We start from the raw sequence: 224,432 nt of genomic DNA, 5'->3' as shown, positions 1-224,432 counted from the left end.
GGCCGGGCCCCGCTGCCCGCTCCCGTCACCTGTGGCTTCGTCTCCGATGGCTTCGCCGGGCTCAGGGCCCGGCGAAGCCATTTCTGTTCACGCTCCGTGATGTGTCCTGGAAGTGCTGCTTCCGCACAAGGAATTGACGCAACGTTGATCTGTCGTTCGCCGCCGGAGGGCAGTGGGGAGTGACTGTCGGTAGATACCATGTGGCAATCGGTCAGTGCTGACCGACGCGTGCCGAGAGCGGAGAAGGGGTGGGGCGGCAGGAGCCGACCACGAGCCCGGCACCGGGAAAGGGGAGCCGAAGTGGCCGACACGGACGACAAGCAGACGAGTGCCCAGGTGTGGGGCGCGGCGGCGGTGGTGGCCTCCGCGCTGGCCGTGGTCGCGGCCTATCTGATCAACGGCGCCCTGCTGGTCCTGGGGGTCGCCGGGGCCGAGACGCTGCTGCTCATGGTCTATGTCGGCCGCCGCTGGCGCGCGATGCGCGGCCGCCCGGCACCGGTCCGGCACCGGCCGCGCCGGGGCCGTCCGGATCCGGCGCACTGCGAGCGCTGCCGCCGGGCCCGTGAGGCGCTGGACGCCCGCCAGGCGCGCGGCCGGTCCGCCGGTGCGGTGCGGCCGGAGCCCTCGGTGCTGTCGTTGCAGCCGGCCCGCCGTGAGTACCAGGAGTACCGCGAGTACCCGGGGCACCCGGAGCACCGGGACCACTGGGGGCAGCACGGGCACGAGGCGCACGGGGGCCACGAGGCGTACGAGGGCCACGAGGCCCACCGGGATTCGTCGGCGCAGTCGGAGCCCGGCGCGGCCGACCACGCTCCGTATCCGCGCCGCCCGCAGATCCGGGCGCCGTACGAGCGGCCCTGGACAGCGGAACGGACGGCCGTCCGGTCCGCGGACCGTTCGACCGCCCGTCGTGGTGCGCCGGGTTCAGCCGGCCGTGCTGTACGCCACCAGTGAGACGCCGACGTACTGGACGATGAACGCCCCGAGGGTGAAGGCGTGGAACACCTCGTGGAAGCCGAACCAGCGCGGTGAGGGGTCGGGCCGCTTGAGCCCGTACACGACGCCGCCGATGCTGTAGAGCACCCCGCCGACGATCATCAGCACCAGGACGGCGACGCCGCCGGTGCGCAGGAAGTCCGGCAGGAAGAACGCCGCGGCCCAGCCGAGCGCTATGTACACCGGGGTGTACAGCCAGCGTGGCGCGCCGACCCAGAACACCCGGAAGGCGATCCCGAGGAGTGCGCCGCCCCAGGCCACCCAGAGCAGCACCTGCTGGTTCGCGCCCTTGAGCAGCAGGATCGTGAACGGCGTGTAGGTGCCCGCGATGATCAGGAAGATGTTCGCGTGGTCCAGCCGGCGCAGCACGGCGTCGCCGCGCGGGCCCCAGTGGAAGCGGTGGTACACCGCGCTGACCCCGAACAGCAGCCAGGCGCTGACCGAGTAGATCGCGCAGGCGATCTTGGCGGGCGTGGAGTCGGCCAGGCAGATCAGCACGATTCCGGCGGCGACCGTGGCGGGGAACATCCCGGCGTGCAGCCAGCCGCGCCACTTCGGCTTGCTCTCCCTGTTCTCGGCAGGGTTCTCCGCGAGGCTCTCGGCGAGCGCAGCAGCAGTCATGCGCAGCATGCTACCCGCTACCTACGGACCCGTAGGTTACTGGCGCGTAGGAAGTGGCGATCATCACTCTTGGACGTTTTGGAGTATTCGAGGTGTGGCGCCGCGCACTCCGGTGGGGATGTGAGTGGCTTATTACCTGCCAGTAATCATACTTACCGTAGTAAAAGATGCGTCAATTTCGACGCTTCGCCGCGTTCCGGGCCAGGGTCCGGAGCTACGCTGCAAGCACCCTCAGACCCCCGCAACGCCCTCTCCTCGACGAGATGGCGTGAAACGGAGCGATCGTGTCGTACGAGATCTCTGCTCTCAGCGCATCCGCGCCCACCCGCCACAAGCAGCTGCTCGCTTGGGTGAGCGAGATCGCCGAGCTCACCCAGCCGGACCGCATCGAGTGGTGCGACGGTTCCGACGAGGAGTACCACCGCCTCGCGGACCTGCTGGTGGATCAGGGCACCTTCAAGAAGCTCGACGAGGACAAGCGCCCCAACTCCTACTACGCCGCCTCGGACCCGACGGACGTCGCGCGCGTGGAGGACCGCACCTACATCTGCTCCGAGCAGGAGAAGGACGCCGGCCCGACCAACAACTGGAAGGCCCCCGCCGAGATGCGGGAGGTCTTCCAGGGCGAGCAGGGCCTCTTCCGCGGCGCGATGAAGGGCCGCACGATGTACGTCGTGCCCTTCTCGATGGGCCCGGTCGGCTCCCCGCTGGCCGCGTACGGCGTCGAGATCACCGACTCCGCCTACGTCGCGGTCTCCATGCGCGTGATGACCCGCATGGGCCGGGCCGTGCTGGACCAGCTCGGCGAGGACGGCGAGTTCGTCAAGGCCGTGCACACCGTCGGCGCCCCGCTCGCCGAGGGCGAGGCGGACGTGCCGTGGCCGTGCAACAGCACCAAGTACATCTCGCACTTCCCGGAGACCAAGGAGATCTGGTCCTTCGGCTCGGGCTACGGCGGCAACGCCCTGCTCGGCAAGAAGTGCTACGCGCTGCGCATCGCCTCGACCATGGCCCGCGACGAGGGCTGGCTGGCCGAGCACATGCTCATCCTCAAGCTCACCCCGCCGTCCGGTGAGGTCAAGTACGTCGCGGCCGCCTTCCCGTCGGCCTGCGGCAAGACCAACCTGGCCATGCTCCAGCCGACCATCCCGGGCTGGAAGGTCGAGACGATCGGCGACGACATCGCCTGGATGCGCTTCGGCGCCGACGGCCGCCTGTACGCCATCAACCCCGAGGCCGGCTTCTTCGGCGTCGCCCCCGGCACCGGCGTGGACACCAACGCCAACGCCATCGAGACCCTCTGGGGCAACACGGTCTTCACCAACGTCGCGCTCACCGACGACGGCGACGTGTGGTGGGAGGGCCTCACCGAGGAGCCCCCGGCGCACCTGACCGACTGGCGCGGCAACGACTGGACCCCCGAGTCCGGCACCCCGGCCGCCCACCCGAACGCCCGCTTCGCCGTCCCGGCGGCGCAGTGCCCGACCATCGCCCCCGAGTGGGAGGACCCGTCGGGCGTGCCGATCTCGGCGATCCTGTTCGGCGGCCGTCGCGCCAGCGCCGTCCCGCTGGTCACCGAGTCCTTCGACTGGCAGCACGGCGTCTTCCTCGGCGCCAACATCGCCTCCGAGAAGACCGCCGCCGCCGAGGGCACCGTCGGCGAGCTGCGCCGCGACCCGTTCGCGATGCTCCCGTTCTGCGGCTACAACATGGGCGACTACTTCGCCCACTGGCTGAAGATCGGCGCCCAGGCGGACGCCGCCAAGCTGCCGAAGATCTACTACGTCAACTGGTTCCGCAAGAACGCCGAGGGCGCGTTCGTGTGGCCCGGCTACGGCGAGAACAGCCGCGTGCTGAAGTGGATCGTCGACCGCCTGGAGGGCAACGGCGAGGGCGTCGAGACCCCGATCGGTGTGCTGCCGACCGTCGAGGGCTTCGACCTCGGCGACCTGAAGCTGTCCCAGGAGGACCTCGACCTGCTCTTCACCGTGGACGCCGACATCTGGCGCCAGGAGGCCGCCCTGGTGCCGGCCCACCTGGAGACCTTCGGCGACCACACCCCGAAGGAACTGTGGGACGAGTACCGGAGCCTCGTCGCGCGCCTCGGCTGAGCCTGAGCCTCAACCGAGCGAGAGGCGGCCGCGCGGCACGAACCGCGCGCCCGCCGATGCGACAGGACGGCCGGAGTTCCGCCGGACGATCTTTCCCCGACCAAGGAGATCGTCCGGACCGGGACTCCGGCCGTAGTGCTTTCCCGTGGCTGGGCTTTCAGGCGCCGTGCCGCGCCCTGCCGTGGGGTCAGCCGCGTCGGATCGCGGTGATCCAGAGCTTGTTGCCGTCGTAGTTGGGGAACGAGGCGGTCCACTGCCGGGCCGGGGCGCCGTTGTCGGTGCCCCAGTCGGCGATCTCCAGGAACTTGCCCGAGTTGAAGTTGCTCAGGCCCATCTCGTTGGAGGGGCCGATGTCCCCCCGGTAGACCCAGTTCTGGTTGGCGCCGCCGGTGCAGTTCCACTGCCGGGCCGGGGCGCCGTCGTCGGTGCGCCAGTCCGCGATCTCCAGGCACTTGCCGGAGAAACGGTTGACCAGGGCGTAGCCCGGGCTGAGCGCGACCAGCGACCACTGCTGGTTGGCGCCGCCGGTGCAGTCCCACTGCCGGGCGGGGGCGCCGTTGTCCCAGCTCCAGTCGGCGATCTCCAGGCACTTGCCGGAGTGGGCGTTCACGACCGTGGTCGTGGCGGGGAAGATGATGATCCCCCCGGCCTCGGCGCTCGCCGGGGCGGCGGGCAGGGCGGTGAGCAGGGTGACGGCCGTGCCGACGACGGCGGCGGCCGCCCGGGCACGGGAGAGTCGGGTACGAGGCATGCGGAGCGGTCCGTTCCCTTGCGTGGGTGGGCACGGAGGGAAGGGCCGGGCCGTCGACGGGCCCCGCAACCGCGTCGGCTCGGACCCGCCGTCACGATCGGGCCGGTCCGTCCCCCCAGGGCTCGGACGTGGGGCGCCGAGCCGCCGACGCGCGCGAATCCTACACGCGTTCGACGGGTCGTGATCAAGGAATTCGACCGGGGCCTGCGGTCAGGGCTGGGTGTAGCCGCCGAGGAAGTCGCCGATGCGGGTCACAGCGTCGGTGATCTCCTCCGGGCGGGGCAGGGTGACCAGGCGGAAGTGGTCCGGCTCGGGCCAGTTGAAGCCGGTGCCCTGGACCAGCAGGATGCGCTGGGAGCGCAGCAGGTCGAGGACCATCTGCGCGTCGTCCTTGATCTTGTGGACCTTCGGGTCCAGCCGGGGGAAGGCGTACAGGGCGCCCTTGGGCTTGACGCAACTGACGCCGGGGATGTCGTTGAGCAGCTCGTACGCGGCGTCGCGGGAGGCGAGCAGGCGACCGCCGGGGAGCACCAGGTCGCGGATCGACTGCCGCCCGCCGAGTGCGGCGGCCACCGCGTGCTGGGCGGGCATGTTGGCGCACAGCCGCATCGAGGCGAGCACGGTGAGGCCCTCGATGTAGCTGCGGGCCCGGCTCCGGTCGCCGGACAGCACCATCCAGCCGGAGCGGAAGCCCGCGACCCGGTACGACTTGGACAGGCCGTTGAAGGTGACGCAGAAGAGGTCCGGGTCCAGCGTGGCCAGCGGGACGTGCTCGGCGTCGTCGTAGAGGATCTTGTCGTAGATCTCGTCCGCGTAGACCACCAGGTCGTGCCGGCGGGCGATCGCGGCGATGCCCTCCAGCACCTCGCGCGGGTAGACCGCGCCGGTCGGGTTGTTCGGGTTGATCACCACGATGGCCCTGGTCCGGTCGGTGACCTTGGACTCGATGTCGGCGAGGTCCGGGTACCACTCGGACTGCTCGTCGCAGCGGTAGTGCACCGCGGTGCCGCCGGCCAGCGAGACCGAGGCGGTCCACAGCGGGTAGTCGGGCGCCGGGACGAGCACCTCGTCGCCGTCGTCCAGCAGCGCGGTCATGGCCAGCTGGATCAGTTCGGAGACGCCGTTGCCGAGGAAGACGTCGTCCACGGAGAGGCCGTGCAGCCCGCGGTCCTCGTAGTGCATGACCACCGCGCGGCGCGCGGAGAGCAGGCCCTTGGAGTCGCCGTACCCGTGCGCGTTCGAGAGGTTGCGCAGGATGTCCTGGAGGATCTCCGGGGGCGCCTCGAACCCGAAGGTGGCCGGGTTGCCGGTGTTGAGCTTGAGGATGCGGTGGCCCTGTTCCTCCAGCCGCATCGCCTCGTCGAGCACCGGGCCGCGGATGTCGTAGCAGACGTTGGCGAGCTTGCTGGACTGGATGACCTGCATGCCTGCCTACTTTAGGGGTACGGACGGTCCCGGTGGCGGGTCTCCGGGAAGGCGCCACGCAGGGCCCGGAGAGGCCCCTTGGATCGGCAGGCGGGGGCTTCGGCGGGCCTTTCAAAGGGCGGGCCAAGTGTCCGGAATGCTCATGTATGCGAGGAACGCCTACTGGTCCCGATGTCGAACGAGACGGACGGCACACCGTCCGGCGCGGGAGGATGGGGCCGGTGCGTCGATCGAGGAGGGGGTGCGCCGGTGGTGCCGGTCGTGGTCGCGGCGGTGCTGGTCGGTCTCCTGGTGGCTCCGCCGCTGCGCGGGCTGGTCGCCCGGTTCGCGGTGCCGGAGGGCGAACCCTGGTGCGGGGCCTGCCCGTCGTGCGGGCGCGAGGTGCGGTTGCTGCCGCCGACCGGGCGCTGCCCGGGGTGCCGGGAGCGGCTGGGCGCGGGCCCGTGGACGGTGGAGCCGGTCGCGGCGGCGGTCGCCGTCGCGGTGGCGTACGCGGCGGACGGGCCGGCCGTCGCGGCGCTGGGCTGGGCGGCCGTGCTCGGGGTGGCGCTCGGCTTCGTCGACGCGCGGGTGCGCCGGCTGCCGTACCGGCTGACCCTGCCGCTGCTCGGCGGGGTGGCCGTGCTGCTGGCGGTGGCGGCGCTGGTCGAGGGGCGCCCCGGGGTGCTGCCGCGCTGCCTGCTGGTGGCGCTCGCGGTCGGCGCGGTGCTCGAACTGGCCGTCTGGGCGGGCGCGTTGGGGGCGGGAGACTCCCCGCTCGGGTTCGCGCTGGGCGGGCTGCTCGGCTGGTACGGCTGGGCGGTGGCGATCGGCGGGCTGTTCGCCGCGGTGGTGCTGGCCGGCCTCTGGGCGGTGCTGCGGGCGGCGGCCGCGCTGGTCCGGCGGCGTCCGGTGCGCGGACTGGACGTACCGGTGGGCCCGTTCCTGCTGCTCGGCGCGCTCACGGCGGTCCTGGCGCGGTAGTAGGCGGTAGTAGGCGGTAGTAAGGGGAGAGGAGGGGCCTCCTCGGGTGCGACCGCGACCGCGACCGCGACGGCCGGCGGAACGCGGAAGGGCCCGCCGTACCGGAGCGGTACGACGGGCCCCGCCGCCGACGCGCAGGCCCCACCCTCAAGGAGCGGCGCGCCGGGGGAGGTGAGTCCTTGGGGCGGTTGCCGTGCTTACGGCATCTTGTGGACGAACGGGCCGACCGTGTTGGAGAACGCGTTGCCGTTGTTGGCGTCCCAGTTGGTCGACCAGGTCATCGCGCCGCGGATGGTGGGCCACTTGGCCGGCGGCACGAAGCTGCCGCAGTTGTTGCCGGTGGCGAGGCAGTCCAGCGCGTTGTTCACCACGGTCGGCGAGACGTAGCCGCCGCCCGCCGCCTTGGCGGAGGCCGGGACGCCGATGCCGACCTGGTCCGGCCGCAGACCGCCCTGGATGTGGGTGCAGACCTGCGCGGTGATGAAGTCGACGGTGCCCTGGTTGTAGACCTTGCCGTCGCAGCCGTTCATGCCGCCCGAGTTGTAGAACTGGGTGTTGACGACGGTGAGGATGTCCTTGGTGTTCAGCGCCAGCTGGAAGTAGGCGCCGGCGGTGCTGTACATCCCGATGGTCTCGGGGGCCATGGTCAGGATGAAGCCGGAGCCGACCTTGGCCTGGAGGGTGTGCAGCGCGTTGCCGAGCGGGCCGGCCTGGACGCCGTTCTCCAGGTCGACGTCGATGCCGTCGAAGCCGTAGTCCTTGATGATCGCGTAGGCGCTGTTCGCGAAGTTGGCGCCGGCGGTGGCGTCCCCGACGGTGATCGCGCCGTTCTGGCCGCCGATGGAGAGGACGACCTTCTTGCCGGCCGCCTGCTTGGCCTTGATGTCGGCGCGGAACTGGGCGTCGGTGTAGCCGCCGAGGGCCTTGGACAGGCCCGGGTCGAGGGTGAAGCTGATCGCGCCGGTCTGGGTCGGCACGGCGTCGGCGAAGGAGACCGCGATGATGTCGTACGCGTTCTGGACGTCGCTCAGCCGCTGCGGGGTCGAGCCGTTGTCGAAGTTCTGCCAGTAGCCGGTGACCGCGTGCGCCGGGAGCCCGGTGACCGGCGGGGTGGTGCTGGTCGGGGTGGCGGTGGGGGTGGGCGTCGCGGTCTGGGTGGGCGTCGCGGTGGGGGTCGGGGTCGCGGTCTGGGTGGGCGTCGCGGTGGCCGTGGGGGAGGCGGTGGCCGTCGGCGTCGCGGTGGGGGTCGCGGTCGGCGAGGGGGTGCCGGTGCCGCCGGGGCCGATCAGCGCGACATCGTCGGCGAGGTAGGCGCTCTGGCCGTACCAGCCGTGCAGGTAGACGGTGACGCTGGTGGCGTTCGCCCCGGTGGTGAAGGTGGTGGACAGCTGGTTCCAGCTGTTCTGGTTCGACCAGGCGGACGGGTCGGTGCCGCCGGTGCCGCGCGCACCGAGGTAGACGTACGGGCCCTGGACCCACGCGCTCAGTGTGTAGCTGGTGTTGGGGAGCACGCTGATGGTCTGGGTGCACTCCGCGGTGTCGCCGGCGCCCGGGGTGGCCTGCAGCGCACCGGCGCCGGAGTGGACCGGCGAGGTGACGGTGGTCGCGGCGCCGGCGCAGCTCCAGCCGCCCAGCCCGCTGTCGAAGCCGCCGTTGGTCACCAGGTTGCCGACCGCCGCGCTGGCGCCGCCGGCGAAGAGGGCGAGGCCGCCGCCGGCCAGGGCGAGGGCGGTGGCACCGGCCGCGACGGCCGGGAGGGGGCTGCGCCGGCGCTTGTGCGAGGGGTGGTTCAGCGTACGGGCCATGGGGTGACGCTCCTGGGGGAGAAGCGGCCGCCGCGGTGGGGGGCGCGGCGGCCGCGTGTGGGGGAGGGGAGGTCCGAAGAGAGCCTGGGGAGGAGCGGAGGGGGTGGATCGTTCCGTCCCGGATCAAAAGCTGGACTAGACCATTGCTGGTCGTCAAGCATCGGACGAACGGCTTACGGTTCCGTTAAGGATTCGGAGACCGTTCCGTGTCCGCACCGCCGCGGCTCCCGGTCGGTTGCCGGTCGGTTGCCGAACGGCCGCCGCACGGTTGCCGGGCAGCCTCCGAACGGCACCTGCCCGACGCCCGGCCGAGCCGCGGAAGACCCCCGGACGGCCCCCGGGCGAGCCGCGCACAGCCCCCGGACGAGCCGCGGCGCGCCCGCTGCGACAGACTTCGTACAGGACCGTGACCAGACCGCTACCTGCGGCTTTACCGCGCACCTGTGCGCGGGAGTAGGCTGCGCCGGGGCGGCAACGCACCAGCTGAACGAGCACGGAGGGGTCCGGGAACATGGGTCTGCGCGATGTCGCCGAACGGACGCCGGGGCTGCGCACCCTGCTCGGCGGGATGTACGGGCTCTACGGCCGCCGGGTCGAGGTCCACCTCGCCCGCACCCCGCACCACATCGGCGTGATCCTGGACGGCAACCGCCGCTGGGCCAAGGCCACCGGCGGGTCCACGGCGTACGGGCACCAGCGCGGCGCCGACAAGATCACCGAGTTCCTCGGCTGGTGCGACGAGACCCACGTCAAGGTCGTCACCCTCTGGATGCTCTCCACCGACAACCTGGACCGCCCGGCCGACGAGCTCGTCCCGCTGCTCGGCATCATCGAGGACGCCGTCACCGGCCTGGCCGCCGCCCGCCGCTGGAGGGTCCACCCGGTCGGTGCCCTGGACCTCCTCCCGCAGCACACCGCCGACGTGCTCAAGCGCGCCGCCGAGGAGACCGCGGACATCGACGGCATCACCGTCAACGTCGCGGTCGGCTACGGCGGCCGGCACGAGATCGCCGACGCGGTCCGCTCGCTGCTCCAGGAACAGGCCGGCCGCGGCACCTCGATCGAGGAACTGGCCGAGATCCTCACCGTCGAGCACATCTCCGAGCACCTCTACACCCGCAACCAGCCCGACCCGGACCTGATCATCCGCACCTCGGGCGAGCAGCGGCTGTCGGGCTTCCTGCTCTGGCAGAGCGCGCACAGCGAGTTCTACTTCTGCGAGGCGTACTGGCCGGCCTTCCGGAAGGTCGACTTCCTGCGCGCCCTGCGCGCCTTCGAACAGCGCCACCGGCGGCTGGGCCTGTAGCCCCGGCCCTTCGGGAAGGCGGGGCGGAAGTCCTGCGGAAGGTGGGTCAGGGGCCCCGTGGGCCGGTGGGGCCCGGGCCCCGCGGCCGGTCCCGGAACGAAGTGACCGCCGTCTGGGTGGCCTACCCGGAGCCCGGGCGAGGCCAAACGTTCACCGGCAATGATCCGTCAGTTCTCCGGGGGCGCGAATGCACCGCCCCCCGCCTGGGAATACTCCAGTCAGTCCGGCCCCGCGGCCACCGGGGCAGTGAGGGCCGGCTTGCCGCGGATGACGCAGGGTCATCCGCTCTGGAGGCCTAGTGGTCAGTTCGAAGAGCCGCCGGACACCAGACCGGCGCACGTACGTTCTCGACACCAGCGTGCTTCTGGCGGACCCGCTCGCCATGACCCGCTTCGAGGAGCACGAGGTCGTCCTTCCGGTGGTGGTCGTCACCGAGTTGGAGGACAAGCGGCACCACCCGGAGCTGGGCTACTTCGCCCGTCAGGCGCTGCGGCTGCTCGACGACTACCGCATCCGCCACGGCCGGCTCGACGAGCCGATCCCGGTCGGCGAGCTCGGCGGCACCATCCGGGTCGAGCTCAACCACTCCGACGTGTCGATACTGCCGGCGGGCTACCGGGTCGGCGGCGGCGAGGCGGACACCCGGATCCTCGCGGTCGCCCGCAACCTCCAGGCCGAGGGATACGACGTCACCGTCGTCTCCAAGGACCTGCCGCTGCGGATCAAGGCCAGCTCGGTGGGCCTGCTCGCCGAGGAGTACCGGGCCGAGCTGGCGATCACCTCCGGTTGGACGGGGATGACCGAACTGGACGTCCCGGCCGACCAGGTGGACGCGCTGTTCGCGGCCGGCCACGACGCGGGGGTGGACGTCGACGGTGCCGCCGAGCTGCCCGTCCACACCGGGCTGGTGCTCACCTCGGTGCGCGGCCGCGCGCTGGGCCGGGTCACCGGCGACGGCCGGGTGCGGCTGGTGCGCGGGGAGCGGGAGGCGTTCGGGCTGCGCGGGCGCAGCGCCGAGCAGCGGGTCGCGCTGGACCTGCTGCTCGACCCGGACATCGGCATCGTCTCGATGGGCGGCCGGGCCGGGACGGGCAAGTCGGCGCTGGCGCTGTGTGCGGGGTTGGAGGCGGTGCTGGAGCGGAGGCAGCACCGCAAGGTGATGGTCTTCCGGCCGCTGTACGCGGTCGGCGGGCAGGAGCTCGGCTACCTGCCGGGGTCCGAGGCGGACAAGATGGGCCCCTGGGCGCAGGCGGTCTTCGACACCCTCTCGGCCGTCACCACCCCCGACGTGATCGAGGAGGTGATCTCCCGCGGCATGCTGGAGGTGCTGCCGTTGACCCACATCCGGGGGCGCTCGCTGCACGACGCCTTCGTGATCGTGGACGAGGCGCAGTCGCTGGAGCGGAACGTCCTGCTGACGGTGCTGTCCCGGATCGGCCAGGGCTCGCGGGTGGTGCTCACCCACGACGTGGCGCAGCGGGACAACCTCAGGGTGGGCCGGTACGACGGTGTGGTGGCGGTGGTGGAGAAGCTGAAGGGTCATCCGCTCTTCGCCCACATCACGCTCACGCGCTCGGAGCGTTCGCCGATCGCGGCGCTGGTCACGGAGATGCTGGAGGACATCCAACCGTGATCCGTCCCTGATCGGGACATAGTCGGACAATAGGGCCAACTCGGCCTCCGGGGCCCGCTCCTGATGGAGCGGGCCCCATCCCGTTCATCACATCGAGTGCTTTCCGGTCGGGGAACTCCCGTACGGTGAATGTGACATGCGCCACGCGGACGGGAATTGCGTCGACCGTACCCGGTGCGGCATGGTGAGGGTTCTGTCAGGCCCCGCGTACGGCGCGGCAGGGCTTCCGGACGCCGGAAGTCAGGCCCCGGAAGGTCCGCCAACTCCGGTCGGTGGACACACAATTGAAGACCGACGAGCCGTACGCCGCCCGATTCCAACGCCCGGTCGCCTCACCTCGGCCGGACGCCGGGCCAGCACCTCCCGTGACCAGAGCACCGTGCGGAGGTCCGTGCCAAGGGGCATCTTGCGTCCGCACGGTCACGCGTGGGCGATGCTGGAAGGAATCCATGTGACTCGGATCTCGGTCCGGGGAGTCGCTGTGGCCTCCGCCACCGCCGTCACCGCTGTCGGTGCCGTCGTTGGTATGGCCTCGGGCAGCGAGGGCAAGACGACGCAGACGGTCGATGTCGCCGGCGCGACCCTGCTTGCCGAAGTCCCCTCTGGCGCCCAGGCGCAGACCATCAGTGACAACATCGGCCAGCAGGCGTCCGCCCAGCAGGCCTCCGCCGACGCCGCCGCCAAGGCCGCCGCCGAGCAGAAGGCCGCCGAGGAAGCCGCGCGCCAGAAGGCCGCCGCGGACGCCCAGGCGAAGGCCGACGCGCAGGCCAAGGCCGACGCGGACAAGGCCGCCAAGGCCGCCGACGACCAGCGCAAGGCGGCCGAGGCCGCCAACCGGTCGAAGGCCCGTTCGGCGATGACCGCCGTCGACGACAGCGCGCCCCCCGTCTCGGTCAGCCCCGGCTCGGTCCAGGACATGGCCCGGCAGATCGTCGGCAGTGACGCGCAGTTCCAGTGCTTCAGCCAGATCGTGAAGCGCGAGAGCGGCTGGGACTACACCGCGACCAACAAGAGCTCCGGCGCTTACGGTCTGGTCCAGGCGCTGCCCGGCACCAAGATGGCCTCGGCCGGTGCCGACTGGCGCACCAACCCGGCCACCCAGATCAAGTGGGGCGTCAGCTACATGAACAGCCGCTACGGCAGCCCCTGTGGCGCGTGGTCGTTCTGGCAGTCGCACAACTGGTACTAGGAGCCGCTGCCGCTCCGGCGGTGTGAGACTCCGCGCGGCCCCCGGCCGCCCGCCCTTCCCGGGCGGGTGGCCGGGGGCCGTCGTGCTGTCCGGGGCTCGGCCGCCCTGACCGTCCGTCCCGGCTGCCCTGTCCGTCCCGTCCGTCCCGGCTGTCGCTGGTGTCGCGGCTGTCGCGGTGTGCGGCCCGGAGGGTGGGCCGCGCCGCCCGGGCCGCGCTGACCAGTGCGCTCTCGGGCGGTGCGGGCCCGGTGCGGACGCGGGGCGCGGGAAGGGGTCCTGGTTGCTTCCCGCACCGGCCGGTCCGCCGGCGGTTGGCTCGCGGGGCTCTCCGGAGGCGCGCTCTCCGGTGCCCCGTCCCGACTCCTCCCCCGCGAATTCTGTCCGAAACCACCTGGAACATTGCGGTTTGTCCGAATTCCCGACTCCATGTGTTCCCGACGAACCCACCGGCAGCCGGACTCGTCGCGCCCCCGGCGGGTAGCGTCATCCCTGACGGCCGCGGCAGGACCCGCGGCGTACCGCCGGACACGGCGGGTCGGGACGGGGAGCGGTGGTAGCGAGGATGGCGCGGGGCGGAAAGGCCTTCAAGGCCGTGGCCAAGGGCATGGCCGTGGTGGCGAGCGCGGCCGCCGTGATCGAGCGGCGCAGGCGCGCCGCGATGGCGGCGAACCCGCATGAACTCGCCGTCCCCGCGCTCGCTGACGGGCACCTGCTCGCCGACGGGCACCTGCTCGCGGACGGGCCCGCGCTCGGCGGGGGGCACGTGGCGGCCCTGGTCGAGACGCCGGGCCCGGTTCCCGTGCCCCGGGCCGACCCCGCCCCGGCGCCGGCGGTGCCCGCGGTGCCGACGGGCTCGGCGGTCGCCGAGGCTCCCCCGTCCGCGCCGACCGTCCCGTCCGCCCCGGCGGCACCGGTCGCCCCCGTCGCACACGCGGGGCTCGGACGGGAGTACCACCCGGGCCGGCCCGCCACCCCGGCCGAGGCGGTGCCGTGGGGGCTGCGGGTGGCCGCCGAATCGACCTGGCGGCTGCTGCTGCTCGGCGCCGCGCTCTACGTCCTCTTCTACGTGGTCGACATGCTGCGGCTGGTCGCCTTCTCGGTGCTGGCCTCGCTGCTGATCACCGCGCTGCTGGAGCCCTCGGTGTCCTGGCTGCGGCGGCGCGGGGCGCCGCGTTCGCTGGCGGCGGGCGGGGTGTTCCTGAGCGGTCTGGCCGGGATAGGGCTGGTCGGCTGGTTCGTCGTCTGGCAGGTGAGCACCAACCTGCCGGACGTCACCGACCAGGTGAAGACCGGCGTCAACCAGCTGCGGGACTGGCTGATCACCGGGCCGCTGCACCTGACCCAGCAGCAGATCACCGACTTCGCCAACCAGATCACCAAGGCGATCACCACCAACACCGACCAGCTCACCTCGGCCTCGATCACCGGCGCGCAGATCGCCGTCGAGGTGCTGACGGCGCTGCTGATGACCTTCTTCACCACCTTCTTCTTCCTCTACGACGGCGAGCGGATCTGGAACTGGGCGCTGCGCGGTCTGCCCCGGCAGTCCCGCTTCGCGATGGCCGGCGCCGGCCCGAAGGCCTGGACGACGCTCACCGCGTACGTGCGCGGCACGGTGTGCGTGGCGTTCATCGACGCGGTCTGCATCGGCATCGGCATCGACCTGCTCGGCGTCCCGCTGGCGATGCCGGCGGCCGTGATCATCTTCCTGGGCGCCTTCGTCCCGCTGGTCGGCGCGCTGGTCACCGGCACGGTGGCGGTGCTGATCGCCCTGGTCACCCAGGGGCCGTGGACGGCACTGATGGTGCTGGTGGTGCTGGTCGCGGTGATGCAGGTCGAGAGCCACATCCTGCAGCCGCTGATCCTCGGCCGGGCCGTCCGGGTGCACCCGCTGGGCGTGGTCCTCGGCGTCGCCGCGGGCGGCATCATCGGCGGCATCGGCGGCGCGGTCGTCGCGGTCCCGCTGATCGCCGTCACCAACACCGTGATCACCCACCTGCGCCGCCGCAACGAGGCCGGCCAGGCGGTCTTCACCGCGCTGGAAGCCGCTCGGGAGGCCGCCGAACGCACCGCCGCCGCCCAGCCGGCCGCGTCGTCGGGCGCGCACCCGGCCGCGCACCCGGCCGGACCGGCCGCACCGGTCCGGCCCGTCACCGACTGAGCCGGCCGCATCGCACCGCACCGCACCGCAACCGGAGGCGGGAGCGGAAACGGCAGCGGGCCCCTCACGGACGTGGTGTCCGGGAGGGGCCCGCCGAGGTGCCGGGTGGGTCAGGCGGTGGCGCCGGCCAGGGCGGCCTCGGCGTCGAGGACGCCGGCCACGGCCTGGAGGACGGCGGCGATCTTCATCGAGGCCTGGACGACCTCGCGGTCGACGCCGGCCTTGCGCAGGACGGCCTCGTGCGAGTCGAGGCACTGGCCGCAGCCGTTGATGGCCGAGACGGCGAAGCACCAGAGCTCGAAGTCGACCTTCTCGACGCCCGGGGTGCCGATGATGTTCATCCGCAGACCGGCCCGCATCGTGCTGTACTCCTTGTCGGAGAGCAGGTGCAGCGTCCGGTAGTAGACGTTGTTCATCCCCATGATGGCGGCCGCGCCCTTGGCGGCGGTGTACGCCTCGGGGGAGAGGTTGGCCTTGGCCTCCGGCTCCAGCTCGCGGAGCAGGCCGGGGCTGCGGGTGGCCATCGCGCAGGACAGCACGGTGCCCCACAGCTGCTGGGCGGGGAGGTCGGAGTTGCCGATGACCGAGCCCAGGTTGAGCTTGAGGTCCTTGGCGTAGTCCGGGAGGGCGGCCTTCAGGTCGTCGAGGGCCATGGGTCAGCCCGCCAGCAGGGCCTGGGCGTCGAGGGTGTCCTCGCCCTTGGTCCAGTTGCACGGGCACAGCTCGTCGGTCTGCAGGGCGTCCAGCACGCGCAGGACCTCCTTGGGGTTACGGCCGACGGAGCCGGCGGTCACCATGACGAACTGGATCTCGTTGTTCGGGTCCACGATGAAGACGGCGCGCTGGGCGGTGCCGTCCTCGCCCTCGACGCCGCAGGCGCGCATCAGGTCGTGCTTGATGTCGGCCAGCATCGGGAAAGGCAGGTCGCGCAGGTCCTTGTGGTCCTTGCGCCAGGCGTGGTGCACGAACTCGGAGTCACCGGAGACGCCGAGGATCTGGGCGTCGCGGTCGGCGAACTCGTCGTTCAGCTTGCCGAACGCGGCGATCTCGGTCGGGCAGACGAAGGTGAAGTCCATCGGCCAGAAGAAGACGACCTTCCACTTGCCCTCGTAGGTCTTGTGGTCGATGTCGGCGAAGGCGTTCGCGGCGTCCAGGTCGACACAGGCCTTGAGGTCGAACTCGGGGAACTTGTCACCGATCGTCAGCACGTTCGCTTCTCCTGAAGTCAGATGAGGGGAGCTTTGTCCGGAATCCGGACACGGATCACAATTCCACATCGTGGACTGATCAGGGAAATAGCTACACTGGATGTATCTGATCGGAGATTGTTATCAGTACTGAATCCCCCACGTCGCGGCAGGGGTCCCGCCGCGCCGCCGCCGCCAAGGGCGACCAGGCTGTGTCGAGCGCCACAGTCCGCAGCCCCCGCACCCCGACCGTCGCCCAGCTGCGGGCCTTCGTCGCGGTGGCCGAGCACCGGCACTTCCGGGAGGCCGCCGCCGCCACCGGCACCAGTCAGCCCGCGCTGTCCGGAGCGGTCGCGGCGCTGGAGGAGTCGCTGGGCGCGCAACTGGTCGAGCGTACGACGCGCAAGGTGATTGTCACCCCTCTGGGGGAGCGCGTACACCAGCACGCCCGCCGGGTGCTCGCCTCGCTGCAGGCCCTCACCGAGGAGGTCGAGGCCGCCCGGCGCCCGTTCACCGGGCCGCTGCACCTGGGCGTCATCCCGACCGTCGCGCCCTACCTGCTGCCCACCGTGCTGCGGCTGGTCCGGGACGGCTTCCCGGACCTGGAGCTGCACGTCCACGAGGAGCGCACCCCCTCGCTGCTGGAGGGCCTGGCGGCCGGGCGGCTGGACGTCCTGCTGCTGGCGCTCCCGGCCGGCGGCACCTCGCCGACCCTGGACATCCCGTTGTTCGACGAGGACTTCGTCCTGGTGACCCCGCCCGGCCACCCGCTCGCCGGGCGCGTCGACGTCCCGCGCGACGTGCTGCTCGACCTGGACGTGCTGCTGCTGGAGGAGGGCCACTGCCTGCGCGACCAGGCGCTGGACATCTGCCGTGAGGTCGGTGTCGACCCGGCGGGCTCGACCACCCGCGCGGCCGGCCTGTCCACCCTGGTCCAACTGGTCGCCGGGGGCCTCGGGGTGACCCTGCTGCCCGCCACCGCGCTGGACGTCGAGGCCGGGCGCACCGACCGGCTGGCCGCCGTCCGCTTCGCCGCGCCGGCGCCGGGCCGGCGGATCGGGCTGGCGGTCCGCCCGGGCTCGGCCCGCGGCGCCGAGTACGTGCGCTTCGCCTCCGCGCTGCGCGAGGTGCTGGTCGAACTGCCGGTCAGGATCGTCGAGTAGCGCCGGTCGGGGCCGTCGGTGGCGGGTCTGCCAGTGGTCAGGGCCGTCGGTGGTCAGGGCTGCCGGGCGGGCTCGCCCAGGCAGAGCCCGACGGTGGTGGCCACCAGCAGGTCCAGTGCCCGCAGGGTGTCCGCGTCGGGCCGGCCGCCGGGGGCGCGCAGCGCGAGGTAGCGGGCCGTCAGTCCGTCGAAGCCGCTGAGGAAGTGGACGGCGATCTCGGTGGCGGGCACGGCCAGGGCCAGTCCGTGGGCGGCCGCGAGGGCGGTGAGCATCTCGGTGGCGGTGCCCTCGATCGCGCGCTGCAGGCCGAGCATGATCTCCTGCACGTCCGGGTCGCGCATCGCCAGGGCCGAGAACTCGCTCAGCAGCACGCACCGCCCGTCCTCGCCGGTCGCGGCGTCCCAGAGCGCGTGCACCAGGGTGCGGACCTGCTCGCCGAACGGGCCGTCCCCGGGGGAGACCGCGCGCACCTGGCCGATGAACTGGGCGCTGACCTGCTCGACGACGGCCCGGTAGAGGTCCTTCTTGGTGCCGAAGGTGTAGTGCACCGTCGCCTGTGCCACGCCCAGCTCGGCCGCGATCGCGCGGGTGCTGCCGGCGGCGACGCCTTCCCGGGTCATCAGGTCGATTGCGGCCTGGACCAGTTGCGGGCGGCGTTCGGAGGCGGGGACGTGAGCCATCCAGCCAGGGTAGCGCCATGGTCGGACAACTGTGTCGGCCGATCCGGTCGTACTACCCGGTCGGCCTACATGGTCGAAATACCCTGTCGGATGATCCTGTCGGCCAACTTGGTCACTCGACAATGTTGGGCGTACGGTGGGTCGAGACCTGTGCGGCGGCGCACGCGTCCCCCCTGCCCGACGACCTGACCGAGGGGTCACCGATGGCCAGCTACCTGTACCGACTGGGCCACTTCTGCTTCCGGCGACGGCGAGCCGTCCTGGCGGTCTGGATCGCCCTGCTGATCGCGATCGGCGGGGCCGCGGGCGCCTTCGCCGGTAAGACCAGCGACGAGTTCAAGGTCCCCGGCACCGAGGCGCAGGCCACGCTGGACCGGATCAAGGACACCTTCCCGGAGCAGGCCCACGGCTCGGCCCAGGTCGTCTTCGCGGCCCCGGCGCCCGGCGGCGCGAAGACGCCCGAGGCGGGCCGGGCGGTCGCCGAGGCGGTCGGCCGGATCGCCGCCGTCCCCGGCGTGGCCGCCGTCCCCGACCCGTACGCGACCGGGGCCGTCTCGCCCGACGGCAGGGTCGCGATCGCCCTGGTCTCCTTCGACCACAAGCTCGCCGAGGTCACCGACCGGCAGCGGGAGGCCGTGCGGGCCGCCGCCGAACCGGCCCGCGCCGCCGGGCTGGAGGTCGCCTTCGGCGGCGACGCGTACAACAAGATGGCCCAGATCGAGGGCAGCACCGAGTCGGTCGGCCTGCTGGTCGCCGGGGCGGTGCTGGTGGTCACCCTGGGCACCCTGGTCGCCGCCGGACTGCCGCTGCTGACCGCGCTGATCGGCGTCGGCGTGGCCATGGGCGCGCTGCTGGTGCTCACCGGTCCGTTCGAGATCATCACCACCGCGCCGGTGCTGGCCCTGATGGTGGGCCTCGCGGTCGGCATCGACTACGCGCTGTTCATCCTCTTCCGGCACCGCCGCCACCTGGACGAGGGCCTGGAGCCCGCGGAGGCCGCCGCCCGCGCCACCGCCACCGCCGGCAGCGCCGTCGTCTTCGCCGGGCTGACCGTCGTCGTCGCGCTCGCCGGGCTCGCCGTCGCCGGTGTCCCGTTCCTCACCGTCATGGGCCTGGCCGCCTCCGGGGCCGTCGTGGTGGCCGTGCTGGTCGCGATCACGCTGCTGCCGGCCGTGCTCGGCTTCGCCGGCCGCTCGATCGACCGGCTGCCGGTCTGGAAGCGGGCGCTCACCACCGGCGGCAGGACCACCATGGGCGAGCGCTGGGCCCGCTTCGTGGTCCGCCGCCCGCTGCCGGTCCTGCTCGTCGGCCTGGCCGGGCTGGGCACCCTCGCGGTGCCCGCCGCGAGCCTGGACCTCGGCCTGCCGGGCGGCGGCTCGCAGGCCGCCGGGACGGACGCCCGCAAGGCGTACGACCTGGTCAGTGACAGCTTCGGGCCCGGCTTCAACGCTCCGCTGGTGGTCGTCGTGGACGCCCACGGCGCGCCGCGGCCCGAGCAGGCGGTGCAGGAGGTGGCGGCCACTCTGCAGACCCTGAAGGGGGTCGGCACGCTGCTGCCGCCGACCGTCGACCAGGCCAGTGGGACCGCGCTGGTACCGGTCATCCCGCGGACCGGGCCGGACCACGCGGACACCAGGGCGCTGGTCGACGAGATCCGTGACCAGCGCGACGCGCTCCGGTCGGCGACCGGAGCGAGCATCGCGGTCACCGGCACCACGGCCGCCAACATCGACGTCTCCGCCAAGCTCGGCCAGGCCCTGCCGCCGTTCGTCGCGGTGATCGTCGGCATCGCCCTGCTGCTGCTCGCCCTGGCGTTCCGCTCGGTGCTGGTGCCGCTCAAGGCGGTGCTCGGCTTCCTGCTCAGCATCGGGGCCTCGCTCGGCGCGGTGGTCGCGGTCTACCAGTGGGGCTGGCTGGACGGCCTGATCGACGTGCCCAAGGTCGGACCGGTGGTCAGCTTCGTGCCGATCCTGCTGATCGGCGTGCTGTTCGGGCTGGCGATGGACTACGAGCTGTTCCTGGTGTCCGGGATGAAGGAGCAGTACGTCCACGGCAAGGAGCCGCGCGAGGCGGTCGTGGGCGGTGTGCGCGACGGCGCCCGGGTGGTGACCGCGGCGGCGCTGATCATGGTCTCGGTGTTCGGGGCCTTCGTCTTCGGCCACGACCCGATCGTCCAGCCGATCGGCTTCGCCCTCGCGGTCGGCGTGCTGGTGGACGCCTTCGTGGTGCGGATGGCGCTGGTGCCGGCCGCGATGGCGCTGTTCGGCAAGGCCGCCTGGTGGTTCCCGAAGCGGCTGGAGAAGGTCGTGCCGCGGGTGGACATGGAGGGCGAGCAGTTGATCGCCCGGCTGCGGGAGCAGCAGTCCGAGCGGCCGTCCGCGGAGCAGGGGAAGCAGGCCGCCGGGGTCTGACACCCCGTCCGAGGCGCCCGGCGGGACCCCTCCCGCCGGGCGCCGCCGCGGCCGGACGCGACGGCCGGGGCCGGGCCCGGGCCCCACGCCGGGGGCCTCAGGAACGGGCCTCAGGAAGGGGGGACGTGCCCTGGCGGCAGCCGCTGCTCGAACCAGACCACCTTGCCGGTGCCCAGCCGGGTCGCGCCCCAGCGGTCCGCGCACCTGGCCACTATCTGCAGCCCGCGCCCGCGTTCGTCCTCCGGCCCGGTACGGCGGGGGCGCGGCAGCAGCGGGCTGTCGTCGCCGACCTCGCAGCGCAGCCGGGTGGTGCGCACCAGGCTCAGGGTGACCGGCCGGGTCGCGTGCTGGACGGCGTTGGTGACCAGCTCGCTGACCATCAGCTCGGTCGCCTCGCTGAGTTCGTCCAGTCCCCAGCGGCGCAGGGTGTGCGCGGCCAGCCGGCGGGCCCGGCCCGGCGTCTCGTTGCGCGGCTGAAGGTACCAGTGGGCGACGTCCCCGGCCGGGATGCCGTCGAAGCAGGCGCCGAGCAGGGCGATGTCGTCGCCGCGGTCGCCGGGCGGCAGGATCCGCAGGGCCTCCTGGCACAGCTGCTCGGGGGACTGCCAGCGGGCGGCGGCGATCCGGGCGCGCAGCACCTCCAGGCCGTCGCTGATCGGGCGGGTGCGGGTCTCCACCAGGCCGTCGGTGAACAGCAGCAGTGCCGAGCCGGGCGGTGCGGGCAGCTCGACCGAGTTGAAGTCCACCCCGCCGACCCCGATCGGCGCCCCGGAGTCCAGCTCCACCAGTTCGGCCGTCCCGTCCGGGCGGACCAGCACCGGCGGGACGTGTCCGGCGTTGGCCAGGACCACCCGGTTGGCGATCGGGTCGTAGACCGCGTACACGCAGGTGGCCAGGTGCTGTTCGCGGCCGAGCCGCTGGGCCTGCTCGTCCAGGTGGTAGAGCACCTCGTGCGGCGGCAGGTCGAGGGCGGCCAGGGTCTGGGCGCTGGTGCGCAGCTGGCCCATGATGGCGGCCGAGGTGAGCGAGTGCCCCATCACGTCGCCGACGATCAGGGCGACCCGGTTGCCGGGCAGCGGGACGGCGTCGTACCAGTCGCCGCCGACCTGGGCGCCGCGCTCACCGGGCAGGTAGCGCTGGGCGAGCCGGACGCCGTGCGGCTGCGGCAGGCGCAGCGGCAGCATGCTGCGCTGGAGTTCGTTGGCTATCTCCCACTCGCGGGCGTACCGCAGGGCGGTGTCCACGGCCAGCCCGGCCTGGGTGGCGAGGTGCGCGGCGGTCGCGGTGTCCGCGGCGTCGAAGGCGCGGCGGCCGGTGCGTTCAGGGGGGCGGCGGATCAGGACCAGCAGCCCGAGGACGGCCTTGCGGCCGCGCAGCGGCAGGGCGAGGACGGAGGTGCCCGGGGCCAGCCGGGCGACCCCGCGGGTGCCGTACAGCTCGCGCAGCAGCACCTCGGTGCGCTCGGCGCCGGGCGTGCCCAGGACGGCGGCCTCGGCGGGGCGGCGGCTCAGCAGGGCGTGGGCGAGCGCCCCGCCGCGGGTCACCGGGGTGGCCGGGCCGCTGTCGGCGGTCGAGCGGGCGCCGTAGCGGGAGCGGCGCCGGTCGTCGAAGCCGCTCGGGCGGCCCCGGCGGCCGATCCGGGTGCCGGTGCTGTGGTGGATCCGCAGCTCCTCCGGGAAGCCGGGTTCGCGTTCGACGTTGGGCAGCGGGTCGCGCAGGTGGACGACGGCGGCGTCGGCCAGTGTCGGGACCAGGACCCGGCCGATGTTGCGCAGCGTCGCGCCGAGGTCGAGGGCGCTGTTGATCCGCCGGGTCGCCGAGTCGAGGTAGGCGAGGCGGTCCGCCACGTCGGCGCGCTCCGGCCGGGCGGCCGGGGGTTTCACCGGAGTCTGCGCCCGGGCCGGGACCTGGCTGCGCTGGCCCGGGACGGCGGGCGGCTGCTCCGCCTCGGTCTTGAGCTGGTCGCGCACGGCTGCCTGTCCTGGGGGATTCGGTGTGGTCGGTGAGCTGGGCTGGGCTGAGCTGGTCTGGAGCTGTTCTGTTGCGGTGGCCGCGGCGGCGGCCGGTTCGTCGGTGTCCTTCAGCCGACGCGTCGACAGCACAGGAACAGCTGTTCCTCCGGCGGCAGCGAGGTGCTGGCCGGCGCGTACGGATGCCCCGAACTCTCCTCGACGGCGAAGCCGGCCGCGACCAGAACCCGTTCCAGATCCTCCCTCAGATACCCACTGATCCGCAGCTCTCTGCCAAGGAACGGAAGCGGAACGTGATCCAGGTCCGCCTCGACCATACCGAGCGCCAGCAGTCCGCCCGGCCGCAGGAGTTCCCGCAGCCGTCCGAGCACGGTCGGGATCTCGTCCTGCGGCAGCAGGATCAGTGAGAAGAACGCGGTGACGGCGGCGAATCCGCCGTGGCCGTCCGGTCCGAGCCCCGGGGCGTTCCAGACCCGGCCCGCGCGCTCGGTGGCCAGATCGTACAGGTCGATCCGATGGAACTCCGGCGGGAAACCGTCGGGGAGGGGCGCCTGCCCGGCCAGTGCGAGCATCACGTCGGAGAGGTCCACACCGGTCACCCGCAGACCGCCCTCGGCGAGCTGGCGGACGGTCGGCTCCCCGGTGCCGCAGCCGACGTCCAGCACCCGGGCGCCGGGTTCGAGCTCGGCGAGCAGCTGCCGGCCGCAGGCCAGCTGCCCGTCCTTGGCGGGGAAGGCCTCGCCGTACCCCGCGCCGATGGTGTCGAAGGCGACCGCTTGCAGGGCCCTCGCCGCCCGGCGCCGCCGCACGTCGGGCTCGTCGTCGCCCGCGTCCTCGCCGACGGGGGACGGATCGGATATCTGTCCGGTCGTCACGTTGAGAGGCACCCTTCCACCCGTGGCCTCCGGTCGGCTCCTCGGCGGCCTCGTGGGCCGCTGCCGGTGGCGGTGTGTCACGCTCCCCGCAGCACACGGACGGACTGCGCCCCGACGCGTTTTCGGCGGACCCTCGTGTGCGTACTGGCATCTGAGAATATGCGCGATCACTGCGCCATGGGGTCCCTTTCCGGCCAACTCGTCGTGCTTGGGTCGTTGTGGCCGGGGTTGCGGAAGCACGACGGTGCGGGCAGGGGTGGTGCGCGAGGCCCCGCGCGCCGCATGGCGCGCCGGATGGCGGGGCTGACCTGCGCTTTCTCCGGTCCGCAGGCTGACTATCGGACGTTTATCGAACGTCAATCGGTCCGGTGCACAGTGGAGTCCAGCGCCGGGGAAGCGTTGAGGGCGATCCCGCAGCCGGGGGGCTGCGGGATCGCCGACGCGCAGAACGGGGGAGGTTCGCCGCGGGGGAGCGGAGGCCTTACGGCGCGGGGGGAGGGAAGGGCTCGGTGTGCTGCCTGGAGATGAGGTCCGCCACGGGGGAGGCCTCGGGCACACCGAGCCGCGTGAAGATCGCGTGGGCCTCCTGGAGGCACGCGAGCCCGCGCGCGGGCTGGGCGAGCGCGAGCAGCGCCTCGCCCAGGGCCGCGTTGGCCAGGCCCTGGCAGTAGGCGAAGTCCATTTCCCGGGCGATCGCCAGTGATTCGCCCGCCACCTCGGCCGCCTCGGCGTGCTGCTCGGCGGCGAACAGGGCGGAGGCCAGCCGGGCCAGGGCATAGCCCTCCCAGAGCGGGTTCCGCTGGGCCTGGTACAGCCGGTGGGCCTCGCGCAGGTGCGGAACCGCCTCGGCGGTGGAGAGCACCACGCCGAGCTGGTAGAGGGTCTGGGCGAGCAGCGGGCCGTTCTCGGACGCCCGCGCGGCGGCGACGCCGTCGCTGGCGGACCGGATCGCCGTCTCGGTCATGCCGAGCCGGTGCTGCACCCGGGCCATGTTGCTGACGATCCGGGCCTCGCCGATCGATGTGCCGACCACCCGGTTGCTGGCATGCGCCTGCTCCAGGAAGGGCAGCGCTTCGGCCGGACGGTTGTTCATGTTCAGGATCACCCCGAGCATGTTGGCCGTCGCCAGGAGGAGGACGGTCGGTTCGTCCGGTCTCTGGTGTTCCAGGCTCCGACGGAAGGACTGTTCGGATCCCTGGAAGTCGCTGGTGGCGGACTGCTGTGTGCCGAGGGCGAAGTACACCCGGGCGATCCCGGCCGAGTCGCCACGGCGCCGGGTGTCCTCGCCGATGGCCTCCAGCACGGGGAGCGTCCGAGGTCCGCGCGTCGGGTCGGGGTCGATGCTGAACAGGTAGTTGAGCAGGTCGACGGCCGCGCGCTGCAGGGTGCCGGGGCCGCTCGCGGCGGCCTCGACGGCACTGAGCAGCAGGGCGCCCTCGGTCCGGAGCCAGTCCTGCGCGGCCTGGTTGGTCGGCAGGTGGAGCCCCGTCGAGGTGAACGTCGTCAACAGCTCGGGCAGCGGGTCGTCCGGCTCGATGACGTGGGCGGCGTTGCGGATGGTCGGGATCAGGAGGTCGAGCAGTCGCAGGACCGCCAGCTCCTGTTCGGCCGTGTCCCCGATCCGCTCGTTCTGCCGCTGGGCGTAGAGCCGGAGCAGGTCGTGGTAGCGGTAGCGGCCGGGGGTGAAGCACTCCAGCATGTTCGCCTCGACCAGCGCCTCGGCGAGGTCCTCGGCGGTGTACTCGTCCACGCCGAGCAGCGCGGCGGCGGCCGCCAGCGGGATGTCGGGGGAGTCGATCAGGGCCAGAAACCGAAAGGCGCGGGCCTCGTCCACGGAGAGCTGTCCGTAGCCGAGGCCGATGGTGGTCTCCACGGCGAGGTTGCCGAGTTGGAGTTCGTCCAGTCGCCGTCGCTGGTCGGCTAACCGGGTGGCCAGGTCGGAGACGCTCCAGCGCGGCCGGCTGGCCAGCCGGGCGGCGGCGATGCGGACGGCCAGCGGCAGGAAGCCGCAGGCGGCGACCACCTTCATGGCCGCCTCCGGCTCGGCGGCGACGCGCTGCTCGCCGACGATGGCGGAGAACAGCGCGAGGGCCTCGGCCGGGGTCAGCTCCTCGACGTCGAACAGTTGGGCGCCCGGGATGCCGGCCAGCCGGGAGCGGCTGGTGGCGAGTACGGCGCAGCCGGAGACGCCGGGGATGAGCGGCCGGATCTGGTCGGCGTCGCGTGCGTTGTCGAGCAGGATGAGCATCCGCCGGTTGGCGAGCAGCGAGCGGTAGAGGGCCGCGCGCTGTTCGAGCGAATCCGGGTTCTCGGCGACGCCGAGCGCGTGCAGGAAGTCGCCCAGGACGACCACCGGGTCGGCCGGGGAGGCGCCGGCGCCGCGCAGGTCGACGTACAGCTGCCCGTCCGGGAACTCGGCGCGGACGCGGTGGGCGACGTGGACCGCCAGGGTGGTCTTCCCGACGCCGCCGATGCCGGCCAGCGAGGTGACCACCACGGCCTGGCCGGTGGCGTTCATCAGGACCGTCGAGAGGTCGCCGACCAGCTCGGTCCGACCGCTGAAGTCCGATACGTCGGCCGGGAGTTGGGCCGGTGCGGGGGGTGTGGCGGGGCCGTCGTCGCGGACGGTGGGCGCGGCGGCCGGGAGGGCGAGCTTCGGGTCGGCCGCCAGGATCCGGGTGTGCATCCCGGACAGCCCGGCACCGGGCTCGACGCCGAGTTCCTCGATCAGCAGCTTGCGGGTGTCGGTGTAGACGCCGAGCGCCTCCGCCTGGCGTCCGCAGCGGTACAGCGCCAGCATCAGCAGTTCGCGCAGCCGCTCGCGCAGTGGGTGCTCGGCCGTCAGGCTGTTGAGCTCGCCGACGATCTCGGCGTGCAGGCCGACGTCGAGGGCGGCGGCGCACAGCTCCTCGGCGGCGGCCACCTGGCGCTCGGCGAGCCGCAGCCGTTGGGCGTCGGCGTAGGGGCCGGGGATGCCGGTGAGCGGACGGCCGCTGAACAGGTCCAGTGCCCGCACCAGCAGCCGGTGCGCCTCCTGCTTGTCGCCGGAGGTCCGGGCGGCCGCGGCTTCGGCGGAGAGCCGCTCGAAGACGGCGAGGTCGACGGATTCGCCGGGGATGCGCAGCGCGTAGCCGTCGGCGACCGAGACCAGCAGCTCGGCGGGCCGGCGCACCTCCCGGCGGGGCTCGATGACGGAGCGCAGCCGGGAGACGTAGGTGCGGAGCGCGGCCACGGCCTGGGTCGGGGGCCGGTCGCCCCAGAGGGCGTCGACCAGGTCCTGGGTGGTGACCGGGCGTCCGGAATGCAGCAGAAGGGCGGTCAGGACGGCCTGCTGCTGGGGGGAGCCGAGGGAGAGGGGCTTGCCGTCGAGCCAGGCCTGGACCGGACCGAGGACTTGGAAGCGCAGCGCAGGGGCCTGCGGCGTCTCCCGAAACTCCATGAAGTCCCCCGATGGCCTGTCGTGTTGATTCCGTGAAAGGGCGCTCGGCGGTCCGCCGCGGTGCTTCAGCTTAGGCGGGCGCCCGACTCTGCCGGACAGCACCGCAAGCCACACGATGTTTATCGGACATTTAATCAACCCTACGATACTGTCCCCGCGCCCGTGCCACGGAGGTCGGGCGGGACACATTTGATGACCGAAAGGCGGCCACTCAATGGCCAACGACCAGAGCGCTGCCCCGGCGCAGTCGATGCCCGCGAACGGGACGACGACCGAGGCTCCGGCCACCGCTGTGGAGGCGGGCAAGGCTGTCGAGGGTGCCGTGACCGCGTCCTCGAACCAGACCGTTTACACCGCGCCCGCTGACGCCGACAAGGTCGCGTTCGAGAACGGCGCCTTCGGTGACGAGGGTGAATACATCAGCGAGCCCGCCCCGCCGGCCGAGGGCGGGCCGGACGCCCCGCGGCAGCCGGAGAGCGTCATCGGCGGCCACCCGTAAGCCGTTCGGTCGAGTGCCCCCGTGCCCCGTCGGGCGCGGGGGCGTCGTTGGTTATGGGCATGCCCATTCGGCGCCGGGGGCGGCCGGTGGCCGAATCGCACCGGTGGTGCACTCATGGTGACGGGTGACATCCGTAACGTGCCCGACGGCTGGTGTCGGACGTTCCGGAATTCGGCATTCATCCGGGGGGATTGCCGGCCGGAATGCTGTAGTTTGCGGTTTTTGCCGCAATTAGCAGGGAAGATCGTATTCGGCCGAAACGCGGGGTCCGGGAACGGGCGAGACGTGGTTCGGTTCGGCGGTCCATTCGCGGCCGCCGCTCTCGGGGCGCAGGTAGTGCTCGCCGCCGATGGTGTCCATGTAGATGCCGGTGCGTCCGGTCCTCCGGTCGAGGACGAGTTCACCCACGTGCGGCCGGTAGGCCGCGGCGTCGCGCTGTCGGATGCCCACCGCTGTGCTCCTCGCTCTGGTAGCGACTGGCCGGCATCTCTAGAGAAGCTAATATCTCTAGAGATGTCAACGGTCGTATCGGCTTACTGGCGGCCGCGGGCGCGCCTACGATTTGTCCGAGGCAGAGGGAGCGGCGATGACCGGCAGCAGTGGCGACAAACAGCCCAAGTACCAGCGGATCGCCGACGCGCTGAAGGCGGCCATCGACACCGGCCGGTACCGCGCGGGCGACCGCCTGCCCGGCGAGAACGACCTCATGGACGAGTACGGCGTGGCCCGGATGACCGCCCGCCAGGCGCTGGGGGTCCTGCAGAGCGAGGGCATCGCGGAGGCGCGCCGCGGCGCCGGGGTGTTCGTCCGGGACTTCCGGCCGCTGCGCCGGCGCGGCATCCAGCGGCTGGCGCAGGGGCACTGGGGCTCCGGCCGGTCGATATGGTCGGCGGACATCGACAACCGCTCCCTGGTGGTCGACCAGGTCGCCGTCACCGAGCAGGGCGCGCCCGAGCACGTGGCCGGGGTGCTCGGCGTGGACCCCGGCGCCCCGATGTGCGTACGGCACCGCCGGTTCGTCCTGGACGGCAAGCCGGTGCTGCTCTCCACCTCCTACCTGCCCGCCGTCCTGGTCGCCGGCACCGCCATCACCCGTGAGGACACCGGGCCGGGCGGGACGTACGCCCGGTTGGCCGAGATCGGCGCCAAGCCCGTGCACTTCCGCGAGGAGGTGCGCTCCCGGATGCCCAGCGGGGAGGAGTCCACCCGGCTGGAGCTGTCCGCCGGGACCCCGGTCATCCTGATCTGCCGTACGGCGTTCGCCGACGAGGGCCAGGTCGTCGAGCTCAACGAGATGATCCTGGACGCCGCCTCCTACGTCCTGGAGTACGACTTCGACGCCTGAGCGGCCCGGACGGCCGACACGACCGCACGGCGCCAGGGCAGCCGGGGCGGTCGGGGTCGCCTATTGGTAGTGGTAGCGGGCCTTGAGGATCATCACCTCTTTGTCGTCGGCCCGGTACACAAGGCGGTGTTCGTCGTCTATCCGACGTGACCAGTAGCCGGCCAGGTCGCCCTTCAGCGGTTCGGGCTTGCCGATCCCGCTGAACGGGTCCCGCTGAATCTCGCCGATCAGGCGGGTGATCCGCTGAGCCATCTTCCGGTTCGAGCCGAGCCGGAACAGGAAGTCCTCCCAGCCGTCCGGGTCGAAGTGAACGCTCCTCACACCTCACCCGCCAGAGCTTCCAACTCCTCCATGGTCTTGGTGACGCCCGGGTGCCCGGCCTTGTCCCGGGCGACGGCCTCCATGAGCCGCCGGGCGTTGGCGGGGGAGCGCAGGAGGTAGATCGTCTCCTGCCACGAGTCGTAGTCCTCGGCGGACATGAGGACCACGTCCCCGCTCTTCGAGGTGATTCTTATGGGGGCGTGGTCGTCGTTGACCTTCTTGATCAACGGGAAGAGCTGAGTGCGTGCCTCGCTTGCGCTGATCGCCATCGATCTTCCTCCATCGGCGTACCGAATCTATGTACTTGGATGGTACGAGTTTTCCGTACCGGATTCCATGCGAAAACCGCCCCGGCCGTGGGGCGGCCGGGGCGGTTTCGGGGCGTGCGGGGCGGGTTTCGCGCCCCGTGCGCTACTCCTTGGAGCGGATCCGCAGGTTGGTGATCAGCGGGCCCTCGGTGGTCTCGCGGAAGAAGTCGTTGCCCTTGTCGTCCACCACGATGAACGCCGGGAAGTCCTCGACCTCGATGCGCCAGACGGCCTCCATGCCGAGCTCCGCGTACTCCAGGACCTCGACCTTCTTGATGCAGTCCTGGGCGAGGCGGGCCGCCGGGCCGCCGATGGAGCCCAGGTAGAAGCCGCCGTGCGCGGCGCAGGCGTCGGTGACCTGCTTGCTGCGGTTGCCCTTGGCGAGCATCACCATCGAGCCGCCGGCCGCCTGGAACTGGTCGACGTAGGAGTCCATCCGGCCGGCCGTGGTCGGCCCGAAGGAACCGGAGGCGTAGCCCTCGGGGGTCTTGGCCGGGCCGGCGTAGTAGACCGGGTGGTCCTGGAGGTACTTGGGCATGCCCTCGCCGGCGTCCAGGCGCTCCTTGATCTTGGCGTGGGCGATGTCGCGGGCGACGACCAGGGTGCCGGTGAGCGAGAGCCGGGTCTTCACCGGGTACTTGGAGAGCTCGGCGCGGATCGCGGACATCGGCTGGTCGAGGTCGACGCGCACCACGTCGTCGTCGAGGTGCTCGTCGGTGGTGTCCGGCAGGTACTTCGCCGGGTCGGTCTCCAACTGCTCCAGGAAGACGCCCTCGGCGGTGATCTTGCCCAGCGCCTGGCGGTCGGCGGAGCAGGAGACGGCCATCGCGACCGGCAGCGAGGCGCCGTGGCGGGGCAGCCGCACCACGCGCACGTCGTGGCAGAAGTACTTGCCGCCGAACTGGGCGCCGATGCCGATCTTCTGGGTCAGCTCGGTGACCTTGGCCTCCAGCTCCAGGTCGCGGAAGCCGTGGCCGGTCCTGGCGTTCCCGGAGGTCGGCAGGTTGTCCAGGTAGTGCGCCGAGGCGTACTTGGCGGTCTTCAGCGCGAACTCGGCGCTGGTGCCGCCGATCACGATGGCCAGGTGGTACGGCGGGCAGGCCGCGGTGCCGAGGGAGCGGATCTTCTGCTCCAGGAACGAGAGCATGCTCGCCTCGTTCAGGATGGCCTTGGTCTCCTGGTACAGGTACGACTTGTTGGCGGAGCCGCCGCCCTTGGCCATGAAGAGGAACTTGTAGGCGTCACCGTCGGTGGCGTACAGCTCGATCTGGGCCGGCAGGTTGTTGCCGGTGTTCTTCTCGTCCCACGTGGTCACCGGGGCCATCTGGGAGTAGCGCAGGTTGAGCTTGGTGTACGCGTCGTACACGCCGCGCGCGATGGCGGACTCGTCGGCGCCGGGGGTCAGCACGTTCTGGCCGCGCTTGCCCATGACGATCGCGGTGCCGGTGTCCTGGCACATCGGCAGGATGCCGCCGGCCGAGATGTTGACGTTCTTCAGCAGGTCGAGCGCGACGAAGCGGTCGTTGGGGCTGGCCTCCGGGTCGTCCAGGATGCGGCGCAGCTGGGCGAGGTGGGCCGGGCGCAGGTAGTGCGAGATGTCGTGCATCGCCTCGGCCGTCAGCAGCCGCAGCGCCTCGGGCTCGACCTGGAGGAAGGTGCGACCGCCCGCCTCGAAGGTGGAGACACCCTCGGAGGTGAGCTTGCGGTACGGGGTCGGGTCAGCGCCCAGGGGGAGCAGGTCGCTGTACTCGAAGTCTGGCGTGGGAGCCATCGGGGCGGTCCTTAGCTATCCAGTGGTCCGGCTGCGTCGTCGAAGCACCTTCCAGGGTAGGACCCGGCGGGAGGCGTCATGCGGACAGGTCAGCCTTGCGTGACCGGGCTCACTCGGGCAGCAGTGCGAGCGACTAGGCTGGCCCCGTGGACAACTCGCCGTCGCACGACGATCCGGGGCAGCCGCCGGTGCCGGCGCCCGTACCGATGACCAAACCCGAGCCCAAGCCGGAGCCCAGGCCGGAGGCGAAGCCCGCGGCCGGGGCGCGGCCGGCGCACGCGCCGGTGGCGGAGGCGCAGCTGCGCGTCTCGGACGCCGACCGCGAGCGGATCGCGGAACTCCTGCGGGACGCCTACGCGGAGGGCCGGCTGGACGCGGACGAGCACGCGGAGCGGATCGAGGCCGCGTACGCCGCCAAGACCTTCGGTGACCTCGCGCCGCTGACCAGGGACCTGCCGGCCCGTCCGCTGTCCTTCGACAAGCAGCCGCTGGGCGCGGCGTCCGCGACCCCGCGGCCGCCCGCGCGCCAGGAGTCGCCGGCGGTGGTGGCGGTGTTCGGCGGGGCGTCCCGCAAGGGCCGCTGGCGGGTGGGCTCGCACCTGAAGGCGTTCGCCGCGTTCGGCGGTGTGGAGATCGACCTGAGTGACGCCGTGTTCGAGTCTCCCGAGGTGGAGATCGTGGTCGTGGCGATGTTCGGCGGGGTCGAGGTCCGGGTGCCGGAGAACGTCAGCCTTCAGGGCGGCGGGGTCGGCCTGTTCGGCGGTTTCGACGTCCGCGAGCAGACCGCGGCGGACCCGTACGCTCCGGTCGTCCGGGTGAAGGGCCTTGCGATGTTCGGTGGTTGCACCGCCAAGCCGCGCCGGGGGAAGAAGATCACGGAGTGGGTCCGCCGCCAACTCGGCACCGAGTGAGACCTGTTGACCTGGCGAGCGCCCGATCGTGGATCAACTCCCGGTCGGGCGCTCGGCGTTGCGATCAGTGCACTCCGTAGTCGATTGCGTGCAGTGTGCATGAATCGCGGCCGGACGGGGTAGTTCCTTCCGCACATCGCTTCTTGTTACGGCTGCGCACCGGAGGCGGCCGAGCGGCCGTTCCGGAGGGTTGGACAGCGGGGGCTCGCAGCCGGGCAGGGGAGCGAGGGTTCCCCCGTGTCCGAGAGCCTCGTCAGGAGTACGGCCGTGCTGCATCCGATCGAGTCCCGCACCACTTCGCCTGTCGCCGCCGCGCAGTTGCTGGAGCGCCCGCCCGGCGTCCGCCCGCAGCCGCAGCCCCCGGGCGGTCCGGCGGGTGCGCCTGCGGGCGAGGACAATCCCTGGCACACCGGCGCCGCCTGCCGGCGGGACGAGGTGGGGCTGTTCTTCGCGCCCTCCAAGGAGCCCACGGCGGCCCGGCTGTCCCGCGAGGAGCAGGCCAAGCAGGTCTGTGCCCGCTGCCCGGTGCTGCTGGAGTGCCGGGAGCACGCGCTGGCCCAGCCGGAGCCGTACGGCGTCTGGGGCGGGCTGACGGCGGCCGAGCGCCGGGTGGTGCTGGCCCGGCGCCGCCGCCGGGACACGGAGCTGCGCGAGACGTCCCGGGTGACGTCGGCCGCGCGGGCCCGGATAGCCGGGTGACGGTGGGCGGCAGAGCCCGGGGCCGTACGCCGAGGAGCCGTGCGCCGAGGGGCCGGGCGCCGAGGGGCCGGGCGGTGCGGGGTCGGGCACCGAGGAGCCGAAGACCAGGGGCCGGACGCGCAGCGGCCCCGGCGGAGGGGGATTCCGCCGGGGCCGCTGCGTGCTGTCCGCCGGGCGCGTGGTGCGCCGGGCGTCAGTTGGCGCGGTCGAAGTCGATCGCGCTGTAGGCCCGCAGCTTCGAGAGCTTGTGGGTGGAGTTGATCTCGCGGATCGTGCCGCTCTTGGAACGCATCACCAGCGAGCTGGTGGTGGCGGTCTCCGAGCGGTAGTGGACGCCGCGCAGCAGCTCGCCGTCGGTGATCCCGGTGGCCACGAAGAACACGTTCTCGCCGCTGACCAGGTCGTTCGTGGAGAGCACCCGGTCCAGGTCGTGACCGGCGTCCAGGGCCTTCTGCCGCTCGGCGTCGTCCTTGGGCCACAGCCGGCCCTGGATCACGCCGCCCATGCACTTCATCGCGCAGGCCGCGATGATGCCCTCGGGGGTGCCGCCGACGCCCAGCAGCAGGTCGACGCCGGTGCCCTCGCGGGCGGTCATGATGGCGCCGGCGACGTCGCCGTCGGTGATGAACTTGATCCGGGCGCCCGCTTCGCGGATCTCCCGGACCAGGCCGTCGTGGCGCGGGCGGTCGAGCACCATGACGGTGACGTCCTCGACGGCGCTGCCCTTGGCCTTGGCGACCCGGCGGATGTTGACGGCCGCCGGGGCGGTGATGTCGACGTAGTCGGCGGCCTCGGGGCCGCAGACCAGCTTGTCCATGTAGAACACGGCGCTCGGGTCGAACATGGTGCCCCGGTCGGCGACGGCCAGCACGGCGACGGCGTTGGCCATGCCCTTGGCGGTCAGCGTGGTGCCGTCCACCGGGTCGACCGCGACGTCGCACTCGGCGCCGGTGCCGTCGCCGACCCGTTCGCCGTTGTAGAGCATCGGGGCTTCGTCCTTCTCGCCCTCCCCGATGACGACGACGCCGTTCATCGAGACGGTCGAGACGAGGGTGCGCATGGCCTTGACGGCGGCGCCGTCCGCGCCGTTCTTGTCGCCACGGCCGACCCACCGGCCGGCGGCCATCGCGGCCGCCTCGGTGACCCGGACGAGTTCGAGCGCGAGGTTCCGGTCGGGAGCCTCGGGCGCGACCTCCAGGGCACTGGGAAGGTGGTGCGGGTACTGCGTGGTCATCGTCGTTACCTCTCTGTACGCGACGGCCAGTAAGCGCCCGACTACTGCCTGGTCGAACGCCGTGGTGAGGGTCCTGCGATCGTATCTGCCCACGAGATGACTGTCTGTGGCGCGGGTCGCTGCCGGGCGGCAAAGCAACCGGTTCGTCCCGCTTCACCCGGACGTGGGCACCCCGGGTGGCAGTGCCCGGGTGTGGATGAGTCACCATGTGGGGGTGGCTGCAGACAGCAAGGGCATGAGGGGCCGCCAGACCGTACGGGACATGGTCCTGTCGATGCTGGCGGTCGGTTTCGTCGTCTGGATCGGGTACCTGTTCCTCCCGCACGACGCCAACAGCGACCCGGTCCACCCGGTCGAGTTCCGGGCGGCGGCGGCCAGCGCCAAGCGCGCCGCGCCGTACCCGCTGCTCTCCCCGGAGGGCCTGTCGGACAAGTGGCGGGCCACCTCGGTCAGCTACCGGTCGGCCGATCAGAGCAACGGCAAGGGCAACGTCTGGCACCTGGGCTTCGTGACGCCCTCCGGCCAGTACGCGGCGGTCGAGCAGAGCGACGCGCCGCGCGACTCGCTGCTGTCCGACAAGGTCGCCGGCGGCAAGCCGGACGGCACCTCCGACGTGGTCGGCCGCACCTGGGACCGGGTCCAGGGCGACAAGGCCCGCGCGCTGACCTCGCCGACCGGCTCCGGGACGGCCCTGCTCACCGGCACCGCCTCCTACGAGGAGCTGGCCGAGCTGGCGCAGGCGCTCAAGTAGCGCCGGCGCCCGGGAACGACGGCGCCCGGGAACGACGGAGGGCCCCGCACCGGACGAACCGGTGCGGGGCCCTCCCGCATGCGTGCGATCAGACCGTGGTGACGACCTCGTCGTACTCCAGGCGCGGCGAACGCGGGAACCAGGCGTCGTCGCCCGGCTTGCCGATGTTGACCACGGCCAGCACCGAGTGCTCGCCGTCGCCGAAGAACTCCTTGTTGATGCCCGCGGCGTCGAAGCCGGTCATCGGGCCGGCGGCCAGGCCGGCGGCGCGCACGCCGATGATGAAGTAGGCGGCCTGCAGCGAGCCGTTCAGGATGGCGGACGCCTCACGGACGGGGCGCTCCGTGAAGAACAGGTCCTTGGCCTGCGGGAAGTGCGGCAGCTGGGTCGGCAGCTCCTCGTGGAACTCGTTGTCCACGGCCAGGATGGCGACCAGCGGGGCGGCGGCGGTCTTGGCCTTGTTGCCGTCCGCGAGGTGCTGGACCAGGCGCTCGCGGCCCTCGGCCGAGCGGACCAGGACGACACGCAGCGGCTGCTGGTTGAAGGCGGTCGGGCCGAACTTGACCAGGTTGTAGATGGCCTGGACCTGCTCCTCGGAGACCGGCTCGTCGGTGAAGGTGTTCGCGGTGCGGGCCTCGCGGAACAGCAGGTCCTGAGCGGCGGCGTCGAGTACCAGGGCGTCGGTGGTCATGCTTCTGCACCTCATGCGGGAGGGGGTTTCGTCGGTATGACCGGCCGCGGCCGATCTCCTCCTCCAACCTGGGTGAAGTTTCAACGATTCCCGGGATCGGATGTGACCCGCGTCACTCCCCGCCCGGCGCCCCGTCCCCCTCGGCGGCCAGCGCCGCGTCCAGCCGGGCCCGGGCACCGTCCAGCCAGCGCTGGCAGACCTTCGCCAGCTGCTCGCCGCGCTCCCACAGCGCCAGCGACTCCTCCAGGGAGGTGCCGCCGTTCTCCAGCTGCCGGACGACGTCCAGCAGCGCGTCCCGGGCGTGCTCGTAGCCCAGCGCGTCGTCCGGGTTCGGCGCCGCCGCGCCCTGCTGCTCCTGCTGCTCTGCCATGCGTGCCAGCGTAGGGGGTGCGGCCGACAGTCCTCCTCCGCCGCGTCCCCGCGTCCCGCCGCCCCGGCTACTCCCGCGCGGCCGCCCGCTACTCCCGCGCCGCCGCCGACTGCTCCCGCGCGGCCACCGTGACGTCGAAGCCGCCGCCCGCCACCCGGGCGTGCAGCCCCTCGCCGGGAGCCACCCCGGACGGGTCGGTCACCACGGTGCCGTCCGCCCGCTGGAGCACCGCGTAACCGCGCTCCAGGGTGGCCGCCGGGGACAGCGCGACCACCCGGGCCAGGGTGTGCCCGAGGTCGCTCTGCGCGTGGTCCAGCCGGTGCCGCAGGGTGCGCCGGGCCCGCTCCAGCAGGCCGTCCACCTCCTGGCCGCGCCCGTCCAGCATCCGGTGTGGCGCGGCCAGCACCGGGCGGCTGCGCAGCCCGTCCAGGCCGTGCTGCTCGCGCTCGACCCGGCCCTGGACGTGCCGGCGGGCCCGGTCGCGCAGCTGGCGGACCTTGGCCAGCTCCTCGCCGACGTCCGGAACCACCCGTTTGGCGGCATCGGTCGGGGTCGAGGCGCGCAGGTCGGCGACGAAGTCCAGCAGCGGCTGGTCCGGCTCGTGCCCGATCGCGCTGACCACCGGCGTCCTGGCGGCCGCGACCAGCCGCACCAGCCCCTCGTCCGAGAACGGCAGCAGGTCCTCCACGCTGCCGCCGCCGCGGGCCACGATGATCACGTCCACCTCGGGGTGCTCGTCCAGCTCCCGCACGGCCGCGCTCACCCGCTCCACCGCGCTGACCCCCTGCACCGGGACGTTGCGCACCTCGAAGCGGACGGCCGGCCAGCGCCGCCGGGCGTTCTCCAGCACGTCCCGCTCGGCCGCCGAGCCGCGCCCGGTGACCAGCCCGACGCACTGCGGCAGGAACGGCAGCGGCCGCTTGCGGTCGGCCGCGAACAGGCCCTCCCCGGCGAGCCGCCGCTTCAGCTGCTCCAGCCGGGCCAGCAGCTCGCCGAGCCCGACCGGCCGGATCTCCGAGGCCCGCAGCGACAGCTGCCCGCGCGCCGCGTACCACTCCGGCTTGGCGTGCACGACGACCCGCGCGCCCTCCTGCACGACGTCCGCGACTTGGTCGAACACCGAGCGGAAGCAGGTCACCGTCAGCGACACGTCCGCCTGCGGGTCGCGCAGGGTCAGGAACACCACGCCCGCCCCGGGCCGGCGGCTGAGCTGGGTGATCTGCCCCTCCACCCAGACCGCGCCGAGCCGGTCGATCCAGCCGCCGATCAGCGCGGAGACCTTGCCGACCGGGAGCGGGGCTTCGGGGGAACTGGTGTTGGCCATGCCCACGAGGCTAACGGCGCCGGCCGACAGTTCCCGGGGAACCCTGCACGCCGAGCACCACCAGGCCGACCGCCAGCCAGACCAGCCCGACCAGCTGAGCGGTGGTCGAGGCCTCGTAGACCACCGCGGCGATCACCACGATCCCCAGGGCCGGGAGGACCACGTGCCGCAGCCGGTCGCGCGAGCCGTGCCGCACCGTGTACCAGCCGATCACCGAGGCGTGCAGCAGTGCGAAGGCGGTCAGCGCGCCCACGTTCACCACCGAGGTCAGCTGGTCCAGGCCGTCGTCCCGGTTCGCGGCCCAGACCGCCGCCGCCATCGTGATCACCGCGGCCGCCAGCAGCGCCCGGCGGGGCACCGCGCTGGCCGGGTCGACCGAGCCGAGCAGGCGGGGCAGCCGCCCCTCCCGGGCCATCGCGAAGACCAGCCGCCCGGCCGCGGCCTGTCCGGCCAGCGCCGCGAACGCCGCGCCGATCGCCTTGCTGGCGGCCACCAGCACGTGCAGCCAGTGCCCGATGCCCTGTTCCACGGTGTCGTAGAAGGCCGAGCCCTGGGCCGCCGGGTCGGCCGCGAGCTGCTGCGGCGCCATCGGCTCCAGCAGCGCCGCCAGGTACGTCTGGGCGACGAACAGCACCCCGGCGAGGGCCAGGCACCAGAGCACGGCCCTGGCCACCGCCGCCGAGGCGCCGACTGCCTCCTCCACGAAGGTCGCGATCGCGTCGAACCCCAGGTAGGAGAGCACCGCGACGGACACCGCCGAGATCACGGCGGTCAGCGAGAAGTCGCCGACGGCGGTGAACGGGGTGTCCCAGCCGCGCCGGGCGCCGTCCTGGACCAGCGCCACCACGGCCGCCGCGACGAACACCGTCAGCACCGCGATCTCCATCGCGAGCACCGCGAAGCCGACCACCGCCGCCGTCCGCACCCCGATCAGGTTGAGCGCGGTGGTCGCCACGACCGCGATCGCCGTCCACACCCAGCGCGAGACGCCCGGCACCAGCGAGTGCAGCGCGATCCCGGAGAACAGGTAGGCGACCGCCGGGATCAGCAGGTAGTCGAGCATCGCCATCCACCCGGCGATGAACCCGGGCCCCTCGCCCAGCCCGGCCCGCGCGTAGGCGAACACCGAGCCGGTCTGCGGCACCGCGCGCACCATCTGGGCGTACGAGAACGCGGTGAAGCCCATGGCCACCGTCGCGGCCAGGTAGACCGTGGCGACGGCGCCGTGGCTCTTGGCGTCCAGCACGCCGAACACGCCGACCGGGGCCATCGGGGCGATGAACAGCAGTCCGTAGACCATCAGATCGCGGACGCCCAGGCTGCGGCGGAGGCCGCCGGGCGTCGCCTGCCCGCTCACAGAGCTCATAGACACCAGATTTGAGCACTTGTGGCCGGGTCTGTGCGGAAAATGCCCGTTGTCGGCGCGGCTTCCCGGTGCGGGCGGCGGCGCCCGCGCCCGCCCGTACGATGGAGCCATGTCCAACACCGCGCAGCGCCGTGTCCTGCTCGCCGCCCCCCGGGGCTACTGCGCGGGTGTCGACCGCGCCGTGATCGCCGTGGAGAAGGCCCTGGAGCAGTACGGGGCCCCCATCTACGTCCGTAAGCAGATCGTCCACAACAAGTACGTGGTGCAGACCCTGGAGAAGAAGGGCGCGATCTTCGTCGACGAGACGGAGGAGGTGCCCGAGGGCTCGATCGTGGTGTTCTCCGCGCACGGCGTCGCCCCGTCCGTCCACGACGAGGCGCGGGCCGGCAAGCTCGCCACCGTCGACGCCACCTGCCCCCTGGTCACCAAGGTGCACAAGGAGGCCGTGCGCTTCGCCGACGAGGACTACGACATCCTGCTGGTGGGCCACGAGGGCCACGAGGAGGTCGTCGGCACGATGGGCGAGGCCCCGGACCGGATCCACCTCGTGGACGGTGCCGAGGACGTCGCCAACGTGCGGGTCCGGGACGAGTCCCGGGTCGTCTGGCTGTCCCAGACCACCCTGTCGGTGGACGAGACCATGGCCACCGTCGGCGAGCTGAAGAAGCGCTTCCCGGCGCTGGTCAGCCCGCCCAGCGACGACATCTGCTACGCGACCCAGAACCGCCAGGTCGCCGTCAAGCAGCTGGCCCCCGAGACCGACCTGCTGATCGTGGTCGGCTCCAAGAACTCCTCCAACTCGGTCCGCCTGGTCGAGGTCGGCCTGGAGTACGGCGCCAAGGCCGCCTACCTGGTGGACTTCGCCGAGGAGATCCGGGAGGAGTGGCTGGAGGGCGTCGCCACCGTCGGCCTGACCAGCGGCGCCTCGGTGCCGGAGATCCTGGTCGACGGCGTGCTCGAATTCCTGGCCGCGCGCGGTTACGACACGGTCGAGACCGTGAAGACCGCCGAGGAGCACCTGATCTTCTCGCTGCCCAAGGAACTGCGCCGTGACCTGCGCGCCGAGGCGGCCGGCAAGCTCTGACCCGTCCGCGGAGCCCGGCGCCCCCTCGCGGGGTGCCGGGCTTTCCGCTGTGCGGGCCCGTCCGCCCTCTCGTACTTTTGTGCACAGGCTGTGGACAAGCGGGTCCGCGGACGACGGCGGAGGGTGGACGCGATGACGGCGGTATTCGGCGTGGACATCGGCGGTTCGGGGATCAAGGGCGCACCGGTCGACCTCGCCCGGGGCGTGCTCGCCGAGGAGCGCCACAAGGTGCTCACCCCGCAGCCGTCCGCCCCCGAGGCCGTGGTCGCCGCCGTGTGCGAGGTGGTCCGCCACTTCGACCACCGGGGCCCGGTCGGGCTGACCTTCCCCGGCGTGGTGGTCGGCGGCCGGACCAGGACCGCGGCCAACGTGGACAAGGGCTGGATCGGGGTGGACGCCGAGAGCCTGTTCCGCGAGGCACTGGACCTGCCCGCAACCGTCCTCAACGACGCGGACGCGGCCGGGCTCGCCGAGACCACGCACGGCGCGGGCCGGGACCGGCCGGGGGTCGTCCTGGTGCTCACCTTCGGCACCGGCATCGGCAGCGCGCTCTTCGTGGACGGCGTGCTGGTGCCCAACACCGAGCTGGGCCACCTGGAACTGCGCGGCAAGGACGCCGAGCGCCGGGCCTCCTCGGCCGCCAAGGAGCGGCACGGGCTGGACTGGGAGCAGTGGGCCGGGCGGGTCGACGAGTACCTGGACCTGGTGGAGATGCTGTTCTCGCCGCAACTGGTCGTGATCGGCGGCGGGGTGAGCCGCAAGCACGAGAAGTTCCTGCCGCTGCTGAAGGAGCGCGAGGCGCGGGTGGTGCCGGCGGAGCTGCGCAACGACGCGGGCATCGTGGGGGCGGCCATGGCGGCGGCCCGCGCGGCGGGCTGAGGCCCGCTCCCCGGCGGGCGGCGGCGGTCGTGCTTGCGGGTACGGCGGTGGTGGCCGCGACGGCGGTCGCGGTGGCTGCGGTCGGCTGTGGGCCGGCTCAGCGGGAGCGCTGGATCCGGCGCTGGGCGATGAAGCGGGCGAGCACGATCAGCGCGGCCAGCCCGGTGCCGGAGAACAGCCAGCCGGCCCGCAGCGCCAGGCCGGTCGCCAGCGTGACCACCTGGGCGGTGACGCCCGAGGAGCCGACCGGCGCGAACAGCAGCAGCGCCAGGGCGAAGGCGATCGGCCCGCTGATCGGCGCGGCCAGCAGGTCGGCGTAGCGGACCCGGACGGCCAGCTGGAAGCAGACCACCAGGTAGCCGAGGCCGAACAGCCAGCCCAGGTCGTCGAACAGCAGCCGGTCCAGGCCCGCGACCGCGAGGGTGGCCAGGGCGGCGAGCACGCCGGTGCCGATGGCCGTCAGCCGGGTCGGCCGACCGGTCCGGCGCCGCCCGTACAGCTGCTCGTCGCCGCGCCCGCGCAGCGGCAGCCGCAGGCGCAGCCGCGGGGCGGCCGGTCGGGCGGGGCCGGACCGGTCGGCCACCGGGCGCAGCCGGGAGCCGGGGGCGGGCCCGGTGGTCCCGGGAGCCCGGCCCGGACCGGGGACGGCGGCTGCGGCCGCGCCGTTCGGCGGACGGCGTCTGGGCCCTGGCGGCTGGGTTCGGATGCTCTGCTCCACCCGCCCAACGTACGGTCCGATCATCGCCACACTGTGTAATGGACCGTTCAGGTCTCGTCCCGTGTCTCCGGACGGCGTAGTCGTGTGATGGTCGTCCGGGTGTCCCGACCCGCCCGGCCGGGCCGACGCACCATGATCATCGGATGTTCTCCCGGAGCCCGCACGGCGACGACCGAGGCGTGGGGCTCCGCGGGCGCTGCCCGTAGACTTGGGGGTCGGCCCGTACGGTGCCGACCCAACTCCTCCAAGCCCCGGGACTGCGCTTCATGTCGCTCACGATCGGAATCGTCGGCCTGCCGAACGTCGGCAAGTCGACCCTGTTCAACGCCCTGACCAAGAACGACGTGCTGGCGGCCAACTACCCGTTCGCCACCATCGAGCCGAACGTCGGCGTGGTCGGTGTCCCGGACGCGCGGCTGGCCAAGCTCGCCGAGATCTTCGGCTCCCAGCGCATCCTCCCGGCCACCGTCGACTTCGTCGACATCGCCGGCATCGTGCGCGGCGCCAGCGAGGGCGAGGGCCTGGGCAACAAGTTCCTCGCCAACATCCGCGAGTCGGACGCGATCTGCCAGGTCGTGCGGGCCTTCACCGACCCGGACGTGGTGCACGTGGACGGCAAGGTGTCGCCCAAGGACGACATCGAGACCATCCACACCGAGCTGATCCTGGCCGACCTCCAGACCGTCGAGAAGGTCCTGCCGCGCCTGCAGAAGGAGGCGCGCCTCAAGAAGGAGACCGCCGCCGTGCTGGCCGCCGCCGAGGCCGCGCAGGCGATCCTGGAGACCGGCAAGACCCTCTTCGAGGCCGGCTTCGACACCGCCCCGATCCGCGACCTCCACCTGCTGACCGCCAAGCCCTTCCTCTACGTCTTCAACGTGGACGAGGACGAGCTGGCCGACGAGGACTTCAAGAACGCCCAGCGCGAGCTGGTCGCCCCGGCCGAGGCGATCTTCCTGAACGCCAAGATCGAGTCCGAGCTGATCGAGCTCGACGACGCCGAGGCCCTCGAACTCCTCCAGTCCATGGGCCAGGAGGAGCCCGGCCTCGCCACCCTCGCCCGGGTCGGCTTCGACACCCTCGGCCTCCAGACCTACCTGACGGCCGGCCCCAAGGAGACCCGGGCCTGGACCATCAAGAAGGGCGCCTCCGCCCCCGAGGCCGCCGGTGTCATCCACACCGACTTCCAGAAGGGCTTCATCAAGGCCGAGGTGATCTCCTTCGCCGACCTGGTCGAGACCGGCTCCATCGCCGAGGCCCGCGCCAAGGGCAAGGCCCGCATCGAGGGCAAGGACTACACCATGCAGGACGGCGACGTCGTGGAGTTCCGCTTCAACGTCTGACCGGTGCGTGGATCGAACGGGGCCTGCCTCTCCTGAGGCGGGCCCCGTTCCCGTGTCCGCGCCGACTCGGTGATGACTTCCTCGGCCCGCCACGCCGACTTGAGTGGTACGTTATGTGGTACCGGTCGTGGAGGGAGTTCAGTCGATGTCGATCACTGCCAGCGAGGCGCGCAAGGGTCTCTTTCCGTTGATCAAGAAGGTCAACGACGATCACGAGGCCATTGAGATCGTCTCCAAGCACGGAAACGCCGTACTCGTCTCGGCCGACGACTATGCGGCCTTGCGTGAGGGCTCCTACCTGTTGCGCTCGCCGGTGAACGCCCGCCGCTTGCTCAGGGCGTACGAGAACGCCCTTGGCGGCATAGGGCTTTCCGAGCGGGAGCTCATCGACCCTGATGCGGCGGATGGCGAGAAGGGTGCCGCGTGAGGCTCGTCTTCGAGGAGACCGGCTGGGAGGACTACACCTCCTGGCTCAAGAACGACCGCAAGATGCTCGCCCGGATCAACAAGCTCATCGAGGACGTGCTGCGCGACCCGTTCACCGGCATCGGCAAGCCCGAGCCACTGAAGTACCACTTGCCCGGGGCCTGGTCTCGGCGGATCGACGACGAGCATCGCCTCGTCTACTTGGTGACGGATCGGGAGGTCATCGTGCTGGCCGCCCGTTACCACTACTGACTGCCGGCTGCGGCGACGTCGTGGAGTTCCGCTTCAACGTCTGACCGGTGTGCGGTCGAACGGGGCCTGCCTCTCCTGAGGCGGGCCCCGTTCCCGTGTCCACGCCGACTCGGTGCCGGGTTCTCCGGGCTCCTGCCCGACGCGCTCGCCGGCCGCCAGTCGACGTTCGCCGCTTGCCCGAGGCGTCCGCTGGTCCTTCTCGCCGTCGGGCGGGGTGGTCAGGCGAGGGTGATGGTGAGGAGGCCGTCGGGGGCGGCGGTGACGGTGACGGTGGTGAGGGTGTCGGTGTGGGCGTCCGGGTGGTGGGCGGCGGCGCGGGGGCCGACGCCGATGACGCGGATGCCGGCCGCCTTCGCGGCGGCGATGCCGGCGCCGGAGTCCTCGAAGGCGAGGCAGTCGGCGGGGGCGAAGCCGAGGGCGGCGGCGCCCTTGAGGAAGCCCTCAGGGTCCGGCTTGCTGGCGCCGACGGACTCGGCGGTGATCAGGACGGTCGGCAGGGGCAGGCCGGCGGCGGCCATCCGGATCCGGGCGAGCGGTTCGTCGGCGGAGGTGACCAGGGCGTGCGGGAGCCGGTCCAGGGAGGCGAGGAAGGCGGGGGCGCCGGGGACCGGGACGACGCCCTCGGTGTCGGCGCGCTCCTCGTCGAGCATCCGGGCGTTGTCGGCGAGGTTGTCCTCGGCCGGGCGGTCGGGCAGCAGGGCGGCCATGGTCGCGTGGCCCTGGCGGCCGTGGGCGACGGCGAGGACCTCGACGGGGTCGAGGCCGTGCCGCTCGGCCCAGCGGCCCCAGCAGCGTTCGACCACGGCGTCGGAGTCGACCAGGGTGCCGTCCATGTCGAGGAGGAGGGCGCGGGCGGTCAGCCGGACGGGTGCGGCGGGCATGGGTGCTCCTCGGAGAGCGATGGGCGAGCAGTTTGTTCCTGAATGATACAAAGATCAGTCGAGCAGGTGCGCGTTGACCGAGCGGGCTTCGGCGGCCAGCTCCGTGAGTTCCACCACCTCGACCCCGGCCGCCTCCAGCAGGGCGGTGCCCTGGCAGTCGGTGACGAACAGGTCCGGCTCGCGCCAGGCGACCACCACGCGGGGCACGCCCGCGGCGACGAGCAGCCGGGCGCAGGGCACCGGCCGCGAGGCGCGCTGCCCGCAGGGCTCCAGCGAGCTGTAGACGGTCGCCCCGCGCAGCCGGGGGTCGCCGGCCGGGAGCTTGGCCAGGGCGGCCTCCTCGGCGTGGTCGTGCGCGTCCGTCTCCCGGCTGTGGCCCTCCGCCAGCACCTCGCCGTCGGCGCCGACGATCACCGCGCCGACCGAGAAGGCCGTCCGGGACGGCGGGCAGTGCCGGGAGAGTTCGACGGCCCGGCGCAGGTGGTCGAGGTCGGTGGTCGCGGGGCGGTTCACGGCGCGGGCTCCTTCGGGGCGTACCTGAGCAGGACGACATCGCCCACGGTACGTGCCTCCAGTAGCCGCATCCGACGGCCCGGTCCGCCCGGGAAGGCGGCCGGGCGGACGAACCTGGGAGCCCCGGCCTGGCCGACCAGCAGCGGTGCGACGGCGAGCTGTAGCTCGTCCGCGAGGCCCCCGGCCAGGAACTGGGTGTGCACGCCCCCGCCGCCCTCGACCATCAGCCGGCGCACGCCGCGCGCGCCCAGGTCGTCCAGCACCGCGCCGAGGTCCACCGTGCCGCCGAGCGCGACCACCTCGGCCGACCCGTCCAGTCGGGGGCGCAGCACGGCCGCCCCGGCGTCGGTGGTGTAGACGAGCTTGGCGCCGCCGGTGTGCCAGAACCGGAGGTCGGCGCCGAGGTCGCCGCTCGCGCTGAGCGTCACCTTCAGGGGGTGCTCCGGCCGGCCCGCCGCCACCCGGCCGGCCCGGCGCGCGGGGTCGTTGACCAGCAGGCGGGGGTTGTCCGCGCGCAGGGTGTTGCCGCCGACCAGGATCGCGTCGGCGGCCGCGCGCTCCTCGTCCACCCGGTCGAAGTCCGCGGCGTTGGAGAGCAGCAGCCGGTCGGGGGAGGCGTCGTCGAGGTGGCCGTCGAGCGACACGGCGGCGCTCAGCAGGACGAAGGGGCGCGGGCCGGGCATGGGCGGGGACCGTTCTGTCGGGGGCGCCTCCACGGTACGGCGGCCGGGCGCGGTCGGGCCGCCAGGTGATCGCCATGTGAGACGGAACTTCTCGGGATGCGGGACGGGGAGTAGCGTCGAAGCGTCGAGGAGAACGGAAACGCCGACCACGCCCCAGGGGGACCCCATGTCCGGACCGCAGCCTTCCGCCGTCTACACCCACGGCCACCAGGAGGCCGTACTGCGCTCGCACCGCTCCCGCACCGCCGCCGACTCGGCCGCCTACCTGCTGCCCGAACTGCGGCCCGGGCAGGCGCTGCTGGACATCGGCTGCGGGCCCGGCACGATCACCGCGGACCTGGCCCGACTGGTCGGCCCGGAGGGGCGGGTGGTGGCCGTGGACACCTCCGCCGAGGTGCTGGAGCAGGCCGCCGGGTACCTGGCCGGACGCGGCCTGGCCGAGGTCGTCGTCGAGTGCGCCGATGTGCACCGACTGCCCTACCGGGACGGTGAGTTCGACGTCGTGCACGCCCACCAGGTGCTGCAGCACGTGGCCGATCCGGTGGCCGCGCTGCGCGAGATGCGGCGGGTGACGGCCCCCGGCGGGGTGGTCGCCGTCCGGGACGTCGACTACGCCTCGATGACCTGGTTCCCCGAGGCGCCCGCGCTGGACCGGTGGCTGGAGCTGTACCGGCGGACCGCCCGCGCGAACGGCGGGGAGCCGGACGCCGGCCGGCGGCTGCTGTCCTGGGCCCGCGCGGCCGGCTTCGCCGAGGTCACCGCGAGCGCCACCACCTGGACGTTCGCGACGCCCGGGCAGCGCGACTGGTGGGGCGGGATGTGGGCGGACCGGGTGACCGGTACCGCGCTGGGCCGGACCGTGGTCGAGCGGGGCTACGCGGAGCAGGGCGAACCGGAGCGGATCGCGGACGGCTGGCGCGAGTGGAGCGCCGCCGGGGACGGGTGGTTCTCGATGCTGCACGGCGAGATCCTGGCCCGCGGCTGAGCGGTCGGCCGGGGGGCCGAGGCGGGCCGGGGGCAGGGTCGGGGGCGGGTCGGGCGGGCGTTCGGAAAGATCGGGTAAAGTCGCGCGACCGTTCACACCGGGCCCGTTCGGGTCCGAGCCATGGTGGCGAACGCCGAGCCGATGCCCGCCGAGCCGATGCCCGCCCCGGCGGGTTGGGGGAGTCCACGTGTCCAAGCCTGAGTCCGAGCTGTCCGCCCCGGGGTCGGAGCCGACCGCGCGGACGGATCCGGGCGCGGGCACCGGGACGGACCCGGGCACCGGTACGGATCCGGGGCCCGGTGCGCCGGCTCCGGCCGCTTCGCCGGCGCCGGCGGGCCACGACCCCCGGGTGGACTTCCGCAAGGAGGCCGAGGAGCCCGCCTCGGACCCGGACCCGGACCCGGACCCGGCCCCCGCCCCGACAGCGGCCCCGGCGCAGCCCGAGCCCGCCGCCGAGCCGGTGCTCGTGCCCCCCGCGACCCCCGAAGCCCCCGCGACCCCCGAAGCCCCCGCCGACCCCTGGGCCGCCCCGGCCGCCGCGCCCGCCCCGGCCGCCGCGCCCGCGCCGGCCGCCGCCCTGTCGTCGGCCGCCCCGCCCCCGCCGCCGCATCCGCTGCCCGCCGGCGGCTGGGCCTCCGTCACGCCCTCCGCGCAGTCCGGACTCCAGCCCGGGTCCCCGTACCCGCAGCCCGGCCTCCCGTACCCGTATCCGCAGCCCCTCGCCCCCGCCCCCACCAACGCCTTCGCGGTCGCCTCTCTGGTGACTTCCCTGGTCCTGGCGGCCCCGCTGGCCCTGGGGTTCGGCATCGTGGCGCTGGTCCAGATCAGCCGCCGCAAGGAGCGCGGCCACGGCATGGCGGTGACCGGCGTGGTGCTCGGCACGATCGGCACGGTGCTGCTGGCGCTGCTGCTGGGCGCGGCGGACTTCAGCTCGGCGAACGGCGGCCGGTTCGGGCAGGCCCCGAAGGCCCCGCCGGGTTCCGTGCACTGGTCGGCGCTCAAGGCCGGCGACTGCTACAGCTCCCCGGAGGGGGGCTCGGTGCGGAACGGCGGCGGCGACGAGACGGTGTACTGGGTGCGCCGGGTGCCCTGTGCCGAGCCGCACCACGGCGAGGTGGCCGGCACCGCCGGGATGCCCTCGGGCGACGGCGCCTACCCGGGCGAGAGCCGGGTCCGGGCGTCGGCCGCCGCCCTGTGCCGCAAGGTGCTGGGCGACTACGCGCTCGACCAGTGGGCCGTCCCGGACGGCATGGACGACGTCTACCTCTACCCGACCGCGGACAACTGGGCGTCCGGCGAGCGCTACGTCACCTGCGCCTTCGAGGACAGCGGTGCCCAGCACCGGGGCACCGTCCGCACCGACCGGAGCAGCCTGACCGCGCCGCAACTGGCCTACCTGGAGGCGGTCCGGGCCTTCAACGACGTCTACCAGGACGAGCCGAAGAAGGACGCGGAGCCGGAGGAGTACGGGGCCTGGGCCCGCCGGACGGCCGCCGCCTCCCGGGCCGAGGCCGCCGCGCTCGGCTCGCCGGCGACGCCCTGGCCGGCCGGGGTCCAGCCGAAGGCGGCCAAGCTGGCCGAGGCCCAGTCGCAGGCGGCCGCCGCCTGGGACACCGTGGACTCCGCCGCCGACCCGGTGGGTGCCGCGCGCCGGGCCAAGGCGCTGGTGGCCAAGACGGTGCCGCTGACCGTGGAGCTCCGGCGCGGGCTGGACCTGTCCACCGGTGAGCAGGCGCCCGACCTGCGGGTCTGAGCCGCCGTGCCGCCGGTTACCGGGCGTTAACCGGGCCCGTACCTGCCGGTAGCGCGCCGTGCGTAGCGTCGGGGGCGTGCCCCCGGCCCGACCCCCACGCGCGCCGGGGGCACGACGGCACCGCGCGCCGGGGGCACGACGGACCGCGCGTGACGGCCCGCACCGCGACGGGCGCCGCCCGGCGGCCGGGGAGTGACGGCCCGAGGGGTGGCGGATACCCTGCCCGGCATGGGCACCTACCGGGTGATGCGACAGGACGACAACGGCAACCGCTTCCTGGTCGCCAAGGACCTGGACCGCGCCGAGGCGCTGCGGAGGGCGGCCGAACTGGAGGCCCGCGGCCACAAGCAGCTGTACTGGGTCGAGGCGGTCGACGAGGCCGGGACGGCCGGTGCGGCGGATGCGGCCGGGAACGGGAGCCGGACCGGGAACGACGCTCCCCGGAACGCCTGAGCCCGTAGGGTCGGGCGCATGGACGCCACGCACGCCGACCGCCGTACGGACCACCTCGCCGACCGGTCGGCCGACCTCCCCGCCGGGCCCAGGATCGTGGTCGGCGGCGCGCTGGTCCACGACGGCCGGGTGCTCGCGGCCCGGCGCGTCGGGCCCGCGCCGGTGGCCGGGCGGTGGGAGTTCCCGGGCGGGAAGGCCGAGCCCGGTGAGACCGAGCCGCAGGCGTTGGAGCGCGAGCTGCTGGAGGAGCTGGGCGTACGAGCGCGGGCGCTGTCGCGGCTGCCGGGCGCGTGGGCCGTGCGCCCCGGCCTGGAGCTGCGCTTCTGGGCCGCCGAGCTGGTGGCCGGCGAGCCGCGCGCGCTCCAGGAGCACGACGCGCTCCGCTGGCTGGGGCCGGACGAGCTGGACGCCGTCGACTGGATCGACCACGACCGGGACGTCCTGCCGCACGTGGCCCGACTGCTCACCGGGACAGGGTCCGGGAGGGAAGCCGGACCGGGCGCCGGGGCAGAGGCCGAGACAGGAGCCGCGCCGGAAGCCGGATCGGGATCCGCCCCCGAAACGGAGGACGACGCGCAGTCCGCCGGGTAGGTCAATCGGACAAGACGACCCGGCCACCGGGATAGCCTGGGCTCTGCTGGGTATGTCACTTTTCGGGACCATTCGTCACCATCGGTGAGCCGCCCCCCAGCCGGCGAAGCCGATCCCGACCAGAGCCGGAGGCCCCGTCGGTGTCGAGTACCGGGAACGGCGGGGGAGAGCGGCGGGCGGGAACCGCAGGCAGTGCCGCCGCCCGCGCCCGACTGCGCCGCGCCACCCGTCCGGCCGCGCCCCAGCCGGAGGCCGGCCGCCGCCGCGGAACCGTCGCCGCCCCCGCCGCCCGGCCCGTCCAGCCCGCACCGACCCTGGCGCTGCCCGAACCGGGCCCCCGGTCCGGCCTGCGCAGCCGCCCCGGGCGGCCGTTCCCCGGCGGCCCCGGCGACGCCCCGAACGGCCCCGGCGCACCGCCCGAGGGCAGTCTGCTCGACATGCTCAAGGTGGCCATCGCGATCCTGGACACCGCGGGCCGGGTGGTGCTCTGGAGCCCCGCCGCCGAGGAACTGCTCGGCTGGCCGAACGAGCTGCTGGTGGGCCGCCGGATCGAGGAGCTGATCCCCGACCAGGAGCAGGTCGTCCGGATCCGGGCCGCGATCCAGGACACCCTGCGGCACGGCCGCTGGGCCGGCTACGCGGAGCTGCGCGACCGCGACGGCGTGCCGGTCGCCGTGGACGCCCGGATCTCCCTCCTGGTGGACGGCGACGGCACCCCGTTCCTCCAGGTCAACCTGGCCGAGGCGGCGGCCGTACAAGCCGTCGAGCGCGACCTCGCGGTCCGCGACGCGCTGTTCGAGCAGTCCCCGCTGGGCATCGCCATCCTGGACACCGACCTGCGCTACACCGCCGTCAACCAGACCCTCGCCGAGATGAACGGCGTCGCGCTGGAGGACCACGTCGGCCGCACCACCGGGGAGACCCTGCCCGAGCGGGCCGCCGACGAGATCACCTCCATCCAGCGCCAGGTGCTGGCCACCGGCGAGCCGGTCATCGACGTCACCCTGGCCTCCCCGGTCACCACCCGGGCCGGCTACCGGTCGATCTCCTACAGCCGGATGACCGACCGCTCCGGCCGGGTGCTCGGCATCTCCGGCACCGTGATGGACGTGACCGAGCGCTACCGGGCGGTCGCCAAGGTCGAGCACGCCCGGCGCCGGCTCTCGCTGCTCAACGAGTTCGGCTCCCGGGTCGGCGACCTGCTGGACGCCTCCCGGATCGCCCAGGAACTCGCCAGCTCGGTCGTCCCCCGGCTCACCGACCACTCCGCGGTGATCCTGCTCCAGGCCGTCGCCCACGGCGACGACCTGCCCCGGCACGGCCACGACCGGCGCACCTCGCTGCTCCAGCTCGGCACCGCCTCCGTCCAGGACGGCCCCGAGGTCGAGGTGATGCTGCGCCGCGGCGCCCGGATCACCTTCGCCGAGGACTCCGCCTGCGGCCGGGTGCTGCGCACCGGAGTGCCCGAACTGCTCTCCGGCGCCGACCAGCTGGACGACGTCACCTACCCCGGCGACCCCAAGATGCAGGCCGCCCGGGACCTCGGCGTGCACTCGCTGCTGGTCGTCCCGCTGCGCGCCCGCGGCATCGTGATCGGCCTGCTGCTGGTCAGCCGGGCCGGCTACCGCGAGGGCTTCGACCGGGACGACCTGGCCTTCACCGTCGAGCTCGCCGACCGGGCCGGCAGCTCGCTGGACAACGCCCGGCTCTATGCCCGCGAGCGCACCGCCGCGCTCACCCTCCAGCGCACCCTGCTCCCGCAGCAGGTCCCGCAGCCCACCGGCGTCGAGGTCGCCTACCGGTACGTGCCCGGCAGCAGCGGCACCGAGGTCGGCGGCGACTGGTTCGACGTCATCCCGCTGCCCGGCGACCGCACCGCGCTGGTGGTCGGCGACGTGATGGGCCACGGCCTGCGGGCCGCCGCCACCATGGGCCGGCTGCGCACCGCCGTCCGGGTGCTGGCCGCCCTCGACCTCCCGCCCGACGTCCTGCTGCGGCACGTCCACGAACTGGCCGACGACCTCGCCCAGGGCCCGGACGAGGCGCTGCTCGCCACCTGCGTCTACGCCGTCTTCGACCCGGCGACGGCCCGGCTGACCGTCGCCAAGGCCGGGCACATCCCGCCGGTGCTGGTGGTGCCGGGCCGGGAGGCCGGGGAGCCGACCCGCACCGGTGGCCCGCTGCCCGGCGGCTCCGGCCGGATCCTCGACCTGCCCTCCGGTGCCCCGCTCGGCGTGGGCGGAGTCCCGTTCGAGTCGGTCGAACTCAAGATCCCCGAGGGCAGCCTGCTCGCCCTGTGCACCGACGGCCTGGTGGAGTCCCGGGACAAGGACCTGGACGTCGGCCTCGGTCGGCTGGTCACCGTGCTCCAGGAGCCGCACGCCTCCATCCAGGCGGCCTGCGAGGCCGTGCTCGACACCATGGAACAGGGCCGCGAGCCCGACGACGTCGCCCTGCTGCTGGCCCGGCTCGGCCACGGCCAGGCGGGCACCCCGACGGCCGGCTGGACGCTGCCGGCCGAGCCCACCGCCGTCTCCCGGGCCCGCCGGCTGGTCCGCTCCACGCTCGCCGAGTGGGGCGTCGAGGCGCTCACCGACACCGCCGAGCTGCTGGTCAGCGAGCTGGTCACGAACGCCGTCCGGTACGCCAGCGCCCCCATCGGGGTACGGCTGACGCTCGGCGAGACGATGCTGGTCGAGATCTCCGACCCGCTGCCCGACCCGCCCCGGGAGCGCCACGCGGCCGAGGCCGACGAGGGCGGCAGGGGCCTGGAGCTGGTCCGCCGGCTGGCGCTGCGCTGGGGCGCCCGGGCCGAGGGGATCGGCAAGGTGGTCTGGTTCGAGCAGGCGCTGCCGGGTAATGAGCCCGACGAGTCGTGAGTCGAGCGGCCCCGGAACGAACGCCAGGAGAGCCGTGCCGCATATGCCATCGGGGGTCAGGGGGGAGCGCGCGCTCCGAAAGGGGGCGCGAGCGTGGCATTGTGGTTGCGCGGGCGGTAGGACAAAAACCTTCGCCCGATCTGATGTTGTGATGTTGAGGGCGTGTGAACGTACCCCTCGATGATGAATACTCGGTCTTCTCGACATCCGGACGGTCGCGGGTTGGAGGGGTCGGTCCGTTGAACAGCACTCCGGCGCGGAACGCGCCGAGCGGCAGCGGTCATGCCGCGGTACCCGGGCAGGCCGGTTCGCTGCACCTGCCCGTACCGGCGGCCCCGCCGGGAGGGGACACCGCGAGCCGCGGCGCCCACCCCGTCGCCGAGACCCAACCATGGGGCGTCGGCGACCCCGGCTCGATCTACGACTACATCCGGGTCGCGACCTTCGCGATCGGCCCCGACGGGCGGATCAGCCAGTGGAGCGAGCGCGCCGCCGAGTTCTTCGGCGTCCCGGCCGCCGAAGCCGTCGGCGCCGACCCGGTCAGCACCTTCGTCCCCCGCGAGCTCTGGCAGCGCGGCCGCGCCCGGCTGGAACGCACCCTGGCGGGCGAGGAGTGGGTCGGCACCACCCCCTACCGGGACGCCGACGGCAGCGAAGGCCTCGCCGAGCTCTACCTGATGCCCGACAGCGCCCTGCCCACCGCCGGCGCCACCTGCCTGGCCGTCGACCTCGGGCGGCTGCGCCGGATCGAGACCGACCTCGCCGCCTCCGAGGCCGTCTTCGGGCAGACGCCCACCGGCTTCGTGCTCTTCGACGAACGGCTGCGCCTCCAGCGGGTCAACGACGCCTTCGCCTCCGGCATGGGCCTGGTCCCCACCGACCTGGAGGGCCTCACCCCGCACGACCTTTTCCCGCCGTCCGAGGCGGACCGGCTCAGCGCCGCCCTGCGCAAGGTCCTCGCCACCGGCGAGCCCGTCTTCGACCTGCGCTTCCACGGCGCCGTCCCGACCCGCGAGGGCAACCGGCTCTGGGCCGTCTCGCTGTACCGCCTCAACGGCGCCGTCGGACAGACCATGGGCGTCGCCGGACAGGTCTCCGACGTCACCAGCCGGCACGTCGCCGAGCGCGAGGCCGACGGCGTGCGCCGCAACCTCGCCCTGCTCAACGAGGCCAGCGCGCACATCGGCTCCACGCTCGACCTGGAGACCACCGCCAAGGAACTGCTGGACGTCGTCGTCCCGCCGTTCTGCGACCTCGCCACCGTCGACCTCTACACCGCGCTGCTCTCCGGCGAGACCGTCCCCAGCGCCGGCCGGCTCGGCGACACCGTCCTCACCGACGGCAGCGGCGAACTGCGCCGGGTCGCCGTCTCCAGCGTGATCGGCGGCGCCTCCTCGGTACTCGGCTCGGTCACCGGCCTGCCGATCGCCGAGGCCGGCGGCACCCTCTGTTACCCGCGCCGCTCCCCGCACGCCCGGGCGCTGCGCACCGGCCGCAGCGTCGTCCCCGAGCCCGGCCGCGACCCGCTGCTGCGCTCCACCCTGATCGTCCCGCTGGTCGCCCGCGACCAGGTGCTCGGCCTCGTCCAGCTCTCCCGGGCGATCGGCAGCGAGCCCTTCGACGCCCGCGACGTCGCCATCGCCGAGGAACTCGTCGCCCGCGCCGCCGTCTGCATCGACAACGCCAGGCTCTACCGCCGCGAGCACGAGCGCGCGCTGATCCTCCAGCGCAGCCTGCTGCCCCCGGGCAACCCGGCCGCCAGCGGCCTGGAGATCGCCTGCCGCTACCTGCCCAGCAACAACAACACCGAGGTCGGCGGCGACTGGTTCGACGTCATCCAGCTCCCCGGCAACCGCACCGCGCTGGTCATCGGCGACGTGATGGGCCGCGGCCTGCGCGCCGCCGTCGCCATGGGCCAACTGCGCACCGCCGTCCGCACCCTGGCCATGCTCGACCTGGAGCCGGGCGAGGTGCTCACCGCCCTGGACGAGATCGCCCGCGGCCTCGGCGACGACTCGGTGCCGGTCGGCCCGCCCACCCCGTACGGCCGGCTCACCTCGACCGCCGACGAGGAGGCCCGCGAGGTCTACCTGGCGACCTGCGTCTACGCGGTCTTCGACGCCGTCAGCCGGCGCTGCTGGATCGCCAACGCCGGCCACCTGCCGCCCGTCCTGCTCAGCCCCGGCGAGGGCGCCCGGATGCTCGACGTACCGCCCGGCCTGCCGCTCGGCGTCGGCGGCGAGCCCTTCGAGGAGGTCGAGTTCGACCTTCCGGACGGCGCCGTCTTCGGCCTCTACACCGACGGCCTGGTGGAGAGCCGCAAGCACCAGCTGGACGAGGGGCTGCGCTCCTTCCGCACCGCGCTGTCCGCCGAGGGCAAGGGCCTGGAAGAGCTCTGCGACCACGTGCTCGGGGAGCTCAACCCGCACCACGGCGAGGACGACATCGCCCTGCTGATGGCCAAGGTGCACGCCTTCCCCGAGGACGCGGTGGGCAACTGGGACCTGCCGCCCGAGCCCACCTCCGTCGCCAAGGCCCGCGAGCTGGCCTGCAGCTGGCTGCTGTCCCGGGGGCTGGAGGAACTGGTCGACACCACCGAGCTGCTGGTCAGCGAGCTGGTCACCAACGCGCTCAAGCACGGGCGCGGCGAGATCAGGCTGCGGCTGCTGCGCGACCGCGGCCTGGTGTGCGAGGTCTGGGACGACGGCTACGCCCAGCCCCGGCAGCGGCGCGCCCAGGAGACCGACGAGGGCGGGCGCGGGCTGCAGCTGGTCAGCCTGCTCGCCGAGCGCTGGGGCAGCCGGCGCACGCCGAAGGGCAAGATCGTCTGGTTCGAGCTGGCGCTGTAGCCGGGCTGGAAAGGGCCGGGGGCCGTACGGGCCGGGCCGTACGGGGTTGGGCCGGAAGGGTGCAGTCGCCCCCGGCCCGCCGTGTCGGCACCGGCCGGGCCGGGCGGGCGGCGTTCGATGGCCGCCATGCGCGTCCGCCAGCTCACCGCCGCAGCCGCCGCGCTGCTGCTCGCCGCCGGTCTCGGCGGCTGCTCCGCCGGCCACACCCCCGGCCGGACCCCCGCCCCCGCGCCGCCCTCGGCCGATCCCACCACGGCCACCGGGGACGTCCGGCCCGTCGACCGCGGCACCGTCCGTGACGGGGGCACGCTGCGCTGGGCGGTGGACGGCGTCCCGGCCACGCTGAACGTCTACCAGCGCGCGGCGACCGCCGACTCGGCGCTGCTCGCCCACGCGCTGTACCCCTCGCTGTTCCGCCCCGACGCGCACGGACGGCTCGAACCCGATCCGGACTACCTGGCGGGCGCCGAGTCCACCCCGCCCGGGCAGCAGCCGCAGGTGGTCACCTACCGGCTCAACCCGCGCGCCGTCTGGAGCGACGGCACCCCGCCGACGGCCGCGGACTTCGCCGCCCAGCGGGCCGCCCTCTCCGGCCTGGACCCGGCCTACCGGGGCGGGCACCCGGCCGGGTACGACGCCATCGACTCGATCGCCCAGGGCGCCGACCCGCACGAGGTGCGGGTCACCTTCCGACGGCCGTACGCCGAGTGGCGCTCACTGTTCGCGCCGCTCTACCCGGCGGCCGAGACCGCCACCCCGGAGGCCTTCAACCGGGCGCTGACCGGCGGCGGCCACCCGGGGGCCGGGCCGTACACCGTCTCCCGGTACGACGCCGACGGCGGGCGGGTCACCCTGACCCGCAACCCGCTCTGGTGGGGCGACCGGCCGATGACCGACCGGATCGACTTCCTCGCCGTGCCGCCCGAGCAGCGGCTGGACGCGCTCGACCAGGACCGGCTGGACATCGCGACGCTCACCGCCGCGGTGGACCGGGCGGTGCCGCCGGCCCCGGCCTCCGCCTCGCCCTCCCCGTCCGCGTCCGCGTCCGCCCCGCCCTCCTCGTCCACCCCGGCGCCGACTCCCGCAGCCGAGGCCGCACCCGAGGCGGCGGCCTCGGCCCTGCGGCGGGCCGAGTCGCTGCCCGGCGTCACCCTGCACCGGGCGGCCTCGCCCTCGCTCACCCAGCTCACCCTCAACGCCGCCCGCGGCCCGCTCACCGACCCGGCCGTCCGGCGGGCCCTCACCCGGGCCGTCGACCGGCGGCGGATCGCCGACGCCGCGCTCACCCCGCTCGGCCTGCCCGGCGCACCGCTCGGCAGCCACCTGTTCGCCGGTGACCAGGAGGGCTACCGGGACAACAGCGCGGCGGCCGGTCCGGCCGACCCGGCCCGGCTGCTCGACGGGGCGGGCTGGCGGCGGCCCGCCGGCGGGGGCACCCGGACGAAGGACGGGAAGGAACTCGCCCTCACCCTGCTCGTCCCGGCCGGCTCCGCGACCGCCAGGCGCACCGCTGACGCGCTCACCGCCGGCCTCGCCGAGTCCGGGATCGCCCTGAAGCCGGTGACGGCGCCCGCCGAGACCTTCGTCCGGGACCACCTGGCCACCGGGGACTACGACCTGGCGCTGTTCTCTTGGCCGGCCGGCCCCAGCCCGGCCGGTGAGCAGCGCCCGGTCTACGCCAAGCCGCGCCCCGACGCCGACGGCGCCCTCGACCCCGGGGGCAACTACGGCCGCAGCGGCACCGAGGAGATCGACCGGCTGTTCGACCGGGCGTCCGCCGAACCGGACCCGGAGGCTCGACTGGGCCTGCTCCAGGAGGCGGACGTCCGGATCTGGCAGCTCGGCCACTCGGTGCCGCTCTACCAGCGGCCGGAGCTGGTCGCCGTCCGGGAGGACGTGGCGGGCGCCGGAGCGTTCGGTTTCGGCGGGCCGCGCTTCCAGGACATCGGCCGCCGACGTTAGCCCTCCCGGACTCCGGCCACGGGCCCGGCGATGAGCAGCCGGGAGATGTGGCCCCGGCGCGACGGAAGCCGTTCCGCCGGGCGCCGGGCGTCCCGGTAGCGGCCCCGGCCCGGGGCGGCGGCGGACGGTCAGGCATTCCGTCGGATCACGAACGGAAGACTGTCGGAGCGCGGCCGTGGGGTGAAGACCGGGTGATCCATCTGTGATCTTGATCCCGCCCCACCTGCCCGTTTCTGCCCACCTGGGCCCTTCCCCGTACGATAGGAGGAAGCCGAGGCATGTCGATGTGCCCGGCGGGTGGACCGGTAGTAGCAGGCGGAACGGGCGGCGGCGATCGACAGCGATCGCAAGTGCGCGTCACGCAGCCGGGCGCCGCAACCCACGATTCCGGGAGAATCAGCAAGGCATGCCCACGCGCAACGACATCCGTAACGTCGCCATCGTCGCCCACGTCGACCACGGCAAGACCACGCTGGTCGACGCCATGCTGAAGCAGGCCGGCGCCTTCGCCGCCCACCAGCATCTCGACGACCGCATGATGGACTCGAACGACCTGGAGCGCGAGAAGGGCATCACCATTCTCGCGAAGAACACCGCCGTCAAGTACCACCCCAAGGAGGGTGGCGCGCCGGTCACGATCAACATCATCGACACCCCGGGCCACGCCGACTTCGGTGGCGAGGTCGAGCGCGGCCTGTCGATGGTCGACGCGGTCGTGCTGCTGGTCGACGCCTCCGAGGGTCCGCTGCCGCAGACCCGCTTCGTGCTGCGCAAGGCGCTGACGGCCAAGCTGCCGGTCATCCTGTGCATCAACAAGACGGACCGTGCGGACTCCCGGATCGACGAGGTCATCAACGAGACCTACGACCTGTTCCTGGACCTGGACGCCACCGAGGACCAGATCGAGTTCCCGATCGTCTACGCCTGTGCGCGTGACGGCGTCGCCTCGATGACCAAGCCGGAGAACGGCACCGTGCCGGCCGACAGCGACTCGCTGGAGCCGTTCTTCTCCACCATCCTGGCGCACGTCCCGGCCCCGACCTTCGAAGAGGACGCACCGCTCCAGGCGCACGTCACCAACCTGGACGCCGACAACTTCCTCGGCCGTATCGCGCTCTGCCGCGTCGAGCAGGGCGAGCTGCGCAAGGGCCAGCAGGTCGCGTGGATGAAGCGCGACGGCTCGGTCCAGCAGGTCAAGATCACCGAGCTGCTGATGACCGAGGCGCTCACCCGCAAGCCGGCCGAGGTGGCCGGCCCCGGCGACATCTGCGCCGTCGCGGGCATCCCGGACATCATGATCGGCGAGACCCTGGCCGACCTGGAGAACCCGGTCGCGCTGCCGCTCATCACGGTGGACGAGCCGGCCATCTCGATGGTCATCGGCACCAACACCTCGCCGCTGGTCGGCAAGGGCGGCAAGGGCCACAAGGTCACCGCCCGCATGGTGAAGGACCGCCTGGACCGCGAGCTGATCGGTAACGTCTCGCTGCGCGTGCTGCCGACCGAGCGTCCGGACGCCTGGGAGGTCCAGGGCCGTGGCGAGCTGGCGCTGGCCATCCTGGTCGAGACCATGCGCCGGGAGCTGTTCGAGCTGACCGTCGGCAAGCCGCAGGTCGTCACCAAGGTCATCAACGGCAAGACCCACGAGCCGGTCGAGCGGATGACCATCGACAGCCCCGAGGAGTACCTCGGCGCGATCACCCAGCTGATGGCGACCCGCAAGGGCCGCATGGAGACCATGACGAACCACGGCTCCGGCTGGGTCCGCATGGAGTTCATCGTCCCGTCGCGCGGCCTGATCGGCTTCCGGACCCAGTTCCTGACCGACACCCGTGGCACGGGTATCGCGCACAGCATCTTCGAGGGCCACGAGCCGTGGTTCGGCGAGCTGCGGATGCGCAACAACGGTTCGCTGGTGGCGGACCGCGCGGGCGTCGTGACGCCGTTCGCGATGATGGGCATCCAGGAGCGCGGCACGCTGTTCGTCGAGCCCACCACCGAGGTGTACGAGGGCATGATCGTCGGCGAGAACTCGCGCCAGGACGACATGGACATCAACATCACCAAGGAGAAGAAGCTCACCAACATGCGTGCGGCCTCCTCCGACACCACGGAGAACCTGGTGCCGCCGCGCAAGCTCTCGCTGGAGCAGTCGCTGGAGTTCTGCCGCGAGGACGAGTGCATCGAGGTGACCCCGGAGACGGTTCGCATCCGTAAGGTCGTCCTGGACCAGAAGGACCGCGGTCGTAGCGCCTCGCGCGCCAAGAAGGCGTGATCCGGACGCACTGAACGGCCATTGGCCGGAATGATTCGCCCCCCTTTCCAGTGGAGAGGGGGGCGAACTTTTTCAACTACTCCAAGTTGTCGGGGCCGCTATTAACGGAATAGCGCTCATCACACCTGAGTGTCCGCTGAGCGGACGTGACAGTTCGTCATCCGTGACGACTGTCCGTTTGGTGCCTGTCTGGCTATGTCTCAAATGTCCGGTTTTCGAAACTTACCGACTGTTCATGTGACCTAATTGAGATCGTCACTGGTCACTTTCGTGTCCGTGCGTGACGGATAGTGGGTGCAGTCAGGCTCGGGTCAAGGGTGAACGCGCAGGGGTGCGCGCCGAAACCACGAGCGCGGACGGCACAGCGGGTCCGGTGAGAACCGTTCCGCAGTGCTCTCCTCGTTGCAACGTCGAATTCAGGAGGCACACCCATGCGTGGTGGGAGCCAGGCCAAGTGGGTTGTCGCAGCTGTTGCGGTCGCCCTTGCCGCGACTGCTTGTAGCAGCGGCGGCAGCTCCTCCGGGGGCAGCTCCGATGGCGCTGCGGTCGACCCCCAGGGCACCTTCAGCTACCAGAGCGCCGAGCCGCAGCGTCCGCTGCAGCCCGCGAACGCCATGGAGAACCAGGGCGGCCGTATCGTCAAGCAGCTCTTCACGGGCCTTGTCGACTACGACCCCGCGACCGGCGCCCTGCGCAACCAGGTGGCCGACAAGATCGAGACCACCGACGCCAAGACCTACACCGTCACGCTGAAGTCCGGTTGGACCTTCCACGACGGCACCCCGGTCACCGCCAAGTCCTTCGTGAACTCGTGGAACTGGTCGGCCAACCCGGCGAACAACCAGATCAACTCGGACTGGTTCTCGGACATCGTCGGCTACGACGCCGTCCACCCGGACAAGGACAAGGGCGACCCGACGGCGAAGGAGATGTCGGGCCTCAAGGTCATCGACGACACCCACTTCACCATCGAACTGTCCAGCCCCGTCTCGTACTTCACGTACAAGCTCGGCTACTCGGCCTTCTTCCCGCTGCCCGAGGGCTTCTTCGCGGACCCGAAGGGCTACGGCGAGAAGCCGGTCGGCAACGGCCCCTACAAGTTCGTCTCGTGGGAGCACAACAAGGCCGTCACGCTGGCCGCGAACGACAAGTACGCGGGCAGCAACAAGGCGAAGAACGGCGGCATCGTCTTCCGCGCCTACACCTCGCCCGAGGCCGCGTACAAGGACCTGATGTCCGACACGCTGGACGTGCTGGACCAGGTCGACTCGACCGACCTGCCGAAGTACAAGGACGACCTGGGCAAGCGCGCGGTCGACCAGGCGCAGGGCGCGATCCAGAACATCTCGTTCGCGCTGTACAACGCCGAGTGGTCCGGCCAGGACAAGGCCAAGGTCCGCCAGGGCCTGTCGATGGCGATCGACCGCGACACCATCACCAAGACGGTGCTGAACAACAGCCGTCAGCCCGCCGACTCGTTCGTGGCGCCGGGCGTCATGGGCTACAAGGCCGGCACCTGCGGCGACGCCTGCAAGTACAACCCGGAGAAGGCCAAGCAGCTCATCGAAGAGGGCGGCGGCGTTCCCGGCAAGAAGATCACCATCCTGTACAACTCCGATGGTGGTCACAAGGAGTGGGTCGACGCGGTCTGCAACTCGATCCGCCAGGCGACCGGCGTCGAGTGCCTCGGTGACCCGAAGCCGGACTTCAAGACCGCGCGTGACATCGTCACCAAGAAGACCGTCCCCAGCATGATGCGTACCGGCTGGGTGCAGGACTACCCGCTGAACGCCAACTTCCTGCGGGACGTCTACGGCACCGGTGCCGCGGCGAACGACGCCGGCTACTCGAGCCCCGAGTTCGACAAGCTGGCCCACGACGCGGACGCGGCCACCTCGGTCGAGAAGACCGCGGAGCTGTACGAGAAGGCCGAGGAGGTGCTGGCCAAGGACATGCCGGCCATCCCGCTCTGGTACTACAAGACCAACTCCGGCTTCTCCAACAAGGTCCAGAACGTCAAGTTCAACTCCTTCGGCGACCCGGTCTACACCGACGTCGAGGTCAAGAAGAAGTAATCGGTCGGCACCGCCTGACCCGGTGACAACGGCCGGTGCCCGTCCCATCCCCACAAGGGCGAGGACTGGCACCGGCCGTTGGCACGCCGACTTATCTCTGGCCGGGTTGACGGGCCCGGCAGAGTCATACATGGAGGCACGATGGGGCGCTTTGTCGCGAGGCGACTGCTCCAGATGATTCCGGTGTTCCTCGGAACCACCGCACTCATCTTTTTCATGGTGCACTTGCTGCCCGGTGACCCGCTGGCAGCGCTGTGGGGCGACAAGGCGCCGGACCCGGTGCAGCTTGCAGCTCTGAAGCACCAGCAAGGACTCGACCAGCCGCTGCTGCAGCAGTACTTCTCCTACATGGGGAAGCTGCTCACCGGCGACTTCGGCACCGCCCTGGACGGACGTCCGGTGCTCGACAAGATCACCGAGGCGCTTCCGGTCACTGTCCGGCTCGCGCTGTTCGCGTTCGCCATCGAGATCGTGCTGGGCATCGGCATCGGCCTGTTCGCGGGCCTGCGCCGTGGCAAGGCGTTCGACAAGGGCGCCCTGGTCCTGACCCTGCTGCTGATCTCGATCCCGGTCCCCGTGCTGGGCTTCGTCTTCCAGACGATCTTCGGGCAGAACCTGAAGTGGGTCACCCCGACCGTGCAGGACAGCAACGACATCACCCAGCTGGTGCTGCCGGCCGTCGTGCTCGGCTCGCTGTCGCTGGCCTACGTCGCGCGCCTCACCCGTACCTCCATAGCCGAGAACACCAAGGCCGACTACGTCCGGACCGCGGTGGCCAAGGGCCTGCCGCGCCGGAAGGTGATCGGCACCCACCTGCTGCGCAACTCGCTGATCCCGGTGGTCACCTTCCTCGGCACCGACCTCGGCGCCCTGATGGGCGGTGCGATCGTCACCGAGGGCATCTTCAACGTCCAGGGTGTCGGCCACGCGCTCTACCAGGCGATCAACATGAAGGAGGGCGCGACCGTCTCCGGCTTCGTCGCCTTCCTGGTGATCGTGTACCTGGCCGCCGGACTGATCGTCGACCTGCTTTACGCGGTCCTGGACCCGAGGATCCGTTATGCCTGATCTGACCGAGAAGAAGACCGCCGAGGACAACATCCCGGCCCAGCGCACGGCGGACACCGCGCCGGCGAAGCAGGAGAAGGCCCGCAGCCTCGGCTCCGACGCCTGGAACGACCTGCGCCGCAAGCCGATCTTCGTGATCTCCGCGCTGCTCATCCTGCTGCTGATCGTGATCGCGATCGCCCCGAGCCTGTTCACCTCGGTGGACCCGCGCGCCGGCGACCTGCGCAACCACTACCTGACGAAGCCGAACTACAGCCACTTCTTCGAGGCGGACTGGTTCGGCTACGACCTCCAGGGCCGCAGCATCTACGCCCGCGTCCTGTACGGCGCCCGCGCCTCGGTCGTGGTCGGCATCTGCGTCACCGTGGGTGTGACCATCCTCGGCGGCATCGCCGGTATGCTCGCCGGCTACTTCGGGGGCTGGGTCGACACGATCATCTCCCGGGTCACCGACATCTTCTTCGGCATCCCGCTGCTGCTCGGCTCGCTGGTGATCCTGAACGCCTTCACCTCCCGCACGGTGTGGAGCGTGGTCTTCGCGCTGGTCGCCCTGGGCTGGACCCAGATGACCCGCGTCATGCGCGGCTCGGTCATCACGGTCAAGCAGGCCGACTTCGTGACCGCCGCCAAGGCGCTCGGCGCCGGCACCGGCCGGATCCTGTTCAAGCACATCCTGCCGAACGCGATCGCCCCGGTGATCGTCGTCGCCACCATCGCGCTCGGCGGCTACATCGCCACCGAGGCGACGCTGAGCTTCCTCGGCATCGGTCTGCAGGACCCGACCATCTCCTGGGGCATCGACATCAACTCGGCCCAGAAGGTGATCCGGACGGCTCCGTTCGCCCTGTTCTTCCCGGCCGGAATGCTGAGCATCACCGTCCTGGCCTTCATCATGCTCGGCGACGCGGTGCGCGACGCCCTCGACCCGAAGCTCCGCTGAGAGAAGAGGTGACGACCCGATGACCACCGTGATCGAGAACGACCAGAAGAACGAACGTCTCGAAGTCGGTACCCCGCTCCTGGAGGTCAAGGACCTCCACGTGGAGTTCCACACCCGGGACGGGATCGCCAAGGCGGTGAACGGAGTCAACTACTCCGTCGCCGCCGGTGAGACGCTCGCCGTGCTCGGCGAGTCCGGCTCCGGCAAGTCCGTGACGGCGCAGACCATCATGGGCATCCTGGACATGCCCCCGGGCAAGGTGACGCAGGGCGAGATCCTGTACCGCGGCCGGGACATGCTCAAGATGGGCAACGAGGAGCGCCGCAAGGTCCGCGGCCAGAAGATCGCGATGATCTTCCAGGACGCGCTCTCCGCCCTCAACCCCGTGCTCAGCGTCGGCTTCCAGCTCGGCGAGATGTTCCGGGTGCACCAGGGCGCCTCCAAGAAGGAGGCGAAGGAGAAGGCCATCGAGCTGATGGACCGGGTGCGCATCCCCGCTGCCAGGCAGCGCGTGAACGACTACCCGCACCAGTTCTCCGGCGGCATGCGCCAGCGCATCATGATCGCCATGGCGCTCTCCATGCAGCCCGACCTGATCATCGCCGACGAGCCCACCACCGCCCTGGACGTCACCGTCCAGGCCCAGGTGATGGACCTGCTCGCCGAGCTGCAGGCCGAGTACAACATGGGCCTGATCCTGATCACCCACGACCTCGGCGTGGTCGCCGACGTCGCGGACAAGATCGCCGTGATGTACGCCGGCCGGATCGTCGAGACGGCGCCGGTGCACGAGCTGTACGCGAACCCCGCGCACCCGTACACCAAGGGCCTGCTGCGTTCCATCCCGCGCCTGGACCAGAAGGGCCAGGAGCTGTACGCGATCAAGGGCCTGCCCCCGAACCTGCTGAAGGTCCCGGCCGGCTGCGCGTTCAACCCCCGCTGCGATGTCGCCACCGACCTGTGCCGCACGGAGATCCCGACGCTGCACCACGTGACGGACAAGGACGGCAAGGAGCTCACCGGCCGCCGCAGCGCGTGCCACCTCTGGAAGGAGACCCTCCATGGCTGAGAACATCCTGGAGGTCAAGGACCTGGTCAAGCACTACCCGCTGACCCAGGGCGTCCTCTTCAAGAAGCAGGTCGGCGCGGTCAAGGCGGTCGACGGCATCTCCTTCGAGCTGAAGAAGGGCGAGACGCTCGGCATCGTCGGCGAGTCCGGCTGTGGCAAGTCCACGCTGGCCAAGGTGCTGATGAACCTGGAGCGGGCCACCTCCGGCCAGGTGCTGTTCAAGGGCGAGGACATCTCCCGGCTGTCCGGCGCGGCCCTCAAGGCCGTCCGCCGCAACATCCAGATGGTGTTCCAGGACCCGTACACCTCGCTCAACCCCCGCATGACCGTCGGCGACATCATCGGTGAGCCGTACGAGATCCACCCCGAGGTGGCGCCCAAGGGCGACCGCCGCAAGGCCGTCCAGGACCTGCTGGACGTCGTGGGTCTGAACCCGGAGTACATCAACCGGTACCCGCACCAGTTCTCCGGCGGCCAGCGCCAGCGCATCGGCATCGCCCGCGGCCTCGCGCTCAAGCCCGAGATCATCATCTGCGACGAGCCGGTCTCCGCCCTGGACGTGTCCGTCCAGGCGCAGGTGATCAACCTGCTGGAGCAGCTGCAGAACGAGTTCGACCTGTCGTACATGTTCATCGCGCACGACCTCTCCATCGTCCGGCACATCTCCGACCGCGTCGGCGTGATGTACCTGGGCAAGATGGTCGAGATCGGCAGCGACGAGCAGATCTACGACCACGCCACCCACCCGTACACCCAGGCGCTGCTCTCCGCGGTGCCGGTCCCGGACCCGACCGCGCGCGAGTCCCGCGACCGGATCATCCTGAGCGGCGACATCCCCTCGCCGGCCAACCCGCCGTCGGGCTGCCGCTTCCGCACCCGGTGCTGGAAGGCGGAGGACCGCTGCGCCGAGGAGGTCCCGCTGCTCGCGGTCCCCTCGGTGCTGAAGGGCCCGGCCGCGCACGACTCGGCCTGCCACTTCGCCGAGGTCCGGGAGCCGGCCGCGGCCTGATCCCCGCTCTCCCCGGAAGGGCCCGTGGCTTCCCGCCACGGGCCCTTCCGTCGTTCGGTGGGACCAGGTGCCGGGGGATCGGGCGCCGGGCGGACCCGGTGCTGCGCCGATCCGGCGCCGCGTCAACTCGGCAGGACGCCGGCGCACCCATCCGGGTGCACCCGACTCGCGCCGTCGCCGGGGCGCGCTTCTCATGGGGTGTGATGCGACACACACCTTGAGGAGGGACCTTCATGCCCGTAGCCGCCCGTGCTCGTTGGGTCCTCGCCGCTGCGACGTCCGTGGTCATGGTGGCCACCGGGTGCAGCAGCAGCGGCGGGGGAGGCAGCAGCTCGTCGGACGCCACCAAGACCTTCAGCTACCAGAGCAACGAGCCGCAGAACCCGCTGCAGCCCGCCAATGCCAACGAGGTGGGCGGCGGTCGCATCCTCCAGAACCTCTTCAAGGGGCTGGTCGACTACGACCCGACCAACGCCAAGATCCGGATGCAGGTCGCCGACAAGATCGACACCAGCGACTCGCAGACCTTCACCGTCACGCTGAAGGACGGCTGGAAGTTCCACGACGGCACCCCGGTGCACGCCAAGAACTTCGTCGACGCCTGGAACTGGGGCGCCAACCCCGCCAACAACCAGATCAACAGCTCCTGGTTCTCGGACATCGACGGCTACCAGGACGTCCACCCGGCCACCGGGAAGCCGACGGTGGACAAGATGTCCGGCCTGGCCGTCACCGACGACCTGCACTTCACGGTCAAGCTGAGCCACAAGGTCTCGTACTTCGAGTACAAGCTCGGCTACATCGCCTTCTCGCCGCTGCCGGACGCCTTCTTCAACGACCCGGCCGGGTTCGGGCAGAAGCCGGTGGGCAACGGCCCGTACCAGTTCGTCAGCTGGGCCCACAACACCCAGGTGGTCACCAAGGCCTTCCCGGACTACCAGGGCGTGGACAAGCCGAAGAACGGCGGCATCGTCTTCAAGATGTACACCACGTCCGAGGCCGCCTACGCCGACCTCCAGTCCAACAACCTGGACGTGATGGACCAGGTGCCGCCCTCCGCGTTGGCGACGTACAAGAGCGACCTCGGCGACCGGGCGGTCGACGCCCCGCAGGGCGCCATCCAGAACATCGGCTTCACGCTCTACCAGGCCGACTGGTCCTCCCCGGACAAGGCCAAGGTGCGCCAGGGCCTGTCGATGGCGATCGACCGGGACATCATCACCAAGACCGTGCTGCAGGGCTCCCGCAAGCCGGCCACCGCCTGGGTGGCCGAAGGCGTCGAGGGCTACAAGGACGGCGCCTGCGGGGACTTCTGCAAGTTCGACGCGGCCAAGGCCAAGCAGCTGATCCAGGAGGGCGGCGGCGTCCCCGGCAACAAGCTGCTGATCACCTACAACTCGGACGGCGGCCACAAGGAGTGGGTCGACGCGGTCTGCAACTCGATCCGGCAGAGCACCGGGGTGGACTGCCTCGGCGACCCCAAGCCCGACTTCAAGACCGCCCGGGCGGCGATCACCGCCCACCAGCTCAACGGCGCCTTCCGCACCGGCTGGGTGCAGGACTACCCGCTGAACGCCAACTTCCTGGCCGACGTCTACCGCACCGGCGCCGCCTCCAACGACTTCGGGTACAGCAGCCCGCAGTTCGACGACGCGGCCACCAAGGCCGACGAAGCCGCCAGCGTCGCCGACACGGTGACGGGCTACCAGCAGGCCGAGGCCGTGCTGCCGAGCGGGATGCCGGCCATCCCGCTCTGGTACTACCGCACCAACTCGGGCTACTCCTCCAAGGTGCAGAACGTGAAGTTCGACTCCTTCGGCAACCCGGCCTGGACCCAGGTCGAGGTCAAGGGCTGAGCCCCGGGCCCTGATCCCCCGCGCCGGCCCCGCCCTCCCCGCACGGAGGGCGGGGCCCGGTCTCTCGGCCGACCGGCCCCGGCCGGTCGGGCACCTAGGAAGGAGGCTCGGATGGGCAGTTACGTGCTGCGGCGGGTACTGCAGATGATCCCCGTGTTCTTCGGCACCACGCTGCTGATCTTCGTGATGGTCTACACGCTGCCGGGCGACCCGGTCTCGGCGCTGTTCGGCGAGAAGGCCGCCGACCCGGCCGTGGTGGCCAGCATCAAGCACACGTACTACCTGGACCAGCCGCTCTGGAAGCAGTACCTGCACTACATGGGGAACCTGTTCCAGGGGGACTTCGGGACCAGCTTCACCGGCCGTCCGGTCTCCGACATCATGGCGGACGCCTTCCCGGTCACCATCCGGCTCGCGCTGATGGCCTTCGTCTTCGAGATGGTCCTGGGCCTCGCCCTCGGCGTGGTCTCCGGGCTCAAGCGCGGCAGCATCGCGGACACCCTGGTGCTGATCCTGACCCTGGTGGTGATCTCGATCCCGGTCTTCGTGCTGGCCTACATCGCCCAGACGGTGTTCGCCACCAACCTGGGCTGGGTCACCCCGACGGTGCAGGACAGCTACGACCTCACCCAGCTGGTCCTGCCCGCGGTCGTCCTGGGCTCGCTCTCGCTCGCGTACGTCGCCCGGCTCACCCGGACGTCCATCGGCGAGAACCTGCGGGCCGACTACATCCGCACCGCGGTGGCCAAGGGCCTGCCCCGGCGGACCATCATCTCCCGCCACCTGCTGCGCAACTCGCTGATCCCGGTGGTCACCTTCCTCGGCACCGACCTCGGCGCCCTGATGGGCGGGGCGATCGTCACCGAGGGCATCTTCAACGTCCAGGGCATCGGCAACGTCCTGTACCGGGCCATCAGCCAGAAGGAGGGGCCGACCGTGGTCGGCATCGTGACCGTCCTGGTGATCGTCTACCTCGTCGCCAGCCTGCTCGTCGACCTGCTCTACGCGGTCCTGGACCCGAGGATCCGCTATGCCTGACATCCACGACGAGGACTCGTACGAACCGCACCCCAAGCCCGGCATCTCGCATCTCGACTATGCCGGGGAGCAGGGCATGGCCGTCGAGCAGGAGACCCTGGTCGAGAGCGACCCGGTGAAGCGGGAGGAGGCCCGCAGCCTCTGGGGCGACGCCTGGCGGGACCTGCGCCGACGGCCGATCTTCCTGATCTCCGCGGTGCTGATCCTGCTGCTGGTCGTGATGGCGGTCTTCCCCTGGGCGTTCACCGACGCCGACCCGCGCAAGGCCGACCTGGTGAACGACTACCTCAAGCGGCCGAACTGGGGCGACGTCTTCGGGGCCGGCTGGTTCGGCTACGACGCGCAGGGCCGGTCGATCTTCGCCCGGGTGATCTACGGCGCCCGCGCCTCGATCACCGTCGGCATCTTCGTGACCGCCGCGGTCACCGTGCTCGGCGGGCTGGCCGGGATGGTGGCCGGGTACTTCGGCGGCGCCGTCGACGCGGTGATCTCCCGGATCATCGACATCTTCTTCGGCATCCCGCTGCTGCTCGGCGCCCTGGTCCTGCTCAACGCCTTCGCCACCCGCACGGTGTGGAGCGTGGTCATCGCGCTGGGCGTGCTCGGCTGGACCCAGATCGCCCGTGTGATGCGCGGCGCGGTGCTGACCGTCAAGCAGTCCGACTACGTGGTGGCCGGCCGGGCGCTCGGCGCCGGGACGGGACGGCTGATGTTCCGGCACATCCTGCCGAACGCGATCGCCCCGGTGATCGTCGTCGCCACCATCGCGCTCGGCGGCTACATCGCCACCGAGGCGACGCTGAGCTTCCTCGGCATCGGCTTGCAGGACCCGACCATCTCCTGGGGCATCGACATCTCCTCCGCCCAGAAGGTGATCCGGACGGCGCCCTACGTGCTGTTCTTCCCGGCCGCGGCGCTCTCCGTCACCGTGCTGGCCTTCATCATGCTGGGCGACGCGGTGCGCGACGCCCTCGATCCGAAGCTTCGCTGAGCGAGGGGAGCGCATCGTGAGTACAGCGGTGGACACCACCAAGGGCGGGCGGGAGGCCTCGTACCAGGGGCCGCTGCTCGACGTACGGGACCTGCACGTCGAGTTCGTCACCCGGGACGGCGTCGCCAAGGCCGTGAACGGCGTCAACTACTCCGTCTCGGCGGGGGAGACGCTGGCGGTGCTGGGGGAGTCCGGCTCCGGCAAGTCGGTGACCGCGCAGGCGGTGATGGGCATCCTGGACATGCCGCCGGCCCGGATTCCGCGCGGCGAGATCCGCTTCCGGGGCCAGGACATGCTCAAGATGAGCAAGGAGGAGCGGCGGAAGATCCGCGGACAGCGGATCGCGATGATCTTCCAGGACGCGCTGTCCGCGCTCAACCCGGTGCTGTCGGTGGGCTTCCAGCTCGGCGAGATGTTCCGGGCGCACCGCGGGGTCTCCCGAGCGGAGGCCAAGACGAAGGCCGTCGAACTGATGGACCGGGTGCGCATCCCGGCCGCCAAGGAACGGGTGAACGACTACCCGCACCAGTTCTCCGGCGGCATGCGCCAGCGCATCATGATCGCCATGGCGCTGGCCCTGGAACCGGACCTGATCATCGCGGACGAGCCCACCACCGCCCTGGACGTCACCGTCCAGGCGCAGGTCATGGACCTGCTGGCCGAACTCCAGGCCGAGTTCCACATGGGGCTCATCCTGATCACCCACGACCTCGGCGTGGTCGCCGACGTCGCGGACAAGATCGCCGTGATGTACGCCGGCCGGATCGTCGAGACCGCCCCGGTGCACGAGCTCTACGCGCGCCCGGCCCACCCGTACACGCGGGGGCTGCTGGACTCCATCCCCCGGCTGGACCAGAAGGGCCAGGAGCTCTACGCGATCAAGGGCCTGCCGCCCAACCTGCTGCGGATCCCCGCGGGCTGCGCCTTCAACCCGCGCTGCCCGCGCGCGCAGGACGTCTGCCGGGCCGAGGTGCCGGAGCTGTTCCCGGTCACCGAGGACGACGGGGCACCGCTGGAAGGGCGCGGCAGCGCCTGCTTCTTCTGGAAGGAGACCCTCCATGAGCGCTAACGGGGCCAGCGCACTCGGCGCGGCGGTGCCCGAGGAGGCCGCCTTCGCCCAGGACGTGCCGCGCGGCGAGCCGATCCTCGAAGTCCGGGACCTGGTCAAGCACTTCCCGCTGACCAGGGGCGTCCTGTTCAGGAAGCAGGTCGGTGCGGTCAAGGCGGTCGACGGCGTCAGCTTCGACCTGATGCAGGGCGAGACGCTCGGCATCGTCGGCGAGTCCGGCTGCGGCAAGTCCACGCTGGCCAAGGTGCTGATGAACCTGGAGCCGGCCACCGGGGGCTCCGTCCGCTACAAGGGGGAGGAGATCTCCCGGTTGTCCGGCGCGGCCCTCAAGGCCGTCCGCCGCAACATCCAGATGGTGTTCCAGGACCCGTACACCTCGCTCAACCCGCGCATGACCGTCGGCGACATCATCGGTGAGCCGTACGAGATCCACCCCGAGGTGGCGCCCAAGGGCGACCGCCGCAAGGCCGTCCAGGACCTGCTGGACGTGGTCGGGCTCAACCCGGAGTACATCAACCGGTACCCGCACCAGTTCTCCGGCGGCCAGCGCCAGCGCATCGGCATCGCCCGGGGGCTGGCGCTCAAGCCCGAGGTCATCATCTGCGACGAGCCGGTCTCCGCCCTGGACGTGTCCGTTCAGGCGCAGGTGATCAACCTGCTGGAGCAGCTCCAGGGCGACTTCAACCTGTCGTACATGTTCATCGCGCACGACCTCTCCATCGTCCGGCACATCTCCGACCGGGTCGGCGTGATGTACCTGGGCAAGATGGTCGAGATCGGCAGCGACACGGAGATCTACGACCACGCCACCCACCCGTACACCCAGGCGCTGCTCTCCGCGGTGCCGGTCCCGGACCCGACGGCGCGCGAGTCCCGCGACCGGATCGTGCTCACCGGTGACGTGCCCTCGCCGGCGAACCCGCCGTCCGGGTGCCGGTTCCGCACCCGCTGCTGGAAGGCGCAGCAGCGGTGCGAGGTCGAGGTGCCGCTGCTCGCCGCGCCGTCGTGGCTGGCGGGGGCGGCCGCCCATGACTCGGCGTGCCACTTCGCGGGGCAGCGGGAGGCCGGCCAGCGGGAGACCGGGCAGCGGGGGGCCGGGCAGGGCGAAGGCTGAGGCCGGTACGGGCAGGGCGCGTCCCCGGAGCGGGGGCGCGCCCTTTCCCGTGATGCAAAAGAGATCTGCCGTGGGCTCGCCAAGTGCCGCGTGGTCCCTGATAGTTGCTCTGCTCCTGTCGGTGGTCGCTGCTGTGCTGAGGAGGGCTGCTCGGATGGACGCGGTGGAGGTGGTCGGCGGTGGCCGGGAGAGTCTGGTGCCCGGGACGCCGTTGCTGGAGGTCGAGGACCTGCACGTGGAGTTCCACACCCGGGACGGTGTCGCCAAGGCCGTCAACGGGGTGAGCTACGCCGTCTCGGCGGGGGAGACGCTGGCGGTGCTGGGGGAGTCCGGCTCCGGCAAGTCGGTGACCGCGCAGGCGGTGATGGGCATCCTGGACATGCCGCCGGGGCGGATCACCTCGGGGCGGATCCTGTTCCGCGGCGAGGACCTGCTGACCATGGGCACCGCCGCCCGGCGGGCGGTCCGGGGCCGGCGGATCGCGATGATCTTCCAGGACGCGCTGTCCGCGCTCAACCCGGTGCTGTCGGTGGGCTTCCAGCTCGGCGAGATGTTCCGGGTGCACCATGGGCTCTCCCGCAAGGAGGCCCGGGAGAAGGCCGTCGAGCTGATGGAGCGGGTGCGCATCCCGGCGGCCCGCCAGCGCGTCGGCGACTTCCCGCACCAGTTCTCCGGCGGCATGCGTCAGCGGATCATGATCGCGATGGCGCTGGCCCTGGAGCCGGACCTGATCATCGCGGACGAGCCCACCACCGCCCTGGACGTCACCGTCCAGGCGCAGGTGATGGACCTCCTCGCGGACCTCCAGGCCGAGTTCAACATGGGCCTGATCCTGATCACCCACGACCTGGGCGTGGTCGCCGACGTCGCGGACCGGATCGCGGTGATGTACGCCGGCCGGATCGTGGAGACCGCCCCGGTGCACGAGCTGTACGCGCGCCCGGCCCACCCGTACACCCGGGGGCTGCTGGACTCCATCCCGCGCCTGGACCAGAAGGGCCAGGACCTGCACGCCATCAAGGGCCTGCCGCCGAGCCTGCTGAGGATCCCCGACGGCTGCGCCTTCAACCCTCGCTGCGACCGGGTGCAGGACCGCTGCCGGTCCGAACTCCCGCCGCTGGTACCGGTGGTGGGCGAGCAGGGGGAGGAGCTGGCGGGCCGCCGCAGCGCCTGCCACTACTGGCGGGAGACGCTGCACGGCTGAGCCCAGCCGGCTACTTCACGAAGCCGACGTTCTCCCAGACGATGTCGGAGAGCCCCTGCGCGCCGATGTTGGCGAGGTCGGCGCGGGCGCCGTACAGCTGCGGGCGCTGGTAGAGCGGCAGGACCCCGGCCGCCTTCCAGAGCTCGCCGTCGGCCTGGTTGATCGCCTCGGAGGCGGTGGCCGCGTCGGCCGCGGAGGCGGCCCGGTCGAGCGCGGAGTCGACCGCCTGGCTGCCCGCGCCGACGTGGTTGGTGCCGCCGTTCTGGACGAAGTTGGCGCGGTTGCCGCTGGCCGGGAAGGGGGTGCCGAGCAGCGAGTAGGCGGCGATGTCGAAGTCGTTGCGGTTGATGTACTTGTCGAAGAACTCGTTGACGGCGGCGGTCACCGTGCTGACCTTGATCCCGACGTCCTTGAGCATCCTGGTGGTGTTCGCGGCCTCGTTCTGGGCCTGGGTGACACCGGCGGGGATGACCATCCGCAGGTTCAGCTCGCGGCCGTCCTTCTTCCGGACGTCGCCGTCGAGCTTCCAGCCGGCCGCGTCCAGCTTGCGGGCGGCCTCGACCGGGTCGTAGCGGGCCAGGCCCAGGGAGTTGTCCCGGTAGCCGTTCTGGTTGGCGACCAGCAGGTGGTTGTTGAGCGGGACGGCGGGCCAGTCCAGGCCGCTGAGGTCGGAGCGGATGACGGCGTCCCGGTTGATCGCCTGGAACACGGCCTGGCGCACGGTCGCGTCGCTCAGCGCGGGGGTGCGGGCGTTCAGGGTGAACTGGCGGAAGTCCGGGCCGCCGGCCCGGCGCACGACGGCGCCCTTGGTGCTCCGGATGGTCTGGTAGCCGGCCACGTCCGGGCCGTTGTTGACCAGGTCGAGCTGCCCCTTGGCGAAGGCGGCGGGCATCGCGTCCGGGCGCATGGCGTGGAAGACGATCCGGTCCAGCATCGGCTTGTCGCCCCACCACGCGGGGTCGGCGACCAGGGTGACGGTCTGCGCGGTGCGGTCCAGCTGCTCGACCTTGAACGGGCCGGCGGTGACCGGGATCGCGTCCAGGTAGGCGCTGTTGAACAGCTCCGGGGTGGCGATCCGGCCGGCCGGCAGCAGCGGGGCGTTGGCGGCGCCGTTGAACATCGACTGCCATTCGGAGAACGGACGGTCGAAGGTCATCACGGCCTGGAAGTCGTCCTTGCCGCGCTCGACCGAGGAGACCAGTTCGAAGCCGGTGCTGCTGGACGGCTTGTACGCCGGGTCCTTGCCGTTCAGGGCCCGCCAGTTGGCCTCGATGTCGCGCCAGGTGATCGGGGTGCCGTCGGACCAGTGCGCCTTCGGGTTGAGCGTCCAGGTGACCACCTGCCGGCCGTCCCTGGACTCGGCGTGGGCCTCTTGGAGGTAGGCGGGGTTGACGGTCTGGGTGCCGGCGGCGTCCGAACGGAAGAAGGTCGGCAGCAGCGGCTTGGTGACGGCGATGGTCGAGGACTCGCTGCCGTCGGTGTGGATCGGCGACCACTGGCGGGAGTACTGGGCGATCGCCACGTTCAGGGTGCCGCCCTGGCGCAGCTCGGCGCGGTCGTGGGGGTTGATGTCGACCGAGGTGAGCTTGGGCGTCGCGGGCGCGGACGGCAGCCCGTCGGCGCCGGGAGCGGCCTGGCCGGAGGCGCACGAACAGAGCGCCAGCGAGAGCGTGAGGACGGTGAGGCCGGCGAGCAGGGCCGTCCCGTGGTGCTGGAGGCGACGGCTCATCGGTGAGCTCCCGGGGTGGGTGTGACGGATGGTGTGGCGTCACATCTTGCTGACCGGGAGGGGGAGTTGTCGAGGGGCGGGTCCGGATGGGGACCCGCCCCCCGACGGGGCCCGGCGCGTCAGACGGCGAACTTGAAGGTGCGGTCCTTGTCGCCGGTCTTGTCGAAGACCGAGGCGACGCCGTCCGCGACGTCCTGCGGGGTGATCGCGGCGAGCTGGCCGTTCTTCTTGACCTTCACCTTGTCGAACGCGGTGCCGAGCTGGGCGCCGAGCGCGTCGAGGTCCCACTTGGGCACGATCTTGCCGGAGGCGTCCGGGACGAGCGTGAGCGCCTTGGCGGCGCTCTTGGGGCCGAACTCCCAGGACTTGGCACCGGCCACGACGTGCACCTTGCCGTTCACCACCTGCTTGCCGAGGCTGTCGGCGGCGGCCTGGAGGGCCTGGGTGGAGACCTTCGGCTGGGCGGCCGCGACGGCGAGGGCGATCGGCTGGTCGGGCTTGCCGGCGGCGCGGTCGCGGTAGGCCTGCTCGACCGTGTCCAGGGCGTTCGCCGAGTCCACCGCCTGGCCGGCCCGGCCGGGCACGACGACCGCGTCGCCGTTCTCGGAGAACTTGACGTAGCCCTCCGCGAGGTTCTGGCCCGAGCCGCCGGCCAGCGAGTCGAGGGCGGCCTTGAGCTTGGCCCGGTCGACCCGGACCTCCGGCGCCACGGCCTTGCTGCCGCCCTGGATCGACTTGATGACGTCGACCGGGTTGTAACTGTGCTGGGCCAGGCCGTCCACGGTGGCGGTGGTGTCGAAGCTCAGACCGGCGACCGTCGGGTCGAGGTCCACGCTCTGCTCGCCGATCTTCAGCTTGAGCGGCTGCTGACCGGCCTTGCCGACCGAGTCGTCCAGCTGGTGGATCGCCTGGTCGCGGCTGTTGCCGCCGATGTCGGTGCCGAGCACCACGGTGCCCTTGGGGACGTCGGACTGGTTGAGCATCAGGCCGGTGCCGTACGCGGCGGCGCCGAGGAACAGCACACCGCCGAGGCCGTAGACGCCCAGCTTGACCAGCTTCTTGCCGGCGCCGCCGCGCTTGGCCTTTGCGGGCGCGGCGGCGGCCTCGGCCTTCGCGGGAGCCTTGGCGGGAGACGGCGCCGGGGCCGGCGGGGGAGCGGCGGGGCCGCCCTGGGCCGCCGGGGGCCGCGGGCCGGAGGACGGCAGCGGGGTGACCTCGGTGGCCTCGGGGTCGCGGCCGGGCTGGGGGGCGCGGCCGGCGCCGGGCGCGCCGGGGAAGAGGCCGCCGGGGGCCGCCGGGGCGGGCTGGCCGTCCTGGCCGGGGGCGGCCGGGCGCTGGGTGGCGAACGGGTCGGTGCCGGTCGGCGCCGAGGCGAACAGGCCCGGTTGCGGACGGCTGTCGGCACCGTGCGGGGCGCCGTTGTGGGGCCGGCCGGATATCCCGGCGGACGGCGGGACGTTCTCGCGGATCGGCGCGAAGCCGTCGACCGAGGTGTCCTCCGGGTTCGGCTCGCCGGCCGGCGCACCGTGGAGCGGACCGGCCGGGTGGCCGTTCGGCTGGAAGCCGTTCAGCGGACCGTTCTGCTGCGGGCCGCCCTGGCGGGGGCCGTTCTGCTGCGGCCCGTTCGGCTGGGAGCCGTTCTGCCGGGGGCGGTTCTGCTGCGGACGGCCGCCGCGCGGGCCGCGCGCACCGGCGTCGGGGCCGGTCGTGGCGAAGGGGTCGGCGACCGGCGCGAACGGGTCCGCGGCGGGCGTGAACGGGGCGGCGGCCTCGTAGACGCCGGGCTCCTCCACCGGGGCCTCGGCGCGGTACGGCGCGGCCGGGGCCGCCGGGGCGCCCGGGTTGGGCGCCTTGCCCTGGGCGGGCAGCGGGCGGCCCTTCGGGGCGCCGTCGGCACGGGCGGCGGCGCCCCCGGCCGGGCGGGCACCCTGCGGACGGGGCTCGGCGGCGGCACCGGGCACGGCCGGGGCCGCCGGCGCGCTCGGCGCACCGGCCGGCACGGCGGCCGGGACGGGCTCGGCGCCCTGGGTCTTCTTCTGGCGCGGCCGGAACCACGCACCGGTGGACTCGGACTCCGAGGTGGCCGGCGGGATCGGCGGGATCTGCCACTCCGGCGGCAGGTTCGGCGGCGCGGCCGTGCCGGCGCCGCCCTCCATCACACCGAGGACGGGCGAGGCGGGCGCGGAACGGTGCCGGGCGCCGCCCTGCTCGGGGGCGGACGCCGGGGCCTCCTCGGCCGGGCCGTCCTCGTTCTTGACGGTGCTGCGGACGACGACCGGCGGGATCGGACGCGAGCCGGGGATGTTGATCCGGACCCGGGTCGTCAGGGTGGTCTCGGTCTTCGGGCCGTCGTCCTCGCCGCCCGACGCGGCGCCCTGGCCGGTGCCGGCCGCGGACCGGTCGCTGCCGGGCCCCGGTGTGCCGTAGGGCGGGGTGCCCGACGGGTAGGCGTCCGGACCCGTGCGCCGAGGCGTCGGGTGGGCGTTGTCAGATTCGCGGCTGCTCAATGCTGCTCTGCTCCGGGTTCGCGGGCGGGCCGTGCGGCGCGACCGCGGTTCGTGGTCGCCGGGCCTGGCTGGGGCGGGCGGCGGTCGGGTACGGCGTTCTGCGGGACCACCATACTGGGAAGAACTGAGCGGCGAACGGCTTCGGACAGATCCTGATACGTCCGGTTCCTCCGTTATGAGAGTAAGGCCGCCTGCTCCTGACTGCGCGTCGTACGCCGTACGGTACGCCGTGCACGGACGGGGTCAGCGTGGTGGGCCGGGCACTCCGGGGAACCAGCTGGTGCGGGTGGGCAGGGTGGCGCAGATCACGCCCAGTACCGAGCCGGCGAACAGCCAGGCCAGCGAGGTGGCGTTGGACCACAGCACGTTGTCGCCCTCGGGCCGGGGCACGATCAGCATCAGCATCGCGACGAACCAGCCGGCCGCCGGAGCGCCCGCGCCGAGCCGGGTGCCGGTGACCCGCAGGCCGCCGTAGAAGGTGGCGGCGGTCGCGGCCAGTGCCAGCAGGACTCCCACGGGCGGCCACAGGGCCTGCACAAAGGATCCGCAGACCGACACCGCGACACCCAGCACGAAGAACAGGACATACGCCGCGATCCGGGCGGCGCGCGGGGGTTGGGGCTCGGCCAGCCGCTCGTCGCGGGTGCCGAGGACGGCCGCCGGGACCGAACGGCGCGGCGGCGGGGCGACGGGCTTGCTCATCGGGCGTCCTCCTCGGCGCTCACGGCCCCGGTGCCGGCGGCGCCGGCGTTCGCGGCCCCGGTGTCGGCGGCCCCGGCGTCGAGGCCCGCGAACAGGTCGTCCTCCGGGCCGCCCGGCCCGGCCTGGCCGCGCGCCAACTCGTAGTACTCGGTGGCGAGCAGCGGCTGGCCCAGGTCGTTGGAGAGCGCGAAGAAGGCGCCGTCCACGGTGATCTGGGTGGCGTGCGCGGCCATCGCGGCCGCCTTGCGCCCGGCGTACGCGGCGCCGTCGAGCACCGTGGTGACGACCTCGTCGGCGACCACCCCGGGGACGTCGGACGGCTGCGCGACACCCGGGAACGGGGCCTTGGCGGCGGTCTCGGCCAGCCCGGCCTCGATCACCGAGCGCGGCATCCGGTTCCAGTACACCTTGGCGATCCGCCAGGCCGGGCCCAGCTCGGGGCGGTGCGCCGGGTCGGCGGCCAGCTCGTACGCGCGCATCGCGACCCGGTGCGCCTGGATGTGGTCCGGGTGCCCGTAGCCGCCGTTCTCGTCGTAGGTGACCAGGACCTGCGGCCGTGCCTCGCGGATCACCGCGACCAGGTGGCCGGCCGCCTCGTCCACGTCGGCCCGCCAGAAGCAGCCGGGCACGTCGTTGTCGGGCACGCCCATCATCCCGGAGTCCCGGTAGCGCCCCGGACCGCCGAGGAAGCGGACGTCGGTGACGCCCAGGGCACGCGTCGCCTCGGTCAGCTCGCCGATCCGGTACGCGCCGAGGGCGCCGCCCCGATCGGCCGTCAGGTGGGCCAGCTCCGGGGGGATCACCTCGCCGCCCTCGCCGAGGGTGCAGGTCACCAGGGTGACCCGGGCGCCTTCGGCGGCGTACCGGGCCATGGTGGCGCCGTTGCCGATCGACTCGTCGTCGGGGTGCGCGTGCACCAGGAGGAGTCGGCGGCCGGTAGTCGCGGTCATGGGAGGAAGCCTAGGGCCTGTCGCCGCGCTCCCGTCGTCCGCCCGGAGGGTGCGGGGGTCAGAGCTTCAGACCGTTGATCATCCCGGCGAGGTTGCTGGTGACCTGGCTGATCGACGGGGCGATCGAGCTGGAGGCCAGGTAGAAGCCGAGCAGCGCGCAGACGATCGCGTGCGCCAGCTTCAGGCCGGAGCGGCGGATCAGCACCACCACGATGACCAGCATCAGCACGACGGCGGAGATGTTCATGGCCATGTCGGCTCACACCCCTTCTCGGGACCGCGGCCCCCGGGGAGGGCGGCGGTGGGACGGTGCGGGACTGGGGCTGCGGGTGGCCGGGGGCCCGGGACGGGCCCGACGATCACTCGCCCGACAAGTCATACCCGATGAGTAAGGGGAGCATTACATTCGGTGAGCCCCGCGGGCCGGGGCGCCGCCGCGCTCGCGGGGCGCATGGGCCGGTCGGAGGGGGTTTGGACCTCTTTGGGGCGTACTTGGCGACGATGCTCCGAACGAGTGATCACCAGCCTCCCGGCAGCGGCAGTTCGGCACCGTAGGGTCTGGTGCCATGAGCTCCCACACCCCTGCGGACACCTTCCCCCGGCAGTACGCGCGGACCCGGCGCTACACCGTCGGCGCGCCCCGCTCCTTCTCCGTCGCACCGGACGGCTCGCGGGTCGTCTTCCTCCGCGCGCCCGAGGGCGGCGGCCGGTCCAACCTGCTCTGGACCCTCGACACCGCCACCGGCGAGGAGCGGATCGCCGCGGACCCGGCGGCCCTGCTCGGCGGCGGCGAGGAGGACCTCTCGCCGGCCGAGAAGGCCCGCCGCGAACGCAGCCGCGAAAGCTCGGCCGGCATCGTCGGCTACGCCCTGGACGGGACCGGCGCACTGGCCGCCTTCGCCCTCTCCGGCCGCCTCTTCACCGCCGACCTGGCCACCGGCGCGACCGCCGAACTGCCCGCCCGGGGACCGCTGCTGGACCCGCGGCCCGCCCCGGACGGTGCCCACGTCGCGTACGCCAACACGGCCGGCGAGCTGCGGCTGACCCGCACCGACGGCAGCGGCGACCGGGTGCTCGCCGAGCCGGACGGCCCGAACGTCACCTGGGGCCAGGCCGAGTTCATCGCCCAGGAGGAGATGGACCGCGACCGAGGCTTCTGGTGGTCCCCGGAGAGCGACCGGCTGCTGGTCGAGCGCGCCGACGACAGCCCGGTGCGCCGCTGGTGGATCGCCGACCCGGCCAACCCGGACCGCGAGCCCGCCGAGGTCGCCTACCCGGCGGCCGGCACCGCCGACGCCGAGGTCGGCCTCTGGGTGCTCGACCTGCACGGCGGGCGCACCGAGGTGGTCTGGGACCGCGCCGCGTTCCCGTACCTCGGCCGGGTGCACTGGTCGACCGGCGGCGTGCCGCTGCTGCTGGTGCAGTCCCGCGACCAGCGCCGCCAGCGGATCCTCGGCCTGGACGTGGCCACCGGCGCCACCGAGGTGCTGCACGAGGAGGAGGACGGGGTCTGGCTGGAGCTGTTCCCGGGCGTCCCGGCGTGGACCCCGGACGGCAAGCTGGTGCGGATCGCCGACCAGGACGGCGTCCGGGCGCTGCTCGTCGGCGACCAGGCCGTCACCGGGGCCGACCTGCACATCGGGTCCGTCCTCGCCGTCACCGCGGACGAGGTGTTCTTCAGCGCGTCCGGCGGCGCCACCGAGACCGACCCCGAGCCCGGCTGGATCGCCGTCGGCCGGATCAGCCACGACGGCAAGCGGCTCGGCTGGGAGTCCGCCAACGGGCGGCCGTTCACCTCCGTCACCAGCGCGGTGCACGGCGGCGGGATCACCGTCCGGGCCACCGCCGAGCCGGACCTGCCCGGCACCCTCGTCCGGGTCTCCCGCGACCTGCCCGAGGGCGTGGCGGTCGACGACGTCGCCACCATCGCCTCGTACGCCGAGACCCCGGTCATCACCGCCCGCCCGGTCTTCCGCTTCGCCGGCGAGCGCCGCATCCCGGCCGCCGTCTTCCTGCCCACCGGATACGACCGCGAGCGCGACGGCCTGCTGCCCGTCCTGATGGACCCGTACGGCGGCCCGCACGGCCGGCGCGTCGTCCAGGCGCACAACCCGCACCTCAACTCGCAGTGGTTCGCCGACCAGGGCTTCGCGGTGGTCGTCGCCGACGGGCGCGGCACCCCCGGGCGCGGGCCGGCCTGGGAGAAGTCGATCGCCTTCGACTTCGCCGGGGCCACCCTGGACGACCAGGTCGAGGCGCTGCGGGCACTGGCCGACGAGTTCCCGCTGGACCTCGGCCGGGTCGCCATCCGCGGCTGGTCCTACGGCGGCTACCTCGCCGCCCTCGCCGTGCTGCGCCGCCCGGACGTCTTCCACGCGGCGGTCTCCGGCGCGCCGGTCACCGACTGGACGCTGTACGACACCCACTACACCGAGCGCTACCTGGGCCACCCGGCCGAGCGGCCCGAGGTGTACGCCGCCAACTCGCTGACCGGGTACGCGGCCGGTCTGGAGCGCCCGCTGATGATCATCCACGGGCTGGCGGACGACAACGTGGTGGCCGCCCACACCCTGCGGCTCTCCTCCGCGCTGCTCGCCGCCGGGCGCCCGCACACCGTGCTGCCGCTGTCCGGCGTCACGCACATGACCCCGCAGGAGGAGGTCGCGGAGAACCTGCTGCTGCTCCAGGTCGACTTCGTGAAGCGGTCGCTGGGCATCTGACCCGCCCCGGCGCCAGGACGACCGCCGGGCCGGACGACCGCCCCGACCGGCGCTTCCCGCGGCCGGCACCCCTGACCCGGGGTGCCGGCCGCGGCGCGTCCGGCATGACATCCGTCATACCGGACGCACGACGGCGGACACTGCCGCCGGACCCGGCCCCGGCGGGACCCTGAGGTGGTGCGGACAGTACGCGACATCAAAGGGAGAGGAACCGGGCGATGGACACCGAGGTGGCCGCCTTCCGCGGCGTGGGAAAGAGCTACGGGCGGGTACGCGCCGTGGACGGACTGGACCTCGTGCTGCGGCCGGGCGAGACCGTCGCGCTGCTCGGGCCGAACGGCGCCGGCAAGTCCACCAGCCTGGACCTGCTGCTCGGCCTGCGGGAACCCGACCAGGGCAGCGTGACGCTGTTCGGCGGGACCCCGCGGGCGGCGATCGAGACCGGCCGGGTCGGCGCGATGCTGCAGAGCGGCGGGCTGATGTCCGACGTCAAGGTGCGCGAGCTGGTCCGGCTCGCCTGCGAGGTGCACCCGCGGGGCCTGCCGGTCGCGCAGGTGCTGGCCGACGCGGGGATCACCGAACTGGCGGAGCGGCGGGTCGACAAGCTGTCCGGGGGCCAGGAGCAGCGGGTCCGCTTCGCGCTGGCGATCGCGGGCGGCAACGACCTGATCGTGCTGGACGAGCCCACCACCGGCATGGACGTCAGCGTCCGGCAGTCGTTCTGGGCGAGCATGCGGGCCCAGGCCGACGCCGGGCGCACGGTGCTGTTCGCCACCCACTACCTGGAGGAGGCCGACTCGATCGCCGACCGCGTCCTGGTGCTGCACCGGGGCCGGCTGATCGCGGACGGCAGCTCCGCCGAGATCAAGGCGCGGGCCGGCGCCCGCCGGATCGCCTTCGAGCTGCACGACGCGGACGCCGCCGACCGTGCCGGTGCCGACCGCGCCGGCGGCGACCGTGCGGGCGCGGACCGCTCCTCGGAGGGCCTGCTGCGCACGCTGCCGGGCGTGCTGTCGCTGGACGTCACCGCCCGGGTCCCGGGGGTGCGGACGGTCCGGATCCGGACCTCGGACGCCGACGCGAGCGTGGCCGGGATCTACCGGGCGGGCCTGTACCCGCGCGGGCTGGAGGTCACCGGCTTGGGCCTGGAACAGGCCTTCCTGACCATCACCGGCGAACAGGACCGCGCCGACGGCGCCGGGGCCGGGAGTGGTGCCGGGCGCGGCGGCGCGACGGCGGAGACAGCGACGGCGGCAGTGGCCGAGAAGGAGACCGTGCGATGACCACCCTGATCCGGCTGGAGATCCTGCGGACCCTCCGCAACCGGCGCTACCTGCTCTTCACCATCGCCTACCCGGCGCTGATGTACTTCTTCTTCATCCAGGTCTACGGCACCACCGCGCTGGCCGGAGGGCTGCCGGTGAAGACCTACTTCATGGTCTCGATGGCCACCTTCGGCGCGGTCGGCGCGGTGCTCACCGGCAGCGCGCAGCGGATCTCGCTGGAGCGCAAGAGCGGCTGGGTGCGCCAGCTCCGGCTGACCGCCCTCCCCGGCCGGGCGTACACCGTCGCCAAGATCGCGGCGAGCGCGGTGACCACGTTGCCGGCGATCCTGGTGGTCTTCGCGGTCGGCGCGAGCCAGGGCGTCCCGCTCACGGCGGCGCAGTGGGTCGCGCTGGCGGCGGCGCTGTGGCTGGGCAGCTTCGTGTTCGCGGCGCTCGGGGTGGCGCTCGGGTACGCGGCGGCGCCGGACTCGGTGCAGACCATCGTGATGATCACGTACATGGTGATGTCCCTGTTCGGCGGCACCTGGTTCCCGGTGACCGGCACGCTGGAGAAGTTCGCCCGGTTCGACCCGGTGTACCAGTACAACCACCTGGCCGGCTTCACCCGGCCGGGGGGCTCCCTGGACCTCGTGGCGGTCGCCGGACTGGCCGGATTCCTCGCCGTGTTCGTCGCCGCCGCGACGGTCCTGTACCGCCGCGACACCCGGCAGGCATGATGATCGACATGAGCGACGCGCGGCAGGCCCACCGTCCCGACCAGCCGCCGGAGGCGGGTCCGGCACGCGCGTCGTTCATGAACGTGCCCGGCTCCCCGGTGGAGACCAGGCGGCAGCTGCTGGTCAAGGTCGCCTGGATGCTGCTGTGGATGACCTACCTGGCCTACCCGGCGGGCGACCTGCTCGGCGGGGACCACGGCCCGGCGGCCAAGGTGTTCGGGTGGTGCTGCCTGGGCGGGTTCGTGGCGGCGTACGTCCTGCTGGTGGTCTTCCGGTCGCAGACCGGGATGCGGCCGCGGGCCTGCCGGGTCGTCGTCGCGACGATGGTCGGGCTCGCGGTCGTCGCGCCGTTCGTCCTCGGCGGCGCCTTCCTGACCCTGTTCATCTACGCCTCGGTCTGCGTCGCGATCATCACACCGGCGGCTTACTCGCTGCCCGCCCTCGGCGGCATGGCCGCGCTCACCGCCGGGGTCGGGTTCGCGAGCCACGTCGGCACCGACAACATCGCCACCTTCACGCTCAGCGCCTTCCTCTCCGGTGTCGCGATGACCGGCCTCCAGCGGCTGGTCGCCACCATGAAGGAACTGCGCGAGGCCCGGGCCGCCGTCGCGCACCTGGCCGCCTCCGAGGAGCGGCTGCGGCTCGCCCGCGACCTGCACGACCTGCTCGGGCACTCGCTCTCGCTGATCACGCTGAAGAGCGAGCTGGCCGGGCGCTTCATGGACGCCGGCAAGGACGAGGCGGCGCGGGCGCAGGTCGCCGACATCGAGCAGGTCGCCCGGCAGTCGCTGATCGACGTCCGGGAAGCGGTGACCGGCTTCCGCCGCCCGACCCTGCCGGTCGAACTCGCCGCCGCCCGTACCGCGTTGGCCGCGGCGCAGATCCGGCTGGAGGCCGCGCCGGAGCTGCCGGCCGCCTGGCCGGGACTGGCCGACGAGGAGACCGGCGCGCTCGCCTGGGCGCTGCGCGAGGCCGTCACCAACGTGGTCCGGCACGGCGAGGGCGCCACCGTCTGCACGGTGACGGCGGACCGGACCTGGGAGGCGAGCGGCGAGCGGTTCGCCGTCCTGGAGATCACCGACGACGGGCGCGGGCCGGGCAAGTCCAAGCCGGGGAACGGGCTCTCCGGGCTGGAGGAGCGGCTGGCGCTGGTCGGCGGGCGGCTGGAGACCGGGGCGGGGGAGCGGGGGAGGGGTTTCCGGGTGCGGGCCTCGGTGCCGCTGCGGACGGTGTCCGTCGGGCCGGAGTCCTCGACGGTCCGCTAGCGGCGCGGGCGCGGGCGGGCGCTGACGGGCTACGCGGGCGGGCTACGCGGACGGCAGCTCCAGCACGAAGCGGGCGCCGAGCGGGGCGTGGGCGACCCGCAGCGTGCCGCCGTGCCGGGCGGTGATGTCCGCCGCGATGGCCAGGCCCAGGCCGCTTCCCCCGGCGTCCCGGCTGCGGGCCTCGTCCAGCCGGGTGAACGGCTCGAAGATCCGCTCGCGGTCCTCCGGCGGCACGCCCGGGCCGTCGTCCCGGACCTCCAGGACGCACCCCCGCGCGGTCCGCCGCGCGGACAGCACCACCTCGTCGACCGCGTGCCGCCGCGCGTTGTCCAGCAGGTTGCGCACCAGCCGGTGCAGCCGGATCCGGCTGCCGTGCACCGGCACGGCCTCGGGCGCGTCCACCCGCAGGGCGGGCCGGGCGCCGAGGACCGGGCGGTACTGGTCGGCGAGTTCGCGCAGCACGGCGGACAGGTCGACGGTGGTGAGCCGGCCGGCCGTCGCCGGGTGCGTGCCCCGGGCCAGGAACAGCAGGTCCTCGGTGAGCTGCTGGAGGCGCTCCACGGAGGTGAGCGCCTCCTGGGTGGCGGCCGGCCAGTCGGTGCGCTCGGGGTGGGCCAGCGAGACCTCCAGATTGGTGCGCAGCGCCGCGATCGGGCTGCGCAGCTCGTGCGAGGCGTCCGCGACGAAGCGCTGCTGCAGGGTGACGGAGCGCTCCAGCCGGTCCAGCGTGGCGTTGGTGGTCCGGGCCATCCGGGCGATCTCGTCGCCGGAGCGCGGCACCGGGACCCGGCGGTCCAGCCGGTGCTCGCCGATCTCGGCCAGTTCGGCGCGGATCGCGTCCACCGGGCGCAGCGCCCGGCTGGTCGCCGCCCAGGCCATCAGTGCGACCAGCAGGGCGGCGGCGGGCACACCGACCCGGAGCACCGGGTCGATGGTGTGCAGCGAGGACTCGGCCGCGAACGGGGTGGCCAGCACGTACACCGTGAACGGGCCGGCCGAGGGCTTCACCTGGAAGCCGTCCTTCTGCAGCAGCGGGCTCCAGCTGCCCATCGCGGTGAAGGCCCGCCCCGAGTAGCGGTTGGCGGCGCCCGCGCCCCCGGGGGCCAGGGTGATCCGCTGGACCGACTGCCAGTCGTCCGGCGCCAGGCGCGGCACCGCGACCGGACGCGGACCGGCCAGGTGCTGGGTGGTCAGCGGGCCGCCCATGATCAGCACCTGCCCGTCGCCGTCCAGCACCACGTACGGCAGCTGCCCCTTCTCCGGCAGCGGCCGGCCGTACTTGTAGCTGCTGCCGATCTCCCGGGCCTGGGCTTTCGCCTCCGTGGCGGCGGAGTCGACCTGGGCGTCGTACAGGTGGCCGCGCAGCCACCAGGCGCCGGCGCCGAGCAGCAGCAGCGCTGCCAGGCCGGCCGCCAGCGAGGTGCGCAGACGGGTGGACAGACGGCCGATCACGGTCAGGCCTCCAGTCGGTAGCCGGCACCGCGCACGGTGGTGATCGAGCGGACGCCGAAGGGGGTGTCCACCTTGCGGCGCAGCATGCTGATGTACACCTCGACGATCGACTCCTCGCCGTCGAAGGCGATGTCCCACACCTCGTCGACGATCCGGCGCTTGGACAGCACCTCGCCGGGGTGCTCGGCCAGGCAGCGCAGGACGCCGAACTCGCGCTCGGTGAGGGTGATCTCGGCGCTGCCCCGGCCGCAGCGGCGGCCCGCCGGGTCCAGCCACAGGTCGCCCACCCGCAGCAGCGGGCCGGGGGCCTGGCTGCGGCGGAGCAGGGCGCGCAGGCGGGCCAGGAAGACCAGGTAGGAGAACGGCTTGGTCAGGTAGTCGTCGGCACCGGTGTCCAGGCCCTCGGCCTCGTCGTACTCGCCGTCCTTCGCGGTCAGCATCAGGATCGGGGTCGCCACGTCCTCGGTGCGCAGCGCCTCGCACACCTTGTAGCCGTTCAGGCCGGGCAGCATGATGTCGAGCACGATCGCCCGGTAGGCGTGCCGCCGGGCCAGCCGCAGGCCGGTGATGCCGTCCGGGGCGAGGTCGACGGTGTAGCCCTCGGCCTCCAGGCCGCGCCGCACGGCCGCGGCGACCTGGGCATCATCCTCCACCACCAGAATTTCCATGCGGATCAGGATGCCACCGGGGCCGGATCCGTTCCTTAAGCGCTCTTCAGCCTTCTCAGCCCCGCTTCAGGGGACTTGACGCATGCTCTCGCCGGTTTCGCCGACCCGTCCGGGTCGGCGCCCGGAGCGAGAGGGGCTGGCGGATGACCGTTCTCCAGGAGGCCGTCCGGGCCGTGCCGTCGGGGCCGCGGCGCGTGCCGTCGGTGCCGCCGTCCGGGCCGGCTTCGGGGCCGGCTTCGGGGTCGCCGTCCGGGCCGTCGGCCCGGCACCGCAGGCCGCGGCGCACCCTCCCGCCCAGCCTGGTGATGGCGGCGGGAACGGTGGTCTCCCGGGCGACCGGTTTCGTCCGCTCGGCGCTGCTGGTGGCCGTCCTCGGCTCGGGGGTGCTCGCCGACGGGTACAACGTGGCGAACACCGTGCCCAACATCCTGTTCGTGCTGCTGATCGGCGGCGCGCTGAACACCGCGCTGGTGCCCCACCTGGTGCGTGCCGCGAAGGAGTCCGCGGACGGCGGGGCCGCCCACGTCGACCGGCTGGTCACCGTCCTGGTGGCCGCCCTGCTGGTGCTGACGGCGGTGGTCGTGCCGGCCGCGCCGCTCGTCGTCCGGGCGTACACCTCGTACGGGGGCGCGGACTCGGACCGCACCGTGCTGCTGGCGTACCTGTGCCTGCCCCAGGTGCTCTGCTACGGCCTCTTCACCGTGCTCGGCCAACTCCTCAACGCACGCGGGCGGTTCGCGCCGATGGCGTGGGCGCCGGTGCTCAACAACCTGGTCGTGATCGGCGTCTTCGGGGCCTACGTCGGACAACGCTCCTTCTCCACCGCCGACCTGGCGGTCCTCGGCGCCGGTACGACGGCGGGCGTGGTCGCGCAGAGCCTGGTGCTGCTGCCCTGCCTGCGGGCCGCCGGGGTACGGCTGAGACCGCGCTGGGACTGGCGGCGGGCCGGGCTCGGCGAGCCCCTGCGGGCCGCCGGGTGGACCGTGCTGCTGGTGCTCGGCGACCAGCTGAGCTACTGGGTGGTGACCAGGCTCTCCACGCTCGACGGCGCACGGGCCGCCGCCGCCGGGCTCCCCGGCGTCGGGTACACGGCCTACAGCAGCGCCTACCTGCTGTGGATCGTGCCGCACGGGGTGGTCACGGTGTCCGTGGTGACAGCGGCGGTCCCCGCCCTGAGCGCCGCCGACAGCCCGCGCGCCGTCCGCGCGATCCTCACCCGTACGGTCCGCACGATCGCGGCGGTCACCGTCCCGGCGGCCTGCGCCCTCGCCGTCCTCGCACCCCAGCTGTGCGCCCTCGCTTTCGGCCACGGCCGCACCGGCGCCGCCGACATCCGGGCCATCGCCGGCATGCTGACCGCCTTCGCGCCCGGCCTCGTCCTGTACTCCGCCGCGTACGCGCTGACCCGCGCCTTCTACGCGCTCGGCGACAGCCGGACGCCGTTCCTGCTCAACCTGCTGCCCGTCACCGCCACCGCGCTCGGCGCCCTGCTCTGCCACCAGTTGCTGCCGCTGCGCTGGGCCGTCACCGGGATGGCCGGCTGCTACGGCGCCTCCTTCCTGCTCACCTGCCTGGCCGCCGCCCTGCTGCTGCGACGGCGCCTCGGCCCGCTGCGGCTGCCGGCCGCCCACGGGAAACCGCTCCTCGCCGCCCTGCCCGCCACCGCCGCCGCCTGGTACACCGCCCGCTACGGCCCGGTACCCGCCGCCGCCGCGCTCGCCGGCGGCTACCTGCTCCTCGCCCACCTCCTCCGCATCGAAGAACTGTCCGCCCTCACCAGCCGATTGCGCCGCCGATGAGCCACCTGCCGCCCGACGTCACCCACGCCCTCGACGCCCTCCTCCCCGAAGGCCACCCGCTGCGCCCCCAACTCGCGGACCTGCGCATCGCCTCCCGCTGCACCTGCGGCTGCACCGCCCACTTCACCGGCCCCGGCAGCACCGGCCGGGCGGAGATCGTGGCGGAGTCCGCCCTCGGCTACGACGGCGAAGTGCTGCTCTTCGCCGAGGACGGCCGGCTCGCCTGGCTGGAGGTCTGCTCCTGGACCGACCCCAAGCTCACCCTCGACGAAGCCGCCCGCCACCTGCGCGGGGAACCGGGCCGGGTGGACTGACCGTCCTCCCGGGCATGCCTTCCGTACTCGTCATCGGCTTCGACCCGCACGCCGTCCCGGGCCTGGACGGCGACGCCCTGCGGGCCGTCCTCGACACCGGGCTCGCCCGCTTCGCCGAGCACGGCATCGACGCGGCCATGACCCTGGTCGCCCCCGACGACACCGCCGGGCCCGCGATCGTCGCCGCGCTCGACGGGCGCGGGTGGGACGTCGTCGTCATCGGCGGCGGCATCCGCAAGCCCGAACCGGCCCTCCTGTTCTTCGAGCACGTCGTCAACCTCGTCCGCCGCCACGCGCCCCAGGCAGCCATCGCCTTCAACACCAGCGGCGCCGACAGCGTCGAAGCCGCCCGCCGCCACCTGTCCTGACCACCTCCCCTGGCCGCCTCCCCCGGTCGGCGGCGTGCCGCCGGGCCTCCTACAGCAGGCGGCGGTACGCGAGCGCGGGGCGTTCGGCGAGCCGGAACCCGTGGGTGGACCGGAAGCCGTTGCGGGTGAGGACGGCCTGGGAGGCCGGGTTGTCGACAGTGGTGACGGCGGTGAGGGCGGTGAGGCCGTACGACGCGGCGGCCAGCCGACAGGCCTCGGCGACGGCGGCGGTGGCGAGGCCGCGGCCGGCCGCGGATTCGGCGATGCGGTAGCCGAGTTCGGCGCTGCCGTCGGCGAGGTCGACCAGGTTGACCCGGGCCGTGACGGCTCCGGCCGCGTCGAGCACCACGTGGAACCGGCAGGTGCCCGCCGCCTGTTCGGCGAGGAGCGCGGCGTGGCGGTCCGCGAACCCGGCGAAGTACGCGTCGCCGCGGTCCGGGATGCTGCGGGCGAAGTACGCGCGGTTGGCGCGCTCGAAGGCCAGTACGGCGTCGGCGTGGTCGGGGCGCAGCGGTTCCAGGACGGGCATCACGCCAGTCTGGCGCGCAGCGCGCCCGTGAACCACCGGAATACCTCGGTGAGGCTCTCCGGGACGGGCCAGCCGTTGACGGTCGCCAGCAACTGCCAGTAGCGCGTGGCGCGCGGGTCCTCGGCGGTCTCCAGGCGGGCCAGGAGCCACCGGCGCAGGGCGGTGTCGTCGGGGCGGCCGAAGGTCTCGGCGTACGCGGCGGTGAGCCGGTCGAGGACGGGGCCGGCGGCGGGCGAGTCCGGGGCGACGCCGTCCGCCAGGGCCGCGCGGACCGTGGACGCCACGGTGTCGGTGAGCGCGTGGTGCAGGCCGCTGCGGTCCCCGTCCTCCCGGTCGCGGGCCTGCTGCTTGGCCATCTTCCGTACGGCCGCGCGGAAGTCCGGGTCCTGGACGAGTTCACCCAGCTCGACCCAGGCGTCGACCTGCTCCACCCGCGGCTCGTCGGGAAGTTCGGGCATGGCGGCGCGCATCATGGCGACGAACTCCGGGTTGGCGTCCAGCCCGCCGAAGGCCTCGTCGATGAAGTCGTGGACGAGGCGCCGGCGTTCGGCGTCCGAGAGCTTGGCGAGCTTGTGCATGAGTCTCATCTCCTCCGGTGTGGAACCGCGTTGGGCGACGGCGAGCAGCACGGCCCGGCGCAGCCGCAGGGTGCGGATCTGCACCTCCAGGGCTTCGGCGTGCGCCGCGGCGACCTCGTGCAGCGGGGCCTCGCGCTCCAGCACCCGGCGGATCGCGGGCAGGTCGAGCCCGAGGTCGCGCAGGGTGCGGACGAGGTCCAGCCGGGCGAGCGCGTGCAGGTCGTACTGCCGGTAGCCGGCGGCACTGCGTCCGGTGGGCGGGACGAGGCCGGTGTCGGCGTAGAACCGGATCGTCTTGACGGTGAGTCCGGTGCGCCGGGCCAGGTCGCCGATCGAGTAGAGCGTGTCGCTGCCGTCCATGGGCATCACTCTGGAGTCTCCCCTTACCGGAGACGCAAGCCCGGGGTCCTCCCGAGGTCCTAAGGTCGTGGCCATGAACGACACGGCCGTGAACGACACGGACAACGGGGCCTCGATCCGCGTGCTGCTCGCCGAGGACCAGGGGATGGTCCGGGAGGCGCTGGCCGCGCTGCTCGGGCTGGAGGGGGACATCGACGTCGTCGCACAGGTCGGCCGCGGGGACGAGGTGGTGGCGGCGGCGCTGGCGAACGACGTCCAGGTCGCCGTGCTGGACATCGAGATGCCGGGCATGACGGGCATCGAGGCGGCCGCGGAGCTGCGCCGGAGCGCGCCGGGCACGCGGGTGGTGATCGCGACGACCTTCGGCCGCCCCGGCTACCTGCGCCGGGCGATGGAGTCGGGCGCGGACGCGTTCCTGGTGAAGGACGCGCCGGCGTCCGAACTGGCCGAGGCGATCCGCCGGGTGCTGCGCGGGGAGCGGGTGATCGACCCGGCGCTGGCGGCGGCCGCGCTGGCGGAGGGCGCCAACCCGCTGACCGCGCGCGAGCGGGACGTCCTGGGCGCGGCCGCGGACGGCTCGGTGAACGCGGACATCGCCAGGCGGCTGCACCTGTCGGAGGGGACGGTCCGCAACTACCTGTCGATGGCGATCCAGAAGACCGAGGCCCGCAACCGCGCCGAGGCGGTCCGGATCGCCCGCGAGAAGGGCTGGCTCTGACCGAGCCGGCTGCCGCGCACCGGCACCGGCCGTACCGCACCGGCCGTACCGCGCCGGCTCTCAGTTGAGCCGGTGCCGGGCGGCCCGCGCCTCCTGCCGGACCTTGGCGGCGCCGTCCGGGTCGAAGGCGTCCAGGATCTGCGCGTAGGCGTCCATCTCCGCCGAGCCGCCGAGGAAGTCGCCGGTGCGGACGAGGAGTTCGGCGCGTTCCAGCCGGAGCTGGGCCGGGTGCCGGGGCAGCAGCAGGGCGAGTTCGGTGGCCCAGAGCTGGGTGCGGGCGTGCTCGGGGCGGTCGGCGGCCCAGGCGCGGATGTTGCCGAGGACGCGCAGCACGATGTCCATCGGCTGGGCCGGGGTGAGCATGGCGGGGGTGAACTCGTGCCCGGCGGCGGCGACCAGGCCCTGGACGTCCTCCGGGTCGAGCAGCCGCCCGCCGTGGAACGGGTCGGCGAGGACGTAGTCCCGGCCGCCGGCCGGCCCGCCGACGGCGACGATGAAGTGGCCGGGCAGGGCGATGCCGTGGACGGTGAGCCCGGCCCGCTGCCCGACGGCCGTCCACACCAGCGAGAGCATGATCGGCAGTCCCCGCCGCCGCCGCAGCACCTCGGGCAGCAGCGAGGACTCCAGCCGCCGGTAGTCCGACTGCCGCCCGTGGAAGCGCTCCCGGCCGCCGAGGACGGCCGCGAGCAGGGCGGCGGTCTCCTCCGGCCCGGCGGGCGCGCGCTCGGCGACGGCCTGCCGGACGGCGGCGGCGTGCCGCTCCAGCGCGGCCTCGCAGGCGGCGAGCAGGGCGTCCACGCCCGGTGGTTCACCGGGATCGCCAGGGTCGAGCGCCGGGCCGTGTTCGGCGGCGGCGAGCAGGCAGAGCAGCACCGGGTCGGGCTGCTCGGCGCGGGCGGCGTTCCGGAAGCGGTCTCTGCTCTGCTCGGTCACGGTGACGGCGACGGCTTTCGTACGGCGGACGGACAAGGCGACGGGGGACGGGGCGGCCGGGGAGGCGGGCGGCGGACGGGCGGGTGAGCGGGACGGGCGGACGGAGTGGCCGTGCCGGCGAACGGCCCGACCGCTACCCCTGGGGAAGCAGGGCGTAGTGGTAAGTGTGACTGGTCGTGAAGCCGAGTCCGTCATAGAGCGCGATCGCCCCCGGGTTGTCCGCCTCCACCTGCAGGTACCCGCCGCTCGCCCCCTCCTCGGCCGCGCGCGAGGCGAGCACCGACATCAGCGCCGTCGCCAGCCCGGCCCGGCGGGCGTACGGCTGCACCTCGATCGCGCCGAAGCAGGCCCAGGGCCCGTCGATGACGCAGCGTCCGATGGCCAGTGGCGGCTGCCCGGGCGCGCCCGGCGCGGTGGCGAACCAGACCGACGGCCCGCCGTGCAGCACCTGCCGGGCGGCCTCCTCGACGGCCGGGTCCCCGCCGGTCGGCCGGTACAGCGACAGCCAGGCCGGGTCGGCGGTCCTGGCCAGCCGCACCCGGTCGTGCCCGGCGCCGGCCCGGGCGAGCCCGGTCAGCGGGGCGGTGCGGACGAGCGTGGGCGCGTACCCGGGGCCGAACCGGTCGAGTTCCGCGCGCAGCGGGTCCGACGAGCCCGGGGTGATCACCTCGACGTACCCGGGCAGCCCGCGCCGCGCGTACCAGGCGCGGACGGTCTCCAGCGCCTCCGGCAGCGGCCGGCCGGGGTCCCCGAGCGCCTGGACGGAGTTGGCCCGCCGGGTGAACCCGGCCGAGGCGCGCAGCGTCCACTCGCCGAGCCGCTCCTGCTCCACGGCGGGCCAGCCGCGCCCGGCGATCCGCTGGAGTCCGACCGGCGTCACGACCGGCAGCTGAGCGCGCCGGACGGGAAACGGCGGCACGACCTTGCCCGCGACCAGCAACTCCTCCGGCAGGACGACCGGATCCCCGGACCGGGGCTCGACCGTCAACCCATGATCGTCCCACGATGTGAGCACGCCGATCGAATCCCGGAACACCGGCCGGTCGTCCACGAACTCGCAGAGGCGCCGGACGGACACACGTCGTCCCACGTCAGAGCGATCTATCCGGACCTCCGGACGGTCGCTGACCGGGTTGCCTGCCGTCATCTGGCCACCTCCTGTGCATTTGCGGTCTCCGACCCGCGATACTAGGGGCGGGCATCGACGACGCCGCGCTCACCGCGCACGCGAGCAGAACAGAACGGGCCGCCACGGCCCTTCCGAGGAGGAACGACAGCGTGACTTACGTCATCGCGCAGCCTTGTGTCGACGTGAAGGACAAGGCGTGCATCGAAGAGTGCCCGGTTGACTGCATCTACGAGGGCGAGCGATCGCTCTACATCCACCCGGATGAGTGTGTCGACTGTGGCGCGTGCGAGCCGGTCTGCCCGGTCGAGGCGATCTTCTACGAGGACGACACTCCCGAGGAGTGGAAGGACTACTACAAGGCGAACGTCGAGTTCTTCGACGACCTGGGCTCGCCCGGCGGCGCCTCGAAGCTGGGCCTGATCGAGCGTGACCACCCGTTCATCGCCGCTCTGCCGCCGCAGAACGCCGACCACTGACGATCGGTGGCATCGAAGCTGTGAGCAACGACAGCACGCGCGCGCCGTTCCCGGGCCACCCGGGGGCGGCGCGCCGCGTTTCCGACCTCCTGCCGGCCTTCCCCTGGGACAAGCTGGAGCCGTACAAGAAGACCGCCCTCGCCCACCCGGGCGGCCTCTGCGACTTCTCCGTCGGCACCCCAGTGGACCCGGTCCCCGAGGTGATCCAGAAGGCGCTGGCCGCGCACACCGACACCCCCGGCTACCCGACCGTCTGGGGCCCGCTGGAGCTGCGCGAGGCGATCGCCGGCTGGCTGCACCGCCGGGTCGGCGCCGGGATCGGCCCGCAGGCCGTCCTGCCGACCGTCGGCTCCAAGGAGCTGGTGGCCTGGCTGCCGACCCAGCTCGGCCTCGGCCCCGGCGACCAGGTCGCCTACCCGCGCCTGGCCTACCCGACGTACGAGGTGGGCGCGCGCCTGTGCGGCGCGGAGCCGGTCGAGTACGACTCGGTGGACGAGCTGGACGGCTCCCGGGTGCGCCTGATCTGGGTGAACTCGCCGTCCAACCCGACCGGCCGGGTGCTGGACGCGGACGAGCTGCGCCGGGCCGTCGCCTGGGCGCGGGAGCACCGGGCGCTGCTGGTCAGCGACGAGTGCTACCTGGAGCTGGGCTGGGAGGCCGACCCGGTCTCCGTCCTGCACCCGGAGGTGTGCGGGGCCGACCACGAGGGCCTGCTGGCCGTCCACTCGCTCTCCAAGCGCTCCAACCTGGCCGGCTACCGCGCCTCCTTCGTGGCCGGCGACCCGGTGGTGGTCCGGGAGCTGCTGGAGGTGCGCAAGCACGGCGGCATGATCGTGCCCGCGCCCGTCCAGGCGGCGACCGTCGCCGCGCTCGCGGACGACGCGCACGTGGCCGAGCAGCGGGAGCGGTACGCGGCCCGGCGCTCGGCGCTGCGGGCGGCGCTGGAGGCGTACGGCTTCCGGATCGAGCACTCGGAGGCGAGCCTCTACCTGTGGGCGACCCAGGACCGCCCGTGCTGGGAGACGGTGGCCGAACTGTCGCGGCTGGGCATCCTGGTGGCGCCCGGCGACTTCTACGGGCCGGCCGGCGAGCGCTTCGTCCGGGTCGCGTTCACCGCGACGGACGAGCGGGTCGCGGCGGCCGTGGAGCGGCTGACCGCGGCGAGCTGACCGCGGCGCCGCTCTCGGCGCCGACCGCGAGCAGGCCGAAGGGGCCGGTGTTCCGAGAAGGAACACCGGCCCCTTCGCCGTGCGGCTTCGCGCCGGAGCGCGCGGCGACCGCGCGGGGCCGCGCGATCACGCGGCCCCGTACGGCAGGCGGACTACAGCGGCAGGCCGCTGATGCTGCCGCCGTTCACGCCGCCCAGCAGCCCGCCGATCGGGCCGAGCGCGCCGGTGAGGCCGGACAGCGGGTTGTTCGGGCCGAGGTCGGCGCCGCCGAGGCGGTTGGCCGAGCCGTGCTCGGCCAGGCCGAGGACGTCGGCGCCGGGCAGGCCGCCCGGCAGGGTGCGGGTGACCGAGCCGAGCGGCAGCGCGCGCTCCACCGAGCCCAGCGGCAGCGCGTCGGTGACGGCGCTGGTGCCGGGGACGGCGCCGGAGAGCTTGTCGGCGCCGGGCAGGCCCTTGGCGACGGAGCCCGCCTGGGCGAGCCCGCCGACCGGGCTGGCGGCGGCGTCGGCGCTGCGGGTGCCCGTGCCCTTGCCGGTGACGGTCTCGCCGAGCTTGCCGGCCAGGCCCGAGGCGACCTTGGGGGTGACCGCGGAGAGCTGGCCGGTGGTGGCGGCGGTCTGGTCGACCGGTGCGGTCAGCGAGCTGGCCTTCTCGTTCGCCTCGGGGAGCTGCTGGGCGACGATGTTGCCGGCGGCGTCGGCCGAGGCCGGTACGCCCGCGGCGACGGTGGCCGCGCCGGTGGTGCCGGCGGCCTGCCCGAGCTGGTGGGTGGTGTGCTGGAGGGTGGAACCGGTGTCGGTGTTGGTCAGCTGGCCCAGCGGCGCGGCGAGGTCGCTCTTGGGCAGCAGGGCGTCCCCGCCCAGGGCCGACGCGGAGCCGGCTGCGACCAGCGGGGTCGCTCCGGCGGCCACGATGAGCGCGGCCTGGGCGATCCGGCGCGTGAGGGGGTGAGACATGGGGCTCCTCGAAGGGGTCTGGGTCCGTCCCGTCCGCCCCCTGGGACCGGGCGTGGACGACCGGGCGGACGACGTTGTTACCGCTTGAGAAGCCAGAAGGTTTCGGCCGGTGCAAGGAAAGTGCCTGACCGACCATCGGATCGTACGATCACGGCACCCGGCCCCCGCCGGGCCCGCCCGGGCACCGCCGGGCCGTTCCCGGCCAAGGGAAGTGACGGTTCTCCGGCCGGGGCCGGCCGGGGCTGTCCGGGGGTGCCGGAACGGGCGGCCGGTCCACCGGGGTTGACCGGAATCACCCGTCCGGCGGCAACCCGAACGTCCGTGCGTCAACTCTTGTCGGGAGCGGCCAGCGTGACCTGGACGAGCTTGGTCGAGGTCCCCGAGGTCTGCGTCTGCCAGCCGTCGCCCGACTTGGCCTTGCGCCAGATCTTCCCGTCGTAGGCGACCGTCGCGATGCCCAGCTGCTGGGCCTGGGCGACCGCCCAGTGGGCCACCTCCCAGCCGCTCGCCCGCTCGGCGCTCACCCCGCCGTCGGCCCCGGCGTCCGCCGAGGAGGTCAGCGCGGCGGTGGCCGGGTCCGGGGTCAGCGAGACGGCGTTCTCCGCGCCCTTGATGGTCGAGGCGTAGCCGGTGGCCGGGGTGACGGTGCGCCCGAACTCCCGGCGCACCCGGTCGGACAGCACCTGCGCCCGGTCCGGAGTCGCGGCCGGGGTGGCGGAGGCGCCCGCGGTGGGGGAGGCGGAGTCCCCCGGGTCCGGCTTCGCGTAGTCGTGCACGATGCAGGAGAAGGAGCCCGGCTCCCGGCCGGACAGCGCCGAGGTGAGCAGGGTCGCCTTGGTCTCGTGCTTGGCGTAGGCCTGCGGGTACCCGCTCTTCTGCACCGCCTGCGCGGCGTCGGTCAGCGGCAGCCGGGTGTAGCCGGGGACCTTCACCAGGCCGTCCAGGAACTTGTTGGTCGCGTACACCGGGTCCGCGATCTGCTCCGGGGTGCCCCAGCCCATCGAGGGCCGCTGCTGGAAGAGGCCGATCGAGTCCCGGTCGCCGCCCGCCAGGTTGCGCAGCTTGGACTCCTGCATGGCGGTCGCCAGCGAGATCGCGGTCGCCCGGTCCGGCAGCCCGCGCGAACGCGCCACCGCGGCGATCGTCGCGGCGTTGGCGGCCTGCGGCAGCTCCAGGGTGCCGGTGCCCGCCGCGGTCTTCACCGTGCAGCCCTCGGACTCGCCCGGCTTGAAGCCGAACCACCAGATGCCCACCACGGCCAGGCCCGCGACCAGCGCGAGGCCGAGCAGTCCGACGATCACCATCAGCAGCGCGCGCACCGGACCCCGGCGGCGGACGGGAGCCTCCTCGTCGCCCGTCTCCCCGCTGCTCCTTCTCCTGGCCACCGTCGCCCCTCTCGCGCCTGCACCTTGATCCGACACCGTACCCACTCGGACGGATGTGCGGCGCCCCCCGGTTGCCGGACCGGGGTCTCATCCGTGTCACAGGACGACCACGCGGGGTGTGCGGCGGGCGGACTAGGCTGACCGCATGAGCAGCCCGAACCCGACGCCCCTGGACCTCACTCTCGACGGCGGGGCGCTGACCGCCCGGCTCGTCGACTTCCCGTCGGTGAGCGGCGACGAGCAGGCGCTCGCCGACGCGGTGGAGGCCGCCCTGCGCGGCTACCCGCACCTCACCGTGGACCGGTACGGCAACAACGTGGTCGCCCGCACGACCCTGGGCCGCGCCGAGCGCGTCCTGCTGGCCGGCCACCTGGACACCGTGCCGATCGCCGACAACCTGCCCTCGTACGTCGACGGCGACCTGCTCTACGGCTGCGGCACCTCGGACATGAAGTCCGGCGTGGCCGTCCAGCTGCGGCTGGCCGCCACGCTCGCCGAGCCCAACCGCGACCTCACCTTCGTGTTCTACGACTGCGAGGAGGTGGAGGCCCACCGCAACGGCCTCGGCCACCTCGCCAGGGACCGTCCGCAGTGGCTGGCCGCCGACTTCGCGGTGCTCATGGAGCCGAGCGGCGGCATGGTCGAGGGCGGCTGCCAGGGCACCCTGCGGGCGCAGGTCCGGCTCTCCGGCGTGCGCGCCCACTCGGCCCGCGGCTGGCTCGGCGACAACGCCATCCACCACGCCGCCGAGGTGCTGACCAGGCTCGCGGCGTACGAGCCGCGCCGGGTGGAGATCGACGGCCTGGAGTACCGCGAGGGCCTGAACGCGGTCCGGATCGACGGCGGCGTGGCCGGCAACGTGATCCCGGACGAGTGCGTCGTCACGGTCAACTTCCGCTACGCGCCGGACCGCAGCGAGGCGGAGGCGGAGAAGCACGTGCGCGAGGTCTTCGACGGCTTCGAGCTGACCGTGACGGACTTCGCCCCGGGCGCCCTGCCCGGCCTCGCCCAGCCGGCCGCGCAGGCCTTCCTGGCGGCCACCGGCGGCCAGGCCCGGGCCAAGTTCGGCTGGACGGACGTCGCCCGGTTCAGCGCGCTGGGCGTCCCGGCGGTCAACTACGGCCCCGGCGACCCGAACCTCGCGCACAAGCGGGAGGAGCACTGCTCGCTGAGCGCCATCGCCGAGACCGAGGAGCGGCTGCGCGGCTGGCTGACCGACTGAGCCGCCGGCCGGCGTACGGGCCGTTCCGCTGCTGGTCCGCCGCTGATCGGCCGGTGGTCGGTTGTCGGTCGGCCGTCGGTCCGTCAACGATCGGATGCTGATCCGATCAACGGTCGAACGCCACCTTCCGGTTGCCCAACCGACCTTCCCCCGTTGCCTGAAAACGGGGGAGGGCGGGCGTAGGGTTTCGTCATGACAGGCACAGGAGACGAGAAGCACTACGGACACGGCCCCGAGCAGGTCGGCGTGCCGCGGAAGAAGAAGGCCTGGCCCGAGAAGCAGAAGGGCCCGGTGCTGGTGCGCCGGGACCAGGTCGGCACGAGCACCACGGACCAGCGCCTGCTGGACACCACCGGTCCCACCGACTGGCTGCACACCGACCCGTGGCGGGTGCTGCGGATCACCTCCGAGTTCGTCGAGGGCTTCGGCGCCCTCGCCGAACTCCCGCCCGCGATCAGCGTCTTCGGCTCCGCCCGGACCCCGGCCGACTCGCCCGAGTACGAGGCCGGCATCGCCATCGGCCGGGCCCTCGCCGAGGCCGGCTACGCGGTGATCACCGGCGGCGGACCGGGCGCGATGGAAGCCGCCAACCGCGGCGCCTCCGAGGCCGGCGGCCTCAGCGTCGGGCTCGGCATCGAGCTGCCCTTCGAGCAGGGCCTCAACGAGTTCGTCGACCTCGGGCTGAACTTCCGCTACTTCTTCGTCCGCAAGACGATGTTCGTGAAGTACGCGCAGGGCTTCGTGGTGCTGCCCGGCGGCCTCGGCACGCTGGACGAGCTGTTCGAGGCGCTCACCCTGGTGCAGACGAAGAAGGTCACCCGCTTCCCGGTGATCCTCTACGGCAGCGCGTACTGGGGCGGCCTCTACGAGTGGCTGAAGAACACCCTGGTCGCGCAGGGCAAGGCGGCCCCGCACGACCTGGAGCTGTTCCACATCACCGACGAGGTCGACGAGGTCCTGAAGATCCTCGCCGACGCCCGCCGGCCCGCCGAAGAGATCTAGGCCCGCCAGGCCCCAGGCCCGGGCCCCGGCTCAGGCTCAGGCCAGCCCCCGGCGGGCGACCGCCGGGGGGCGGGTGCCCCGGATCGAGGCGACCATGTCCAGCACCTGGCGGGTCTCCGCGACCTGGTGCACCCGGTAGATCCGCGCGCCCAGCCAGGCCGAGACGGCCGTGGTCGCCAGGGTGCCGAGCAGCCGCTCGTTCACCGGCAGGTCCAGGGTCTCGCCGACGAAGTCCTTGTTGGAGAGCGAGACCAGCACCGGGAAGCCGGTCGCGGTCATCTCCGGCAGCCGGCGGGTGGCCTCCAGCGAGTGCCGGGTGTTCTTGCCGAAGTCGTGCCCGGGGTCGATGACCACCGCGTCCCGCCGCACGCCCAGCTCCACCGCGCGCTCGGCCAGGCCCACGGTCACCCGCAGGATGTCCGCCATCACGTCCTCGTACCCGGCCCGGTGCGGGCGCGTGCGCGGCTCGGCCCCGCCGGCGTGGGTGCAGACCAGCCCGACGTCGTGGCGGGCGGCCACCTCGGCGAGCTTCGGGTCGACCCCGCCCCAGGCGTCGTTCAGCAGGTCCGCGCCCACCTCGCAGACGGCCTCGCCGACCTCGTGCCGCCAGGTGTCCACGCTGATCACGGCCCCGGGGTTGCGCTTGCGCAGCTCGGCGACGAAGGGCACGGTGCGCCGCAGCTCCTCCTCGACCGTGACCTCGTCGCCCGGGCCGGCCTTCACCCCGCCGATGTCCAGGATCGCCGCACCCTCGGCCACCGCCCGGTCGGCGGCGGCGAACGCGGCCTCGTCGGCGAAGGTCGCGCCCTTGTCGAAGAACGAGTCCGGAGTCCGGTTGACGATCGCCATGATCACCAGTTCGTCGTCACCGAATTCCCGCGGTCCCAGGCGCAGTGCCACCGATGTCTCCTCCAGAGCTCCTGCGGGTGCGATGATGGCCCCCGGCCTCACTAGGGACCATGCTGTCATGATCAGTCTGGTTCCCTGGCACCTCGACAGAAGGCCGGCCGGGAGTTCGGGAGGATAGCTCGTGTTCTGGGTGATCGTGGTCGCCATGGCCGTGGTGGTCGGCGGCGCCGCCCTGGTGGCGCTCGGCGGGGGCGGCTCGATGCCGGAGGCGGTACCGGACCGCATCTCCGCGCGGCTCCCGCAGGACCGTCCGCTGGGCAAGGCGGACGTGGACGACCTGCGGCTGCCGATGGCGCTGCGCGGCTACCGGATGGACGAGGTGGACGACGTCCTCGACCGCCTCGGCGCCGAACTCGCCTACCGGGACGCCCGGATCGCCGAACTGGAGGCCGCCGCCCACCTGCGCGGCGCCGTCGAGGCGACCGCCGGGCCCGACCCGGCGGCCGAACCGCTGCCCGGCCTGGAGCAGTTCGCCAAGGTCGTCCAGCCGGCCGCCGCCCGCGTCGAGCCGACGCGGGCCGCCGAGCCGGCGCAGGGCGACGAACCGGTGCGGGCCGGGGAGCCGGCCCCGGCACCCGAGGACGCGAAGCCGGTGAACGACCGGTGACCGGTCCGGCCGACGGCGCGGTGCTCGGCGCGGACGGCCTGCGCCGCTGCGGCTGGGGCGACTCCACCGACGACTACCGCGTCTACCACGACACCGAGTGGGGCCGGCCGGTGCACGGCGACGACGCGCTGTTCGAGCGGGTCTGCCTGGAGGCCTTCCAGTCCGGCCTGTCCTGGCTGACCATCCTGCGCCGCCGCGAGGGCTTCCGGGCCGCGTTCGCGGGCTTCGCGATCGCCGAGGTCGCCGAGTTCGGCGAGGCCGACAAGGAGCGGCTGCTCGCCGACACCGGCATCATCCGCAACCGGGCCAAGATCGAGGCGGCCGTCGCCAACGCCCGGGTCGCCCGCGACCTGGAGGGCGGCCTGGACGCGCTGATCTGGGGGTTCGCCCCGGCGGGCGACCGGCCGGCCCCGCGCCGGCTGAGCGAGGTGCCGGCCGTCACCCCCGAGTCGACGGAGCTGGCGAAGGCGCTGAAGAAGGCCGGCTTCCGCTTCGTCGGCCCGACCACCGCCTACGCCCTGATGCAGGCCTGCGGCCTGGTGGACGACCACCTGGCGGACTGCCACGTCCGCACCGGGGCGAAGGGCTGAACCGCCCTCCCGGGGGCGGCACAGCGCCCGCTGAGGGGCGCGGCGCCGCCCTTGCCGCGAGCGGGCTCAGCGCCCGACGTACTTCGGCTTCTCCTTGGCGATGAAGGCGCGCACCGCGATCCGGTGGTCCTCGCTCTCGCCGGCCAGCGTCTGCAACTCGTCCTCCTTGTCGAGGAGTTCGTCCAGCGAGTGGGCGGCGCCGTAGGCCAGCGACTCCTTGATGGCGCCGTACGCGACCGTGGGTCCCTCGGCCAGCTCGCGGGCGAAGGCCCGGGCCGTCCCGGCGAGTTCAGCGGCCGGCACCACCTTGGTGGCCAGGCCCAGCTCCATCGCCTCGGCGGCCTTCACCGTCCGGGGCAGCATCAGCAGCTCGGTGGCCCTGGCGTGCCCGACCAGCCGGGGCAGCGTCCAGGACGCGCCGGAGTCGGCGGTGAGGGCGATCCCGGCGAAGGCGGTGTTGAAGCCGGCCCGGTCGGAGAGGATCCGGAAGTCGCAGGCGAAGGCGAGCGAGGCGCCCGCGCCGGCCGCCACCCCGCCGACCGCGGCGACGGTGGGCTTGCGCATCCCGGCCAGCGCCCGGGTCAGCGGGTTGTAGTGCTCGGCGACGGTGCGCAGCGCGCCCTCGCCGGTCTCCTCGGCCCGCTTCAGCAGCGCCAGGTGCTCGTTCAGGTCCTGCCCGACGCAGAACGCGCGGTCGCCCGCCCCGGTCAGCAGCACCGCCCGGACCGCCGGGTCCTCGGCCGCGGCGACCACGGTGTCGCGCAGCGCGACCTTGGTGGCCACGTCGAGGGCGTTCATCGCCTCGGGGCGGTTGACGGTGATGACGGCCAGGCCGCCGTCCAGCTCGTACAGCACGGAATCGGACATGGGTGAGGGCTCCCGGGTGATCGTCGCGGTGTCGGTGTCGTGTGCCAGGATGCCGGAGCACACGGTGGCCTGGGGAGTGTGAGGTATCGCACCTTCCCGGGGCGTCCGTGCCGTCGCCACGCCGGGGCTTATGACGTGAATTGCGGCGGTTGGGGGCGGTCCGGCCGAGGTTGCACCGAGAGTGATGTTGGTCATCAGCCCGCGGCATGCGGGATAATGGCTTCCGATCAATGCGTTCGATACCGGCGGTGGACGGACTGCCGGTGCGTAGCTGAGCGGTTGCAGGAAGGGGAACGAGCATGGCGGCCATGAAGCCGCGGACGGGTGACGGCCCGCTCGAAGTCACCAAAGAGGGGCGGGGCATCATCATGCGCGTTCCGCTCGAAGGCGGCGGACGCCTTGTGGTGGAGCTCACGCCTGACGAGGCCGACGCCCTCGGCGAGGCGCTGAAGAAGGCCTGCGGCTGACCGCAGAAGGCTCCCCATCTCCTGGAGATGCGCTGCCGGGCCCGGGTACGACGTCATGTCGGCCCGGGTCCGTGCGTTTTCCCGCCCGGAGCGGCGGGCCCCGTGACGGGCGGGGCCCGCAGCGGCGGGCCCTACCGCTTGACCGCGCAGAGCAGCCCGTCCGAGACCGGCAGCAGCGCCGGCAGCAGGGCCTCGCTCTCCCGGACGTCCCGGACCAGGTCCCGGACCGCGCCGGTCTGCGGGTCCTGGAGCTCCGGCTCGGCGAGCCGGCCCTCCTGGAAGACCCCCTCGAAGCAGACCATCCCGCCGGGCCGCAGCAGCCGCAGCGACTCCAGCAGGTACTCGCGCGACTCGGCCGGGTCACCGTCGCAGAACACCAGGTCGTACTGGCCGTCGGCGAGCCGGGGCAGCACCTCCAGGGCCCGGCCAGGTATGAACCGGGAGCGGTTGGCCGCGAACCCGGCCGCCTGGTACGCCTCGCGGGCCAGTTGCTGGCGCACCGGCTCGGAGTCGACCGTGGTGAGCACGCCGTCCGGCCGCATCCCGCGCAGCAGGTAGACCCCGGACACCCCGGTGCCGGTGCCGATCTCGGCCACCGCCTTGGCGTCCAGCGCGGCCGCGAGCAGCCGCAGACAGGCCCCGCCGCTCGGTCCGATCGCCCGTATGCCGGTCCGCGCGGACTGGGCCCGGGCGTAGGTCAGCACCGCGTCCTCGCCCACGTAGGTGTCGGCAAGGGCCGCGCGTGCGGGCCCGAACTCGCTGATGGCTGCCTCTTTCGGAGCCCCGGGTGGAGGCCCGGCGCGGAGGGATGTCGATATTTCCTGCCACAGGTTACTGGCCGACCGGGAACCGCGTACGGCGGCGGGCCGTTGTCATGACGGACCGGGTACGACGGACCTCCCGGGCACTTTTATCCGGGCTTGACGGGTGAGGTGGATATGGTGGTGGCCCTGCTGGGCAGAAGAGCCGACCGAGGAGGTGTGGCCGAGGGCGACGTCCCCGTGCGGCGGCACTCCCGCGGCACCGCGTCAGCCCGTACGCCGAAGCCCGTGATGAACCAGCCTGCGCACTCCGACCTGGACCAGCCCGCCGCCGAAACGCCGGCCGCCGGTACCACCGAGGCCCCCGCCCTCGCGACCTTCACCGAGGGTCCCGACGCGCAGACCTGGACTCCGCCGTCGTGGGAGGAGATCGTCGAGGCGCACAGCGCCCGCGTCTACCGGCTCGCCTACCGCCTGACGGGCAACCAGCACGACGCCGAGGACCTCACCCAGGAGGTCTTCGTCCGGGTGTTCCGTTCGCTGTCGACCTACACCCCCGGCACGTTCGAGGGCTGGCTGCACCGGATCACCACCAACCTGTTCCTGGACATGGTCCGCCGCCGCCAGCGCATCCGTTTCGACGCGCTCGGCGAGGACGCGGCCGAGCGGCTCCCCTCCCGGGAGCCCAGCCCGGCCCAGCACTTCAGCGACACCCACTTCGACGCCGACGTGCAGCAGGCCCTGGACACCCTGGCCCCGGAGTTCCGGGCGGCCGTGGTGCTCTGCGACATCGAGGGCCTGTCGTACGAGGAGATCGCGGCCACGCTGGGCGTCAAGCTCGGCACCGTCCGCAGCCGCATCCACCGCGGCCGTTCGCACCTGCGCGCCGCGCTCAAGCACCGGGCCCCCGGCTCGGCGCCCGGCCGTGAGCGCCGCGGCGGCTCGGAGGAGCCGGTGCCGGTCGGCGTCGGCGCGGTCGAGGCCGCCGTCGCGCCCGGTGGGCGCGGACGGAGGCGGTCGTGAGCGGAACCAGCCGGTCCGGCTCGGACCGCCCGGACCCGTCCGGTCGGTCCCTGACCCGGCGGGGCTGGGCGCTGCCGGGCCGTCGCGGTGTCGACGAACCCGGTGAGCCCGTGCTGCCCGCGGCGGGGCTGCCCGCCGACACGGCGCTGTACGCGCTGCCGGTCCGGTCGGTCGAGCCCGCCGCCGAGGAGCACCACCTCGGCGAGCGCCTCTCCGGCTTCCTCGACGGCGAACTCGGCCACGACTCGCGCGAGCGCGTCCAGGCCCACCTGGCGACCTGTCCGCAGTGCCTCGCCGAGGCCGACGAGGGCCGCGCCGTCAAGCACCTGCTGACCCGCACCGGCACTCCCGGCCCCTCCTCCTCGCTGATGGCCCGGCTGATGGCCGTGGGCGCCCTCCCCGAGGACGGCCCGGGGGACGGCGACTGGCCGGCCCGCCCCCGGCGCGACGATGACGACGACGACCTGCCGGGCGGCGGCGTCGCCGCCACCGGCACGCTCGGCGGCAGCCGGCTCGACGGCGGCTCCTTCGGCCGCGGCGCCGGTGCCTCCTTCGGCGCGGGCGCGCTCGGCGCCGGAGCGCCGGTGCCCGGGGTCGACCCGCGGGCCTTCGGGCGCGGGGCGGTGCTGCGGCCGCTGATGGGCCGGCGTTCCGCCCGTCCCGAGACCGTCGCGGCGGACGACGTCCGGCCGCAGCAGAACGCCGCCGCCCTCCGCTCCGGCGCCCGCGGGCGCCGCCTGGTCTTCGCCGCCGCGGGCGCCTTCTCCGTCGCCGCGGTCACGCTCGGCGGCGTCGGCGGGCTCGGCACGCAGGGCGAGGACCGCCACGGCACGACGGTCAGCCCGGCCGGCGGCGGCACCGGCACCGGCCGAGGCGGCGGCCTCGTCCCGATGACCGCGCAGGTCCCGGTGGACTTCCCCGGCCGCCCGGTCGCCGCGACCCGCGAGGCGACCCCGCCGCCGTCCCCGGAGCGCTACCCGGGCGGCGTCGCCGCCCTGCGCCAGCAGACTCGCTAGGACGGCCCCGGACGGGCCCTGGAGGGGCTCTCGTGTCCGGGCCCGGAGCTCGGCCACCGGCAGGTCTTTACCACGGCTTCATCCCAGCGTGGACCAGGGACTCGCCGGTGGCCATTACCCTGTAGGAACCGTCGTCCGGCGAGCTAGGGAGCAAAGGGTGTTCAGCGACGTAGGCGGGCTGGAGGTCCTCACCCTCATCGTGATGGCGATCATCATCTTCGGCCCGGACAAGCTCCCGAAGCTGATCCAGGACACCATGGGGTTCATCCGGAAGATCCGTTCCTTCGCGGACAACGCGAAGGAGGACATCCGCAGCGAGCTCGGCCCGGAGTTCAAGGACTTCGAGTTCGAGGACCTCAACCCCAAGACCTTCGTCCGCAAGCAGCTCATGGGCGACGGCGAGGACCCGCTGGGCCTCAAGGACATGAAGGACTCGCTGGACATCCGCTCCGTCCTGGACGACAAGCCCGCCGCGCCGGTCAACGGCCGCACCGGCAGCGTCAGCTTCGAGAAGTCCGAGGCCCCGGCGCCCGCCGCCGCGGGTGCCCCGCTGGCACCCGGCGAGCGGCCCCCGTTCGACCCCGACGCCACCTGATCGCCGCTCCGGAACGGCCCCCGGAAGCACGCCGCCGCCCCGCCCGGCCGCCCGGCTGAGCGGGGCGGCGGCACGTGCGCCGCTATTGTGCTGATTGTTCCCGCTGAGCCGTCCGTCACATTCCGCGCCGTCGCGGACCAGGAACGGCCCCCGGGAACGCCGAGGTACGCCACCATGGGAGCGCGCCACGGCAGGCAAACGTGCGTTTGAGGAGGCCCGGGGATGGACGCGATGAGTCAGGCGGGAGGGGCGACGGCCACGGCCGGCGGCCCGGTGGTCGGCGGGCAGGCCGGCCCGGTGGACCCGCTGGTGCCCTACCTGTCCGCAGACTTCCCCTGGTACGGGCTGGACGACGGCTGGACCGGCCGCCGCTACCTGGTGCAGGCCGGCGCCGGCACCCGCGCCGCCGGCAGCGTCGACTACGGCTCGCTCGGCCACGGCGACGAGCCGGCCAAGCAGTACGAGCCCCGCGACATGCGCAAGTTCGCGGCCGTGGTCACCATGGCCCGCCGGGACAGCCGCCGCAGCGCCGACAACACCGGCACCCTGGAGGCGACCTCCGCCTCCTCCGCCGCCTGGCTGGCCGGCTCCGGCCTGCTCGCCGCGACCTGGCCCGGCCAGCTGGACCGCATGCTGCGCCAGGACTGGCTGGACCAGCAGAGCAGCCTCGCCTGGGACCTCGCCGACGACCTGGCGGGCCCCGGCTGGTCCACCCTCAGCCTGCCCGTCAACGGCTTGCCGCAGCCCTTCCGCTACCGCGAGTCCGAGTACGGCTGGGTGCTGGCCGGCGAGGCCCCCGGGGTCCTCCTCGGCGCCTACGGCCGCGGCGTCAGCGCGTACGGCATCGGCTTCTCCACCGTCCCGGACCTCGGCGCGTACACCCGGCCGTAGAACCGGCGGGAACCACGAGGGGCCGGGTGGTCGAAACCACCCGGCCCCTCGTCGGTCACCGCGTCAGAACTTGTTCTTCGGGGTCAGCCCGAGCGACATCCCGGACAGGCCGCGCTGGCGGCCGCCGAGCTTGCCGGCCACCGCGCGCAGGGCGGCGCCGGCCGGGGAGTCGGGTGCGGCGAGCACGACCGGGCGGCCGTCGTCGCCGCCCTCGCGCAGGCGCACGTCGATCGGGATCGAGCCGAGCACCGGGACGGTCGCGCCGACCGTGCGGGTGAGCGCGTCCGCGACGATCTGGCCGCCGCCGGTGCCGAAGACGTCGATCATCTCGTCGCAGTGCGGGCACGGCATGCCGGACATGTTCTCGATCACGCCGACGATCTTCTGGTGGGTCTGCACCGCGATGGTGCCGGCCCGCTCGGCCACCTCGGCGGCGGCCATCTGCGGGGTGGTGACGATCAGGATCTCCGCGTTGGGGACCAGCTGGGCCACCGAGATCGCGATGTCGCCGGTGCCGGGCGGCAGGTCCAGCAGCAGCACGTCCAGGTCGCCCCAGTACACGTCGGCCAGGAACTGCTGGAGCGCGCGGTGCAGCATCGGGCCGCGCCACACCACCGGGGCGTTGCCCGGGGTGAACATGCCGATCGAGATGACCTTCACGCCGTTCGCCTGCGGCGGCATGATCATGTCCTGGACCTGGGTCGGCCGGCCCTCGACGCCCAGCATGCGCGGCACGCTGTGGCCGTAGATGTCGGCGTCCACGACGGCGACCTTCAGGCCGTCGGCGGCCATCGCGGCCGCCAGGTTCACCGTCACGGAGGACTTGCCGACGCCGCCCTTGCCGGAGGCGACGGCGTAGACGCGGGTCAGCGTGCCCGGCTTGGCGAACGGGATCTCCCGCTCGGGGGCACCGCCGCGCAGCAGCTGGGAGAGCTCCTTGCGCTGCTCGTCGCTCATCACGTCGAGCTCGACCTCGACGGCGGTCACCCCGGGGACCTTCCCGACCGCGTCGCGGACCCGGGTGACGATGGTGTCGCGCATCGGACAGCCGGAGACCGTCAGATAGACCGCGACGTGCACCGCGCCGTCCCCGGCGATCCCGACCGATTTCACCATGCCGATCTCGGTGATCGGACGGTTGATCTCCGGGTCGTTGACGGTCGCCAGCGCCTGGCGTACGGACTCCTCCGTGACGCCGGCCGCGACCTCTGTCTCGTTGGCCATGCCTTGATGGTACGGCGCCGCGCCGACTGCTCTACCTGTCGGTAGCGTGCCACGGGTCACAGCGGGTCGCGGGCGTCCCTGCGTTCCTCGATCTCCTTGAGCAGCGACTGGAGTTCGGACCGGACGCCGCTCATCTCGGAACTGATGAAAGCCCGGGTCGCGACCTCGCCCAGCCCGTGCCGCAGGGCCGCGACCTCCCGGGTCAGGTACTCGGTGTCCGCGATGTTGCGGTCGCTGCGGGCCCGGTCCTGCTCCATGTTGACCCGGTCCCGGTTGTCCTGGCGGTTCTGCGCCAGCAGGATCAGCGGAGCCGCGTACGAGGCCTGCAGCGACAGCGCCAGGGTCAGGAAGATGAACGGGTACTCGTCGAAGCGCACGGTCGCCGGCAGCAGCGTGTTCCACGCTATCCAGATGACGACCACCACCGTCATCCAGACGATGAACCGCCCGGTGCCGAGGAAGCGGGCGATCCGCTCGGACAGGACGCCGAAGGCCTCCGGGTCGTAGGACGGCAGCGAGAGCAGGCCGGGGCGCGCGGTGCGGGGCTGGTCGAGCCTGGTGCGGCCGGTGCCGGTGATCGGGGTGGTCTCCGCCCGCCGTTCCCGGGCGCCCTCGCGGGTGCGCAGCTCGCGCAGTTGGCGCAGCTGGCGCAGTTCGCCCTGGAGGCGGCGGCGCGCGGAGTCGTCCGGCCGGCCGTTGCGGTCACCGTCCACCGGTCACCCCTTCCCTCTCGTCGTGCCGGGTGTCGCCGTGCGCGGTGTCGTCGCGGGCGTGCAGCGCGGCGTCGCGCCAGTCGTCCGGCAGCAGGTGGTCGAGCACGTCGTCGACGGTCACCGCGCCGAGCAGGTGGTCCGCCTCGTCCACGACGGGCGCGGCGACCAGGTTGTACGTCGCCAGGTAGCTGGTGATCAGCGACAGCGGGGTGTCCGGCGGCAGCGCGTCCAGGTCGTCGTCCACCAGCGAGCCGACCAGCACGTACGGGGGCTCGCGCAGCAGCCGCTGGAAGTGCACGGTGCCCAGGTAGCGGCCGGTCGGGGTCTCGTTCGGCGGGCGGCAGACGAAGACCTGCGCGGCGAGGGCGGGCTTGTGGTCGCTGACCCGGACCCGGGCGAGCGCCTCGGCGACCGTCGCGTCCGGCTCCAGGACGATCGGCTCGGTGGTCATCAGACCGCCGGCGGTGTCCTCCTCGTACGTCAGCAGGCGGCGCACCGGCGCGGCCTCGTCGGGCTCCATCAGCTGGAGCAGCCGCTCGGCCTCCTCGCCGGGCAGTTCGGAGAGCAGGTCGGCGGCGTCGTCCGGGTCCATCGCCTCCAGGACGTCGGCGGCGCGCTCCTCCTGGAGCTTGCCGATGATCTCGACCTGGTCGTCCTCGGGCAGCTCCTCCAGGACGTCGGCGAGCCGTTCGTCGTCCAGCGCGGCGGCCACCTCGGCGCGGCGCTTGGCCGACAGGTGGTGCATCACGCTGGCGAGGTCGGCGGGGCGCAGCTGCTCGAAGGTGGCGAGCAGGTTGGCGGCGCCCTGGTCCTGCTCGGGCAGCGCGAAGCCGGTGACGTCCTGCCAGTCCAGGGTGAGCCGCTCGCCCTTGGCCTTGCGCAGCCGGCCGGCCCGCCCGACCTGCACGAAGACCTTGCTGACCTCCCACTCGCGCAGCCGGCTCTGCACCATGCCGACGTCCAGCACGGTGACGTCCTCACCGGTCTTGGACCAGGTGACGGTGCGGTCCAGCAGTTCGGCGAGCACCAGCGTCTCGGACGGGCGCTGCTCGAAGCGGCGCAGGTTGATCACCCCGGTGGTGAGCACCTGGCCGGACTCCAGGCTGGTGACCCGGGTCATCGGCAGGAAGATCCGGCGCCGGCCGACCACCTCGACCACCAGGCCGAGCACGCGCGGCGGGCGTCCGCCGAGCCGCAGCGAGACGACCACGTCCCGGACCCGCCCCACCTGGTCGCCGTTCGGGTCGAAGACCGCGATGGCGGACAGATGGGAGATGAAGACCCGGGTGCCTGGTCCTGCCATGGACTCCCTCGACTCCCTCGACTCGCTCGACGCCGTACGCGGTGCGCGGTACGCCGGGGGCGCACCGCGGCCCAGGCTACCCGCGTGCGCGGGGCCCGGCCCGACGAGGCACGGTAGCGGCGGAAGAAGTCCCGGGGATGAACCTTCAGCGGCGCTTGAACAGCAGTTTGGGCAGGCCGGCCGGGATCGGGCGGCGGGTGGTGGCCCCGGTGGGCATCGGCTGCGCGGCGTGCGAACCGTCCGGCATGGCGCCGGGGTGCTCGGTGAGCGGGCCGACGGGCTCCAGCCGCAGGACCCGGCACTCGCGGGCCCAGCGCTCGGTGATGGCGTCGGTGTCCGGCGCGTTCAGCCGCTTGCCCTTGAGCTCCTCGACGGCGCCCAGCCAGGCCTCGCCGCCCGGCGCGAGTTCGACCACCCGGGCGTTCCAGCCGGTCAGCCGGCCGCCCTTGTCCTTGCTGCGGACGGTGACCGCCGCCCCGGCGCCCTGGGCCAGGCCGTGCAGCGGCTGCTCGCCGCCCTCGCCGACCACCACGACCGCGCCGTCGTGCCAGGCGTGCCACAGCGGACGGGCCTGCTCCTGCCCGTCCGCGCGCACCCAGAGCAGACCGGACTTCTTCGCGGCCTCCTCCAGCAGGGCCTGGTCGAGGAAGGCGTCGGCGGTCGCGGCGGCGGGCGTACGGTCCATGGCGGACAGCGTACGGGTTCCCCGTACGGTCCCGTCCACGGGACGTCTCAGCCTCCGGGCGACAGTTCCATTGCCGCGCCACGGGCCTTACCGTATGAGCGCCCCACCACCGCGACCAGCAGAGGAGCGCCGTGCCCACCGCCCGGCCCGCGACCGTCCCCGCCGCCGCCGGCACCACCGACCCGGGGCCGGCGCACCCGCTCCCCACCCTCGACCTGCTGCTGCTCGCCGTCTCGATCGGCGGCATCTCGTTCTCCGGCCCGCTGATCAGCGCCACCGCCGCGCCCGCCCTGGCGATCGCCTTCTGGCGCAACGTCATGTCGGTCGGCGTGCTCGGCCCGTACGCGCTGCTGCGCCACCGCGCCGAACTGCGCGGCATCGGCCGCCGGGCCCTGCTGCTCGCGATCGCCGCCGGAGCGCTGCTCGGCGTCCACTTCGCGCTCTGGATGCCCAGCCTGCGGATGACCTCGGTGGCCTCGGCCACCGCCCTGGTCACCACCACCCCGCTGTGGACCATCCTGCTGATGCGGCTGATGGGTGTCCGGGCGCCCCGGATGGTCTGGCTGGGCACGACCGTGGCCTTCGCCGGCGTGCTGGTGCTGACCGGGGTCGACCTCTCGCTCTCCCCGCGCGCACTGCTCGGCGACGGGCTCGCCCTCGCCGCCGGCCTGGCCGCGGCCGGGTACATGCTGCTGGGCGCCGAGGTCCGCAAGACCGTCAGCACCACCGGGTACACGCTGGTCTGCTACGCCACCACGGCGGTCGTCCTGCTCGGGATCTGCCTGGTCGCCGGGACGCCGCTGACCGGGTGGCCGGCCGGGGTGTGGTGGCAGATCGTGCTGCTGATGGTTGCCGCCCAGCTGCTCGGCCACTCGCTGAGCAACCGGGTGGTGCGCACCCTGGGCCCCTCGGTCACGTCCACCGCGATCCTGCTGGAGACCCCGGGGGCGGCGCTGATCGCCGCGCTCTGGCTGGGCCAGTGGCCCCCGGCGGCGGCCTACCCGGCGGTGGTGCTGATCCTGCTCGGGCTGGTCCTGGTCGCCCGCGGCGGGCGGCGCTGAAGGACCGGCCGGGCGGGGCCGGCGGTCCTACAGCCAGCCGTTGCGGCGGAAGCCCCGGTACATCCCCACGCAGATCAGCACGATCGCGCCGAGCACCGTCGGGTAGCCGTACTCGTGGTGCAGCTCCGGCATGTACTCGAAGTTCATGCCGTACACGCCGGTGATCATGGTGGGCACCGCGAAGATCGCCGCCCAGGCGGTGATCTTCCGCATGTCCTCGTTCTGCGCCACCGAGACCTGGGCCAGGTTGGCCTGGAGCAGCGAGTTCAGCAGCTCGTCGAAGCCGTGCACCTGCTCGGCGACCCGGGCCAGGTGGTCGGCGACGTCCCGGAAGTACTTCTGGATGTCCGGGTCCACCAGGCGCTGCAACGGCTCCGACAGCTGCTGCATCGGCCGCAGCAGCGGCACCACCGCGCGCTTGAACTCCAGGACCTCGCGCTTGAGCTGGTAGACCCGGCCGACGTCCGAACTGCGGCCGCCCTTGGCCGAGAAGACGCCGTACTCGATCTCGTCCACGTCGTTCTGCAGCCGCTCGGCGACCAGCAGGTAGTTGTCCACGACGTGGTCGGCGATCGCGTGCAGCACCGCCGACGGGCCCTTGGCGAGCAGCCCGGCCTCGTCCGCGTCGGCCTCCAGCCGGTGGCGCAGCTCCTGGAGCGAGCCGTGGCCGCCGTGCCGGACGGTGATCACGAAGTCCCGCCCGGCGAAGACCATCAGCTCGCCGGTCTCCACCACCTCGCTGGTGGGCGTGAGCTGGTCGTGCTCGACGTAGCGGATGGTCTTGAAGACGGCGAACAGCACGTCGTCGTAGCGCTCGACCTTGGGCCGCTGGTGGGCGTGCACCGCGTCCTCGACCGCGAGCGGGTGCAGCCCGAAGCGCTGGGCGATCCCCTCGAACTCCGCCTCGGTCGGCTCGTGCAGTCCGATCCAGCTGAACGAACCGACGCCGTCCGGGAGTTGGCGCTCGGCCTTGACCCGCCGGGCGGCCTCGCGGGGGCTGCACGTCTCGCCCCTGCGCTTGCCCTGCTGGTAGACCGCGCAGTCCACGACCGCCGAGGCGGAGTCCTCGCTGAGGACGTCGTACACCCCGGCCGCGCCGCGGCGGCGGTTGGTGCGGACGGCGGCGCGCAGGCTGTTGATCATCGACATGGCAGGCTCCCAGGGGCGGGGAGCCGTCGCACGGCGGCGCGGAAAGGAAAAACGGTCGGCCGCGGTACGACGGCGAAGAACACCGGTGAAAGGGGGACGAGGGTGCTCTCCCGGCCGGTCCGTCCGCCGTGGGGCCTGCGCCCGGGCTGCCGCGGCTGGTTCAGCCGATCGGGCCGGCGGGGCGGGGGTTACGGGGAAGTCGGGGCCGGGCAGAGCTGCCGGTACTGCATGGTCGGCCGGTATCCACCGCAACCACCTCCTTCGCGCCGCCGCCCCGGGACGGAAGCATCCCGGTGGCCAGTCGCTCACCCTAACAGCTGACCGGCCGTCGGCGCCGGGCAGTTACCGGGGGTTTCCGAAACCTTGACGGAGCGGACCCCGAGGACCGCCTGAGGACCGCCCCGGGGCCGGGCCGCGGCGGCGGGTTACGCTCACCGGCATGGCCCACGACTTCCCCCTCTTCGGCGACCCCCACGGCGGCAGCTCCCCGGAGCTCTCCCGGGAGGCGGTGCTGGCCGCCGTCGAGGCCCGGCTGATCTCCACCTTCGGCGAACCGAGCGGCCGCGCCGCGGTCACCTTCCTCGGCACCGACCGGATCGAGGTGCTGCGCTTCGGCCCGGACCCCGAGGGCCTGGTGCGGTACGCGACGCTCGGGATGTCCGCCGCGCCGATGGCCGACCCGACCGCGCCGGTCGCCGACCAGCTGCGCGGCCCGCGCGTCGAACTGGTGCTGACCGTCCGGGGCGGGCACGACAGCGTGCTGCGCAGCCTGGCCACCTTCGCCGCGACGCCGCAGGTCGAGGGCCTGGTGGTGGCCCCGGGCGGCTCGCTGGACCTCGGCGCCCCGCTCTGGGACGGCGCGCCCTTCACCTCGGTGCTGGCCGCCGAGCCGGGCGGCCTGGTCGAGGACCTGGAGCTCGCCGAGCCGGCCGAGCCGGTCCGCTTCCTGCCGCTGCTGCCGATGACGCCCAACGAGGCGGGCTGGAAGCGGGTGCACGGGGCGGCCGCGCTCCAGGAGCGCTGGCTGGAGCGGGGTACGGACCTGCGCGACCCGGAGCGCCGTGGGGTCCGGCTGGACTGACGGCCGCTCAGGCCGGGCTCAGGTGCGGCCCGAGCAGGGTTCGAGCAGGGTTCAAGCAGGATCCGACCGGGATTCGAGCAGGGTGCGAGCGGGCTTCGAGCGGGCTTCGAGCGCCGAGGGGCGTGCGGAGCGGGTCCGCACGCCCGCGCCGTACCCCGCACGCCCGGACGCGGCGGCCCGGGCCCTCAGCGTTCGATCGGCTTCGCGCCGGTGGCCTGCGCCAGCAGTGCCTCGTACACGGCCGGGTCGGTGGTGTGCTCGCCGAGCCGGACGGTCTTGCGGGTGCCGTGGTAGTCGCTGGAGCCGGTGACCAGCAGTCCGAGGTCGTCGGCGAGGCCGCGCAGCCGGGCCCTGGTCTCCTCGTCGTGGTCGGTGTGGTCGACCTCCAGTGCGGCCAGTCCGGCTGCCGCGAGGTCGGCGATCACCTGGTCCGAGACCGTCCGGCCGCGCTTGACCGCGCCCGGGTGCGCGAAGACCGGCACCCCGCCGGCCGCCCGGACCAGCCGGACCGCCCGGACGGGGTCGGTCTCGTGCTTGCGGACGTCCGCCCGTCCGGCGTTGGCCAGCCAGGCGGGGGTGAAGGCGTCCGAGACGGTGGCCACCACGCCGGCCTCGACCAGCGCGCTGGCGATGTGCGGCCGTCCGACCGAGCCGCTGCCCGCGATCCGCCGCACCTGCTCCCAGGTGATGTCCGCACCGAGCTCCCGGCAGCGCTCGACGACGGCCTGTCCGCGCCGGAACCGGTCGGTGCGCACCAGCTCCCGCTCGCGCGCGAACTCCGGCTCCTCGGGGTCGAAGAGGTACGCCAGCAGGTGCAGGCTGATGCCGTCCACGGCGCAGGACAGCTCCGCACCCGGGACGACGGTCAGCCGGGCGCCGTCGGGCAGCGCCCGCACCGCCGCGGCGGCCTCGGCGTGGCCGGCCACGGTGTCGTGGTCGGTGAGCGCGACGACGTCGAGGCCCGCGGCGACGGCCGCCCCGACCAGCTCGGCCGGGCTGTCGGTGCCGTCGGAGGCGTTGCTGTGGGCGTGCAGGTCGATGCGCACGGGGCGGACTCCTGGGGCTCGTGGGTGCCGCCCAGGATAGGCCGTCCGGGTCACCCCGGGCGGGGGGTCAGCCGAGCAGCCGGGGGGAGAGCGCCCCGCAGGGCAGCAGGTCCAGCTCGGCGCCGGCCTCGCGCAGGTCGGTGAGCACCAGTTCGTCGTACATCACCAGCGCGGACTGCTCGGGCCAGGCGACGGCCCAGAGCCAGAGCCCGCGGGCCTCGCCGACGAACACCGCGCGGTCGGCCGGGGCGTCCGGCACGTGGAACATCGGGGTGGGCCGGCCGGCGGCCATCAGCTTGGCGTCGGCGGGCTTGTAGAGGCCGACGGAGTCGCCCGGGTCCGGCCCCGGGAGCCCCGCGTAGCGGGCGCCGAACCCGACCCCCAGCTCCTCGGCGACGAGCACCAGCTCGCCGAAGCCGCCGAGCGGCGCCGGCCCGGAGCAGGCGACGGCGGTGGCCCGGGCGCCCGAGACGTCGTCGCCGGCGTGGCCGATGCCGGTGTAGAGCCAGCCGACCGGGAGCGGCCAGGGCAGCCAGACGGGCACCTGGGAGCGGGCGACGGCGACGCCCAGGGCCTCCACGCTCGGGGGCAGCACGGGCTGCATCGGGTGCACCGCTCCGTGCCGGTCGCACTGCCAGGTGTCTGAGAACAGACCGGGGGCGCGGACCCGACCGGCGCACCTCGGGCAGCTTGGCTCGCCCCTCATAGCCGACAACGCTCCTCCCTCCGGACCGCCGCGTCAAGGACGATCACCCGTACGGAGGGCGCGGCGGCACCTGTCGGTGGCGGACGCCCGACGGGCGCCGGGTGGGCGCGGCGCGGGCGGTTCCCGTTGGGGGGATGTCCCGTGACGGGCGGTGGCAAACGTTCCGGCTCCGGGCCCGGACGCACTGACGCCCTGTCATCGGCGATCGCGGTGACAGGGCGTCAGTCGGGTATCGGAACGTCCGGATCGGACGCTCCCGGCTCGTCGGCGGCGGGTGAGGGCTCCGGTCCGGAGCCGCCGCGCCGGGTCAGACGGTCGGGCACGGCCGGATGAGCAGGCGTTCGCCGGTGCGGGCGGCGGCCTGGACGTGCTCGCGCACGGTGGCGGCGTCGGCTATCACGCGGTCGGTGGCGGAGCCGTTGGCGTCGTCCAGTCGGACGATCTCGAAGCGCATGGTCTTCGTCATGGGCGTCTCCTTTCCTTGCCCCGCGGGGCGGGGCGACGGCGGCTGAGTCGGTATCAGCCCTTTCGGGATCTTGCGGGTCCGGCGGATCGGCCGGGCCGGGCGGGTCGTTCGTGCGGCGGTCTGCTGCGGCAAGGGCTCCCCCTGCTTGCCTGGTGCGTCCAGTGCCTCGTGAACCACGGTGACGTGGTGGTGCTACCGGGCCGTTGCCCGTCCGTAACGTCCGGGTTTCGGGTGATGCGCGCCGGCGCCGAGGCCGGCGATGATTCCCGGACAGAATCAAAGATTACCGTAACTAACGAATTTTGTCCTGTGTTGAAGCCGGTCGAAATTGCAGAAGTGGTACAGACCACTCCTGGGCGGGGGCGGTGCGACGAGGGCCGGTCAGGCCCAGAACGCGGCCAGCGCCCCGGCGGTCTCGGCCGGCCGCTCGGCGTTGGGGGAGTGGCCCGAGTCCGCGACGACCACCCGGCGGGCGCCCAGGCGCTCGGCCATCCCGGTCTGCTCCGGGACCGGCCAGGCGTAGTCCCGTTCGCCGGACAGCACCAGCACGGGCAGCCCGGCGGTGACGGCGGCCAGTTCGTCCACCCGGTCCGGCGCGTCGACCAGGTGGCCGCCGGTCACCGACAGCGACCGCGGCACATTGGCCAGCCAGCGGCGGTGCAGGAACTCCGCGACGGCCGGCTCCAGCCGCGGCCGAGGCTTCCCGCTGTCCGCCTCCAGCTGCCGCATGACCTGCCAGATCTCCTCCAGGGTCATCACCTGCAGCGCGTCCAGCAGCAGCCTGGTCCGGGCCGCCTCGGCGGGGTCGATCGTGCCCGGCCCGGTGGACACCAGGGTCAGCGACCGCCACGGCAGCGGGCCCTGCGCGGCGGCGGCGAGCACCGCCTCCCGGACCACCTGGCCGCCGAAGGAGTGCCCCAGCAGGTGCAGCGGGAGGCCGTCCGCCGCCAGCGCCCCGGTGAGCGCCCGCACGTCCGCGCCCAGCTCGCCGACGGCGTACGCCCCGGGATCGTCCGGGCCGCCGGTCTCGTACTGCCCGCGCTGGTCCACGGCGGTCACCCGGTACCCGGCCGCCGCCAGCGGCTCCAGCAGCCCGATGAAGTCCTCCTTGCTGCCGGTGAACCCCGGCACCAGCAGCGCCGACCCCCGCACCGGCCCGGCCGGCTCCGCGCGCAGCGCCGCGAACTCCCCGCGCCCGGTCGCCACGCGCTCGGCCCGCGCGCATCCGGGCAAGGTCAGGAACGGCGGCGTGCTCATGGTCTGCTCTCCCTGCTCCGGCACCCGGGGCTCCCCGGCGCCCCCGAGCTTATGGCCCGTCCTCGGAAGCCCCGTCGTCCGCCGTCGCGGTGCGGCGGCGGGCGGGAACGCCCGAGGGGGCGAGCCCGGGCCGTGGCGGCCGGGCTCGCCCCCTCGGGGGAGACACGCTGGATCAGTTCTCCGGGGTGGCCTCGGCGGGGGCCGCGGCCTTGCGGGTCCGGGTGCGCTTGCGCGGCGCCGGGACCTCGGCGGCCTCGGTCACCTCGGTGGCCGGGGCCTCCGGGGTGGTCTCGGCCGTCTTGCGGGCCCGGGAGGCGCGCTTGCGCGGAGCGGGCTTGTCCTCGGCGGGCGCCTCGACGGCGACCGTCTCGACGGTCTCGGCAGCGGCCTCGACGGTCTTGCGGGCCCGGGAGGCGCGCTTGCGCGGGGCCGGCTTGTCCTCGGCGGGCGCCTCGACGGCGACGGTCTCGACGGTCTCGGCAGCGGCCTCGACGGTCTTGCGGGCCCGGGAGGCACGCTTGCGCGGGGCCGGCTTGTCCTCGGCGGGCGCCTCCACGGCGACCGGCTCGGCGACGGCGACCGGCGCGACGACGGCCTCGGCGGCCGGGGCCTCCGGAGCGACCTCGGCGGTCTTGCGGGCCCGGGTGCGCTTGCGCGGAGCCGGCTTCTCCTCGGCGGGCGCCTCGACGGCGACCGGCTCGGCGACGACGGCCTGAGCCACGACGGACTGAGCCACGACGGCCTGAGCCACGACGGCCTGGGCGACGACGGCCTCGGCGGCCTCGACGACCGCGGCCGCCTCCACCGCGGCCGACTCACCGGCGGCGCCACCGCGCGAGCGGCGACGGCGACGGCGCGGCGCGGCCTCGCCCTCGGCACCCTCGACGGCCGGGGCCGCCGCGGCGCCCTCGGTCACGGCGACGGCGGCCTCGCCCTCGCCGACCGACGAGCCCCGACGGGTGCGGCGGCGCTCACGGGTGCGGCGCGGCTTCTCCTCCTCGGTCTCGGCCGGTGCGGCGGCCGGACGGCTCGGGCCGTTCTGTCCGCCCTGTCCGCTCTGGCCACCCTGCCCGTTGCGACCACGGCCGGGACGGGCGGAGCGGCTGCCGCGCCCGCCGGTCTCGCCGAGGTCCTCGACCTCCTCCGCGTTGAGCCCCGCCCGGGTCCGCTCCGAACGCGGCAGGACACCCTTGGTGCCCGGCGCGATCTTCAGCAGCTCGTACAGGTGCGGCGAGGTGGAGTAGGTCTCCTCCGGGTCGTTGAACGACAGCTCCAGCGCCTTGTTGATCAGCTGCCAGCGCGGGATGTCGTCCCAGTCGACCAGGGTGACGGCGGTGCCGGAGGCGCCGGCCCGGCCGGTGCGGCCGATCCGGTGCAGGTAGGTCTTCTCGTCCTCGGGGCACTGGTAGTTGATGACGTGCGTGACGCCCTCGACGTCGATGCCGCGGGCGGCGACGTCGGTGCAGACCAGCACGTCGACCTTGCCGTTGCGGAACGCCCGCAGGGCCTGCTCGCGGGCGCCCTGGCCGAGGTCGCCGTGGACCGCGCCGGCCGCGAAGCCGCGCTGGGTCAGCTGGTCGGAGACGTCGGCGGCGGTGCGCTTGGTGCGGCAGAAGATCATCGCCAGCCCGCGGCCGTCGGCCTGGAGGATGCGCGAGACCATCTCGACCTTGTCCAGCGAGTGCGCACGGAAGATGTGCTGCTCGGTGTTGGCGACGGTGGCGCCGGTGTCGTCCGGGGCGGTGGCCCGGATGTGGGTCGGCTGGCTCATGTACCGGCGGGCGAGGCTGATGACCTGGCCCGGCATGGTGGCCGAGAACAGCAGGGTCTGCCGCTTGGCCGGCAGCATGGTGATGATCTTCTCGACGTCCGGCAGGAAGCCGAGGTCGAGCATCTCGTCGGCCTCGTCCAGGACCAGCGCGCGGACCTTGGACAGGTTCAGCTTCTTCTGCCCGGCCAGGTCGAGCAGCCGGCCCGGGGTGCCGACCACGATGTCGACGCCCTTGTTGAGCGCCTCCACCTGCGGCTCGTACGCCCGGCCGCCGTAGACGGCCAGGACGCGCACGTTGCGGACCTTGCCGGCGGTCTGCAGGTCGTTGGTGACCTGGGTGCAGAGCTCACGGGTCGGGACGACGATCAGCGCCTGCGGGAACTCGGAGAGCTGCTCCTCGGTGGCCCGGCCGGCGTCCACGTCGGCGCGCACGATGGCCCGCTCGATCAGCGGGAGGCCGAAACCGAGGGTCTTGCCGGTGCCGGTCTTGGCCTGGCCGATGACGTCGTGGCCGGTCAGCGCGACCGGGAGGGTCATCTCCTGGATGGGGAAGGGGTGGACGATGCCGACGGACTCGAGGGCCTCGGCGGTCTCCGGGAGGATCCCCAGGTCCCGGAAGGTCGTCTTGATGGGTTCAGCGGTGGTGGACAGGGTGCTGCCTCTTCCGTGTGGATGGGCCGAGAACGAGCGGCGGGCGGGCAGCCGCGCGGCTGCGTACGGGCCTGGGCGGCCCCGATTACAGCTGCGCGGACGCACAACCGCGCCGGTCCCTGCGGCCGGCCGGTGCGCGCTGCCCCGGTCACGGGGCGCGTCGCCGGCGGCGTCGGGGAGGATTCCCTTGAGGGACCTGCGCGGGACCTCCGCCAGGGGGCGTGGTCTCGGCGGCCCTCGCTCGGCCACTGATGCGGTGCCAAGGCTTGAAGTCCAAGCCATGGTCGGAGCCGATCGGCTCTCCGACCGGGCATCCGCGTACGTGAGTCCCCGTGCCTCCGGTGCGGACACGTCCGGCTGGACGGTGCCGCTTCGGAGCGGACCTGCGCGGGTTACCGAGACGGCGGTGACACCGTGCAAGCACGACGGGGCTCCGTACCACCATACAGTCAGGCGACGACTCGAACACGTGATGCGTCTGACATTGCCCCCGTCAGGCACCCCGTGAGCAGGCGATCCGGCCGGTCACCCGGGTGCGGCGGGTGGTGGGGGAGCCGGGTGCGCGGGACTAAGGTGGCGGACCATGGAGACCCATGGTGAGACGCAGGACACCGCGGCCGGCTCGATCGGCGACTGGGCCGCGTGCTCGGCCGACCCCGGCTACCGGGCGGCGGTGCTGGACCTGCTCGGCGCGCTGGCGTACGGCGAGCTGAGCGCCTTCGAGCGGCTCGCCGAGGACGCCAAGCTGGCGCCGGACCTCGCCGACAAGGCGGCCCTGGCCCGGATGGCCTCCGCGGAGTTCCAGCACTACCAGCGTCTGCACGACCGGCTCGCCGAGGTCGGCGCCGACCCGCAGGAGGCGATGCGGCCCTTCGTCGAGCCGCTGGAGCTGTTCCACCGGATGACGGCGCCCTCGGACTGGCTGGAGGGCCTGGTCAAGGCCTACGTCGGCGACGCCATCGCGACCGACTTCTACCGCGAGGTGGCCGTCCGGCTGGACGACGACACCCGCGACCTGGTCCTCGGCGTCATGTCCGACACCGGCCACGCCCGGTTCGCGGTCGACAAGGTGCGCGAGGCGATCGAGGCCGACCCGCGGGCCGGCGGCCGGCTGGCGCTGTGGGGCCGCCGTCTGATGGGGGAGGCGCTCAGCCAGGCCCAGCGGGTGGTCGCCGAGCGCGACGCGCTGTCCAACCTGCTGGTCGGCGGCGTCCAGGTGCAGGGCTTCGACCTGGTCGAGGTCGGCAAGATGTTCAACCGGATCACCGAGGCGCACACCCGGCGGATGGCCGCCCTCGGCCTGGCCAGCTGACCGACGGCCGACCGCGGGCCCTCGGCGTCAGGCCCTAGGCCGGCCGGTGCCGGCGCGGCGCGCGGTGGGTGCCGGGCCGGTGCGGGTGGTGCCGGTGCGCCGGGGCCCGCCCGGCCGCGAGGTCCGGCCGGGCCAGCAGCGAGGTGAGCACGCCCGAGGCCAGTGCCGAGGCCGCCACCGACACCGGCGGGTACTGCCCGTCGAGGCAGAAGTGCGCCACCGTGCCGCCGACCAGCGCCGCCGCCAGCGCGGTGCCGACGGTCAGCGCGCGGGAGGCCCGGAAGTACGAGGGCAGGGCGCGCGACGCGGCGCCGCCCGTGACCAGGCCGACGAGGGCGAAGGCGATCGACTCGACCAGCAAGACTGCCTCCCGGGGGGACGGACGTGCGGCACCGGCGCCGTACCTGACGCCGTCGTACCCCGTGCCACCCGGCCGTACACGCAGCGGTGCCCCGCTCCCTCACGGGAACGGGGCACCGGGTCGCCCTGCGCGGGCGGCGCCTCAGGCGGTGCCGAAACCGACCTTGCGGACGGCCGGCTCACCGATCTCCACGTACGCCAGGCGCTCGGCCGGGACGATGATGCGACGGCCGTGCTCGTCCGCCAGCGAGAGGAGCTTGTCCGGGCCCTCCAGCGCCTTCGCGACCGCGCTCTGGACCTCATCGGCAGTCTGCGAGCTCTCGATCACGATCTCGCGAGGCGCGTTCTGCACGCCGATCTTGACCTCCACGGCTTCCGTCCCTCCGGGGTTGCAGCCTCCACGCACGGGCACCGGACCGCCTGGGACAAGCGTTCCCGGCGACCGCGCCGTACGGCCTCACCTTAGAGCACCCGATCACCGGCGAGGCGAAGGCCGGTGGATCACCCCTCCTGGGCGGTGCCTTCGTCGGACGCCTCGGTCGGGTGCATCGGGAAGCCCTTCAGGCCGCGCCAGGACAGGCTGGCGACCAGCCGGACCGCCTCGTCGCGCGGGATCTCCAGGCCCTGCGAGAGCCAGTACCGGGCGGTGATCTGGGCCAGGCCGCAGACCCCGGCGGCGAGCAGCTTGGACTCCGCCTCGGGCAGGTCGGTGTCCTCCTGGATCACCTTGCTGACCAGCGTCGCGCTCGCCTCGGAGGCCCGCTCGACGCGCTCGCGCACGGCCGGCTCGTTGGTCAGGTCCGACTCGAAGACCAGGCGGAAGGCGCCCGACTCGCTGGAGACGTAGTTGAAGTACGCCTCCATGGTGTTGGCCACGCGCTGCTTGTTGTCGGTGGTCGCCGACAGCGCCTCGCGGGTCGACTCGACCAGGGCGTCGCAGTGCTTGTCCAGCAGGGCCAGGTAGAGCTCCAGCTTCCCGGGGAAGTGCTGGTAGAGCACCGGCTTGCTGACCCCGGCGCGGTCGGCGATGTCGTCCATGGCGGCCGAGTGGTAGCCCTGCGCGACGAACACCTCCTGGGCGGCACCGAGCAGTTGTTCACGGCGGGCGCTTCGCGGCAGGCGGGCACCGCGCGGGCGCTCCTGCGCCTCCTGGATGGCCGTCACGGCGCTCCTCACTTCGGTCTGTTCGGGGCTGGCAAGAGGGCCGATTCTACTTTTCGGTAACCGCGCCCGCGTTCGGCGAGGGCGAGAAAAGACGGCGGCCTTGTTGTCAGGAGCCCACAATACGGCGCTGACCTCGGCCTCGGCAGTGGTGTGACGGGGGCAAGGGGCCAGGGCAGGGCAGGGCCGGGCACGGACCCGGGGGCCGGACGGGGATCCCGCGGATCCGGCGGGATACCACGGGCGGCCGCGCATACCGCGCGGTAACGGCCCGGTTCGGGCCGAGGTCACGACGTTTCACTCGATCAGGTGGCAGCCAGGCATGTGACCGATGGATTGCCCGGGGCCGGTCCTACCTTTCTGCTGTCGGACCGAACAGGTGTGGGGGAGCCGGGGCCGCCGGAGGAACCGGAGGGCGGCCGCCGTCAGGAGTCCCGACGGGTCGGGCCCGGCCGCCTGAGCGGGCGGGTGCCCGGGGTGCCGCCCCGGCCCGCCGACTCCCCGGCCCCGGCCGTCCCCGCCACCGCGCGGAGGCGCCCCCGGCCACCGTCCGGGCCGCTCGGCCGACCGTCGATCCGTCCGTGACCCGCCCCGCGAACCCGCTCTGCCCTGGAGGTCTCCCGTGCGCGTTGCCCTGCTCACCGAGGGTGCCCGCCCGCACGCCCGGCGTGGTGCCGGAGGCTGGTGCGACCGGCTGGCCGAGGGCCTGCCGGAGCACGAGTTCGAGCTGTACCTGCTGACCGGCCCGGCGGGCCGGGGGGCCGAGGAGCGGCTGTCGCCCGCCTGGCGCGGTGTGCGCGACCTGGCGCTGTGGGGCCGCCGACCGGGCGGCCGGGCGCCCGGCGCACCGCGCAGACGCCGGTACGCGAGAGCCTACGAGGACCTGGTGCGGGCGCTGGTGCTGCCGGGGGAGCGGGCCGGCTTCGGGCCCGCGCTGTACCGGCTGGCGGCGGCCGCCCGGGAGGACGGCACGCTGCCCGCCTTCCTGGCGTCCGCGCACGCCCGCCGGATCCTGGAGCGGACCTGGCGGCTGCCCGGCGCGGACACCTCGGCGGGGCAGCCGCTGGTGTGCGACGTGCTGGTCGCTGCCGACCTGCTGGAGCAGTGCCTGCGGCCGCTGTCCGCCCCCTGGTACGGCACCGGCCCCGGCGGCCTCGGCGCGGTCGACCTGTGCCACGTGGTCGGCGGCGGCCCGGCCGCGCTGCCCGCCCTGGTGGCCCGGCACCTGCACGGGGTGCCGTTCGTGGTCACCGAGCACGGCCTGCACCTGCGCGAGCAGTACCTCGGCCACCCGCCCCGCCCCGGAGGCGAGTGGGCGAGTCACGAGGCGCCGTACCGGTGGCCGGTCCGGGCGCTGCTGCTGTCCTTCTTCCGGGCGCTCACCGGGGAGACCTACCGGCAGGCGGCGGTGCTGACCCCCGGCAGCGCCCACGACCGGCAGTGGCAGCTCCGCTGCGGGGCCGACCCGGCGCGCACCCGGGTGGTGTACGAGGGGACGACGGCCGTGGACCGCCCGGCCGCCGGGCCCGAGCCGCAGGCGCCGACGCTGGTCTGGGCGGGCGCGCTGGAGCCCGGCCGCGACCCGGAGCCGGCGCTGCACGCCTTCGTCCGGGTCCGCGGCGAGCTGCCCGGCGCCCGGCTGGTGCTGTACGGCGAGGAGACGGCGCCCGGCTACCGGGCGCACTGCGCGGCGGTGGCCGAGCGGCTGGGGGTGGCCCCGGCGGTGCGCTTCGCCGGGCGGCCCGGGGCGCTCGCCGAGGTCTGGGAGGCCGGCACGGTGGCCGTTTTCTCCGCCCTGTCCCAGCGCGCTCCGGGGCTGCTCGCGGACGCGATGCTCAGCGGCCGGGCGGTGGTGTCCACCGATGTCGGGGTGGCCCGCGAGGTGGTCGGGCCGACCGGGCTGCTGGTGCCCGCCCGCGATCCGCGCGCCCTGGCCGGGGCCTGCCTGGCGCTGCTGCGGGACGAGGAGCGGCGCGCCCGGCTGGGGCTGGCGGGGCGGCTACGGGCGCAGGAACGCTTCGCCGTCGAGCCGGTGGTCGGCGCCTTCCGGGAGATCTACCTGGAACTGGTCTCGCAGTACCCGGCCTTCCCGGGCGGCGGGGGTGGTGGCGGTGGCGGCCCGGTGCCGCGCCCGTTCGCCCGCCCCGCCGAGTGCTGGCTCGCGGACGGCCCGCGCGACGCCGCCCCGGCGGCCGGGCCCGAGGCGGGGACCGCGGCCGTCGGTGCGGCCGTCGGCGCCCCGGCCGGCGTCCGGGAACCCGCCGCGCTCGCGGAGGCGCTCTGATGGCCGGCCCCGTGGCGCCCGGCGGCAGCGCGGACCCGGTGCGCGAGGTCATGGCGGAGCACCGCGAGCTGTGCGAGCGCGCCGTCGACCCGCTGGAGATCGCGGCCGGGCTGGAGGAGGCCGGGTTCGGCCCGGACGCGGCCGCCCGCTGCCGGCACGCCGACCTGTTCTCGCTGGCCGAGGAGCTGTACGCCCGGGTGCCGCGCCGCCCGCCGCCGCCCGGGCCGGTCGGGCCGTCCGGGCCGCGGCGGCGCGGGGCCGCCGTCCGGGCCGCGCTGACCGCCGCCGCGCTGGCCGTGCCGTCCTGTGCGGCGGTGGCCGCGTTCGGCGCCCGCTGGCCGGTGCTGCTGCCCGCCGCCGTCCCGCTGGTGCTGCTGCCGGCGCTGACGGCGCCGCCGGCGGCCGAGCCCGGCCCGCCCTGCGCGGTGCCGGCCGGGCCGGGCCGCCCTCCGGCGGACGCCCTGGGGCCGCCGCCGGCGGCACGGGGGCGGCCCGCCTCCCTCCGGCGGCCCGCCGCGACGGGGCACGGGCTGGGGCTGGCCGCGCTGCTGCTGCTCCCGCAGGCCGTCCCGGGCGGGGACCGGCCGCCGGTGGTCGCGCTGGTACTGGCGGCGGCGGTGTCGGCCGGGTCGGCCGAGGGGGCGGCCCGCTGGTACCGGCAGGTCGGCCGCGGCCACCTCGGCGCGGCGGGCACCCTGGCCGAGTTCCGGTCCAGGATGCGGCCGGTGCTGCCGGTCGCGGTCGCCCTGCACCTGGCGGTGCTCGGGGTGCTGAGCTTCGCCGCGCTGGCCGTGGCGGTCGTCCTCGCGCCGCGCCCCGGCCCGGGGCACGGCGGCGGGCTGCTGCACCTGGCGGCCGAGCGGGCCGGTCCGGTGCCGTGGGCGGCGCAGGGCGTGCTGGGCCTGCTGCTGGTGCTGCCGGTGCTGCTGGCGCGCTGCGGCCGGTCGACGGCCGCCGCGCTGGGGGCGCTGGCCGGGCCCGCCGCGACGCTCGGGCTGCTCGCCGCGGGCCGCTCCTGGCCGTCGGCCGCTCTGCTCGGCGGCGGTGCCGTCGCGGCGGTGCTGCTGGCGTACGCCTGGGCGGTGCTCGGCCGGGCCGGTTCGCACCGCTGATCCGCCGGGTGCCTCCCGCCTCCGGCCTCCCGTTCCCGCTCGCTGTTCCTCGTTTCGTCCGTTCGTTGATTTCAGTCCGCCAGGTCGTCCGCGACCTCGCTTCGTGGAAGGACACCCCAGATGAGGGTGCTGCTGCTGGGCGCCGACGGCTTCATCGGCCGCCGGGTCACCGACCGTCTGCTCATGGACCAGGAGTTGCAGGTGACGGTGCTCGGCCGGCGCGACTCGGCCGACATCAGGTTCGACCTGACCACCGGGAGCCCGGGTGCGCTGGCCCGGTTCCTGGACGCGGTCGTGCCGCAGGTGGTGATCAACTGCGCGGGTGCCACCTACGGCAGCTCGCGCACCCTGATCCGGTCGAACACGCTGGCCGTCGCGACGGTCTGCGAGGCGATCCGGCGCAGCCGGGAGCCGGCCCGGCTGGTGCACGTCGGCTCGGCCGCCGAGTACGGGCCGGTGCCCGGCGGGGTGCCGGTGTCCGAGCAGGCCGAGCCGCGGCCGGTCGGCCCGTACGGGGTGTCCAAGCTGGCCGGGACGGAGCTGGTGCTGGCCTCCGGCCTGGACGCGGCGGTGCTGCGGGTGTTCGACGTGGTGGGGCCGGGGGCGCCGACCGCCTCGCTGTTCGGGCGGCTGGCGGAGGGCCTGCGGCGGGCGCTGGAGCGGGACGAGGGCCAGGTGCGGATGCCGGACCTGTCCGGATACCGGGATTTCGTGGACGTCCGGGACGTCGCCAGGGCCATCCAGGCGGCGGCGGTGTCGGCGGCCACCGGGGTGGTCAACATCGGCAGCGGGCACGCCGTCCGGGCCCGGGACGCGGCCCAGCTGCTGGTGCGGGCCTCGGGCTTCGAGGGGTCGATCGTCGAGGAGAACCGGCAGGTCCTGCTGCCCGCGCAGGGCGGCGGGGCGGGCGGCGACCACCTGCCCGGGCACCATCTGCCGGGCCACCGGGTGGAGGGGCACCGGCCGGAGGGCCGGGCGGTGCCGGGCGAGCCGGTGCCGTGGCGGCAGGCGGACGTGCGGACCGCCCGGGACCGTCTCGGATGGCGGACCCAGGTGCCGCTGGAGGAGTCGCTGGGGGACGTCTGGCTGGAGACGGCCTGCCGGGTCTGACCGGTCGTCCGGGGGCGTCCGGGGCCCGTGGAACGCGGGTCCGGGGCGCTTCCGGGGGTCCGTCGCGCGGTCCCACGATCCGGTGCCGCCCGTCTCGCCCATCGGACGAGCTGTCTCGGAATAGTGGCGGGGCGTGACACTGTTGGCCTAGACAGCCACCCGCGCGGCGGTGGGACCACCCCGCACCGCGGCTGGCCCTGGCCATCCGAACATGACACCCATCGGAGTCCCCGTGTCGTTGCCACCCCTGGTAGAGCCGGCCGACGAGCTCACCGTCGACGAGGTCCGCCGGTACTCCCGCCACCTGATCATCCCCGACGTGGGCATGGCCGGGCAGAAGCGGCTGAAGAACGCCAAGGTGCTGTGCGTCGGCGCCGGCGGCCTCGGCTCGCCCGCCCTGCTGTACCTGGCCGCGGCCGGTGTGGGCACGCTGGGCATCGTCGAGTTCGACGTGGTCGACGAGTCGAACCTGCAGCGCCAGGTGATCCACGGCCAGTCGGACATCGGCCGTTCCAAGGCGGAGTCGGCGCGTGACTCGGTCAAGGAGATCAACCCCTACGTCGACGTGGTGCTGCACGAGGAGCGCCTCGACAACTCCAACGTCATGGAGATCTTCTCCGGCTACGACCTGATCGTGGACGGCACCGACAACTTCGCCACCCGCTACCTGGTGAACGACGCCGCGGTGCTGCTCGGCAAGCCGTACGTGTGGGGCTCGATCTACCGCTTCGACGGCCAGGCCAGCGTGTTCTGGGCCGAGCACGGCCCCTGCTACCGCTGCCTGTACCCGGAGGCGCCGCCGCCGGGCATGGTCCCCTCCTGCGCCGAGGGCGGCGTGCTGGGCGTGCTGTGCGCGTCCATCGGCTCGATCCAGGTCAACGAGGCGATCAAGCTGCTGGCCGGCATCGGCGAGCCGCTGCTCGGCCGGCTGATGATCTACGACGCCCTGGAGATGAACTACCGCCAGGTGAAGGTCCGCAAGGACCCGAACTGCGCGGTCTGCGGGGAGAACCCGACGGTCACCGAGCTGATCGACTACGAGGCCTTCTGCGGCGTCGTGTCGGAGGAGGCGCAGGCCGCCGCCGCCGGGTCGACCGTCACCTCGCAGCAGCTCAAGCAGTGGCAGGACGACAAGGAGGACATCTACCTCATCGACGTCCGCGAGCCCGGCGAGTACGAGATCGTCAACATCCCCGGCGCGGTGCTGATCCCGAAGAACGAGTTCCTGATGGGCGACGCGCTGGAGAAGCTGCCGCAGGACCGGAAGATCGTGCTGCACTGCAAGTCGGGCGTGCGCTCGGCCGAGGTGCTGGCCGTGGTGAAGGCCGCGGGCTTCGCCAACGCCGTCCACCTGGGCGGCGGCGTGCTCGGCTGGGTGAACCAGATCGAGCCGCACAAGCCGACCTACTAGGCCGCGGGCCGCAGGCGGCACAGGACGTGTGAAGACGGAGGGCCCCGCCGGTCGGCGGGGCCCTCCGTCGTGTGCCGGACGGCTCGGCTCAGAGCGCGTTCCTGCGCTGCAGCACGTTGTAGGCGATCCAGCCCGGCAGGACCGGCAGCCAGAAGGTGAGCGCCCGGTACAGGAAGACCGCCGGGGTGGCGACCGCGGGGGACACGTCCGCGACCGTCAGGGCGCCGATCAGGGCGACCTCGACCGGGCCGATGCCGCCGGGAGTGGGGATCGCCGAGCCGGCCGCGTTGGCGGTCAGGAAGACCACCGCGACCGCCGAGAAGCTGATGTTGCCGCCGAAGGCCTGGACCGAGAAGTCCAGGCAGGCGGTGAAGGACAGGGTCAGCAGCAGGATGCCGCCGAAGCCGGTGACCAGCTTGCTGGGGGTCTGCATCAGGTCGAGCATCCGCGGCACCACGCCGAAGAACAGCGAGCGCAGCCGGCCCAGGACGAACCGGCGCATCGGCGCGACGGCGGCCACCACCAGGGCGAGCACGGCGGCGGTCAGCACGCCGATGATCACCGCGCGGGAGGCGGAGAGGTCGCCGTTGGTCTGGCTGCCGGTGATCAGGCCGAAGCTGAACAGCAGCAGCAGGTGCCCGGCCAGGCCCGCCAGCTGGGAGGCGCCGACCGAGGCCACCGCCTGGCCGGAGCGGATGCCGGCCCGCTGCAGGTAGCGGGTGTTGAGGGCGATGCCGCCGATCGCGGCGGGGGCGACCAGCTTGACGAAGGAGCCGGCCAGCTGGGCGGCGACGGTGCGCCGGAACGGCAGCCGCTCGGGGACGAAGCCGGTCAGGCTCATCGCGGCGGCGACGTAGCTGAAGGCGGCCGCGAGCAGGGCGGCCGCGGCCCAGGCCCAGTTCATCTGGGAGAGCTTGAGCTGGGCCGGCTTGATGGTGGTCAGGGCCAGGTACGCGGCGAAGGTGAGCGCGATCACCATGATCAGGCTCTTGGGCTTCAGCCGTTCCAGCTTGGCCGGGGCCAGCGGCGCCTCGGGGGCGATCTGGAGGATCTGGCCGCGGATGCGGCTCAGCAGGTCCTCGCCGGCCGCCGCGATGTCCTCCTCGGCCTGCTGCTGGGTGCGCTCGCCGGCCGCGACCTGCTCCAGGGCCTTGGCCCGGGCGGCGGTCTTGCGCTCCTTGCCGAGCTTGGCGAGGTCGATCCGGGTGGAGCGGCTCATCCCGACCGGCTGGAGCAGCGGCAGGGCCTGGGCGACCCGCTCGGCGCCGAGCACCGCGTTGGCGGTGGCGACGGCCCGCTCCGGGCCGATCCGCAGCGCGAAGGTGGTGAGCAGCTGGGCGACGTCGATGCGCAGGGTCAGGTCGGTGGCGGCGATGTCGCCGCCGGAGAGGTTGACCAGGCAGCCGGTCCGCTCGTCCACCACCAGCAGCGACTCGCCGGTCAGCCGGCGGTGGGCGATCCGGCGCTCGTGCAGGGCGGCCACCGAGTACCAGACCGAGGCCATCACCGGGTCGCTGACCTCGTCGTCGGCCAGCTCGTCGAGGGTGCGGCCCTCGACGTTCTCGTACACCAGGATCGCGGCGTCCGGGCCCAGCTCGGAGGTGGCGACCAGCTGCGGCGCGCGGGCGCCCGAGGCGGCCGCCGCGTACGCGATCAGGGCCTCCTGCTCCAGGGCCTGGCGCAGCGACTGCGGGCTGCGGCGCACCGCGACCGAGCGCAGCCGCAGCCGCCGCCAGCCCCGGTAGAAGAACCCGGAGGCCTGCTGCTCGCGGTCGATGATGTGGACGTCCAGGGGCGGGCCGCCCTGCTGGGTGACGTAGTAGCGGCGGGTGCCGCCCGGGGCGTCGGGGGCGCGGTGGGCGCCGTCCGGGGTGAAGCCGACCTTGCGCAGGCCGATCATCAGGTGCTGGCCGGTGGGCCGGATGTTGGGGGAGCCGATCGCGTACAGCGTGCCGTAGGCGACGGACCAGCCGATCAGCACGGTGAGCATCAGCGACAGCGGGGTGGTGTAGCCGCCGAGGAGCTCGGTGCCGCCGCTGAAGACGACCACCACCCACAGGGCGACCCGCCAGCGCGGTCTGCTCGACATGCCGACGGCGGTCATGTAGGCGATCACCGGGGCGAGGTAGCCGTGCACCGGGTCGGTCAGGGCGCCGTTGCTGTCCAGCGGCAGCCGGGTCAGCGCGTCGCGGATGTGCATGGACGCGCCCTCGGCCACCCACCAGTCGATGCCCAGCGACACCCCGTACGCGAGCACGGAGGCGAGCACGCCGTCGGCGACCCGCAGGCCGTCGCGTTTGATCAGCCGTTCGACGGCGAAGGCCAGCGGCACGGCGAGCACCGCGACGCTGGAGAGCAGGCCGGTGATGGTGGAGAGCACCGCGGAGAAGTGCGGCGCGTTGGTGGCGATGTCCTGCTCGATGCCGGTGGTGGTCGAGGTGGCGATGCCGGCCAGCACGAAGACGGCGACTATCCCGAAGACGCCGGCCATGAAGCGGAGCAGGTCGGACGGGCGGTGCGCGCGGGCGGCGAGCAGCGGTTCGTCGACGTCCAGGTGCGACGCGTCGTCCAGGGGGTCCTGGTCGTCGGGCAGCGGGTCCCGGGGGGCGGGCGGCACCGGGGCGGCGGGCACCGGGGCGGCCGGTGCCGGGACGGTCGGCCCGGGGGCCGGCGCGGGCGCGGGGGGCTCGGGTGCCCGGTGCTTGACCAGGGAGACCTCCGGTGCCGGCCGCTGCTCGGACCGGCCCTCGGTGCCCCCGCCGGGCGCCGGCGGCACGGCGGCAGCGGACTCGTCGGAGTCCTTGTCCACGCCCACGTCAGCCGTCCCGGTCATCTGGTCTTGTCCTCGTATCACCACTCACCGCCCCGAAGATGGTGGCATGCCCCGGGCCCCCGTGCCGGACAGGGGGCGGATCGGGCGCGGCGTCCCGTCCGTGCGGGACCGGGGGCGCGCCCCCGTGGGGAAGAATGCCGCAGGTGACGGACGTAACAGACGACGGCCTCCCGGACGCCCTGCCACCTTTCGCCGAACTGGTGCTCGACCTGACCGAGCGGATTCCACCCGGCCGGGTGATGACCTACGGCGACGTCGCCGAGTACCTCGGCCAGGGCGGGCCCCGCCAGGTCGGCCGGGTGATGGCCCTGTACGGCGGCTCGGTGCCCTGGTGGCGGGTGATCCGCGCGGACGGCCGCTTCCTGCCCGGGCACGAGCACCGCGCCCTCGCCCACTACGGCGAGGAGGGCACCCCGCTGCGCGAACTCGCCGACCCGCCCAGGGTCGACCTCAAGCGGGCCCGCTGGGACGGGCAGGACGGCGCCCCGCACTCCGCGGACTCACCGCGCCACCCGGACTCCGGGGACCTCCCGGACCTCCCGCACGGACGGGATTGACGGGGGAGGACCGTACGCTCGATACGGGCGGGCCCCGACGGGCCCGCCCCGCCATGCCCGCCGCCATGCCCGCCCCGCCGGGCCCCCGCCCGACCCCAGGACCCGTTCGTGAGCTCCCCCTACCGGCTCGTGCGCAACCCGCTCGTCCAGCCCGACCCCCCGGTGCTGGACGCCTACCAGCGCGCCGTGGTCGAGCACGCCGACGGCCCGCTGCTGGTCCTGGCCGGGCCCGGCACCGGCAAGACCACCACCCTGGTCGAGGCGGTCGCCCGGCGGATCGCCGACGGCACCGACCCCGAGCGGATCCTCGTCCTCACCTTCAGCCGCAAGGCCGCGATGGAACTGCGCGACCGGATGTCCGGCCGCCTCGGCAGCACCGCCGCCGCCCCGCAGGCCACCACCTTCCACTCCTTCTGCTACGCCCTGCTGCGCGCCCACCAGGACCCGCGGGACTACGCCGAGCCGCTGCGGCTGCTCTCCGGCCCCGAACAGGACGTCATGGTCCGCGAACTGCTGGCCGGCGGCGCCGAGGACGCCCGCCTCGGCAGCTCCCGGATCGCCTGGCCGCTGGACCTGCGGGCCTGCCTGACCACCCGCGGCTTCGCCGACGAGGTCCGCGCCGTCCTCGCCCGCAGCCGCGAGCTCGGCCTCGGCGAAGCCGAGCTGGAACGCTTCGCCCACGGCGTCCAGCGCCCCGACTGGGCCGCCGCCGCGCACTTCCTGGCCGACTACCTCGACGTGCTCGACCTGCGCGGTGTCCTCGACTACGCCGAGCTCGTCCACCGCGCCGTCCTGCTCGCCGAGCGCCCCGACGTCGGCGAGGAACTGCGGCAGCGCTACGACGTCGTCTTCGTCGACGAGTACCAGGACACCGACCCCTCCCAGGTCCGGCTGCTGCGTCGGCTCGCCGGCGGCGGGCGCGACCTCGTCGCGGTCGGCGACCCCGACCAGTCGATCTACGCCTTCCGCGGCGCCGACATCAACGGCATCCTCGACTTCCCGCAGACCTTCCGCCGCGCCGACGGCGACCCCGCCGAGGTCAAGGTGCTGCGCGTCTCCCGCCGCTCCGGCGCCCTGCTGCTCGCCGCCTCCCGCGAGGTCGCCCGGCGGATGCCGATGGGCCGGCTGCCCGCCGACAAGCTCGCCCAGCACCGCGCGCTGCTGCCCTCCCGCGAGGGCGGCCGGGTCGAGGTCTACACCTACCCGACCCCCGGCGCCGAACTCGACTCGATCGCCGACCTGCTGCGCCGCGCCCACCTGGAGGACGGCGTGCCCTGGGGCGAGATGGCCGTGCTCGTCCGAGCCGGCGGCCGTTCCATACCCGGCGTGCGGCGGGCGCTCGGCGCGGCCGGCGTCCCGCTGGAGATCGACGGCGACGACCTGCCGCTGCGCGAGGAGCCGGCCGTCGCCCAGCTGCTGCTCGCCCTGCGGGTCTGCGCCGACCAGGCGGCCTGGCAGACCGCCCGGGACCGGCTCGGCGACTCCGGCCCGGATGCCCTGGACGGCCCGGACGACCCGGACAGCCCGGAGGACCCGGACGCCTTGGATGCTCCGGACGCCTTGGACGCTCCGGAAGCGGACGCCCCGGAGGCGGACGGCCGGTCCGCCGCCGCCGCCGACCCGCTCACCGCCGAGCTGGCGCACGCCCTGCTCACCGGCCCGCTCGGCGGCCTCGACGGCTCCGACCTGCGACGCCTCGGCCGCGCCCTGCGCGAGGAGGAACGCGCCGCGCTGCGCGCCGAAGGCCGCCCCGCCGCCGCCCTACGCCCGGCCGACGAGCTGATCCGCGAGGCCCTCGCCGAACCCGAGCGGCTGGTCGCCCTCGACCCCGCGCACGCCCGCCGCGCCCGCGACCTCGGCACCCTGCTGCGCAAGGTCCGCGAGCTGCTGGCCGGCGGCTGCACCGCCGAGGAGGCGCTCTGGGAGCTGTGGGACGGCAGCCGCCGCTGGCGCGAGCGCCTGGAGCGGGCCGCCCTGCGCGGCGGCGCCGCGGGCCGCAACGCCGACCGCGACCTGGACGCGCTGTGCGCCCTGTTCGAGACCGCCGCCCGCGCCGAGGAACAGGTCACCGGCCACCGCAGCGCCCTCGACCTGCTCGCCGAGCTGGAGGCGCAGGACATCGCCGCCGACACCCTCACCGTCCGGGCCGTGCGCCCCGAAGCCGTCCGGCTGATGACCGCGCACCGCTCCAAGGGCCTGGAGTGGCGGCTGGTCGTCGTCGCCGGCGTCCAGGACGGCCTCTGGCCCGACCTGCGCCGCCGCGGCTCCCTCCTGGAGGCCGACCGGATCGGCCGCGACGGCCTCGCCGAACCGCTCTCCCCGGCCGCCCTGCTCGGCGAGGAGCGCCGCCTCTTCTACGTCGCCGCGACCCGCGCCAAGGAGCGGCTGATCGTCACCGCCGTGAAGGCCCCCGCCGACGACGGCGACGAACCCTCCCGCTTCCTGCGCGAGCTCTACCGCGAGGACGTCGACCCCAGGACCGGGAAGACGGTGCGCCGCACCCCGCCGGTCACCGTCGAGGACGTCACCCACCGCCCGCGCCGCCCGCTGTCCGTCGCCGCGCTGGTCGCCGAACTGCGCGCGGTCACCGTCGACCCCGCCCGCTCGCCCGAACTGCGCCGGGCCGCCGCCGAACGGCTCGCCACCCTCGCCGCCGCCACCGACGACGAGGGCCTGCCGCTGGTCCCCGCCGCCCACCCCGAGCGCTGGTGGGGCCTGGACGACCCGACCGCCGCCGCCGAGCCGCTGCGCAGCCCCGACCTGCCGGTGCGGCTGTCCGGCAGCGGACTGGAGCAGTTGGAGAACTGCTCGCTGCAGTGGTTCCTGGACAAGGAGGTCAACGCCCGCGGCGTGGGCTCGGCCGCCCAGGGCTTCGGCAACGTGGTGCACGCGCTCGCGGACGAGGTCGGCTCCGGCCGCACCCCCGCCGACCTCGCCGTCCTCATGGAGCGCCTGGACACCGTCTGGGACGCCCTGGCCTTCGACGCGCCGTGGAAGTCCCGGCAGGAGAAGACCCAGGCCCGGGCCGCCTTGGAGCGCTTCCTCAACTGGCACGTCCTGGAACGCGGCCGCGACGTGGTCGCCACCGAGCACGGCTTCGACGTCACCCTCGACGCGGACGGCGTCTCGGTGCGCATCCGGGGCTCGATGGACCGGGTCGAGAAGGACGCCGCCGGGCGCGCCTACGTGGTCGACTTCAAGACCGGCAAGCAGATCCCCACCGACAAGTCCCTGCCCGACCACAAGCAGCTCGCCGTCTACCAGCTCGCCGTCCGGGCCGGCGCCCTCAACGAGTTGCCCGGCTTCGCCGAACGCCCCCCGGCCACCGGCGGCGCCGAACTGGTCCACCTGCGCGAGCCCGCCGCCAAGGCCTCCCAGGACGCCCCCAAGGTGCAGCGGCAGGAGCCGCCGGAGGGCGAGCCGTGGATCGAGAACCTGCTCGCCGAGGCCGCCGGGAAGGTCCTCGCCGAGCGCTTCGTCCCGCAGACCGGCAGCGGCTGTGACCGCTGCTCCTTCCGCCGCAGCTGCTCGGCCCAGCGGGACGGGGTGCAGCTGGTGGAGTAGCGCTGCCGACGGGTGCCGACGGGTGCCGACGGGTGCCGCTGGGGGCCGCCGGGGGAGCGGCCGGGCAGCGGCCGGGAGCCCGGGAGGCGAAGCCTGTCCGTCGCTCCGGTTACCGTTGCGTGGTGACCGCCGTGCTCAGCCATCCCGACCAGCTCAAGGAGCTGCTGGGGATCCCCTTCAACCGGGAGCAGACGGCGGCCATCGGCGCCCCCCTCGGACCGGCCGTGATCGTGGCCGGCGCGGGCTCCGGCAAGACCACCGTGATGGCCGCCCGGGTGGTCTGGCTGGTCGGCTCCGGCGCCGTACGGCCCGAGGAGGTGCTCGGCCTCACCTTCACCAACAAGGCCGCCGGGGAGCTCTCCGAACGCGTCCGCGCCGCCCTGCTCCGCGCCGGCGTGGTCGACCGGGACGGCGCCGAACCGCTCGGCGACCCGGAGATCTCCACCTACCACGCCTTCGCCGGGCGCCTCCTCAAGGAGCACGGCCTGCGGATCGGCATCGAACCGGACGTGCGGCTGCTCGCCGACGCCACCCGCTTCCAGCTCGCCGCCAAGGTGCTGCGCTCCGCCCGCGGCCCGTTCCCCGCGCTCACCGGAACCTTCGCCAACCTGGTCGCCGACCTCACCGCGTTGGACGGCGAGCTCGCCGAGCACCTCGTCGAACCGCAGGCCCTGCGCGACTTCGACGAGGAACTGCTGGACACCCTCGCCGGGGTCAAGCTGAGCAACGACGACCTGCGGGCCGTCCCGGCCACCGCCCGCGCCCGGCTGGAGCTGCTGCGTCTGGTCGAGGACTACCGGCGCCGCAAGCGCTCCGCCGGGCTGATGGACTTCGGCGACCAGATCGCCGCCGCCGCCCGGCTCGCCCAGCAGCGCCCCGAGGTCGGCGAACTGCTGCGCGGCCAGTTCCGGGTGGTGCTGCTGGACGAGTACCAGGACACCTCGGTCGCCCAGCGCCTGATGCTCGCGGGACTGTTCGGCGCCGGCCCCGACGGCGTGGGCAGCGGCCACCCGGTGACCGCCGTCGGCGACCCCTGCCAGGCGATCTACGGCTGGCGCGGAGCCTCCGTCGCCAACCTCGACGACTTCCCCCGGCACTTCCCGAAGGCCGACGGCGGCCCGGCCGGCCGCTACGCGCTCAGCGAGAACCGCCGCAGCGGCGGACGCCTGCTCGCCTTCGCCAACGCGCTCGCCGCACCGCTGCGGGAGATGCACGCGGGCGTCGAGGCGCTGCGCCCGGCCCCCGGCGCCGAGCAGGACGGCTTCGTGCGGGCGGCGCTGCTGCCCACCCACGCCGAGGAGGTCGACTGGCTCGCCGACTCGATCGCCCACCTGGTGCGCACCGGCACCGCGCCCGGCCGGATCGCCGTGCTGTGCCGCGGCGGCGCGGCCTTCCCGGACATCCACGCGGCGCTGGTCGCCCGCGAGGTGCCGGTCGAGGTGGTGGGACTCGGCGGGCTGCTGCAACTGCCCGAGGTCGCCGACCTGGTGGCGGTCTGCGAGGTGCTGCAGGACCCGACCGCCAACGCCGCGCTGGTGCGGCTGCTGATCGGCCCGCGCTGGCGGATCGGCCCGCGCGACCTGGCGCTGCTCGGCCGCCGGGCCGCCGGACTCGTCCGCACCGACCGGCCCGAGGGCGTCGAGGCGCTGGCCGCCGCCGTCGCCGAGGCCGACCCGACCGAGGTGGTCTCGCTGGCCGACGCGGTGGAGAGCTTCCTCACCGCCCCGACCGGCGAGGAGCGCGACCAGCCCGACGACCTGCCGTTCTCCGCCGAGGCCAGGGTGCGCTTCGCCCGCCTCGCCCAGGAGCTGCGCGAGCTGCGCCGCTCGCTCGCCGACCCGCTGATGGACGTGCTGCACCGGGTGCTGGCGGTCACCGGCCTGGAGGTCGAACTCGCCGCCTCCCCGCAGGCGCTGGCCGCCCGCCGGCGCGAGACCCTGCACGCCTTCCTGGACGTCGCCGCCTCCTTCGCGGACCTCGACGGCGACCCGGGCCTGGCCGCCTTCCTCGGCTTCCTGCGCGCCGCCCAGGAGTACGAGCGCGGCCTGGACAGCAGCCTGCCCGGCGGCGAGGACACCGTGAAGGTGCTCACCGTCCACAAGTCCAAGGGCCTGGAGTGGGACGTGGTGGCCGTCCCCGGCCTGGTGCGGGGCGCGTTCCCGTCGTCGACCCCGCGCGAGCGCTGGACCAGCGCCAAGCGTGTGCTCCCGCACGCCCTGCGCGGCGACGCGGCCACCCTGCCCGACGTGCGGGGCGGCTGGAACGGCAAGGCGATGACCGCCTTCAAGAAGGAGCTGGCCGACCACACCGCCACCGAGGAACTGCGCCTGGGCTACGTCGCGTTCACCCGCCCGCGCTCGCTCCTGCTGGCCTCCGGGCACTGGTGGGGGCCGAGCCAGAAGACCGTCCGAGGCCCGTCCGCCTTCCTGGAGGAGCTGCGCGAGCACTGCGGGCGGCCCGGCGCGGGCGAGGTCGAGCACTGGGCCGAGCAGCCGGAGAAGGACGCCGTGAACCCGGCGCTGGCCGCCCCCGTCGAGCGCCCCTGGCCGCTGCCGCTGGACCCGGCCGCGCAGCAGGCCCGCCGCCGGGTCGCCGGGGTGGTGCGCGCCCGCCTGGCCGGCGCCCCCGCCCCCGAGCCGGAACCGATGGCACCCGAGGACCAGCGCCAGACGGCCTCCTGGGACCGCGACCTGACCGCGCTGCTGGGCGAGTTGGAGCGGTCCAGGCGCACCGCGCGGGACGTTCCGCTGCCCGCCGCGCTGTCCGCCACCCAGCTGCTGCGGCTGGCCGCCGACCCGGACGGCTTCGCCCGCGACCTGGCCCGCCCGATGCCCCGCCCGCCGCAGCCCGCCGCCCGCCGGGGCACCCGCTTCCACGCCTGGGTGCAGTCCAGGATCGAGCCGCTGCTGCTGGTCGAGCCGGGCGCGCTGCCCGGCGCCGACGACGACGGCATCGAGGACGAGCAGGACCTGGAGCGGCTCAAGGAGGCGTTCCTGCGCACCCCGTACGCGCAGCGCAAGCCCTACCGGGTCGAGGCGCCGTTCCACCTGGTGCTGGCGGGACGGGTGGTGCGGGGCAGGATCGACGCGGTCTACCGTGGCGATGACGCGGTGTCAGAATCCGGTGGTGCGTCACGCTACGAAGTGGTGGACTGGAAGACCCACCGGGAGGAGACGGCCGACCCGTTGCAGCTCGCGGTGTACCGGCTCGCCTGGGCCGAGCAGATGGGCGTCGATCCCGAGCAGGTCACGGCTTCGTTCCTGTACGTCCGCAGCGGACGGATCGTCCGTCCGGCAGGACTTCCCGGCCGAAAAGAGTTGGAACGGCTCCTGATCGGGAACAGTGACTAATGAGTCACCCAGAGCATCCAAGTCATCACGCCAGCGCCCGAAACCTGTGCGTCATGCACGTTTCGTGCCTATTGTGGGGTCGGTAACCGGTCAACCCCCGTGCTCCGGCCGCCAGCGAGGCCCGCATTCCCTGACCCTCAGTCATCACCGCAGGTGCCCCTGGGCATCGGCGCCTTCTGCTGGAGAACCGAAGTTGAGCGCGACCGGATGGATCAGAGAGCGGTTCGCCGGGCCGGTCCCGGCACCCGCTCCGGGCGCGACCGGCACCTGGCCGAGGACGGCGCTGGCACTGCCGTTCATCGTCATGGCGCTGATCGTCGTCCTCGACTACCTCAGTGGCACCGGGGTGACGGTCGAACCCGCCCTCACCGCCGTGCCCGCGCTGGCCGCCGTGGTCAGCCGCCGCACCTGGTACCCGTTCGTCATCGGCCTGTGCACCGAGGCGGCGGCCTTCCTGATGGCCTTCCGCAGCGACACGCTCGGCTCGTCGGTGCACGCCGCCAGCGTCATCGCCGTCCTGCTCGTCGCCGCGATCGGCTGGGTCAGCGCCACCCTGCGGCTGCGCCAGGAACGGGCGCTCGCCGACGCCCAACTGGTCGCCTCGATCGCCCGCCGGGTCCTGCTGCGGCCCGTCCCCGAACGGGTCGGCACCGTCCGCGCCGCCGTCCACTACGAGGCCGCCGCCGCGCACGCCCGCATCGGCGGCGACCTCTACGAGGTGGTCAACACCCGGCACGGCGTCCGGGCCGTGGTCGGGGACGTACGCGGCAAGGGCCTCGGCGCGGTCGAGACGGCCGCCGCCGTGCTCGGCGCCTTCCGCGAGGCCGCCCACCAGGAGCCCGCGCTGGACCGGGTGGCCGGCTGGCTCGCCGACAGCCTCGACCGCGCCCTGCACGAGAACGACCACCCCGGCGTGGAGGAGGAGTTCGTCACCCTGGTGCTGATCGGCGTCGGGCCCGACGGCGCCGCCGAGATCGTCAACTGCGGCCACCCCGCGCCGCTGCTGCTGCGCGGCGGCCGGGTCAGCCCGCTCGAACTCGCCGAGACCGTCCCCCCGCTGGGCGTCCTCGACCCGGCCGACGTCCGCCCCCCGGTCCACCGGGTGGCCCTCCAGGGCGAGGACCGGGTGCTGCTGTTCACCGACGGGGTGATCGAGGCCCGCGACCGCGCGGGCGCCTTCTACCCGCTCGCCGAACGCTTCCCGCGCTGCGCCGACGGCCGCCCCGCCGACATCCTGCAACGCCTGCACGAGGACGTGGTGCGGCACGTCGGCCGCCAACTCGGCGACGACGCGGCCATGCTGCTCCTGCAGTACGACCCGGCGCCGCCGACCGTCCACGTCCCCCAGCAGGCCGGGATCCTCACCCGCCACCAGTAGCGCGCCGCCGGGCCGCCTCTCCGTTCGCTAGAGCGACACCTCGACCAGCAGCGGCCGGTGGTCCGACACCTCCGTGCGCGGCGCCGAGGCCGGGCCCACCGCCGTGCGCGGCACCCCGGCCGCCAGCACGTGGTCGAACTGCACCGCCGGCCGGTGCGAGGGGTACGTCGGCGTGCGCGCCAGGTCGTACCAGCCGTGCAGCCGCGGCCTCGGCTCGCGCACCCGGCGCCGGCGCGGCTCGGCCAGCTGCGGCCGGGCCCGCCGGGCCGCCCGCAGCTCCCGCACCCGGGCCCGCGGCGCGGTGCGCTCCAGCGCCGCCGCCCCGCCGAGCACCGTCCGCGGCACCGCCCCGACCAGGTTGAAGTCACCCAGCACCAGGTACGGCTGCGGCAGGTCCGCGATCCACCGCCGGATGCCCGCCAGCTGCGCCATGTTCCAGCCCGGCACGAACGACAGGTGCGCCGCCACCACGGTGAACGGCCCGCGGTCGCCCTCCAGTACCGCCGCCAGCGCCGCCCGCGGCTCGTCCGGCACCTGGGTCAGCCCGCGCCGCCCGGCCACCCGCAGCGGCAGCCCGAACGGCGCCGGGGCGAAGCGCCGGGCCCGCCAGTGCCGTACCGGCAGCCGGGTCAGCAGCGCCGTACCGTACGAGGGCGGGGCGCCGTCGCCGACCTCGCCCGGCCCGTACACCCGCAGGCCGTTCGGCCCGGACGGCTCCGGCACCCAGCCCGCGACCGCCGCCGGGCTGCCGTGCAGCGCGGCGGCGAAGCGCCAGTCCTTGGCGCCCATCGCCGCCGCCGCCACCGCCGCCTGGTCGGTGCCGCCGGAGCGCGCCTGGTGCCGGTCCACCTCCTGCAGCGCCAGCACGTCCGCGTCCAGCGCGGCCACCGCCGCGGCCAGCGGTCCGCCGGGGTCGGCCGGGTAGGGCCGTGGCGCGCCGTCCTGGGCGAGCGGCTGACCGTGCAACAGGTTGAAGGTGGCGATGCGCAACTGGCTCACACCGCACGACGGTACCCGTTCGTCCGCCGAGGGGGCGCCGCTTGAGGCGGTAGGGCATACCGGGTATACATACTCGGTATGTCCATCCGTCACGGTCTGCTCGCCCTGCTCGACCAGGGCCCGCGCTACGGCTACCAGCTGCGCACCGAGTTCGAGGCGCGCACCGGCGCCACCTGGCCGCTCAACGTCGGGCAGGTCTACACCACCCTGTCCCGACTGGAACGCGACGGCCTCGTCGAGGCGGCCGGGGAGGACGAGGAGGGCCACCAGTTCTACGCCGTCACCGACGCCGGCCGCACCGAACTGCGGACCTGGTTCGACACCCCGGTGCCCCGGACCAACCCCCCGCGCGACGAACTGGCCATCAAGCTCGCCATGGCCGTCACCGTCCCCGGCGTCGACGTCTCCGGAGTCGTCCAGGGCCAGCGCCGGCACAGCATCAAGGCGCTCCAGGACTACACCCGGCTCAAGGGCCGCGCCCTCGCCGGCGAACCCCGGCCCGGCACGGTGCCCTCCGCGAGCAACGACCTCGCCTGGCTGCTCGTCCTCGACCAGCTGATCTTCCAGACCGAAGCCGAGATCCGCTGGCTCGACCACTGCGAGACCCGCCTCGCCCAGCAGGCCGAGACCCTTCAGGCCCGCAACGCCGAGGCGGCCCGCGACGGCGGCGCCGCGCCCGCCAAACGCGGGCGCCGCATGCGCGCCTGAGCACTCCCGCCACCGACACCGCGGAACCGGTCGGTCACCGCACCGCGGGACCACCGAACCACCGAACCACCGGCCCGGGCTCCCGACCCCGGGCCGACACCCAGCACAAGGGGGGAATCGTGTCCCACACCCGAGAAGACCGGCAGACGCCGGTGCTGCACCTGGAGAACGTCACCCGCGTCCACGGCCACGGCGCAGCCGAGGTCCAGGCCCTGCGCGGCATCGACCTCAAGGTCCACCCCGGCGAGTTCGTCGCCGTCATGGGCCCCTCCGGCTCCGGCAAGTCGACCCTGCTCACCCTCGCCGGCGGCCTCGACACCCCGAGCAGCGGCCAGGTCCTGGTCGAAGGCGTCGGCCTCGGCGACCTCAACCGCAAGAAGCTCGCCCAGGTCCGCCGCCGCTCCGTCGGCTACGTCTTCCAGGACTACAACCTGATCCCGGCTCTGACCGCCGCCGAGAACATCTCGCTGCCGCGCGAACTCGACGGCCTCTCCGCCCGCGCCGCCCGCCGCGAGGCCCTCACCGCGCTGGAGGAACTCGGCATTCCCGAGCTCGCCGACCGCTTCCCCGACGACATGTCCGGCGGCCAGCAGCAGCGCGTCGCCATCGCCCGCGCCCTGATCGGCGACCGCCGCCTCGTCCTCGCCGACGAACCCACCGGCGCCCTCGACTCCACCACCGGCGAGGCCGTCCTCGCCGTCCTGCGCGCCCGCTGCGACGCCGGCGCCGCCGCCATGATGGTCACCCACGAGGCCCGGCACGCCGCCTGGGCCGACCGCGTGGTCTTCCTGCGCGACGGCCGCATGGTCGACGAGTCCGTCAGCCAGGACGCCGCCAGCCTGCTCGTCAGCGCCGCCACCAACAGCATGAAGGTGGACGAGTGAAGCTCAGCGCCTGGCGGGTCGCCCTGCGCATGGCCCGCCGTGACGCCCTGCGCGCCAAGGGCCGCAGCGCCCTGGTGATCGCGATGGTCGCCCTGCCCGTCCTCGGCGTCACCGGCGCCGACGTGGTCTTCCGCAGCGCCGACCTCACACCCGCCGAACGCGCCGTCCGGGTCATGGGCCAGGCCGCCGCCGAACTGCAGCTGGTCGAACGCGGCGCCACCGTCAAGCAGGCGCCCGACCCCGACAAGGGCCTCACGACCAGGAACGCCACGGACGACGCCAAGGACGGCGCCGCCCCCCAGCACACCCCCGAGCAGCAGCGCTCCCTGGACACCGAGCCCGCCGAACTGGCCCGCGGGCTGCTCCCGGCCGGCGCCGTCCTGATCCCCGACCGCCAGGGCCCGTACACCGCGGCGAGCAGCGCCGAAGGCCTGCTCAGCACCCGCGTCAGCGAGGCCGACCTCGCCGACCCGGTCTGGAAGGGCCGCGTCGACCTGGTCAAGGGCCGCGCCCCCGCGAACGACCGCGAGGCCGCCGTCACCCCCGAGTTCCTCAAGCGCTCCGGCCTCGCCATCGGCGGCACGACCGCCGTCCGAGGCCTGGAATCCGCCCCCTTCACCATCACCGGCGTCTACGAGTACCCCGGCGAACTGACCGCCACCGAGATCATCGCCCGCCCCGGCACCCTGATCGACCGGCTCGCCCAGAGCCCCGGCGCCACCCGCGGCCCGGGCGCCGGCGCCGGAGCACCCACCCACTGGCTGGTCACCCTCCCCGGCGGCGCCGGCCTCGACTGGCACCGGGTCACCGAACTCAACAAGTACGGCTTCGGCGTCACCTCCCGCGCCGTCCTGATCGACCCGCCGGCCCGCGCCGACGTCCCCTACTACGTCGACTCGGACCGCCAGGGCTCCGGCGGCAACTACTTCGACAAGACCTCCGTCGTCATCCTCGCCACCGTCGTCGGCATGGCCCTGCTGGAGATCGTCCTCCTCGCGGGCCCCGCCTTCGCCGTCGGGGCCCGGCGCTCCCGGCGGCAGCTCGGCCTGCTGGCCGCCGCCGGCGGTGACCGAGCAAACGTGCGCGCCGTCGTCCTCGGCGGCGGCATCGTCCTCGGCGTCACCGGCGCCGTCGTCGGCCTCGGCCTCGGGATCGGCCTGGTCGCCCTGCTGCGCACCCAGGCCGAGCACTACTCCGGCCAGCGCTTCGGCCACTTCGCCCTCCAGCCGCTCGACCTGTTCGGCGTGCTGCTGGTCGGCCTGGTCACCGGCCTGCTCGCCGCCGTCGTCCCCGCCGTCCAGGCCTCCCGCCAGGACGTCGTCGCCGCGCTCACCGGCCGCGACTCGCTCAAGCCGCCGAGCCGCAGGCTCGCCGTGCTCGGCCTGCTGATGCTCGGCGGCGGCGCCGCCCTCGCCCTGTTCGGCGCCACCAGCGGCTTCGGCAACCGCAGCCTCGCCGTCCTCGGCGGCTCGGCGGTCGCCGAACTCGGCATGGTCGCGCTCACGCCCTACCTGGTCGGCCTGTTCGGCCGGCTCGGCCGCTGGATGTCGCTCGGCCCCCGGCTCGCCCTGCGCGACTCCGTGCGCCACCGCGGCCGCACCGCGCCCGCCGTCGCCGCCGTCATGGCCGCCGTCGCCGGCTCCGTCGCCGTCGGCGTCTACACCGCCAGCTTCGAGGAGCAGTACCGGCGCGAGTACGTCGCCCACGGGCCCGCCGGCTCCGTCCTGCTCGGCACCGGCTGGCTGTCCGACGTCGACGCCAAGATGCTGCCGCAGATGCGCGAGGCCGTCGAACGCAGCGTCCCCGACCTCGGCACCCGGGCCGACGTCCAGAGCATCCGCTACAAGGGCGACTGCTCCGACGGCGGACCCTGCGGCTACGTCAGCGTCGAGCTGCCGAAGGAGGCCCGCTGCCCCGTCCTGTCCAACAACGGCGAGATCAGCCCCGCCGAGGCCGAACGGATCCTGTCGACCGACAAGCGCTGCCAGACCAACACCCGCCGCGGCAACCCGTACACCTCGCTGGTCGGCGGCGACGCCACCCTGCTGCGCAACCTCTACGGCGTCACCGACCCGGCCGCCGGACAGGCGCTGGCCGCCGGGAAGGCCGTCGTCTTCGACGCCAGGTACCTCAAGGACGGCAAGCTCGCCGTGCAGTACACCGACCCGGTCGACTACAGCACCAGCGGTCCGGCCCGCAGCCGGCCCGCCCCCAACGAGATCGCCGTCGACGCGGTCCTCGCCGACGCCTCGGTGTCCGCCTCCGGCCAGGCCGTGATCAGCCAGGCCACCGCCGCCAAGCTCGGCTTCACCGCCACGTCCGCCGGCTCGGTCTGGCTGCCCTCCTCGGCGCCCTCCGACGGCTCCGAGCAGAAGGCGACCGGCGAACTCGCCAAGATCAGCGACCGCCAGCTCCTCACCGTCGAGCGCGGCTACCAGAGCCCCGCCGACCTCATCTCCCTCGGCCTGACCGTCTTCGCCGGCCTGGTCGCCCTCGGCGCCGCGGGCATCGCCACCGGACTGGCCGCAGCCGACTCCCAGCGCGACCTGACCACCCTCGCGGCGGTCGGCGCCGAACCCCGCATCCGGCGCACGCTGTCGGGCTTCCAGTGCGGCGTGATCGCGGGCATGGGCTCCCTGCTCGGGGTGGTCTGCGGCATCGTGCCCGGCGTGGCGCTGCGCAAGGTCGAGGCCTCCGCCAGCAGCTACGCCGGCATCAGCCCCGAGGAACTGGCCAACCGGGCGACCCTGGTCTTCCCGTGGCCCACCATCGCCGCCACCGTCGTGCTGCTCCCGGTGCTCGCGGCCTGCCTCGCGGCGCTGCTCACCCGCTCGCGGATCACCCTGCTGCGCCGCTCGGCCTGACCCCGCACCCGGGCTCCGTCACCTCCGGGCCCGCCCTCCGCCACCCCCGTCCGCGCCCCGGCCGCGGCGGGGGTGACGGACGTTACAGCCCTAGGGGCGCCCGGCAGCCGGACGGCCGGGGCGGGCACCCGCACGGGCGAACTACAGTCGTCGGTATGACGAGAACTCCGGACAGCGCCGTCCGCTCCTACATCGACCGGCACCAGGCGGCCTTCCTGGCCGACCTCTCCGAGTGGCTGGCCATCCCGTCGGTCTCCGCCGACCCGGCCCGGGCCGGCGATGTGCGGCGCTCGGCGGAGTGGCTCGCGGCCAAGCTGCGCGACACCGGCTTCCCGGTCGCCGAGGTGTGGGAGACCGACGGCCTGCCGGCGGTGTTCGCCGAGTGGCCCTCCGGGGACCCGTCCGCGCCGACCGTGCTGGTCTACGGGCACCACGACGTGCAGCCCGCCGACCGGGAGGACGGCTGGGACACCGAGCCGTTCACCCCGACCGTGGTCGGCGGCCGGCTGTACGCGCGCGGCGCCGCCGACGACAAGGGCCAGGTGTTCTTCCACACCCTCGGCGTGCGCGCCCACCTGGACGCGACCGGCCGCACCGCGCCGGCCGTCAACCTCAAGCTGCTGATCGAGGGCGAGGAGGAGTCCGGCTCGCCGAACTTCCCCGACCTGGTCCGCCGCGAGGCCGGCCGGCTGGCCGCCGACGTCGTGGTCATCTCCGACACCGGCATGTGGTCCGCGACCACGCCGACCGTCTGCACCGGCATGCGCGGCCTGGCCGACGCCCAGATCGACCTGTTCGGGCCGGACACCGACATCCACTCCGGCTCGTTCGGCGGCGCCGTCCCCAACCCGGCCCAGGTCGCGGCCGAGCTGGCCGCCGCCCTGCACGACGCCGACCGCAGGGTGGCCGTCCCGGGCTTCTACGACGGCGTGGTCGAGCTGACCGAGCGTGAGCGCGAGCTGTTCGCCGAGCTGCCCTTCGACGAGGAGCAGTGGCTGCGGGTCGCCAAGTCGTACGGCACCCGCGGCGAGGCCGGCTACTCCACCCTGGAGCGGGTCTGGGCGCGCCCGACCGCCGAGGTCAACGGCATCTGGGGCGGCTACACCGGGCCCGGCGGGAAGACCATCGTCCCCGCGTCGGCGCACCTCAAGCTGTCCTTCCGGCTGGTCGCCGGGCAGGAGGTGGACAAGGTCCGCGAGGCCGTGCGGGCGTGGGTGGCCGAGCGGGTGCCCGAGGGCATCCGGTACGAGCTGGTCTTCCCGGGCGCGACCCGGCCCTGCCTGACCCCGCTGGACCACCCGGCGCTGCAGTCCACCGTCCGCGCGATGGGCCGGGCCTTCGGGCAGAAGATCCTGTTCACCCGCGAGGGCGGCTCCGGCCCCGCCGCCGACCTCCAGGACGTGCTGGGCGCGCCGGTGCTGTTCCTCGGCGTCTCGGTGCCCTCGGACGGCTGGCACTCGGTCAACGAGAAGGTCGAGCTGGACCTGCTGGCCAAGGGCGTGGAGACCGCCGCGTACCTGTGGGGCGACCTGGCCGAGAACTTCCGCCCCGGTGCGTGAGCGCGCCGTCGCACCCGAGGCAGTCAGATCACTCATCCGGATGATTCACCACGTGGGGATGGAACGACGTGAGCACCGTGCCTGAGACCGAGCGCCCGCCGCACCTGGCACTGGCCCGGGCCGGCGTCGACCGGGCGGCCGAGCACCGGTTCGACGAGCCCTGGCTGGCGGCGGCCTGGAGCCACCCGAACACCCGGGTGCTGCCGATCGCCGGCGGCGAGGCCTTCGTGGTCGACACCGCGCAGGGCACCGAACTCGTGCTGCTGCCCTCCTTCGAGGCGCCGCAGACCGGGGACCGCTACTTCCTCGGCACCGACGGGGACGGCGTCTCGTACTTCGCGCTGGCCGGCGAGAGCCTGCCCGGGCGGCTGGACGGCGACGCCCGTCCGGCCGGGCTGCGCGAGGTCGGCGCGATGCTGTCCGACCGGGACGCCGGGCTGCTGGTGCACGCCGTGGCGCTGGAGCACTGGCACCGGCTGCACAGCTTCTGCTCGCGCTGCGGGCACCCGACCGAGAAGGCCGGCGCCGGGCACGTGCGGCGCTGCACCTCCTGCGCGGCCGAGCACTACCCGCGCACCGACCCGGCGGTGATCATGGTGATCACCGACGACCGGGACCGCTGCCTGCTCGGCCGCCAGGCGCTGTGGCCCGAGGGCCGCTGGTCGACCCTGGCCGGCTTCGTCGAGCCGGGGGAGTCGATCGAGCAGGCGGTGGCCCGCGAGGTGCACGAGGAGGCGGGCGTCCAGGTCGGCGAGGTGCGCTACGTCGCCAGCCAGCCCTGGCCGTTCCCGTCCAGCCTGATGCTCGGCTTCACGGGCAAGGCACTGCCGGGCGGCACCGAGATCACCGTGGACGGGGAGGAGCTGGCCGAGGCGCGCTGGTTCTCCCGCGAGGAGCTGCGGGCCGGGATGGCGGCGGGCGAGATCCTGCCACCGTCCGGCATCTCGATCGCGCGGCACCTGGTCGAGCTCTGGTACGGCGAGCCGCTGCCGTCCTCGGCGCGCTGGTAATCCGGTACGGAGGATTCCGAGAAAGGGGGCGCGCGGCTTAAGTCGTGCGCCCCCTTTTTTCTTTCCAATCCCTTCCCGAATTCCGCACGACCGGCTGTTCGTGTCCGGACGGGCCAGTTCTGCTACCGGGAGGCACCCGCAGGGCCCGGCCGCCGACCCGCGCGGACGACATTGCCGGAAACGGCTGAAACCGCGTCACCGCGCTCGCTACATTCACTCGGGTGACAATCCCCCGGGGCACCGCCCAATCCCCCAAATACCAGCGCCTCGCCGCCGACCTCCGCCGTCGGATCGCCGAGGGCGAGTTCACCGCCGACGCCGCCCTGCCGGTCGAGAGCGAACTGGAGCGCCAGTACGGCGTCGCCCGCAACACTGTCCGCCTCGCCGTCGACGTCTTGGTCAACGAGGGCCGCCTGGTCCGCCTCCAGGGCAAGGGCACGTACCTGCGCGAACACCCCGTCCTGGACCACCGCGCCTACGGGCCCACCCTCGCCCCCGCGCCGCGTGACTGCCTGGCCGCGCCCTCCGCGGTCTACCTCGGCGAGGCCGCCGAAGCCGGGCGTGAACTCGGCACCGACTTCGAGATGATGATCGTCCGGGCCCGGGTCGACATCGCCGAACGCCTCGGACTGCGCCCCGGCGAGGCCATCGTGGTCCGCCGCCAGCTGCGGCTGCTCGATCGCGAGCCGTACTCCATCGAGGAGAGCCACTACCGGGCCGGCCTCGCCGCCGGCACCCCGCTGATGGAGCCCGACCCCGTCGAGGGCGGGGACGAGGCCGTCCTCGCCGCCCTCGGACGCACCGAGATCGGCGCCGTCGACCACCTCGTCGCCCGGATGCCCGGCCCCGAGGAGGCCCAGTGGTTCCAGGGCGGCCCGGGCGTGCCGCTCGTGGTGCAGACCCGCGTCACCTACGACCGGCGCGGGCCCGTCCGGGTCATCGAGACCCGCTACTCCGCCGACCGCAGCCGGCTCGTCTACGGCGTCGGCGACCTCGGCGCGCGCACCACCCTGCCCGCGCCCGCCGCGCCCGTCGACCCCGCCCGGGCCGACGCGACGTGACGTGACGCGCACCGGCCCGGGCGGCCCGGCCGGGCTCAGGCCGCCAGGGCCTTCTTCACCTGGAGCAGGCTCGGGTTGGTCATGACCACCCGCTCGCCGCCGCCCACCGGCGTCACCAGCACCGTCGGCACCGTCTGGTTGCCGCCGTTCACCGACTCGACGAAGGACGCCGACGCCGGGTCCTCCTCGATGTTGATCTCGGTGTAGCCGATGCCTTCACGCTCCAGCTGGCTCTTGAGTCGGTTGCAGTACCCACACCAGGTCGTGCTGTACATCGTCACGGTGCCGGACATCGAGGGGGCTCCTTCGAAAGAGAGGTGCAAGCGGTCTCCGGAGGGAACGTCCACCGGACGGCGGGCATTCCGGCCCTCCATCGACCGTGCTGCGAAGCGATCATCCTGCGATCACACCGGGCCTGTGGACAACCCCGCCCCCGTTGTCCCACCGGGCTGAGAGGATGGAACGCATGCAGGAAGACCTCTTGAGCGGCAGCCCCTACGACGGCCCCCACGGCTCCCCCTGGGCCGACCCCGGCGCCGCCACGGGCCCGGACGCCGTGCTCGCCGGGCTCGACCCCGAACAGCGCGCCGTCGCCACCGCCCTGCACGGCCCCGTCTGCGTCCTCGCCGGCGCCGGCACCGGCAAGACCCGCGCCATCACCCACCGCATCGCCTACGGCGTGCGCAGCGGCGTCTACCACCCCCAGCAGGTCCTCGCCGTCACCTTCACCGCCCGCGCCGCCGGCGAGATGCGCGGCCGCCTGCGCGAACTCGGCGTCGACGGCGTCCAGGCCCGGACGTTCCACTCCGCCGCCCTGCGCCAGCTCCAGTACTTCTGGCCCCGCGCCGTCGGCGGCCCCGTCCCCCAGCTCCTCGAACGCAAGGTCCAGCTCGTCGCCGAGGCCGCGGGCCGCTGCGGCCTGCGCGTCCAGCGCACCGAACTGCGCGACCTCACCGCCGAGATCGAGTGGGCCAAGGTCACCCAGACCGCCCCCGAGGACTACCCCGCCGCCGTCGCCAAGTCCGGCCGCGAGGCCCCCCGCGACCCGGCCGAGACGGCCCAGGTCTACCGCGTCTACGAGGAGACCAAGAGCCGCCGCGGGAACATCGACTTCGAGGACGTGCTGCTGCTCACCGCCGCCATCCTGGAGGACCGCCCGGACATCGCCGACCAGGTCCGCTCCCAGTACCGGCACTTCACCGTCGACGAGTACCAGGACGTCTCCCCGCTCCAGCAGCGCCTGCTCGACCGCTGGACCGGCCCCGACGGCGGCACCAGCCTCTGCGTCGTCGGCGACGCCAGCCAGACCATCTACTCCTTCACCGGTGCCACCCCCGACTACCTGCTCGGCTTCCGCACCCGCCACCCCGACGCCACCGTCGTCAAGCTCGTCCGCGACTACCGCTCCACCCCCCAGGTCGTCCACCTCGCCAACGGGCTGCTCTCCCAGGCCCGCGGCGAAGCGGCCCGCCACCGCCTCGAACTCGTCTCCCAGCGCGAGGCCGGCCCCGAACCCGGCTACACCGAGTACGAGGACGAACCCACCGAGGCCGAGAACACCGCCCGCCGGATCAAGGACCTGCTCGCCACCGGCGTGCGCGCCAGCGAGATCGCCGTCCTCTTCCGCACCAACGGCCAGTCCGAGGTCTACGAGCAGGCCCTCGCCGACGTCGGCGTCCCCTACCAGCTCAAGGGCGCCGAACGGTTCTTCGAACGCCCCGAGGTCCGCGACGCCGGCGTCCTGCTGCGCGGCGCCGCCCGCGCCGCCTCCGACCCCCTCACCGACGGCGCCCCCGACCTCCCCGGCCAGGTCCGCGCCGTCCTCGCCACCCGCGGCTTCACCCCCGAGCCCCCGGCCGGCTCCGGTGCCGTCCGCGACCGCTGGGAGTCCCTCGCCGCCCTCGTCCGCCTCGCCGAGGAGTTCGAGCGCACCCGCACCGCCGCGGGCCAGGACACCGACCTCGCCGCCTACGTCGCCGAACTCGACGCCCGCGCCGCCGCCCAGCACGCGCCCGCCGTCGAAGGCGTCACCCTCGCCTCCCTGCACGCCGCCAAGGGCCTCGAATGGGACGCCGTCTTCCTCGTCGGCCTCACCGAGGGCACCATGCCGATCATCTACGCCAAGACCGACGAACAGGTCGAGGAGGAACGCCGGCTGCTCTACGTCGGCGTCACCCGCGCCCGCAAGCACCTCGCCCTCTCCTGGTCCCTCTCCCGCTCCCCGGGCGGCCGCGCGAGCCGCAAGCCCAGCCGCTTCCTCGACGGACTGCGCCCCGGCTCCACCGCACCCGGCGCGCGGACCGGCGCGCGCGGCGGACGCGGGGGCGTCGAGCCCGGCGAGCGCTCCGCCGGCCGGCGGGTCCGCGGACCGGTCAAGTGCCGGGTCTGCGACAAGGTGCTCACCGAGGCCGTCGAACGCAAGCTGCGCCGCTGCGAGAGCTGCCCGTCCACGATGGACGAGGGGCTCTACGAGCGGCTGCGCGAGTGGCGCGCCGGGCAGGCCAGGAAGCAGGGCGCCCCGGCGTACGTGGTGTTCACCGACGCCACGCTCATGGCGATCGCCGAGGACGTGCCGTCCAGCCGCCAGGAACTGGCCTCGATCTCCGGGGTCGGCGCGATGAAGCTGGACAAGTACGGGGCCGCCGTGCTCTCGTTGTGTGCGGGGGAGGAGCCCGAGGAGGATCCGGACGGCGTCGAGGACGACGGTTCGGTCGATCCGGCGTGAGCCGGCACGGGCGCGGTCCAGGGGACTGCTCGGGGGACTTCGAAACCGGCTGTCGGACGCGCCGTGGAAACCGCCGCGAAAAATAGTTTGCGCGGCGTACCAGGAGCGCAATAGCCTGCCGGGGCGGTCAAGGGGACGCGATCGCACGGGGTCACACCTGTGCCGATACTCCCCGGGCCCACAGCTGTACCGAGACAGACATCCGAACATTCGGAGCCGGGGAAACCTGGCTCCGCGAGACGCCGAGAGGAGGCGAAGACAGTGGGAAACATCATGATCACCAAAATGACTGGCCAGACCGTTGTCGCTGCCTCCCTGCGTGCCGCCCGTCTGCGGGCGCTCGCCGAGCTCGGTGGAACCGGTCTGGGTCTCGACACCACCGGTGTCTCCCTCGCCCCCGTTGTCAGTGGTCCCGGACACACTGATCTGTGCCTCACGGGCAACAGGAGCGTCGAAGGCACCTCTGTCGAGACCGGTCTGTCCCGTGACTGGGCGTCGGTCGGCACGTCGCGCTCCGAGCGCGATGAGCGACCGACCCAGGCACCGAAGGCGGCCGTAGCCGCTGCCATTCATGGCGGCTATGCGCAGGTCATCGGTGCCGGACACCCGCAAAAGCAGGACGAGCAGCTGATCAACCAGGCCATGGCCGCCTTCAACGGCGCCAAGGTCATCCGGATGTGGGCCTTCCGCGGCCCCGAACCCTGGAGAGAACGAACCTGAGCCAGCTCAGGTCGGCACCTCCAGGGCCGCGGAACCCGTCACCACCGGGATCCGCGGCCCTTCTGTTTTGTCCGGTACGCAAGACCACCCAGGCCCTCCGGGGCCTCCGGCCCAGCACCACCAGTCCACTGGGCCGGAACCACTGAGAAGACGAGGAAGACGCCCACAGTGTCCACGGTCATCACGCCGCCCACCCCGTCCGTACCGCCGACAAGCCAGATCACCAAGGCCGACCAGGCCGACCCCCCGGAGGTTCCTTCCATGCAGATCAGCTCCATCGAGCAGGCCGAGTCGCTCGGCCTCCCCATCCCGTGCCGCGCCTTCGACCCTGAGGTCTTCTTCGCCGAGACGCCCGCCGACGTCGAGTACGCGAAGTCCCTCTGCGGCACCTGCCCGGTGAAGGACGCCTGTCTGACCGGCGCCCTGGAGCGGCGTGAGCCGTGGGGCGTCTGGGGCGGCGAGCTGTTCGTCCAGGGCGTCGTCGTGGCCCGCAAGCGGCCGCGTGGCCGTCCGCGCAAGACCGAGGTCATGGCGTGAACCCCGCCGACCAGGCCAGGGCCTTCAGCCGGGGAGAGCAGCCCCCGCTGGACAGCGCCCTCCGCCGATCCGTGCGGATCGCCGCCGCCAAGGCCGACGCCGCAAGCCGTACCCCATTCCCGAGCACGCACCACGAGCAGGACCACGACATGACCCCCTCCGCCGTCGATCCCACCGCCCGCGCAGAGCAGGCCACCGAACTTCAGACCCAGAACAGGATCCTCGAGATGCAACTCCTCCACGAATCCCTGGCCCGTGCCCATATGCAAGACAGGCTCCACGAGGCCGAGAACCAACGGCTCGTCAGCCGGGTCGTCCGGGCCCGCAGGCTCAAGCAGCGGGCCGAGCGGGCCTCGCTGCGCGCCCGCAAGGCGCTCGCCGTGGCGCTGATGTAGCGCCCGCCCCCTTCGTTCCACCCCCGTCGTGCCGCAGGCCGCTCCCCTTGGTGGGGAGCGGCCTGCGGCCGTTGGCGCGGTCGGTGCGGTCGGCGTGGGTTCGGGCTGGTCGGGCTGCTCGGTGCGGGTGGTGCCGTCGGCGGCCGGGTGTGCCCGGTCAGCCCTTGGCAGTGCGGGCGGGGCCGGCGCCCTTCGGCTGCGGTGCCTCCCGTGTCTGCCGTGCCTGTGGTGCCTGCGGTGTCTGGCGCGGCCGGTCGGCGAACTCGGGGAGCCACTCCAGCATCTCCGCCCGGAAGGGAGCCTGGGCGCCCAGCTGGCAGAGCACCCCGATGGTGCTCAGCGTCACCCGGTGGATCAGCAGGTACGCGGGCGGCAGGTTCAGCTGCTTGCCCAGGTTGTAGGCGGGCGAGCGCGGATCGGCGATCCGGGCCGCCTGGGCGCGCATCCAGGTCCGGGTGAAGTGGAAGTTCTCCACCGCGGCCGGCTCGATGATCGGCAGCAGGTAGTCCAGCACCGCGTCCGGGTCCAGCCGGATCGAGGGCTTCACGAAGCCCTCCTCGCGCAGCATCTTCAGCACGCCGGCCGCGTCCCCGTCGAGCGCCATCCGCAGCGACGCCCCGATCGGCGCGGGCAGACCGCCCGGCAGCCGGTCGACCGTGCCGAAGTCCAGCACGCCCAGCCGCCACCCGGCCGCCGGGCCGTCGTCCTTCAGCAGCCGGAAGTTGCCCGGGTGCGGATCCGCGTGCAGCAGGCCGGTCCGGGCCGGGCCGGCGAACAGGAACCGGGCCAGCAGCTGCCCGGCGCGGTCGCGCTCCTCCTGGGTGCCGCTCGCGATCACCTCGGCCAGCGGGGTGCCGTCCATCCACTCGGTGACCAGCACCTGGTCGGCCTGGGCCACCACGCCGGGCACCACGATGTCCGGGTCGTCCGCGAACTCCTCGGCGTGCCGGCGCTGCGCCTGCGCCTCCAGCTCGTAGTCCAGTTCCTCCGAGACGCGCTCGCGCAGCTCGGCGATCAGCGGCTTGATGTCCAGCCCCGGGATCAGCGGGCCGAGCAGCCAGGCCACCCGGCTCAGCTGCGAGAGGTCCGCGAGCAGGGCGTCGCCCGCGCCCGGGTACTGCACCTTGACCGCGACCCGGCGGCCGTCGTGCCAGACCGCCCGGTGCACCTGGCCGATCGAGGCCGCGGCCGCCGGCCGGTCGTCGAACTCCCGGAACAGCCCGCGCCAGTCGTCCCCCAGCCGCTGGGCGAGCGCGGTGTGCACCTTGGCGGAGGGCATCGGGGGAGCGGCGTCCTGCAGCTTGGTGAGCGCCGCCCGGTACGGCCCGGCGACCTCCTCGGGCAGCGCGGCCTCGAAGACGGACAGCACCTGCCCGAACTTCATCGCCCCGCCCTTGAGCTCGCCGAGGACCTTGAACAGCTGGTCGGCGGTGGCCTGTTGGAGCTCGGCGGTGACCACCTCGGCGGACCGGCCGCCGATCCGCCTGCCCAGGCCGAGCGTGGCCCGGCCGGCTATCCCCAGCGGCAGGGCGGCGAGCCGTGCCGTGCGGGTCACTGCCTTGCGCGGAAGATCGCTCACCCGGGCCTCCAATCCCCTGGCCCCCCGACACCGAAGGGCCGACCATCACTAGGCCATTGTGCCCGCTCCGCGCCGCACACCAGCCGGAATTCGGCGGGCGCGGGGCGGGGAGTGCCGTTTCTTCACGGGGGAGTGGGGCGGCCCGGTCCGACGGGGCCGGTGTCAGCGGGGCAGGCGCAGGGCGAGGCCGTCCAGGACGACCTCCAGGCCGTAGGCGAACTTGCCGTCGCGGGCCTCGGCCGGGTCCTCCTTCGCGGCGGCGGTGTAGGCGGCGGAGAGGTGGTCGTAGTCGGCGGTGGCCTGGACGGCGGCGGGCATCAGGCGGGCGACGAACTCGGCCTCGGTCTCGCCGGAGCGCGCGATGGTGGTGAGCCAGGCGGCCTCGGTGGTGCTCATGCCGATGACGTAGGCGATGAGCGTCTCGATCGCCCGCGACGGATCCGGGAAGCCCGCGGCGGTGAGGAGGGTGCTCAGCCGCTCGGCGTAGGCGAGCAGGTTGGGGCCGAGGTAGGCGAGGCCGGCCTGGCCCAGCACGGAGGAAAGCCAGGGGTGACGCAGGGCCGTCGCCCGGAAGGCGTCGGCGGCCTCGACGGCGGCGGCGCGCCAGTCGGGGCTGTCGGCGGGCGGCAGGTCCATCTCGCCGAAGACCTCGTCCACCGCGAGCTCCATCAGCTCGTCCTTGGTGGCCACGTGCCGGTAGAGGGAGGTGGCGCCCGCGTTCAGGCGGGTGGCGAGCTTGCGCATGCTCAGGGCGTCGATGCCGTCCGCGTCCAGCATGGCGATCGCCTCGCGGACGATCGCGGCCCGGCTGAGGGCGGGCTGGTCGGGCTCGCGCTGCTGTCGGGCCCACACGGACGGGATCGGGTTCGTTCGGGCGGCCATCGGCGGCTCCTCCTCCTGTGTGCTGCGGGGCGCGTGCTGCGTACACCGTTCGCACTGAGCGTACAGGAGACAGGTGTTGCGCACACTGTTCCGTCATGCGTACAGTGTGCGCAGCGACGGAACGTAGTGCGCACCGGGGGAACGGTGTGCGCAGATGGGGAGGGGTGGCTGATGTCGGTCGACAACGGGAGCAGGAACAGGGCCGGGGCCGAGGCCGAGGGCGGGGCCGGGGTCGAGGGTCGCAATCCGCACCGCTGGTGGATCCTGATCGTGCTCTGCCTCAGCTCGCTCGTGCTGGTGGTCGACAGCATGGCCCTGACCGTCGCGGTGCCCTCGATGACCGCCGACCTCGGCGCGAGCGCCCAGGACACCCAGTGGATCCTCGACTCCTACGTCCTGGTCTTCGCGGGACTGCTGCTGACCTCCGGCAGCCTCGGCGACCGCTTCGGCCGCCGGAAAGTCATGATCATCGGACTGCTGCTCTTCGGGGCGGCATCACTCGCGGCGACCTTCTGTGCCAACCCGGGCGAGGTCATCGCGGCCCGGGTCGCGATGGGCGTCGGCGGAGCGCTGATCATGCCCTCGACGCTGTCGATCCTCATCACCGTGTTCGACGGGGAGGAGCGCGGCAAGGCGATGGCCGCCTGGGGCTCGGTGGCGATGCTCGGACTGGTCGGCAGCCCGGTGCTCGGCGGCGTCCTGATCGACCACTTCTCGTGGCATTCGATCTTCTTCATCAACGTCCCGGTGGTGGCGCTGGCGATCCTGGCGGGCCTGCTGCTGATGCCGGAGTCCAAGGGGCCGTGGCGCAAGCCCGACCCGCTCGGCGCGGTGCTGTCGGCCGTCGGCATGACCGCCCTGATCTGGTGGATCATCGAGATCCCGCAGCACGGCGCGTTCGCCGGCCGCGCGCTGGTCACCCTGATCGTCGCGGTGGGCGCCCTCGTCGGGTTCGTGGTGTGGGAGAACGTCACCGCCGAGCCGATGGTGCCGCTGGCGCTCTTCAAGGCCCGCGACTTCAGCGGGGGATCGCTGTCGCTGACCCTGGTGCAGATCGGCAACGGCGGACTCCTGCTGGTGCTCACCCAGTACCTCCAGTTCGTGCTCGGCTACTCGCCGGTCAAGGCGGGCCTGGCCTTCCTGCCGCTGGCCGTCGCGGCGCTGATCGGCAACGGGGCCGGCGCCAAGCTCGCCGCGAAGACCGGTAACCGGCCGCTGATCCTCGCCGGGATGCTCGTCATGGCCTCCTCGTTCGCGCTGCTGACCACGGTCTCGGCCGGCACCGGCTTCACCGTGCCGGCGGTCGCGCTCGGACTGCTCGGACTCGGAGCGGGTCTGGCGATGCCGGCCGCGGTGGGCGCGCTGATGGGGACGATCCCGCCGGAGCAGGCCGGCGTCGGCTCGGCGCTCAACGACACCATCCAGCAGGCGGGCGCCGCGCTCGGCATCGCGATCCTCGGCTCGCTGCTGTCGAGCGGATTCGCCGACCGGATGCCGGCCGGGACGCCGGAGCAGGCGAAGCACTCCATCGCCGGGGCGCTGGCGGTCGCCGGTGGGGACTCCGGGCTCGTCCGGACCGCCCGGGAGGCGTTCACCGGGGCGATGGCGACGACCTTCACGGTCAGCGGGATCGGCGTGCTGGCGGCGGCGCTGGTGGCCACGCTGGTGATGCGGGACCGGAAGTCGGCGGCGGGCACCGCGCCGGCCGGGGACCTGCCGGAGGGCGGGGAGGGCGCCGGGGAGGAGACCGGGAAGCCGGTGGCCGCCGTCTGAGGCCGAGCACACCGAGAAGGCCGGCGCCCCCGGGGCGCCGGCCTTCGGCGTCGTCCGGCGGGCCTCCCCCTGCTGTTCCTCGTCCTCATCTCACCCCGGTGGAAACGGCTGCCACAGGCACCCGCAGTCCGGGTGCCCGCGCAACCTCAGCCGCCGGGCCATCGCGTCACTCGCCGACACCTCGCACCACCCGTCGACGCTCGGCGGCCGACCGCCGTCCAGGTAGACCTGCACATGCAGGGCGGCCAGTCCGGCGACCGCCGTCGCCAGCGCCGTGTCACAGGCCGGTGTCCGGGCCCGCCCCGGCCCCTCGTGGGCCAGCTGCGCCAGCACCCGGGGCCAGGCCGCGTCCTCGTCCTCCCTGCGCAGCACCAGGCAGTGTCCGCACGCGGACCGCCCGGGGACCACCAGCGGCCCGACGATGCCGAACTCCTCGACCACGCCCACGTACAGGTGCGGCACCCCGGCCCGCAGCAGCAGCCGGGCCTCGTACGTCCCGCCCGCGAAGGCGCCGCTGCCGTCCCGGGGCGCGAGGACCACGAAGTCCGGTGGCGGGTCGTCGGGCCTTCGGCGCGGGGCCGGCGCCGGCAGCGGTGGACGGCCCACGGCGCGGCGCACCGCCTCCCTCGCCGCCGTCGAGCGCAGCCGCCCGATGTCCGCGGGCGGGAGCCCGGCCGGCGAGCAGTCGCCCGGTGTCACCCGGCCGCCGTCGGAGACCGTGACCGTGCCCGTCCCGCCGGCGGCGAGCACCGCCGCGACCGCCGCGCCGACCCGGCCCGCGCCGCGCACCTCGATCCGTGCGTCGGCCCGGCGGGCCAGGGCGGCCGGTGCGGCGCCCGGCCCGGAGTGGACCAGGGAGAGCGAGGCGAGGTCGGGCCCGAGCAGTTCCCGGTGCGGCTGGGGGAAGCGGGCCAGCGCCCTGTCGACCGCCTCCGCGTCGTCCAGCAGCCCGGTCTCCTCCAGCTCGGCCAGCAGTGTCTCGGCGGGCTCGCGGCCGAGCCCGATCCGTTCTCCGGCCGCCAGCAGCTCCGGCCGGTCGAGGCTGCCGTCGAGCAGCCCGAGGAACTCGCACAGCGTCTGGTCGGCGTTGCCGAGCACCCCCGCATGGCGGGTGACGGTGCCGAACTGCAGGGTTTCGGAGTCCCGCCAACTCCGGGACAGAGCGGGCTTCAGCGCGAGGCGCACGGCGATCTCCCTTCCGATCGTTTCCGGACGGCTGACCGCAGCATGCCCCATCGGGGCGACGGTGTGCCCGGGGTTATCCACAGGCCCGTGCTCATGATCAGAACATCGGTTCGCACACTCTGTGGATAACTGGACATCCCCTCGGAAGTCGGTTTCCGGACACCCGCCGTCGACTTTTCGTTCCCGATCACTCCATGAAAGATTCCGGCCATGGCAGCGGACTTCTGTCAGTGGTACCGGGTAACGTCGTGTGGCATGGCAGCCGAGCGGGACTCCCATCCACCGGCGTCGCGTCGGCGTGCCCGTGCAGCGTCCGGGTCGCAGATGGCGGCACCGAACACGCGTGGGCGCCCGGACCAGTCGGAGCAGTCGAGGCCGGCGCCGTCACAGCACCCGCCCGTCGGAGCGGCCCCGTCGGAGGCGCACGACCGCAGCCGGGTCGAGGTGCGGCGCAGCGCCCGCCGCAGTCGTACGGTCTCCGCCTACCGCGAGGGCGACCGCACCGTCGTGCTGATCCCGGCCCGGCTGTCGCACGCGGAGGAGCAGCGCTGGGTCGCGCAGATGCTGGAGAAGCTCGCCGCCCAGGAGTCCCGGCGGATCCCCGGGGACGAGGCCCTGATGGCCCGGGCCCGTGAGCTGTCGGCCGCCTATCTGGACGACCGCGCCCACCCCGTCCAGGTCCGCTGGGTCACCAACCAGAACTCGCGCTGGGGCTCCTGCACCCCGAGCGAGGGCACGATCCGCCTCTCCCACCGCCTCCAGGGCATGCCGGAGTACGTGCTGGACTACGTGCTGCTGCACGAGCTGGCGCACCTGCTGGTGCCGGACCACGGCCCGGCGTTCTGGGCCCTGCTGGAGGCCTACCCCCGGACGGAGCGGGCCCGCGGCTACCTGGAGGGTGTGGTCTCCGCCGCCCGGCTGCCGCACATCCCCGGTGCCCGGCACGCCGACCCGGGGCCGGACCCGGAGGGTTCCTGCGGTTGAGGTCGGTTGAGGTCGGTTGAGGCCGGTTGAGGCCGGCGGGAGCGTGGGGCGACGGGGAGCGGCAGGGGCCGCGAGGGCGGCCGGAGCCGACGGAAAAGACGACAAGAAGGGGGCGCGGGCCATATCGGCCCGCGCCCCCGTTCCGTGCCGCACCTCAGTCGGTCGGCACCCCGGCCGGTCAGCTGCTCGGTCGGTCAGTCGCTCAGCTGCGCGGTCGGTCAGCCGGTCAGCCGGCGTGCCCGGGCCACCAGGTCGCGCACCGAGTGGTCGGTGAGCTCCGGCAGCCGGTCGTAGTCGAACCAGCGCAGGTCCAGCGACTCCTCGCTGATCAGCGCCTGCGCGCCGGCCGGGGCCAGCGCGATGTACTGGACGTCGAGGTGGGTGTTCTCCGGCCGGTCCTTGCCGGTGCAGCGGACCTGGTGGCGGTCCAGCTTCGCCGGGACGGGGGCGCCGTCCGCCGTCAGCAGGACCAGGTCGGGGATGCCGGACTCCTCGACGGCCTCGCGCAGCGCCGCCGCGGCGAGGTCGCGGTCGTCCGGCTCGCAGTGCCCGCCCATCTGCAGCCACATGCCCACCTTGGGGTGCAGCGTCAGCAGCACCCGCCCGGCCGCCGGGTCGACGACCGCCGCGCTCGCGGTGATGTGCGCGGGCAGGCAGGAGCGGAACAGGCCGTCGGGCTGCGCGGCCAGGTGCTCCAGGTAGTCGAGCCGCAGCTGCTCCTGGTCCTCCTCGGCGGGCCGCCACGCGGTCAGCGTCCGGACGGCGTCCGCGTGCAGCGTGGACGCGGACGTGTCGGTGTCCGTCATGCGGTGGGCTCGCCCTTTCCGTCGGTGCCGGTGCCGTCGGTCTTCGGCTGTTCGTCGGCCTCGGTGGAGTCGCCCTTGGCGGGGCCTGCGGCGTCGCCGCCCTTGGTGAGGTCCGGCTTGCCGGCCGCGGCCTCGCCGAGCAGCTTGTCGATCGCGTCGAAGTCGATGCCGCCCTCCAGGCCGTCGCCGGCGTCCCGGTGCACGAAGGCGTCCGGGTCGTCCAGGTCGGCGGCGGTGGGCAGCATGTCCGGGTGCTGCCAGAGCGCGTCGCGGCCCTCGATGCCGCGGGCGTCGGCGAGCAGCGCCCACAGCCGGGAGGCGTCGCGCAGGCGGCGCGGGCGCAGTTCCAGGCCGACCAGGGTGGCGAAGGTCTGCTCGGCGGGCCCGCCGGCCGCGCGACGGCGGCGGACGGTCTCGCGCAGCGCCCCGGCCTGCGGCAGGTGCGGTTCGGCGGCGGCGTGCACGACGGCGTCGACCCAGCCCTCGACCAGCGCGAGCGCGGTCTCCAGGCGGGCGAGCGCGGCCTTCTGCTCGGGGGTGTCCTCGGGCTGGAGCAGGCCGCCGGCCAGGGCGTCCTGGAGCGCCTCGGGGTTGCTCGGGTCGAGCTGGCCGACCAGTTCCTCCATCCGGGAGGTGTCGACCTTGATGCCGCGCGCGTAGGCCTCGACGGCGCCCAGCAGGTGGGCGCGCAGCCACGGCACGTGGGCGAAGAGCCGCTGGTGGGCGGCCTCGCGCAGGGCCAGGTAGAGGCGGACCTCGTCGGCGGGCACGCTCAGGCCCTCGCCGAACTCGGCGACGTTCTGCGGCAGCAGCGCGGCCTTGCCGGCCGGGGCGAGCGGCAGGCCGATGTCGGCGGAGCCGACGACCTCGCCGGCGAGCGCGCCGAGGGCCTGGCCGATCTGGGTGCCGAACATGGCGCCGCCCATGGAGCGCATCATGCCCATCAGCGGGCCGGCCATGGCCTGCATCTCCTCGGGCAGGACGCCGCCCATGGCGTTGCCGACCCGCTCGGCGACCGGGTCGACGAGGTCCTTCCAGACCGGAAGCGTGGCTTCGATCCACTCGGCGCGGCTCCAGGCGACGGCGGTGCCCGCGCCGGAGGGGAACTCGGTGGAGCCGTCGAGCCAGAGGTCGGCCAGGCGGACGGCCTCGGCGACGGCGGAGCGCTCGGCGGCGCTGACCGAACGGTCCTTGCTCTTGCCTTCGGCGGGCTCGGCGACGACGCTCTGGCGGGCGATGTTCGTGGCGAGTTCCCAGTTCACCGGGCCGCCCTCGAAGGAGAGCATCTGGCCGAGCTGCTGGAACGCGGCGCCGAGGTCGCCGGGGTTCATGCCGCCGAACATCGCGGCGAAGGGGTTGTCGGCACCGGCGCCGCCGGGGCCGCCCGGGGCGCCGGGCAGGCCGCCGAAGAGCGCGCCGAAGGGGTTGCCGCCCCCGAAGCCGAACGGCGACTGGCCGCCGGCGGCCGGGTCCTGGTCCTTCTTCCGGGCGTCGTCGGGCTTGGCCTTGCCGTCCTCGGGCTCCTCTGGCGGAACGCCGAATCCGAAGGGAAGGTCGCTCACGGGGTCCTCGATCCGGTCGGCCGTCATACGGGTGTGGCGGGGAAGTCTGCGCCCGGGGCGGTGGCGGAGTGGGGGACTCGGGGGCGGATCCCGCGCGGCAGGCCCGCGCCGGGTGCACCGCCGGGCCTTCGCCTCGGGCAGGATGGACGTACGTGACACACGTCCGTACGCACATAAGCTAACCGTGGAGGATGGCCGGTGAGTTCCCCGCCTTCGGACGTTCGCTCTGGGCTGACCGGAGGAGAGGACGCGTCGGACACCACGGCGTCGCCGCCTCCAGCCTACGGCGGACGGCCGCTGACCGTTGCGGTCACGGGTGCCGCAGGGGTGCTGGGCGAGCGGGTCGCCGCCCGGCTGGTGGCCTCCCCGCACGTACGGAAGGTCCTGGCGGTCGACGACCGCCGGGGCGAGGTCCCCGGCGTGCAGTGGCGGGTGCTGGACGTACGTGACCCGGCGGTGGCCGAGCGGCTGGCCGGGGTCGACGTCGTGGTGCACCTGGCGATGGACTTCGGCATGGAGTCCGACCCGCGGGCCCGCAGCGCCTACAACGTGCGCGGTGCCCAGACGGTGCTGACGGCGGCCGCGGCCGCCGGGGTGCCCCGGGTGGTGCTCTGCACGTCGGCGATGGTCTACGGCGCGCTGGCCGACAACGAGGTGCCGCTGGCCGAGGACTCCGAGCTGCGGGCGACCGAGGAGGCCTCGCTGGTCGGGGACCTGCTGGAGATCGAGCGGCTGGCCCGCCGGGCGCCGCGCGCCCACCCCGGCCTCCAGGTGACGGTGCTGCGCCCGGCCGTGGTGGTGGGCCCCGGCGTGGACACCGTGCTGACCCGGCACTTCGAGGCGCCCAGGCTGCTGGTGGTGGCCGGTTCCCGTCCGTGCTGGCAGTTCTGCCACGTGGACGACCTGGCGGCGGCGCTGGAGTACGCGGCGCTGGGCCTGGTCGAGGGCGAGGTGACGGTCGGCTGCGACGGCTGGCTGGAGCAGGAGGACGTCGAGCGGCTGTCGGGGATCCGGCGGATGGAGCTGCCGGCCGCGCTGGCGCTCGGGACGGCGGCGCGGCTGCACCGGCTGGGCCTGACCCCGGCGCCGGCCGGGGACCTGGCGTACACGATGTACCCGTGGGTGGTCTCCGGCAGCCGGCTGCACGAGGCGGGCTGGCGGCCGCGGCACACCAACGAGCAGGTGCTGTCCGAGCTGCTGGCGCAGGTGTCCGGCAAGCACGCGGTGGCCGGGCGCCGGCTGGGCGGGAAGGAGGCCGCGACCAGCCTGGGGGCGGCCGGGGCGACGGTGGCGCTGGTCGGTACGGCGGCGCTGGTGCGCCGGGCCCGCAAGCGGCGGCGGTTCTGACCGGCCCGGGCGGCCCGCCTCCCTCGCACCCCGCCAAGCTTTCTCACGATGCGAAATTTCCACATCGTGATGCGGAAGGCACTTGCCCCGGACCGTCCAGGATGGGCAATCATGGGGGCATGTCCGAGAACCACGACCCCATCCGCCTGCTCGCCGTCCGCGACACCCCGCTCTCGCTGGACGAGGTGTACGAGGCGGTCGGCGACGACGCGGCCGGCGGCACCACCGTCTTCGTCGGGACGGTCCGTGACCACGACGGCGGCAAGTCGGTGACCGCGCTGGAGTACAGCTGCCACCCGACCGCCGAGGAGGAGATGCGGCGGATCGCCGAGAAGGTCGTCGCCGACTTCCCGGTCCGGGCGCTGGCCGCGGTCCACCGCGTCGGCCGGCTGGAGATCACCGACAAGGCCGTGATCGTCGCCGTCTCCTGCGCCCACCGCGGCGAGGCCTTCGCGGCCGCCCGCCGGCTGATCGACGACCTCAAGCACGAGGTGCCGATCTGGAAGCACCAGGTCTTCGCCGACGGCGAGGAGGAGTGGGTCGGGGCCGGCGGCTGCTGACCCCCCCCGCCGGAACCGTCCGCACATTCCGGGCGTCTGTCGGGTCAGGCGCGCCGGGGCCTCACTCCAACGGGTCCGGAGCAGCGCCTCGAATACTCCCTGGAAGTGAGCCGATCGGCCGTCCCGTAACCCGGATGGCGCCGGCCGCGTTGTCCGCCGGAGTGGTTAATCTGCTCATAGACACGACGAGCTGGGAGTACTGACATGGGTGCGCTCGCCTGGCTGATCATTCCGGTCCTCGCGGTCCTGGTCGCGGCCCTCTGGGCGGGCTGGGCCCAGCGGGCTCCGCGGGCGACGGGGGATCCGGCCTCGCTCGCCGAGCACCGGCGCTTCATGGCCGCGATGGAACGCACCACCGCGGGTGCCGCCGCCCCCGGCGAGGGCTCCGGCCGGTAGCCCGGCGGGCGCCGCTTCACCCGCGTCCCGTACTGTCGTGGCATGCCACGCCGCTCCGCGACGATGCTCGCTGCCACCCTGCTGCTCATAGCGCTGCTCTGCGTCTCGGTGCTGATGAAGGTGCCGTACACGGAGATGAGCCCGGGGCCGACGTACAACACGCTCGGCAACCAGGGCGGCAAGCCGGTGATCAGCATCTCGGGGCACGACTCGTACCCGACCAGCGGGCACCTCAACATGACCACCGTCCAGGTCACCGGGGCCAAGTACGAGCCCAGCCTGGTCAACGCGGTGGTGGGCTGGCTGCGCGACGACGTGCTGGTGGTGCCGCACGACAACGTGTACCCGAAGGGGCAGTCGGACGCCGACGCCAAGAAGCAGAACGCCGAGGAGTTCGCCTCCTCCGAGGACAGCGCCCGCACCGCGGCGCTCAAGCAGCTGGGCGTCCCGGTCGGCAGCGAGCTGATCGTCAAGTCGGTCACCGCCGGTGCCCCGGCCGAGGGCCGGCTGCACGCGGGCGACCAGATCGTCGCCGTCGACGGCACGCCCGTCGTCTCGGTCGACCAGGTGGTCGCCGCGGTCACCAAGCACAAGCCGGGCGAGTCGGCGGTCTTCACCGTCGTGCCGCGGGTCAAGGACGCCGCCGGCAACGGCACCGCCGCCCCCGGGAGCAGCACCGACGTCACCGTCCCGACCGTGCGGGCCGCGGACCTCGACCCGAAGGCCCCCGCCGAGCGGGCCGGCCTCGCCGTGGTCGGCATCGGCACCGGGATCCGGCACACCTACCCGTTCCAGATCGACATCGGGCTGCAGGACGTCGGCGGCCCGAGCGCGGGCCTGATGTTCTCGCTCGGCATCATCGACAAGCTGACCCCGGGCGGCGACCTCACCGGCGGCCGGTTCGTCGCCGGCACCGGCACCATCGACGACGACGGCAAGGTCGGCCCGATCGGCGGGATATCGATGAAGCTGATCGCCGCCCGTGACGCCGGGGCCGACTTCTTCTTCACCCCGTCCTCGAACTGCGCCGAGGCCACCAAGAACATCCCGTCGGGGCTGACCCTGGTCAAGACGGACACGCTGGACGGCGCGCTGAAGTCGCTGGAGCAGATCCGCTCCGGGCAGACCTCCGCGCTGCCGTCCTGCGCCAAGTAGGCCCCGGCGGCACGTCCGGGGAAGCCGGGCCCGGCCGTCGCCGGGCCGGCCTCAGGAGAAGGTCGCGAGCAGCGCGTCGGTCAGGCCGGGCACCAGGTCCGGGCCGGTCAGCACCTCGCGGGCGACGTCCTTGGACCGCAGCCGCAGGGCGATCTCCTTCTTGCCGTCGCGCAGCACGGCGGCGGTGATCCGCACCTCCTCGCGCTTGGGGTGGTTGGCCACCCACTCGGCGAGCTGGGCGTCGCTGGCACCCCGCGGGCGGGTCTGCTCGGAGCCCGGCGGCAGCATCAGGCGCTCGACGACCAGGGCGCAGCCGGCCACGGCGGCGGGCCAGGCGATGGTGCCGAGGAACTTGTCGAGCTCCATGCCGGCCGGCAGCTCGTCCTGCTCGACCGGGGTGAGGCCGGGCTCGTCGGTGTCGGCGAGGCCGAGCTGCTTGGCGACCCGGGGGTCGGCCTTGCGCAGTGCGGCGCTGTCCACCAGGGCGAACAGGCGGGCCGGGAGGTCCCAGCCGAGGGTGGCGGCGTACTCGTCGATCTCCAGGGCGGCCCGGGTGAGCGGGGTGGCGGCCGGGAGCTTGGAGACGTCGTCGGGGGAGTTGTTCAGATCAGGCGCGTCGGACATGCCTCAATCCTCACACGCCGGGCGGGGCGCGTCCGCCGGACGGTCCGGCGGCGGGGCCGCGCGGACCGCCCGGGGCACGGCCCGGGGCGGTCGTTCGTCGTAACCGTCTGCTAACGGTGGGAACTCGGCCAAAGCCTGGTTAAGTTGCTCTGACGACCGATATCCAGACGACACAGCTGAGGTGCCACCGTGGTATTCCAGATGCCGGAACGCTCAGGGCCGGGTTTCCGGCGGAGGGTAGGCCCGCCCTCCCGGCGGGCGCGGGTGGCCCTGCTGACCCTGGGCGTGCTCGCGGTGCTGTTCCTGCTGTTCGTCATGTTCGCGGGCTTCTGGACGGACTGGCTGTGGTTCAGGTCCGTCCACTACTCCTCGGTGTTCACCACCCAGTTGTGGACGAAGGTCGGGCTGTTCGCGGTCTTCGGCCTGCTGATGGCGGTGATCGTCGGCTTCAACATCTGGCTGGCGCACCGGCTGCGGCCGCCGCTGTCGGCGATGTCGGTGGAGCAGCAGAGCCTGGACCGGTACCGGTCGGGCCTCGCGCCGTTCAAGCGCTGGGCGCTGATCGGCATCTCGCTGGTGATCGGCCTGGTGGCGGGCGCCGCGGCGTCCGGCCAGTGGCGGACCTGGCTGATGTGGACCAACTCGACGTCCTTCGGGGAGAAGGACGCCCAGTTCGGCATGGACGTCTCGTTCTACGCGTTCGACCTGCCGTTCTACGAGTTCGTGCTGGGCTTCGCGTTCAGCGCGGTCATCGTCTCGCTGCTGACCTCGGCGCTGGTGCACTACCTGTACGGCGGGCTGCGGCTGCAGGGCCCGGGCCGGCGGGCGAGCGTCGGTGCGCAGGGCCACCTGGCGGTGCTGCTGGGGGTGTTCGTGCTGCTGAAGGCCGTCGCCTACTGGCTGGACCGGTACGCGCTGGCGGTCAAGACCGGTTCGTACAAGGGCGTCTCGGGCTGGACGGGCCTGCGCTACGTGGACGCCAACGCGTTCCTGCCGGCGAAGACCATCCTGTTCTTCGTCGCGATCATCTGCGCGGTGCTGTTCTTCCTGACCCCGATCCGCCGCACCTGGGCGCCGGCCCTGATCGGGCTGGGGCTGATGGTGCTGTCGGCGGTGCTGATCGGCGGCCTGTACCCGGCGATCGTGCAGCAGTTCCAGGTCAAGCCGAACGAGCAGGCCAAGGAGACGCCGTACATCCAGAAGAACATCGACGCGACGCGGCAGGCGTACGGGATCGCGGACTCGCAGACCACGCCGTACAGCCCGCAGGGCTCGACCAACGCCGACGCGCTCAAGCCGGACGCGCAGACCATCGCCGACGTGCGGCTGCTGGACCCGAACATCGTCTCGCAGACGTTCCAGTCGCTGGAGCAGCAGCGCAACTACTACGCCTTCCCGAGCACGCTGGACGTGGACCGCTACGGCAGCGGCGCGAACAAGCAGGACACCGTGATCGGCCTGCGTGAGCTCGACCTCAACGGCGTGCAGCGCAACTGGATCAACGACCACTTCAAGTACACCCACGGCTACGGCGCGGCCGTCGCCAAGGGGAACCAGGTCGACGACAAGGGCGGCCCGGTGTTCACCGAGTCCGGCCTGCCGGCCACCGGCGCGCTGGGCGACTACCAGCAGCGGATCTACTACGGCGAGAAGACGACGACGTACTCGATCGTCGGCGGCGCCAACAAGGAGATCGACTACACCGACACCAAGACCGGCCAGAACGTGGAGTACACGTACACCGGTTCCGGCGGTGTCTCGCTGGACAACCCGCTGACCCGGGCCGCGTACGCGGTGCGCTTCGCCGAGCCGCAGATCCTCTACGCGGGGGCGATCACGGACGGCGCCAAGGTGATCTACAACCGGACGCCGAAGGAGCGGGTGGAGAAGGTCGCGCCGTGGCTGTCGATCGACGCCGACCCGTACCCGGTGGTGCAGGACGGCCGCGTGGTCTGGGTGGTGGACGGCTACACCACCTCGGACGGCTTCCCGTTCTCGTCGAAGACGACGCTGGGCACCGCGACCAAGGACTCGCTGACCAACCAGCGCGGTGAGCTGCTGACCGTCGCCAACCAGGTCAACTACATCCGCAACTCGGTCAAGGCCACGGTGGACGCCTACACCGGCGAGGTGAAGCTCTACCAGTGGGACGAGAAGGACCCGGTGCTGAAGACCTGGATGAAGGCCTTCCCGGGCACCGTGGAGCCGAAGGCGGACATCCCGCAGTCGCTGCTGCCGCACCTGCGTTACCCGCAGGACATGTTCAAGGTGCAGCGCGACCTGCTCGGCCAGTACCACGTGACCGACTCCAACTCGTTCTTCAACGGCAGTGACATCTGGCAGGTCCCGGTGGACCCGACCAGTGACACCAAGCAGGTCCAGCCGCCGTACTACGTGACGGTGCGGATGCCGGACGCCGCCAACGCGAGCTTCTCGCTGACCAGCAGCTTCGTACCCAATGGGCGCCCGAACCTGGCGGCGTTCATGGCCGTCAACGCGGACCCGGGGGACGACTACGGGAAGATCCGCGTCCTGAAGATGACGGGCGAGTCCGGTGCCCCCGGCCCCGGCCTGGTGCAGTCGAAGTTCAACTCCCGCCAGGAGGTGGCCAACCAGATCTTCGCGCTGAAGAGCGGCGGTGACACCGAGCTGGAGTACGGCAACCTGCTGACCCTGCCGGTCGGCGGCGGACTGCTCAACGTCGAGCCGGTGTACGTGCGCGGACGCGGCGCCAAGTACCCGACGCTGCAGAAGGTCCTGGCGGTGTACGGGGACGACAACGTGGCGTTCGAGGACACCCTGGAGGCCGCGCTGAAGAAGCTGTTCGCCGGGCAGGCGCCGCCGGCCACGCCGGTCGCGCCGTCCTCGCCGGGCAGCGGGACGGCCCCGACGTCGCCGACCTCGCCGACCTCGCCGACCTCGCCGACCTCCCCGGTGACGCCCGCTCCCACCGCCCCGGCCACGCCGGCGCCGGGCGGGACGATCTCGCCGGAGCTGCAGAAGGCGCTGTCGGACGCGGCGAAGGCGTACGCCGACGGCCAGACCGCGTTCAAGAACGGCGACTGGGTGGCCTACGGCAACGCCCAGAAGGCGCTCGGCGACGCGCTGAAGGCGGCCGACGCCGCCCGCGGCGGCAGCCCGGCGCCGGCCCCGACCGGTACCCCCGCTCCGGGGGCCACGGGGGCCGGGGCGCCGAGCCCCCAGCCGTAGTCCGCGGCCGGGGCCGGGGCAGTCGCCCGGCCCCGGCCCGCTGAGCTGCGGCAACCGTTTTCCGTTCCGCCCCGCGACCGTGCTATGGTTCATTTACCGACGCGGGGTGGAGCAGCTCGGTAGCTCGCTGGGCTCATAACCCAGAGGTCGCAGGTTCAAATCCTGTCCCCGCTACAAAGGCCAGAGGCCCGGAGGATCCTTCCTCCGGGCCTCTGGTGTTTCCGCTGCCGCTTTCGCACCGAAGCGGTGGGAACCGCTCCGGTAGTATCGACCGTCGCCAACGACGACGGCAGCGGGGTTTGTGGGGTCGGACTGTCGGGAAATCGACAAAGCGCCGAAGCAATTTCGTCGGCTTCGGGTCGGCCCCGCCGGAATTCGGCCGGGGCAGGTGTATGCGGGTAGCGGGTGATGCGACGATGGGACACATGGGGGACGGTGCGCGGCTGCTGACCGGCCGTCGGGTCCGGCACCCCTCCTGGGAGTCCCCCCGGCCGCACGCCGGGGCACGATGCCGCGACACTCTGGGGGAGCGGGAGTCGGCATGAGGCTGATCGGCAAGTCAGGCGCCAGGCCCGCGGCGGCCGTCGAGGCGGACACCGACGCCTGGGCGGAGAGCCCCGAGAGCCGCCCCGGAGCCCTGCCGGCCCAGCGCACCAGCGGACTGTCCGAACGCCCCGCCCCGGGCTACGGCCCCGACAGCCTGGTCCACGTGTCCACCCGTCAGTTCGCCGCAGCCGTCGGCGCGTACGGGGACCGCCCCGGCGAGGAGCCGGCCCCCGGCACTGCGGCCGACCCGGCGGGCCCCGACCCGACCAGCTTCGAGACCGCGCTCGCCGCCCGCGAGTCCGCCGCCCTGGAAGCCCGCCACCGGCAGGCCGCCGACGGCGGGGACCCGGACGCGGCCGGCCGGCTCGGCACCCTGCTGATGCGCCGCGGCGACCTGGAGGACGCCGAGCCGTACCTGCGCGCCGCCGCCGCGGCCGGGATCCGCGCCGCCGCCAACAACCTCGGCGTGCTGCTGCACCAGCAGGGCCACCGGGCCGAGGCCGGCCAGTGGTGGCGCCAGGCCGCCGTCGCGGGCAGCGCGCCGGCCGCGCACGCGCTCGGGCTGCAACTGCGCGACCAGGGCGAGGAGGAGGCCGCCGAGTACTGGCTGCACTTCGCCGCCGACCACGGGCACCCGCTCGGCGCCTACGCGCTGGGCGACCTGATGGAGCACCGCCGGGACGTCCGGGCCGAGCGCTGGTTCAAGGTGTCCGCCGACGCCGGGCACCGCGAGGCCGCCTACCGGCTGGCCCGGATGCGCGAGGCCGCCGGGGACAAGGACACCGCCGAGGCCTGGTACCGCACCGCCGCCGCCCGCAGCCACGCCCGCGCCGCACTGCGCCTGGGCGTGCTGCTGGAGGAGCGCGCCCGCACCGACCGCCCGCTGCTGGAGGAGGCCGCCCGCTGGTACCGGCAGGCCGCGCAGAACGGCGAACCGCGCGCCGCCTGCGCGCTGGGCTTCCTGCTGCGCGACTCCGGCGACATCGCGGCCGCCGCCGAGTGGTGGCAGGAGGCCGCCGAGGCCGGGGACGGCAACGCCGCCAACGCGCTGGGCGCCCTGCACGCCGGCCGGGGCGAGGCCAGGGCGGCCGAGCGCTGGTACCGCGCCGCGCTCGACGCCGGCGACCAGAACGGCGCCTTCAACCTCGGCCTGCTCTGCGCCGGCACCGGCCGCGACCAGCAGGCCGAGCAGTGGTACCGCCGGGCCGCGTACGCCGGGCACCGGGAGGCGTGCAACGCGCTGGCCGTGGTGCTGTTGCAGCGCGGCGACGAGTCCGGCGCGGTGCCGTGGTTCTCCAAGGCCGCCGAGGCCGGCAGCGTGGACGGGGCCTTCAACCTCGGCGTGCTGCACGCCGGGCGCGGCGAGCAGCGGCAGGCCCAGGAGTGGTACGCGCGGGCCGCCGCCGAGGGGCACGGCGAGGCCGCGCTTCAGCTCGCGGTCGCCCAGGAGCAGCGCGGCAACCTGTCCGGGGCGCTGGAGCGCTACCGGCAGTCGGCGGCGGGCGGATCGGCGGAGGGAGCGTTCCGGCTGGCCTCGCTGCTGGACCGGCGGGGCGACGCGGACGCCGAGGCCGAGCACTGGTACGCGCTGGCGGCCGACGCCGGGCACCGGCGGGCGCAGGTGCGGATGGGCGTGCGGGCGGCCGAGCGCGGGGCGCTGGAGATCGCCGAGAGCTGGTACCGGCGGGCCGCCGAGGCGGGCAGCCGCAGCGCCGCGTTCAACCTGGGGCTGCTGCTGGCCCGCCAGGACAGCGAGGCCGAGGCGATGCTCTGGTACACCCGGGCCGCCGACGCCGGGCACGGGCGGGCGGCGCTGCGCCTCGCGCTGCTGGCGCTGCGCCGGGGCGAGCCGGTGCAGGCGGAGAACTGGTGCCGGCGGGCGATCGACTACGGGCCGGCCGAGGTGGCGGAGCGGGCCGGGCGCCTGCTGGGCGCGCTGCACGCCGAACTGAGCGCGTAGCGGCGCCCGGCCTGCCCGGGCCGGGCGACCCGCCCGGGCCGGCCGGGCAGGTCAGGGGGCGGGGGCGGGCTCAGCGGCGGCAGTCGGGGCACAGGCCGCGGTAGGTGACCTCGGCCGTGCTGACGGTGAAGCCGAAGCGCTCGGCGGGGGGCAGGGCGGCGAGCGGGTCGCCGTGCGGGTGGACGTCGCGGATCGCGCCGCAGCCGGAGCAGACCAGGTGCTGGTGGGCGCGGTGCGCGTTGGGGTCGTAGCGCCGGGCACGGCCGTCGGTGGCGACCTCCAGGACCTCGCCGAGGGCGACCAGTTCGCCGAGCGTGTTGTAGACGGTGGCGCGGCTGATCTCGGGCAGTCGGGCCGCGGCGCGGGCGTGCACCTCGTCGGCGGTGAGGTGGACGTGGTCGCCGTCGAGGACCTCGGCCACGACCCGGCGCTGCGAGGTCAGCCGCCAGCCGCGTTCGCGCAGTCTCTCCAGCAGGTCGTTCATGTCCACCAGGTTAAGTCAGAGTCCGGGATTGATTCCAGTATTGACTTGGACAAAGTCCAAGTTAGGATCGTGTCATCACGACCGGACCACCGTGGAGGCACCCGTTATGACCACCCAGGACGAGCTGCGCCCGACCCTCACCACGGAGGCGGGTGCCCCCGTCGCCGACAACCAGAACACCGAGACCGCGGGCGTCGGCGGCCCGGCCCTGATCCAGGACCAGCTGCTGTTCGAGAAGCTCGCGCACTTCAACCGCGAGCGGATCCCGGAGCGCGTGGTGCACGCCCGCGGCGCCGGGGCGTACGGCACCTTCACGGTGACCGCCGACGTGACGCCCTGGACCCGGGCCGGCTTCCTGTCCCGGATCGGCCAGGAGACCGAGGTCTTCCTGCGCTTCTCCACCGTGGCGGGCAACCTCGGCGCGGCCGACGCGGTGCGCGACCCGCGCGGCTTCGCGCTGAAGTTCTACACCGAGGAGGGCAACTACGACCTCGTCGGCAACAACACCCCGGTGTTCTTCATCAAGGACGCCATCAAGTTCCCCGACTTCATCCACACCCAGAAGCGCGACCCGTACACCGGCTCGCAGGAGGCCGACAACGTCTGGGACTTCTGGGGCCTGTCGCCCGAGGCGACCCACCAGGTCACCTGGCTGTTCGGCGACCGCGGCATCCCGGCGTCCTACCGGCACCTGAACGGCTACGGCTCGCACACCTTCCAGTGGCAGAACGAGGCCGGCGAGTACTTCTGGGTCAAGTACCACTTCAAGACCGACCAGGGCATCCGCAACCTCACCCAGGCCGAGGCCAACAAGCTCGCCGGCGAGGACCCGGACAGCCACCAGCGCGACCTGCGCGAGGCGATCGAGCGCGGCGAGTTCCCCAGCTGGACGGTGCAGGTCCAGATCATGCCGGCGGCCGATGCGGCGAACTACCGCTTCAACCCCTTCGACCTGACCAAGGTCTGGCCGCACGCCGACTACCCGCCGGTCGAGATCGGCCGGCTGGAGCTCAACCGCAACCCCGACAACGTCTTCGCCGAGGTCGAGCAGTCGGTCTTCTCCCCGTCGCACTTCGTGCCCGGCATCGGCCCCTCCCCGGACAAGATGCTCCAGGGCCGCCTGTTCGCGTACGCCGACGCCCACCGCTACCGGGTCGGCATCAACGCCGACCACCTGCCGGTGAACCGCCCGCACGCCACCGAGGCCCGTACCAACGGCCGCGACGGGCACCTGTACGACGGGCGCCACGGGCGGCAGAAGAACTACGAGCCGAACAGCTTCGGCGGCCCGGTGCAGACCGGCCGCCCGCTGTGGGCCGCCACCGCCGTCGACGGCGCCACCGGCACCCACGCGGCGCCCTCGCACGCCGAGGACGACGACTTCGTGCAGGCCGGCGACCTCTACCGGCTCTTCTCGGAGGACGAGAAGCAGCGGCTGATCGCCAACCTGGGCGGCTTCATCGCCAAGGTCTCGGCCGACCGCGAGGACATCGTGGAGCGGGCGATCGACAACTTCCGCAAGGCCGACGCCGACTTCGGGCAGCGGCTGGACGCGGCGGTCCGGGAACTGCGCAAGCAGTAGCACCGGCCGGGCCGGAAAGCGGCAGGCCCTGTGACCGGCTCCCACCGGTCACAGGGCCTGCGACCACGTCCGGACCCGTCCGGGTGCCCGGGCACGGGGCCGGACGGGGGCCCGGGGACGCTCAGACCGCGAGGCGGCGCAGCGTCTCCTCGTGCAGGATGCCGTTGGAGGCGACGGCGTCGGCGCCGCCGGGGCCGGGGACGCCGTCCAGGCCGGTGAACCGGCCGCCGGCCTCCTCGACGATGACGCAGTTGGCCGCCATGTCCCAGAGCGACAGCTCGGGCTCGGCGGCGATGTCGACGGCGCCCTCGGCGACCATCATGTAGGACCAGAAGTCGCCGTAGGCGCGGGTGCGCCAGCAGGCGCGGGTGAGGTCCAGGAACGGGTCGAGGCGGCCGCGCTCCTCCCAGCCGGTGAGGGAGGAGTAGGAGAAGGACGCGTCCTCCATCCGGGAGACGCCGGAGACGTGGATCCGGGAGGCCTTGGTCAGGCTGCGGCCGGCGAAGGCGCCGAGGTCCTTGGCCGCCCACCAGCGGCGCTGCAGGGCCGGGGCGGAGACGATGCCGACGACCGGGCGCTCGACGCCGTCCGGGCCGTCCTCCAGCAGGGCGATCAGGGTGGCCCAGACCGGGACGCCGCGGATGTAGTTCTTGGTGCCGTCGATCGGGTCGATCACCCAGCGGCGCGGGCCGGAGCCCTGGAGGCCGAACTCCTCGCCCAGGACCGCGTCGCGCGGACGGGCGCGCTGGAGCACGCCGCGTACGAGTTCCTCGGCGGCCTTGTCGGCGTCGCTGACCGGGGTGAGGTCGGGCTTGGTCTCGATCTTCAGGTCGAGCGCGCGGAAGCGCTCCAGGGTGACCGAGTCGGCCGAGTCGGCGAGGACGTGGGCGAGTCGGAGATCGTCGTGGTAGTCGGCCATGCCGGAAACCCTAGCGAGCCCGTCCCGATCGGCACAGCCGGGCTCGCGGAGCGGGACGGGGCCGGCGGGGTGCGACGGGGGCCGGGTGGGGTGCGACGGGGCGCGCCGGGGTGTGCGCGCCGGGGCGTGCCGGAACGGGAGCCGCCGGGCCGGCCCTCAGTGCGCCGTGCCGCTGAGCTGGAGGCCGATGACGCCCGCGATGACCAGCGAGATCGAGACGAGTTTGAGCACCGAGGTGGTCTCGTCCAGGAAGGCCATGCCGTAGATGGCCGTCCCGGCGGCGCCGATGCCCGTCCACACCGCGTAGGCGGGGCCGACCGGCAGGCTCTTCAGGGAGAGGGTGAGCAGGCCGAAGCTGCCGAGGGCGAACACGCAGAAGCTGACGGTGGGCCAGAGCTTGGTGAAGCCCTCGCTGAGCTTGAGGTTGATCGCGAAGCCGGTCTCCAGCAGGCCGGCCAGGACCACCAGGGCCCATGCCATCGCGTGCCCTCCCAGTCGATCGACGGTCGGACCGTACCCGGTCCGACCTTCCTATGATCGCCAGGAGGACGCGGTCCGACACCTCGAACGGCTCGCGAACCCCGCGCGAGGACCCGCCGCCGGGCCGCCGCCGCCCCGCGGCCGGGCCGGCTCAGTCGCCCTCGCGGGCCTCCTTGCTGGCCAGCAGGCGGCGCAGCGAGTAGAGCCGGGCGGCCTCGGCGTGGCCGTCGGCGACCCAGGCGTCCAGCGCGCAGTCCGGCTCGTCGTGGCTGCACGCGCGCGGGCAGTCGACGGTGCCGGGCTCCAGGTCGGGGAAGGCGAGGATGACCCGGGACGGGTCGATGTGCGAGAGGCCGAAGGAGCGGAAACCCGGGGTGTCGATCACCCAGCCGGGGTCCAGCGCCTTCTTGGAGCCCGGCTTGGCGCCGGGCGGCGGGGGCAGCCGCAGGGCCAGGGCCGAGACGGTGGTGTGCCGGCCCCGGCCGGTGACCGCGTTGACGTGGCCGGTCTGCCGGGTGCGGTCCGGGACGAGCGCGTTCACCAGGGTGGTCTTGCCGACGCCGGAGTGGCCGATGAACACCGTGGAGCGCCCGCGCAGGTGCTCGCGGACGGCCTCGGCGCCGGCCGTCTCCAGCTCGTCCCGGCGGGTGACCACGTACCGGATGCCGAGCGGCGCGTAGGAGTCCAGCAGCGTCGCCGCCGGGGCGAGGTCGGCCTTGGTGAGCACCAGCAGCGGCTCCATGCCCGCGTCGTACGCGGCCACCAGGCAGCGGTCGATCAGCCGGGGACGGGGCTCCGGATCGGCCAGGGCGGTGACGATCGCCAGCTGCTCGGCGTTGGCGACCACGATCCGCTCGTACGGGTCGTCGTCGTCCGCGGTGCGGCGCAGCACCGAGCTGCGCTCCTCGACCCGGACGATCCGGGCAAGGGTGTCGGCGTCCCCGGAGAGGTCGCCCACCAGGTTGACCACGTCGCCGACGACCACACCCTTGCGGCCCAGCTCGCGGGCCTTCATGGCCATGACCTGGCGCTCCTGCTTGGTACCGGGATCGACCAGGCAGGTCAGCCGGCCGCGGTCGACGGTCAGCACCATCGCCTCGGCGGCGTCGTCGTGCTTGGGTCGGATCCGGGTCCGCGGCCGGGACCCCCGGCGGGCCGGGCGGTTGCGGATGTCGTCCTCGTCGGCGTCCTTGCCGTAGCGGCGCATGTGCTCAGTCTCCGCTCAGGCGTCCGCCGCCGCTTCACCGAGCAGTTCGGCCCACATCCCGGGGAAGTCGGGCAGCGTCTTGGCGGTGGTCGCGACGTTCTCCACCCCGATCCCCGGCACGGCCAGGCCCAGCACCGCGGCGGCGGTGGCCAGGCGGTGGTCCTCGTAGGTGTGGAAGGTGCCGCCGTGCAGCGGACGCGGACGGATCCGCAGGCCGTCCTCGGTCTCGGTGACGTCGCCGCCGAGGTCGTTGATCTCCTTGGCGAGCGCGGCGAGCCGGTCGGTCTCGTGCAGGCGCAGGTGGGAGATGCCGTACAGGTGGGACTCCGAGTCGGCGAGCGCGGCGACGGCGGCGATCACCGGGGTGAGCTCGCCGACGTCGTGCAGGTCCGCCTCGATGCCGTGGATCCGGCCGGTGCCGGTGAACTGGAGGCCCTCGTCGGTGAACTCGCAGGCGCCGCCCATCCGGGTGTAGATCTCGCGCAGCTGGTCGCCGGGCTGGGTGGTGTGCTTCGGCCAGTCGCGCACGGTGACCCGGCCACCGGTGACCAGGGCGGCGGCGAAGAACGGCGCGGCGTTGGACAGGTCCGGCTCGACCACCAGGTCGCGGCCGATCAGGGCGCCGGGGGTGACCCGCCAGACGTCCTTCTCGCCGCCGTCCTCGGGGGCGTCGACCTGGGCCCCGGCCAGGCGCAGCATCTCGACGGTCATCCGGATGTGCGGCAGCGACGGCACCGGGCCGCCGATGTGCCGGACCTCGATGCCGTGGTTGTAACGGGCGCCCGAGAGCAGCAGGGCGGAGACGAACTGGGACGACGAGGAGGCGTCCAGCTCGACCGGGCCGCCGTCGAGGGAGCCGGTGCCGTGGACGGTGAGCGGGAAGGCGCCGCGGCCGCCGTCGTCGAGGCGGGCGCCGAGCGCGCGCAGGGCGTCGATGACGCCGTGCTGGGGGCGCTCGTAGCAGCGCGGGTCGCCGTCGAAGTGGACCGGGCCGTCGGCGAGGACCGCCAGCGGGGGCAGGAAGCGCATGACCGTGCCGGCGTTGCCCACGTCGACCGAGGCCGGGCCGCGCAGCGCGGGGGCCGGGATGACCCGCCAGGCCTCGCCGCCGCCGGTGCCGCCGGCGTCGTTGTTGACCGTCTCCTCGATGGTGACCCCGAGGGCGCGCAGGCCGTCGGCCATCAGCTGGGAGTCGCGGCTGCGCAGCGGGCGGCGCACCCAGCCCGGCCGCTCGGCGAGTGCCGCCAGCACCAGGGCCCGGTTGGTGACCGACTTGGAGCCGGGGATGGTGACGGTGGCGTCGACGGGGCTGGTGGCGACGGGGGCGGGCCACGGGGTCTCGGTCATGCGGCAAGTCTAGGGGCCGTACCGGAACGGGCTACTACTCGCCCGCTCGCCTCCGGGGCGCTTCTCGTCCGGTGCCGACGGTCGGCGCTCCCTCGCTCTCCCCCAGCCTTCGGCCGGGGGGACCCCCATCTCGCTCCCTCGCTTCTCCCTTTCGGCACCGGCGCGCCCCTTCGGCTCGGGGCAGGGGCTCGCGCCGCTCGGGGTCAGTGCAGCGGCTGGAGCAGCCAGCTCGCGCCGAGGGCGAGGCAGGCGAGGGCGGTGAGGAGGAAGGCGGTGACCCAGGCGAGGGCGGGCACGTGGGTGAGCCGGGCGAGCTGGTCGGCGTCGGAGTCGCGGGCCCAGCCGATGCGGCGCTGGTGCTGGAGCTCCAGGACGGGGCGGACGGCGCCGAAGAGCAGGAACCAGCAGCCGAGGTAGGCGAAGCCGGCCTGGACCTCGGCGCTGCCGAACCAGGAGACCAGGAAGAAGGCGCCGCCGGAGACCAGCACGGTGAAGAGGCCGAAGGCGTTGCGGATCCGCAGCAGCAGGGCGAGCAGCAGGACGATCGCCAGCCAGAGCAGCAGGGTGATCCGGTCGGCGGCGAGCAGGGCGGCGCAGCCGAGCCCGAGCAGGGCGGGGGCGGTGTAGCCGGCGGCGGCGGTCAGGACCATGCCGGGGCCGGTGGGGCGGCCGTAGGAGAGGGTGAGGCCGGAGGTGTCGGAGTGCAGCCGGATGCCGGCCAGCTTGCGGCCGGTGACGAGCGCGATCAGGCCGTGGCCGCCCTCGTGGGCGATGGTGACCGCGTTGCGGGCGACGTGCCAGAGCGGCCGGGCGAGGACGGCGAGCAGGGCGGCGGCGCCGGTGGCCAGGACCAGCCAGCCGGGCGGTGCCGACTGGGTGCCGGTGACCTGGTCCCACAGGGCGCTGAGGGTCTGGTCGTGGGTGCTCATCTGGTCTTCCCGCCTCCGTTCGCTGGGTTGGGCCGTTCGGGGCAGCCTCCCATGCGGGGACGGGCGGGCGGGAGCGGGCGGTTCTGGTCCGGGCGTGAACAAGTGATGAGGAAGGGCGGCATGGCAAGCTGGCCCGCATGTGCGGTCGGTTCGCAGCCAGCAGCAAGCCCGAGGACGTCGTCGACCTGTTCGGCGTCGAGCAGTGGGACCCGGAGGAGACCCTGGACCCGAGCTGGAACGTCGCGCCGACCCAGAGCGCCTTCGTGGTGCTGGAGCGGGCCGGCCGGGACCGGCCGCGGCCGGTGCGCCAGCTGCGGGTGCTGCGCTGGGGGCTGGTGCCGCAGTGGTCGAACTCCGCCGAGACGGCGGTGAAGATGATCAACGCCCGGTCGGACACGGTGCACGAGAAGCCCTCGTACCGGCAGGCCTTCGCCGCGCGCCGGTGCATCCTGCCGGTGGACGGCTACTACGAGTGGCAGACGGTGCCGGGCGAGCGCGGCAAGGCCCGCAAGAAGCCGTACTTCGTGTCCCGGGCGGACGGCTCCCCGCTGGCGCTGGCCGGGCTGTACGAGTTCTGGCGCAACCGGGCGGTGCCGCCGGGGCATCCGGAGGCGTGGCTGGTGACGTTCACGATCGTCACCACGGACGCCGAGGAGTCGCTGGCGCCGATCCACGAGCGGATGCCGCTGTTCCTCGACCCGGGGGCCTGGGACGAGTGGCTGGACCCGGGGCTGACCGACCCGGACGGGCTGCGCCCGCTGCTGGTGCCCCCGCCGCCCGGCGCGCTGCTGGCCACCCCGGTGTCGCCGGCGGTCGGCAGCGTCCGCAACAACGGCCCGGAGCTCAAGGAGCCGTGGGCCGAGGCCGAGTACGAGACCACCCTGTTCTGACCTGTTCTGACCTGTTCCGACGCGTTCCGGCCGGTTCCGGCCGGTTCCGAACGCCCCCGTCCTGGAGTCGCCGAGATGAGCACCACCGAACTCGTCCCCACCGAGGCCGGCGAGGCCCGGATCACCTACCACCGGGCGTCCGCGCCGAGGGCCGTCCTGGCGCTCGGCCACGGCGCGGGCGGCGGGATCGAGGCCCGGGACCTGGTGGCGCTGGCGGCGGCGCTGCCGGGGCACGGGATCACCGTCGCGCTGGTGGAGCAGCCCTGGCGGGTGGCGGGCCGGAAGCTGGGCCCGGCGCCGAAGGCCCTGGACACGGGCTGGCGGCCGGTCGCCGCGCACCTGGCCGGGCAGGGGCTGCCGCTGGTGGTCGGCGGGCGCAGCGCCGGGGCGCGGGTGGCCTGCCGGACGGGGGCGGCGAGCGGGGCGGTGGGGGTGGTGGCGCTGGCGTTCCCGCTGCACCCGCCGGGCAAGCCGGAGAAGAGCCGGGCGGAGGAGCTGCTGGAGTCGGGGCTGCCGACGCTGGTGGTGCAGAGCGTCCAGGACCCGTTCGGCGGGCCGGAGGAGTTCCCGGAGCTGCCGGCCGGGCACGAGCTGGTGGCGGTGCCGTACGGCAGCCACGGTTTCGCGGTGCCCAAGCGGGCGCCGATGGGGCAGGACGAGGTGTTGGACGCGCTCTGCGCGGCGGTGGGGGACTGGGTGCTGCGGCTGCTGTGAGGCGGCCGACGGAGGGTGGCGGGCGGCGGGTGCCGGGCGGGCGTCGCCGGGCGGGCGGTGCCGTGAGCAGGGCGTTTCCGTTCGCTCACTCGTGCGAGTGAATGCGCCGGGTGAGCGGGAATGCGGGCGGGGCCGGTGTGGTTGACATGCTCGTCAGCAGGAGTCACCGGTGAGAGGCAGGGCAGATGGGTTCGATCGCGTGCCCCGAACGGCCTGAGGAGCGCGAGGCCGCCGCGGCGTTCGTCCCCTCCTGGTCGGAGTGGATTGACGCGGGCGAGAAGCCCGTCAGCCCGATATCCTCCATTTCTGGGCGGCCCGCCGTGGGCCGTGCCCGTCATGCCGAGGAGGTGGGTCCGGTCGTCGGGACCGAGCACGAGGCCGATCCGGGCAGTGGCCCGGACGAGGTCCGGCCTGCGGGCGAGGCGCTCACCGGTGAGGAACTGGCCGAGGCGATCGGTGAGGACACCTACCGGGTGTCGGCGGAGGAGAGCGAGGAGACCAGGCGGGAGCGCTTCGAGCGCGACGCCCTGGGCTACCTGGATCCGATGTACTCGGCGGCGCTGCGCATGACGCGCAACCCCGCGGACGCGGAGGACCTGCTCCAGGAGGCGTTCGCCAAGGCGTACGCGTCCTTCCACCAGTTCCGTGAGGGCACGAACCTCAAGGCCTGGCTGTACCGCATCCTCACCAACACGTTCATCAACTCGTACCGCAAGAAGCAGCGGGAGCCCCAGCGCACCGCGGCGGAGGAGATCGAGGACTGGCAGCTGGCCAGGGCCGAGTCGCACATGTCGACGGGTCTGCGGTCGGCCGAGACCCAGGCGCTCGACCACCTCCCCGACAGTGATGTGAAGGACGCGCTCCAGGCCATCCCGGAGGAATTCCGGATCGCCGTCTATCTCGCGGACGTAGAAGGCTTTGCGTACAAGGAGATCGCGGACATCATGGGTACTCCCATCGGTACGGTGATGTCCCGGCTGCACCGCGGCCGTCGTCAGCTGCGCGGCATGCTGGAGGATTACGCCCGTGAGCGCGGGCTGGTCCCGGCCGGCAGCGGGGCAGGGCAGGAAGCGAAGGGCTCGGGCTCATGAGCTGCGGCGATCCGCACGACACCGAGTGTGGCGAGGTCCTCGACCACCTCTATGAATTCCTCGACAACGAGATGGCCGAGGGCGACTGCGCCAAGCTGCGCGTGCACTTCGAGGAGTGCTCGCCGTGCCTGAAGCAGTACGGGCTGGAGCAGGCGATCAAGGCGTTGATCAAGCGCTCCTGCGGGTGCGACGACACCCCGGCCGACCTCCGCAGCAAGGTGCTGGCCAGGATCGACTCGATCCGGGCCGGGCAGCGCTCCGGTGAGCCGGTGGTGGTCGCGGTGGAGACGACGGTCGAGCTGCACGTCGAGTCCGCCCGCCCGGCGCCGAGGCCGGTGGGCGGCGGGGCCGGCGAGGAGTCGGCCGCGCGCCCCGGCGCCCCGGTCGAGGCCGGCGCCCCGGCGGAGTGACCGGCCGGGCGCGGTAGCCCGCCGGTCGGCGGGCCCGTCGGCCCGTCAGGCGGCCCGCGCGGTCGGCAACAGGGAATCGGATGGCCCCGGGAGCGTGCGCTCCCGGGGCCGCTCCCGTTCTGCTCGTATGCGCCGTCACTCGATCGGGTGAGTTGGCGGTGCGCCAACTGCGCCATTGCGCCATCATGCGTCCCCACGCCCGGACGGCGGCCTATCCTCCTGACGGACGCTCACCGCCGGTTCGCCCGGCGCGCTGAGGCAACGCGGGCCCGGACGCGGGGAGGTCGAGATCGCTACCGACAGTGGAGGCGCGACCCTGCCGCCGGGAGCGGCGCGCTACCTGGTGGCCGTCCCGGTGGCCGCGCTGTGCTGCCTGGTGCCGCTGCTGCCCGCCGCCCCCGCCGTGCCGCGCTGGCTCGGCGCGCCGGTGGACTGGCCCAAGGTCGGACTGCTCGCCTTCCTCCACGGCTGCTGGGAGTCGCTGGCCCAGGGCCTGCCGACCCCCTGCCTGGTGCTGGTGCGCCGACTGCTGCGCCGCCCGGCCCCGCCCGAGCGGGTGCCCGCCCGGCCCGGGGTCAACGCCTTCTTCCCGGTGCTGTTCGCCGGGGTCCTGATGCTCCCCCCGGCCGCCGCCGCCCTGGTCGCCGCCCCGGCCGCGCTGCTCGGCGGCCCGAGCGGCCCCGGCTCCCGCCGCCGCCAGCTGTTCAACGGCTCCCAGCTCGCGCTGTGCGCCTTCGCCGCCTCGGTCGTCTTCCACCTGCTGCGCGGCCCGCAGCTGCTGCTGGGCTCCCGCTTCCCCGCCGCACTGCTGCCCGGCTTCGCCGCCGTCGCCGTGTTCTGCCTGGTCAACGGCGTGGTGGTGGCGGTGATGGTGATGCTCAGCGAGGGCCGCCGGGCCGGGGAGCTGCTGCGCGGGGCCTGCGCGGTCTGCGGGCTGCCGGTGCTGGTGCACGCGGCCGGCGGGCTGATGGTCGCGGTGCTCTGGCAGGGCCCGTACGGCGCGTTCGCGGCACTGCTGGCGCTGCTGCCGCTGTCCATCTCGGCCTGGGTGTTCGCCCAGGGCCAGCGCGAGCGGGACGCCCACCAGGCCACCGTGCAGTCGCTGGTGCAGGCCGTGGAGATCAAGGACTCGTACACCCGCGGGCACAGCGAACGGGTCAGCCGGGCCTCGGTGCTGATCGCCACTCAGCTGGGCATGGACGCCGAGCGGCTGCGCACCCTGCGCTTCGCCGGGATCCTGCACGACGTCGGCAAGCTCGGGGTGGCCACCGAGCTGCTGCGCAGAAACGGTCCCCTCACCGAGGAGGAGCGCCGGGCCGTCGAGGTCCACCCGGTGTACGGGTACGAGCTGGTGCGCGGGATCGACTTCCTCGGCGAGGCGCACGCCGGGATCCTGCACCACCACGAGCGGATGGACGGCCGAGGCTATCCGAGCGGGCTGGGCGGCGACCGGATCCCGGAGTTCGCCCGGATCATCTCGGTCGCCGACGCCTTCGACTCGATGACCTCCACCCGTTCCTACCGGCGGGGCCGCCCGGTCACCGAGGCGGTCGCCGAGCTGGAGCGCTGCTCCGGCAGCCAGTTCGACCCGGTCATGGTGCGGGCGCTGATCGACGCGCTGGCCGTGCACGACTGGCGGCCGGTGGTGCACTCCGAGGACTGCGTGCGGGCCGTCCCGGACATCCCGCTCGGGGTGCCCGAACCGGCCCGGGCCGCGCCCGGCCGGGTGCCCGCCCAGGGCGGGAGCGTTCCCGCGGCCGGGCAGCCGTGACCGCGGCCGGGCGCGCGGCCCTCGGCCGCACGTTCCGTGCGCGCACGCTCCCGCGCCGGGCGGCGTGCGGGCGCACGGCCCGCGCGGTGCACCTGGCCGCCGCCGCGCTGCTGGGGCTCGCGCTGGGCGCGGTGGCGCTGCGCGGGGTCGCGGAGCCGGGGGTCGCGCTGGCGTTCACCGCGCTCATCGCGCTCGGCGAATGCGTCCGGATCACCCTTCCGGGCGATCGCGAACAGGCGCCCATCGGCGCGGCCGGCGCGCTGGCGTACGCCCTGCTCGGGCCGCTGCGCGGAGTGCCGACCGCGCACGGGACGCTCCAGGTGGTCGCCGTGACCGGGGCCGGCCTGCTGCTCGCCTGGCTGCCCGGGCTCGCCCAGCCGCACCGCCCCGACCGCCCGCACCGCCGCCCGCCCTGGGCCGACCCGGCCCGCCGGGACAGCGCCGCCCGCCGGCTGCTCGCTGTCGGCTTCGCGGCCGCCGTCTTCCAGCCGCTCTACAACGGCGGCCTGGTCGACCGCTTCTCGCCGGAGGGCCCGGCGTACGGCGCGTTCCTGACCGCCGTCGCCGCGCTGGCCGCGCTGTGCGACGCCACCCTGGCGGCCCTGCTGCGCCGTACGGCGGGCGGACTGCGGTTCCCGGCGGCGCTGGAGGACGAGCTGCGCTCGCTGTTCGGCATCGGCTCGGCGATCGTCGCCACCGGGATGCTGGTCAGCCTCGCGGCCGGCGAGGTCGGGCTCTGGGCGCTGCCGCTGTTCTGCACCCCGCTGCTGCTCGCCCAGGTGTCCTTCCGGCGGGCCGCCGCGGTCCGGGCCACCACCGGCCAGACCATCGCCAGCCTCGCCCGGGCCACCGAGGTGGCCGGCTACACCCCGCACGGGCACGCGCGCCGGGTCGCGGACACGGCGTGCGCGCTCGGCCGCGAGCTGGGCCTGGGCACCCGCGAGCTCGCCCTGCTGGAGTACGCCGCGCTGATGCACGACGTCGGCCAGCTGTCCCTGGTCGAGCCGGTGGCGGACGGCGCCACCGCGCTGCTGCCCTGCGCCGAGCAGCAGCGGATCGCCCGGCTGGGCAGCGAGGTGATCAGCCGCACCGGGGTGCCCCGGCAGGTCGCCGAGCAGGTCGCCCGGCTGGCCGACCCCTGCACCGGCGCGTCCGGCGGCGAGGGCCCGGTGCCGCTCGAGGCCCGGATCATCCGGGTCGCCAACGCCCACGACGACCTGCTCACCGCGGCCCGCGGCCGGGGCGTCGGCGAGGCCGTCGGGCGCCTGGAGGCGCTGGAGGTGCTCCGGCTGGGGCGCGGCCGGGTCTACGACGCCCGGGTGCTGGACGCCCTGGCCCGGGTGGGCGGGCAGGCCCGGGGCTGAGCGCCGGGCCGGGCCGGGACCCGGGCCGGAACGGGAGGGACCGCCCGGAACGAGCGGCCCGGCCCGCGCCGGGTGGCCCGCCGGGCGCCCGGGAGCGGCGCCCCGTGGCGCCCGGGGTTGAGAGGGCGCGATCGGGCGGGCAGGCTGGGGAGGGGCGGACCCCAACCTCGGCGGTGGGGAGCGCGGGCGGGGGCGGGCGTGGTTGGATGCGGTCGTAGCGTGGAACACCGACCCGGGGCACCGGGCCCCCGCACCGTCCGAGGCGGTAAGGGCACGGTGGCACGGGACTTGAGCGGACGACGACGGCAGGGACGAACGTGAGGATCTTCCACCGGGCACGGCACCGGCCGTCCGCCACCTGGCGGCAGACGACCGACCGGGCCTTCACGCTGATCGGCGACGGCCGCTACGAGGACGCCGGCGCGCTGCTGGTGATGGCCGCCGACCTGGAGCCGTGGCTCTCCGACTCCTGGTTCAACCTCGCCCTCCTGCACAAGTTCCGCCGGGACTGGGAGCAGGCCCGCTCGGCCGGCCTGCGCGCCGTCGCCCTGCTGGACCGCGAGCACGGCGCCCCCGACTGGTGGAACCTCGGCATCACCGCCACCGCGCTGCAGGACTGGCCGCTGGCCCGCCGCGCCTGGCAGGCGTACGGGCTCAAGCTGCCCGGCGGCCCCGGCGGGCAGCCCGACGGCCCGGTCAGCCTGGACCTCGGCACCACCCCGGTGCGGCTCTCCCCGGACGGCGAGTCCGAGGTGGTCTGGGGCCGCCGGCTGGACCCGGCCCGGATCGAGGTCCTCTCCATCCCGCTGCCCTCCTCCGGCCGCCGCTGGGGCGAGGTGGTGCTGCACGACGGCGCCCCGCACGGCGAGCGGGTCACCGACGGCGTCGCCTACCCCGTGTTCGACGAGATCGAGCTGTGGGCGCCCTCCCCGGTGCCGACCTACGTGGTGCTGCTCCAGGCCGCCACCGCCGGGGACCGGGACGCCCTGGAGCGGCTGGTCGCCGACGCCGGCTACGCGGCCGAGGACTGGACCTCCTCGGTACGGCTGCTCTGCCGCGCCTGCTCGGAGAGCCGGATGGCCTCCGACGACGGCATCGCCGCCCACCACGACCCGCACGACGACGGCGACGCCGCCCACCCCGGCCACCTCAGCCACCTCAGCCAGGGCGGCGCGGCCGGGATGTCCTGGCTGGTCGAGCGCGAGTGCGGGATCGCCGCCCCCGCCCACCTGGTGCGCACCCTGCTCGACCGCTGGGTCGCGGGCTCCCCGGGAACCCGGGCGTACCGGGACCTCGAAGAAGTCTGCTGAGTACCCTGGTGAGGTACGAGTAGGACCTATGGAAGCGGAAGACATGGCGGAGCAGGCGGAGCAGCACCAGCACGAGCACGACGTGGAGGGGGCGGCGCCCGAGGCTCCCGTCAAGGTGGTCGGTGAGGAGCCCGACCTCACCAAGGGCACGGCCCGCCCGATCACCGTCGTCGGCAACCCCGTCCTGCACCGCGAGGTCAAGGACGTCACGGTGTTCGACGGCGAGGTGTCCGCGCTGATCGACGACATGTTCCAGTCCATGTACGCCGCCGAGGGCGTCGGCCTCGCCGCCAACCAGATCGGTGTCGACCTGAAGGTCTTCGTCTACGACTGCCCGGACGACGAGGGCGTGCGCCACATCGGCCACGTGATCAACCCGACGCTCGAGGAGTACCCGGCCGACCGCCGGCGCGAGCTCGACGACAGCAACGAGGGCTGCCTCTCCGTCCCGACCGCGTACGCCGAGCTGGCGCGCCCGGACTACGCCGCGGTGACCGGCGTCGACAAGGACGGCACGCCGATCCGGGTCGAGGGCACCGGCTTCTTCGCCCGCTGCCTCCAGCACGAGACCGACCACCTGTACGGCACCCTCTACATCGACAAGCTGTCGAAGCGCGACCGCAAGGACGCCCTGAAGCAGATGGCCGAGGGCACCCCGAAGTACGCCACGGTCCCGAACGCCTGATCCGAACGAAGGTGCCCCGCACGGCCGTGGCCGTGCGGGGCACCTCGTGGTTTCTCCGGGCTCAGAACTCGTCGTCGAAGGAGACCGAGCCCTCGACGGCGACCTGGTACGCCGACACCCGGCGCTCGAAGAAGTTGGTCAGCTCCTGGACGTTCTGGAGCTCCATGAAGCCGAACGGGTTGGTCGACCCGTAGCGGATCGGCATGCCGAGGCGGGCGAGCCGCTGGTCGGCCACGGCCTGGAGGTACTCGCGCATCGAGGCGGTGTTCATGCCGGGCAGGCCGTCACCGCACAGGTCCTGGGCGAACTGGAGCTCGGCCTCGACGGCCTCCTCCAGCATCTCCGTGACCTGCTTGGCCATCTCGTCGTCGAAGAGGTCGGGCTCCTCCTCGCGGACGGTGTCCACCACCGAGAACGCGAAGTCCATGTGCATGGACTCGTCGCGGAACACCCAGTTGGTGCCGGTCGCCAGGCCGTGCAGCAGGCCGCGGCTGCGGAACCAGTACACGTACGCGAAGGCGCCGTAGAAGAACAGGCCCTCGACGCAGGCCGCGAAGCAGATCAGGTTCAGGAGGAACGCGCGGCGGTCCTCCTTGGTCTGCAGCGAGTCGATGTGGTCGACCGCGTTCATGTACTTGAAGCAGAACTGGGCCTTCTGGTGGATGGAGGGGATGTTCTCCACCGCGGCGAAGGCCGCGTTGCGGTCCTCCGGGTCCGGAAGGTAGGTGTCCAGCAGCGTCAGGTAGAACTGGACGTGCACGGCCTCCTCGAACAGCTGGCGCGACAGGTACAGCCGCGCCTCCGGGGAGTTGATGTGCTTGTAGAGGCTCAGCACGACGTTGTTCGCGACGATCGAGTCACCGGTCGCGAAGAAGGCGACCAGCCGGCCGATCATGTGCCGCTCGCCCTCGCTCAGCTTGGCGAGGTCGGCGACGTCGGAGTGCAGGTCCACCTCCTCGACGGTCCAGGTGTTCTTGATGGCGTCGCGGTAGCGGTCGTAGAACGACGGGTAGCGCATCGGGCGGAGGGTCAGCTCGAACCCGGGGTCGAGCAGCATCTTCTCGCGGTCGTCGGACATTACTGGCAGGCCTCGCAGGACTCGGGGTTCTCCAGGGAGCAGGCCAGCGCGGCCTCTTCCTCCGGGGTGAGGGTCGGGGCGCCGACGGTGACCGGGCCGGCCGGCACCGGCGCGGCGGCGCGGGCGGTACCGGAGGCGGCCTGGGCGATCCGGGTCGCCGGGCGCGAGCGCAGGTAGTAGGTGGTCTTCAGACCGACCTTCCACGCGTACGCGTACATCGAGCTGAGCTTGCCGATGGTCGGCGCCGCCATGAACAGGTTCAGCGACTGGCTCTGGTCGAGGTACGGCATGCGGGCCGCGGCGAGGTCGATCAGCGCGCGCTGCGGCAGCTCCCACGCGGTGCGGTACAGCGAACGGACCTCGGCGGGCAGCCAGTTGAGCTCCTGCACCGAGCCGTTGGCGTCGCGCAGCGAGTCCCGGGTCTGCTGGTCCCAGACGCCGAGCTCCTTGAGCTCGCGCACCAGGTACGGGTTGACCTGGAGGAACTCACCGCTGAGCGTCTCGCGCTTGAACAGGTTGGACACCTGCGGCTCGATGCACTCGTACACGCCGGCGATGGACGCGATGGTCGCGGTCGGCGCGATGGCCAGCAGCAGCGAGTTGCGCAGGCCGGTCTCGGCGATGCGGGCGCGCAGCGCGGTCCAGCGGTCGGCCCACTGCGGGGCGGCCGTCGGGAAGTGGTCGATGTGCAGCTCGCCGCGGGCGGCGCGGGTCTCGCCGTACGCCTCGTGGCGGCCGAGCTGCTCGGCCAGGTCGGCGGAGCGCTCGTACGCGGTGAGCATGATGCGCTCGGCGATGAGGGTGGAGAGGGCCTTCGCCTCGGCGGAGTCGAAGTCGAGCCGCAGCTTGAAGAAGACGTCCTGGAGGCCCATCACGCCGAGGCCCACCGGGCGCCAGCGGGAGTTGGAGGCGCCGGCCTCGACGGTCGGGTAGAAGTTGATGTCCACCACGCGGTCGAGGAAGGTGACGGCGGTGCGCACGGTGGCGTCCAGCCGGTCCCAGTCCATGGCGCCGGCCAGGTCGTCGGCGGAGGCGCCGGCGGCGACGTGGGCGCCGAGGTTGACCGAGCCGAGGTTGCAGACCGCGGTCTCGGAGTCGTCGGTGACCTCCAGGATCTCGGTGCACAGGTTGGAGGAGTGCACCGTGCGGCCCGGGAGGGCGGTCTGGTTGGCGGCGCGGTTGGAGGCGTCCTTGAAGGTCATCCAGCCGTTGCCGGTCTGCGCGAGGGTGCGCATCATCCGGGCGTACAGGGTCTGCGCGGGGATCGTGCGGACGGCCTTGCCGGCCAGCTCGGCCTTGCGGTAGGCCTCGTCGAACTCCTCGCCCCACAGGTCGACCAGCTCGGGCACGTCGGCTGGGGAGAACAGCGACCAGTCCGCGTTCGCGTTGACCCGGCGCATGAACTCGTCCGGGATCCAGTGCGCCAGGTTGAGGTTGTGGGTGCGGCGCGCCTCTTCGCCGGTGTTGTCGCGGAGCTCCAGGAACTCCTCGATGTCGGCGTGCCAGGTCTCCAGGTAGACGCAGGCGGCGCCCTTGCGCCGGCCGCCCTGGTTGACGGCGGCGACCGAGGAGTCGAGGGTGCGCAGGAACGGCACGATGCCGTTGGACTTGCCGTTGGTGCCGCGGATCAGGCTGCCGCGCGAACGGATGCGCGAGTAGGACAGGCCGATGCCGCCGGCGTGCTTGGACAGCCGGGCGATCTGCGCGTAGCGGCTGTAGATCGAGTCCAGGTTGTCCAGCGGCGAGTCGAGCAGGTAGCAGCTCGACATCTGCGGGTGGCGGGTGCCGGAGTTGAAGAGCGTCGGGGAGGACGTCAGGTACTCCAGGCGGCTCATCAGGCCGTACAGCTCGGCCACCTCGCGCACCGACTGCTCGTTGTCGCCGACCGCCAGGCCGCACGCGACGCGGAGCAGGAAGTGCTGCGGGGTCTCGACCACCTTGCGGGTGATCGGGTGGCGCAGCAGGTAGCGGGACTGCACGGTGCGCAGGCCGAAGTACTCGAAGCGGTCGTCGCCCGCGGTGTCGATCAGCGCGTCCAGGGCGGCGGCGTGCTTGGCGACGAAGGCGGCGGTGGTGTCGCCGATCAGGCCCTCGGCGTGGCCGACGGCGATCGAGGCGGCGAAGGACGTGGCGCCCTGGCTGCCCGCTTCGTCGACGATCTCCAGGGCGAGCAGGCGGGCGGCCAGCTTCGAGTACTGGGGGTCCTCGGCGATCATCGACGCGGCGGCGTCCACGGCCAGCCCGCGCAGCTCGGCGTAGTCCGAGCCGGCGTGGCGGCCGCGCAGCGCGGCGGCGGCGACATGGCCGGGGTCGACCTCGGGGAGGTCGGCACTGCGGTCGGTGAGCAGCCGCAGCAGGGCGCCGCCGGGGTCGGTCACCGTCGGGTCGGTGAAGGCGGTACCGGAGCCCTGGGCGGGCAGGGTGGCTGAGGCAGCGGTGGTCAAGGCGCTCTCTCCTGGCGGCGATCGGCGGCGGTGATCGGGGGTACCGGGCCGTTCGGGGCAGGGGAGCACGCACGCGGGCAGCGAGAGGCGTCCGCGTGACGGTGGCATCCCCGGCCCGCCCGCGAGGCCCGGAAGGAAACTGCTCGTGCTGCCGGCCTCTGCGGGAGGGCCCGTGGCACGCCGTCGGCAGGTATTCGGACTCGCGGGGAGGGCTCGTGGAGCCGCCCGCTCACCGCTGCGGGGCAGTCCCGGATTCGCACCGGGTTCCCCTGCATCGACAGCAGGGACGAGCATACATCTAGTGCCGTGAGTCCGATGCAGCCCCACATGTAGTGTCGCGAAGCACAGTTGTTCGACTGTGTGTGCGATAAACTGCTCAGGCTGGAGGGTGCCATTCCTGGCCCGTACGGGCCTCACAGGGACGCATCCGCACCTGGGCGGTCCCACTCGCGGCGGCGCCCGGATTCTCGACGCAGCGCCCCGTTCCCTGGCTCGCCAGCTGCCCCGTCGGGGTCACCCGCCAGCGCTGGTCGGGGCGCGAGGTACAGCCCGTGAGGACGGGGAAACCGAGCCCCGGATCCTCGACGCAGCGCCCGTTCTGCCCCACCGAGCCGTCGTCCCCCATCGTCCACGCCTGCGCGGGCGAGCCGTCGCAGGTGCCGGCGCCGATCGCGGCCGGATCGCCCGCCACCCGGCTGTCCAGGCAGAGGCCGGGCAGGGCCGAGGTGATCGCGCCGCTGGGCTGCCCGGCGGCGGCCTGGAACGAGAACGAGTCGCTGCCGAGCCCGGCACCGCCGTCCCAGATCTCGAACCCGGCCTGGACGGCGCACAGGTACGAGCCCGCCGGGACGTAGCCGCGCTGGGCGGCGTCGCGGGTGAAGGCCCGCAGGTCCAGGTCGGTGACGGAGGTCGCGCTGGTGGCCATCTCGTAGGTGATCAGGGTGTGGCTGCTCTTCTTCGGTGCCTCGTACACCCGGTAGGAGGTGCCGCCGGCCTTCAGCTCGCCGGCCTGCCGGCCGAACGGGGTCTTGCCGTTCCCGCGCAGCCAGATCATCAGCTCGGCGCTCTCGGTGAAGGAGCAGCTCGTCCGGCTGTTGCTGTACCAGATGTCGTACGAGGCGTTGTAGACGCCGCCGTCGACCTGCGTGGTCTGCCAGCTGCTGGTGGCGTAGCGCAGGTTGTCGACCGCGATCGGCAGCGGGCCGGTTCCGGGCTGGAACTGGGTGCTGATGTGCGGGTAGGCGCCGGGGCCGCGGTCCGGGTCGGTCAGGCTGGCGGGGCTGATGCCGCTGCGGGTCACCCGGAAGCCGGTGCCGGCCTCGCTGCCGCTGATGCACAGGCCGCCGGTGGAGTTCCACTCGTTCGGGTTGATCAGGTAGCGGCCGGAGTCGACGGTCTGGGCGGGGTAGCGGTTCTCCCCGGTGGAGCAGAGCTCGCCGGCCGTGGCGGCCGGCAGCGGGGTGACGGTCGGGGTGGCCCGGGCGGGCTCCTTGCGGTCCTGCGGGAGCAGCACGGCGCACAGGGCCAGCGCGACCGCGACGGCCGGCAGGAGCCACCACCACGGGCGCGCGGCGCGGCGCCCGGGGCCGGGCACGACGGGGTGGGCCACCGGGGTCTCGCCTCCCCGCGGCGGTGTCACCGGCCGGTAGGAGGGCCGGGGCGGTGGCGCGCTCACCCGGCGGGGGTCGAGCCCGACCGGGGCCGGGTCGTGGTCGAGGTCGGCTTCTTGGCGGGGGGCTTGGCCGGGGTGGAGGGCGGCGTGGTGGGGGTGGCCGGGGGATCGGGCACCGGGGCCGGCGGCGCGGCGACGGCCAGGGCGGGCTCGGAGCGGACCGTCCACGGCGTGTTGTAGCGCGGCGCGGCGACCCCGGCGGCGAACGCCTCGGACGCGGCGCCGGACGCGGCGACCCGCCAGTCCACCTCCTTGCGCGACTCGTACCAGATCACGCCGATGATGTCGGGGTGCTGGGGGAGCTGCGAGAACATCTCGGTGATCCACTGCGCCTTGAGCCCCGAGGTGTCGGTGGCCCCGGTCTCGGTGATCACCACGGGCTTGTGGGTGAACGCCCGGACCTGCTCGATGGTCGGCTGGAAGATCTGGTCGAACGACTTGTACTTCTCGACGCCGGTGGTGCCGTAGTAGCCGGACAGGCCGACCCAGTCGACGTAGTCGTCACCGGGGTAGAGGCTGCCCAGGCCGGTGGCGTTCTCGTAGTCGACGTTGGGGCTCCACACCCAGGCGACCCGGGTGGCGCCGACCTCCTTGAAGATGTCGTGGACGTGCTTCCAGGCCTGGACGTACTGGCCCTTGCGGTTGCCGTTGGCCTGCTCGGCCCACGGGTACCAGTAGCCGTTCATCTCGTGGGCGAAGCGCAGCGCGACGGGGTAGCCGAGGCCCTTGACGCCCTCGGCCCAGGTCCTGATGTAGTCGTCGAACTTGCCGTCGATGATGCGGGAGAGGGCGTACTCGGGCTGCTCGCCGCGGAGCTTGTCCTCCTTCGCCTCCTTGCGGTAGTCCCAGGGCTCCCAGGCGACCATCGGCATGATGCCGCGCTCGGCGACCGTGTCGAAGACCCGGCGGTCGAACTTGCGGTCCCACCAGCCGGCCGAGAACTCCAGCACGCTCGGCTGGTGCTTGACGGCGGCGGTGAACTCGTCGAGCGGGCCGAGGTCGTACGGGCCGGACTTGGTCATGATGCCGGTGAACGCGCCGCCGGCCGGCGGGAACTGCGGCGGCTGGGGCGGCGCGGTGGGCGTCGGGGCCGGGGTCGTGGTCACGCCCGGAGAGGGCGGGGTCGCGGGGGTGTCCGGGGTGGCGCTCGGCGACGCGGACAGGGCGCTGGTCAGCCAGCCCGGCATGGCGGTCGGTGCCGCGCCGGCGAAGCTGTACGGGTCCTGGTCGTGGTTGCGGGAGAGCCGGGGCGCGAGCACGAAGGTGTACCCGACCATCAGGGCCAGGGCGACCAGGGCGGCGATCCGGGGGATGGTGATCCTCAGCATCAGCGGGCCCTCCGCTCGGCCCGGCCGCCGGCCCGGGCCGGCTCCAGCAGCTCCTCGAAGCCGTCCTCCTCGGCGTCCCGCGTGGCGGGCGGGGGGCCGGCGTGCTGCCGGTCGGCGTGCGACGGTTCGGGGTGCTGCCGGTCGGGGTGCTGCCGGTCGGCGTGCGGCGGCTCGGGGTGCGACGGCTCGGTCCGCTGGGCGGGCAGGGACGCGGCCGTGCCCGGTGCGGCGGAGGCGGTGGCGGGTGCGGCGTCGGCCGAGCCGCCCGCCCTGGCCGCGGCGGCGCGCTGGGCCCGGGCCTCGCGGCGGGAGCCGACGAAGGAGATCACCAGCGGCGCGAGCCCGGTGAACAGGCTGACCCCGGCCCAGAACCGCAGGATCCAGATGTCGTGGTGCAGCGTGAAGCTGGCGCCGAGCAGCCCGCCCGCGACGGCCGCCCACAGCAGGTGCAGCCGGAACGTCGACAGCGACTCGGCGCTGCGCAGGTCGCCCTTGGCGGTGACGGCGTAGGCGAGCGGACGGCGCAGCAGCGCCGCGATCGCGGCGGCCACGTAGACCGGGCCGGCGAACAGGGCCAGCCCCATGCCGGCCATGCCGATCTCGCGCCGCTCGTGCGCGGCCAGGTTGAACCGGCGCAGCCAGAGCCACAGCACCAGCCAGCTGCCCATGCCGGCGCCCCACAGGGCCATCCAGTGGGTGCTGTTGAGGTGGATGGAGGTGATGCCGAGGGCCAGGTAGACGGAGGTGGCGAGGCTGCCGAGGACGGTGTTGACCGCCACGCTCGGGTAGTAGAACTGGACCAGGCCGTAGAGCACCCGCTGGCGCAGCCGCAGCTTGATGCCCGAGCGCAGCCGGCTCTTGAGCAGGATCTCCCAGATGCCGTACGCCCAGCGCTTCTGCTGGTTGAAGTAGTCGGTCCAGGAGGTCGGGCCCTCGCCGACGGCGAGGACGTCGGGGGTGTAGACGCCCTTCCAGCGGTGGCCGGTCTCCGGGTTGGCGGAGGCCTGGACCCGCATGCTGGTGAGGTGGTCCTCGATGATCGAGTCCTGGTACCCGCCGATCTGCTGCCAGGCGGTGGGCCGGTACAGGTGGTTGGTGCCGATCAGCAGCGGCGCGTCCATGCCGTTGCCGCCGCGCTCGACGAGTCCGGAGAACAGGTACTGCTGGACGGAGGCCCCGTGGGCGACCCAGTTGTCGTACATGTTGCCGTACACCTGGGGGGCGACGACGAAGGCGACGTCGGGGTCGCGGAAGTAGCCGAGGGTGCGTTCCAGGAAGCAGGGCAGCGGGACGTGGTCCGGGTCCATCTGGGCCACCACGTCGTAGCCGTGCTCGTGCTCGGCGCGCCAGGAGTTGTGGTTGCCGGACTTGGTCCTGGCCCGGAACTCGCCCTCGGCCTGGTTGTACTCGGGGCGTCCCTTGCGGCTGAAGTGGTGGACGCCGAGCCGGGCGGCCATCTCCTTGACCCGGTCGTCGTCGCCCTCGTCGAGGATCCAGACGTCGACCGGCCCGTCGTACTCGATCCGCAGCATCGCGGCGAGGGTGCGCTCGACGATCTCGATCGGCTCCTTGGAGGGCACGATCGTGGTGAGCACGGCGACCCGCAGGCCGGGTGGCGGGGTGACCGGGATCGGGTCCTTGGCGCGGAACGCGAAAACCCAGACGGCGAGGTTCTGAACCAACCGGACCACTTCGACCGTGATTACCGCACAGAAGCAGATACGCGCGACGTTGATCCGCCAGTCCGGGGACCAGCCCACGCCGGAACCGGGAATGTGCTCGGGAAGGAGCAGCCAGCCGACGAACGCGAGGCCGGCGAGGGCGTTGACGGCGACCAGGAGGGTCGTCACGAAGGTGACGCCGCGTGAGGAGACCGAGCGGTAGCGGACGGGGTCGCCGTCCTGGCCTGGGGTCAGCGGACCGGCGGTCGCGGAACAGGCGATGTAGGCGCGCTGGGCCGCCGAGTTGCGCAGGCCGCGGCGGACGATGCGCCGTTCGTGCCGGGCCCTGGGGAGGACGCGTCCGTGGCGTCCGCGTCCCCGGGTGCTCCGCTGCGCGGTCTGTTCTTCGGTGGAATCCACCAGTCAACCCCCGTACAGCTGCTCCGTGGTGTCGAAGCGCTGGTTCCCTGCTCTGTCACGCCCGTCGGCGCCGGGCCCCGGCCGTCGGGTCGACGGCGGCGCGGCGTGTCGGCGTCCTTCATGGGCTTGGCTGATGGTCGTTCGAACGGTCAGCATACGGGCCGTGGTCGGCCGGTCTCGGTCCGGGGTCGGCGCCCGGCCGGGCCGGGCGCCCCGCGGGCACCCCTGAGCGGCGGGCCCGCGGGTGGGCGGGCCCGCCGGCGGACCGGCGTCAGGGAGTGATCTTGACGGAGTTCGCGATCTGGTCCATCAGAGCCAGCGACGGGGCCTCCGCCGCCTGGTCGAGGCAGATCTGGAGCACCGGCACGGTGGTGGCCCCGGCCGCCGGGGTGACCTCCATGACGCCGCAGTAGCCGTCCGGCGTGGAGGAGCCGCTGGACATCGGGACGTGCCACAGCGCCAGGTAGCCGTCCAGGCCCTGGATCTTGACGGCCGACTGCTTCACCGGCTCCGGCGGAGTGGGCGCGTCGGAGCCGTAGCGGGTGTTGTAGAGCAGCTGTCCCATGCCGAGTACCAGGGACTTCGGGTCGGACCAGCCGCCGTTGAACACCCGGAGGTTCTGGATGACCAGGCCGCGGGTGCAGGCCCCGCTGCCGTGGCCGACGCAGGCGTACGGGTTGACCGCGTAGCGCACCTCGTTGGGGGCCTTGGCGTCGACCTGGACCTGCCAGTCCTGCGGCAGCATGAAGTTCATCTTCGAGTCCTGGCCGGTGATCTGCCGCCCGCCCTGGAGCTGCTGGCCGCCGGTCAGGGCGGTGCCCATGAAGCCGTTCGGGCTCTTGGGGTCGCCGGAGGCCGTCGGCGACGCGCTCGCGTCGGCCTTCACCGGGCCGGGCTTGGCGGTCTTGTGGCCGATCACGTAGCCGCCCCCGGCCATGACGACCGACAGCACCACGGCGCCGACCGACAGCAGCACCCGGCGCTTGCCGCGGTCCGGCTCGACGGTCTCGAACACCACCGAGGTGGGGACCGGCTTGGGCGCCGGCGCGACGGGCAGGGGCTGCGGCACGGGCTGGGGCTGCGGCAGGGGCTGCGGAGCCGGGACGGCGGCCTGGGTCGGCACGGAGGCCATCGTCGGCGCGGCCGGCGCCGGGGGAGCGGGCTGCGGGGCCGGCGGCGCGGGGGCGACCGTCGGGGCGGCCGCGTCCCGGACCGCGTGGCCCGGGAAGGGGCTCGCGGGCGCGGCACCTCCCGGCTTGGCCTGAACCTTGTCGGTCCAGGTCGAACCATCCCACCAGCGCAGCGTGTTGGGCTGCCCCGAAGGGTCCTCGTACCAGCCGCTAGGCGCACTCCCCGTCGTCATGCGGCGGATCCTAGCAGCGAGCCGATCGGATGGTCATTTCAAGTCACCGAGCGTGCACGGCGGCAGACACCGGCTCAGAACGCCAGCGTGTAGACCATCAGGTCCATCCCCGGGTACGGCGCCCAGTCGCGTTCGGGGGTGCGCCGGAAGCCGACCCGCTCGTAGACCCGGTGGGCGGCGGTCATCTCCGGACGGGTGGAGAACGCCATGCCGGCCAGGCCGAGTTCGCGGCTGCGGGAGAGGGAGGCGCGCACCAGCGCCTCGCCGACGCCCCGGCCGCGGGCGGCGGGGTCGGTGGCGAGCATCCGGATCTCGCCCTCGCGTTCGGTGGCGATGTCCGCCCACTCGGTGCCGCCGACCGCGAAGGTCACGCAGCCGAGGACCCGTCCCGCGTCCGGGTCGACCGCGACCAGGAGTTCGGCCTCCCGGGCCCGCCGCTCGGTGTCGCGCAGGAGCTCGACGTAGCTGCTGGCGGGCGAGGTGAAGCCGCCGCCGACGAAGGAGTCGACGGTGATGCGGCCGGCGTCTTCGAGGTCCTCCGGGAGGGCCGCGCGGATGAGGTAGTCCATGCCGCCAGTGTGCCGGAGCCGTCCGGGGCGCGACGCTCCGGGGTCGAACGGACCGGGTCCGGGAGCGGGTCCGGGCCGGCCTGGGCCGGGCGGGTCGAACGGACCGGGTCGGCCCGGGGGTGCGGCGGGGCGGCGGGAGCGGTGCCGTGGAGCCGCTCGGGCCGGTCGGGGTCGGCCGGGTAGCCGCCCGGGCGGTGGTAGTTGTCGCGGCCGGCCGCCGGGCCGCGGGAGGTCTCGCGGCCGATCAGGAGGCCGAGCAGTCCGAAGCCGGCGACGGCTCCGGTGAGGGCGAGTGCGCCGATGACGGTGTCGCTGTCCATGTCCTCCACCCTGGCCCGGCGCCGCGGCGCCGACGAGTGGCAGGAATGACCGATCACATCGAAATCCTGCCACCCGGAGTCTTCCGCCGGGCCGGCCGGCCGGGCATCCTGGACGGCATGCCGATGAGTGAGGGGACGCCGGGGGGAGCCGCCGTGCCGGGCGGCGACGGAACACCGGGCGGCGACGAAGTACCGGCCGGCGGCGAGGGCCGGCTGAAGGACGTGGTGGCGGTGGTCCTGGAGGAGGTCCACCCCTTCGAGCTCGGGGTGGCCTGCGAGGTCTTCGGCCTGGACCGCACCGCCGACGGGCTGCCCGGCTACGACTTCGCGATCGCCGGCGCCCGGCCGGGCCCGCACGCCACCCACGCCGGCTTCGCGCTGGACGTCCCGCACGGTCCGGAGCGGCTGGCCGGGGCCGACCTCGTGGTGGTCACCGCGGCGACGATCCGGGACGGCTACCCCGAGCCGCTGCTGGCGGCGCTGCGCGGGGTGGTGGAGGCCGGGGGCCGGGTGCTCTCGATCTGCAGCGGCGCCTTCGTGCTGGGCGCCGCCGGGCTGCTGGACGGCCGCCGCGCCGCGACCCACTGGCGGCACGGCGAGGAGTTGGCCGCGCGCTTCCCGCTGACCACCGTCGAGCAGGACGTGCTGTACGTGGACGACGACCCGGTGATCACCTCCGCCGGGACGGCGGCGGGCATCGACGCCTGTCTGCACCTGGTGCGCAAGGTGCAGGGGGCCGAGGTGGCCCGGGAGATCGCCCGCCGGATGGTGGTGGCGCCGCACCGGGAGGGCGGGCAGGCCCAGTTCGTGAACCGCCCGCTGCCCGAGGACGACGGCGACTCGCTGGCCCCGCTGCTCGACTGGATGCGCCACCACCTGGACGAGGAGGCCACCGTCGAGCAGTTGGCCGTACGGGCGCACATGTCGCCGCGCACCTTCGCCCGCCGCTTCCGGCAGGAGACCGGCACCACGCCGCACCGCTGGCTGGTCGGCCAGCGGGTGCTGCTCGCCCAGCGGCTGCTGGAGTCCACCACCGAGCCGGTGGACGCGGTCGCCGCCCGCTGCGGCTTCGGCAACGCGGCCGCCCTGCGGCACCACTTCGGCCGCCGGCTGGGCACCACGCCGCTGGCCTACCGGCGCTGCTTCGCCGATCCGGGCATGGGCTGACCGGCCGTCAGCCGGGCTCCGCCGCGAGGTGGCCGACGCTGTTCCAGCGGTCCGGCCGCAGCCGCCCGTCCTGGGCCCGCCAGAGGCTGGTGGAGCAGTTGTGGACCGGCCCGAGCGCGGTGAGCTGCTCCTCGGTGAGCCGGTCCAGCGCGTAGCGGAGCATCAGCACCGTGCAGTCGTGCGCGACCACCAGGACCGGCCGCCCGGCCTCCTCCTCGCACAGGTCGCGCAGCAGGCTGCGCACCCGCAGCGCCACGTCGGCCCAGGACTCGCCGCCGGGCGGGCGGTAGTAGAGCTCGCCCATCTTGCGCCGCCGGGCCGCCTCCTCCGGGTGCTTGGCCTCGATGGCGGCCTTCGGCAGCATCTCCAGGACGCCGAGTTCGCGGTCGCGCAGCCGCTCGTCGTAGCGGACGGCCAGCGACACCGGGACGGAGCCGAGCCCGGCGGCCTGGGCGAGCGCGATCCGGGCGGTCTCGGCGGTGCGCACGTACGGCGAGCACCAGACGCTGCGCGGCCGGTCGGCGCTGGGCAGGGCGGCCCACCAGCGGCCGAGGCCCTGGGCCTGCTGCTGCCCGCGCAGCGACAGCGGGATGTCGGCGTCACGGCAGCTGATCGGGACGCTGAGCGCGCCGGCGGCCTCGGCCAGCTGGAACTCGACGTTGGCGGTGGACTCGCCGTGCCGGGTGGCGATCAGCACGGACGGCAGCCGGGTGGCCGTCGCCGGGCGGTGGCCGGTGACGTGGTGGTGCGGGCCCTGGGCGGACTGGTGCTGGGTGGACTGGTGCTGGCCGTTGAGGGTGGTGCCGAGTTCTGCCATGGCAGCGAGCTCCCCGTGGTCGATCAGGTTCCGGCCGGTTGCCGGTCCGGTCTGGTGGTGCCCGGCGTGCACGCCTGTTCATACATATGATCGCGCCGCCTTCTCCAGTGTTCACGGAGAAGGCGGCGCGATCACAGGGCGCGTACCGCGTGAATCAGTGCGCTGCTACGGGCTCCGGCGCGTTCTTCGGCTCGTCCTCGCCGGCGTCGGCGCTGTAGTCGGACGGCTTGGTCTCGTCCGGGCCGTCGGGCGCCTTGAGGGCCCGCAGCACCAGGGTGAGCACCACCGCGACGACCAGGTTCAGCACGAAGGCGGTCAGGCCGATGTAGCCGATCTCGCCGATGCCGGGGATCTCGGCCGCGCTGCCGCCGAAGTGCTTGGTCTGCGGGCTGGCGATCCCGTACGCCTTCCAGGTGCCGTAGGCCATGCCGGCCGCCCAGCCGGCGAACAGTGCCCAGTGGTGGAACCAGCGGGTGAACAGGCCGCCGACGATGGCCACGAAGGTCTGCAGGATCCACAGGCCGCCCAGCAGCTGGAGGTTGATCGCGGCCTGCCGGTCCATGCCGAGCACGAAGACCAGCGCGCCGACCTTCACCAGCAGCGAGACCGCCTTGGCGACCCGGGTCTCGTCGGCGGGGGTGGCGGCGGGCTTGAGCCACTCCTTGTAGACGTTGCGGGTGAACAGGTTGGCCGCCGCGATGGACATGATGGCGGCCGGCACCAGCGCGCCGATCCCGATCGCGGCGAAGGCCACGCCGGTGAACCAGTCCGGGAACATGGCCGCGAACAGCTGCGGCACCGCGAGCTGGGGGTTGTACCCCTTCGTCCCGGTGCCGATGCCCGCCGCGACCGCCATGAAGCCGAGCAGCGCCAGCAGGCCGAGCATCAGCGAGTACGCGGGCATGATCGCCATGTTGCGGCGCACCGTGTTGCGCGACTTGGAGGCCAGTACGCCGGTCACCGAGTGCGGGTACATGAACAGGGCCATCGCCGAGCCGAGCCCCAGCGTCGCGTACGCCCACTGCTTGTTGTCCGGGAGGGTCAGCGAGCCCGCCTTGGCCGCCCGGAAGTGGGCCGCGGCGTCGTCGAAGATGTGGCCGAAGCCGCCCAGCCGGATCGGGATGTAGATCACCGCGACGATGATCACGATGTAGACCAGGGCGTCCTTGACGAAGGCGATCAGCGCCGGGGCGCGCAGGCCGGAGGAGTAGGTGTAGGCGGCCAGCACGCCGAAGGCGATGAACAGCGGCAGGTCCTTGACGAACCAGCCGGCGTTCGGCCCGCCGCCGACCCCCAGCACGTCCAGCACCGCCTGGATGCCGACCAGCTGGAGGGCGATGTACGGCATGGTGGCCAGGATCCCGGTCAGCGCGATCACCAGCGACAGCGGCCGGGAGCCGTACCGGCCGCGCACGAAGTCGGCCGGGGTCACGTAGCCGTGTACCCGGGAGACCGACCACAGCCGGGGCAGGAAGAGGAAGACCAGGGGGTAGGCGATGATCGTGTACGGCACCGCGAAGAAGCCCGCCGCGCCGGTCGCGTACACCGCCGCCGGGACGGCGATGAAGGTGTACGCGGTGTAGAGGTCGCCGCCGAGCAGGAACCAGGTCACCCAGGTCCCGAAGCTGCGCCCGCCCAGGCCCCACTCGTCCAGGTGCGCGGCGTCCCCGGCCCGGCGCCAGCGCGAGGCGAGGAAGCCCATCACGGTGACCAGGGCGAAGAACAGGACGAAGACCACGAGGGCCGTCACATTGACGTCCTTCATCGCGCACCGCCGTTCCGGGCCGCCTTGCGGGCCTTCTCGTCCCGGTTGATCAACAGGTAGGCGGCGACGGTGAAGACGGCCGACACCGGCACCCAGAGCAGCTGGTACCAGTAGAAGAACGGCATCCCGGCCGCCGCCGGGTCGGTCTTGTCGTACGAGGACACCCACAGCATCGCGACGATCGGCACCAGCAGGGCGAGGCCGGCCAGCACCCGCTCGGGGGTCACCGCCGGGACGGGGGCCCCGGCTGGCTCGGGCATGACAGCTTCGTGGGCATCGGGATCAGACGGCATCTTCGGCTCCGCTCGGAGGGTTCTCCCCGTCGGCGCCGCAGCCCGGGCGGCGCCTCGCGCCGCGCGAACCCGCCGAGCAGCACCATCGGTGATCGGCAGTCAGTACGGCTGCGCAATCTAGGGCATGGGGTGATCCATGTCACCGGGAACGGCGGAACTTCCCGCCAGTCGGACGCAACCGACCGATGTTCGCCCCTGCGGGACGCAAAAGGCACCGGTGCGCGGGTCGCGCGCGCCGGTGCCCGTGGCGTGGTGGGGGAGTGCGCCTACTCCGGGCGCTTCAGCCGGGTGATGAACTTGTAGCGGTCGCCCCGATAGATGGAGCGGACCCACTCGACCGGGTCGCCGTCGGCGTCGAAGGAGTGCCGGGACAGCTGGAGCATCGGCAGGCCGAGGTCGGAGCCGAGCAGGCCGGCCTCGCGCGGGTTGGCGAGGGTGGTCTCGATGGTCTCCTCGGCCTCGGCCACGGTGACCCCGTACACCTCGCGCAGCGCCGCGTACAGCGAGTTGTGCTTGGCCAGGTTGCGGCGCAGGGCGGGGAAGCGCTTGGCGGACAGGTGGGCGACCTCGATGGCCATCGGGTCGCCGTTGGCCAGCCGGAGCCGCTCGATCCGCAGCACCCGGCCGCCGGGCTTGATGTCGAGCAGCGGGGCGAGCCGGTCGTCGGCGGTGATGTAGCCGATCTCGATCAGCCGGGAGGCGGGCTCCAGGCCCTGGGCCCGCATGTCCTCGGTGTAGGAGGTGAGCTGCAGCGCCTGGGCGACCTTGGGCTTGGCGACGAAGGTGCCCTTGCCCTGGATGCGCTCCAGCCGGCCTTCGACGACCAGCTCCTGGAGGGCCTGGCGGACGGTGGTGCGCGAGGTGTCGAACTGGGCGGCCAGCGCGCGCTCGGGCGGGACCGGGGTGCCGGCCGGCTGCGTCTCGGTGAGCTGGAGGAGGTGGCGCTTGAGACCGTAGTACTTGGGGACGCGCGCGGTCGGGTCGGTGCCGGCCTGCGTCGGGAGGTTCTTCACCTCGGGGTCGTCGGCCTGGGCGGTGGTTCCCCCGTCGCTGCTCATCGGACCTGTTCTCCCGCTTCTCGCGGGGCCTTCACAAGCCCCGCCACTTCGTTAACGGGTCACATCGTTGCATGTATGGCTACGGAACGAATACCTCATCACGCGATGAACGATGTGCGGTGTCGGCTTGATAACGGGTGGTGGAGATCGGTCGAACAGCCGTTGACAGGCCCATTGGTCTAGGCCAAGCTCCAGGCATCTGGTCTACACCACTAGGCCGGTTACTACGAATCCCCCCACCCGCTCGAAGGGGTCCGCGGCACCATTCCCCCCGCTTTGTGTGGGTATGCCGCTGCCGCCCGACGGGGGTAACCCAGGCATCCCTCAGGAGGATGGCGTGAAGCGTCAGCTCATCGCGGCGGTCGGCGTCGCAGCAATGGTCGTCGGCCTGGCGGCTTGTAGCTCGGACGGCAAGAAGAACGACGGCGACTCGAAGTCGACGTCCGCTTCGTCGGCCGACAAGTACAAGGGCAAGACGCTCAAGGTGTGGACGATGTCCGGCTCGGCCCCGAAGGGCTGGACCGACTCGGTCAAGACCGAGTTCGAGACCACCTACCCGGGCTCGAAGGTCGACTTCCAGACCCAGGAGTGGACCGACATCGGTCCGAAGATCACCGCCGCCCTGTCCGAGGGCTCGGTCGACGTCCTGGAGGTCGGCAACACCCAGACCGCCGGCTACGCGGCCTCGGGCGGCCTGCTCGACATCACCAAGGACAAGTCCGCCCTGGGCGGCGACAGCTGGGCGGCCAACCAGAACGAGGCCGCGATCCTGGACGGCAAGCAGTACGCCGCTCCGTGGTGGGTCTCCAACCGCGTGGTCGCCTACAACAAGGACCTGTGGGCCAAGGCCGGTCTGACCGACGCGCCGAAGACCCTGGACGAGTTCTACACCGACCTCGAGAAGCTCAAGGCCACCGAGGGCGTCGCCGACCCGATCTACCTGCCGGGTCAGGAGTGGTACACCTACTTCGGCCTGCTCACCGGTGAGGGTGGCAAGATCGCCAAGAAGGACGGCGACAAGTGGGTCGGCGGCCTGTCCTCGCCCGAGGCGAAGAAGGCCTTCGACACCTACCAGAAGCTCCAGGGCTACTCGGTCACCGGTCCGAAGGACAAGGACGAGGCCACCCCGCAGCAGAAGGACGTCTTCGCCAAGGGCAACGTCGGCACCATGATCGGCCTCGGCTGGGAGCTGCCGGCCGAGAAGGACATGCCGAAGGACAAGATCGGCTTCTTCCCGATCCCGGGCAAGACCGCCGACAAGCCCTCCGGTGTGTTCCTCGGTGGCTCGAACCTCGCCGTCGCCGCGCAGAGCAAGAACACCGACATGGCGAAGGACTTCCTGAAGATCGCCCTCAACGACAAGAACGAGGGCCTGGTCGCCGCGGCCGGCAACATCCCGAACAAGGCCGCGCTGAACAGCCAGATCACCGGTGACTTCGCCAAGGCGGCCCAGCTCGCCGCGGCCGTCGGCGGCATCACCCCGAACACCCCGAACTGGGCCAGCGTCGAGAACAAGCCGAACCCGATCAAGGACTTCCTGACCGCGGTCCTCCAGGGCGGCGACTACGCCTCCACCGCCAAGAAGTACGACGACGAGATCGCGAAGCGCCTCAACGAGAAGCAGTAAAGCACTGAGCGGCGTCGCTCACCGGCCCCCGGCGGGGGGTCGGTGAGCGGCGCCTGTCCGTCGTGGCCGGGTTGTGAGGATGTGAGAACGATGGCTGTGCATTCGGAGCGGGTGCAGACACAGTCCCCGGAGTCAGGGAAGGCTGTTGTGGCCAGTATTGAGACGAGTGCCGCGGGCGGCGGAGCCAAGGGCGACGCGCCGAAGCGCACCAGATCCGCGGGAGGCCCAGGCCTGGGCGCCCGCCTTGCCCCGTACCTGCTGCTGCTGCCGGCCACCGTGGCGACGCTCGCCCTGCTGGGCTGGCCGCTGCTGAAGACCGTGCTGCTGTCGTTCCAGAACCTGAACCGGCGCCAGCTGGTCATGCACCTCACCGAGTGGACCGGGTTCGACAACTACAAGGAGCAGTTGGGCGACCCCGAGTTCTGGGCGGTCACCGGGCGCACCGTCGCCTTCACCCTGATCAACGTGGTGCTGATCATGGTCGGCGGCACCCTGATCGGCCTGCTGCTCAACCAGCTCGGCAAGCGGATGCGCCTGGCGCTCTCGGTCGCGCTGCTGATGGCCTGGGCGATGCCCGTGGTCGCCGCGACCACCGTCTACACCTGGCTGTTCGACGAGCAGTGGGGCGTCGTCAACTGGTTCCTGGACCAGCTCGGTTGGCACTCGATGGCCAACTACAACTGGATGAGCGACGAGTACTCCACGTTCTTCGTCGTCATCCTGCTGATCGTCTGGATGTCGATCCCCTTCGTGGCGTTCAACATGTACGCCGCGCTGACGACCATCCCGAAGGAGCTGTACGAGGCCGCCCGGATGGACGGCGCCGGCTCCTACAAGATCTTCAGCCTGGTGATCTTCCCCAACCTGAAGCCGTTCTTCCTGGCCACGACCTTCCTCGAAGTGATCTGGGTCTTCAAGTCCTTCACCCAGGTCTACGCGATCAACGGCGGCGGCCCCGAGAAGCTCACCCGGACGCTCCCCGTGCACGCCTTCCTGGAGGGCTCGGGCGGGCAGCACTACGGCGTCGGCGCCGCGATCGCGGTGCTCACCATCCTGATGCTGGGCGCGCTGATGGCGTACTACTTCCGCATCATGATCAAGCAGGAGGACGAGCTGTGAGGCGCTCTCTCTTCGGACGTACCTGGCCGAACGTGATCGCGGTCGTCCTCATCGTCTTCTTCATCTTCCCCGTCTACTGGATGATCGCCACGTCCTTCAAGCAGGACCGCGACATCATCAGCAAGACGCCGGTCTTCATCCCGTTCGACGGGACCCTCCAGCACTTCACCACCGCGGTCAACGCGGAGAACTTCTGGACGTACGTCACCAACAGCGTGGTCGTCACCGTCGGCGCGGTGCTGATCTCCCTGGTGATCGCGACCCTGGCGTCCTTCGCCATCGCCCGGATGAAGTTCCGCGGCCGCAAGGCCTTCGTGCTGGTCATCATGATGGCGCAGATGGCGCCCTGGGAGGTCATGACCATCGCGGTCTACATGATCTCCCGCGACAACGGCATGCTGAACAGCCTGCTGCCGCTGACGCTCTTCTACATGATGATGGTCCTCCCCTTCACCATCTGGACGCTGCGCGGCTTCATCGCCGCGGTGCCGAAGGAGCTGGAGGAGTCGGCCATGGTGGACGGCTGCACCCGCTCGCAGGCCTTCGTGAAGGTGATCTTCCCGCTGCTGGCCCCCGGTCTGATGTCGACCTCGCTGTTCGGCTTCATCACGGCGTGGAACGAGTTCCCGCTCGTCCTGATCGTCAACAAGGACGAGGGCAAGACCCTCCCGCTGTGGCTGTCGTCCTTCAAGACCGCCTTCGGCAACGACTGGGGCGCCACGATGGCCGCGTCGACGATGTTCGCCATCCCCGTGCTGATCCTGTTCATCTTCCTGCAGCGCAAGGCGGTCGGCGGTCTGACCGACGGCGCCGTGAAGGGCTGAGCCACCGTGAGCATCCTCGTACCCACCGTGCCGGACAGCGACCAGCTGCACCGCGACGCCCTGACCGTCCTGCAGCCCGGCTTCGTCGGCACCGAGCCGCCGCAGTGGCTGCTGCGCCACCTCGCCGCCGGGCTCGGCTCGGTCGCGCTGTTCGACCGCAACGTGGCCGACCTCGACCAGCTCGCCGCGCTCACCCGGGCGCTGCGCGCCGAGAACCCCGACCTGCTCATCGCGATCGACGAGGAGAGCGGCGACGTCACCCGGCTGGAGGCGGGCTCCGGCTCGTCCTGGCCCGGCAACCTCGCGCTCGGCGCGATCGACGACCCGGGGCTGACCCGGGACGTCGCCCGCGAGCTCGGCCGGGCGCTGGCCGCGGCCGGCGTCAACTACAACTGGGCGCCCACCGCGGACGTCAACTCCAACCCGCGCAACCCGGTCATCGGCGTCCGCTCCTTCGGCGCCGACCCCGAGCTGTGCGCCCGGCACACCGCCGCCTGGGTCGAGGGCCTCCAGTCGGCCGGCGTGGCCGCCTGCTCCAAGCACTTCCCCGGCCACGGCGACACCGCGGTGGACTCGCACCACGGACTGCCGGTCATCGACGTGGACCTGGACGTGCTGCGGGCCCGCGACCTGATCCCGTTCCAGGCGGCGATCGCGGCCGGCACCAAGGCCGTGATGACCGCCCACATCATGATCCCGGCGCTGGACCCGAAGCTGCCGGCCACCCTGAGCCCGAGCGTGCTGCGCGACCTGCTGCGCGCCGCCCCGGCCGACGGCGGCCTCGGCTACCAGGGCCTGATCGTCAGCGACGCGATCGAGATGGGCGCCATCGCCGACACCTTCGGGATGGGCGAGGGCACCGTGCTGGCCCTGGCGGCCGGCGCGGACGCGATCTGCGTCGGCGGCGGGCTGGCCGACGAGGAGACCGTGCTGATGCTGCGCGACGCCATCGTGGCGGGCGTGCGGGCCGGCCGGCTCGGCGAGGACCGGCTGGCGGACGCCGCCGCGCGGGTCCGGGCGCTGGGCAGCTGGGGCCGGATCTCGGCCCAGGGCGAGCGGCCGGAGCCGGACCTGGCGGTGGGCCTGCGGGCCGCCCGCCGGGCGCTCAAGGTGGTCCGGGCGCCGGGTCTGGTGTCGCCCCCGGTGAGCGAGCGCCCGTTCGTGGCCTCGTTCTCGGACGAGCCGAACATCGCCGTCGGCGACGTCACCCCGTGGGGCGTGGCCGCCATGCTGGCCGACCGCTTCCCCGGCACCCGCACCCGCGAGGTGTCGGCGGCCGAGGCCTCGCCGGAGCTGCTGGACGGCCTGGTCGACGGGCTGCTGGCCGGCGCCGAGGGCCGCCGCCTGGTGCTGGTGGTCCGGGACGCGCACCGCTACCCGTGGATGTCCGCCGCGCTGGGCCGCCTGGTGGCGGCCCGCCCGGACGCCGCGGTGGTCGAGATGGGCCTGCCGCAGTCCGAGCCGGTCGGCGCGCTCTACATCGCCACCCACGGTGCCGCCCGGGTCTGCGGGCTGGCGGCCGTCGAGGTGCTCACCGGGCAGCCGGGAGCGGTCGGCTGAACCGACCCGGAGACCGTCACCGGCCGTGTCCGGTGACGTCGGCCGACGGGCCCGTCATGCGCATGTCGCATGGCGGGCCCGTTCCGTTTCCCCCGTGTTGACCTGCGGATTCGCCGGGTGACCGTGTTCCCTCAAGTGAGCCTTAAATCCACCTTAAGTTCTACTTACGGTGACGGGGCGGCGACTGATCGCCACGGGGTACAACAGCTCTGCAACGGCCGTGGCGACAAAGGCTTTTGGCCGTTGACACCACCTGTGGTCTAGGCCAGAGTCCAGTCATCCGGTTCGAGTTTCAACCTCGCCGGATGTGGTATCGGCCCACCCCGAAGCTCTTCGCCGCCCCCTGTCCGGACTCTCCGCTGCGGGCGCCAATCACGCTCCCGGCGGGCATCACGGCTCTAAAACACCCTCGGAGGACGGCGTGAAGAAGCGTCAGCTCGTTTCGACGCTCGGGATCATGGCACTGGCGGTGGGCCTGACGGCCTGTTCCTCGTCCGGCTCACCGGCCGGCGACGGGAAGGCCGCCGGCTCCGTCGACCCGAAGGCGGCCGGCGGGACCGTCACCGTCTGGCTGATGGACGACGCCCAGAAGAACTGGCCGGACCTGGTGCAGCGGGTCAACGACGAGTTCGCGGCGAAGTACCCCAACGTCACCCTCAAGCTCGCCTACCAGGGTTGGGCGGACAAGGTCGGCAAGCTGGACAAGGCCATCGCCGAGGGCACCGCCCCCGACGTGGTCGAGCTGGGCAACACCGAGACCATGAAGTACGTGCTGTCCGGCGCGCTGGCCCCGGTGGACCGGACCACCTTCGACAACTCCGACAGCTGGATCAAGGCGCTCGCCAACACCTGCACCTACCAGGACAAGCTCTGGTGCGTGCCCTACTACGCCGGCTCCCGGGTCGCCATCTACAACTCCGCGACCTTCCAGCAGGCCACCGGCAGCGCCGAGTTCCCGAAGACCGAGACCGAGCTGCTGGCCGCCCTGGACAAGATCGCGGACAAGAACAAGGCCGACAAGACCTTCTCCCCGCTCTACCTGCCCGGCCCGTACTGGTACGCCGCGATGAGCTACGTCGCCGCGGCCGGCGGCAGCATCGCCAAGTTCGACAGCGCCGGCAACTGGCACGGCACCCTGCACGACCCCAAGTCCCAGGAGGGCATCAGCCACTTCGTCGACCTGGTGCGCAAGTACAACAAGGGCGACCTGACGGTGAACGAGCAGAACCAGTTCGAGTCGATGGCCCGCGGGCACGCCGCGTCCTTCTACGGCAACGGCTACGAGGCGGCCAGCGTCACCGCGCCGGTGACCGGCGACCCGGGCATCAAGGACGCCGTCAAGGTCGCCACCATGCCCGGCCCGGACGGCAAGCCGCTGCCGACCTTCATCGGCGGCTCCGACCTCGCCGTCACCGCCAAGTCCCCGTCGGTGGCGCTGGCGACCGACTGGGTCCGGATGTTCACCAGCACCAAGTCCGAGCAGGCGCTGGCCGACAAGGACATCCTGCCGAACAACCTCACCCAGCTGAACCCGCTCAAGAACAAGCCGACCACGGCCGCCGCGGCCAACGCCGTCCCGGACGCCTGGTTCACCCCGCTGGCCCCCGGCTGGGGCGCGGTCGAGAAGCAGAAGATCATCCCCGACATGCTGACCGCGATCCTCAAGGGCAAGTCCGTGGACCAGGCCACCAAGGAGGCCGACGCCGCGATCGACCAGCTGATCAACAAGGCGTCCTGACCCGCGCCGCCGCCGGACGCCCCTCCCACCGCCGGGAGGGGCGTCCGGCCCGCGTTCGGCGTGCGTGCGACCCGCGTTCGGCGTGCGCGCGGCTGCCAAGCGCCGGGGCGCGTGGAGCGTCCAGGGGGCGTGCGGCCGGGTTTCCGGGGGTGCTCCGGAGCAGTCGCGCCCGTAGGATTGCCGCGCACGAAGAACCGCAGCGAGTGTGCGGACTCGCCGCCGTAGAGGTCCCCGTCGGGCAGCCGCCCGGGCGGGGTCGAACCATCTCATCGGAGGCAGACCAGATGTCCGACCCGCAGACGGCTTCGGTCCCCGGCCGGATCATGGCGGCGGAGATGGCCGAGCAGCCGGCCGTCCTCCAGCGCATCCTCGACGAGGGCGCCCCGAAGATCCGCGAGATCGCGGCCGAGATCGCCGCCCGCAACCCTCGTTTCGTCCTGCTCACCGCGCGCGGTACGTCCGACAACGCCGCGCTCTACGCCAAGTACCTGATCGAGATCCTGCTCGGCAAGCCGGCCGGCCTGACCTCGATGTCCACCACCACCGCCTACGGCGCCAAGCCGGACCTCACCGACGTCCTGGTCGTCACCGTCAGCCAGTCCGGCGGCTCGCCGGACCTGGTGGCCTCCACCAAGGCCGCCCGGGAGGCCGGCGCCGTCACCCTCGCGGTCACCAACAACGCCGCCTCGCCGCTGGCCGAGGTCTCCGAGTTCCACATCGACGTGCTGGCCGGCCCGGAGAAGGCACTGCCCGCCACCAAGACCTACACGGCCGAACTGCTGGCGCTCTACCTGCTGGTCGAGGGCCTGCGGGGCGGCGACTACTCGGCCGCCAAGGAGCTGCCGGCCCTGGCCGCCGGGGTGCTGGCCCGGCAGGCCGAGGTGAAGGCGCTGGCCGAGCGCTACCGCTTCGCCCAGCGCCTGGTGATCACCTCGCGCGGCTACGGCTACCCGACCGCCCGCGAGGCGGCGCTGAAGCTGATGGAGACCACCTACATCCCGGCCAGCCCGTTCTCCGGCGCGGACCTGCTGCACGGCCCGCTGGCGATGGTGGACAACGTCTCGCCGGTCATCGCGATCGTCCCGGACGGCAAGGGCGGCGAGGCCCTGCAGCCGGTGCTGGACCGCCTGCGCGGGCGCGGCGCGGACCTGATGGTGGTCGGCCAGCAGGCGCAGGTGGACGCCGCCTCGGCGGGCTTCGCGCTGCCGCCCGGCGTGCCGGAGGAGGTGCAGCCGATCCTGGAGATCCTGCCGCTGCAGCTGCTCGCGTACGAGGTCACCATCGCCCGCGGCCAGGACCCGGACGCCCCGCGCGCCCTGGCCAAGGTCACCGAGACCCGGTAGTCCGGGCAGCTCCCGGCCGCCACGCGAACCGGCCCCCGTCCACAGGCTGTGGACGGGGGCCGGTCTCTGAGCGGCGGGACATGGTCTCGGGGGCCGGCCGGCGGCCGGGGCACGGGGCCGGAGGGCACTGCGGGCCGGAGGAACGCCGCGGGCCGGAAAACACTACGGGCCACGGCGCCGACACGGGACCCTCAACCCATGCGGCACCGTAGCCCGGAGCTGTCGTCGGGCACCGGGGACGATCGAGAACTGTGCGGGGTCCTCGCTCGGCGGCATCCGACCGAGGAAAGGCCGCGCGCGGTCAGGGCAGTTGCGCGGGGGGCCTCTCCTTGGTGCCCTTCCATTGTGGACTAGACCAATCTCGGTTGTCCAGGCCTCCCGGTGAATTGGTCTAAACAACTCCGGGGTCCCCGGCGGGTCCCGCGGCCCCTCCCGGACGGGCCCCCGACGGGCCGCCGACCGGTCCGCTCCCCGGTCCGCCGCGCCCCGTCCGGACCGGCGGCGCTACCCTCGCCATGTGCCCTCGCTGAACGAACTCGTCCGCCGCCACACCACCCTCACCGGGGCCGACGTGGAATGGCTCCACCTCCTGGTCTCGGAGTGGCAGCTGCTCTCCGACCTCTCCTTCGCCGACCTGGTGCTGTGGATCCCCACCTGGGACGGCATCCGCTACGTCTCGGTGGCGCAGATGCGGCCCAACACCGGGCCCACCTCCTACCAGGACGACATGGTCGGCCACCTCGTCCCGCGCGGCCGGCGCCCACTGCTGGACGCGGCCTTCGACGAGGGCCGGATCGTGCGCGAGGGCGACCCGGAGTGGCGCGAGGAGGTCCCGGTCCGGGTCGAGTCGATCCCGGTCCGGCGCGAGGGCAAGGTGCTCGGGGTGATCGCCCGCAACACCAACCTGCTGACCGTCCGCACCCCCAGCCGGCTGGAGCTCACCTACCTGCAGAGCGCCTCCGACCTGGCCCAGATGATCGCGGCCGGCAGCTTCCCCTTCCACGGCATCGAGCAGATCGACATGGACGCCGCCCCCCGGGTCGGCGACGGCCTGATCCGCCTGGACGCGGACGGCATCGTCACCTACGCCAGCCCCAACGCGCTCTCCGCCTACCACCGCCTCGGCCTCAACACCGACCTGGTCGGCAGCCACCTCGGCCGCGCCACCGCCGACCTCGCCCCGCCGTCCCGCGGGGCCGTCCACGAGGCGCTGGTGAAGGTGGCCAGCGGCTGGGCGCCCCGGCAGACCGAGGTGGAGGCGCAGGGGGGAGTGGTGACCCTGCGGGCGATCCCGCTCAAGCCCAAGGGCACCCTGACCGGTTCGCTGGTGCTCTGCCGGGACGTGACCGAGCTGCGCCGCCGCGACCGCGAGCTGATGACCAAGGACGCCACCATCCGGGAGATCCACCACCGGGTGAAGAACAACCTGCAGACCGTCGCGGCGCTGCTGCGGCTCCAGTCCCGCCGGATGGACTCGGAGTCCGGGCGGGCCGCGCTGGACGAGGCGGTGCGCCGGGTCGGCTCGATCGCGATCGTGCACGAGACGCTCTCCCAGGCCCTGGACGAGCAGGTGGCCTTCGACGAGATCGCCGACCGGGTGCTGGCGATGGCGATGGAGCTGTCCCAGGACGGCCGGGTCGCCACCCGCCGCACCGGCAGCTTCGGCATCCTGTCCGCCGAGGTCGCCACCCCGCTGTCGATGGTGCTGACCGAGCTGCTGCAGAACGCCCTGGAGCACGCGTTCGGCCCGACGGCCTCCGGGAACCTGGAGGTCAGCGCGTTGCGCGGGCGCGCCCCGGCGACCGGGGCGGGCTGGTCGGACAGCTGGAACGGCGGCGCCCGTCCGGAGGAGTACCTGCTGATCACCGTGCAGGACGACGGCCGCGGCGTGCCGGAGGGCTTCGACCCGAAGACGGCGGGCAACCTCGGCCTCCAGATCGTCCGGACGCTGGCCACCGGGGAGCTGGGCGGCACCTTCGACATGGTGGCCGGCCCGAACGGCGGTACGAAGGTGATCCTGGAGATCCCGGTCCGCTGAGATCCGCCGGGATCCGCCGGGATCCGGGGATCCGCCCGGATCCGCTGAGATTCTGCTGAGAATTCGTTGCGCGAAGGCGTGCGGCGGGGGCGCGCGCTCGGCAGAAGCGCCGGGTGCGCGCATCACGAGCCGTCGCCCCTCAGGGCCGAACGGGTAAGCGCGCCACGGCGGTTGGCGGCGATCGGATGGGCGGGTGGGCAGCCCGGCCGACGACGGAGGCGGCGGAGGGCGGCGGCCGGCAGCGGCTGGCGGCGGCGAAACGGCCGCGGAAACAGAAACGAGGCCCTGTCGACCGGGGGGGGGTGGGTCGACAGGGCCTCTCAACCCGTTCCGGCCGTCGGGGGGAGTCGGCCGGAGCGGGGGCTCTGGGTGGTGCGACACCTCGCCGGTGCATTGCACACGGTGAGCGCCTCAGCTCCACAATATTGCTCTAAGTGAACAGTATCAAGTGTCTGGACGGGTCCGGTGTCGCGGGACCGAGTCGAGCAAGGTCCTTTGTGCGGAAGGCTTCACCAGGAGGTGCAGGGAAGCCTTTGATCATGTGTTGATCGGTCCTGCGGTCACTGCGGGTACTACGCGGTGTGATCAGCGCGTGCGATCAGGCGGTGCGGGCCCGGTTGCGGGCGGCGCGGCGCTTCATCGCGCGACGCTCGTCCTCGCTCATGCCGCCCCAGACGCCGGCGTCCTGGCCGGTCTCGAGCGCCCACTGGAGGCACTGCTCCATGACCGGACAACGGCGGCACACGGCCTTGGCTTCCTCGATCTGCAGCAGAGCAGGACCGGTGTTCCCGATCGGGAAGAACAGCTCCGGGTCCTCTTCGCGGCAGACAGCGCGGTGGCGCCAGTCCATGGTCGTCCAACTCCTCCTGCCGACGGGGGTGACCCGGCGACATAATCGATGGCTTGTGAATGTGAACGCTTTCACGAATCCCGCAACAGCAAAAGAGACCAAAGGCCTACCGGGCCCGGGTGGTCTGTGCTAGGGGGGATTCGGCGATTCGAGGGACACCCCGCGGTCGGCGCTCCGTGGTTCCGGAGTTGCCGTCGCTGCGATGTGTCCCGATCGCCATGTAGAGGTTCGCAAACCTCGGGCTCGGATACAACCCCCTTCGGGGAGGAATTTTTGATTCTTCGGTGTCGCCTAGCTCACAGCCAGTACTTCTATGGAGTGAAGGGGGCTTGTGCGTTCGAGAAGAAGGGCGAACCCCACTTCCGGTCACACAATCACACGCAGTGCCCGCCGTACGCCTGTGAAACTGACGCGACTCCTGTCTCCAAGATGGTCGCCGTCGACTTGGAACGGGGCCGGTTCCTCTGAAACCAAGGTGAAGTGTCTGACGTCGTGATAGGAGACGACGTGCCTTCCGGACGGGCCGGCCGGCGGGGCTCCATCGCTCGAAGGCTCGTGCGACCGCAGGATCTGACGGATCGTTCGAGCAGTGCCGAACGCCGTCATCCGGGTGATGCCGAAGACGTCGAGGTCCGTGTCGAAGGAGGCGAGCGGTGAGGGATAGACCGGACGGTTGCCGAGGAACGTCCACGGAGAGGTGTTGCTGACTATCGACAGCACCAGCCCCGGCACGGCCCCGTGGCCAGGCAGCTCAAGGGAGACGGGGCCGGAACGGCGCTGCTCACGCTGGGTGAAGTAGTGCCGGATCGCCTGCTTGACGTACAGGGCGTGGGTGGACTTGTGCCCGGCCCGGCGCTGCTCCTCGACCCGGCCGACCACCCCGGCGTCGAAGCCCAGGCCGGCGGTGAAGGTGAACCAGCGGTCCGGCAGCCCGTGGGTCATCGCCTTGCCGAGCCCGATCGGGCGCTCCCGGCCGTGCTCCAGCGCGTCCAGCAGGGCGCCGGTGGCCTCCACCGGGTCGTTGGGCAGGCCCAGCGCGCGGGCGAACACATTGGTCGAACCGCCCGGCACCACGGCCAGTCGCGGGACCCGCTCGCCCGGGCCGTGCGTGAGCAGCCCGTTCACCACCTCGTTGACGGTCCCGTCGCCGCCCAGCGCCACCACCAGGTCGACCGTGCCGTCCTCCGCGGCCCCGCGGGCCAAGTCGCGCGCGTGGCCCCGGTACTGCGTCTCCGCGACCTCCAGCTTGAGGTCGCTGCGCAGGGCGTGGATCAGGACGTCCCTGGTCCGGCCACTGGTGGTGGTGGCCTTGTGGTTCACGACCAGGAGAGCGCGCATGGGGAAAGCCTACGGGTCGGTACGGACCAACCGGCGGCTACCCTGCTGGAGTGACCGCAGAATCCTCCGCACCCGTACCCACGTCCGGCCCCGGCCGCCCGGTGCCCCTGACCCTGGGCGCCGCCATCACCGCCCTGGAGGGCGCCGCACTGGCCGTCGTCGGCGTCTCGGACATGGTGTCCGCACTGTCGGGCGAGGCCAGGCAGCTGGCCCTGAACGAATTCGGCGGCGCGGTCATCGTGCTGCTCGGCGTGCTGCCGGTGCTGGCCGCCCGCGCGCTGCTGAAGGAGCGCCGCTGGGGCCGGAGCCCCGCGGTGCTGACCAACTCGATCTGCCTGCCGGTCGCCTACTACATGGTCCAGAGCGGCGGCGCGATGATCGCCGTCGGCGCCGTGGTCGGCCTGCTCGGGCTGGTGGGCATCGGCGCGCTGCTGAGTCCGAGGACGACGGCGGCCCTGTACGCCCCGTCCGAGGACTGAGCACACAGGGCCGCCGGTGACCGGACGGCCGCCCGGCGGGAAACCGGGCGGCCGTCGGTCCTACTCCTCCACCAGGAGCTTCTCCCGCAGCTGGGCCAGTGTCCGGGCGAGCAGCCGGGACACGTGCATCTGGGAGATCCCCACCTCGGCGGCGATCTGCGACTGGGTCATGTTGCGGAAGAACCGCAGCACCAGGATCTTCTGCTCCCGGGGCGGCAGTTGGGCCAGCAGCGGCTTGAGCGACTCGCGGTACTCGACGCCCTCCAGCGCCTCGTCGGTGGCGCCCAGGGTGTCCGCGACGGCCGGCGACTCGTCGTCGCTGTCCGGCACGTCCAGGGACAGCGTGGAGTACGCGTTGGCGGACTCCAGGCCCTCCAGGACGTCCTCCTCGGAGATCCCCAGGTGCTCGGCCAGCTCGTGCACCGTGGGGGAGCGGCCGTGCCGCTGGGAGAGCTCGCTGGTCGCGGTGGTGAGCGACAGCCGCAGCTCCTGGAGCCGGCGCGGCACCCGGACCGCCCAGCCCTTGTCACGGAAGTGCCGCTTGATCTCCCCGACGATGGTCGGCGTCGCGTAGGTGGAGAACTCGACCCCGCGCTCGTGGTCGAAGCGGTCCACCGACTTGATCAGGCCGATGGTGGCGACCTGGGTGAGGTCGTCCAGCGGCTCGCCCCGGTTGCGGAAGCGCCGGGCCAGGTGCTCGACCAGCGGGATGTGCATCCGCACCAGCTGGTTGCGAAGCTCGACCCGCTCCGGGGAGCCCTCGGGCAGGGCGGACAGCCGGACGAACAGCGCCCGGGCGGCCTCCCGGTCCGGGGCGCCGCTGCGGTGCACGACCTGGGCGGGCACGGCGCCCTGGAGCTCCGGCTCGGCCGCCGCCGGTGCCTGGTCCGCCGCCGGTACCTGGTCCGCCGGTTCGGGCGCGGGTACGGAGTCGGGCGTCGGCTCGGACGTCGGCTCGGTGGGGTGGCTCATCCGGTGGGCGTCCTTCGGGTGCGCTTCGTCGTTGGCGGCGAGGCCGGGAACGCTCGCCTGGGTCGGTACGGCAGGTCCCGCCGTCGCGAGGCCGGTACGGTCCAGATCACTCACGGCCATTCCCCCGTTCCGTTCCGGGAGCACCGGGGCCGGTGGCCCCGGAATCGTGTCGTTGGTCGTACCGCGCGGGGCGGTACCGGGAGCCGTCCGCCGGGCCCCCGGGCGGGGGAGCGGCGGACGGCCCTTGCGCGGGTGCTGCTCGGTGCTGCTCGGTCTGCGCGCTGCGGCTCGGCGCCCGCTAGTGGGAGCCTGACCCGCCGCGCTTCTTGTGCAGGCTGATCGACACGGTCTTGTCCTCTCCGACCGTGGAGTCGACCTCGCCGGCCAGGGCGGAGAGCACCGTCCAGGCGAAGGTGTCCCGTTCGGGAGCCTTGCCGTCGGTGGTGGGAGCGGAGACTGTCACCTTCAACGAGTCGCCGACCAGCCGGAACTCGCAGGAGAGCACGGAGCCCGGCACCGCCTGCTGGAGCAGGATGGCGCAGGCCTCGTCGACCGCGATCCGCAGGTCTTCGATCTCGTCGAGGGTGAAGTCCAGCCGGGCCGCGAGCCCGGCCGTCGCTGTTCGGAGCACGGAGAGGTAGGCCCCCGCTGCGGGGAGCCGGACCTCCACGAAATCCTGAACACCGAGATCGCCGTCGATCTGGGACACCCTTGCCTCCTGGGTGACGCGCTGTGCTGTCTTGGTACCCCGCTTGTTACCCCGGTTGCCGCCTCGCGAAGAGGCGCCGGGGTCGCGGATCCGCCGTCGTTCTGCCGTCCGCGTCCCAGGTTCGGGAGTTACTGATGGTAAGGCATTGCGACGCAGGGTGGCAGACCCTTTTCCGGACCCGGTCGGTCCGTTCAGTGCCGGTCGGCGGCGGCGGCCGCCTCGGCGAGCGCCGAGTCGGTGAGCCGGTAGACCGTCCACTCGTCCATCGGCACCGCGCCGATCGACTTGTAGAAGTCGATCGAGGGCTTGTTCCAGTCCAGCACCGACCACTCGACCCGGGAGTAGCCGCGCTCGACGGCGATCCGGGCGAGCTCCAGCAGCAGGGCCTTGCCGTGGCCCCCGCCGCGCGCCTGCGGGCGGACGTACAGGTCCTCCAGGTAGATCCCGTGGGTGCCGCGCCAGGTCGAGAAGTTGCGGAACCAGAGCGCGAAGCCGACCGGTTCGCCGGTCGCGTCGTCCTCGGCGATCAGGCCGAACACGGCGGGCTCGGCGCCGAACAGGGCGTCGTGCAGCTGCTCCTCGGTGGCCACGGCCTCGTGCGCGGCCTTCTCGTACTCGGCCAGTTCGCGGATCATGGCGTGGACGACGGGGACGTCGGTGGCGACGGCGGTGCGGATCATGCCGCGAGCCTACTGCTCGGGCCGGGTCTCGTCCCAGGCCTGGACGGAGGTCTGGTCGACGATCCGCCCGTCCCGCAGGTCGGCCACGGAGGCGGACAGCACCCGGACGCCGTCCGGGTAGCGGCAGGACTCCAGGAAGGCGACGTGGTCGTCCTGGACGACCACCCGCTCCAGCCGGTGGGTCGTCTCGCGGCCGTAGGCCTCGCCCAGCATGGTGCCGATCTCCTCCCGGCCGCGCACCACCAGGGGGTGGCTGGGCTGGGTCTTGCGGTCGACCACGCGCAGTTCGGCGTCCTCCGCGTAGAGCGCCAGGAGGGCGTCGGCGTCGGCGTGCTCGATGCCCTCGCGCAGGGCGCGGGCGTCGAAGGCGGCGGTGGCTGCCGTGGTGGTCATGTCTCGCTCCTCCGGTCGGGGTTCCGTAGGCTCGTACGACGAGCCTACGCCCGGCGCCGTCGACCGGAGGAGGAGCGGGCACCGGGCCGGTCAGCGGGGCGGCACGGTGCGCAGGTAGTCGGCCAGGGCGACGATCGCGGCGGGGTTGCGCGGGCTCTCGACCAGGTCGGCGTAGTCCAGGACGAAGATCCGGTCGTTCCGGACCGCGGCGACGTTCGCCAGCGGCGGGAAGGACTTGAGGAACCTGCGCTTCTCCTCGGCGTCCGGCGTCGAGTAGTCGTTGATGACGATCACCTCGGGGTCGCGCTGCACCACGCTCTCCCAGCCGGCGGTGACCCAGCTGTCGGCGACGTCGCCCATGATGTTGGCCCCGCCGGCCTGGGCGATGATCCGGTCCGCGGCGGCGAACTTCCCGGCGGTGTACGGCTTGTCCTGCCCGCTGTCGTACAGGAAGACGGACGGGCGGTGCCCGGGCTGCGGGACGGCGGCGATCCGGGCCCTGGAGTCGGCGATCAGCCGGTCGGCGCGGTCCTTGACGTCGAAGATCTCGCCGAGGTTGGCGAGGTCGGTGTAGAGCGCGTCCAGCGGGTCCATCACGCCGCGCTCGGCGCCCTTGCCGCTGCGGCAGGACTCGCTCAGTACGTACGAGTCGATGCCGAGCGCCTTGAACGCCTGCGGGGTGACGCCGCCGCCCTCGTCGAAGCCGTAGTGCCAGCCGGCGAAGACCAGGTCGGCCCTGGCGTCGAGGGCGATCTCCTTGGTGAGCACCTTCTTGGAGAGCCAGGCGGTCTGCTGGTAGCCGTCCTTCCACGGCACCAGGTCGACCCGGCCCTTGTCGTCGGGCATGACGTAGCCGGCCATCCGGTCGGCGAGGCCGAGCGAGAGCATCAGCTCGGTGATGTTGACGTCGTTGGTGACCACCCGGGCGGGCTTGCGGGCGAAGGTCAGTTCGTCGCCGCAGTTCCGTACGGTCACCGGGTAGTGGGCGGAGACGGTGGCGTCCTCCCGCGGGGCGATCTCGGCGCCGCAGGCGGTGAGTCCGAGGACGAGCAGGGCGGCGGTGGCAACGGCCTTGGTGCGCACGGTGGTTCCTCTTCGGGACAGACGTGGGGACAAACGGGCGGCGGGCGGGCGGCGGACGGGCGGCGGACGTGGGGGCGGACGGGGCGGCGGGCGCCGGGCTCAGGCGCCGGGGGAGTCGAGGCGGTCGAAGAGCAGCTGGAGGGCCCCGGTCCCCGGGTGCCGCACCGGGGTGGCCCGGACGCCGAACACCTCGGCCAGCAGGTCGGGCCGGAGCACCTCGCCGGGCGGCCCGGAGGCGACGATCCGGCCGGCCCGCAGCACGTACAGCAGGTCGCAGTGGCCTGCCGCCAGGTTGAGGTCGTGCAGCGCGGTGAGCACCGTCGGGCCGGCCTCGCGGGCCAGCGCCAGCACCTCCAACTGGTGGGCGATGTCGAGGTGGTTGGTGGGTTCGTCCAGCACCAGCAGCCGCGGCTCCTGGACGAGGGCGCGGGCGAACAGCACCCGCTGCTTCTCGCCCCCGGACAGGCTCAGGAAGCCCCGTTCGGCGAGGTGCCCGGCCCGGACCTTGCGCAGCGCCTCGGCGCAGCGCCGCGCGTCCCCCTCGGCCGGGGCGCCGAAGCCCCGGCGGTGCGGCAGCCGGCCCATGGCGACCACCTCGGCCACCGTGAAGTCGAACTCGGCGGAGTGCTCCTGGGAGAGCGCGGCCACCCGCCGGGCGGTCTCGCGCGCGGTGAGCGCGCGCAGGTCGTCGCCGTCCAGCCGGACGGCCCCGCCGGTCGGCCGCAGCACCCGGTAGACGCAGCGCAGCAGGGTCGACTTGCCGCTGCCGTTCGGTCCGACCAGTCCGACCACCTGTCCGGCGGCGGCGTTCAGGCTCACCTCGTGGACCAGCCGGGCGCCGGCCAGTTCCACCGAGACGGCGTCGACGGCGAGGTCCTCGGCCTTCGCCGGGCCGGTCACCGGGGGCCTCCGAGGGCGTGGCCGCGGCGGCGCATCATCAGCAGGAAGGCGGGCACGCCGAGGACGGCGGTGAACACCCCGACGGGCAGCTCGGCGGGCGCCAGCAGGGTGCGGGAGGCGATGTCCACCCAGACCAGAAGCAGCGCCCCGGCGAGCGGCGCGACCAGCAGCACCCGGCGGTGCCCGGCGCCGACCAGCATCCGTGCCAGGTGCGGCACCAGCAGCCCGACGAAGCCGATCGCGCCGCTGACCGCGACGACCGTGCCGGTGACGGCGGCGGTCACCACGAACAGTTCGCGGCGCAGCCGGTCCGGGTCCACGCCGAGCGAGGCGGAGGTCTCGTCACCCATGGCGAGGGCGTCCAGCCGGCCGGCCGCGCAGGCCAGGTGGGCGAGTCCGGCCAGGACGGTGCAGGCCGCGATCGGCACCGAGCCCCAGGTGGCGCCGCCGAGGCTGCCGAGCAGCCACATCATGGCGCCCCGGGCGGCTTCGCCGCGGTCGGCGGCGAAGACCATCAGGGTGGTGACGGCGGAGAAGCCGTAGGAGAGGGCGGTGCCGGTGAGCACCAGCCGCAGCGGGGTGAGCCCGAACGCGGTGCGGGCGGCGAGGTAGACCAGCACCATGGCGAGCAGCGCGGAGCCGAACGCGGAGGCGGAGACCGCCCACACCCCGAGCGAGGCGAAGGCGCCGAACAGCATGACGGCGTTGGCCCCGACGGCGGCGCCGGAGGAGATGCCGAGGACGAAGGGGTCGGCGAGGGCGTTGCGCACCAGCGCCTGGACGGCGACCCCGGTGGCGGCGAGCCCGGCGCCGACCACGGCGGCCAGGACGGTGCGCGGCAGCCGGATCTCCCAGACGATCGCGTACGCGGCGGCTTCGTCCGCGTCCAGCCGACCGCCCGTCAGCCCGGCGGCCAGCAGCCGCAGGACGTGGGGGAGGCCGATCCCGGAGGAGCCGAACGCGACCCCGCAGACCAGGGAGGCCAGCAGGGCGGCGGCGAGGCCGAGGGCGAGCGGGAGAGCGGGTATTCGGCGGGCGGGCGGGCCGACCGCACGGTTCGCGGGTGCGCGGTTCACGGGTGCGCCTTGCCTCGGGCCGAGGGTGCGCCGGGGCGGCCGCCGGCCGCGGGCGTGCCGGAGCGCCGGTCCCCTCGCAGTCCGCGGCGAGTCGTCGGGATTCCGGCGGCCGAGGGCGATCGGGCTGGCGGGACCGTACGGGGACGGGCCTGCTCACCGTTGCGGGTCAGCGCCGGACTCTCACCGGACTTCCCCCTCGGACGCCCTGGCAGCATAACAGCCACTCAGGGCAGGCAACCCTTACCGGGGTCGGGTCGGGGTAGGGCGGGACGCGGACGCGGACGCACGACCGCCCCCGTCCGACGGGTGCGGACGGGGGCGGCCGGGTGGCGACGCGTCAGGCTCAGGCCTGCTTGGTCTCCCAGAAGATCTTGTCGACCTCGGCGATCAGGTCCAGCAGGGCCTGGCCGGTGGCGGGGTCGGTGGACGCCTTGGCGGCCGAGGCGGCCTTCAGGGTGTCGTTGATCAGCTGGTGCAGCTGCGGGTACTTCTCGAAGTGCGGGGCCTTGAAGTAGTCGCTCCACAGCACCGAGATGTGGTGCTTGACGGCCTCGGCGCGCTGCTCCTTGATGATGATGGCGCGGGCGCGGAAGTGCGCGTCCTCGTTGGCCTGGTACTTCTCCTGGGTGGCCTTGACGGACTCGGCTTCGAGCCGGGCCTGCGCCGGGTCGTACACGCCGCAGGGCAGGTCGCAGTGGGCGTGGGCGGTGGCGCGCGGTGCAAACAGGCGAGAGAACATGGGAGTCCTTCCTTGGATCGTCTTCCCGCGCCCGAGATTACCCTTCCGCCCCGGCGGTTTCGCGATCGGGCGGTGGGCGTAGGGCGAAAGGCGGAGCCGGAACCGGGGTGATCCGGGCATCGGGGAGGTGACGGTCCGTACGGCAGACTGGGGTCGGGCCGGTGCGGAGGAGGAGTCGTGGCGCGGAGCGCGGAACCGGGGGGCGCGGAACGGGCGGGCGGCGGTGTGCTGCCGTTCGGCACCGTGGACGTGGCGGGGCCGTCGATGGTGCCGACCCTGCGCGAGGGCGACCGGCTGCTGGTGCGGTACGGCGCGCCGATCCGGCCGGGTGCGGTGGTGCTCTTCCGGCACCCCTTCCAGCAGGATCTGCTGGTGGTGAAGCGGGCCGTCGAACGGCGGGCCGGGGGCTGGTGGCTGCTGTCGGACAACCGGCCGGTGGACAGCGACAGCCGCAGCTACGGCGCGGTCCCGGACGAGCTGGTGCTGGGCCGGGTGCTGCTGCGGCTGGGCCCCGGGCCGGCCTGGCTGGCGCCGGGCCGCCGGCTGGAGCGGCTGCTGCTGACCCCGCGGCTGGCCCGGGTGCCGGGCCTGGCCCGCCGCTTCGGCGTCCGGGTGGAGGAGCTCTGAAGGCCCGGTCCGGCCGGGCCCGAAGAGTGAGGCCCTAGCCGCCGGTGCCCAGCGCGGCCTCCGCCTCCTGGCGCTTGCGGGCCCGGTAGGCGGCGACGTTGGCCCGGGTCGCGCAGCGGTCCGAGCAGTACCGGCGGGAGCGGTTGGTCGAGGTGTCCAGGTAGGCGTTGCGGCAGGGCGCGGCCTGGCAGATGCCGAGCCGGTCGGCGCCCAGGGAGGTCAGGTGGATGGCCAGGCCCATGCAGGCGACGGCGCTGAAGTGGGCGGTGGCGGTGGGCGAGTTGTCGGCCAGGTGCAGGTGCCAGCGCGGCCGGCCGGCGTCGTCCAGGTAGTCGTGCCCGGAGACCAGCGGGCTGACGGGGTACTCCATCAGCAGGCTGTTCAGCAGGTCGACGCCGCGGATCTCGTCGCCGTCGGCGGCGGCTTCGAAGACTCCGCGCAGCCTGGTCCGTACCGCCCGCAGCCGGGGCACGTCGGATTCGTCGGCGAGCGCGGCGGCCCGTGAGGAGTCGGAGAACAGGGCGCGCACCGCGTCCACGGAGGTCAGCGTGTCGGTGCCGCGCTCGGGCTCCTCGGTGTTCACCAGCCGGACGGCGAGGTCGGCGTACGAGGCGAGCTCCACGGCGGTCCTTCCAGAGAATCGGTAACGGGCTGACTGCTTCCAGCCTATTACCCGCGTGGGGCTCCGGCGACCCACGTACCATCGGCGCCCGGCAGGCCTGGCCTGCCGGG

General features: G+C 73.4%; 192 protein-coding genes, 1 tRNA gene, 1 pseudogene and 2 riboswitches. Of the genes and pseudogenes, 106 read left to right on the top strand and 88 right to left on the bottom strand.

The window, feature by feature from the left end; all coding sequences use genetic code 11:
* Window positions 1-300 precede the first annotated feature (300 nt).
* The gene (locus tag ACFQ6N_RS05750) at window positions 301-954 is read left to right on the top strand and encodes a hypothetical protein (protein WP_380647123.1); all 654 of its coding nucleotides are present in this window, start codon (window positions 301-303) and stop codon (window positions 952-954) included.
* Here the strand turns inward: ACFQ6N_RS05750 and ACFQ6N_RS05745 are convergent.
* On the bottom strand, window positions 925-1,617 hold the full coding sequence (locus ACFQ6N_RS05745) for a hemolysin III family protein (protein ID WP_380647122.1): 693 nt from the start codon (window positions 1,615-1,617) through the stop codon (window positions 925-927). The two genes, ACFQ6N_RS05750 and ACFQ6N_RS05745, sit on opposite strands and share 30 nt — an antisense overlap.
* Before the next feature lie 284 nt (window positions 1,618-1,901).
* Between ACFQ6N_RS05745 and ACFQ6N_RS05740 the strand changes: the two genes are divergently transcribed.
* A complete protein-coding gene (locus tag ACFQ6N_RS05740) occupies window positions 1,902-3,728 on the top strand; it encodes a phosphoenolpyruvate carboxykinase (GTP) (protein ID WP_380647121.1) in 1,827 nt (608 codons plus the stop codon).
* Window positions 3,729-3,915: 187 nt separating this feature from the next.
* Here ACFQ6N_RS05740 and ACFQ6N_RS05735 read toward each other — a convergent pair whose 3' ends face one another.
* Entirely contained in the window at window positions 3,916-4,479 is a 564-nt protein-coding gene (locus ACFQ6N_RS05735; protein ID WP_380647120.1) for an RICIN domain-containing protein, read from the bottom strand.
* A 210-nt stretch (window positions 4,480-4,689) separates the two neighbouring features.
* A complete protein-coding gene (locus ACFQ6N_RS05730) occupies window positions 4,690-5,904 on the bottom strand; it encodes a pyridoxal phosphate-dependent aminotransferase (protein WP_380647119.1) in 1,215 nt (404 codons plus the stop codon).
* 249 nt (window positions 5,905-6,153) lie between these two features.
* Between ACFQ6N_RS05730 and ACFQ6N_RS05725 the strand changes: the two genes are divergently transcribed.
* A complete protein-coding gene (locus ACFQ6N_RS05725; RefSeq protein WP_380647118.1) occupies window positions 6,154-6,867 on the top strand; it encodes a prepilin peptidase in 714 nt (237 codons plus the stop codon).
* A gap of 197 nt (window positions 6,868-7,064) precedes the next feature.
* Here ACFQ6N_RS05725 and ACFQ6N_RS05720 read toward each other — a convergent pair whose 3' ends face one another.
* Window positions 7,065-8,672: a chitinase gene (locus tag ACFQ6N_RS05720; RefSeq protein ID WP_380647117.1), complete on the bottom strand. Its 1,608-nt coding sequence runs from the start codon at window positions 8,670-8,672 to the stop codon at window positions 7,065-7,067.
* A 511-nt stretch (window positions 8,673-9,183) separates the two neighbouring features.
* Between ACFQ6N_RS05720 and ACFQ6N_RS05715 the strand changes: the two genes are divergently transcribed.
* The 4 genes from ACFQ6N_RS05715 (at window position 9,184) to ACFQ6N_RS05700 (ending at window position 14,961) form a co-directional block, all read left to right on the top strand.
* On the top strand, window positions 9,184-9,978 hold the full coding sequence (locus ACFQ6N_RS05715) for an isoprenyl transferase (RefSeq protein ID WP_380647116.1): 795 nt from the start codon (window positions 9,184-9,186) through the stop codon (window positions 9,976-9,978).
* Window positions 9,979-10,276: 298 nt separating this feature from the next.
* A complete protein-coding gene (locus ACFQ6N_RS05710; protein WP_380647115.1) occupies window positions 10,277-11,611 on the top strand; it encodes a PhoH family protein in 1,335 nt (444 codons plus the stop codon).
* 433 nt (window positions 11,612-12,044) lie between these two features.
* Window positions 12,045-12,800, top strand: a complete 756-nt coding sequence (locus ACFQ6N_RS05705; protein WP_380647114.1) for a transglycosylase SLT domain-containing protein — start codon at window positions 12,045-12,047, stop codon at window positions 12,798-12,800.
* A 562-nt stretch (window positions 12,801-13,362) separates the two neighbouring features.
* Window positions 13,363-14,961: an AI-2E family transporter gene (locus ACFQ6N_RS05700; RefSeq protein WP_380647113.1), complete on the top strand. Its 1,599-nt coding sequence runs from the start codon at window positions 13,363-13,365 to the stop codon at window positions 14,959-14,961.
* A 110-nt stretch (window positions 14,962-15,071) separates the two neighbouring features.
* On the opposite strand, the gene ACFQ6N_RS05695 is transcribed toward ACFQ6N_RS05700, so the two are convergent.
* A complete protein-coding gene (locus ACFQ6N_RS05695; protein WP_380647112.1) occupies window positions 15,072-15,614 on the bottom strand; it encodes an alkyl hydroperoxide reductase in 543 nt (180 codons plus the stop codon).
* Window positions 15,615-15,617: 3 nt separating this feature from the next.
* Window positions 15,618-16,169 (bottom strand): peroxiredoxin, encoded by a 552-nt coding sequence (locus tag ACFQ6N_RS05690; RefSeq protein ID WP_380647111.1) that lies wholly within the window; start codon window positions 16,167-16,169, stop codon window positions 15,618-15,620.
* Window positions 16,170-16,360: 191 nt separating this feature from the next.
* Between ACFQ6N_RS05690 and ACFQ6N_RS05685 the strand changes: the two genes are divergently transcribed.
* Window positions 16,361-17,311, top strand: a complete 951-nt coding sequence (locus ACFQ6N_RS05685) for a LysR substrate-binding domain-containing protein (protein ID WP_380647110.1) — start codon at window positions 16,361-16,363, stop codon at window positions 17,309-17,311.
* Between the two features lie 53 nt (window positions 17,312-17,364).
* Here ACFQ6N_RS05685 and ACFQ6N_RS05680 read toward each other — a convergent pair whose 3' ends face one another.
* Entirely contained in the window at window positions 17,365-17,991 is a 627-nt protein-coding gene (locus tag ACFQ6N_RS05680; RefSeq protein WP_380647109.1) for a TetR/AcrR family transcriptional regulator, read from the bottom strand.
* 203 nt (window positions 17,992-18,194) lie between these two features.
* Between ACFQ6N_RS05680 and ACFQ6N_RS05675 the strand changes: the two genes are divergently transcribed.
* Complete coding sequence (locus ACFQ6N_RS05675; protein ID WP_380647107.1) at window positions 18,195-20,402, top strand: MMPL family transporter; 2,208 nt, start codon at window positions 18,195-18,197, stop codon at window positions 20,400-20,402.
* 110 nt (window positions 20,403-20,512) lie between these two features.
* Here ACFQ6N_RS05675 and ACFQ6N_RS05670 read toward each other — a convergent pair whose 3' ends face one another.
* The 3 genes from ACFQ6N_RS05670 to ACFQ6N_RS05660 all read right to left on the bottom strand — a co-directional run bounded on the left by ACFQ6N_RS05670 (window position 20,513) and on the right by ACFQ6N_RS05660 (window position 26,686).
* Window positions 20,513-22,504, bottom strand: a complete 1,992-nt coding sequence (locus tag ACFQ6N_RS05670; protein ID WP_380647106.1) for a SpoIIE family protein phosphatase — start codon at window positions 22,502-22,504, stop codon at window positions 20,513-20,515.
* The gene (locus ACFQ6N_RS05665) at window positions 22,483-23,181 is read right to left on the bottom strand and encodes a methyltransferase domain-containing protein (RefSeq protein WP_380647132.1); all 699 of its coding nucleotides are present in this window, start codon (window positions 23,179-23,181) and stop codon (window positions 22,483-22,485) included. Before ACFQ6N_RS05665 ends, ACFQ6N_RS05670 begins: the two co-directional genes overlap by 22 nt.
* A gap of 547 nt (window positions 23,182-23,728) precedes the next feature.
* The gene (locus tag ACFQ6N_RS05660) at window positions 23,729-26,686 is read right to left on the bottom strand and encodes a BTAD domain-containing putative transcriptional regulator (protein WP_380647105.1); all 2,958 of its coding nucleotides are present in this window, start codon (window positions 26,684-26,686) and stop codon (window positions 23,729-23,731) included.
* 214 nt (window positions 26,687-26,900) lie between these two features.
* On the opposite strand from ACFQ6N_RS05660, the gene ACFQ6N_RS05655 reads away from it, so the two are divergent.
* Window positions 26,901-27,185, top strand: a complete 285-nt coding sequence (locus ACFQ6N_RS05655) for a hypothetical protein (RefSeq protein ID WP_380647103.1) — start codon at window positions 26,901-26,903, stop codon at window positions 27,183-27,185.
* A gap of 231 nt (window positions 27,186-27,416) precedes the next feature.
* Here the strand turns inward: ACFQ6N_RS05655 and ACFQ6N_RS05650 are convergent, their stop codons facing one another.
* Window positions 27,417-27,635 carry a hypothetical protein gene (locus ACFQ6N_RS05650; RefSeq protein WP_380647102.1) on the bottom strand — a complete coding sequence of 73 codons (219 nt, stop codon included), beginning with the start codon at window positions 27,633-27,635 and terminating at the stop codon, window positions 27,417-27,419.
* 136 nt (window positions 27,636-27,771) lie between these two features.
* Here ACFQ6N_RS05650 and ACFQ6N_RS05645 point away from each other — a divergent pair, with 136 nt between their 5' ends.
* Entirely contained in the window at window positions 27,772-28,530 is a 759-nt protein-coding gene (locus ACFQ6N_RS05645) for a GntR family transcriptional regulator (protein WP_380647101.1), read from the top strand.
* A 60-nt stretch (window positions 28,531-28,590) separates the two neighbouring features.
* Here ACFQ6N_RS05645 and ACFQ6N_RS05640 read toward each other — a convergent pair whose 3' ends face one another.
* The 3 genes from ACFQ6N_RS05640 to ACFQ6N_RS05630 all read right to left on the bottom strand — a co-directional run bounded on the left by ACFQ6N_RS05640 (window position 28,591) and on the right by ACFQ6N_RS05630 (window position 30,930).
* Complete coding sequence (locus tag ACFQ6N_RS05640; protein ID WP_380647100.1) at window positions 28,591-28,851, bottom strand: Txe/YoeB family addiction module toxin; 261 nt, start codon at window positions 28,849-28,851, stop codon at window positions 28,591-28,593.
* Window positions 28,848-29,120 (bottom strand): type II toxin-antitoxin system Phd/YefM family antitoxin, encoded by a 273-nt coding sequence (locus ACFQ6N_RS05635; protein ID WP_380647099.1) that lies wholly within the window; start codon window positions 29,118-29,120, stop codon window positions 28,848-28,850. The genes ACFQ6N_RS05640 and ACFQ6N_RS05635 overlap by 4 nt, the downstream gene beginning before the upstream one ends.
* 142 nt (window positions 29,121-29,262) lie before the next feature.
* The gene (locus ACFQ6N_RS05630) at window positions 29,263-30,930 is read right to left on the bottom strand and encodes a fumarate hydratase (protein WP_380647098.1); all 1,668 of its coding nucleotides are present in this window, start codon (window positions 30,928-30,930) and stop codon (window positions 29,263-29,265) included.
* Window positions 30,931-31,076: 146 nt separating this feature from the next.
* Between ACFQ6N_RS05630 and ACFQ6N_RS05625 the strand changes: the two genes are divergently transcribed.
* Complete coding sequence (locus ACFQ6N_RS05625) at window positions 31,077-31,841, top strand: DUF1707 domain-containing protein (protein ID WP_380647097.1); 765 nt, start codon at window positions 31,077-31,079, stop codon at window positions 31,839-31,841.
* Window positions 31,842-32,108: 267 nt separating this feature from the next.
* Window positions 32,109-32,540: a WhiB family transcriptional regulator gene (locus ACFQ6N_RS05620; protein ID WP_380647096.1), complete on the top strand. Its 432-nt coding sequence runs from the start codon at window positions 32,109-32,111 to the stop codon at window positions 32,538-32,540.
* A gap of 193 nt (window positions 32,541-32,733) precedes the next feature.
* Here the strand turns inward: ACFQ6N_RS05620 and glpX are convergent, their stop codons facing one another.
* Window positions 32,734-33,774 (bottom strand): class II fructose-bisphosphatase, encoded by a 1,041-nt coding sequence (gene glpX / locus ACFQ6N_RS05615; RefSeq protein WP_380647094.1) that lies wholly within the window; start codon window positions 33,772-33,774, stop codon window positions 32,734-32,736.
* A 214-nt stretch (window positions 33,775-33,988) separates the two neighbouring features.
* Here glpX and ACFQ6N_RS05610 point away from each other — a divergent pair, with 214 nt between their 5' ends.
* Window positions 33,989-34,525: a DUF4245 domain-containing protein gene (locus tag ACFQ6N_RS05610; protein ID WP_380647093.1), complete on the top strand. Its 537-nt coding sequence runs from the start codon at window positions 33,989-33,991 to the stop codon at window positions 34,523-34,525.
* 88 nt (window positions 34,526-34,613) lie between these two features.
* On the opposite strand, the gene ACFQ6N_RS05605 is transcribed toward ACFQ6N_RS05610, so the two are convergent.
* The 4 genes from ACFQ6N_RS05605 to ACFQ6N_RS05590 all read right to left on the bottom strand — a co-directional run bounded on the left by ACFQ6N_RS05605 (window position 34,614) and on the right by ACFQ6N_RS05590 (window position 38,276).
* Window positions 34,614-35,216, bottom strand: coding sequence for a malonic semialdehyde reductase (locus ACFQ6N_RS05605; protein WP_380647092.1), 603 nt, complete (start codon window positions 35,214-35,216; stop codon window positions 34,614-34,616).
* 112 nt (window positions 35,217-35,328) lie between these two features.
* Complete coding sequence (locus tag ACFQ6N_RS05600; RefSeq protein WP_380647091.1) at window positions 35,329-35,586, bottom strand: exodeoxyribonuclease VII small subunit; 258 nt, start codon at window positions 35,584-35,586, stop codon at window positions 35,329-35,331.
* An 88-nt stretch (window positions 35,587-35,674) separates the two neighbouring features.
* The gene (xseA, locus tag ACFQ6N_RS05595) at window positions 35,675-36,910 is read right to left on the bottom strand and encodes an exodeoxyribonuclease VII large subunit (protein WP_380647090.1); all 1,236 of its coding nucleotides are present in this window, start codon (window positions 36,908-36,910) and stop codon (window positions 35,675-35,677) included.
* Window positions 36,911-36,920: 10 nt separating this feature from the next.
* Window positions 36,921-38,276 carry an APC family permease gene (locus tag ACFQ6N_RS05590; protein WP_380647089.1) on the bottom strand — a complete coding sequence of 452 codons (1,356 nt, stop codon included), beginning with the start codon at window positions 38,274-38,276 and terminating at the stop codon, window positions 36,921-36,923.
* 109 nt (window positions 38,277-38,385) lie between these two features.
* Between ACFQ6N_RS05590 and ACFQ6N_RS05585 the strand changes: the two genes are divergently transcribed.
* On the top strand, window positions 38,386-39,360 hold the full coding sequence (locus ACFQ6N_RS05585; RefSeq protein ID WP_380647087.1) for a 4-hydroxy-3-methylbut-2-enyl diphosphate reductase: 975 nt from the start codon (window positions 38,386-38,388) through the stop codon (window positions 39,358-39,360).
* Between the two features lie 132 nt (window positions 39,361-39,492).
* The gene (ppgK, locus tag ACFQ6N_RS05580; protein WP_380647086.1) at window positions 39,493-40,239 is read left to right on the top strand and encodes a polyphosphate--glucose phosphotransferase; all 747 of its coding nucleotides are present in this window, start codon (window positions 39,493-39,495) and stop codon (window positions 40,237-40,239) included.
* A gap of 97 nt (window positions 40,240-40,336) precedes the next feature.
* On the opposite strand, the gene ACFQ6N_RS05575 is transcribed toward ppgK, so the two are convergent.
* Window positions 40,337-40,957 (bottom strand): DUF6542 domain-containing protein, encoded by a 621-nt coding sequence (locus ACFQ6N_RS05575; protein WP_380647085.1) that lies wholly within the window; start codon window positions 40,955-40,957, stop codon window positions 40,337-40,339.
* 266 nt (window positions 40,958-41,223) lie between these two features.
* Here ACFQ6N_RS05575 and ychF point away from each other — a divergent pair, with 266 nt between their 5' ends.
* The 3 genes from ychF (at window position 41,224) to ACFQ6N_RS05560 (ending at window position 42,975) form a co-directional block, all read left to right on the top strand.
* Window positions 41,224-42,297: a redox-regulated ATPase YchF gene (ychF, locus tag ACFQ6N_RS05570; protein ID WP_380647084.1), complete on the top strand. Its 1,074-nt coding sequence runs from the start codon at window positions 41,224-41,226 to the stop codon at window positions 42,295-42,297.
* A gap of 145 nt (window positions 42,298-42,442) precedes the next feature.
* A complete protein-coding gene (locus tag ACFQ6N_RS05565) occupies window positions 42,443-42,724 on the top strand; it encodes a type II toxin-antitoxin system Phd/YefM family antitoxin (protein WP_380647083.1) in 282 nt (93 codons plus the stop codon).
* Window positions 42,721-42,975 carry a Txe/YoeB family addiction module toxin gene (locus ACFQ6N_RS05560; RefSeq protein WP_380647080.1) on the top strand — a complete coding sequence of 85 codons (255 nt, stop codon included), beginning with the start codon at window positions 42,721-42,723 and terminating at the stop codon, window positions 42,973-42,975. The genes ACFQ6N_RS05565 and ACFQ6N_RS05560 overlap by 4 nt, the downstream gene beginning before the upstream one ends.
* A 218-nt stretch (window positions 42,976-43,193) precedes the next feature.
* Here ACFQ6N_RS05560 and ACFQ6N_RS05555 read toward each other — a convergent pair whose 3' ends face one another.
* Together ACFQ6N_RS05555 and ACFQ6N_RS05550 are read right to left on the bottom strand one after the other, a co-directional pair.
* Window positions 43,194-43,856: an HAD-IA family hydrolase gene (locus tag ACFQ6N_RS05555; RefSeq protein ID WP_380647078.1), complete on the bottom strand. Its 663-nt coding sequence runs from the start codon at window positions 43,854-43,856 to the stop codon at window positions 43,194-43,196.
* 54 nt (window positions 43,857-43,910) lie between these two features.
* Window positions 43,911-45,052, bottom strand: a pseudogene (locus ACFQ6N_RS05550) (dihydrofolate reductase family protein).
* Window positions 45,053-45,218: 166 nt separating this feature from the next.
* On the opposite strand from ACFQ6N_RS05550, the gene ACFQ6N_RS05545 reads away from it, so the two are divergent.
* The 19 genes from ACFQ6N_RS05545 (at window position 45,219) to ACFQ6N_RS05455 (ending at window position 72,232) form a co-directional block, all read left to right on the top strand.
* Complete coding sequence (locus tag ACFQ6N_RS05545) at window positions 45,219-46,037, top strand: methyltransferase domain-containing protein (protein ID WP_380647077.1); 819 nt, start codon at window positions 45,219-45,221, stop codon at window positions 46,035-46,037.
* Window positions 46,038-46,224: 187 nt separating this feature from the next.
* Window positions 46,225-47,790: a DUF4190 domain-containing protein gene (locus ACFQ6N_RS05540; protein ID WP_380647076.1), complete on the top strand. Its 1,566-nt coding sequence runs from the start codon at window positions 46,225-46,227 to the stop codon at window positions 47,788-47,790.
* 228 nt (window positions 47,791-48,018) lie between these two features.
* Window positions 48,019-48,243 (top strand): SPOR domain-containing protein, encoded by a 225-nt coding sequence (locus ACFQ6N_RS05535; protein ID WP_380647075.1) that lies wholly within the window; start codon window positions 48,019-48,021, stop codon window positions 48,241-48,243.
* An 18-nt stretch (window positions 48,244-48,261) separates the two neighbouring features.
* Window positions 48,262-48,834 (top strand): NUDIX domain-containing protein, encoded by a 573-nt coding sequence (locus ACFQ6N_RS05530; protein WP_380647074.1) that lies wholly within the window; start codon window positions 48,262-48,264, stop codon window positions 48,832-48,834.
* A 140-nt stretch (window positions 48,835-48,974) separates the two neighbouring features.
* Window positions 48,975-51,713: a SpoIIE family protein phosphatase gene (locus tag ACFQ6N_RS05525; RefSeq protein WP_380647073.1), complete on the top strand. Its 2,739-nt coding sequence runs from the start codon at window positions 48,975-48,977 to the stop codon at window positions 51,711-51,713.
* A 239-nt stretch (window positions 51,714-51,952) separates the two neighbouring features.
* A complete protein-coding gene (locus ACFQ6N_RS05520; RefSeq protein ID WP_380647072.1) occupies window positions 51,953-54,562 on the top strand; it encodes a SpoIIE family protein phosphatase in 2,610 nt (869 codons plus the stop codon).
* Window positions 54,563-54,688: 126 nt separating this feature from the next.
* On the top strand, window positions 54,689-56,524 hold the full coding sequence (locus ACFQ6N_RS05515) for an ABC transporter family substrate-binding protein (RefSeq protein WP_380647071.1): 1,836 nt from the start codon (window positions 54,689-54,691) through the stop codon (window positions 56,522-56,524).
* Between the two features lie 406 nt (window positions 56,525-56,930).
* Window positions 56,931-58,799 (top strand): translational GTPase TypA, encoded by a 1,869-nt coding sequence (gene typA, locus ACFQ6N_RS05510; protein ID WP_380647070.1) that lies wholly within the window; start codon window positions 56,931-56,933, stop codon window positions 58,797-58,799.
* 431 nt (window positions 58,800-59,230) lie between these two features.
* Complete coding sequence (locus ACFQ6N_RS05505) at window positions 59,231-60,874, top strand: ABC transporter substrate-binding protein (RefSeq protein ID WP_380647069.1); 1,644 nt, start codon at window positions 59,231-59,233, stop codon at window positions 60,872-60,874.
* A gap of 141 nt (window positions 60,875-61,015) precedes the next feature.
* Window positions 61,016-61,942: an ABC transporter permease gene (locus tag ACFQ6N_RS05500; RefSeq protein WP_380647068.1), complete on the top strand. Its 927-nt coding sequence runs from the start codon at window positions 61,016-61,018 to the stop codon at window positions 61,940-61,942.
* Window positions 61,935-62,882 (top strand): ABC transporter permease, encoded by a 948-nt coding sequence (locus ACFQ6N_RS05495; protein WP_380647066.1) that lies wholly within the window; start codon window positions 61,935-61,937, stop codon window positions 62,880-62,882. Before ACFQ6N_RS05500 ends, ACFQ6N_RS05495 begins: the two co-directional genes overlap by 8 nt.
* Window positions 62,883-62,901: 19 nt before the next feature.
* A complete protein-coding gene (locus tag ACFQ6N_RS05490) occupies window positions 62,902-63,951 on the top strand; it encodes an ABC transporter ATP-binding protein (RefSeq protein ID WP_380647065.1) in 1,050 nt (349 codons plus the stop codon).
* A complete protein-coding gene (locus ACFQ6N_RS05485) occupies window positions 63,944-64,960 on the top strand; it encodes an ABC transporter ATP-binding protein (RefSeq protein WP_380647063.1) in 1,017 nt (338 codons plus the stop codon). The genes ACFQ6N_RS05490 and ACFQ6N_RS05485 overlap by 8 nt, the downstream gene beginning before the upstream one ends.
* 233 nt (window positions 64,961-65,193) lie before the next feature.
* The gene (locus ACFQ6N_RS05480; RefSeq protein WP_380647062.1) at window positions 65,194-66,816 is read left to right on the top strand and encodes an ABC transporter substrate-binding protein; all 1,623 of its coding nucleotides are present in this window, start codon (window positions 65,194-65,196) and stop codon (window positions 66,814-66,816) included.
* A gap of 111 nt (window positions 66,817-66,927) precedes the next feature.
* A complete protein-coding gene (locus ACFQ6N_RS05475; protein ID WP_380647061.1) occupies window positions 66,928-67,854 on the top strand; it encodes an ABC transporter permease in 927 nt (308 codons plus the stop codon).
* Window positions 67,855-67,930: 76 nt separating this feature from the next.
* Complete coding sequence (locus tag ACFQ6N_RS05470) at window positions 67,931-68,845, top strand: ABC transporter permease (RefSeq protein ID WP_380647131.1); 915 nt, start codon at window positions 67,931-67,933, stop codon at window positions 68,843-68,845.
* Between the two features lie 16 nt (window positions 68,846-68,861).
* Complete coding sequence (locus ACFQ6N_RS05465) at window positions 68,862-69,914, top strand: ABC transporter ATP-binding protein (protein ID WP_380647059.1); 1,053 nt, start codon at window positions 68,862-68,864, stop codon at window positions 69,912-69,914.
* The gene (locus ACFQ6N_RS05460; protein WP_380647058.1) at window positions 69,904-71,028 is read left to right on the top strand and encodes an ABC transporter ATP-binding protein; all 1,125 of its coding nucleotides are present in this window, start codon (window positions 69,904-69,906) and stop codon (window positions 71,026-71,028) included. The genes ACFQ6N_RS05465 and ACFQ6N_RS05460 overlap by 11 nt, the downstream gene beginning before the upstream one ends.
* A gap of 154 nt (window positions 71,029-71,182) precedes the next feature.
* Window positions 71,183-72,232, top strand: a complete 1,050-nt coding sequence (locus tag ACFQ6N_RS05455; protein ID WP_380647056.1) for an ABC transporter ATP-binding protein — start codon at window positions 71,183-71,185, stop codon at window positions 72,230-72,232.
* A 10-nt stretch (window positions 72,233-72,242) separates the two neighbouring features.
* On the opposite strand, the gene ACFQ6N_RS05450 is transcribed toward ACFQ6N_RS05455, so the two are convergent.
* The 5 genes from ACFQ6N_RS05450 to ACFQ6N_RS05430 all read right to left on the bottom strand — a co-directional run bounded on the left by ACFQ6N_RS05450 (window position 72,243) and on the right by ACFQ6N_RS05430 (window position 78,373).
* Complete coding sequence (locus tag ACFQ6N_RS05450) at window positions 72,243-73,961, bottom strand: ABC transporter family substrate-binding protein (protein ID WP_380647055.1); 1,719 nt, start codon at window positions 73,959-73,961, stop codon at window positions 72,243-72,245.
* A 119-nt stretch (window positions 73,962-74,080) separates the two neighbouring features.
* Complete coding sequence (locus tag ACFQ6N_RS05445) at window positions 74,081-76,468, bottom strand: peptidoglycan binding domain-containing protein (RefSeq protein WP_380647054.1); 2,388 nt, start codon at window positions 76,466-76,468, stop codon at window positions 74,081-74,083.
* A gap of 243 nt (window positions 76,469-76,711) precedes the next feature.
* Window positions 76,712-77,170 carry a DUF6113 family protein gene (locus ACFQ6N_RS05440; RefSeq protein ID WP_380647053.1) on the bottom strand — a complete coding sequence of 153 codons (459 nt, stop codon included), beginning with the start codon at window positions 77,168-77,170 and terminating at the stop codon, window positions 76,712-76,714.
* Window positions 77,167-78,120 (bottom strand): N-acetyl-1-D-myo-inositol-2-amino-2-deoxy-alpha-D-glucopyranoside deacetylase, encoded by a 954-nt coding sequence (gene mshB / locus ACFQ6N_RS05435; RefSeq protein WP_380647052.1) that lies wholly within the window; start codon window positions 78,118-78,120, stop codon window positions 77,167-77,169. The genes ACFQ6N_RS05440 and mshB overlap by 4 nt, the downstream gene beginning before the upstream one ends.
* Window positions 78,121-78,178: 58 nt before the next feature.
* Window positions 78,179-78,373, bottom strand: coding sequence for a DUF2304 domain-containing protein (locus ACFQ6N_RS05430; RefSeq protein WP_380647051.1), 195 nt, complete (start codon window positions 78,371-78,373; stop codon window positions 78,179-78,181).
* Between the two features lie 313 nt (window positions 78,374-78,686).
* Here ACFQ6N_RS05430 and ACFQ6N_RS05425 point away from each other — a divergent pair, with 313 nt between their 5' ends.
* The 4 genes from ACFQ6N_RS05425 to ACFQ6N_RS05410 all read left to right on the top strand — a co-directional run bounded on the left by ACFQ6N_RS05425 (window position 78,687) and on the right by ACFQ6N_RS05410 (window position 84,107).
* Window positions 78,687-80,840, top strand: a complete 2,154-nt coding sequence (locus tag ACFQ6N_RS05425; RefSeq protein WP_380647049.1) for an alpha/beta fold hydrolase — start codon at window positions 78,687-78,689, stop codon at window positions 80,838-80,840.
* 218 nt (window positions 80,841-81,058) lie between these two features.
* A complete protein-coding gene (locus ACFQ6N_RS05420; RefSeq protein WP_380647048.1) occupies window positions 81,059-82,123 on the top strand; it encodes an ABC transporter ATP-binding protein in 1,065 nt (354 codons plus the stop codon).
* The gene (locus ACFQ6N_RS05415) at window positions 82,120-82,842 is read left to right on the top strand and encodes an ABC transporter permease (RefSeq protein ID WP_380647047.1); all 723 of its coding nucleotides are present in this window, start codon (window positions 82,120-82,122) and stop codon (window positions 82,840-82,842) included. Before ACFQ6N_RS05420 ends, ACFQ6N_RS05415 begins: the two co-directional genes overlap by 4 nt.
* Before the next feature lie 8 nt (window positions 82,843-82,850).
* Window positions 82,851-84,107 (top strand): sensor histidine kinase, encoded by a 1,257-nt coding sequence (locus ACFQ6N_RS05410; RefSeq protein WP_380647046.1) that lies wholly within the window; start codon window positions 82,851-82,853, stop codon window positions 84,105-84,107.
* Between the two features lie 42 nt (window positions 84,108-84,149).
* Here the strand turns inward: ACFQ6N_RS05410 and ACFQ6N_RS05405 are convergent, their stop codons facing one another.
* Together ACFQ6N_RS05405 and ACFQ6N_RS05400 are read right to left on the bottom strand one after the other, a co-directional pair.
* Window positions 84,150-85,559 (bottom strand): sensor histidine kinase, encoded by a 1,410-nt coding sequence (locus ACFQ6N_RS05405; RefSeq protein ID WP_380647045.1) that lies wholly within the window; start codon window positions 85,557-85,559, stop codon window positions 84,150-84,152.
* A 2-nt stretch (window positions 85,560-85,561) separates the two neighbouring features.
* Window positions 85,562-86,227: a response regulator gene (locus ACFQ6N_RS05400; RefSeq protein ID WP_380647043.1), complete on the bottom strand. Its 666-nt coding sequence runs from the start codon at window positions 86,225-86,227 to the stop codon at window positions 85,562-85,564.
* 305 nt (window positions 86,228-86,532) lie between these two features.
* Between ACFQ6N_RS05400 and murJ the strand changes: the two genes are divergently transcribed.
* Genes murJ through ACFQ6N_RS05385 form a run of 3 tightly spaced genes read left to right on the top strand, consistent with a single transcriptional unit; the run spans window position 86,533 to window position 88,708 of the window.
* Window positions 86,533-88,026, top strand: coding sequence for a murein biosynthesis integral membrane protein MurJ (gene murJ, locus ACFQ6N_RS05395; RefSeq protein ID WP_380647041.1), 1,494 nt, complete (start codon window positions 86,533-86,535; stop codon window positions 88,024-88,026).
* A complete protein-coding gene (locus tag ACFQ6N_RS05390) occupies window positions 88,023-88,340 on the top strand; it encodes a hypothetical protein (protein ID WP_380647040.1) in 318 nt (105 codons plus the stop codon). Before murJ ends, ACFQ6N_RS05390 begins: the two co-directional genes overlap by 4 nt.
* Before the next feature lie 14 nt (window positions 88,341-88,354).
* A complete protein-coding gene (locus ACFQ6N_RS05385) occupies window positions 88,355-88,708 on the top strand; it encodes a hypothetical protein (protein WP_380647039.1) in 354 nt (117 codons plus the stop codon).
* 49 nt (window positions 88,709-88,757) lie between these two features.
* On the opposite strand, the gene ACFQ6N_RS05380 is transcribed toward ACFQ6N_RS05385, so the two are convergent.
* Both ACFQ6N_RS05380 and ACFQ6N_RS05375 read right to left on the bottom strand, forming a co-directional pair.
* Window positions 88,758-89,237 carry a GNAT family N-acetyltransferase gene (locus tag ACFQ6N_RS05380; protein WP_380647038.1) on the bottom strand — a complete coding sequence of 160 codons (480 nt, stop codon included), beginning with the start codon at window positions 89,235-89,237 and terminating at the stop codon, window positions 88,758-88,760.
* On the bottom strand, window positions 89,237-90,175 hold the full coding sequence (locus ACFQ6N_RS05375; RefSeq protein ID WP_380647037.1) for a MerR family transcriptional regulator: 939 nt from the start codon (window positions 90,173-90,175) through the stop codon (window positions 89,237-89,239). Before ACFQ6N_RS05375 ends, ACFQ6N_RS05380 begins: the two co-directional genes overlap by 1 nt.
* 73 nt (window positions 90,176-90,248) lie before the next feature.
* On the opposite strand from ACFQ6N_RS05375, the gene ACFQ6N_RS05370 reads away from it, so the two are divergent.
* Window positions 90,249-90,893, top strand: coding sequence for a response regulator (locus ACFQ6N_RS05370; protein ID WP_380647036.1), 645 nt, complete (start codon window positions 90,249-90,251; stop codon window positions 90,891-90,893).
* A gap of 60 nt (window positions 90,894-90,953) precedes the next feature.
* Here ACFQ6N_RS05370 and ACFQ6N_RS05365 read toward each other — a convergent pair whose 3' ends face one another.
* The gene (locus ACFQ6N_RS05365; RefSeq protein ID WP_380647034.1) at window positions 90,954-91,862 is read right to left on the bottom strand and encodes a transglutaminase family protein; all 909 of its coding nucleotides are present in this window, start codon (window positions 91,860-91,862) and stop codon (window positions 90,954-90,956) included.
* Window positions 91,863-91,959: 97 nt separating this feature from the next.
* Window positions 91,960-92,814, bottom strand: a complete 855-nt coding sequence (locus tag ACFQ6N_RS05360) for a GNAT family N-acetyltransferase (RefSeq protein ID WP_380647033.1) — start codon at window positions 92,812-92,814, stop codon at window positions 91,960-91,962.
* Between the two features lie 290 nt (window positions 92,815-93,104).
* Between ACFQ6N_RS05360 and fdxA the strand changes: the two genes are divergently transcribed.
* The gene (gene fdxA, locus ACFQ6N_RS05355; RefSeq protein ID WP_030061559.1) at window positions 93,105-93,431 is read left to right on the top strand and encodes a ferredoxin; all 327 of its coding nucleotides are present in this window, start codon (window positions 93,105-93,107) and stop codon (window positions 93,429-93,431) included.
* Between the two features lie 20 nt (window positions 93,432-93,451).
* The gene (dapC, locus tag ACFQ6N_RS05350) at window positions 93,452-94,600 is read left to right on the top strand and encodes a succinyldiaminopimelate transaminase (RefSeq protein ID WP_380647032.1); all 1,149 of its coding nucleotides are present in this window, start codon (window positions 93,452-93,454) and stop codon (window positions 94,598-94,600) included.
* A 152-nt stretch (window positions 94,601-94,752) separates the two neighbouring features.
* On the opposite strand, the gene ACFQ6N_RS05345 is transcribed toward dapC, so the two are convergent.
* Together ACFQ6N_RS05345 and ACFQ6N_RS05340 are read right to left on the bottom strand one after the other, a co-directional pair.
* Entirely contained in the window at window positions 94,753-95,556 is an 804-nt protein-coding gene (locus ACFQ6N_RS05345) for a hypothetical protein (protein WP_380647031.1), read from the bottom strand.
* 326 nt (window positions 95,557-95,882) lie between these two features.
* Entirely contained in the window at window positions 95,883-96,941 is a 1,059-nt protein-coding gene (locus ACFQ6N_RS05340) for a hypothetical protein (RefSeq protein ID WP_380647030.1), read from the bottom strand.
* Window positions 96,942-97,086: 145 nt separating this feature from the next.
* Here ACFQ6N_RS05340 and dapE point away from each other — a divergent pair, with 145 nt between their 5' ends.
* Complete coding sequence (dapE, locus tag ACFQ6N_RS05335) at window positions 97,087-98,163, top strand: succinyl-diaminopimelate desuccinylase (RefSeq protein ID WP_380647029.1); 1,077 nt, start codon at window positions 97,087-97,089, stop codon at window positions 98,161-98,163.
* A gap of 192 nt (window positions 98,164-98,355) precedes the next feature.
* Window positions 98,356-99,165, top strand: a complete 810-nt coding sequence (locus ACFQ6N_RS05330; RefSeq protein WP_380647028.1) for a TIGR00730 family Rossman fold protein — start codon at window positions 98,356-98,358, stop codon at window positions 99,163-99,165.
* 36 nt (window positions 99,166-99,201) lie between these two features.
* On the opposite strand, the gene folP is transcribed toward ACFQ6N_RS05330, so the two are convergent.
* Entirely contained in the window at window positions 99,202-100,014 is an 813-nt protein-coding gene (gene folP / locus ACFQ6N_RS05325; RefSeq protein ID WP_380647130.1) for a dihydropteroate synthase, read from the bottom strand.
* A gap of 181 nt (window positions 100,015-100,195) precedes the next feature.
* Between folP and ACFQ6N_RS05320 the strand changes: the two genes are divergently transcribed.
* On the top strand, window positions 100,196-100,681 hold the full coding sequence (locus ACFQ6N_RS05320) for a DivIVA domain-containing protein (RefSeq protein WP_380647026.1): 486 nt from the start codon (window positions 100,196-100,198) through the stop codon (window positions 100,679-100,681).
* A complete protein-coding gene (locus ACFQ6N_RS05315) occupies window positions 100,678-101,271 on the top strand; it encodes a DNA-3-methyladenine glycosylase I (RefSeq protein ID WP_380647025.1) in 594 nt (197 codons plus the stop codon). Before ACFQ6N_RS05320 ends, ACFQ6N_RS05315 begins: the two co-directional genes overlap by 4 nt.
* A 66-nt stretch (window positions 101,272-101,337) precedes the next feature.
* On the opposite strand, the gene ACFQ6N_RS05310 is transcribed toward ACFQ6N_RS05315, so the two are convergent.
* On the bottom strand, window positions 101,338-102,138 hold the full coding sequence (locus ACFQ6N_RS05310; protein ID WP_380647024.1) for an enoyl-CoA hydratase-related protein: 801 nt from the start codon (window positions 102,136-102,138) through the stop codon (window positions 101,338-101,340).
* 299 nt (window positions 102,139-102,437) lie between these two features.
* Between ACFQ6N_RS05310 and ACFQ6N_RS05305 the strand changes: the two genes are divergently transcribed.
* Window positions 102,438-102,605: a DUF3117 domain-containing protein gene (locus ACFQ6N_RS05305; RefSeq protein ID WP_014137929.1), complete on the top strand. Its 168-nt coding sequence runs from the start codon at window positions 102,438-102,440 to the stop codon at window positions 102,603-102,605.
* A gap of 131 nt (window positions 102,606-102,736) precedes the next feature.
* On the opposite strand, the gene ACFQ6N_RS05300 is transcribed toward ACFQ6N_RS05305, so the two are convergent.
* Window positions 102,737-103,369 carry an O-methyltransferase gene (locus ACFQ6N_RS05300; RefSeq protein ID WP_207809516.1) on the bottom strand — a complete coding sequence of 211 codons (633 nt, stop codon included), beginning with the start codon at window positions 103,367-103,369 and terminating at the stop codon, window positions 102,737-102,739.
* A gap of 288 nt (window positions 103,370-103,657) precedes the next feature.
* Between ACFQ6N_RS05300 and sigE the strand changes: the two genes are divergently transcribed.
* From sigE to ACFQ6N_RS05280, 4 genes are all read left to right on the top strand, one after another.
* A complete protein-coding gene (sigE, locus tag ACFQ6N_RS05295; RefSeq protein ID WP_380647128.1) occupies window positions 103,658-104,389 on the top strand; it encodes an RNA polymerase sigma factor SigE in 732 nt (243 codons plus the stop codon).
* A complete protein-coding gene (locus tag ACFQ6N_RS05290; RefSeq protein ID WP_380647023.1) occupies window positions 104,386-105,405 on the top strand; it encodes a zf-HC2 domain-containing protein in 1,020 nt (339 codons plus the stop codon). The genes sigE and ACFQ6N_RS05290 overlap by 4 nt, the downstream gene beginning before the upstream one ends.
* 157 nt (window positions 105,406-105,562) lie before the next feature.
* A complete protein-coding gene (locus tag ACFQ6N_RS05285; protein WP_380647022.1) occupies window positions 105,563-106,000 on the top strand; it encodes a sec-independent translocase in 438 nt (145 codons plus the stop codon).
* Between the two features lie 222 nt (window positions 106,001-106,222).
* On the top strand, window positions 106,223-106,891 hold the full coding sequence (locus ACFQ6N_RS05280) for a hypothetical protein (protein WP_380647020.1): 669 nt from the start codon (window positions 106,223-106,225) through the stop codon (window positions 106,889-106,891).
* 63 nt (window positions 106,892-106,954) lie between these two features.
* Here the strand turns inward: ACFQ6N_RS05280 and ACFQ6N_RS05275 are convergent, their stop codons facing one another.
* The 4 genes from ACFQ6N_RS05275 to ACFQ6N_RS05260 form a co-directional block, all read right to left on the bottom strand.
* Complete coding sequence (locus tag ACFQ6N_RS05275; RefSeq protein WP_380647017.1) at window positions 106,955-108,115, bottom strand: Mrp/NBP35 family ATP-binding protein; 1,161 nt, start codon at window positions 108,113-108,115, stop codon at window positions 106,955-106,957.
* A gap of 56 nt (window positions 108,116-108,171) precedes the next feature.
* Window positions 108,172-108,768 (bottom strand): DUF1003 domain-containing protein, encoded by a 597-nt coding sequence (locus ACFQ6N_RS05270; RefSeq protein ID WP_380647127.1) that lies wholly within the window; start codon window positions 108,766-108,768, stop codon window positions 108,172-108,174.
* A gap of 49 nt (window positions 108,769-108,817) precedes the next feature.
* Window positions 108,818-110,131, bottom strand: a complete 1,314-nt coding sequence (locus ACFQ6N_RS05265; RefSeq protein WP_380647015.1) for a magnesium transporter MgtE N-terminal domain-containing protein — start codon at window positions 110,129-110,131, stop codon at window positions 108,818-108,820.
* A gap of 145 nt (window positions 110,132-110,276) precedes the next feature.
* A complete protein-coding gene (locus ACFQ6N_RS05260; RefSeq protein ID WP_380647012.1) occupies window positions 110,277-110,816 on the bottom strand; it encodes a hypothetical protein in 540 nt (179 codons plus the stop codon).
* Between the two features lie 131 nt (window positions 110,817-110,947).
* Here ACFQ6N_RS05260 and ACFQ6N_RS05255 point away from each other — a divergent pair, with 131 nt between their 5' ends.
* Window positions 110,948-111,877: a DMT family transporter gene (locus ACFQ6N_RS05255; protein ID WP_380647009.1), complete on the top strand. Its 930-nt coding sequence runs from the start codon at window positions 110,948-110,950 to the stop codon at window positions 111,875-111,877.
* A 27-nt stretch (window positions 111,878-111,904) separates the two neighbouring features.
* Here the strand turns inward: ACFQ6N_RS05255 and corA are convergent, their stop codons facing one another.
* Window positions 111,905-113,026: a magnesium/cobalt transporter CorA gene (corA, locus tag ACFQ6N_RS05250; RefSeq protein ID WP_380647006.1), complete on the bottom strand. Its 1,122-nt coding sequence runs from the start codon at window positions 113,024-113,026 to the stop codon at window positions 111,905-111,907.
* 439 nt (window positions 113,027-113,465) lie between these two features.
* Here corA and ACFQ6N_RS05245 point away from each other — a divergent pair, with 439 nt between their 5' ends.
* Window positions 113,466-114,107 (top strand): suppressor of fused domain protein, encoded by a 642-nt coding sequence (locus ACFQ6N_RS05245; RefSeq protein WP_380647003.1) that lies wholly within the window; start codon window positions 113,466-113,468, stop codon window positions 114,105-114,107.
* 185 nt (window positions 114,108-114,292) lie between these two features.
* Here ACFQ6N_RS05245 and ACFQ6N_RS05240 read toward each other — a convergent pair whose 3' ends face one another.
* From ACFQ6N_RS05240 to ACFQ6N_RS05220, 5 genes are all read right to left on the bottom strand, one after another.
* The gene (locus ACFQ6N_RS05240; protein WP_380647000.1) at window positions 114,293-115,153 is read right to left on the bottom strand and encodes a PHP domain-containing protein; all 861 of its coding nucleotides are present in this window, start codon (window positions 115,151-115,153) and stop codon (window positions 114,293-114,295) included.
* 67 nt (window positions 115,154-115,220) lie between these two features.
* A complete protein-coding gene (locus ACFQ6N_RS05235) occupies window positions 115,221-115,859 on the bottom strand; it encodes a DUF6758 family protein (protein WP_380646997.1) in 639 nt (212 codons plus the stop codon).
* 307 nt (window positions 115,860-116,166) lie between these two features.
* Entirely contained in the window at window positions 116,167-116,325 is a 159-nt protein-coding gene (locus ACFQ6N_RS05230; RefSeq protein ID WP_380647133.1) for a hypothetical protein, read from the bottom strand.
* 381 nt (window positions 116,326-116,706) lie between these two features.
* Window positions 116,707-117,582: an alpha/beta fold hydrolase gene (locus tag ACFQ6N_RS05225; RefSeq protein WP_380646996.1), complete on the bottom strand. Its 876-nt coding sequence runs from the start codon at window positions 117,580-117,582 to the stop codon at window positions 116,707-116,709.
* A gap of 172 nt (window positions 117,583-117,754) precedes the next feature.
* Entirely contained in the window at window positions 117,755-119,890 is a 2,136-nt protein-coding gene (locus tag ACFQ6N_RS05220; RefSeq protein WP_380646995.1) for a DEAD/DEAH box helicase, read from the bottom strand.
* 697 nt (window positions 119,891-120,587) lie between these two features.
* Between ACFQ6N_RS05220 and ACFQ6N_RS05215 the strand changes: the two genes are divergently transcribed.
* On the top strand, window positions 120,588-121,316 hold the full coding sequence (locus ACFQ6N_RS05215) for a ferritin-like fold-containing protein (protein ID WP_380646994.1): 729 nt from the start codon (window positions 120,588-120,590) through the stop codon (window positions 121,314-121,316).
* A gap of 34 nt (window positions 121,317-121,350) precedes the next feature.
* Here ACFQ6N_RS05215 and ACFQ6N_RS05210 read toward each other — a convergent pair whose 3' ends face one another.
* From ACFQ6N_RS05210 to ACFQ6N_RS05200, 3 genes are all read right to left on the bottom strand, one after another.
* The gene (locus ACFQ6N_RS05210) at window positions 121,351-121,677 is read right to left on the bottom strand and encodes a hypothetical protein (RefSeq protein WP_380646992.1); all 327 of its coding nucleotides are present in this window, start codon (window positions 121,675-121,677) and stop codon (window positions 121,351-121,353) included.
* Window positions 121,678-121,818: 141 nt separating this feature from the next.
* Window positions 121,819-122,046, bottom strand: coding sequence for a DUF3107 domain-containing protein (locus ACFQ6N_RS05205; protein WP_380646991.1), 228 nt, complete (start codon window positions 122,044-122,046; stop codon window positions 121,819-121,821).
* Window positions 122,047-122,177: 131 nt separating this feature from the next.
* On the bottom strand, window positions 122,178-122,840 hold the full coding sequence (locus ACFQ6N_RS05200) for a TetR/AcrR family transcriptional regulator (RefSeq protein ID WP_380646990.1): 663 nt from the start codon (window positions 122,838-122,840) through the stop codon (window positions 122,178-122,180).
* 619 nt (window positions 122,841-123,459) lie between these two features.
* On the opposite strand from ACFQ6N_RS05200, the gene ACFQ6N_RS05195 reads away from it, so the two are divergent.
* The 4 genes from ACFQ6N_RS05195 to moeZ all read left to right on the top strand — a co-directional run bounded on the left by ACFQ6N_RS05195 (window position 123,460) and on the right by moeZ (window position 128,754).
* The gene (locus ACFQ6N_RS05195) at window positions 123,460-125,121 is read left to right on the top strand and encodes a DUF3492 domain-containing protein (RefSeq protein WP_380646989.1); all 1,662 of its coding nucleotides are present in this window, start codon (window positions 123,460-123,462) and stop codon (window positions 125,119-125,121) included.
* Window positions 125,121-126,233 (top strand): hypothetical protein, encoded by a 1,113-nt coding sequence (locus tag ACFQ6N_RS05190; protein WP_380646988.1) that lies wholly within the window; start codon window positions 125,121-125,123, stop codon window positions 126,231-126,233. The genes ACFQ6N_RS05195 and ACFQ6N_RS05190 overlap by 1 nt, the downstream gene beginning before the upstream one ends.
* 120 nt (window positions 126,234-126,353) lie before the next feature.
* Window positions 126,354-127,343, top strand: a complete 990-nt coding sequence (locus ACFQ6N_RS05185) for an NAD-dependent epimerase/dehydratase family protein (protein ID WP_380646987.1) — start codon at window positions 126,354-126,356, stop codon at window positions 127,341-127,343.
* A gap of 232 nt (window positions 127,344-127,575) precedes the next feature.
* Entirely contained in the window at window positions 127,576-128,754 is a 1,179-nt protein-coding gene (gene moeZ / locus ACFQ6N_RS05180) for an adenylyltransferase/sulfurtransferase MoeZ (RefSeq protein ID WP_380646986.1), read from the top strand.
* Between the two features lie 88 nt (window positions 128,755-128,842).
* Here moeZ and ACFQ6N_RS05175 read toward each other — a convergent pair whose 3' ends face one another.
* On the bottom strand, window positions 128,843-131,587 hold the full coding sequence (locus ACFQ6N_RS05175; RefSeq protein WP_380646985.1) for a flippase-like domain-containing protein: 2,745 nt from the start codon (window positions 131,585-131,587) through the stop codon (window positions 128,843-128,845).
* Window positions 131,588-131,721: 134 nt separating this feature from the next.
* On the opposite strand from ACFQ6N_RS05175, the gene ACFQ6N_RS05170 reads away from it, so the two are divergent.
* The 4 genes from ACFQ6N_RS05170 (at window position 131,722) to ACFQ6N_RS05155 (ending at window position 140,436) form a co-directional block, all read left to right on the top strand.
* Window positions 131,722-132,144 carry an MGMT family protein gene (locus ACFQ6N_RS05170; protein ID WP_380646984.1) on the top strand — a complete coding sequence of 141 codons (423 nt, stop codon included), beginning with the start codon at window positions 131,722-131,724 and terminating at the stop codon, window positions 132,142-132,144.
* Window positions 132,145-132,252: 108 nt separating this feature from the next.
* Window positions 132,253-135,708 (top strand): ATP-dependent helicase, encoded by a 3,456-nt coding sequence (locus ACFQ6N_RS05165; protein WP_380646982.1) that lies wholly within the window; start codon window positions 132,253-132,255, stop codon window positions 135,706-135,708.
* A 122-nt stretch (window positions 135,709-135,830) separates the two neighbouring features.
* Complete coding sequence (locus ACFQ6N_RS05160) at window positions 135,831-139,058, top strand: UvrD-helicase domain-containing protein (RefSeq protein WP_380646980.1); 3,228 nt, start codon at window positions 135,831-135,833, stop codon at window positions 139,056-139,058.
* 193 nt (window positions 139,059-139,251) lie between these two features.
* On the top strand, window positions 139,252-140,436 hold the full coding sequence (locus ACFQ6N_RS05155; RefSeq protein WP_380646979.1) for a PP2C family protein-serine/threonine phosphatase: 1,185 nt from the start codon (window positions 139,252-139,254) through the stop codon (window positions 140,434-140,436).
* A 27-nt stretch (window positions 140,437-140,463) separates the two neighbouring features.
* Here ACFQ6N_RS05155 and ACFQ6N_RS05150 read toward each other — a convergent pair whose 3' ends face one another.
* Window positions 140,464-141,435, bottom strand: coding sequence for an endonuclease/exonuclease/phosphatase family protein (locus tag ACFQ6N_RS05150; RefSeq protein ID WP_380646978.1), 972 nt, complete (start codon window positions 141,433-141,435; stop codon window positions 140,464-140,466).
* A 78-nt stretch (window positions 141,436-141,513) separates the two neighbouring features.
* On the opposite strand from ACFQ6N_RS05150, the gene ACFQ6N_RS05145 reads away from it, so the two are divergent.
* The 6 genes from ACFQ6N_RS05145 to ACFQ6N_RS05120 all read left to right on the top strand — a co-directional run bounded on the left by ACFQ6N_RS05145 (window position 141,514) and on the right by ACFQ6N_RS05120 (window position 149,521).
* Complete coding sequence (locus ACFQ6N_RS05145; RefSeq protein ID WP_380646977.1) at window positions 141,514-142,143, top strand: PadR family transcriptional regulator; 630 nt, start codon at window positions 141,514-141,516, stop codon at window positions 142,141-142,143.
* 119 nt (window positions 142,144-142,262) lie between these two features.
* Window positions 142,263-143,027 carry an ABC transporter ATP-binding protein gene (locus ACFQ6N_RS05140; RefSeq protein ID WP_380646976.1) on the top strand — a complete coding sequence of 255 codons (765 nt, stop codon included), beginning with the start codon at window positions 142,263-142,265 and terminating at the stop codon, window positions 143,025-143,027.
* Window positions 143,024-145,891, top strand: coding sequence for an FtsX-like permease family protein (locus ACFQ6N_RS05135; protein ID WP_380646975.1), 2,868 nt, complete (start codon window positions 143,024-143,026; stop codon window positions 145,889-145,891). The genes ACFQ6N_RS05140 and ACFQ6N_RS05135 overlap by 4 nt, the downstream gene beginning before the upstream one ends.
* Before the next feature lie 155 nt (window positions 145,892-146,046).
* Window positions 146,047-147,450: a dipeptidase gene (locus tag ACFQ6N_RS05130; protein ID WP_380646973.1), complete on the top strand. Its 1,404-nt coding sequence runs from the start codon at window positions 146,047-146,049 to the stop codon at window positions 147,448-147,450.
* A 68-nt stretch (window positions 147,451-147,518) separates the two neighbouring features.
* Window positions 147,519-148,460 carry an NAD(+) diphosphatase gene (nudC, locus tag ACFQ6N_RS05125; protein WP_380646972.1) on the top strand — a complete coding sequence of 314 codons (942 nt, stop codon included), beginning with the start codon at window positions 147,519-147,521 and terminating at the stop codon, window positions 148,458-148,460.
* A gap of 221 nt (window positions 148,461-148,681) precedes the next feature.
* Window positions 148,682-149,521, top strand: a complete 840-nt coding sequence (locus tag ACFQ6N_RS05120; RefSeq protein WP_380646970.1) for a GntR family transcriptional regulator — start codon at window positions 148,682-148,684, stop codon at window positions 149,519-149,521.
* A 35-nt stretch (window positions 149,522-149,556) separates the two neighbouring features.
* On the opposite strand, the gene ACFQ6N_RS05115 is transcribed toward ACFQ6N_RS05120, so the two are convergent.
* Window positions 149,557-149,814 carry a mycoredoxin gene (locus tag ACFQ6N_RS05115; protein WP_380646968.1) on the bottom strand — a complete coding sequence of 86 codons (258 nt, stop codon included), beginning with the start codon at window positions 149,812-149,814 and terminating at the stop codon, window positions 149,557-149,559.
* Between the two features lie 164 nt (window positions 149,815-149,978).
* Here ACFQ6N_RS05115 and ACFQ6N_RS05110 point away from each other — a divergent pair, with 164 nt between their 5' ends.
* The 4 genes from ACFQ6N_RS05110 to ACFQ6N_RS05095 all read left to right on the top strand — a co-directional run bounded on the left by ACFQ6N_RS05110 (window position 149,979) and on the right by ACFQ6N_RS05095 (window position 153,898).
* Window positions 149,979-152,246, top strand: a complete 2,268-nt coding sequence (locus tag ACFQ6N_RS05110; RefSeq protein ID WP_380646966.1) for an ATP-dependent DNA helicase UvrD2 — start codon at window positions 149,979-149,981, stop codon at window positions 152,244-152,246.
* 261 nt (window positions 152,247-152,507) lie between these two features.
* Complete coding sequence (locus ACFQ6N_RS05105) at window positions 152,508-152,966, top strand: hypothetical protein (RefSeq protein WP_380646964.1); 459 nt, start codon at window positions 152,508-152,510, stop codon at window positions 152,964-152,966.
* Window positions 152,967-153,134: 168 nt separating this feature from the next.
* Entirely contained in the window at window positions 153,135-153,503 is a 369-nt protein-coding gene (locus ACFQ6N_RS05100) for a WhiB family transcriptional regulator (protein ID WP_380646961.1), read from the top strand.
* Window positions 153,500-153,898: a hypothetical protein gene (locus tag ACFQ6N_RS05095; protein WP_380646959.1), complete on the top strand. Its 399-nt coding sequence runs from the start codon at window positions 153,500-153,502 to the stop codon at window positions 153,896-153,898. Before ACFQ6N_RS05100 ends, ACFQ6N_RS05095 begins: the two co-directional genes overlap by 4 nt.
* Before the next feature lie 157 nt (window positions 153,899-154,055).
* Here the strand turns inward: ACFQ6N_RS05095 and ACFQ6N_RS05090 are convergent, their stop codons facing one another.
* Window positions 154,056-155,477: an ABC1 kinase family protein gene (locus ACFQ6N_RS05090; RefSeq protein WP_380646957.1), complete on the bottom strand. Its 1,422-nt coding sequence runs from the start codon at window positions 155,475-155,477 to the stop codon at window positions 154,056-154,058.
* Window positions 155,478-155,639: 162 nt separating this feature from the next.
* Entirely contained in the window at window positions 155,640-156,359 is a 720-nt protein-coding gene (locus tag ACFQ6N_RS05085) for a TetR/AcrR family transcriptional regulator C-terminal domain-containing protein (RefSeq protein WP_380646955.1), read from the bottom strand.
* A 171-nt stretch (window positions 156,360-156,530) separates the two neighbouring features.
* On the opposite strand from ACFQ6N_RS05085, the gene ACFQ6N_RS05080 reads away from it, so the two are divergent.
* Complete coding sequence (locus ACFQ6N_RS05080; RefSeq protein WP_380646953.1) at window positions 156,531-158,132, top strand: MFS transporter; 1,602 nt, start codon at window positions 156,531-156,533, stop codon at window positions 158,130-158,132.
* A gap of 90 nt (window positions 158,133-158,222) precedes the next feature.
* Here ACFQ6N_RS05080 and ACFQ6N_RS05075 read toward each other — a convergent pair whose 3' ends face one another.
* Window positions 158,223-159,317, bottom strand: a complete 1,095-nt coding sequence (locus ACFQ6N_RS05075; RefSeq protein WP_380646950.1) for a TOMM precursor leader peptide-binding protein — start codon at window positions 159,315-159,317, stop codon at window positions 158,223-158,225.
* A 324-nt stretch (window positions 159,318-159,641) separates the two neighbouring features.
* Between ACFQ6N_RS05075 and ACFQ6N_RS05070 the strand changes: the two genes are divergently transcribed.
* Window positions 159,642-160,301: a M48 family metallopeptidase gene (locus ACFQ6N_RS05070; RefSeq protein ID WP_380646949.1), complete on the top strand. Its 660-nt coding sequence runs from the start codon at window positions 159,642-159,644 to the stop codon at window positions 160,299-160,301.
* Window positions 160,302-160,519: 218 nt separating this feature from the next.
* On the opposite strand, the gene ACFQ6N_RS05065 is transcribed toward ACFQ6N_RS05070, so the two are convergent.
* Together ACFQ6N_RS05065 and ACFQ6N_RS05060 are read right to left on the bottom strand one after the other, a co-directional pair.
* A complete protein-coding gene (locus ACFQ6N_RS05065) occupies window positions 160,520-161,107 on the bottom strand; it encodes an NUDIX hydrolase (protein ID WP_380646947.1) in 588 nt (195 codons plus the stop codon).
* Window positions 161,104-162,669, bottom strand: a complete 1,566-nt coding sequence (locus tag ACFQ6N_RS05060; RefSeq protein WP_380646946.1) for a zinc-dependent metalloprotease — start codon at window positions 162,667-162,669, stop codon at window positions 161,104-161,106. The genes ACFQ6N_RS05065 and ACFQ6N_RS05060 overlap by 4 nt, the downstream gene beginning before the upstream one ends.
* A gap of 198 nt (window positions 162,670-162,867) precedes the next feature.
* On the opposite strand from ACFQ6N_RS05060, the gene ACFQ6N_RS05055 reads away from it, so the two are divergent.
* From ACFQ6N_RS05055 to ACFQ6N_RS05040, 4 genes are all read left to right on the top strand, one after another.
* Window positions 162,868-164,016, top strand: a complete 1,149-nt coding sequence (locus ACFQ6N_RS05055; protein ID WP_380646945.1) for an NAD-dependent epimerase/dehydratase family protein — start codon at window positions 162,868-162,870, stop codon at window positions 164,014-164,016.
* Window positions 164,017-164,135: 119 nt separating this feature from the next.
* Entirely contained in the window at window positions 164,136-164,576 is a 441-nt protein-coding gene (locus tag ACFQ6N_RS05050) for a molybdenum cofactor biosynthesis protein MoaE (protein WP_380646944.1), read from the top strand.
* Between the two features lie 204 nt (window positions 164,577-164,780).
* A complete protein-coding gene (locus tag ACFQ6N_RS05045; protein WP_380646942.1) occupies window positions 164,781-164,972 on the top strand; it encodes a hypothetical protein in 192 nt (63 codons plus the stop codon).
* A gap of 42 nt (window positions 164,973-165,014) precedes the next feature.
* Complete coding sequence (locus ACFQ6N_RS05040) at window positions 165,015-166,127, top strand: PDZ domain-containing protein (RefSeq protein ID WP_380646941.1); 1,113 nt, start codon at window positions 165,015-165,017, stop codon at window positions 166,125-166,127.
* Between the two features lie 51 nt (window positions 166,128-166,178).
* On the opposite strand, the gene ACFQ6N_RS05035 is transcribed toward ACFQ6N_RS05040, so the two are convergent.
* Window positions 166,179-166,751: a PPA1309 family protein gene (locus ACFQ6N_RS05035; protein ID WP_380646940.1), complete on the bottom strand. Its 573-nt coding sequence runs from the start codon at window positions 166,749-166,751 to the stop codon at window positions 166,179-166,181.
* 201 nt (window positions 166,752-166,952) lie between these two features.
* Between ACFQ6N_RS05035 and ACFQ6N_RS05030 the strand changes: the two genes are divergently transcribed.
* The 3 genes from ACFQ6N_RS05030 (at window position 166,953) to ACFQ6N_RS05020 (ending at window position 172,467) form a co-directional block, all read left to right on the top strand.
* Entirely contained in the window at window positions 166,953-169,961 is a 3,009-nt protein-coding gene (locus ACFQ6N_RS05030; RefSeq protein ID WP_380646939.1) for a UPF0182 family protein, read from the top strand.
* Window positions 169,962-170,061: 100 nt separating this feature from the next.
* Window positions 170,062-170,135 (top strand) — tRNA-Met (locus ACFQ6N_RS05025).
* Between the two features lie 367 nt (window positions 170,136-170,502).
* Window positions 170,503-172,467, top strand: coding sequence for a sel1 repeat family protein (locus ACFQ6N_RS05020; protein ID WP_380646938.1), 1,965 nt, complete (start codon window positions 170,503-170,505; stop codon window positions 172,465-172,467).
* Between the two features lie 70 nt (window positions 172,468-172,537).
* Here ACFQ6N_RS05020 and ACFQ6N_RS05015 read toward each other — a convergent pair whose 3' ends face one another.
* The gene (locus tag ACFQ6N_RS05015) at window positions 172,538-172,951 is read right to left on the bottom strand and encodes a Fur family transcriptional regulator (protein ID WP_380646937.1); all 414 of its coding nucleotides are present in this window, start codon (window positions 172,949-172,951) and stop codon (window positions 172,538-172,540) included.
* A 106-nt stretch (window positions 172,952-173,057) separates the two neighbouring features.
* Here ACFQ6N_RS05015 and ACFQ6N_RS05010 point away from each other — a divergent pair, with 106 nt between their 5' ends.
* On the top strand, window positions 173,058-174,533 hold the full coding sequence (locus ACFQ6N_RS05010; protein WP_380646936.1) for a catalase: 1,476 nt from the start codon (window positions 173,058-173,060) through the stop codon (window positions 174,531-174,533).
* 121 nt (window positions 174,534-174,654) lie between these two features.
* Here the strand turns inward: ACFQ6N_RS05010 and hisN are convergent, their stop codons facing one another.
* The 5 genes from hisN to ACFQ6N_RS04985 form a co-directional block, all read right to left on the bottom strand.
* Window positions 174,655-175,452: a histidinol-phosphatase gene (hisN, locus tag ACFQ6N_RS05005; protein ID WP_380646935.1), complete on the bottom strand. Its 798-nt coding sequence runs from the start codon at window positions 175,450-175,452 to the stop codon at window positions 174,655-174,657.
* A 156-nt stretch (window positions 175,453-175,608) separates the two neighbouring features.
* A complete protein-coding gene (locus ACFQ6N_RS05000; protein ID WP_045703726.1) occupies window positions 175,609-175,932 on the bottom strand; it encodes a multidrug efflux SMR transporter in 324 nt (107 codons plus the stop codon).
* A 151-nt stretch (window positions 175,933-176,083) separates the two neighbouring features.
* Entirely contained in the window at window positions 176,084-177,139 is a 1,056-nt protein-coding gene (gene rsgA / locus ACFQ6N_RS04995; RefSeq protein ID WP_380646933.1) for a ribosome small subunit-dependent GTPase A, read from the bottom strand.
* Window positions 177,140-177,154: 15 nt separating this feature from the next.
* Window positions 177,155-178,486, bottom strand: a complete 1,332-nt coding sequence (aroA, locus tag ACFQ6N_RS04990; protein ID WP_380646932.1) for a 3-phosphoshikimate 1-carboxyvinyltransferase — start codon at window positions 178,484-178,486, stop codon at window positions 177,155-177,157.
* Between the two features lie 203 nt (window positions 178,487-178,689).
* Window positions 178,690-179,415 carry a M50 family metallopeptidase gene (locus ACFQ6N_RS04985; protein WP_380646930.1) on the bottom strand — a complete coding sequence of 242 codons (726 nt, stop codon included), beginning with the start codon at window positions 179,413-179,415 and terminating at the stop codon, window positions 178,690-178,692.
* Between the two features lie 137 nt (window positions 179,416-179,552).
* Between ACFQ6N_RS04985 and ACFQ6N_RS04980 the strand changes: the two genes are divergently transcribed.
* The 8 genes from ACFQ6N_RS04980 to def all read left to right on the top strand — a co-directional run bounded on the left by ACFQ6N_RS04980 (window position 179,553) and on the right by def (window position 187,650).
* Complete coding sequence (locus ACFQ6N_RS04980) at window positions 179,553-180,305, top strand: SOS response-associated peptidase (RefSeq protein ID WP_380646929.1); 753 nt, start codon at window positions 179,553-179,555, stop codon at window positions 180,303-180,305.
* 75 nt (window positions 180,306-180,380) lie between these two features.
* Window positions 180,381-181,019, top strand: coding sequence for an alpha/beta family hydrolase (locus ACFQ6N_RS04975; protein WP_380646928.1), 639 nt, complete (start codon window positions 180,381-180,383; stop codon window positions 181,017-181,019).
* Window positions 181,020-181,366: 347 nt separating this feature from the next.
* Window positions 181,367-182,110: a sigma-70 family RNA polymerase sigma factor gene (locus ACFQ6N_RS04970; RefSeq protein WP_380646926.1), complete on the top strand. Its 744-nt coding sequence runs from the start codon at window positions 181,367-181,369 to the stop codon at window positions 182,108-182,110.
* Window positions 182,107-182,520, top strand: a complete 414-nt coding sequence (gene rsrA, locus ACFQ6N_RS04965; RefSeq protein WP_380646925.1) for a mycothiol system anti-sigma-R factor — start codon at window positions 182,107-182,109, stop codon at window positions 182,518-182,520. Before ACFQ6N_RS04970 ends, rsrA begins: the two co-directional genes overlap by 4 nt.
* A gap of 343 nt (window positions 182,521-182,863) precedes the next feature.
* Window positions 182,864-184,291 (top strand): HD-GYP domain-containing protein, encoded by a 1,428-nt coding sequence (locus ACFQ6N_RS04960; RefSeq protein WP_380646924.1) that lies wholly within the window; start codon window positions 182,864-182,866, stop codon window positions 184,289-184,291.
* Window positions 184,292-184,377: 86 nt separating this feature from the next.
* On the top strand, window positions 184,378-185,655 hold the full coding sequence (locus ACFQ6N_RS04955) for an HD-GYP domain-containing protein (RefSeq protein WP_380646923.1): 1,278 nt from the start codon (window positions 184,378-184,380) through the stop codon (window positions 185,653-185,655).
* A gap of 317 nt (window positions 185,656-185,972) precedes the next feature.
* Complete coding sequence (locus ACFQ6N_RS04950; protein WP_380646921.1) at window positions 185,973-186,965, top strand: tetratricopeptide repeat protein; 993 nt, start codon at window positions 185,973-185,975, stop codon at window positions 186,963-186,965.
* 43 nt (window positions 186,966-187,008) lie between these two features.
* A complete protein-coding gene (gene def, locus ACFQ6N_RS04945; protein ID WP_380646920.1) occupies window positions 187,009-187,650 on the top strand; it encodes a peptide deformylase in 642 nt (213 codons plus the stop codon).
* A 61-nt stretch (window positions 187,651-187,711) separates the two neighbouring features.
* On the opposite strand, the gene ACFQ6N_RS04940 is transcribed toward def, so the two are convergent.
* The 7 genes from ACFQ6N_RS04940 to ACFQ6N_RS04910 form a co-directional block, all read right to left on the bottom strand.
* Complete coding sequence (locus ACFQ6N_RS04940) at window positions 187,712-188,728, bottom strand: ribonucleotide-diphosphate reductase subunit beta (RefSeq protein WP_380646919.1); 1,017 nt, start codon at window positions 188,726-188,728, stop codon at window positions 187,712-187,714.
* Entirely contained in the window at window positions 188,728-191,172 is a 2,445-nt protein-coding gene (locus ACFQ6N_RS04935; RefSeq protein ID WP_380646918.1) for a ribonucleoside-diphosphate reductase subunit alpha, read from the bottom strand. Before ACFQ6N_RS04935 ends, ACFQ6N_RS04940 begins: the two co-directional genes overlap by 1 nt.
* A 167-nt stretch (window positions 191,173-191,339) precedes the next feature.
* Window positions 191,340-191,483, bottom strand: a riboswitch (cobalamin riboswitch).
* Window positions 191,484-191,548: 65 nt separating this feature from the next.
* A complete protein-coding gene (locus tag ACFQ6N_RS04930) occupies window positions 191,549-192,781 on the bottom strand; it encodes a ricin-type beta-trefoil lectin domain protein (RefSeq protein WP_380646916.1) in 1,233 nt (410 codons plus the stop codon).
* A 62-nt stretch (window positions 192,782-192,843) separates the two neighbouring features.
* A complete protein-coding gene (locus ACFQ6N_RS04925) occupies window positions 192,844-194,172 on the bottom strand; it encodes a glycoside hydrolase family 26 protein (protein ID WP_380646915.1) in 1,329 nt (442 codons plus the stop codon).
* The gene (locus ACFQ6N_RS04920; RefSeq protein WP_380646914.1) at window positions 194,172-196,253 is read right to left on the bottom strand and encodes a glycosyltransferase family 2 protein; all 2,082 of its coding nucleotides are present in this window, start codon (window positions 196,251-196,253) and stop codon (window positions 194,172-194,174) included. The genes ACFQ6N_RS04925 and ACFQ6N_RS04920 overlap by 1 nt, the downstream gene beginning before the upstream one ends.
* Before the next feature lie 271 nt (window positions 196,254-196,524).
* Window positions 196,525-197,616, bottom strand: coding sequence for a DUF2510 domain-containing protein (locus ACFQ6N_RS04915; protein WP_380646913.1), 1,092 nt, complete (start codon window positions 197,614-197,616; stop codon window positions 196,525-196,527).
* A 74-nt stretch (window positions 197,617-197,690) separates the two neighbouring features.
* A complete protein-coding gene (locus ACFQ6N_RS04910; protein ID WP_380646911.1) occupies window positions 197,691-198,185 on the bottom strand; it encodes a GNAT family N-acetyltransferase in 495 nt (164 codons plus the stop codon).
* Between the two features lie 365 nt (window positions 198,186-198,550).
* Between ACFQ6N_RS04910 and ACFQ6N_RS04905 the strand changes: the two genes are divergently transcribed.
* The gene (locus ACFQ6N_RS04905; RefSeq protein ID WP_380646910.1) at window positions 198,551-199,672 is read left to right on the top strand and encodes a helix-turn-helix domain-containing protein; all 1,122 of its coding nucleotides are present in this window, start codon (window positions 198,551-198,553) and stop codon (window positions 199,670-199,672) included.
* Between the two features lie 7 nt (window positions 199,673-199,679).
* On the opposite strand, the gene ACFQ6N_RS04900 is transcribed toward ACFQ6N_RS04905, so the two are convergent.
* From ACFQ6N_RS04900 to ACFQ6N_RS04885, 4 genes are all read right to left on the bottom strand, one after another.
* Window positions 199,680-200,489 carry a histidine phosphatase family protein gene (locus ACFQ6N_RS04900; protein WP_380646908.1) on the bottom strand — a complete coding sequence of 270 codons (810 nt, stop codon included), beginning with the start codon at window positions 200,487-200,489 and terminating at the stop codon, window positions 199,680-199,682.
* A gap of 154 nt (window positions 200,490-200,643) precedes the next feature.
* Window positions 200,644-202,254 carry a monocarboxylate uptake permease MctP gene (gene mctP / locus ACFQ6N_RS04895; protein ID WP_380646906.1) on the bottom strand — a complete coding sequence of 537 codons (1,611 nt, stop codon included), beginning with the start codon at window positions 202,252-202,254 and terminating at the stop codon, window positions 200,644-200,646.
* Complete coding sequence (locus ACFQ6N_RS04890) at window positions 202,251-202,514, bottom strand: DUF3311 domain-containing protein (protein ID WP_380646905.1); 264 nt, start codon at window positions 202,512-202,514, stop codon at window positions 202,251-202,253. The genes mctP and ACFQ6N_RS04890 overlap by 4 nt, the downstream gene beginning before the upstream one ends.
* Window positions 202,515-202,813: 299 nt before the next feature.
* The gene (locus tag ACFQ6N_RS04885) at window positions 202,814-203,605 is read right to left on the bottom strand and encodes a GntR family transcriptional regulator (RefSeq protein ID WP_380646903.1); all 792 of its coding nucleotides are present in this window, start codon (window positions 203,603-203,605) and stop codon (window positions 202,814-202,816) included.
* A 337-nt stretch (window positions 203,606-203,942) separates the two neighbouring features.
* On the opposite strand from ACFQ6N_RS04885, the gene ACFQ6N_RS04880 reads away from it, so the two are divergent.
* The 7 genes from ACFQ6N_RS04880 to ACFQ6N_RS04850 all read left to right on the top strand — a co-directional run bounded on the left by ACFQ6N_RS04880 (window position 203,943) and on the right by ACFQ6N_RS04850 (window position 213,854).
* On the top strand, window positions 203,943-205,232 hold the full coding sequence (locus ACFQ6N_RS04880; protein ID WP_380646902.1) for an extracellular solute-binding protein: 1,290 nt from the start codon (window positions 203,943-203,945) through the stop codon (window positions 205,230-205,232).
* Window positions 205,233-205,322: 90 nt separating this feature from the next.
* Window positions 205,323-206,351 carry a carbohydrate ABC transporter permease gene (locus tag ACFQ6N_RS04875; RefSeq protein ID WP_380646901.1) on the top strand — a complete coding sequence of 343 codons (1,029 nt, stop codon included), beginning with the start codon at window positions 205,323-205,325 and terminating at the stop codon, window positions 206,349-206,351.
* The gene (locus ACFQ6N_RS04870; protein ID WP_380646899.1) at window positions 206,348-207,175 is read left to right on the top strand and encodes a carbohydrate ABC transporter permease; all 828 of its coding nucleotides are present in this window, start codon (window positions 206,348-206,350) and stop codon (window positions 207,173-207,175) included. Before ACFQ6N_RS04875 ends, ACFQ6N_RS04870 begins: the two co-directional genes overlap by 4 nt.
* 6 nt (window positions 207,176-207,181) lie before the next feature.
* A complete protein-coding gene (locus ACFQ6N_RS04865) occupies window positions 207,182-208,735 on the top strand; it encodes a glycoside hydrolase family 3 protein (protein ID WP_380646898.1) in 1,554 nt (517 codons plus the stop codon).
* Between the two features lie 457 nt (window positions 208,736-209,192).
* The gene (locus ACFQ6N_RS04860; protein ID WP_380647126.1) at window positions 209,193-210,473 is read left to right on the top strand and encodes an extracellular solute-binding protein; all 1,281 of its coding nucleotides are present in this window, start codon (window positions 209,193-209,195) and stop codon (window positions 210,471-210,473) included.
* A gap of 284 nt (window positions 210,474-210,757) precedes the next feature.
* Complete coding sequence (locus ACFQ6N_RS04855; protein ID WP_380646897.1) at window positions 210,758-211,816, top strand: SIS domain-containing protein; 1,059 nt, start codon at window positions 210,758-210,760, stop codon at window positions 211,814-211,816.
* A gap of 526 nt (window positions 211,817-212,342) precedes the next feature.
* Window positions 212,343-213,854 carry a sensor histidine kinase gene (locus ACFQ6N_RS04850; protein ID WP_380647125.1) on the top strand — a complete coding sequence of 504 codons (1,512 nt, stop codon included), beginning with the start codon at window positions 212,343-212,345 and terminating at the stop codon, window positions 213,852-213,854.
* Between the two features lie 598 nt (window positions 213,855-214,452).
* On the opposite strand, the gene ACFQ6N_RS04845 is transcribed toward ACFQ6N_RS04850, so the two are convergent.
* Together ACFQ6N_RS04845 and ACFQ6N_RS04840 are read right to left on the bottom strand one after the other, a co-directional pair.
* Window positions 214,453-214,704: a WhiB family transcriptional regulator gene (locus tag ACFQ6N_RS04845; protein WP_014138019.1), complete on the bottom strand. Its 252-nt coding sequence runs from the start codon at window positions 214,702-214,704 to the stop codon at window positions 214,453-214,455.
* 366 nt (window positions 214,705-215,070) lie between these two features.
* Complete coding sequence (locus tag ACFQ6N_RS04840; RefSeq protein ID WP_380646896.1) at window positions 215,071-216,042, bottom strand: diacylglycerol/lipid kinase family protein; 972 nt, start codon at window positions 216,040-216,042, stop codon at window positions 215,071-215,073.
* Between the two features lie 50 nt (window positions 216,043-216,092).
* On the opposite strand from ACFQ6N_RS04840, the gene ACFQ6N_RS04835 reads away from it, so the two are divergent.
* Window positions 216,093-216,521, top strand: a complete 429-nt coding sequence (locus ACFQ6N_RS04835) for a hypothetical protein (RefSeq protein WP_380646895.1) — start codon at window positions 216,093-216,095, stop codon at window positions 216,519-216,521.
* A 60-nt stretch (window positions 216,522-216,581) separates the two neighbouring features.
* Here the strand turns inward: ACFQ6N_RS04835 and ACFQ6N_RS04830 are convergent, their stop codons facing one another.
* The 8 genes from ACFQ6N_RS04830 to sodN form a co-directional block, all read right to left on the bottom strand.
* Window positions 216,582-217,613 (bottom strand): SigB/SigF/SigG family RNA polymerase sigma factor, encoded by a 1,032-nt coding sequence (locus ACFQ6N_RS04830; RefSeq protein ID WP_380646894.1) that lies wholly within the window; start codon window positions 217,611-217,613, stop codon window positions 216,582-216,584.
* A gap of 178 nt (window positions 217,614-217,791) precedes the next feature.
* Entirely contained in the window at window positions 217,792-218,202 is a 411-nt protein-coding gene (locus tag ACFQ6N_RS04825; protein ID WP_380646892.1) for an anti-sigma regulatory factor, read from the bottom strand.
* A 191-nt stretch (window positions 218,203-218,393) separates the two neighbouring features.
* Complete coding sequence (locus ACFQ6N_RS04820) at window positions 218,394-218,882, bottom strand: GNAT family N-acetyltransferase (protein WP_380646891.1); 489 nt, start codon at window positions 218,880-218,882, stop codon at window positions 218,394-218,396.
* A gap of 9 nt (window positions 218,883-218,891) precedes the next feature.
* Window positions 218,892-219,275 (bottom strand): nuclear transport factor 2 family protein, encoded by a 384-nt coding sequence (locus tag ACFQ6N_RS04815; RefSeq protein WP_380646890.1) that lies wholly within the window; start codon window positions 219,273-219,275, stop codon window positions 218,892-218,894.
* A 90-nt stretch (window positions 219,276-219,365) separates the two neighbouring features.
* Window positions 219,366-220,358 carry an ABC transporter substrate-binding protein gene (locus tag ACFQ6N_RS04810; RefSeq protein ID WP_380646889.1) on the bottom strand — a complete coding sequence of 331 codons (993 nt, stop codon included), beginning with the start codon at window positions 220,356-220,358 and terminating at the stop codon, window positions 219,366-219,368.
* Between the two features lie 99 nt (window positions 220,359-220,457).
* Window positions 220,458-221,258 (bottom strand): ABC transporter ATP-binding protein, encoded by an 801-nt coding sequence (locus tag ACFQ6N_RS04805; RefSeq protein WP_380646888.1) that lies wholly within the window; start codon window positions 221,256-221,258, stop codon window positions 220,458-220,460.
* Window positions 221,255-222,334 carry a FecCD family ABC transporter permease gene (locus tag ACFQ6N_RS04800; RefSeq protein ID WP_380646886.1) on the bottom strand — a complete coding sequence of 360 codons (1,080 nt, stop codon included), beginning with the start codon at window positions 222,332-222,334 and terminating at the stop codon, window positions 221,255-221,257. Before ACFQ6N_RS04800 ends, ACFQ6N_RS04805 begins: the two co-directional genes overlap by 4 nt.
* Before the next feature lie 92 nt (window positions 222,335-222,426).
* A riboswitch (cobalamin riboswitch) is annotated at window positions 222,427-222,571 on the bottom strand.
* A 106-nt stretch (window positions 222,572-222,677) separates the two neighbouring features.
* Window positions 222,678-223,073: a superoxide dismutase, Ni gene (gene sodN / locus ACFQ6N_RS04795; protein WP_380646885.1), complete on the bottom strand. Its 396-nt coding sequence runs from the start codon at window positions 223,071-223,073 to the stop codon at window positions 222,678-222,680.
* A 264-nt stretch (window positions 223,074-223,337) separates the two neighbouring features.
* On the opposite strand from sodN, the gene sodX reads away from it, so the two are divergent.
* The gene (gene sodX, locus ACFQ6N_RS04790; protein WP_380647124.1) at window positions 223,338-223,700 is read left to right on the top strand and encodes a nickel-type superoxide dismutase maturation protease; all 363 of its coding nucleotides are present in this window, start codon (window positions 223,338-223,340) and stop codon (window positions 223,698-223,700) included.
* A 34-nt stretch (window positions 223,701-223,734) separates the two neighbouring features.
* On the opposite strand, the gene ACFQ6N_RS04785 is transcribed toward sodX, so the two are convergent.
* Entirely contained in the window at window positions 223,735-224,322 is a 588-nt protein-coding gene (locus ACFQ6N_RS04785; protein ID WP_380646882.1) for a CGNR zinc finger domain-containing protein, read from the bottom strand.
* Between the last annotated feature and the right edge of the window lie 110 nt (window positions 224,323-224,432).

The sequence above is a fragment of the Kitasatospora sp. NPDC056446 genome, from assembly GCF_042796115.1.
In the GTDB taxonomy this organism is placed as follows: Bacteria; Actinomycetota; Actinomycetes; order Streptomycetales; family Streptomycetaceae; genus Kitasatospora.
Note: the sequence above shows the minus strand (reverse complement) of the source record. Positions and strands in the feature narration are given on the sequence as shown.

What these genes read in the sequence shown, in the direction of transcription:
- mshB (WP_380647052.1), bottom strand. Translation starts at nt 78,120, where the DNA reads ATGACCGCGACTACCGGCCGCCGACTCCTCCTGGTGCACGCGCACCCC.
- ACFQ6N_RS05555 (WP_380647078.1), bottom strand. Translation starts at nt 43,856, where the DNA reads ATGCCCGCCGCACCCGTCCGGCTGACCGCCCGCGCCCTCCTCCTCGAC.
- ACFQ6N_RS05530 (WP_380647074.1), top strand. Translation starts at nt 48,262, where the DNA reads ATGGACGCCACGCACGCCGACCGCCGTACGGACCACCTCGCCGACCGG.
- ACFQ6N_RS05695 (WP_380647112.1), bottom strand. Translation starts at nt 15,614, where the DNA reads ATGGCCCTCGACGACCTGAAGGCCGCCCTCCCGGACTACGCCAAGGAC.
- ACFQ6N_RS05460 (WP_380647058.1), top strand. Translation starts at nt 69,904, where the DNA reads ATGAGCGCTAACGGGGCCAGCGCACTCGGCGCGGCGGTGCCCGAGGAG.
- sodN (WP_380646885.1), bottom strand. Translation starts at nt 223,073, where the DNA reads ATGTTCTCTCGCCTGTTTGCACCGCGCGCCACCGCCCACGCCCACTGC.
- hisN (WP_380646935.1), bottom strand. Translation starts at nt 175,452, where the DNA reads ATGGCCGACTACCACGACGATCTCCGACTCGCCCACGTCCTCGCCGAC.
- ACFQ6N_RS04910 (WP_380646911.1), bottom strand. Translation starts at nt 198,185, where the DNA reads ATGGACTACCTCATCCGCGCGGCCCTCCCGGAGGACCTCGAAGACGCC.
- ACFQ6N_RS04820 (WP_380646891.1), bottom strand. Translation starts at nt 218,882, where the DNA reads ATGATCCGCACCGCCGTCGCCACCGACGTCCCCGTCGTCCACGCCATG.
- ACFQ6N_RS05110 (WP_380646966.1), top strand. Translation starts at nt 149,979, where the DNA reads ATGGAACGCATGCAGGAAGACCTCTTGAGCGGCAGCCCCTACGACGGC.
- ACFQ6N_RS04840 (WP_380646896.1), bottom strand. Translation starts at nt 216,042, where the DNA reads ATGCGCGCTCTCCTGGTCGTGAACCACAAGGCCACCACCACCAGTGGC.
- ACFQ6N_RS05605 (WP_380647092.1), bottom strand. Translation starts at nt 35,216, where the DNA reads ATGACCACCGACGCCCTGGTACTCGACGCCGCCGCTCAGGACCTGCTG.
- ACFQ6N_RS05590 (WP_380647089.1), bottom strand. Translation starts at nt 38,276, where the DNA reads ATGAGCTCTGTGAGCGGGCAGGCGACGCCCGGCGGCCTCCGCCGCAGC.
- ACFQ6N_RS04975 (WP_380646928.1), top strand. Translation starts at nt 180,381, where the DNA reads ATGAGCACCACCGAACTCGTCCCCACCGAGGCCGGCGAGGCCCGGATC.
- corA (WP_380647006.1), bottom strand. Translation starts at nt 113,026, where the DNA reads ATGTCGATGATCAACAGCCTGCGCGCCGCCGTCCGCACCAACCGCCGC.
- ACFQ6N_RS05415 (WP_380647047.1), top strand. Translation starts at nt 82,120, where the DNA reads ATGACCACCCTGATCCGGCTGGAGATCCTGCGGACCCTCCGCAACCGG.
- ACFQ6N_RS04845 (WP_014138019.1), bottom strand. Translation starts at nt 214,704, where the DNA reads ATGGACTGGCGCCACCGCGCTGTCTGCCGCGAAGAGGACCCGGAGCTG.
- ACFQ6N_RS05265 (WP_380647015.1), bottom strand. Translation starts at nt 110,131, where the DNA reads ATGGCAGGACCAGGCACCCGGGTCTTCATCTCCCATCTGTCCGCCATC.
- ACFQ6N_RS05675 (WP_380647107.1), top strand. Translation starts at nt 18,195, where the DNA reads ATGGCCAGCTACCTGTACCGACTGGGCCACTTCTGCTTCCGGCGACGG.
- ACFQ6N_RS05115 (WP_380646968.1), bottom strand. Translation starts at nt 149,814, where the DNA reads ATGTCCGGCACCGTGACGATGTACAGCACGACCTGGTGTGGGTACTGC.
- ACFQ6N_RS05380 (WP_380647038.1), bottom strand. Translation starts at nt 89,237, where the DNA reads ATGCCCGTCCTGGAACCGCTGCGCCCCGACCACGCCGACGCCGTACTG.
- ACFQ6N_RS05330 (WP_380647028.1), top strand. Translation starts at nt 98,356, where the DNA reads ATGACAGGCACAGGAGACGAGAAGCACTACGGACACGGCCCCGAGCAG.
- ACFQ6N_RS05030 (WP_380646939.1), top strand. Translation starts at nt 166,953, where the DNA reads ATGCCGGAACGCTCAGGGCCGGGTTTCCGGCGGAGGGTAGGCCCGCCC.
- ACFQ6N_RS05600 (WP_380647091.1), bottom strand. Translation starts at nt 35,586, where the DNA reads ATGGCAGAGCAGCAGGAGCAGCAGGGCGCGGCGGCGCCGAACCCGGAC.
- ACFQ6N_RS05375 (WP_380647037.1), bottom strand. Translation starts at nt 90,175, where the DNA reads ATGGACGGCAGCGACACGCTCTACTCGATCGGCGACCTGGCCCGGCGC.
- ACFQ6N_RS05490 (WP_380647065.1), top strand. Translation starts at nt 62,902, where the DNA reads ATGACCACCGTGATCGAGAACGACCAGAAGAACGAACGTCTCGAAGTC.
- xseA (WP_380647090.1), bottom strand. Translation starts at nt 36,910, where the DNA reads ATGGCCAACACCAGTTCCCCCGAAGCCCCGCTCCCGGTCGGCAAGGTC.
- ACFQ6N_RS05705 (WP_380647114.1), top strand. Translation starts at nt 12,045, where the DNA reads ATGCTGGAAGGAATCCATGTGACTCGGATCTCGGTCCGGGGAGTCGCT.
- ACFQ6N_RS05720 (WP_380647117.1), bottom strand. Translation starts at nt 8,672, where the DNA reads ATGGCCCGTACGCTGAACCACCCCTCGCACAAGCGCCGGCGCAGCCCC.
- mctP (WP_380646906.1), bottom strand. Translation starts at nt 202,254, where the DNA reads ATGAAGGACGTCAATGTGACGGCCCTCGTGGTCTTCGTCCTGTTCTTC.
- ACFQ6N_RS05370 (WP_380647036.1), top strand. Translation starts at nt 90,249, where the DNA reads ATGAACGACACGGCCGTGAACGACACGGACAACGGGGCCTCGATCCGC.
- ACFQ6N_RS05480 (WP_380647062.1), top strand. Translation starts at nt 65,194, where the DNA reads ATGCCCGTAGCCGCCCGTGCTCGTTGGGTCCTCGCCGCTGCGACGTCC.
- ACFQ6N_RS05420 (WP_380647048.1), top strand. Translation starts at nt 81,059, where the DNA reads ATGGACACCGAGGTGGCCGCCTTCCGCGGCGTGGGAAAGAGCTACGGG.
- ACFQ6N_RS04885 (WP_380646903.1), bottom strand. Translation starts at nt 203,605, where the DNA reads ATGAGCAGCGACGGGGGAACCACCGCCCAGGCCGACGACCCCGAGGTG.
- ACFQ6N_RS05655 (WP_380647103.1), top strand. Translation starts at nt 26,901, where the DNA reads ATGGCCAACGACCAGAGCGCTGCCCCGGCGCAGTCGATGCCCGCGAAC.
- ACFQ6N_RS04940 (WP_380646919.1), bottom strand. Translation starts at nt 188,728, where the DNA reads ATGTCCGACGACCGCGAGAAGATGCTGCTCGACCCCGGGTTCGAGCTG.
- ACFQ6N_RS05130 (WP_380646973.1), top strand. Translation starts at nt 146,047, where the DNA reads ATGACGAGAACTCCGGACAGCGCCGTCCGCTCCTACATCGACCGGCAC.
- ACFQ6N_RS05260 (WP_380647012.1), bottom strand. Translation starts at nt 110,816, where the DNA reads ATGGACCGTACGCCCGCCGCCGCGACCGCCGACGCCTTCCTCGACCAG.
- ACFQ6N_RS05170 (WP_380646984.1), top strand. Translation starts at nt 131,722, where the DNA reads ATGCCGCAGGTGACGGACGTAACAGACGACGGCCTCCCGGACGCCCTG.
- ACFQ6N_RS05185 (WP_380646987.1), top strand. Translation starts at nt 126,354, where the DNA reads ATGAGGGTGCTGCTGCTGGGCGCCGACGGCTTCATCGGCCGCCGGGTC.
- ACFQ6N_RS04860 (WP_380647126.1), top strand. Translation starts at nt 209,193, where the DNA reads ATGGCACTGGCGGTGGGCCTGACGGCCTGTTCCTCGTCCGGCTCACCG.
- ACFQ6N_RS05515 (WP_380647071.1), top strand. Translation starts at nt 54,689, where the DNA reads ATGCGCGTCCGCCAGCTCACCGCCGCAGCCGCCGCGCTGCTGCTCGCC.
- ACFQ6N_RS05070 (WP_380646949.1), top strand. Translation starts at nt 159,642, where the DNA reads ATGGCGGCACCGAACACGCGTGGGCGCCCGGACCAGTCGGAGCAGTCG.
- ACFQ6N_RS05345 (WP_380647031.1), bottom strand. Translation starts at nt 95,556, where the DNA reads ATGTCTCACCCCCTCACGCGCCGGATCGCCCAGGCCGCGCTCATCGTG.
- aroA (WP_380646932.1), bottom strand. Translation starts at nt 178,486, where the DNA reads ATGACCGAGACCCCGTGGCCCGCCCCCGTCGCCACCAGCCCCGTCGAC.
- ACFQ6N_RS05500 (WP_380647068.1), top strand. Translation starts at nt 61,016, where the DNA reads ATGGGGCGCTTTGTCGCGAGGCGACTGCTCCAGATGATTCCGGTGTTC.
- ACFQ6N_RS05450 (WP_380647055.1), bottom strand. Translation starts at nt 73,961, where the DNA reads ATGAGCCGTCGCCTCCAGCACCACGGGACGGCCCTGCTCGCCGGCCTC.
- ACFQ6N_RS05700 (WP_380647113.1), top strand. Translation starts at nt 13,363, where the DNA reads ATGGCGCGGGGCGGAAAGGCCTTCAAGGCCGTGGCCAAGGGCATGGCC.
- ACFQ6N_RS05455 (WP_380647056.1), top strand. Translation starts at nt 71,183, where the DNA reads ATGGACGCGGTGGAGGTGGTCGGCGGTGGCCGGGAGAGTCTGGTGCCC.
- ACFQ6N_RS05565 (WP_380647083.1), top strand. Translation starts at nt 42,443, where the DNA reads ATGTCGATCACTGCCAGCGAGGCGCGCAAGGGTCTCTTTCCGTTGATC.
- ACFQ6N_RS05410 (WP_380647046.1), top strand. Translation starts at nt 82,851, where the DNA reads ATGAGCGACGCGCGGCAGGCCCACCGTCCCGACCAGCCGCCGGAGGCG.
- ACFQ6N_RS05040 (WP_380646941.1), top strand. Translation starts at nt 165,015, where the DNA reads ATGCCACGCCGCTCCGCGACGATGCTCGCTGCCACCCTGCTGCTCATA.
- rsrA (WP_380646925.1), top strand. Translation starts at nt 182,107, where the DNA reads ATGAGCTGCGGCGATCCGCACGACACCGAGTGTGGCGAGGTCCTCGAC.
- ACFQ6N_RS04925 (WP_380646915.1), bottom strand. Translation starts at nt 194,172, where the DNA reads ATGCTGAGGATCACCATCCCCCGGATCGCCGCCCTGGTCGCCCTGGCC.
- ACFQ6N_RS05175 (WP_380646985.1), bottom strand. Translation starts at nt 131,587, where the DNA reads ATGACCGGGACGGCTGACGTGGGCGTGGACAAGGACTCCGACGAGTCC.
- ACFQ6N_RS05505 (WP_380647069.1), top strand. Translation starts at nt 59,231, where the DNA reads ATGCGTGGTGGGAGCCAGGCCAAGTGGGTTGTCGCAGCTGTTGCGGTC.
- ACFQ6N_RS04815 (WP_380646890.1), bottom strand. Translation starts at nt 219,275, where the DNA reads ATGACCACCACGGCAGCCACCGCCGCCTTCGACGCCCGCGCCCTGCGC.
- ACFQ6N_RS05280 (WP_380647020.1), top strand. Translation starts at nt 106,223, where the DNA reads ATGGACGCGATGAGTCAGGCGGGAGGGGCGACGGCCACGGCCGGCGGC.
- ACFQ6N_RS05475 (WP_380647061.1), top strand. Translation starts at nt 66,928, where the DNA reads ATGGGCAGTTACGTGCTGCGGCGGGTACTGCAGATGATCCCCGTGTTC.
- ACFQ6N_RS05495 (WP_380647066.1), top strand. Translation starts at nt 61,935, where the DNA reads ATGCCTGATCTGACCGAGAAGAAGACCGCCGAGGACAACATCCCGGCC.
- folP (WP_380647130.1), bottom strand. Translation starts at nt 100,014, where the DNA reads ATGGCGATCGTCAACCGGACTCCGGACTCGTTCTTCGACAAGGGCGCG.
- ACFQ6N_RS04875 (WP_380646901.1), top strand. Translation starts at nt 205,323, where the DNA reads ATGGCTGTGCATTCGGAGCGGGTGCAGACACAGTCCCCGGAGTCAGGG.
- ACFQ6N_RS05485 (WP_380647063.1), top strand. Translation starts at nt 63,944, where the DNA reads ATGGCTGAGAACATCCTGGAGGTCAAGGACCTGGTCAAGCACTACCCG.
- sodX (WP_380647124.1), top strand. Translation starts at nt 223,338, where the DNA reads ATGGTGCCGACCCTGCGCGAGGGCGACCGGCTGCTGGTGCGGTACGGC.
- ACFQ6N_RS04985 (WP_380646930.1), bottom strand. Translation starts at nt 179,415, where the DNA reads ATGAGCACCCACGACCAGACCCTCAGCGCCCTGTGGGACCAGGTCACC.
- ACFQ6N_RS05470 (WP_380647131.1), top strand. Translation starts at nt 67,931, where the DNA reads ATGGCCGTCGAGCAGGAGACCCTGGTCGAGAGCGACCCGGTGAAGCGG.
- ppgK (WP_380647086.1), top strand. Translation starts at nt 39,493, where the DNA reads ATGACGGCGGTATTCGGCGTGGACATCGGCGGTTCGGGGATCAAGGGC.
- ACFQ6N_RS05585 (WP_380647087.1), top strand. Translation starts at nt 38,386, where the DNA reads ATGTCCAACACCGCGCAGCGCCGTGTCCTGCTCGCCGCCCCCCGGGGC.
- ACFQ6N_RS04890 (WP_380646905.1), bottom strand. Translation starts at nt 202,514, where the DNA reads ATGCCCGAGCCAGCCGGGGCCCCCGTCCCGGCGGTGACCCCCGAGCGG.
- ACFQ6N_RS05390 (WP_380647040.1), top strand. Translation starts at nt 88,023, where the DNA reads ATGAGCCACCTGCCGCCCGACGTCACCCACGCCCTCGACGCCCTCCTC.
- ychF (WP_380647084.1), top strand. Translation starts at nt 41,224, where the DNA reads ATGTCGCTCACGATCGGAATCGTCGGCCTGCCGAACGTCGGCAAGTCG.
- dapE (WP_380647029.1), top strand. Translation starts at nt 97,087, where the DNA reads ATGAGCAGCCCGAACCCGACGCCCCTGGACCTCACTCTCGACGGCGGG.
- sigE (WP_380647128.1), top strand. Translation starts at nt 103,658, where the DNA reads ATGAACCAGCCTGCGCACTCCGACCTGGACCAGCCCGCCGCCGAAACG.
- ACFQ6N_RS05425 (WP_380647049.1), top strand. Translation starts at nt 78,687, where the DNA reads ATGAGCTCCCACACCCCTGCGGACACCTTCCCCCGGCAGTACGCGCGG.
- ACFQ6N_RS05220 (WP_380646995.1), bottom strand. Translation starts at nt 119,890, where the DNA reads ATGACCCTCCCGGTCGCGCTGACCGGCCACGACGTCATCGGCCAGGCC.
- ACFQ6N_RS05245 (WP_380647003.1), top strand. Translation starts at nt 113,466, where the DNA reads ATGGCCCACGACTTCCCCCTCTTCGGCGACCCCCACGGCGGCAGCTCC.
- glpX (WP_380647094.1), bottom strand. Translation starts at nt 33,774, where the DNA reads ATGACCACGCAGTACCCGCACCACCTTCCCAGTGCCCTGGAGGTCGCG.
- ACFQ6N_RS05080 (WP_380646953.1), top strand. Translation starts at nt 156,531, where the DNA reads ATGTCGGTCGACAACGGGAGCAGGAACAGGGCCGGGGCCGAGGCCGAG.
- ACFQ6N_RS05735 (WP_380647120.1), bottom strand. Translation starts at nt 4,479, where the DNA reads ATGCCTCGTACCCGACTCTCCCGTGCCCGGGCGGCCGCCGCCGTCGTC.
- ACFQ6N_RS04830 (WP_380646894.1), bottom strand. Translation starts at nt 217,613, where the DNA reads ATGGCCGTGAGTGATCTGGACCGTACCGGCCTCGCGACGGCGGGACCT.
- ACFQ6N_RS05305 (WP_014137929.1), top strand. Translation starts at nt 102,438, where the DNA reads ATGGCGGCCATGAAGCCGCGGACGGGTGACGGCCCGCTCGAAGTCACC.
- ACFQ6N_RS05660 (WP_380647105.1), bottom strand. Translation starts at nt 26,686, where the DNA reads ATGGAGTTTCGGGAGACGCCGCAGGCCCCTGCGCTGCGCTTCCAAGTC.
- ACFQ6N_RS04915 (WP_380646913.1), bottom strand. Translation starts at nt 197,616, where the DNA reads ATGACGACGGGGAGTGCGCCTAGCGGCTGGTACGAGGACCCTTCGGGG.
- ACFQ6N_RS05715 (WP_380647116.1), top strand. Translation starts at nt 9,184, where the DNA reads ATGGGTCTGCGCGATGTCGCCGAACGGACGCCGGGGCTGCGCACCCTG.
- ACFQ6N_RS05085 (WP_380646955.1), bottom strand. Translation starts at nt 156,359, where the DNA reads ATGGCCGCCCGAACGAACCCGATCCCGTCCGTGTGGGCCCGACAGCAG.
- ACFQ6N_RS04980 (WP_380646929.1), top strand. Translation starts at nt 179,553, where the DNA reads ATGTGCGGTCGGTTCGCAGCCAGCAGCAAGCCCGAGGACGTCGTCGAC.
- ACFQ6N_RS05235 (WP_380646997.1), bottom strand. Translation starts at nt 115,859, where the DNA reads ATGAGGGGCGAGCCAAGCTGCCCGAGGTGCGCCGGTCGGGTCCGCGCC.
- typA (WP_380647070.1), top strand. Translation starts at nt 56,931, where the DNA reads ATGCCCACGCGCAACGACATCCGTAACGTCGCCATCGTCGCCCACGTC.
- ACFQ6N_RS05000 (WP_045703726.1), bottom strand. Translation starts at nt 175,932, where the DNA reads ATGGCATGGGCCCTGGTGGTCCTGGCCGGCCTGCTGGAGACCGGCTTC.
- ACFQ6N_RS05045 (WP_380646942.1), top strand. Translation starts at nt 164,781, where the DNA reads ATGGGTGCGCTCGCCTGGCTGATCATTCCGGTCCTCGCGGTCCTGGTC.
- rsgA (WP_380646933.1), bottom strand. Translation starts at nt 177,139, where the DNA reads ATGCGCCGCTACGGCAAGGACGCCGACGAGGACGACATCCGCAACCGC.
- ACFQ6N_RS05430 (WP_380647051.1), bottom strand. Translation starts at nt 78,373, where the DNA reads ATGGCCATGAACATCTCCGCCGTCGTGCTGATGCTGGTCATCGTGGTG.
- ACFQ6N_RS05635 (WP_380647099.1), bottom strand. Translation starts at nt 29,120, where the DNA reads ATGGCGATCAGCGCAAGCGAGGCACGCACTCAGCTCTTCCCGTTGATC.
- ACFQ6N_RS05225 (WP_380646996.1), bottom strand. Translation starts at nt 117,582, where the DNA reads ATGAGCACGCCGCCGTTCCTGACCTTGCCCGGATGCGCGCGGGCCGAG.
- ACFQ6N_RS05145 (WP_380646977.1), top strand. Translation starts at nt 141,514, where the DNA reads ATGTCCATCCGTCACGGTCTGCTCGCCCTGCTCGACCAGGGCCCGCGC.
- ACFQ6N_RS05545 (WP_380647077.1), top strand. Translation starts at nt 45,219, where the DNA reads ATGTCCGGACCGCAGCCTTCCGCCGTCTACACCCACGGCCACCAGGAG.
- ACFQ6N_RS05065 (WP_380646947.1), bottom strand. Translation starts at nt 161,107, where the DNA reads ATGACGGACACCGACACGTCCGCGTCCACGCTGCACGCGGACGCCGTC.
- ACFQ6N_RS05400 (WP_380647043.1), bottom strand. Translation starts at nt 86,227, where the DNA reads ATGGAAATTCTGGTGGTGGAGGATGATGCCCAGGTCGCCGCGGCCGTG.
- ACFQ6N_RS04905 (WP_380646910.1), top strand. Translation starts at nt 198,551, where the DNA reads ATGACCGATCACATCGAAATCCTGCCACCCGGAGTCTTCCGCCGGGCC.
- ACFQ6N_RS05020 (WP_380646938.1), top strand. Translation starts at nt 170,503, where the DNA reads ATGAGGCTGATCGGCAAGTCAGGCGCCAGGCCCGCGGCGGCCGTCGAG.
- ACFQ6N_RS05730 (WP_380647119.1), bottom strand. Translation starts at nt 5,904, where the DNA reads ATGCAGGTCATCCAGTCCAGCAAGCTCGCCAACGTCTGCTACGACATC.
- ACFQ6N_RS04855 (WP_380646897.1), top strand. Translation starts at nt 210,758, where the DNA reads ATGTCCGACCCGCAGACGGCTTCGGTCCCCGGCCGGATCATGGCGGCG.
- ACFQ6N_RS05230 (WP_380647133.1), bottom strand. Translation starts at nt 116,325, where the DNA reads ATGACGAAGACCATGCGCTTCGAGATCGTCCGACTGGACGACGCCAAC.
- ACFQ6N_RS05680 (WP_380647109.1), bottom strand. Translation starts at nt 17,991, where the DNA reads ATGGCTCACGTCCCCGCCTCCGAACGCCGCCCGCAACTGGTCCAGGCC.
- def (WP_380646920.1), top strand. Translation starts at nt 187,009, where the DNA reads ATGGCGGAGCAGGCGGAGCAGCACCAGCACGAGCACGACGTGGAGGGG.
- ACFQ6N_RS05645 (WP_380647101.1), top strand. Translation starts at nt 27,772, where the DNA reads ATGACCGGCAGCAGTGGCGACAAACAGCCCAAGTACCAGCGGATCGCC.
- murJ (WP_380647041.1), top strand. Translation starts at nt 86,533, where the DNA reads ATGGCGGCGGGAACGGTGGTCTCCCGGGCGACCGGTTTCGTCCGCTCG.
- ACFQ6N_RS05310 (WP_380647024.1), bottom strand. Translation starts at nt 102,138, where the DNA reads ATGTCCGATTCCGTGCTGTACGAGCTGGACGGCGGCCTGGCCGTCATC.
- ACFQ6N_RS05630 (WP_380647098.1), bottom strand. Translation starts at nt 30,930, where the DNA reads ATGGCTCCCACGCCAGACTTCGAGTACAGCGACCTGCTCCCCCTGGGC.
- ACFQ6N_RS05535 (WP_380647075.1), top strand. Translation starts at nt 48,019, where the DNA reads ATGGGCACCTACCGGGTGATGCGACAGGACGACAACGGCAACCGCTTC.
- ACFQ6N_RS05015 (WP_380646937.1), bottom strand. Translation starts at nt 172,951, where the DNA reads ATGAACGACCTGCTGGAGAGACTGCGCGAACGCGGCTGGCGGCTGACC.
- ACFQ6N_RS05385 (WP_380647039.1), top strand. Translation starts at nt 88,355, where the DNA reads ATGCCTTCCGTACTCGTCATCGGCTTCGACCCGCACGCCGTCCCGGGC.
- ACFQ6N_RS05035 (WP_380646940.1), bottom strand. Translation starts at nt 166,751, where the DNA reads ATGTCCGACGCGCCTGATCTGAACAACTCCCCCGACGACGTCTCCAAG.
- ACFQ6N_RS04900 (WP_380646908.1), bottom strand. Translation starts at nt 200,489, where the DNA reads ATGGCAGAACTCGGCACCACCCTCAACGGCCAGCACCAGTCCACCCAG.
- ACFQ6N_RS05010 (WP_380646936.1), top strand. Translation starts at nt 173,058, where the DNA reads ATGACCACCCAGGACGAGCTGCGCCCGACCCTCACCACGGAGGCGGGT.
- ACFQ6N_RS05275 (WP_380647017.1), bottom strand. Translation starts at nt 108,115, where the DNA reads ATGGCCAACGAGACAGAGGTCGCGGCCGGCGTCACGGAGGAGTCCGTA.
- ACFQ6N_RS05050 (WP_380646944.1), top strand. Translation starts at nt 164,136, where the DNA reads ATGTCCGAGAACCACGACCCCATCCGCCTGCTCGCCGTCCGCGACACC.
- ACFQ6N_RS05440 (WP_380647053.1), bottom strand. Translation starts at nt 77,170, where the DNA reads ATGAGCAAGCCCGTCGCCCCGCCGCCGCGCCGTTCGGTCCCGGCGGCC.
- ACFQ6N_RS05215 (WP_380646994.1), top strand. Translation starts at nt 120,588, where the DNA reads ATGGAGACCCATGGTGAGACGCAGGACACCGCGGCCGGCTCGATCGGC.
- ACFQ6N_RS05745 (WP_380647122.1), bottom strand. Translation starts at nt 1,617, where the DNA reads ATGACTGCTGCTGCGCTCGCCGAGAGCCTCGCGGAGAACCCTGCCGAG.
- ACFQ6N_RS05190 (WP_380646988.1), top strand. Translation starts at nt 125,121, where the DNA reads ATGGCCGGCCCCGTGGCGCCCGGCGGCAGCGCGGACCCGGTGCGCGAG.